206 protein-coding genes (2 of these 206 running past the window's edge) are annotated in these 230,686 nt (G+C 56.0%); 73 read left to right on the forward strand and 133 right to left on the reverse strand.

Going from position 1 to position 230,686, the window contains the following annotated elements:
• From ASQ50_RS04035 to ASQ50_RS04050, 4 genes are all read right to left on the reverse strand, one after another.
• A protein-coding gene (locus ASQ50_RS04035; protein ID WP_058090270.1) for a hypothetical protein crosses the window boundary here: on the reverse strand, positions 1-533 show its 5' end (the start). It extends 880 nt beyond the left edge of the window; only the first 533 of its 1,413 coding nucleotides appear in the window; it begins with the start codon at positions 531-533; the stop codon falls past the left edge of the window.
• A gap of 203 nt (positions 534-736) precedes the next feature.
• Positions 737-1,480: a DUF6351 family protein gene (locus ASQ50_RS21155; protein ID WP_227513320.1), complete on the reverse strand. Its 744-nt coding sequence runs from the start codon at positions 1,478-1,480 to the stop codon at positions 737-739.
• A complete protein-coding gene (locus tag ASQ50_RS21160) occupies positions 1,404-2,285 on the reverse strand; it encodes a DUF6351 family protein (RefSeq protein ID WP_058090272.1) in 882 nt (293 codons plus the stop codon). Before ASQ50_RS21160 ends, ASQ50_RS21155 begins: the two co-directional genes overlap by 77 nt.
• A 48-nt stretch (positions 2,286-2,333) precedes the next feature.
• Positions 2,334-2,774: a VOC family protein gene (locus ASQ50_RS04050; protein ID WP_058090273.1), complete on the reverse strand. Its 441-nt coding sequence runs from the start codon at positions 2,772-2,774 to the stop codon at positions 2,334-2,336.
• A gap of 59 nt (positions 2,775-2,833) precedes the next feature.
• Here ASQ50_RS04050 and ASQ50_RS04055 point away from each other — a divergent pair, with 59 nt between their 5' ends.
• Positions 2,834-3,742: a DUF1853 family protein gene (locus ASQ50_RS04055; protein WP_058090274.1), complete on the forward strand. Its 909-nt coding sequence runs from the start codon at positions 2,834-2,836 to the stop codon at positions 3,740-3,742.
• Here the strand turns inward: ASQ50_RS04055 and ASQ50_RS04060 are convergent.
• The 13 genes from ASQ50_RS04060 to ASQ50_RS04125 all read right to left on the reverse strand — a co-directional run bounded on the left by ASQ50_RS04060 (position 3,731) and on the right by ASQ50_RS04125 (position 19,183).
• A complete protein-coding gene (locus ASQ50_RS04060) occupies positions 3,731-4,114 on the reverse strand; it encodes a TA system antitoxin ParD family protein (protein ID WP_058090275.1) in 384 nt (127 codons plus the stop codon). The genes ASQ50_RS04055 and ASQ50_RS04060 overlap by 12 nt on opposite strands.
• A 106-nt stretch (positions 4,115-4,220) precedes the next feature.
• Complete coding sequence (locus tag ASQ50_RS04065) at positions 4,221-4,478, reverse strand: hypothetical protein (protein WP_058090276.1); 258 nt, start codon at positions 4,476-4,478, stop codon at positions 4,221-4,223.
• A 20-nt stretch (positions 4,479-4,498) separates the two neighbouring features.
• A complete protein-coding gene (locus ASQ50_RS04070) occupies positions 4,499-5,575 on the reverse strand; it encodes a hypothetical protein (protein ID WP_068351356.1) in 1,077 nt (358 codons plus the stop codon).
• A gap of 9 nt (positions 5,576-5,584) precedes the next feature.
• Complete coding sequence (locus ASQ50_RS04075) at positions 5,585-6,628, reverse strand: hypothetical protein (RefSeq protein ID WP_197492719.1); 1,044 nt, start codon at positions 6,626-6,628, stop codon at positions 5,585-5,587.
• A 59-nt stretch (positions 6,629-6,687) separates the two neighbouring features.
• Positions 6,688-6,909 carry a hypothetical protein gene (locus ASQ50_RS04080; RefSeq protein WP_068351362.1) on the reverse strand — a complete coding sequence of 74 codons (222 nt, stop codon included), beginning with the start codon at positions 6,907-6,909 and terminating at the stop codon, positions 6,688-6,690.
• A gap of 169 nt (positions 6,910-7,078) precedes the next feature.
• Positions 7,079-7,999: a hypothetical protein gene (locus ASQ50_RS04085; RefSeq protein WP_058090280.1), complete on the reverse strand. Its 921-nt coding sequence runs from the start codon at positions 7,997-7,999 to the stop codon at positions 7,079-7,081.
• A 207-nt stretch (positions 8,000-8,206) separates the two neighbouring features.
• Positions 8,207-8,731 carry a hypothetical protein gene (locus tag ASQ50_RS04090; RefSeq protein WP_058090281.1) on the reverse strand — a complete coding sequence of 175 codons (525 nt, stop codon included), beginning with the start codon at positions 8,729-8,731 and terminating at the stop codon, positions 8,207-8,209.
• A 20-nt stretch (positions 8,732-8,751) separates the two neighbouring features.
• Complete coding sequence (locus tag ASQ50_RS04095) at positions 8,752-9,828, reverse strand: hypothetical protein (RefSeq protein WP_058090282.1); 1,077 nt, start codon at positions 9,826-9,828, stop codon at positions 8,752-8,754.
• The gene (locus tag ASQ50_RS04100; protein WP_156509972.1) at positions 9,825-13,145 is read right to left on the reverse strand and encodes a toxin VasX; all 3,321 of its coding nucleotides are present in this window, start codon (positions 13,143-13,145) and stop codon (positions 9,825-9,827) included. Before ASQ50_RS04100 ends, ASQ50_RS04095 begins: the two co-directional genes overlap by 4 nt.
• Positions 13,142-15,262, reverse strand: a complete 2,121-nt coding sequence (locus ASQ50_RS04110; protein WP_082888433.1) for a type VI secretion system Vgr family protein — start codon at positions 15,260-15,262, stop codon at positions 13,142-13,144. Before ASQ50_RS04110 ends, ASQ50_RS04100 begins: the two co-directional genes overlap by 4 nt.
• 132 nt (positions 15,263-15,394) lie before the next feature.
• Entirely contained in the window at positions 15,395-17,146 is a 1,752-nt protein-coding gene (locus tag ASQ50_RS04115) for a sugar phosphorylase (protein ID WP_058092384.1), read from the reverse strand.
• Complete coding sequence (locus ASQ50_RS04120) at positions 17,143-18,366, reverse strand: hypothetical protein (protein ID WP_058092385.1); 1,224 nt, start codon at positions 18,364-18,366, stop codon at positions 17,143-17,145. The genes ASQ50_RS04115 and ASQ50_RS04120 overlap by 4 nt, the downstream gene beginning before the upstream one ends.
• Positions 18,367-18,379: 13 nt before the next feature.
• The gene (locus tag ASQ50_RS04125; RefSeq protein ID WP_058092386.1) at positions 18,380-19,183 is read right to left on the reverse strand and encodes an HAD-IIB family hydrolase; all 804 of its coding nucleotides are present in this window, start codon (positions 19,181-19,183) and stop codon (positions 18,380-18,382) included.
• 108 nt (positions 19,184-19,291) lie between these two features.
• On the opposite strand from ASQ50_RS04125, the gene ASQ50_RS04130 reads away from it, so the two are divergent.
• On the forward strand, positions 19,292-20,746 hold the full coding sequence (locus ASQ50_RS04130) for a protein adenylyltransferase SelO (protein WP_058092387.1): 1,455 nt from the start codon (positions 19,292-19,294) through the stop codon (positions 20,744-20,746).
• Between the two features lie 60 nt (positions 20,747-20,806).
• On the opposite strand, the gene ASQ50_RS04135 is transcribed toward ASQ50_RS04130, so the two are convergent.
• Positions 20,807-22,135 (reverse strand): AmpG family muropeptide MFS transporter, encoded by a 1,329-nt coding sequence (locus tag ASQ50_RS04135; protein WP_197492720.1) that lies wholly within the window; start codon positions 22,133-22,135, stop codon positions 20,807-20,809.
• A 111-nt stretch (positions 22,136-22,246) separates the two neighbouring features.
• Positions 22,247-22,729 (reverse strand): YajQ family cyclic di-GMP-binding protein, encoded by a 483-nt coding sequence (locus ASQ50_RS04140; protein WP_058092389.1) that lies wholly within the window; start codon positions 22,727-22,729, stop codon positions 22,247-22,249.
• A 137-nt stretch (positions 22,730-22,866) separates the two neighbouring features.
• Between ASQ50_RS04140 and ASQ50_RS04145 the strand changes: the two genes are divergently transcribed.
• Positions 22,867-23,838 (forward strand): response regulator, encoded by a 972-nt coding sequence (locus ASQ50_RS04145; protein ID WP_058092390.1) that lies wholly within the window; start codon positions 22,867-22,869, stop codon positions 23,836-23,838.
• A gap of 394 nt (positions 23,839-24,232) precedes the next feature.
• On the opposite strand, the gene ASQ50_RS04150 is transcribed toward ASQ50_RS04145, so the two are convergent.
• The 6 genes from ASQ50_RS04150 to ASQ50_RS04175 all read right to left on the reverse strand — a co-directional run bounded on the left by ASQ50_RS04150 (position 24,233) and on the right by ASQ50_RS04175 (position 31,721).
• A complete protein-coding gene (locus tag ASQ50_RS04150; RefSeq protein ID WP_058092391.1) occupies positions 24,233-25,273 on the reverse strand; it encodes an AraC family transcriptional regulator in 1,041 nt (346 codons plus the stop codon).
• Between the two features lie 380 nt (positions 25,274-25,653).
• Positions 25,654-26,865 carry an argininosuccinate synthase gene (locus ASQ50_RS04155; RefSeq protein WP_058092392.1) on the reverse strand — a complete coding sequence of 404 codons (1,212 nt, stop codon included), beginning with the start codon at positions 26,863-26,865 and terminating at the stop codon, positions 25,654-25,656.
• 133 nt (positions 26,866-26,998) lie between these two features.
• Positions 26,999-27,403 carry a flagellar export chaperone FliS gene (gene fliS / locus ASQ50_RS04160; RefSeq protein WP_058092393.1) on the reverse strand — a complete coding sequence of 135 codons (405 nt, stop codon included), beginning with the start codon at positions 27,401-27,403 and terminating at the stop codon, positions 26,999-27,001.
• A 66-nt stretch (positions 27,404-27,469) separates the two neighbouring features.
• The gene (gene fliD, locus ASQ50_RS04165; protein ID WP_058092394.1) at positions 27,470-29,437 is read right to left on the reverse strand and encodes a flagellar filament capping protein FliD; all 1,968 of its coding nucleotides are present in this window, start codon (positions 29,435-29,437) and stop codon (positions 27,470-27,472) included.
• Between the two features lie 305 nt (positions 29,438-29,742).
• The gene (locus ASQ50_RS04170) at positions 29,743-30,177 is read right to left on the reverse strand and encodes a flagellar protein FlaG (RefSeq protein WP_058092395.1); all 435 of its coding nucleotides are present in this window, start codon (positions 30,175-30,177) and stop codon (positions 29,743-29,745) included.
• 71 nt (positions 30,178-30,248) lie between these two features.
• A complete protein-coding gene (locus ASQ50_RS04175) occupies positions 30,249-31,721 on the reverse strand; it encodes a flagellin (RefSeq protein ID WP_068351365.1) in 1,473 nt (490 codons plus the stop codon).
• A gap of 370 nt (positions 31,722-32,091) precedes the next feature.
• Between ASQ50_RS04175 and ASQ50_RS21720 the strand changes: the two genes are divergently transcribed.
• The 10 genes from ASQ50_RS21720 (at position 32,092) to ASQ50_RS04220 (ending at position 39,936) form a co-directional block, all read left to right on the forward strand.
• The gene (locus ASQ50_RS21720) at positions 32,092-33,570 is read left to right on the forward strand and encodes a flagellin (RefSeq protein ID WP_068351367.1); all 1,479 of its coding nucleotides are present in this window, start codon (positions 32,092-32,094) and stop codon (positions 33,568-33,570) included.
• Positions 33,571-33,686: 116 nt separating this feature from the next.
• Complete coding sequence (locus ASQ50_RS04185; RefSeq protein WP_058092792.1) at positions 33,687-35,747, forward strand: 6-hydroxymethylpterin diphosphokinase MptE-like protein; 2,061 nt, start codon at positions 33,687-33,689, stop codon at positions 35,745-35,747.
• 193 nt (positions 35,748-35,940) lie between these two features.
• A complete protein-coding gene (gene tnpA, locus ASQ50_RS04190; protein WP_058092800.1) occupies positions 35,941-36,258 on the forward strand; it encodes an IS66 family insertion sequence element accessory protein TnpA in 318 nt (105 codons plus the stop codon).
• Positions 36,258-36,626, forward strand: a complete 369-nt coding sequence (gene tnpB, locus ASQ50_RS04195) for an IS66 family insertion sequence element accessory protein TnpB (protein WP_058092799.1) — start codon at positions 36,258-36,260, stop codon at positions 36,624-36,626. The genes tnpA and tnpB overlap by 1 nt, the downstream gene beginning before the upstream one ends.
• A gap of 45 nt (positions 36,627-36,671) precedes the next feature.
• Positions 36,672-38,294 (forward strand): IS66 family transposase, encoded by a 1,623-nt coding sequence (tnpC, locus tag ASQ50_RS04200; protein ID WP_058092798.1) that lies wholly within the window; start codon positions 36,672-36,674, stop codon positions 38,292-38,294.
• A 69-nt stretch (positions 38,295-38,363) separates the two neighbouring features.
• On the forward strand, positions 38,364-38,489 hold the full coding sequence (locus ASQ50_RS21615; RefSeq protein ID WP_264753587.1) for a hypothetical protein: 126 nt from the start codon (positions 38,364-38,366) through the stop codon (positions 38,487-38,489).
• Between the two features lie 100 nt (positions 38,490-38,589).
• Positions 38,590-38,829, forward strand: coding sequence for a type II toxin-antitoxin system Phd/YefM family antitoxin (locus ASQ50_RS04205; protein WP_058092784.1), 240 nt, complete (start codon positions 38,590-38,592; stop codon positions 38,827-38,829).
• A gap of 1 nt (position 38,830) precedes the next feature.
• Positions 38,831-39,217, forward strand: a complete 387-nt coding sequence (locus ASQ50_RS04210) for a type II toxin-antitoxin system VapC family toxin (protein WP_058092785.1) — start codon at positions 38,831-38,833, stop codon at positions 39,215-39,217.
• Between the two features lie 141 nt (positions 39,218-39,358).
• Entirely contained in the window at positions 39,359-39,592 is a 234-nt protein-coding gene (locus ASQ50_RS04215) for a DUF2281 domain-containing protein (protein WP_058092786.1), read from the forward strand.
• The gene (locus ASQ50_RS04220) at positions 39,589-39,936 is read left to right on the forward strand and encodes a type II toxin-antitoxin system PemK/MazF family toxin (protein ID WP_058092787.1); all 348 of its coding nucleotides are present in this window, start codon (positions 39,589-39,591) and stop codon (positions 39,934-39,936) included. Before ASQ50_RS04215 ends, ASQ50_RS04220 begins: the two co-directional genes overlap by 4 nt.
• A gap of 14 nt (positions 39,937-39,950) precedes the next feature.
• On the opposite strand, the gene ASQ50_RS04225 is transcribed toward ASQ50_RS04220, so the two are convergent.
• On the reverse strand, positions 39,951-41,363 hold the full coding sequence (locus ASQ50_RS04225) for a plasmid pRiA4b ORF-3 family protein (protein ID WP_058092788.1): 1,413 nt from the start codon (positions 41,361-41,363) through the stop codon (positions 39,951-39,953).
• Between the two features lie 184 nt (positions 41,364-41,547).
• Between ASQ50_RS04225 and ASQ50_RS04230 the strand changes: the two genes are divergently transcribed.
• A complete protein-coding gene (locus ASQ50_RS04230; RefSeq protein WP_068351371.1) occupies positions 41,548-43,551 on the forward strand; it encodes a tetratricopeptide repeat protein in 2,004 nt (667 codons plus the stop codon).
• Between the two features lie 62 nt (positions 43,552-43,613).
• Here the strand turns inward: ASQ50_RS04230 and ASQ50_RS04235 are convergent, their stop codons facing one another.
• From ASQ50_RS04235 to ASQ50_RS04250, 4 genes are all read right to left on the reverse strand, one after another.
• Positions 43,614-43,943: a type II toxin-antitoxin system PemK/MazF family toxin gene (locus ASQ50_RS04235; protein ID WP_058089993.1), complete on the reverse strand. Its 330-nt coding sequence runs from the start codon at positions 43,941-43,943 to the stop codon at positions 43,614-43,616.
• Entirely contained in the window at positions 43,916-44,131 is a 216-nt protein-coding gene (locus tag ASQ50_RS04240) for a hypothetical protein (protein ID WP_058089983.1), read from the reverse strand. The genes ASQ50_RS04235 and ASQ50_RS04240 overlap by 28 nt, the downstream gene beginning before the upstream one ends.
• A 131-nt stretch (positions 44,132-44,262) precedes the next feature.
• On the reverse strand, positions 44,263-45,711 hold the full coding sequence (gene sbcB / locus ASQ50_RS04245; protein ID WP_058089982.1) for an exodeoxyribonuclease I: 1,449 nt from the start codon (positions 45,709-45,711) through the stop codon (positions 44,263-44,265).
• Positions 45,712-45,757: 46 nt separating this feature from the next.
• Positions 45,758-46,651 carry a DUF6160 family protein gene (locus ASQ50_RS04250; protein WP_058089981.1) on the reverse strand — a complete coding sequence of 298 codons (894 nt, stop codon included), beginning with the start codon at positions 46,649-46,651 and terminating at the stop codon, positions 45,758-45,760.
• A 370-nt stretch (positions 46,652-47,021) separates the two neighbouring features.
• Between ASQ50_RS04250 and ASQ50_RS04255 the strand changes: the two genes are divergently transcribed.
• Positions 47,022-48,050 carry a response regulator gene (locus ASQ50_RS04255; RefSeq protein ID WP_058089980.1) on the forward strand — a complete coding sequence of 343 codons (1,029 nt, stop codon included), beginning with the start codon at positions 47,022-47,024 and terminating at the stop codon, positions 48,048-48,050.
• A 2-nt stretch (positions 48,051-48,052) separates the two neighbouring features.
• Positions 48,053-49,009, forward strand: a complete 957-nt coding sequence (locus ASQ50_RS04260) for a GGDEF domain-containing protein (RefSeq protein WP_058089979.1) — start codon at positions 48,053-48,055, stop codon at positions 49,007-49,009.
• A 61-nt stretch (positions 49,010-49,070) separates the two neighbouring features.
• Here the strand turns inward: ASQ50_RS04260 and ASQ50_RS04265 are convergent, their stop codons facing one another.
• From ASQ50_RS04265 to ASQ50_RS04440, 36 genes are all read right to left on the reverse strand, one after another.
• Positions 49,071-50,186: a Fic family protein gene (locus ASQ50_RS04265; RefSeq protein ID WP_058089978.1), complete on the reverse strand. Its 1,116-nt coding sequence runs from the start codon at positions 50,184-50,186 to the stop codon at positions 49,071-49,073.
• A 115-nt stretch (positions 50,187-50,301) separates the two neighbouring features.
• Entirely contained in the window at positions 50,302-51,525 is a 1,224-nt protein-coding gene (locus ASQ50_RS04270) for a type II toxin-antitoxin system HipA family toxin (protein WP_058089977.1), read from the reverse strand.
• Complete coding sequence (locus ASQ50_RS04275) at positions 51,522-51,779, reverse strand: helix-turn-helix domain-containing protein (RefSeq protein ID WP_058089976.1); 258 nt, start codon at positions 51,777-51,779, stop codon at positions 51,522-51,524. The genes ASQ50_RS04270 and ASQ50_RS04275 overlap by 4 nt, the downstream gene beginning before the upstream one ends.
• Positions 51,780-51,897: 118 nt before the next feature.
• Complete coding sequence (locus ASQ50_RS04280; protein ID WP_058089975.1) at positions 51,898-52,266, reverse strand: histone-like nucleoid-structuring protein, MvaT/MvaU family; 369 nt, start codon at positions 52,264-52,266, stop codon at positions 51,898-51,900.
• A 210-nt stretch (positions 52,267-52,476) separates the two neighbouring features.
• Entirely contained in the window at positions 52,477-53,739 is a 1,263-nt protein-coding gene (tviB, locus tag ASQ50_RS04285) for a Vi polysaccharide biosynthesis UDP-N-acetylglucosamine C-6 dehydrogenase TviB (RefSeq protein WP_058089974.1), read from the reverse strand.
• A 97-nt stretch (positions 53,740-53,836) separates the two neighbouring features.
• On the reverse strand, positions 53,837-54,586 hold the full coding sequence (locus tag ASQ50_RS04290) for a type II toxin-antitoxin system HipA family toxin (RefSeq protein ID WP_058089973.1): 750 nt from the start codon (positions 54,584-54,586) through the stop codon (positions 53,837-53,839).
• Positions 54,583-54,855, reverse strand: a complete 273-nt coding sequence (locus tag ASQ50_RS04295; RefSeq protein WP_227510301.1) for an XRE family transcriptional regulator — start codon at positions 54,853-54,855, stop codon at positions 54,583-54,585. Before ASQ50_RS04295 ends, ASQ50_RS04290 begins: the two co-directional genes overlap by 4 nt.
• Positions 54,856-54,984: 129 nt before the next feature.
• A complete protein-coding gene (locus ASQ50_RS21340) occupies positions 54,985-56,640 on the reverse strand; it encodes an MBL fold metallo-hydrolase RNA specificity domain-containing protein (protein ID WP_227513259.1) in 1,656 nt (551 codons plus the stop codon).
• Between the two features lie 24 nt (positions 56,641-56,664).
• Positions 56,665-58,599, reverse strand: a complete 1,935-nt coding sequence (locus ASQ50_RS04310; protein WP_058089970.1) for a polysaccharide biosynthesis protein — start codon at positions 58,597-58,599, stop codon at positions 56,665-56,667.
• Entirely contained in the window at positions 58,596-59,153 is a 558-nt protein-coding gene (locus tag ASQ50_RS04315; RefSeq protein WP_058089969.1) for a sugar transferase, read from the reverse strand. The genes ASQ50_RS04310 and ASQ50_RS04315 overlap by 4 nt, the downstream gene beginning before the upstream one ends.
• A gap of 71 nt (positions 59,154-59,224) precedes the next feature.
• Positions 59,225-60,163, reverse strand: a complete 939-nt coding sequence (locus ASQ50_RS04320) for a UDP-glucose 4-epimerase family protein (RefSeq protein ID WP_058089968.1) — start codon at positions 60,161-60,163, stop codon at positions 59,225-59,227.
• Positions 60,156-61,340, reverse strand: coding sequence for a glycosyltransferase (locus tag ASQ50_RS04325; protein ID WP_058089967.1), 1,185 nt, complete (start codon positions 61,338-61,340; stop codon positions 60,156-60,158). Before ASQ50_RS04325 ends, ASQ50_RS04320 begins: the two co-directional genes overlap by 8 nt.
• Before the next feature lie 9 nt (positions 61,341-61,349).
• Positions 61,350-62,480, reverse strand: a complete 1,131-nt coding sequence (wecB, locus tag ASQ50_RS04330; protein WP_058089966.1) for a non-hydrolyzing UDP-N-acetylglucosamine 2-epimerase — start codon at positions 62,478-62,480, stop codon at positions 61,350-61,352.
• Between the two features lie 17 nt (positions 62,481-62,497).
• Positions 62,498-63,616 carry a UDP-2-acetamido-2,6-beta-L-arabino-hexul-4-ose reductase gene (gene wbjC / locus ASQ50_RS04335; protein WP_058089965.1) on the reverse strand — a complete coding sequence of 373 codons (1,119 nt, stop codon included), beginning with the start codon at positions 63,614-63,616 and terminating at the stop codon, positions 62,498-62,500.
• 3 nt (positions 63,617-63,619) lie between these two features.
• Positions 63,620-64,654, reverse strand: a complete 1,035-nt coding sequence (locus ASQ50_RS04340) for a polysaccharide biosynthesis protein (RefSeq protein WP_058089964.1) — start codon at positions 64,652-64,654, stop codon at positions 63,620-63,622.
• Positions 64,655-64,715: 61 nt separating this feature from the next.
• Positions 64,716-66,146, reverse strand: a complete 1,431-nt coding sequence (locus ASQ50_RS04345; protein WP_156509973.1) for a hypothetical protein — start codon at positions 66,144-66,146, stop codon at positions 64,716-64,718.
• Positions 66,147-66,182: 36 nt separating this feature from the next.
• On the reverse strand, positions 66,183-66,830 hold the full coding sequence (locus ASQ50_RS04350) for an HAD family hydrolase (RefSeq protein ID WP_058089962.1): 648 nt from the start codon (positions 66,828-66,830) through the stop codon (positions 66,183-66,185).
• The gene (locus ASQ50_RS04355) at positions 66,827-67,567 is read right to left on the reverse strand and encodes a 3-deoxy-manno-octulosonate cytidylyltransferase (protein WP_076657138.1); all 741 of its coding nucleotides are present in this window, start codon (positions 67,565-67,567) and stop codon (positions 66,827-66,829) included. The genes ASQ50_RS04350 and ASQ50_RS04355 overlap by 4 nt, the downstream gene beginning before the upstream one ends.
• A gap of 7 nt (positions 67,568-67,574) precedes the next feature.
• Positions 67,575-69,173, reverse strand: coding sequence for an aldolase catalytic domain-containing protein (locus ASQ50_RS04360; RefSeq protein ID WP_058089960.1), 1,599 nt, complete (start codon positions 69,171-69,173; stop codon positions 67,575-67,577).
• A gap of 54 nt (positions 69,174-69,227) precedes the next feature.
• Positions 69,228-70,487: an O-antigen polymerase gene (locus ASQ50_RS21775; RefSeq protein ID WP_076657140.1), complete on the reverse strand. Its 1,260-nt coding sequence runs from the start codon at positions 70,485-70,487 to the stop codon at positions 69,228-69,230.
• Positions 70,488-70,575: 88 nt separating this feature from the next.
• Positions 70,576-71,982, reverse strand: a complete 1,407-nt coding sequence (locus tag ASQ50_RS04365; protein WP_076657142.1) for a surface carbohydrate biosynthesis protein — start codon at positions 71,980-71,982, stop codon at positions 70,576-70,578.
• A 76-nt stretch (positions 71,983-72,058) separates the two neighbouring features.
• On the reverse strand, positions 72,059-73,297 hold the full coding sequence (locus ASQ50_RS04370; protein WP_058089958.1) for a lipopolysaccharide biosynthesis protein: 1,239 nt from the start codon (positions 73,295-73,297) through the stop codon (positions 72,059-72,061).
• On the reverse strand, positions 73,294-74,004 hold the full coding sequence (locus tag ASQ50_RS04375; RefSeq protein WP_058089957.1) for a cytidylyltransferase domain-containing protein: 711 nt from the start codon (positions 74,002-74,004) through the stop codon (positions 73,294-73,296). The genes ASQ50_RS04370 and ASQ50_RS04375 overlap by 4 nt, the downstream gene beginning before the upstream one ends.
• Positions 73,997-75,052, reverse strand: a complete 1,056-nt coding sequence (locus ASQ50_RS04380) for a nucleotidyltransferase family protein (RefSeq protein WP_058089956.1) — start codon at positions 75,050-75,052, stop codon at positions 73,997-73,999. The genes ASQ50_RS04375 and ASQ50_RS04380 overlap by 8 nt, the downstream gene beginning before the upstream one ends.
• A gap of 15 nt (positions 75,053-75,067) precedes the next feature.
• Positions 75,068-76,243: a UDP-N-acetylglucosamine 2-epimerase gene (neuC, locus tag ASQ50_RS04385; RefSeq protein WP_058089955.1), complete on the reverse strand. Its 1,176-nt coding sequence runs from the start codon at positions 76,241-76,243 to the stop codon at positions 75,068-75,070.
• A complete protein-coding gene (gene neuB, locus ASQ50_RS04390) occupies positions 76,240-77,244 on the reverse strand; it encodes an N-acetylneuraminate synthase (RefSeq protein WP_058089954.1) in 1,005 nt (334 codons plus the stop codon). Before neuB ends, neuC begins: the two co-directional genes overlap by 4 nt.
• Positions 77,241-77,885: a hypothetical protein gene (locus tag ASQ50_RS04395; protein WP_319823012.1), complete on the reverse strand. Its 645-nt coding sequence runs from the start codon at positions 77,883-77,885 to the stop codon at positions 77,241-77,243. Before ASQ50_RS04395 ends, neuB begins: the two co-directional genes overlap by 4 nt.
• Complete coding sequence (locus tag ASQ50_RS04400) at positions 77,885-79,024, reverse strand: LegC family aminotransferase (protein WP_058089953.1); 1,140 nt, start codon at positions 79,022-79,024, stop codon at positions 77,885-77,887. Before ASQ50_RS04400 ends, ASQ50_RS04395 begins: the two co-directional genes overlap by 1 nt.
• 7 nt (positions 79,025-79,031) lie before the next feature.
• On the reverse strand, positions 79,032-80,222 hold the full coding sequence (locus ASQ50_RS04405) for a UDP-N-acetylglucosamine 4,6-dehydratase (protein ID WP_058089952.1): 1,191 nt from the start codon (positions 80,220-80,222) through the stop codon (positions 79,032-79,034).
• Positions 80,223-80,296: 74 nt separating this feature from the next.
• Entirely contained in the window at positions 80,297-81,052 is a 756-nt protein-coding gene (locus ASQ50_RS04410) for a Wzz/FepE/Etk N-terminal domain-containing protein (protein ID WP_058089951.1), read from the reverse strand.
• 151 nt (positions 81,053-81,203) lie between these two features.
• Positions 81,204-82,142 carry a Wzz/FepE/Etk N-terminal domain-containing protein gene (locus ASQ50_RS04415; RefSeq protein WP_058089950.1) on the reverse strand — a complete coding sequence of 313 codons (939 nt, stop codon included), beginning with the start codon at positions 82,140-82,142 and terminating at the stop codon, positions 81,204-81,206.
• 168 nt (positions 82,143-82,310) lie between these two features.
• Positions 82,311-84,866, reverse strand: a complete 2,556-nt coding sequence (locus ASQ50_RS04420) for an SLBB domain-containing protein (RefSeq protein ID WP_058089949.1) — start codon at positions 84,864-84,866, stop codon at positions 82,311-82,313.
• A 160-nt stretch (positions 84,867-85,026) separates the two neighbouring features.
• Complete coding sequence (locus ASQ50_RS04425) at positions 85,027-85,392, reverse strand: GxxExxY protein (protein ID WP_058089948.1); 366 nt, start codon at positions 85,390-85,392, stop codon at positions 85,027-85,029.
• Between the two features lie 170 nt (positions 85,393-85,562).
• Positions 85,563-87,044, reverse strand: a complete 1,482-nt coding sequence (locus ASQ50_RS04430; RefSeq protein ID WP_058089947.1) for a capsule assembly Wzi family protein — start codon at positions 87,042-87,044, stop codon at positions 85,563-85,565.
• Between the two features lie 412 nt (positions 87,045-87,456).
• On the reverse strand, positions 87,457-87,957 hold the full coding sequence (locus tag ASQ50_RS04435) for a hypothetical protein (RefSeq protein WP_197492722.1): 501 nt from the start codon (positions 87,955-87,957) through the stop codon (positions 87,457-87,459).
• A complete protein-coding gene (locus ASQ50_RS04440; protein WP_058089946.1) occupies positions 87,950-89,170 on the reverse strand; it encodes an AAA family ATPase in 1,221 nt (406 codons plus the stop codon). Before ASQ50_RS04440 ends, ASQ50_RS04435 begins: the two co-directional genes overlap by 8 nt.
• A 477-nt stretch (positions 89,171-89,647) precedes the next feature.
• Here ASQ50_RS04440 and ASQ50_RS04445 point away from each other — a divergent pair, with 477 nt between their 5' ends.
• The 3 genes from ASQ50_RS04445 (at position 89,648) to ASQ50_RS04455 (ending at position 92,768) form a co-directional block, all read left to right on the forward strand.
• Positions 89,648-90,535: an EAL domain-containing protein gene (locus ASQ50_RS04445; RefSeq protein ID WP_058089945.1), complete on the forward strand. Its 888-nt coding sequence runs from the start codon at positions 89,648-89,650 to the stop codon at positions 90,533-90,535.
• A gap of 90 nt (positions 90,536-90,625) precedes the next feature.
• On the forward strand, positions 90,626-91,711 hold the full coding sequence (locus ASQ50_RS04450; protein WP_227513260.1) for a hypothetical protein: 1,086 nt from the start codon (positions 90,626-90,628) through the stop codon (positions 91,709-91,711).
• Between the two features lie 49 nt (positions 91,712-91,760).
• Entirely contained in the window at positions 91,761-92,768 is a 1,008-nt protein-coding gene (locus tag ASQ50_RS04455) for a putative solute-binding protein (RefSeq protein ID WP_058089944.1), read from the forward strand.
• 67 nt (positions 92,769-92,835) lie between these two features.
• Here the strand turns inward: ASQ50_RS04455 and ASQ50_RS04460 are convergent, their stop codons facing one another.
• The 16 genes from ASQ50_RS04460 to ASQ50_RS04535 form a co-directional block, all read right to left on the reverse strand.
• A complete protein-coding gene (locus ASQ50_RS04460) occupies positions 92,836-93,120 on the reverse strand; it encodes a hypothetical protein (protein WP_058089943.1) in 285 nt (94 codons plus the stop codon).
• Between the two features lie 91 nt (positions 93,121-93,211).
• Entirely contained in the window at positions 93,212-93,610 is a 399-nt protein-coding gene (locus tag ASQ50_RS04465; protein WP_058089942.1) for a hypothetical protein, read from the reverse strand.
• 14 nt (positions 93,611-93,624) lie between these two features.
• Entirely contained in the window at positions 93,625-93,993 is a 369-nt protein-coding gene (locus ASQ50_RS04470) for an STAS domain-containing protein (RefSeq protein WP_058089941.1), read from the reverse strand.
• A complete protein-coding gene (locus ASQ50_RS04475) occupies positions 93,984-94,409 on the reverse strand; it encodes an ATP-binding protein (RefSeq protein WP_076657144.1) in 426 nt (141 codons plus the stop codon). The genes ASQ50_RS04470 and ASQ50_RS04475 overlap by 10 nt, the downstream gene beginning before the upstream one ends.
• Complete coding sequence (locus ASQ50_RS04480; protein WP_058089939.1) at positions 94,351-96,762, reverse strand: SpoIIE family protein phosphatase; 2,412 nt, start codon at positions 96,760-96,762, stop codon at positions 94,351-94,353. Before ASQ50_RS04480 ends, ASQ50_RS04475 begins: the two co-directional genes overlap by 59 nt.
• Before the next feature lie 26 nt (positions 96,763-96,788).
• Positions 96,789-98,648 carry a pilus assembly protein TadG-related protein gene (locus ASQ50_RS04485; protein WP_058089938.1) on the reverse strand — a complete coding sequence of 620 codons (1,860 nt, stop codon included), beginning with the start codon at positions 98,646-98,648 and terminating at the stop codon, positions 96,789-96,791.
• On the reverse strand, positions 98,641-99,513 hold the full coding sequence (locus tag ASQ50_RS04490) for a tetratricopeptide repeat protein (protein WP_082888435.1): 873 nt from the start codon (positions 99,511-99,513) through the stop codon (positions 98,641-98,643). The genes ASQ50_RS04485 and ASQ50_RS04490 overlap by 8 nt, the downstream gene beginning before the upstream one ends.
• A 71-nt stretch (positions 99,514-99,584) precedes the next feature.
• Positions 99,585-100,457: a type II secretion system F family protein gene (locus ASQ50_RS04495; RefSeq protein ID WP_058089936.1), complete on the reverse strand. Its 873-nt coding sequence runs from the start codon at positions 100,455-100,457 to the stop codon at positions 99,585-99,587.
• Positions 100,450-101,364 carry a type II secretion system F family protein gene (locus ASQ50_RS04500; RefSeq protein WP_058089935.1) on the reverse strand — a complete coding sequence of 305 codons (915 nt, stop codon included), beginning with the start codon at positions 101,362-101,364 and terminating at the stop codon, positions 100,450-100,452. Before ASQ50_RS04500 ends, ASQ50_RS04495 begins: the two co-directional genes overlap by 8 nt.
• Complete coding sequence (locus tag ASQ50_RS04505; RefSeq protein ID WP_058089934.1) at positions 101,361-102,560, reverse strand: CpaF family protein; 1,200 nt, start codon at positions 102,558-102,560, stop codon at positions 101,361-101,363. The genes ASQ50_RS04500 and ASQ50_RS04505 overlap by 4 nt, the downstream gene beginning before the upstream one ends.
• Before the next feature lie 11 nt (positions 102,561-102,571).
• Positions 102,572-103,747, reverse strand: a complete 1,176-nt coding sequence (locus ASQ50_RS04510) for a hypothetical protein (RefSeq protein WP_058089933.1) — start codon at positions 103,745-103,747, stop codon at positions 102,572-102,574.
• A 13-nt stretch (positions 103,748-103,760) separates the two neighbouring features.
• Positions 103,761-104,957: a type II and III secretion system protein family protein gene (locus ASQ50_RS04515; RefSeq protein WP_156509974.1), complete on the reverse strand. Its 1,197-nt coding sequence runs from the start codon at positions 104,955-104,957 to the stop codon at positions 103,761-103,763.
• The gene (cpaB, locus tag ASQ50_RS04520; protein WP_058089932.1) at positions 104,947-105,843 is read right to left on the reverse strand and encodes a Flp pilus assembly protein CpaB; all 897 of its coding nucleotides are present in this window, start codon (positions 105,841-105,843) and stop codon (positions 104,947-104,949) included. Before cpaB ends, ASQ50_RS04515 begins: the two co-directional genes overlap by 11 nt.
• 58 nt (positions 105,844-105,901) lie before the next feature.
• Positions 105,902-106,342 (reverse strand): TadE/TadG family type IV pilus assembly protein, encoded by a 441-nt coding sequence (locus ASQ50_RS04525; RefSeq protein WP_058089931.1) that lies wholly within the window; start codon positions 106,340-106,342, stop codon positions 105,902-105,904.
• A 47-nt stretch (positions 106,343-106,389) separates the two neighbouring features.
• The gene (locus ASQ50_RS04530) at positions 106,390-106,611 is read right to left on the reverse strand and encodes a hypothetical protein (protein WP_058089930.1); all 222 of its coding nucleotides are present in this window, start codon (positions 106,609-106,611) and stop codon (positions 106,390-106,392) included.
• A 204-nt stretch (positions 106,612-106,815) separates the two neighbouring features.
• A complete protein-coding gene (locus ASQ50_RS04535; RefSeq protein WP_058089929.1) occupies positions 106,816-108,183 on the reverse strand; it encodes a hypothetical protein in 1,368 nt (455 codons plus the stop codon).
• Positions 108,184-108,404: 221 nt separating this feature from the next.
• Here ASQ50_RS04535 and ASQ50_RS04540 point away from each other — a divergent pair, with 221 nt between their 5' ends.
• The 4 genes from ASQ50_RS04540 (at position 108,405) to ASQ50_RS04555 (ending at position 113,903) form a co-directional block, all read left to right on the forward strand.
• Positions 108,405-109,001, forward strand: coding sequence for a hypothetical protein (locus tag ASQ50_RS04540; protein WP_058089928.1), 597 nt, complete (start codon positions 108,405-108,407; stop codon positions 108,999-109,001).
• A gap of 174 nt (positions 109,002-109,175) precedes the next feature.
• On the forward strand, positions 109,176-110,267 hold the full coding sequence (locus ASQ50_RS04545; RefSeq protein ID WP_058089927.1) for an OmpA family protein: 1,092 nt from the start codon (positions 109,176-109,178) through the stop codon (positions 110,265-110,267).
• A 15-nt stretch (positions 110,268-110,282) separates the two neighbouring features.
• The gene (locus tag ASQ50_RS04550; protein WP_058089926.1) at positions 110,283-112,133 is read left to right on the forward strand and encodes an Ig-like domain-containing protein; all 1,851 of its coding nucleotides are present in this window, start codon (positions 110,283-110,285) and stop codon (positions 112,131-112,133) included.
• Positions 112,134-112,346: 213 nt separating this feature from the next.
• Entirely contained in the window at positions 112,347-113,903 is a 1,557-nt protein-coding gene (locus ASQ50_RS04555) for a methyl-accepting chemotaxis protein (RefSeq protein WP_058089925.1), read from the forward strand.
• Positions 113,904-113,965: 62 nt separating this feature from the next.
• Here ASQ50_RS04555 and ASQ50_RS04560 read toward each other — a convergent pair whose 3' ends face one another.
• From ASQ50_RS04560 to cysQ, 8 genes are all read right to left on the reverse strand, one after another.
• Positions 113,966-116,938, reverse strand: a complete 2,973-nt coding sequence (locus ASQ50_RS04560) for a parallel beta-helix domain-containing protein (RefSeq protein WP_058089924.1) — start codon at positions 116,936-116,938, stop codon at positions 113,966-113,968.
• 84 nt (positions 116,939-117,022) lie between these two features.
• A complete protein-coding gene (locus tag ASQ50_RS04565) occupies positions 117,023-119,503 on the reverse strand; it encodes a membrane dipeptidase (RefSeq protein WP_227513261.1) in 2,481 nt (826 codons plus the stop codon).
• 209 nt (positions 119,504-119,712) lie between these two features.
• Complete coding sequence (locus ASQ50_RS04570) at positions 119,713-121,077, reverse strand: DUF1329 domain-containing protein (RefSeq protein ID WP_058089923.1); 1,365 nt, start codon at positions 121,075-121,077, stop codon at positions 119,713-119,715.
• Positions 121,078-121,103: 26 nt separating this feature from the next.
• On the reverse strand, positions 121,104-123,011 hold the full coding sequence (locus ASQ50_RS04575) for a DUF1302 domain-containing protein (RefSeq protein ID WP_058089922.1): 1,908 nt from the start codon (positions 123,009-123,011) through the stop codon (positions 121,104-121,106).
• Between the two features lie 99 nt (positions 123,012-123,110).
• Positions 123,111-126,236, reverse strand: a complete 3,126-nt coding sequence (locus ASQ50_RS04580) for a hypothetical protein (protein ID WP_058089921.1) — start codon at positions 126,234-126,236, stop codon at positions 123,111-123,113.
• A 233-nt stretch (positions 126,237-126,469) separates the two neighbouring features.
• A complete protein-coding gene (locus tag ASQ50_RS04585) occupies positions 126,470-127,741 on the reverse strand; it encodes a GGDEF domain-containing protein (RefSeq protein ID WP_058089920.1) in 1,272 nt (423 codons plus the stop codon).
• A gap of 183 nt (positions 127,742-127,924) precedes the next feature.
• The gene (gene rfaH / locus ASQ50_RS04590; RefSeq protein ID WP_058089919.1) at positions 127,925-128,404 is read right to left on the reverse strand and encodes a transcription/translation regulatory transformer protein RfaH; all 480 of its coding nucleotides are present in this window, start codon (positions 128,402-128,404) and stop codon (positions 127,925-127,927) included.
• A 72-nt stretch (positions 128,405-128,476) separates the two neighbouring features.
• On the reverse strand, positions 128,477-129,244 hold the full coding sequence (gene cysQ / locus ASQ50_RS04595) for a 3'(2'),5'-bisphosphate nucleotidase CysQ (protein ID WP_058089918.1): 768 nt from the start codon (positions 129,242-129,244) through the stop codon (positions 128,477-128,479).
• A gap of 165 nt (positions 129,245-129,409) precedes the next feature.
• Here cysQ and ASQ50_RS04600 point away from each other — a divergent pair, with 165 nt between their 5' ends.
• The gene (locus tag ASQ50_RS04600; protein ID WP_068351376.1) at positions 129,410-130,060 is read left to right on the forward strand and encodes a transposase; all 651 of its coding nucleotides are present in this window, start codon (positions 129,410-129,412) and stop codon (positions 130,058-130,060) included.
• Positions 130,061-130,120: 60 nt separating this feature from the next.
• Here ASQ50_RS04600 and ASQ50_RS04605 read toward each other — a convergent pair whose 3' ends face one another.
• The 3 genes from ASQ50_RS04605 to rlmE all read right to left on the reverse strand — a co-directional run bounded on the left by ASQ50_RS04605 (position 130,121) and on the right by rlmE (position 133,075).
• Positions 130,121-131,482, reverse strand: a complete 1,362-nt coding sequence (locus ASQ50_RS04605; protein WP_058089916.1) for an MBL fold metallo-hydrolase RNA specificity domain-containing protein — start codon at positions 131,480-131,482, stop codon at positions 130,121-130,123.
• Positions 131,483-131,711: 229 nt separating this feature from the next.
• Positions 131,712-132,350: a c-type cytochrome gene (locus ASQ50_RS04610; RefSeq protein ID WP_058089915.1), complete on the reverse strand. Its 639-nt coding sequence runs from the start codon at positions 132,348-132,350 to the stop codon at positions 131,712-131,714.
• A gap of 98 nt (positions 132,351-132,448) precedes the next feature.
• Positions 132,449-133,075 (reverse strand): 23S rRNA (uridine(2552)-2'-O)-methyltransferase RlmE, encoded by a 627-nt coding sequence (rlmE, locus tag ASQ50_RS04615; RefSeq protein WP_058089914.1) that lies wholly within the window; start codon positions 133,073-133,075, stop codon positions 132,449-132,451.
• A 170-nt stretch (positions 133,076-133,245) separates the two neighbouring features.
• On the opposite strand from rlmE, the gene ASQ50_RS04620 reads away from it, so the two are divergent.
• From ASQ50_RS04620 to ASQ50_RS04630, 3 genes are read left to right on the forward strand one after another with little or no spacing between them, the layout of a single operon-like run.
• Positions 133,246-134,883 carry an NAD(P)/FAD-dependent oxidoreductase gene (locus tag ASQ50_RS04620; protein WP_058089987.1) on the forward strand — a complete coding sequence of 546 codons (1,638 nt, stop codon included), beginning with the start codon at positions 133,246-133,248 and terminating at the stop codon, positions 134,881-134,883.
• The gene (locus ASQ50_RS04625) at positions 134,880-135,650 is read left to right on the forward strand and encodes a TrmH family RNA methyltransferase (protein ID WP_058089913.1); all 771 of its coding nucleotides are present in this window, start codon (positions 134,880-134,882) and stop codon (positions 135,648-135,650) included. The genes ASQ50_RS04620 and ASQ50_RS04625 overlap by 4 nt, the downstream gene beginning before the upstream one ends.
• The gene (locus ASQ50_RS04630; RefSeq protein ID WP_058089912.1) at positions 135,647-135,997 is read left to right on the forward strand and encodes a hypothetical protein; all 351 of its coding nucleotides are present in this window, start codon (positions 135,647-135,649) and stop codon (positions 135,995-135,997) included. The genes ASQ50_RS04625 and ASQ50_RS04630 overlap by 4 nt, the downstream gene beginning before the upstream one ends.
• A 166-nt stretch (positions 135,998-136,163) precedes the next feature.
• Here ASQ50_RS04630 and ASQ50_RS04635 read toward each other — a convergent pair whose 3' ends face one another.
• Genes ASQ50_RS04635 through ASQ50_RS20380 form a run of 3 tightly spaced genes read right to left on the reverse strand, consistent with a single transcriptional unit; the run spans position 136,164 to position 139,133 of the window.
• Positions 136,164-136,778 carry a DUF2931 family protein gene (locus ASQ50_RS04635; protein ID WP_058089911.1) on the reverse strand — a complete coding sequence of 205 codons (615 nt, stop codon included), beginning with the start codon at positions 136,776-136,778 and terminating at the stop codon, positions 136,164-136,166.
• Positions 136,779-136,810: 32 nt separating this feature from the next.
• Entirely contained in the window at positions 136,811-137,401 is a 591-nt protein-coding gene (locus ASQ50_RS04640; RefSeq protein ID WP_058089910.1) for a DUF2931 family protein, read from the reverse strand.
• Positions 137,391-139,133, reverse strand: coding sequence for a type VI secretion system PAAR protein (locus tag ASQ50_RS20380; RefSeq protein WP_156509975.1), 1,743 nt, complete (start codon positions 139,131-139,133; stop codon positions 137,391-137,393). Before ASQ50_RS20380 ends, ASQ50_RS04640 begins: the two co-directional genes overlap by 11 nt.
• A gap of 395 nt (positions 139,134-139,528) precedes the next feature.
• Between ASQ50_RS20380 and ASQ50_RS04650 the strand changes: the two genes are divergently transcribed.
• From ASQ50_RS04650 to ASQ50_RS04660, 3 genes are all read left to right on the forward strand, one after another.
• A complete protein-coding gene (locus tag ASQ50_RS04650; RefSeq protein WP_058089909.1) occupies positions 139,529-140,359 on the forward strand; it encodes a hypothetical protein in 831 nt (276 codons plus the stop codon).
• Positions 140,360-140,444: 85 nt separating this feature from the next.
• A complete protein-coding gene (locus ASQ50_RS04655; protein ID WP_227513262.1) occupies positions 140,445-140,825 on the forward strand; it encodes a glutaredoxin family protein in 381 nt (126 codons plus the stop codon).
• Positions 140,826-140,841: 16 nt separating this feature from the next.
• A complete protein-coding gene (locus tag ASQ50_RS04660; RefSeq protein WP_058089907.1) occupies positions 140,842-141,123 on the forward strand; it encodes a pyrimidine/purine nucleoside phosphorylase in 282 nt (93 codons plus the stop codon).
• 64 nt (positions 141,124-141,187) lie between these two features.
• On the opposite strand, the gene ASQ50_RS04665 is transcribed toward ASQ50_RS04660, so the two are convergent.
• On the reverse strand, positions 141,188-141,580 hold the full coding sequence (locus tag ASQ50_RS04665; RefSeq protein ID WP_058089906.1) for a DUF1622 domain-containing protein: 393 nt from the start codon (positions 141,578-141,580) through the stop codon (positions 141,188-141,190).
• Positions 141,581-141,842: 262 nt separating this feature from the next.
• Here ASQ50_RS04665 and ASQ50_RS04675 point away from each other — a divergent pair.
• Positions 141,843-143,023, forward strand: a protein-coding gene (locus tag ASQ50_RS04675) for an IS3 family transposase (RefSeq protein ID WP_156509976.1) whose coding sequence is annotated in 2 segments (ribosomal slippage) — positions 141,843-142,139 and positions 142,142-143,023 — 1,179 coding nt in all. Because the reading frame shifts where the segments join, the coding sequence is not laid out codon by codon here.
• 423 nt (positions 143,024-143,446) lie between these two features.
• On the opposite strand, the gene ASQ50_RS21725 is transcribed toward ASQ50_RS04675, so the two are convergent.
• The 3 genes from ASQ50_RS21725 to ASQ50_RS04690 form a co-directional block, all read right to left on the reverse strand.
• Entirely contained in the window at positions 143,447-143,890 is a 444-nt protein-coding gene (locus ASQ50_RS21725; protein ID WP_058089985.1) for a pilin, read from the reverse strand.
• Positions 143,891-144,503: 613 nt separating this feature from the next.
• On the reverse strand, positions 144,504-146,249 hold the full coding sequence (locus ASQ50_RS04685) for a PglL family O-oligosaccharyltransferase (protein ID WP_058089904.1): 1,746 nt from the start codon (positions 146,247-146,249) through the stop codon (positions 144,504-144,506).
• Positions 146,250-146,313: 64 nt separating this feature from the next.
• Positions 146,314-146,763 carry a pilin gene (locus ASQ50_RS04690; RefSeq protein ID WP_058089903.1) on the reverse strand — a complete coding sequence of 150 codons (450 nt, stop codon included), beginning with the start codon at positions 146,761-146,763 and terminating at the stop codon, positions 146,314-146,316.
• 390 nt (positions 146,764-147,153) lie between these two features.
• Between ASQ50_RS04690 and pilB the strand changes: the two genes are divergently transcribed.
• The 12 genes from pilB (at position 147,154) to ASQ50_RS04750 (ending at position 161,213) form a co-directional block, all read left to right on the forward strand.
• On the forward strand, positions 147,154-148,866 hold the full coding sequence (pilB, locus tag ASQ50_RS04695; RefSeq protein ID WP_058089902.1) for a type IV-A pilus assembly ATPase PilB: 1,713 nt from the start codon (positions 147,154-147,156) through the stop codon (positions 148,864-148,866).
• A gap of 2 nt (positions 148,867-148,868) precedes the next feature.
• Positions 148,869-150,089 (forward strand): type II secretion system F family protein, encoded by a 1,221-nt coding sequence (locus tag ASQ50_RS04700; RefSeq protein ID WP_058089901.1) that lies wholly within the window; start codon positions 148,869-148,871, stop codon positions 150,087-150,089.
• Positions 150,090-150,162: 73 nt separating this feature from the next.
• On the forward strand, positions 150,163-151,038 hold the full coding sequence (locus ASQ50_RS04705; protein WP_058089900.1) for a prepilin peptidase: 876 nt from the start codon (positions 150,163-150,165) through the stop codon (positions 151,036-151,038).
• Between the two features lie 97 nt (positions 151,039-151,135).
• Positions 151,136-151,741: a dephospho-CoA kinase gene (gene coaE / locus ASQ50_RS04710; RefSeq protein ID WP_058089899.1), complete on the forward strand. Its 606-nt coding sequence runs from the start codon at positions 151,136-151,138 to the stop codon at positions 151,739-151,741.
• Positions 151,742-151,823: 82 nt separating this feature from the next.
• Positions 151,824-152,822, forward strand: a complete 999-nt coding sequence (locus tag ASQ50_RS04715; protein WP_227510106.1) for a hypothetical protein — start codon at positions 151,824-151,826, stop codon at positions 152,820-152,822.
• Position 152,823: 1 nt separating this feature from the next.
• A complete protein-coding gene (gene tsaA, locus ASQ50_RS04720; RefSeq protein WP_058089897.1) occupies positions 152,824-153,573 on the forward strand; it encodes a tRNA (N6-threonylcarbamoyladenosine(37)-N6)-methyltransferase TrmO in 750 nt (249 codons plus the stop codon).
• Positions 153,574-153,616: 43 nt separating this feature from the next.
• Positions 153,617-155,971 carry a hybrid sensor histidine kinase/response regulator gene (locus ASQ50_RS04725; protein ID WP_058089896.1) on the forward strand — a complete coding sequence of 785 codons (2,355 nt, stop codon included), beginning with the start codon at positions 153,617-153,619 and terminating at the stop codon, positions 155,969-155,971.
• A 34-nt stretch (positions 155,972-156,005) separates the two neighbouring features.
• A complete protein-coding gene (yacG, locus tag ASQ50_RS04730) occupies positions 156,006-156,194 on the forward strand; it encodes a DNA gyrase inhibitor YacG (protein ID WP_058089895.1) in 189 nt (62 codons plus the stop codon).
• 166 nt (positions 156,195-156,360) lie between these two features.
• Positions 156,361-156,927 (forward strand): YfaZ family outer membrane protein, encoded by a 567-nt coding sequence (locus tag ASQ50_RS04735; RefSeq protein WP_058089894.1) that lies wholly within the window; start codon positions 156,361-156,363, stop codon positions 156,925-156,927.
• A 128-nt stretch (positions 156,928-157,055) separates the two neighbouring features.
• The gene (locus ASQ50_RS04740; RefSeq protein ID WP_058089893.1) at positions 157,056-159,275 is read left to right on the forward strand and encodes a hypothetical protein; all 2,220 of its coding nucleotides are present in this window, start codon (positions 157,056-157,058) and stop codon (positions 159,273-159,275) included.
• An 85-nt stretch (positions 159,276-159,360) separates the two neighbouring features.
• A complete protein-coding gene (locus tag ASQ50_RS04745) occupies positions 159,361-160,284 on the forward strand; it encodes a glucosaminidase domain-containing protein (RefSeq protein WP_058089892.1) in 924 nt (307 codons plus the stop codon).
• Between the two features lie 32 nt (positions 160,285-160,316).
• Complete coding sequence (locus ASQ50_RS04750) at positions 160,317-161,213, forward strand: acyltransferase (RefSeq protein WP_058089891.1); 897 nt, start codon at positions 160,317-160,319, stop codon at positions 161,211-161,213.
• Here the strand turns inward: ASQ50_RS04750 and ASQ50_RS04755 are convergent, their stop codons facing one another.
• The 6 genes from ASQ50_RS04755 to zapE all read right to left on the reverse strand — a co-directional run bounded on the left by ASQ50_RS04755 (position 161,214) and on the right by zapE (position 172,282).
• Positions 161,214-163,901 carry a helix-turn-helix transcriptional regulator gene (locus ASQ50_RS04755; RefSeq protein ID WP_058089890.1) on the reverse strand — a complete coding sequence of 896 codons (2,688 nt, stop codon included), beginning with the start codon at positions 163,899-163,901 and terminating at the stop codon, positions 161,214-161,216.
• A 284-nt stretch (positions 163,902-164,185) separates the two neighbouring features.
• The gene (ltrA, locus tag ASQ50_RS04760; RefSeq protein WP_068351385.1) at positions 164,186-165,463 is read right to left on the reverse strand and encodes a group II intron reverse transcriptase/maturase; all 1,278 of its coding nucleotides are present in this window, start codon (positions 165,461-165,463) and stop codon (positions 164,186-164,188) included.
• 782 nt (positions 165,464-166,245) lie between these two features.
• Positions 166,246-167,607 (reverse strand): DUF1329 domain-containing protein, encoded by a 1,362-nt coding sequence (locus tag ASQ50_RS04765; protein WP_058092001.1) that lies wholly within the window; start codon positions 167,605-167,607, stop codon positions 166,246-166,248.
• Between the two features lie 33 nt (positions 167,608-167,640).
• Entirely contained in the window at positions 167,641-169,548 is a 1,908-nt protein-coding gene (locus tag ASQ50_RS04770) for a DUF1302 domain-containing protein (protein WP_058092002.1), read from the reverse strand.
• A 220-nt stretch (positions 169,549-169,768) separates the two neighbouring features.
• Entirely contained in the window at positions 169,769-170,953 is a 1,185-nt protein-coding gene (locus tag ASQ50_RS04775) for a thiolase family protein (RefSeq protein WP_058092003.1), read from the reverse strand.
• Positions 170,954-171,184: 231 nt separating this feature from the next.
• Positions 171,185-172,282 (reverse strand): cell division protein ZapE, encoded by a 1,098-nt coding sequence (zapE, locus tag ASQ50_RS04780; RefSeq protein ID WP_227513322.1) that lies wholly within the window; start codon positions 172,280-172,282, stop codon positions 171,185-171,187.
• Positions 172,283-172,558: 276 nt separating this feature from the next.
• Here zapE and ASQ50_RS04785 point away from each other — a divergent pair, with 276 nt between their 5' ends.
• Positions 172,559-172,996: a YhcB family protein gene (locus ASQ50_RS04785; protein WP_058092005.1), complete on the forward strand. Its 438-nt coding sequence runs from the start codon at positions 172,559-172,561 to the stop codon at positions 172,994-172,996.
• Between the two features lie 278 nt (positions 172,997-173,274).
• Here the strand turns inward: ASQ50_RS04785 and ASQ50_RS04790 are convergent, their stop codons facing one another.
• The 11 genes from ASQ50_RS04790 to ASQ50_RS04840 all read right to left on the reverse strand — a co-directional run bounded on the left by ASQ50_RS04790 (position 173,275) and on the right by ASQ50_RS04840 (position 182,173).
• Entirely contained in the window at positions 173,275-174,018 is a 744-nt protein-coding gene (locus ASQ50_RS04790) for a Nif3-like dinuclear metal center hexameric protein (protein ID WP_058092006.1), read from the reverse strand.
• A gap of 224 nt (positions 174,019-174,242) precedes the next feature.
• Positions 174,243-175,304 carry a histidinol-phosphate transaminase gene (gene hisC, locus ASQ50_RS04795; protein ID WP_058092007.1) on the reverse strand — a complete coding sequence of 354 codons (1,062 nt, stop codon included), beginning with the start codon at positions 175,302-175,304 and terminating at the stop codon, positions 174,243-174,245.
• Positions 175,297-176,601, reverse strand: a complete 1,305-nt coding sequence (hisD, locus tag ASQ50_RS04800; protein ID WP_058092008.1) for a histidinol dehydrogenase — start codon at positions 176,599-176,601, stop codon at positions 175,297-175,299. The genes hisC and hisD overlap by 8 nt, the downstream gene beginning before the upstream one ends.
• Positions 176,602-176,843: 242 nt before the next feature.
• A complete protein-coding gene (gene hisG / locus ASQ50_RS04805) occupies positions 176,844-177,494 on the reverse strand; it encodes an ATP phosphoribosyltransferase (RefSeq protein WP_058092009.1) in 651 nt (216 codons plus the stop codon).
• A gap of 26 nt (positions 177,495-177,520) precedes the next feature.
• On the reverse strand, positions 177,521-178,783 hold the full coding sequence (gene murA / locus ASQ50_RS04810) for a UDP-N-acetylglucosamine 1-carboxyvinyltransferase (protein WP_058092010.1): 1,263 nt from the start codon (positions 178,781-178,783) through the stop codon (positions 177,521-177,523).
• Positions 178,784-178,802: 19 nt separating this feature from the next.
• The gene (locus ASQ50_RS04815; RefSeq protein WP_058092011.1) at positions 178,803-179,051 is read right to left on the reverse strand and encodes a BolA family protein; all 249 of its coding nucleotides are present in this window, start codon (positions 179,049-179,051) and stop codon (positions 178,803-178,805) included.
• Positions 179,052-179,111: 60 nt separating this feature from the next.
• On the reverse strand, positions 179,112-179,429 hold the full coding sequence (locus tag ASQ50_RS04820; protein WP_058092012.1) for a lipid asymmetry maintenance protein MlaB: 318 nt from the start codon (positions 179,427-179,429) through the stop codon (positions 179,112-179,114).
• Entirely contained in the window at positions 179,426-180,079 is a 654-nt protein-coding gene (locus tag ASQ50_RS04825) for a phospholipid-binding protein MlaC (protein ID WP_058092013.1), read from the reverse strand. Before ASQ50_RS04825 ends, ASQ50_RS04820 begins: the two co-directional genes overlap by 4 nt.
• Before the next feature lie 31 nt (positions 180,080-180,110).
• Complete coding sequence (gene mlaD, locus ASQ50_RS04830; protein WP_058092014.1) at positions 180,111-180,560, reverse strand: outer membrane lipid asymmetry maintenance protein MlaD; 450 nt, start codon at positions 180,558-180,560, stop codon at positions 180,111-180,113.
• A gap of 21 nt (positions 180,561-180,581) precedes the next feature.
• Positions 180,582-181,364: a lipid asymmetry maintenance ABC transporter permease subunit MlaE gene (mlaE, locus tag ASQ50_RS04835; RefSeq protein ID WP_058092015.1), complete on the reverse strand. Its 783-nt coding sequence runs from the start codon at positions 181,362-181,364 to the stop codon at positions 180,582-180,584.
• Entirely contained in the window at positions 181,361-182,173 is an 813-nt protein-coding gene (locus ASQ50_RS04840) for an ABC transporter ATP-binding protein (protein WP_058092016.1), read from the reverse strand. The genes mlaE and ASQ50_RS04840 overlap by 4 nt, the downstream gene beginning before the upstream one ends.
• Positions 182,174-182,390: 217 nt before the next feature.
• Between ASQ50_RS04840 and ASQ50_RS04845 the strand changes: the two genes are divergently transcribed.
• The 12 genes from ASQ50_RS04845 (at position 182,391) to yjgA (ending at position 191,665) form a co-directional block, all read left to right on the forward strand.
• A complete protein-coding gene (locus ASQ50_RS04845; protein ID WP_058092017.1) occupies positions 182,391-183,380 on the forward strand; it encodes a KpsF/GutQ family sugar-phosphate isomerase in 990 nt (329 codons plus the stop codon).
• A complete protein-coding gene (kdsC, locus tag ASQ50_RS04850) occupies positions 183,380-183,949 on the forward strand; it encodes a 3-deoxy-manno-octulosonate-8-phosphatase KdsC (protein ID WP_058092018.1) in 570 nt (189 codons plus the stop codon). The genes ASQ50_RS04845 and kdsC overlap by 1 nt, the downstream gene beginning before the upstream one ends.
• On the forward strand, positions 183,946-184,545 hold the full coding sequence (gene lptC / locus ASQ50_RS04855; protein WP_082888436.1) for an LPS export ABC transporter periplasmic protein LptC: 600 nt from the start codon (positions 183,946-183,948) through the stop codon (positions 184,543-184,545). The genes kdsC and lptC overlap by 4 nt, the downstream gene beginning before the upstream one ends.
• Complete coding sequence (gene lptA, locus ASQ50_RS04860; protein WP_058092019.1) at positions 184,529-185,065, forward strand: lipopolysaccharide transport periplasmic protein LptA; 537 nt, start codon at positions 184,529-184,531, stop codon at positions 185,063-185,065. The genes lptC and lptA overlap by 17 nt, the downstream gene beginning before the upstream one ends.
• A 7-nt stretch (positions 185,066-185,072) precedes the next feature.
• Positions 185,073-185,798 (forward strand): LPS export ABC transporter ATP-binding protein, encoded by a 726-nt coding sequence (lptB, locus tag ASQ50_RS04865; RefSeq protein WP_058092020.1) that lies wholly within the window; start codon positions 185,073-185,075, stop codon positions 185,796-185,798.
• Between the two features lie 189 nt (positions 185,799-185,987).
• Positions 185,988-187,517, forward strand: coding sequence for an RNA polymerase factor sigma-54 (locus ASQ50_RS04870; protein WP_058092223.1), 1,530 nt, complete (start codon positions 185,988-185,990; stop codon positions 187,515-187,517).
• 75 nt (positions 187,518-187,592) lie between these two features.
• Positions 187,593-187,895: a ribosome hibernation promoting factor gene (gene hpf, locus ASQ50_RS04875; protein WP_058092021.1), complete on the forward strand. Its 303-nt coding sequence runs from the start codon at positions 187,593-187,595 to the stop codon at positions 187,893-187,895.
• A 98-nt stretch (positions 187,896-187,993) separates the two neighbouring features.
• Positions 187,994-188,461, forward strand: coding sequence for a PTS IIA-like nitrogen regulatory protein PtsN (ptsN, locus tag ASQ50_RS04880; RefSeq protein WP_058092022.1), 468 nt, complete (start codon positions 187,994-187,996; stop codon positions 188,459-188,461).
• A 40-nt stretch (positions 188,462-188,501) separates the two neighbouring features.
• Complete coding sequence (gene rapZ, locus ASQ50_RS04885; protein WP_058092023.1) at positions 188,502-189,386, forward strand: RNase adapter RapZ; 885 nt, start codon at positions 188,502-188,504, stop codon at positions 189,384-189,386.
• A gap of 6 nt (positions 189,387-189,392) precedes the next feature.
• Complete coding sequence (locus ASQ50_RS04890; RefSeq protein ID WP_058092024.1) at positions 189,393-189,662, forward strand: HPr family phosphocarrier protein; 270 nt, start codon at positions 189,393-189,395, stop codon at positions 189,660-189,662.
• 94 nt (positions 189,663-189,756) lie between these two features.
• Positions 189,757-191,118: a magnesium transporter gene (mgtE, locus tag ASQ50_RS04895; protein ID WP_058092025.1), complete on the forward strand. Its 1,362-nt coding sequence runs from the start codon at positions 189,757-189,759 to the stop codon at positions 191,116-191,118.
• 10 nt (positions 191,119-191,128) lie between these two features.
• A complete protein-coding gene (gene yjgA / locus ASQ50_RS04900; RefSeq protein ID WP_058092026.1) occupies positions 191,129-191,665 on the forward strand; it encodes a ribosome biogenesis factor YjgA in 537 nt (178 codons plus the stop codon).
• 26 nt (positions 191,666-191,691) lie between these two features.
• Here yjgA and ASQ50_RS04905 read toward each other — a convergent pair whose 3' ends face one another.
• The 7 genes from ASQ50_RS04905 to ASQ50_RS04935 are packed head-to-tail and all read right to left on the reverse strand — an operon-like array spanning position 191,692 to position 200,800.
• A complete protein-coding gene (locus ASQ50_RS04905; protein WP_058092027.1) occupies positions 191,692-192,516 on the reverse strand; it encodes a carbon-nitrogen hydrolase family protein in 825 nt (274 codons plus the stop codon).
• Positions 192,517-192,528: 12 nt separating this feature from the next.
• The gene (locus tag ASQ50_RS04910; protein WP_058092028.1) at positions 192,529-196,260 is read right to left on the reverse strand and encodes a YhdP family protein; all 3,732 of its coding nucleotides are present in this window, start codon (positions 196,258-196,260) and stop codon (positions 192,529-192,531) included.
• A 39-nt stretch (positions 196,261-196,299) separates the two neighbouring features.
• The gene (gene rng, locus ASQ50_RS04915; protein ID WP_058092029.1) at positions 196,300-197,781 is read right to left on the reverse strand and encodes a ribonuclease G; all 1,482 of its coding nucleotides are present in this window, start codon (positions 197,779-197,781) and stop codon (positions 196,300-196,302) included.
• The gene (locus ASQ50_RS04920; RefSeq protein WP_058092030.1) at positions 197,778-198,380 is read right to left on the reverse strand and encodes a Maf family protein; all 603 of its coding nucleotides are present in this window, start codon (positions 198,378-198,380) and stop codon (positions 197,778-197,780) included. Before ASQ50_RS04920 ends, rng begins: the two co-directional genes overlap by 4 nt.
• Positions 198,381-198,384: 4 nt before the next feature.
• The gene (gene mreD, locus ASQ50_RS04925; RefSeq protein ID WP_058092031.1) at positions 198,385-198,861 is read right to left on the reverse strand and encodes a rod shape-determining protein MreD; all 477 of its coding nucleotides are present in this window, start codon (positions 198,859-198,861) and stop codon (positions 198,385-198,387) included.
• Positions 198,861-199,727, reverse strand: coding sequence for a rod shape-determining protein MreC (gene mreC / locus ASQ50_RS04930; protein WP_076657153.1), 867 nt, complete (start codon positions 199,725-199,727; stop codon positions 198,861-198,863). Before mreC ends, mreD begins: the two co-directional genes overlap by 1 nt.
• A gap of 29 nt (positions 199,728-199,756) precedes the next feature.
• Positions 199,757-200,800 carry a rod shape-determining protein gene (locus ASQ50_RS04935; RefSeq protein ID WP_058092032.1) on the reverse strand — a complete coding sequence of 348 codons (1,044 nt, stop codon included), beginning with the start codon at positions 200,798-200,800 and terminating at the stop codon, positions 199,757-199,759.
• A 398-nt stretch (positions 200,801-201,198) separates the two neighbouring features.
• On the opposite strand from ASQ50_RS04935, the gene gatC reads away from it, so the two are divergent.
• The 3 genes from gatC (at position 201,199) to gatB (ending at position 204,487) form a co-directional block, all read left to right on the forward strand.
• Positions 201,199-201,486, forward strand: a complete 288-nt coding sequence (gene gatC / locus ASQ50_RS04940; protein ID WP_058092033.1) for an Asp-tRNA(Asn)/Glu-tRNA(Gln) amidotransferase subunit GatC — start codon at positions 201,199-201,201, stop codon at positions 201,484-201,486.
• Between the two features lie 69 nt (positions 201,487-201,555).
• Complete coding sequence (gene gatA, locus ASQ50_RS04945; RefSeq protein ID WP_058092034.1) at positions 201,556-203,013, forward strand: Asp-tRNA(Asn)/Glu-tRNA(Gln) amidotransferase subunit GatA; 1,458 nt, start codon at positions 201,556-201,558, stop codon at positions 203,011-203,013.
• A 22-nt stretch (positions 203,014-203,035) separates the two neighbouring features.
• On the forward strand, positions 203,036-204,487 hold the full coding sequence (gene gatB / locus ASQ50_RS04950; protein WP_058092035.1) for an Asp-tRNA(Asn)/Glu-tRNA(Gln) amidotransferase subunit GatB: 1,452 nt from the start codon (positions 203,036-203,038) through the stop codon (positions 204,485-204,487).
• Between the two features lie 428 nt (positions 204,488-204,915).
• On the opposite strand, the gene rimO is transcribed toward gatB, so the two are convergent.
• Positions 204,916-206,256: a 30S ribosomal protein S12 methylthiotransferase RimO gene (rimO, locus tag ASQ50_RS04955; protein ID WP_058092036.1), complete on the reverse strand. Its 1,341-nt coding sequence runs from the start codon at positions 206,254-206,256 to the stop codon at positions 204,916-204,918.
• 306 nt (positions 206,257-206,562) lie between these two features.
• Between rimO and ASQ50_RS04960 the strand changes: the two genes are divergently transcribed.
• The 4 genes from ASQ50_RS04960 (at position 206,563) to ASQ50_RS04975 (ending at position 210,918) form a co-directional block, all read left to right on the forward strand.
• Positions 206,563-206,985 carry a PilZ domain-containing protein gene (locus tag ASQ50_RS04960; RefSeq protein WP_058092225.1) on the forward strand — a complete coding sequence of 141 codons (423 nt, stop codon included), beginning with the start codon at positions 206,563-206,565 and terminating at the stop codon, positions 206,983-206,985.
• Positions 206,986-207,150: 165 nt separating this feature from the next.
• Complete coding sequence (gene cysD / locus ASQ50_RS04965) at positions 207,151-208,065, forward strand: sulfate adenylyltransferase subunit CysD (protein WP_319823014.1); 915 nt, start codon at positions 207,151-207,153, stop codon at positions 208,063-208,065.
• A gap of 1 nt (position 208,066) precedes the next feature.
• Entirely contained in the window at positions 208,067-209,725 is a 1,659-nt protein-coding gene (gene cysN, locus ASQ50_RS04970) for a sulfate adenylyltransferase subunit CysN (protein ID WP_058092038.1), read from the forward strand.
• Positions 209,726-209,901: 176 nt separating this feature from the next.
• The gene (locus tag ASQ50_RS04975) at positions 209,902-210,918 is read left to right on the forward strand and encodes a nucleoid-associated protein (RefSeq protein WP_058092039.1); all 1,017 of its coding nucleotides are present in this window, start codon (positions 209,902-209,904) and stop codon (positions 210,916-210,918) included.
• 153 nt (positions 210,919-211,071) lie between these two features.
• Here ASQ50_RS04975 and trmH read toward each other — a convergent pair whose 3' ends face one another.
• Positions 211,072-211,812: a tRNA (guanosine(18)-2'-O)-methyltransferase TrmH gene (gene trmH / locus ASQ50_RS04980; protein ID WP_058092040.1), complete on the reverse strand. Its 741-nt coding sequence runs from the start codon at positions 211,810-211,812 to the stop codon at positions 211,072-211,074.
• A 345-nt stretch (positions 211,813-212,157) separates the two neighbouring features.
• Between trmH and miaB the strand changes: the two genes are divergently transcribed.
• The 5 genes from miaB (at position 212,158) to lnt (ending at position 217,882) form a co-directional block, all read left to right on the forward strand.
• On the forward strand, positions 212,158-213,504 hold the full coding sequence (gene miaB / locus ASQ50_RS04985; RefSeq protein WP_058092041.1) for a tRNA (N6-isopentenyl adenosine(37)-C2)-methylthiotransferase MiaB: 1,347 nt from the start codon (positions 212,158-212,160) through the stop codon (positions 213,502-213,504).
• A gap of 533 nt (positions 213,505-214,037) precedes the next feature.
• The gene (locus ASQ50_RS04990) at positions 214,038-215,024 is read left to right on the forward strand and encodes a PhoH family protein (protein ID WP_058092042.1); all 987 of its coding nucleotides are present in this window, start codon (positions 214,038-214,040) and stop codon (positions 215,022-215,024) included.
• A complete protein-coding gene (ybeY, locus tag ASQ50_RS04995; RefSeq protein WP_058092043.1) occupies positions 215,021-215,494 on the forward strand; it encodes an rRNA maturation RNase YbeY in 474 nt (157 codons plus the stop codon). Before ASQ50_RS04990 ends, ybeY begins: the two co-directional genes overlap by 4 nt.
• A complete protein-coding gene (locus tag ASQ50_RS05000; protein ID WP_058092044.1) occupies positions 215,491-216,336 on the forward strand; it encodes an HlyC/CorC family transporter in 846 nt (281 codons plus the stop codon). The genes ybeY and ASQ50_RS05000 overlap by 4 nt, the downstream gene beginning before the upstream one ends.
• Positions 216,337-216,403: 67 nt before the next feature.
• Positions 216,404-217,882: an apolipoprotein N-acyltransferase gene (lnt, locus tag ASQ50_RS05005; protein ID WP_156510050.1), complete on the forward strand. Its 1,479-nt coding sequence runs from the start codon at positions 216,404-216,406 to the stop codon at positions 217,880-217,882.
• Here lnt and ASQ50_RS05010 read toward each other — a convergent pair.
• On the reverse strand, positions 217,872-218,417 hold the full coding sequence (locus ASQ50_RS05010) for a zinc ribbon-containing protein (RefSeq protein WP_058092045.1): 546 nt from the start codon (positions 218,415-218,417) through the stop codon (positions 217,872-217,874). The two genes, lnt and ASQ50_RS05010, sit on opposite strands and share 11 nt — an antisense overlap.
• A gap of 401 nt (positions 218,418-218,818) precedes the next feature.
• Here ASQ50_RS05010 and leuS point away from each other — a divergent pair, with 401 nt between their 5' ends.
• The 5 genes from leuS (at position 218,819) to ASQ50_RS05035 (ending at position 224,194) form a co-directional block, all read left to right on the forward strand.
• On the forward strand, positions 218,819-221,404 hold the full coding sequence (gene leuS / locus ASQ50_RS05015) for a leucine--tRNA ligase (protein ID WP_058092227.1): 2,586 nt from the start codon (positions 218,819-218,821) through the stop codon (positions 221,402-221,404).
• Position 221,405: 1 nt separating this feature from the next.
• Positions 221,406-221,984, forward strand: a complete 579-nt coding sequence (gene lptE / locus ASQ50_RS05020; RefSeq protein ID WP_058092046.1) for an LPS assembly lipoprotein LptE — start codon at positions 221,406-221,408, stop codon at positions 221,982-221,984.
• A complete protein-coding gene (gene holA, locus ASQ50_RS05025; RefSeq protein WP_058092047.1) occupies positions 221,981-222,994 on the forward strand; it encodes a DNA polymerase III subunit delta in 1,014 nt (337 codons plus the stop codon). The genes lptE and holA overlap by 4 nt, the downstream gene beginning before the upstream one ends.
• 110 nt (positions 222,995-223,104) lie before the next feature.
• Positions 223,105-223,368: a hypothetical protein gene (locus tag ASQ50_RS05030; RefSeq protein WP_058092048.1), complete on the forward strand. Its 264-nt coding sequence runs from the start codon at positions 223,105-223,107 to the stop codon at positions 223,366-223,368.
• A gap of 190 nt (positions 223,369-223,558) precedes the next feature.
• Positions 223,559-224,194, forward strand: a complete 636-nt coding sequence (locus ASQ50_RS05035) for an endonuclease (protein WP_058092049.1) — start codon at positions 223,559-223,561, stop codon at positions 224,192-224,194.
• A 266-nt stretch (positions 224,195-224,460) separates the two neighbouring features.
• Here the strand turns inward: ASQ50_RS05035 and ASQ50_RS05040 are convergent, their stop codons facing one another.
• The 6 genes from ASQ50_RS05040 to bioC form a co-directional block, all read right to left on the reverse strand.
• Entirely contained in the window at positions 224,461-226,251 is a 1,791-nt protein-coding gene (locus ASQ50_RS05040; RefSeq protein WP_058092050.1) for an acyl-CoA dehydrogenase C-terminal domain-containing protein, read from the reverse strand.
• A gap of 220 nt (positions 226,252-226,471) precedes the next feature.
• Entirely contained in the window at positions 226,472-228,271 is a 1,800-nt protein-coding gene (locus tag ASQ50_RS05045) for an acyl-CoA dehydrogenase C-terminal domain-containing protein (protein WP_058092051.1), read from the reverse strand.
• A 259-nt stretch (positions 228,272-228,530) separates the two neighbouring features.
• Entirely contained in the window at positions 228,531-229,250 is a 720-nt protein-coding gene (locus ASQ50_RS05050; RefSeq protein WP_058092052.1) for a putative metalloprotease CJM1_0395 family protein, read from the reverse strand.
• 16 nt (positions 229,251-229,266) lie between these two features.
• Positions 229,267-229,512 (reverse strand): flagellar basal body rod C-terminal domain-containing protein, encoded by a 246-nt coding sequence (locus ASQ50_RS05055; RefSeq protein ID WP_058092053.1) that lies wholly within the window; start codon positions 229,510-229,512, stop codon positions 229,267-229,269.
• Positions 229,513-229,561: 49 nt separating this feature from the next.
• Positions 229,562-230,266, reverse strand: a complete 705-nt coding sequence (gene bioD / locus ASQ50_RS05060) for a dethiobiotin synthase (RefSeq protein WP_058092054.1) — start codon at positions 230,264-230,266, stop codon at positions 229,562-229,564.
• A gap of 241 nt (positions 230,267-230,507) precedes the next feature.
• Positions 230,508-230,686 carry the final stretch of a malonyl-ACP O-methyltransferase BioC gene (bioC, locus tag ASQ50_RS05065; protein WP_058092055.1) on the reverse strand. Its footprint extends 649 nt past the window's final position, so the window shows 179 of its 828 coding nt (coding positions 650-828); its start codon lies off the right edge, out of view — the gene reads right to left on this strand; the stop codon is at positions 230,508-230,510.

A 230,686-nucleotide genomic window follows, 5' to 3' on the forward strand; every position in this document is an offset into this window, starting at 1 on the left:
AACCCATTCCGGTTTGCAGATAAAGCCACCACAACGTCCTCAGCCAGCTGCAACCAGGCTGGATCAGTCACCGTAACGGGGCTGAAAGGTTGGTCAGGGGAAACCGGAGGCGTGCAGGCCTCACCCTCCGCACTCGGCCAGTGGCTGACCAGTTCCAGCACCGCCACATAGGCTTTGTCTTGCAGGCGCTCGGCAAGGTAAACCAGCCCGTGCAACAGCACAGGCCAGTCCAGCCAGGGCTGATCGGTCGCTTCACGGGTGCTGGAAATCCAGTAGATAAGCTGGGAAGACAGGTCCCCATCGCCACGAACTTCGGCAACAATGGGTTGTTCACCCTGAATGGTGCGAATCAGTTCGTCCAGGTCCACACCCTGCCGTTTCAGAAACGAAACGGCCTCAGGAACGGCATCGAGCAATGCCAACAGATAGTCTTCAACCGTAATCACCGAACCACCGCGGCTGGCAACATTGTCGCGGGCCTGCAAGAGCGCAGTCTGACACTGGGGCGCAAGGCACCCTTGCCAATCATCCATCGGCATTCTCCTTCCTTGGGTTTGGGGCAGCATCATCCTGATGCGTGTTTGATCAGCGAGGGATTTTAGGGGGAAGAGCGACCAACAGCAACGGTTAGCCGCCGTTTTTGCTGAGTCGGCCGCACTCTGTTCAGGTTGGGGTTGGGGTCGATGCCTTGCAAGCCAATCACAGGGCCAGGCGCAGCCCGACCCTGTGGCCCTGATCACTCAGGGTGATTGGGTGACAGGGTGACCGCAAGCGCCGGTGAAGCCCACCCCGGAACAGGCTGATCGTTGCTGCTCAGCGGCGCGCCGCCATGTACCACCGTCTCGGCATCACCATAATGCATCCAGGTCACGGTTGGTACCTGGCCAACCGGTGGTTTGCTGTAATCGCATACCCCGTTCGGGAAGATCTCAGCAACCTTCTGGGCAAAGTTCTCAGAGGTGAAAATACCTTGGAGTAGATTGGCCGGATAATCCGCAGGGTCAACCGGCTTGAGCTGGCACTTGTTATTCAGGGTTCGAATGTCATCGCCGGCCACTGTTCTCGGGGTACCAAACCGGGTTTGCACCAGCAGTGCCTGGGTTTCAACAATCGGGTCTGTGATCGGCGCCAACAAATCGGTCACCCGCGAGGGCAAGCCAAGGGCGCCAAGATCCAGGCCGCACACCTGCCCGTTGGCCACGTCCAGGATTTCACCCACCTCTGCCGTGTTGATGGCACCGGTGCGATAGGCATTGGTGATGGCCTGGAAATCACCCCGAGTGCGTTCGGCCTGGTACTTTATATCCACATTGAAACCGCCAATCCCCCGGTTCAGATCCAGGAACTGTTGGCCATTGATAAAGCCCTGCTGCAGGGCCCTCAGGCCGTATTGAACGCCTTCGTTATCCAGCGGAATGCCGGCAATCTTCCTGGTCCGGGTAGGCCGCCGGGAAGAAGGCCAGGTCTGAAACCACTGGATTGACGGGCAGGTGCCCGTAGATAAAGGGCCACTGGGTTGGCAGCAAGCCGTTGGTAAGCAGATCCGCCATGAAGGAGAAGAACCCTTCCGGACCCTCCGGCATCTGCAGCCCAAGGTAGTTGCTGATCAGGTTGTAATCCGCGAACTGCATAGCGGTGGTCCAGACATCCGGATAGGAACACTGAACAATCAACCCCTGATAGATACCGGGATAGGCATTGGCAATGTGTTGCTGGGCAATCGCCCCACCAGAGCAGCCAGTGCCAATGGTGTAACGGACCGGGCCGTAGTTCTCGATGATGTGCTCTTTGGCCATCATCAAAGATTCGGCAGCGGTCACCAGATTCACGTTGTGGCCAAGGTTGGCCTGAGCGGTGGACAGGGTTATAAAGCCCCGGGCCAGCGCCACGGAAATACTGTCACCCAACAACAGCTCGTTGCCGTTGGTCGCGCCGGAGATATCGCCATTGGGCGGACTGCCCATACCGTAACTCACCCCCACGTTACCGCCGTGATGAATCAGTACTTTCCCGTTCCACTGCTCCTGGGGATTCAGGGCGGTCCAGTCGTTTCCGGGCTGGAACAATGACATTACCTGGTAGCGGTCGCGGTTCATGACACCGGTTTCCACACGAACGATGAACGGCATTTCAACGCCCTCGTCGGTGGTCACGGTGGCGATGTCATCATCGGCGCGATTGGACAGAACCCGTACCTCGCCCTCACCTATTGGCAGACCTTTGTTGCCATCAGACTGACCGGGCGGCGTAGTGCCCGGAACCGTCGGCCCCGGGGCCTGCGTCAAAAATGTGAATCAAGTCCCATTTTAGCCTGACCAGTGGACTCCATGGCTTCACCAGGTACCGGTGTTTTCCATACTGGCCCAAGGCTCCTGAGCCGGCAGTGCATCGCCCTTCTGCAGCAGTTCAATCGAGATATTATCCGGCGTGCGGATAAAGGCCATATGGCCATCCCGAGGCGGGCGATTGATAGTAACGCCGTTGGCCTGCAGCTTTTCGCACAGCGCATAAATGTTGTCCACCCGGAACGCCAGGTGCCCGAAATTCCGGCCGCCGGTGTACTCCTCCGGGTCCCAGTTATGGGTGAGCTCAATCATTGGCGCCTTGTCCTCACGGGCACGGGCTTCGTCTTCCGGGGCCGCCAGGAACACCAGGGTGAAACGGCCCTTCTCACTCTCTTTGCGGGAAATCTCCACCATGCCCAAAAGGTCGCAGAAAAAGTGAAGGGTGTCGTCCAGATTGCTGACCCGAATCATCGTGTGCAGGTATTGCATATAGGGCTCCTGTGGTTTCGTGGCTCTCAAACACGCCCAGTTTACGTTATTCTCAGGCCATGACGACAAACGCAGAAACCGAAACCCTGCTCAACCTGCAGATACCAGCCATCCGGCATCTCGCCTGGCTGTGCACGGCACCGCAACTCCTGGCCGCCCCCGTGAGCTTTGAGCCACTGCAGTGGCTGCCCGATGACTACCTCGACAAACTCAAACACTGGGACAAGCACCCAGACACCATGCCAGCAAGACTCGCGGCCACCACCGAGCGCCGCCTTGGCCATTACTTTGAGCGTTTATACGAAGTGCTCCTGGTCGATCTGCTGGGTTGGGAACTGCTGCTGAAGAATCAGCAGATCAAGGCCGGCAACCGAACCATCGGTGAGCTGGATTTTCTGGTGCGGAATCCACACACCCGGTGCGTGGAACACCATGAAATTGCCATCAAATACTATCTGGGCGTCAACGAAGGCCCCGAAATGACCAAGTGGTACGGGCCAAACGCCAAAGACCGCCTGGACCTGAAAGTAGACAGAATGCTCAGCCACCAGAGCCCTATGGCCCAGCGGGCGGAGGCACAGGCGCTGTTCGCAGATCTGGGGATTTCAGAGCCGATTATTCCGCGAGTGTTTCTGCCGGGGTATCTGTTCTATCCGGATGACAGGGTGGCACTTCCGGACTATGTGCCGGCGGGCCATAGGCAGGGGCAATGGTGCTACGCCCGGGATTTGGTGAACTCGGATCTGACGGACTGGGTGCCCCTGAAAAAGCCACATTGGATTGGGCCTTGGAGACAGGATGAACGGCCCGATAGTGAGGCGACGCGGGAGGCGGTGGCGTTTGTGGACGCCCAGGGCGTGCCGGTGTTGTTTGCGCGGCTGGAGTGGCAGCCTGGGCTTGGGTGTTGGGTTGAGAGGGAGCGGTGGTTTGTGGTGCCGGGGGAGTGGCCTGTGGCCTCATTTGTTTGATGAGAAAGATCGCACTAATTCACGAGCACCGTCAGGGTGAATGGCCTCAAGGAACCCGGGATTTTCTATCGAGCACTGGTACACTGTTCGACTGTGAGCGATAGTCTTAGCAAGTTCTCCCGAATCACGGGCAGCATCCACCTCAGCCCATAATTCATCACCAGATACCAGCTCCGGATCTACCGGCTCCACCTTTACCCGGCAATTGCCCTGTGAAATGGATATCAGATCCTCAGCCGAGACTTCACCAGCCACAATCCTGCCTATCTCAGCCCAGTATTCTATCTGCTTGGGTGTAGAGCGCCGCTGAACCTGCGCCTCTGCTGATGCTTCACGGATCAGTTTGTCATCGATTCGAATGGCGGTTGCCATGATGCCCTCCTGAAATGGTTGCCGCGAACCATGTGTACAGATTACTACAGGTGTTGCGTTTTGCGACAGGCCGGAGATTGCATTGACGTGGAGACTACAACTTCAGCTATTCGAAGATGTAGTCTCCACGTTCGTCTTTCCTCACATCCAAAAACCCCATGTGAGGAAACAGGCGAACCTTGATCGAGTACGAAAGAACGCCCCCAGCAACGGCAAGCAATACACCCACGATCGAGACAACCGGCTCGAACGTTGCAATCTTATTAGCCAGACGCATTTGATTGCCCGACTGCTTTTTGAGTTGTTCGAAGATTTCGTGCCGACTTAAGCCCTGCTTCGTGAGTTCTTCTATTTGGCGATCCATAATTTACTATCCTTGTAAAATCAAATTGGCCAAGCATCGGCCGGTCGTAGTTTTCGGTATTCTTCCATCGATATTTTGCCCAGTTGCGGAGTGAGCTTGCAGCGCCGACTTCCCCAGGCAAACTGATTCTGCCGCTGATGGACTTCTGTCCAGCCTTCACTATCTTTCCAGGATTTCAGATCAAGATCCCTCCAGTATCGGGGATTACGACCTATCCTCTTATCATGCTCAGCGGTCACTGGGTCCTGATGGCGGAAGGGTTCCAAGCGGGGTGTATCAGGCAGTGGCTGAGTCACATCCATATAGCACTGCAACATGTCCCAGGTAGCGAGGACTTCGTTTTTGTTCGCTTCAATAGTACTGAAAGCTGTGTTGTTGAAGGTTTTCCGGGTATAACGATGGACCAGAATCAACCGGAAGAAGACCCCGCTCTGCTGGATCACCCGATCGACATAAGCGTCGAATTCGACGAAGGGGGCCTGGAAATAACGTCCGCGCCCCAGAGATATGCGGACTTGACCGGTGACTCGGTTGAACTCGCTGCAACCGTCTTCCAAGGACTCATCGAACTTTTTACCAAGCGTTTCTTCGAACGGCCTGATAACAAACGCAAGACCAGTACTCATAATCCAATTGATGCTTGGAGGAATAATCCAGAATGATAAGATCAACCAACCAGGCACAAGAGTTAATAAAAGCAAAATATGAAGGAAAGCCGGGAGTCCATACGATTCCGTTAGCTGGACGATTGCCCAGACCAATGAAGCCAGGCCACCAATCACTATTGTCAACGCCCAAGCGATTGGAAACAGCAGAATCAGAAGTTTCATCCCTATTTTCCCGTTCAGGAAACGAATCCGTTGATGATCCCACCACCAGCCCGGATCTTTAAACTCAGGGTCGACCTTTTTATGCGCCTGCAGAGATTCAACGTCTTGAATCGTTCGGTGGAAGGGAATCACTCCGGCATAAGTGCCTATTGGCTGCAACTCCTCGCCGATCCGCGTGCGTTCTTTGGGCGATTTCGGCAAGGGCCCAATGTCCATCGCCCTAAAGGCTGTGTCTGCAATACCAGACATCTGTTTCTGTTCAGTCATCCATGCCACTCAAATCGGCCAAGCCTCGGCCGGTCGTAGTTTGCGGTACTCTTCCATCGATATCTTGCCCAGTTGCGGCGTAAGCTTGCAACGGCGCTTATCCCACGGATACTCCACCTGGCGCCTCAACCACTCAGCGCCTTCACCCTGTCTCCAGGCTTCCAGATCCAAGTCTCGCCAGAACCGGGGATTACGCCCGATGCGCTCGTCATGCTCCGCAGTGACCGGATCCAGATGCCGGAACGGCTCCAGCCTTGGTACATCGGGCAATGGCTGCGAAGGATCCATGTAGCGTTGGAGCATGTCCCACAGCGCCATCACCTCTTCTTTCGATGGCTCGACCCGGCCCAGGGACGTCTGGCTGAATTGTTTGGCGGTATAGCGATGCACGAACATCAGACGATAAAAGACACCGCCGGCTTCAATGACTCGCTCCACGTAGGCATCGAACTCCTCAAAAGGGGCTTTCAGTTTCTTGCCGCCCGACATTGCAAAGCTCACTTCACCGGTTTCACGATTGAAGCAGCTTTCTCCGGCTTCGAGGCCTCGGTCCAGGAGCTTGCTGAGGAGTTTGTCAAAGGGTCTGAGTAGCAGGGCGAAAGCGCCCATGACCCAGGGCATGGTTTTTATGAGGATATATAAAGAAAGAGGTATCCAAATTATCGCCGAACCTAAAACCACTACCATCCGAATTAAATCCATTGCATCCTCCGTCATTATAATCGAAAGGTATACAACAGAAATTCCACCGCCGACTAAAACCACTCCTCCCCATGTATACGGTATTAGGAGAAGTAATATCGAAAGGCCGATAAACGCTTTTCCATTGAGGAAACGAATCCTACGCTCGTCCCACCACCAATCACCAGCGTAAAACGCTTCCGGATCTCTCCGTTCCTGATGTTGAACGGCGCCCACATCCTCACAAACCCGGTAGTAGGGCTCGATACCAGCGTAATCACCAACCGGTTGCAAATCTTGGCCAAGGCGCCGTCTTTTGTTTCTAGGCTCAGGGAGCAACGGGAATTCATCCTTTCTCTCAACTGCTTTCAAGATCGCCCTCGCCCCCTATGACACCACCATCCCATGAACAGATCCAAGCCAGCGAAGCCTCAGTCAACTCGCTCCAAATTGAGTTTGCTATTACTGAGGTTGGACACCAGTACTGTGGAAATCAGGATGAACGGTATCGCAACAAAATAAGTCGGAAAGCCGGCATCACCAAAGATATTGATCAAGGCCACAATCGCAACGACGGCCGCCCCTATCGTCAACGCAAATACCGAGAGTTTTGCGTTGCGCTCTGAATTTGCTTCAGGGGTGATCTTCAGCATGGCGTCGCACTCGCTGCAGGGTAGCGGCTCCGATCTTCCAAGCTGCTCCAAATCCCTTTCTGATAGCTGAATGGTGTTGTTACAGGCGTTACAGACTGCGTTTATAGCCGTGTCCTCCTTGATCCTATTCAATCCTAAATCATAGGTTCGATGCCTGTGGCACTCGCTCCTATTCACTGTACCGGCCAGCAACGCTCACCAACCGATCAAGGGAATCGTCCATAAAGAAGGTAAAAGGCCGGCCATGACTGAGCGCCATTTCCCTGCACTTCAGTCGCAGGCTGCTATGGCGCACCCTGTCCACCCGGCCACTGCTGTGCTCGACTTTTCCAAGGGGCCCAAGTTTCAGGTCGATCTGACCCAGCCGGCCCTGGAACATATCGGATCTGGCACTGGAGTCTACCGGCATAGACACTGCAATCTCGCCCGACTCAATCAGTGCCTGCAGCCCCTGATGACTGAATGTCAGGTCAGCATCCACCTCACCCTTGTAATCGTCCAGGCTCACCACTAGCTGGTGACTTTTGCCCGCTTCATCAGAGCGGAAATCGAAGTACTTAATGGGGATAGTCGGGCTGATCTCGGCGGCCACCGCACAGTGGGCCTCAGTGACTGGTCGGCTTCGCGTCAATGCGTCCGAGAAGGCGTGGCCCAGACCGTACGCATGGCTAAGCTCCACGCGACCAAGTTTCACGTTTACTGTGTAGGTGCGGGATTCATGATCATCCGGCAAGGCCAGATCAAAGGTAAGGGTCAGTGGCAGCCGAGCCTCGGCTATAGCCTTCAGGTCATGGGTAAAACCGGCCATGCCCGGCTGGTCGATCACTTTCTCGGCGGCGCTGAGAATGACGGAATGATCGTCTTCGGGATCAACCCTCATGCTGACTTTTTTGGGATCGATATCATGATCCATCAGAAGCCTGATCAACGGGTACCGGTAATCCAGAAGCACCTTGTCCGATTCCCGCCATTCCTGGCCACGATCTTCCCGGACCGACTGATCAAATGTCAGCCGCGAGAATTCCACCGGCTGGCTGCAACCTACCAGACCGGCCGCCAGCAATGAAGTGACGGCGACGAACTTCCTCATTAGTTTTCCCTTCCATGGATCATCGTTTTTGAAAGGCCGGATTATAGACACAGCCTTAGGCAAAAAAGACGTTGATGGCTATCTGATGGACTACTACAACCGGCAGCGACCTGACTCATTCAACGGTGGCATTTCGCCCGTTGCGGCTGAGAAAAAACTTAAAATACTGTCCGGGATTAGTTGACCACTACAAACTCATCGAGGCCGTTATTCGAAGATGTACTTCCCCTTTTCATCCTTCCTTATATCCATAAAGCCCATGTGAGGAAAAAGTCGAACCTTGATCGTGTACGACAGAGCGCCGCCGGCAACGGCCAACAGAACACCCACGATCGAGACAACAGGGAAATAGTTGAAGAAATAGACATAGCCGGCAGCGACAGTAATGCAGAGCAGAATGAACGAGGCATATCCGGTGAAAGACTTTCTGAACAGACCGACAAAATAGAAAATCGTCAAAATGAACGTTGCGACGATGCCTTGCCAGCCGAACTCCTCGTCCATCGGGACTACGTTGGAGTAGATTACCCAGATCCCAAAACACGCCTGGAGCAAGCAGAGTGCCATGAGGACTCGGTTCAGCAGGACGGTTTGTCTTGAGGATGAGCCAGGCTCGAACGTTGCAATCTTGTTAGCCAGGCGCATTTGATTGCTCGACTGCTTTTTCAGCTGTTCGAAGATTTCGCGACGGCTTAATCCCTGTTTCATGAGATCTTCTATTTGGCGATCCATAATTTACTATCCTTGTAATATCAAATTGGCCAAGCCTCGGCCGGTCGTAGTTTGCGGTATTCTTCCATCGTTATCTTGCCCAGTTGCGGAGTGAGCTTGCAGGTTCTCTCGCCCCAGGGATAACTCTCCTGGCGCCGGTGGACCTCGTTCCAGCCTTCACCGTTTTTCCAGGCCTCCAGATCGATATCACGCCAGTATCTGGGATTGCGCCCCGTTCTCTTATCGTGCTCTGCGGTTACCGGATCCAGGTGCCGGAAGGGCTCCAGGCGAGGGGTGTCGGGCAAGGGTTGCGTCACGTCCATGTAAGTCTGCAGCATGTCCCAGGTGGCCATCACCTCTGATTTGCTGGACTCGATGGAGCTGAACGCCATCTTATGAAAGGACTTCTGGGTGTAACGATGCACCAGAATCAGACGGTAGAAGACACCGCTTTGCTGGATAACACGGTCAACATAGGCATCAAACTCCACGAACGGCGCCTGGAAAAAGCGCCCTCCCCCCATGGCTAAGCGAACTTGGCCAGTGATTCGGTTAAATTCGCTGCAGCCGTCTTCAAGGGTCTTGTCCAGCCTTTTGTTGATGGCTTTCTCGAAGGGTTTAAGAATAAAGCCCATGCCGGTACTCATTAGCCAGTTTGTAGTGATGGGTGTCGCCCAGACTGCGAAAGCAAACCATGCCAATACAAAGAGAATGATAAACACTCCGACCACGAGGGCCGGAAGTTCAGCAACAAACTGCATTTCCCCCGAGGCCCAGATCATTAATGCTGGCCCCCCAATCCATAATGTAATCACCCAAGTCATTGGTACAACCAGGATCAGAAATTTAAAACCCAATTTGTCGTTCAGGAACCTGATTTTTTGGTGATCCCACCACCAATCCTTGGATGTAAATTCGGGGTCGGACCTTTCATGATCCTGAAGGGCTTCAACGTCTTGAATCGTCCCAAGGTAGGGAATCGTGCCTGCATAGTTACCAACAGGCTGGAGTTCCTCTCCAACCCTTGCTCGCTCTTTGGGTGATTTTGGCAAGGGCCCAATCTCAGTTGCCCGAAATGCAGTGTCTGTAACATCGGGTCCATACTGCTTTTCGTTCATACGCCGACCTCAGTGAAGAACCAGTATGGTGATTCCGGCTGTGCAAAGGGGTTAAAGAAGTTTCTTTCCTTTGGTGGAGGATTGTCGTGTTTAGACAAATCAAAAGGTTCATAGTCTCCAAATACGGGAGTGGGAAACACCAACGGTCCCAGCTCTGAGCCAAGGGTAGCCTGCAATCCTACTCGAATTTGTGTAGTCAAAGATTCCCGGTAATGAGGGGCCTCATCCACATTCTCGTCAATCTCCCGCTTAACCAAAAAGCGAACTCCGGATTCCTGAGGTAGAGACTGCCTGGCGGTGACCTTGGTGAGTGGTGTCGCTTTGTACATCTGTGTGCTAGTGCTTTCCCCCATTACACCTTTAGAGGGAACGTTGGTGGTCGTAGTTTGATATGCCACTTCTTGGACCACCAATCTAAACGGGCTTGCTGGAAGATCTCCCTCGCACTCATTATGCAATTTAATGCGACTTACCAACGGTAGTTGAACAGTGATCACGTAGTCATCCGGCGCGGGAGGAAAATCGGGGTGTACTAACGCGGGGTCGGGTTCTACGTCGACATAGCGCTGAGCGGTGACTTGCGCGGGAGAGAGCATTGTGAGCAGTTGACTGTAGTATGCCTTGTCATTCATTCCCGGCAGAGAACTGTCGGATAAAGTTCCCCAAGGACCGCGTTTGATCAGTTGTTCGAAAGTATCGTCGGTAACAGATGCCGCATAGATCCCACCGCCAACGGCCATCGCCAAGCCAAAAATTGCCCATCCCCAACCTGGGATCGCCAAGAGTGTATGCATAAGGGGAGAAGCGAGCACAATTAAACTACCAGTCATTGCCACTGCGTGCCCAATCGCCGCGTCAAAATCCTTGTTCGCCAGGCTGATGCGCATCTCCCAATAGCTCAACCCAGCGCCAACAGCTCCAGCGAGGAACGTTGCTAATCCTGCAACCTTAACCAAAGTCGCTGACCCTACAGCTTTTAACCGTTCGCCGATCAGGACCCAGTTTTTCATATCAAACAAAGGACGCGTCGACACTTTATAAATTCTAGTATTGTTACCTTGAGACCCAGACTCTACTCTACCCAACACCTCGCTCAACTTAAGAGATGCAGCGATCAAATCGGCTGTCGCCCCAGCCAATTTGCCTCTGTTTAGATTAATCAAGCCATCATCTTGCCGAGACGTCTTCATCAAGTTGTTCAACTCGATAAAGATATTAAACGCCGCCAGCGCCACCAAACCCCGAGACACCGCAGGCCCGTCAACCACTTCATTTGCACGCTTCGCAAGATCAACCTTCAACAAGCTCAACTTGCGGGCCTCCGGATGATCATCCGGAGCGACGAATACCGAGCTGGTGCCAGCGACCCTTTGGATCGCGTCTTCGATCTCGTCGGACATACGCGCGGGGCTTGTGGAGGCTACCATCCGGCCAGAATCATCCATCAAGTCGGCGTACAGATAATCCTTGGCTCTTGTGAGAACACCCTCGGTTCGATCAAAGTCGGTCAGGCCGCGTTTCATTCCATTGCTGTTAACACCGATTATCGAGCCGGAAACTATCGCGCCCTCCCGCGTCATTACATCGATGCGCCTCAGGCTAGGGTCCCCGAGTGCGAAGTTTGAGCGGGCTCCCTGCATGATTCTTGGGAGCTCAACCTCCTGAATGTGCCCGCCTTCCATCAGACGTTTGCCAACGGCAAGCAGTGCCGAGCTCCACTCGTTGAGTGAGCCCGCGATCATACCGCTCACTTTACCTGCGTTAGCGACGCCTTTGATCCCGGACTCAGTCTCACTGTTCTGCTCGTTTAACTGTTTCTCAAGGTAAACCAGAGACTGCATATTCAGCCGGTTCAAGCGCTCTTCGTCGATGTCTGCAGTGTCCTGAACCAGCTTTTCAAGACTTTGCATCAAAGGCTCGGCACCGTCTTCTGCGGTTTCAGGTGCCCACTTACTCAAAAATGCGCCCTCAAGAACCCAACGGCGAAGCTCTTGCAGAACCCAGTCCTTACCGACAACGCCCTGAGCCTGGAGCACGCCCGGAATCTGCTGAAGCAGGTTGAGATTATCGGCAACCAGCAAGTATCCCTCGCAAATTGCAACATCCTGACAGGTTCGGTAATCCTCAAGCACTGCATCATAATCGCCGCTGCTAAGCAGTCGGCGGAGCATATCGAGGTGATGGTCAATCACGGCGATGGCATGCTGCTTTTCTTCGGTTTGAAGGGTCTGATCCAGTTTGGAGCGGTCAACGGCCGACGCATATTGGGCGAAGGGGTTTTGGCCATTCGGTCGAGGGTCGAAAATCGCCTGGCGGATGAGCATTGCAGAGTGCGCCATCGGATTGTCCCGAATGGAGGCATCCACGGCATCCAGATAATGCAGGGCAAGATGAAGCTGCGACATGGAATGCCGGACCTTGAACAAAGGGTCTGGCAGTGCCAGGCAGGCAATGCCCGGTTGCTGCCTCAACGCAGCTAAGTGGTCTTCGCCTGGTTCACAGCTCAGATCGAACGGTGCTTCAAGCAGTCGACCGAGTTTGACGCAAAGTTCAGCGTCCGCCGGACCGTCAAAACCCAAGACGAAATCACTGGGCTTTTCCAGCATCAGCTCAATACCAAGATCCCTCTCCCGAAGTTCCGATACATCTTCAACTCGCGAAGCCACAAAGCCGCTTTCGAAGCTCAGGCCCTCGACACTGGATGTAGCCCAGACAGGGCCAACGCCCGTTGTTCTGACATTACGAGCTGGTTCATTTTCCTCAAGGTGCTCGATATAAGACCAATCCCATTGCACCTCACTGTAGGCCATGCGGAAGTCATGCATCACAGCCTGACCCTGCAGGAATACTGGGACCAACACGTCATCAAGCCATTCGCCGCTGGCGGGGCGGGCAATCCTCAGGTCGGAATCAGGATCCTCCAGGTCTGGTCGGATCGCCTCTACGTCGATATCACTGAATCGGGAATCATCGCCAATCTCCAGCTCTCGCCAGAGCCTGTCTTTGCGAAAGACATACAGGTACCCCGGTCGAAGGAGCGCAACCCCCTTACCCTGATAAACCGTGACACCGCCGCTTTTGACTGGCAGATTGCTTTCAATCTCAGCAAGAGGCTTTACCCGAAGCAGGGTGTTTTCCTGATAATCCTCTCGCTCGATATTGGAGCGCGCCTGTTTCAACAATGGCACCTTGATTTTGCCGCCATCGCGCTTGGGCACAGTCAGTACAAGATCTGCGGGATCGGTATCGTCATAATCTGCTGTTCGTAAAATCGAGCGATCCCGGGATTCATCTGAAAAATCCACAGTATCCGTCATACAGTGTCCTCCCCATCGGTCCCTTTAATCGCTTCCACAGAACCACGCTCAAGATGCCCGCCAATCACATCAATGATCAGTTTTCGATCAGAGCCCGGTAACTGATCAAACTCCTCTTGGTCAGGAGCGGCAGATTTGCGCTGGCCGACCATGGCCAGTTCGGGGGGCCGTGGCGTTGCCGCCCCATCTTTGCCAACAAGATTTGGTAGTTCCGGATTAGCAGAACTTTGCCCAGCCCCACTCCCGGGGCTACCCCCGGAATTAATCTTGATCCCCGGCCCGCTCAGCGTCACCCCACTGGGGTCCAGTTTGATAAAACTCCCACCGCCGGAAATGGTGAGTTCAGCTCCGGCATCCAGCACCACTTTGGCCCCGGCCTTGTGATGCACTTCGGTGCCAGCTCCCGAGGCCATGGTGCGGGCGGTTTTCTGATGGTAGGTGCCGCCCACGGTCTGGCTGCAGTCAGCGCCAACGGAGACTCGGCTTTCACCATCGGTGGTGCAGTGGTCGGCCGCTTTCACATGGCTGAACTGGTGGTTGTCCACCGTCAGGTGGCTGTCGTTCCTGATGACTTCCGTGCGGTTGTTTTCGGTCAGCAGGTCCAGGTCTTTCTGGGCGTGAACGTAGATCTGTTCCTGGTCGGCTTCGTCTTCAAAGCGCAGTTCGTTGCTGCCTTCACCCTTGTGGGTCTTGGTTTTTAATGTGGTCCGGGTTTTGTGTTCCGGCAGCGCATAGGGCGGTGTGTTGGTGGCGTGGTAGGTTCGGCCGGTGATAATGGGCTGGTCGGGGTCGCCATCCAGGAAGGACACAATCACTTCGTTGCCGATTCTGGGTAGGGCCATAAAACCATACTGGCCACCGGCCCAGCCCTGGGCTACGCGTAGCCAGGCGCTGCTGTGTTCGTCGTTTTTCGAATAGCGATCCCAGGGGAAACGGACTTTCACCCGGCCGTACTGGTCACAGTGAATCTCTTCACCCTCGGGGCCGGTGACGATGGCCATCTGGGGGCCGTCCATCATGGGTTTGTGTTCACACACTGGCCGCCAGGTTTTGTCGGCCGGGATGGCGGTGAAGTCGTTGTGGTAGCTGGTGGGTTCGCTGCCGCCCTCTTCTTCCAGGGCCTGGGGCTGTTTGCCGGTGTGGGTGATGGCGGTCAGCAGCCATTCCCGGTTCAGGCTCTGGCTGTCGTGTTCCTCCAAGTCCACTTTGGCGCCGGGGGTAAAGTCCGGGCGGTTGCTTTCGCCCTTGGCCAGGGAGGCGTCGTTTCTCAGGGCGTCCAGTTTGGCCTGGGTGAAGGGCTGACCACTGGCGTCGGCTTTATAGCGGCCGGGGTAATCGTAGTGTTGGTAATCTTCTCTGTGGTTCACACCGCCGGCGCTTTGTTCGTGCATCAGGGCGTAAGCGGGGTTTTTGAAGGTGTAGTCCTTCATGGCCACGGAGGCGGCTTTGATGCGTTCTTCGTAGGCGAAGCTGAACACGCAGGCTTGTTTGCTGCTGCCGCCGGCCTGGGTGTTGCAGGGGACCGGGTCCAGTTTCGGGGCGTCGCCGTGGTGGTCGGCGATGATTAACGCCGGTTGTTCTTCGCCGTCCACGCTGCCGTGCTGGTAGCGGTAATGCCAGCCTTCTTCGGCGGCCAGGCGGTTGACGAACTGCAGGTCGCTTTCCCGGTGCTGGACACAGTATTCCCGTTCTTCAGGTGGACGTTTGAAGTCAAAGATCGTATCAATGATGCCCCGCTCTTCGAGCAGGGTGCGCACGATGGCGTCGGTGGTCTGGGTCTGGAAGATGCGGCTGTTGTGCATCAGGCCCAGGCGCCAGGCCGGGGGCTGGATGACCACTTGATAGGCGGTGCGGCGGTGGCCGGTGTTGCCTCGGACGAATTCGTTGACCACGCCGGTGAAGCGCCGTACCGGTTGGCCGTCTTGCCAGACTACCAAGTCCACCGGCTGTTCCAGAACGTCAGCAGCGGCCACATCGGGGTCGGTGCTCGCCAGTTCTAACCGGCCATGAAACAAGGCAGACAGCTGTTCGGCCAGCTTAAAGCCAACTACCGAAAAGTGATCTGAGGGGAATTCGCCTACACGGGCGGTGAACTGCAATCCGCTTGCCTGGGGCATGACTTCGGTCCCTGAAGAATAGTGGTTTATAACTGACTCATCCTGAGCCCGACCGATTATAACCACCCCTCTCCAGATTACAAACCAACCACTCCGCATTTTTGGGGTCAGACCCCAAGACATTTCACCCCATCAAATGTTCTGGGGTCTGACCCCAACTTGGTTAGAGAGCCAGACACTTTGGTAGGGTTTGAGGGTGAGCACCCCGCTCTGGTCGTCGATGGCCATACCGGAAAGCAGATCGGTCCACTGGTCGGTGCCAATGAGGTTGATGTCGGTGAGGGCCACTTGCTGCACTTCGTCGCTTATGTTGTGGATGCAGAAGATGGATTGTTCCCGGCGCATGCTCTGGCGCCAGAAGCCGAACAGCTGCAGGCCCAGGTGCAGGGTGAACTGGGTGGCGTTGGGGTGGAAGGCGGGTTGGGCGCGGCGGATGGCGATCAGGCGCTTGAGTTCGGTGAAAGCTTTGCTGTGGTGGCTGAGTGGGTCCGCCAGGGCGGCTTCCACGGCATCCAGCTGCCACTGGCCGCGATTAATAGAGCGGAAGCGGCCGGTGTGTTCTACCCGGGCATGGTCGTTTTCGGTGGCCAGCAGGCTGTGAATATAGAACGCAGGAATACCTTCCAGCGCCAGCATAATGGTGTGGGCGCAAAGGAATCGCTGTAACTGCCAGTGGTCTGCGCCACCCTCGGCGGTGCCTTTGAGGGCATCCCACAAGGCAATGTTCATTTCGTAGGGCTGGTCCCGGCCGTCGGCAGTGCGCCGGTAGGATACCTTGCCGCCGAAAGATTCCATGGTATTGATCAGCCGCTGCTTCTCGTCCTCGTCCAACAGGCCGTCGGTGGGCCGTAGGCCAACGCCATCATGGGAAGCAATGAAGTTCAGGTAGGTGGTGCCCATCTGCGCCGGCGGCATGCTCATCAGCCAGGTTTTCAGGTGTCGGCAATTGCCGGTGACCAGGGTATTGATCAGCAGTGGCGGTAACGAGAAGTTGTAGATTGCATGGGCTTCGTTGGCGTTGCCGAAATAAGTCAGGTTCTCCCGGTTGGGCACGTTGGTTTCGGTGATCACCACCGCATCCGGCGTGTGGTGCTCAATCAGCAGGCGCAGAATCTTAATCAGTTCGTGGGTCTGCTGCAGGTGAATGCAGGGCGTGCCCGGTTCTTTCCACAAGAACGCCACCGCATCCAGCCGGAAGATCCTGACCCCACGTTCCAGGTAATAGTGGATAATCCGGGCAAATTCGATCAGCACTTCCGGGTTGGCGAAATTCAGGTCCACCTGGTCTTCGCTGAAGGTACACCACACATGGCGTTCGCCGTCGTCGGTCTGCACCGGGGTCAGCAGTGGTGACGTCCGGGGCCGCACCACCATGCTTAAATCGTCTTTCGGGTTGCCCTCAAAGAAGTAATCCTTGCCCGGCCCCACGCGCTTGCGAAAATTCTCGAACCAGCGGCTGCGGGCCGACATATGGTTGATCACCAGGTCTGCCATCAGCTTATAGTCCCCGGCGATGGCTTCGATGTCGTTCCAGCCACCGTGGGACTCGTTCACCGCCAGGTAATCCATCACCGAAAAACCGTCGTCCGAGCTGTACGGAAAAAATGGCAGGATATGCACGGCGCTGATGACATCCCGCAGGCTGTCATCCAGAAACCGTTTCAGAGTCACCAATGGCTTCTCATCTGGCTGCTGAACGGTATCGGCATAGGTGATCAGCACGACGTCCGATGGGTCCCAATGGTTCTGGTGCGCCGGCGGCGCCTCGGCATCGGGCACCAGTGCCATGGCATCCATTAATTGCTCTGCCACAAAGGCACAGTCCACCGCCGGGTAGACCACTTCCAGCATGGCCACCAGTTTGCTGCCCAGAGTCTGGTTCATGGCCGGAACTCCTGGTTATCCAGTTCCACCGCTTCCAGCAACTGCTCCCGGATATCCGGAATGGCGCTGGTTACCCGGTTCCAGCTCGGGATGAACGGCGTGTCCATGGGGTTGTCGAGGAAATAGGCGCCGGCGCGCATCACGTTCTGGGCGAACAGCTCCACCGCTTTCTCTTCCTTGTGGCGATCGAAACTCAAACCATTGATGATGGCATCGTTCTGATAGGTTTCCACAAAATCCAGGGCAATACGGAAGTAGCTGGCCTTGATGGTGCGGAACTTTTCGTTAGAGAAAATCTCACCGTTGGTGGCCAACTTACGGAACAGCGCCTTGGAGATATCCACGCTCATCTTGGACAAGCCACGGCTGGCGTCTTCCGGTGACAGGTCCTGATGCTTGTGGTCATAGACATCCGCCACATCCACCTGGCACAGGCGATTGGTGGCGTAGTTGCGTTTCATTTCAGACAAGACACCAATTTCCAGGCCCCAGTCACTGGGAATGCGCAGGTCGTTGATGACATCGGTGCGGAAGGAGAACTCACCCGCCAGCGGGTAGCGGTAGCTGTCCAGATAATCCAGAAAATCGTTCGGCCCACACACTTTTTTAAGTGCGCGAATCAGCGGCGTGACCAGCAGGCGGCTGACCCGGCCATTCATGCTGCCGTCCGCCACCCGGGCATAATAGCCTTTGCAGAACATGTAGTTGAAACCAGGGTTGGCCACAGGGTAGATCAGGCGCGCGAGCAAATCCCGGGAATAGGTCAGGATGTCGCAATCGTGCAGCGCCACGGATTTACTCACGCCCGAGGCCAGTACATAGCCAAAGCAATACCACACGTTGCGGCCCTTCCCCATCTCCGTCGGTGCCAGGCCCTGTTCCCGCAGCTTCATATCAAGGGCACGCAGCCGGGGGCCGTCGTTCCAGAGCACCTTGAACGGCTGCGGCAGCTCGGAAAAATACTCCAGAGCACGGCGGTACTGGGGTTCATCAGCGCGGTCCAAACCGATCACAATCTCGTCCAGGTAGGGAACCTTGGTCAGCTCCTGGACGATGTTTTTAAGCGCGGCCCCCTCCAGCTCCGAGTACAGAGACGGTAACACCAGAGACATAGGCCGGGCTTTACGAAAGCTCATCAGGTCCGCTTCAACATCTTCCACGGGGCGGCGCACAAGGTTGTGCAGGGTGGTGATAATGCCATTCTGGTAAAAGTCGCCCATGGCGGCTCCTCCTTTACTGGTAGCCGTACTCAAAGAGCAAATTGAGCACGCATTCATTCCAACCCTCCGGGCCGGGCTTGAGGGAGCGCATGGCGTGCCGGGACGACGGCAACTGAACCTGGTCACTGTTCACCCCGCGAATCACCACCGGTACGTCGGCGGCCTCCAGCATGCTCTGGTCGTTGGGGCTATCGCCCAGAGCGATGCTCACAATGGGTGCTTCGCCATAGTGCTCCTGATAACGCTTCAGCAAGAACCGGGCCCCCTCCGCCTTATCAAAGGTGCCCATGGCATGCCAGAAGCGCCCGCCCTGCACCAACTTCAGGCCCGCCAGCTCAAGCGCCGCGCGGAATTGCGCCAGCTCTTCCTCCGTGCCATCCCACACCAGAGGCACCGTTGCCAAACGCTGTTTCGCCCGGGCCGCCTCCGTTACTGTCAACCGGGTGAGCGCCGCCACCTGCTCCGCAGACAGGTCATCAAAGCTCCGAAACCGTGCACCGCTTTTCCTTTGCACCAAAAGAGTGCGAACAACCTCCTGATAAGACCGGCCAACATGAACCACTTCTTCCTCCGCATTGCCCAGGCAGCCAGCAGGAATCACCACCGCCGCGCCGTTCTCCGCAATAAACGGCCCCCGCAGCCCCATCATGCTTTGCAACTCACTGATCTCCGCCGCCGTTTTGCTGGAATTGAAAATCAACGGAATGCCATTGGCCCCCAACCGCGCCATCGCCGGCTTCGCCGCCCGCCAGCTATAGCTGTCGTGATCCAGCAAGGTGCCGTCCAGATCCGTAAAAACAATCAACCGTGGTTGCATTTCCCCACCCCGCTCTGCAATGTAACTGGGGTCAGACCCCAAGACATTTGATGCGGTGAAATGTTCTGGGGTCTGACCCCAAATTAGATTCAAGAAGCAGGCCAGACTATGAACACGAATGCTTTCAAGGTGGAACACCGTTATCTGGAATTGCCGGACAGCTTTTATACGCCGGTGAAGCCGACGCCTTTGTCGCAGCCGGCGATGGTGTGCTTTAACCACAAATTGGCAGAACAGATGGGGTTTCATGTTCAGGATGAGGCCGAGTGGGCCGGTGTGGGTGCCGGGGCGGAATTGCTAGAGGGTATGGACCCAGTGGCGATGAAGTACACCGGGCACCAGTTTGGCGTGTACAACCCGGAACTGGGCGATGGCCGGGGCTTGTTACTGTGGGAAACCGTGGCGCCAGACGGCACCCGCTGGGACTGGCACCTGAAAGGGGCAGGCACCACGCCCTACTCCCGCTTTGGCGATGGCCGGGCAGTGCTGCGCTCCACTATTCGCGAATACCTGTGCTCGGAAGCCATGCACGGTCTTGGCATTCCGACCACCCGCGCCCTGTTTATGATCAGCGCGAAAGACCCGGTGCGCCGGGAATCCATCGAAACCGCCGCCGCGCTGATGCGAGTGGCGCAAAGTCATATCCGTTTCGGCCACTTCGAATTCGCCGCCCACCATGAAGGCCCCGAGGCACTGAAAACCCTGCTGGAACACGTGATCACCCTGCACTTCCCGCACCTGATCAGCTTACCGGAAGAACAGCGCTATCAACGCTGGTTTGAAGAGGTGGTCGAGCGCACCGCCCGGCTGATCGCAGACTGGCAGGCGGTTGGCTTCTGCCACGGCGTGATGAACAGCGACAACATGTCCATCATCGGCGACACCTTTGACTACGGCCCCTACGCCTTCCTGGACGATTTCGACGCCGGCTTCATCTGCAACCACACCGACGAGGGCGGCCGTTACGCCTACAACCGGCAGCCCCAGACAGGCTTTGTGAATTGCCAGTACCTGGCTAACGCCCTGCTGCCAATCATGGATGAGGACCACGTGCGCCGCGGCCTGCGCCGGTACGAAACCACCTACAACGAACATTTCAAAAACAACATGAGGGCGAAACTGGGGCTGGAGGAAACCGACGACTCAGACATGAGCCTGATCATGGACACCTTCAGCATGCTGCATGAACACCGGGTGGACTACACACGCTTTTTCCGGGGCATCTCCAACCTGCACCGCCACGGCAACGCCCCGGTGCGGGATCTGTTTGCAGACAGAAGCGTGGCCGACGAATGGCTCGAACGTTACGAGGCCCGCCTGCAAACCGAAACCCGCGCCCACGACGAACGGGAATACGCCATGCGCCAGGTGAACCCCAAATACATCCTGCGCAACTACCTGGCCCAGCAAGTCATCATGGAAGCCCAGAACGGCGACTACGCGCCCCTGAAAGAGCTGTTAAAGGTGCTCGAGAACCCCTTCGCCGACCAACCCGAATTCGAACACTACGCCGCCCTGCCCCCAGACTGGGGCAAACACCTCAACATCAGCTGCTCCTCCTGAAGTTGGGGTCAGACCCCAGAACATTTGACGGGGTGAAATGTCTTGGGGTCTGACCCCAAATTATTTTATGAGGGCATCCTCGGTGTCTTTTACGGGAGCCAGGGCGTCGAGCCTTGCGCCGTGGCGCATCATGTAGATAACCAGCAACACAGCTGGTATGCCCATGATGGCAGAAATTGTAAAGAACTCGGCGTAGCCGAAACTGGCCACGACAATACCGGAGAAACCGCCAAGGAACTTGCCGGGCAAGGTCATCAGAGAGCTGAAAAGCGCGTACTGGGTCGCCGTGAAGGACGCGCTTGTCATGCTGGATAACCAGGCGATCAGGGCGACATTAGCCATGCCACCACTGAGGTTATCGGCACTCACCACCACCGCCAGGGTCATCATGTTAGGCGGGTAATTGGCCAACCATACAAACAGCAGGTTGGTGGCGGCCGTCAGAATAGCGCCCGCCAGCAGGATATTGCGCACGCCATAACGAACCACCAGCACGCCGCCAACCAACGACCCCATGATGGTCATGAAGAAACCGAAGATCTTGGTGACATCGGCCACCTGGGTTTTGCTGAAGCCCATGAAATCCAGGTAAAACGGGTTGGCCATAACCCCCATAGCAATGTCGGAAATTCGGTACACCGCCACCAGTAGAAGAATGGCAATCGCCATTTCTTTGTAACGACGGAAAAAGTCCAGAAACGGCCCGGCAATAGCGGCATAAAACCAGCCCGCCGCCCGGGCAATGGCGGGGGGAAGGTGACCGCGCTTGCCGGCCTCTTCCTCGATCTTGTGTGCGATGTCCTGGGCAGCCGCATAGTGATTGACCCTTGGCTCCCGCACGATCAGTACCGTGGCGGCACCCACACCCACCAACGCGGCCATCACCTGATAAGATACCTCCCATGACCAGTACTCTGCGAGATACAGCGCCCCGGCCCCTGCCACCAGAAGCGCCAATCGATAGCCAAAGATATACGTTGCCGCCAGCGCTGCCTGCAATCGCTCCTCGGCGATCTCAATGCGGTAGGCGTCAATCGCGACATCCTGAGTGGCAGAGGAAAACGCCACCAGCAAGCCAAACAGAGCCAGAGTTTGTGGCGCCGCCACCGGGTCTACATTGGCCATCAGGTACAACCCGGTGGCAATACCGGCCTGGGCCAGCAAAATCCAGCTTCGGCGTTTGCCAAGCAGCCTATCCAGTACCGGCAGCTTCAGGCGGTCCACGATCGGAGCCCAGAACACCTTGATGGAATAGGTAATCCCAAGCCAGCTGAAAAACCCGATGGTGGCGGTTTGCACCCCCACATCCGCCAGCCGGGCATTAAGTGTTGAGAACACCAACAAAAACGGCAAGCCGGCGGAAAAGCCCAGGAACAGCATCGCCAGCACTTGCCAACGGGTGTAGACGTAGAGCGTGTCTAGAATCAGGGTAAGCAGGTTGCGGATGATAAGCTAAACTCCTTGGTGCAACAGTCGGGGCCTACCCCCGGGCCTGAGTGATCAATCGCGAAAGTTGTTAAACTGCAGCGGAATATCCAGCTCCGCCTCGCGCAGCATGGCAATGGCTTCTTGCAGGTCGTCCCGCTTCTTGCCGGTTACCCGCACCTTGTCGCCTTGAATGCTGGCCTGAACCTTCATTTTCTGGTCTTTGATCATTTTCACGATCTTCTTGGCCATATCGGTTTCGATACCCTGCTTCAGGGAAAAATGCTGTTTCACCAGCTTGCCGGCCTTGCTCTCACCGTCTTCCGCCAGGGCGCGGGCGTCAATGTTGCGTTTGGCGAAGGCCATGCGCAGAAGATCAATCAGTTGCTCCAGCTGGAATTCCTGCTCGGCGCTGACGGTAATGCGCTTGTCTTCCAGCTCGATATCCGCCTGCACGTTTTTGAAGTCCCAGCGGTTACCCAGATCACGCTTGGCCTGATCCACCGCGTTGGTGACTTCGTGCATTTCAATTTCTGAAACAATGTCAAAAGAAGGCATGGTCGTTATTCTCCAAAGGGCACACGGGGGTATACTGTGGCGACATTAAAAATACCGGATGTTCCGAAACCGCCAAAGCATACCAAGAGCCGCGGCGAACCGCATCTGACAATGGACTGGTAAGAAGTAGACAAACGATGCCAAACCTGGACCTACCCATACTCGTAGTAGACGACGCAAAATTCAGCAGTATGGTGGTCGGCCGCACCCTGCGAAATGCCGGTTACCGCGATATACGCATTGCCAACAACGCGCCAGACGCCCTGAAGCTGATGGAACAGCGCCAGGTCAGCGTGTTGATTGCCGATTGGCTGATGCCTGAAATGGACGGGCTACAACTGACTGACCACGTGCGCCAGCAGGATGAGCAGGACAACCACTACACCTACGTGATCCTGCTTACTGCGCGCGAAAGCGTGGAAGCACTGTCGGAAGCTTTCGACCGGGGCGTGGATGATTTTATCTACAAGTCAGACATGACCAAGCAGCTGATCCCCCGAATCTTTGCCGCCGACCGAATGGCCGACCGCCAGAACACCTTGCTGCGGGCCAACGCACTGCTGGTCGAAAACAACCGGGAGCTGGAATCGACCAACATCATCGACCTGGAAACCGGCCTGTGCAACAGCAAGTATGCCCGCCAGCGCCTGCAGAAAACCCTGCGCCATGCGGAATCCCGAGGCGGTTCCACCTCCTACGTGATGTGCGGCATTCGTAACTGGCAAGACCTGAAACGCAAGCACCCACCCAGCGTGATGAGCGAATTGGCCACCGGCATCGCCCGCCGCCTGAGCACCCTGATTCGCCCCATCGACGCCCTGTGCCGTGTTGGCGACAACCAGTTTGCCATCGTCTCCTACTTCCCGAACAGCGACCATTGCTCCACCACCGCGTTCCGGCGAATTTTTGATGGTATCAACCACAAGGCCCTGAAAACCACCGCAGGCTTTATCTCGGTGGAAGCCGGCATGGTGCTGTGCCGCGCCGACGCCCAGGACGGCACACCCTCGGTGCAGGATATGGAACGGGCCGCGGTACAAGGCCTGGTAGACGCCTACGAAACCCGCCGCTTTACCGAAACCAAACCCGAGATACGGGAAGGTGTGTAGCCCTCACAAACGGTAACAACGGGACACAGATCACAAACAGACAGGAAGGGCACGAGGGCTTATTCTGAAACCGTGGAATCAAGCAGTATCCGCCCATGGCGGAGGAGCCGAGTAGTAACTCCGCCGTATTATGGGGCCTGACTCCACAGGATTAACGAATTTTTCAGGCACTTTCGTTCTTTCCAAATTTCTTAAGCCAGCTCTCGTAAGCTGGCTTTTTTATTGGTTTTCCGGGTCTGTCCCCGAACGGGGACTGACCCACCTTTGCCCGTCCTTGCCACTTAACTCGAACCCATGGGGCCAAGATGGGTCAGTCCCCATGCGGGGACAGACCCTTAGGGACAGCCCTTGGGAGTCCCTAATCCAACCACGAGTGGGATTGTGTAAAAGTGGGTCAGACCCCTTTGGGGTCAGACCCTGTAAGACCCCTTCGATAATCCCCAGGCGTCTTCCCAGCAGCCGCCTTAAACTTCCGGTGAAAAGACGTGGTCTCGCTATACCCCAACCTCAGCGCGATGTCGGGAATGCTCATATCGGTATTCCGCAAATAGTCCTCCGCCATCTGCTGGCGCACGTCATCCAGTAGCTTCTGGTAGGAAACGCCTTCCTGGCTCAGTTTGCGCTGCAGGGTGCGGCTGGTCATGCCCAGGTCTTCGGCGATCATGTCTTGCCGGGTCACGCCGCTGGCCAGTTGTTTCTGGATGCCTTGCTTCACTCTGGAGGTCAGGTCGGTATCGGTATCCAGCAGGGCCAGCTGGGACAGCGCATGGGCTTCAAGGGTCTTGCGCAGCAACGGGTCTGGTTGGCGGAGGCGGGTGGCCAGTAGATCCTGAGGCATGGTCACCACATTCTCCGGCGCTTCGAACTCAACGGGGCAGCCCCAGCGCTCCTGATAAGCGCTCTCATAGTCAGGGCCTGGCGAGGAGCGTTTCAGGGCAACCCGGATTGGAGAAGCGTTATCGTTATCTGCCAGCCAGCGAGCATAGTTAATCCAGGAGGAAAAAACGTTATCCACCACCTGGGGCCACACCACCGGGTCGGTAAAGTTGCAGGTCCACACCAACGACACTTCATTCCCCTTCATCCGAAGGCCGGTCGTGCCCATGTCCCCTACCAGTTTTTCATAGGGCGCAATGCGGGTAACCGCCTCCCCCAGCGTGGCACAGCTCATGGTGATATAGCCAAGCACACTGTAGGAACCGGGCTGAACGAAATCACCGGTTTCCAGGCCAAGGATGGGATTGCCGGATGCTTCGGCCAACAGGTGAATAAACGTCTGCAACTGCTCGCCCTTCAGGCGGCCGTCATCGGTATCAAGGATATTCGGTTCAAGGCCGGCTTTGCTGAACAGCTCTGAGGTGCTGATGCCCTTGGCATCGGCATAGCGAACGTATTGACGCAGGGCGGCTACAGAGGCGGTTCCAAGAGGGGTCATGACGACTGCTTTGGTTGTTGATTTTATGCAGCGAGTATAACCGAAAATGGGTAGGGCTGGGGTGTTATGGGGTTTGTCCTCAGGGTCTGTCCCCGCATGGGGACTGACCCATTTTGGAACCAATGGGTTCGAGTTTCGGGGCAAGGACGGGCAAAGGTGGGTCAGTCCCCCAAGGGTCTGCCCCCGCATGGGGACTGACCCATTTTGGAACCAATGGGTTCGAGTTTCGGGGCAAGGACGGGCAAAGGTGGGTCAGTCCCCCAAGGGTCTGTCCCCGCATGGGGACTGACCCATTTTGGAACCAATGGGTTCGAGTTTCGGGGCAAGGACGGGCAAAAGTGGGTCAGTCCCCGTTCGGGGACAGACCCTTGGGACAGAGCTTACAGCTTCCGGCCTTTCCCAGCCGCAATGCGCAACCGCAGCGCGTTCAGCTTGATGAAGCCTTCGGCGTCTTTCTGATCATACGCACCCTGGTCTTCCTCAAAGGTGGCAATCTTTTCGTCGAACAGGGAGTCGTCAGACTTCCGGCCGACTACGTCCACGTTGCCCTTGTACAGCTTCAGGCGAACGGTGCCGTTCACGTAGGTTTGGGTCTGGTCGATCAGGGCCTGCAGGGCTTCGCGCTCCGGGGACCACCAGTAGCCGTTGTAGATCACCTCAGCGTAGCGGGGCATCAGGCTGTCTTTCAGATGCGCCACCTCGCGGTCCAGGGTGATGGACTCAATGGCGCGGTGGGCGCGCAGCATGATGGTGCCGCCCGGGGTTTCATAGCAGCCACGGGACTTCATGCCCACGTAGCGGTTCTCTACGATGTCCAGGCGACCAATACCGTTGGCACCGGCTACCTTGTTCAGGGTTTCCAGCACCTCATGGGGCTTCATGTCCTGGCCATCGACGGCAACAATGTCGCCCTTCTTGTAGGTCAGCTCCACGTACGTGGGCTTGTCTGGCGCAGCTTCCGGAGACACGCTCCAACGCCACATATCTTCCTCGGGTTCCGCCCAGGGGTCTTCCAGGTTGATGCCTTCGTAGGAGATGTGCAGCAGGTTGGCGTCCATGGAGTACGGGCTCTTGCCCTTCTTCATTTCCACCGGGATGTTGCGCTCTTCACAGTACTTGAGCAGCTTCTCGCGGGAGTTCAGGTCCCACTCACGCCAGGGAGCGATCACCTTCACGCCCGGCTTCAGCGCGTAGGCACCCAGCTCGAAACGCACCTGGTCGTTACCTTTACCGGTAGCACCGTGGGAAATCGCATCGGCGCCGGTTTCATTGGCAATATCGATCAAACGCTTGGCAATCAGCGGGCGGGCGATGGAGGTACCCAGCAGGTACTCGCCTTCGTAGATGGTATTGGCGCGGAACATCGGGAACACGTAATCGCGCACAAACTCCTCGCGCAGGTCCTCGATGTAGATTTCCTTAACCCCCAGCGCTTCGGCTTTCGCACGCGCCGGCTCCACTTCCTCGCCCTGGCCAATATCGGCGGTAAAAGTTACCACCTCACAGTTATAGGTATCCTGCAACCACCGAACAATAACGGAAGTATCAAGACCACCGGAATAGGCCAGCACCACCTTTTTAATATCAGACATGCCCTTGCTCCAGACTGAACAGAATGGATGTGTTGAAAAGAAGGGCAACATTGTACGGGATGGCGGGGGGAATGGCTATAAAGCCCCTACCCTGCCAAAGGATAGGGGCGCCATGGGAGGTAATTGTGCGAAGTTAGCCAGCGGCTTGGGATTGCTGGCCGACAACTTCTTCGCGAATACCATCCCAGCCGTCCTTCACAGAACGCAACAGGTTCAGCACTTCATCCAGCTTGGCAATGTCATTCTTGGCGCTGGCTTCCAGTAGAGTGCGCTCCATGTAGTCGTAAAGCCCTTCCAGCCGCGCTGCCAAATCACCACCTTTCTCAAAATCCAGGAACGCGCGCAGACCGCCGATGATTTCAATAGCCTTATTGAGCAACTGGCCCTTGGCCGCATAATCCTTGGCCTGGATCTTAGACTTGGCCATATTGATGCGCTCAATCGCCCCGTTATACAGCAGCTGAATCAGCTTGTGCGGGTCTGCATCGGTGATGCTGGTTTGGGTATTAACGCGCTGATACGCCTGTAAACCGTTCATATATAACCTCGTTTCACCGTTGTCCGGTATGCCATGGTTGGCTGGCCAACCATCAGTATAGCTGACTTAATCGTTTTGCCTGTTCGGCGCCAGGGCCGCCAGCTGCTGGCTCACGTAATCTCGTGTGCTGTTCAGCTGGGAGATCAGGGAGTCGGCAGCGCTGAATTGCTTCACCAGGCGTTCCTGATAGCTTTCAATCCGCAAGTCCAACTTGATCCGGTCTTCCTGGATGCGCTCCAGGTCCCGGTTCAGGGCGTCAGTACGGGAGCTCAACGCACCGTCTGCCCCCAGAATGCTGGTAATAGCATCTACCGCCCGCTCGCTCACGCCCTCGATGAACTTCACCGACCCGCGATTACCAACGTCACCGCCGGTAATGCGCACCTGCAGGCCGGCGGCATCGCCACCGGCACTGTTTGCCAGGAACAGCACCTGGCCGTCGCCCTGGGCAGTCTGGCCGTTAATGGTGCCCTGGACATCCTGGCCGGCGGTGCCGGTGGCGGTGTTCAGCCCCGTGACGTTGTTCAGCCCGGTCAGGCTTACGTTAGACTCGCTACCAAAGCGGTTAGACGTGAACGTCAGCCCTTCGGTGGCATCATAAGCGACTTGAACCGAGCGACCCGCCGCGCTCAGCGCCGCGTTTTCTCGTAAGGCTGTTTGAATGGCTGCGGCGAAATCTGCACCGGAATAGTTGCCGGCCGCAATGGATACGGTTGCGGTGGTTTCACCATCCACCCGGAAGGTGAAACTGTTATCCGCTTGAACCTGAATCGCATCTGCAGTGTTTGGGACAGAGTAATTAAGGCTGCCCCGCGTCGCCATCTGGGTAACATTAATGCTGTAATCACCCGGGCGAGTATTAGAGCCACTACGAACAAACTCCACCTGGGAATCACTGGTTCTGCCCTGCTCGGCAAACAGAGCGGTGACATCATCCGGGTTTTCCCGAAGCTGCTGCTGAAACTTCTGACTATCAAACTGCAGCTCACCGGTGCGGAAATCCGTGCCAATGCCCACATCCGCCAGGCTGCGAACGCTGGCGTTTTCCAGCCCGGGAATGATATCTGTCAACACTCGCTTCAACTGGCTCTGGATATTCCGAACCGTGGAATCCCCGGTCAGAATACTGCCCTGCCCCGTCTCGCTATCAAATGAAGACAGCTCACGGATGGTGCCCTGCAGCTCGTTGAACTTGTCTACGAACGCCTGAACACGCTCGGCAACCGCCGCCGTGTCCTGCTCCACTTTGATCGTGGACTTACCCTCACCGGTAATGTTGAAGGTCAGCCCATCCACCACATTTTCAATGGTGTTGGTGGCACGGCGAATTTCCACGCCGTTGATTTCCATCACCGCATCACTCGCCGCAATGGTCTGGCGCATGCCATCCATGTTGACGGGATCTGCCGTATCGAAAGCGAACCGGTTTAATCCCGGGGCAGCACCATCTTCCGTAACGGAAATATTCACGGCATTGGCTTCACCGGTCTCATCCGCAGACAACACCAGTTGGAAACCGTTGCCGGTATCAATCACACCGGCAGACACGCCCGCATTGGCCTCGTTAATGGCATTCGCCAGGCCCTGCAGGGTGTCGTTGGAGGAATCGATGGTGATGTTGGTGGTCTTGTCACCCACCTGAAGCGCCATGGTGCCACGGCCAACGCTGGTGGCATCCCGGTCGGCGAACACATCCCGGCTGGCCAGGGCCTGAGACTGCGCCAGACTTTTCACGTCCAGGCTGTAAGAGCCGCGGCTGGCCTTGCTGGCATCCACCGACACATCAATGTTGCTACCCGAGGAAGTGGCCGAAAACGACTTCATCGCATCCGCAGAACCGAGCTGACGCATAGGCAGGCGCAGCTCCGTAACAGCGCTGCGCAACTTGCCATAGGCAGAAATAAGCGCCTCTGTACGCTCTGTTCTTTGATCCAGCCGAACTTCCGTGGGCCTGCGCTCTGCAGCCACCAACTGGTCGACAAGATCCGACGTCAAAACGCCGGAGCCGATACCTAACGATGAAATACTGGCCATAACCGTGCCTCCTCAGGGGGGCGGAATCTCTGTACTGATCAGTTTATCGGCAGCAGGCGGCAAAACTTTGCCTCTTTTGCCCTAAATATAGAACCGATTTGTAACTGTGTGTATCTAAACTTTTTTAGCCACGGACGACACGGACATTCACGGACAAGAAACGAAACCGAACTGCTTGACCGTCCGTGTTAGTCCGTGTCGTCCGTGGCTAAACCAATCCTTTCAAACGCGAACACCGCCGGCTCCTCTCAGAGGCGGCGGTGCTGAAATACCGTCGTTTTCATCCGCGCAAAAGCGGCAAGCTTTTACACCTTGATGTTAAACAACGTCAGCGGTTCGTCCTGCTGCAATTTTTCTGCCAACCTCATTGCCACTTCATCCGGGATCTGGCGGATGACTTCCTGGGTTTGCTGATCAACCACCTTTACGATGGTCTGGCCCATTTCATTATCCACTTCAAACTGAAGATCCCGCTGCACGGTTTGAACAAAGTCGTTCAACTGGCTAACCGCCTCATTCAGCTCCTTGCGCTGCTCTTCATTACGGGCCTGCAGCTTTTCAGCCTGCGAAGCCTGTTGAGCAACCTGGGGAGCCTGCACCTGGCGGGTACCGGCAGCCGAAGCTGCAAGGTCAGGGGCGTTCCGGCCCTCGGCCTGAGATGACGACAGTGCCTTGGCCGGAGCCTGGGCGCCGGAGCGCACCAGTTTCAGGTCCGGGCTGTTCAGGTTAACGTCATTCATAGCTTTACCTCGCTATCCTTCAACGGCGGAAAGCCGGAACCCGAAGGTTCCGGCTGCAACCGCTATGCCCCTTACTGCAGGAGGGACAGAACCTGCTGAGGACGGGCGTTCGCCTGAGCCAGCACGGAGATACCGGCCTGCTGCAGTACCTGGGATTTAGCCAGGTTGGCGGTTTCTGCCGCGAAGTCAGCGTCCAGGATACGGCTGTTGGAGGCGCTGAGGTTCTCGACCGAGGTGCTCAGGTTTGCGATGGTGGATTCGAAGCGGTTTTGGACTGCACCGAGCTCACTTCGGAAACTGTTCACTGTCTGTAACGCTGAGTCGATCCTTTTAATAGCATCGTTGGCATTAGCAACGTCGGTAACACTCAAGCTGGAGAGGTTACCAGTGGCCGCTGCAAGCTGGCCATCATCGAAACCTGCAACCGTCGGATCGTCACCGCCGATCGTGATATCTTCAAGCGCCTCAATTGTCACTTGTCCGCGGAGCACAGCGCCTGCGGCAGTACCGATTGTCAATGCGAGCCCGGACGTGCTTCCAGTCGCCGTAGCCGCAGCGGTTCCGACAGCCGTTGTCTCAGCAGTGATGGTAATGTTTTTGCCGTCCGCATTAGTCAGGATAACACCAGTAGAGTTGCTACTCGCAGTCAACCCCTCAATACCCTGCGCATTGATCGCGGCAGCGAGGCCTGCACTATCTAGCGAATTGGTGGAGCCGGCCGCAATGGTCTCAGTCACGGTGACAGCAGAGGCTGTGCCCACGCTGATCGACAATGAGTATACAGTGTCGTTACCAGAAGTGGCCGCAGCTCCATCAATCGCGGCAAACGTCACATCCTGTACGTTGGTTGCCGAAACAGAGGTCAGGCCCTGAACATTGGCATCTTTTATTGCCTGAGCCTTATCTTCCGCCGAGTCCGATGATGAGGCACCAATTGTAACAAAGTCTCCATCCCCCACCTTAATCTGCAAATCCCCAGCGGCGAGCGCAGCATCACTCACGTCAGCAGTACCAGTCATCGTGGCGAGAGACCCAATCTGCTGGAGACGAGTGCCCTGAGTAAAGTCAACACCAATCACTTCTCCGGCGTTAGCGCCGACTTGGAAGTCCTGCTGACCAAAGGAACCGTCAAGCACCTTCAAACCATTGAACGCGGTCTGCGTTGAAATACGCTCGACTTCAGCCAGTCGCTGCTGCACCTCGTCGTTAAGTGCAGCTCGATCAGAAGAGCTGTTGGTAGCGTTAGCCGACTGAACTGCGAGCTCGCGAATCCGCTGGAGGTTGTTAGTGATCTCATTAAGAGCACCTTCAGCAGTCTGCGCCAAAGAGATGCCGTCATTGGCATTGCGGGTGGCAACGTTCAAGCCAGAAATCTGGGACTGAAACCGCGTCGAAATCGCCAGACCCGCAGCGTCATCCTTCGCGGAGTTAATACGAAGACCTGAGGACAGACGCTGCAATGCTTGGTCGTTCATCCCCTGAGACTTACTGAGTTGGTTCTGTGCGTTTAGTGACGCTACGTTGGTGTTGATACCGAGAGCCATAATGCTTCTCCTTCGACTGATGTCGTCATTTCATGGATGAGGCCTAGCGCTCGACTTACATGTTAAGAGCGCCACCCTGTTATCCTGATTAACGGCACTGAGCCAAATTGCTTTAGAAAAAAACTGAAGATTTTGTAAAGGAATGTAAAACCGGCAATCTCTTTCCCTTCGCCTCCCACAACACCCATCAGGTTTCAGACTCATAGCACCAGATAAAGTATTTAAAAACAAAACGATAAATCTATTTTAAAAAAACTGGCACACCCTTCGCTTAGTGACAACCAAGACGGTAACTCAACGAATTTCTGCCGAAGCGCACGATCCAAAATAGAGTCCTAGCTACCGGCAACTCTGAGCAAGGAGAATTGATATGCCTCAGGTGATTAATACCAACATTGCTTCATTGAACGCCCAAAGAAACCTGAATGCCTCACAAGGCGATGCAAACGTGGCACTGCAGCGACTATCCTCCGGCCTCCGAATAAATTCGGCCAAAGACGATGCGGCCGGCCTCGCCATATCCACACGGTTTCAGTCCCAAATTTCCGGTCTAAATGTCGCCCAAAGAAATGCTAGTGACGGTATATCCCTTGCACAAACTACCGAAGGAGCATTAAACGAAGTCATTAACAACCTGCAGCGCGTTAGAGATCTGGCAGTTCAATCTGCCAACGCGACCAACAGTGCGTCCGACAGAATCGCGCTTGATCAAGAGGTTCAGCAGCGAATCGAAGAAATACAGCGAATAGCTGAACAAACAAACTTTAACGGCCTGAAGGTTCTGGATGGGTCCTTCGGGGAGAAAACATTCCAGGTCGGCGCGAATTCGGGTGATACCATCAGCGTCGATTTGTCCCGTGGGTCTAGAGCCGATCAAATTGGCTCACTCGCATCTTCGGGCCCGCGCCAGATATCAGATGTTCCGTTAGCTGATGGTGATTTAACGATTTCTGTAGGACAAAGCGAAGCCTATCCGATACCTGGAACCGGAACAGACGCTTCTGCCGAAGCCACAGTAAATGCCATTGAACAGGCGAACATACCAGGATTACCTACTGTTTCGGCAACCAACGTACAGGATGTGACGTTTGCCGCGATTGATGGAGCTGCGGCCACTTCTGGTAACGACACTGTATACTCATTGTCGATCAGCGTGGGCACAGCCTCTGCTGTCACCGTGACTGAGACCATTGCGGCCGGCTCCACCAATTCGCTAGATAGTGCAGGCCTCGCTGCCGCGATCAATGCGCAGGGTATTGAGGGGTTGACTGCGAGTAGCAACTCTACTGGTGTTATCCTGACTAATGCGGACGGCAAAAACATTACCATCACTGCTGAGACAACGGCTGTCGGAACCGCTGCGGCTACGGCGACTGGAAGCACGTCCGGGCTCGCATTGACAATCGGTACTGCCGCAGGCGCTGTGCTCCGCGGACAAGTGACAATTGAGGCGCTTGAAGATATTACCATCGGCGGTAATGCGCCAGAGAATGCCGGTTTTCTCGCGGGTGGCGAAACCATTACTGCCTCGGGGAACCTTGAAGGTGTTGATATTCGAACCATGGCCGGCGCCAACGATGCAATAAAACGCGTTGATTCAGCGCTTACCACAATCAATGCTATCCGAAGTGAGCTAGGCGCCGTCCAAAACCGCTTCGAGTCCACGATCGCGAATCTAAGCACCACATCAGAAAATCTGAGCGCAGCAAACAGTCGAATTCGTGACGCAGACTTCGCTGCAGAGACTGCCGAGCTTGCTCGAACTCAGGTCCTTCAGCAGGCAGGCTTGTCGGTTCTAGCGCAAGCAAACGCGAGACCTCAGCAGGTACTCCAGCTCCTCCAAGGATAAGTTTCAGACAAAGCATAGCTCCGTAACGAGCCCTTCGGTACGGAGCTATTCCTTACGCCTGACTTATAACCATATGCTAAGATGACTCAAAACTCAGCAGCATCCCGGAGTTCGCAGTGATTAAAAACAAAGCCCTGGAATTTGTTCGTCGTCGCGAAAACAACCTCCTTTTCTTCAAGAAATTTTACCCTGACATCTACCGTTACTACGCAAACTATACGCTGACCGAAGCTGAAGTCGTTATTAGCAACGTAGAAGACGAACTCGACCTTAATCTGGGAGAAGTATCTCTATATCAAGGACAAGGCAAACAACGAGCGCACCAAGGTGTCGAGCTCTTCAAGTCAACATTCGCGCACAATAAATTACTCCCATCGCTTCCCCCGCCTTGGCCCGGTGATTACCACCATCCTCGCTTCGCTCACCGCGCAATCGACCAGATCATCAGGAAATCACCATTAAACAAAGAAGACTTCAAAGGATACCCAATCCCAAACTTCTACCCATTGGTTGTTTTCCAAGGCGTGGGACTTGGCCTTCAAATTGAGGAGCTCGTCACAACAACGGATGTTGAAAACGCAATAGTGATTGAGCCTAATTTAGAAATTTTTGGTGCCAGCCTTCTAACGGTGGACTGGGCAAAAGTGTGCTCAACATTCCAGCGCGCGGGCCGATCCATACGCTTTTTAATTGGTGTCGAAAAAACGGAAGATGCGATCTGGCCAGCTCTGGTAAAACATTTGATGCACTTTACACCAATGTTCCCGGTAATGAACCTGTTCCTTAACGAGCGCGGGGACAAAACAATGGATGCAGTTGCAAAACGCATCAACCGTGAAGCGATCACAACTCTCACAACCTGGGGCCATTACGATGACGAGGTGCGCCAATTAAATAATGCACTTCATGCTTTTCATATGGGCGTTAAGGTCATACCCGAAATAAATTCCATTCCGTCAAGTATACCAACAATTATTGTTGGGAGCGGTCCATCGCTTGATGACCGTATAGATGGATTAAAATCCAATCGCGAAAACATAATCATTGTCAGTGCTGGGACGGGGCTGAGGGCCCTCATCGAGAACGATATTTATCCTGATTTTCATGTTGAGCTGGAGTCAGATTATCTGAACTACCGCGTGATCAGTTCTTATGATCAAAAGAAGCTCAAGTCCATCCGAATTATTGCCGCATCTCAGATCTGCCCATTAATTTGGGACCTGTTTGGAGAGCAGCGCCTGTACTTCAAGAAAGAAAACCCTATCGGAACGCTGTTCGGCTCGCCAGAAACAAGTATTGCTGGCGGCGCTCCAACCTGCACTAATGCTGCGATTGCATTGTGTACCCAGCTTGGGCTTCGCAACATCTTCCTTTTCGGAACAGATTTCGGATTTCGTGATCATGGAAGGCACCACTCCAGGCGATCCGTGTACATGGAGAGCGAGGACGAAACCATCGGTACAGAGCTTCAAAAGGGAGCGAACAAAGTCTTCCAACAAACGAATACCTTCAAGGTAAAAGGCGTAAACGATAGCGTAGTTTTTACGACTCCCATCTATTTCACCGCGAAAAGAGCCGTCGAAGGTCTTATTGAGGCAACGCTAGCAGTATCATCGGCCTATAAGTTTTTTAACTGCGCAGACGGCGCAGCGATTGAAGGCTCAACCTGGATAACCGAAGCTCAATTCAACGATGCGATATTAGATCTGGGTGATAAAAACGAGAGAGCTCGCGTTCTGAAAAAACTGTTCTGCAACGAATCACAAGCCATCTCACTCGAGAACTTAGAAAACACCCTCGACGTAACTTGTGAAAAGCTGAGTCAACTCGCAAAAAAAATTGAGGGAATGATAAAGAGCCAACGCGTCAGAGGGAAGAAAGACATTACGAGACTGTCCTCTGGAATCAGTCGCTACTTAGAAGGGGAATTAATTCAAAGCGATCCAGGGTTCTATTACATGATACGAGGCGCCGTCAGGCACCATCTCTATGCTGGGTTCGCACACGCCCTTGCCATGAACGACGAAGGCGATGTTGCGGCTTATCTCGATCGCTGGAAGAAGAGCTTTACAGATTCAATGGCCGCTCTACCCGAACACTTCAAATCTGTCACCAGTAAACGCTACTCACTGAATGATGATCCATGGGTTCGGCAATCCATTAACGACCCAGAATAGCGACCAAGGGTTGCTAAATCCAAGGGGATTTCCATAACTGGATCCCCTACCCCAAAACTGGCACACCTTTCGCAACACCTCCCTCAAAGCACGGCAAACCGTCAAAAAACGTAAGCGCCCATAAATTAGCACCTACATTCGGTTATCAAGATTGCCCACACTGATTTCCTCGTCAACATCAGGAGGAATCAGCATGACACACGCCGAACGCAAGCGTCTCTGGCAGCAACATATCGAAGACTGGCAGGCGTCCGGTTTGTCCGGCATGGCCTACTGCCAGCAGCAGTCACTGACCTATTGTCGCTTTGTTTACTGGCGCAAAAAGCTGGCTGAGCCGGAGACCGTGATTGCGGAGCGCCCGGCTGGGCTCTCTGGCTTTGCCAAGGTGGCGGCGTTGCCTGGCCCGAAATCGTCGGAAGGCTTAACCGTGTCGTTGCCCGGTGGTGTCTCGATCACCGGGCTGCACGCCGGTAATGTGGAGTTACTCGGTGCCGTGCTGAGGCAACTGTAATGCGCCATCGGTACCTTCGCCCCTCCTGGGATCTGCCAGAGATTTACTTGTATCGTCAGCCGATTGATTTCCGCAAGCAGGCCAACGGATTGGCACTGATTGTCGAGCAGGAGTTAGGCCATAATCCGTTCTCCGGCGCGCTTTTCGCCTTCACCAACCGGCAGCGCAACAAGATCAAGTGCCTGATGTGGGAAGACAACGGCTTCGTGCTCTACTACAAGTCTTTGGCTGAAGAAAAATTCAAATGGCCGGGCCCAGAGGATGAGCTGATGTCGCTGAACGGCGAGCAGATCAATTGGTTGCTGGACGGCTACGACATCACCCTGCTTAAGGGCCATAAAACTCTGTATTATGAGAGTGTTGGATAGCACTTTTTAAGTGTGTCAGGGCGTTGTTTTTGCTATAATTTCAGCATGAAAACAACGCCTGATAACACCTCCAAAACACCCGATTTCAGCGGTCTCTCCACCGCTGAAATGCTGGCTGTTATCAGCGATATGCAAGAACAACTGGCCGCAAAAGAAGCCGAGCTTCAGCAGCGCGACCAAGCGGCCAAAGCACGTGAAAGCTACATCGCCATTCTCGAAGAGTTGCTGCGCTACAAAAAGATCCAGCAATTCGCAGCCAGCAGCGAAAAGCAGCCCAGCCAGATCACTCTATTCGACGAAGCCGAACTGGAAGTCGGGATTGACGAGCTACGCGATGAGTTGCCTGAGGATGTTGAAGAGGCCGAGGCACCGCCGCGTTCCCGCAAACGCCGTCAACGTGGCTTCTCCGACACGCTCTTGCGTGAGCGTATTGAGCTGACCCTTAGTGACGAAGAGAAAGCCGGAGCCAGCAAGACCTTCTTCACCAAGGTGAAAGAAGAGCTGGAGTACATTCCCGCACAGTTGAAGGTGCTGGAATACTGGCAGGAAAAAGCCGTCTTCGAGCAGGGTGGCCAGGAGCATATTGTGGCTGCACCGCGCTCAGCCCACCCACTGGGCAAATGCATTGCGACCCCGTCACTGCTGGCTTACCTGATTACCTCCAAATACGCCGACGGCCTGCCCTTGTACCGCCAGGAGCAAATGCTCAAGCGCCTGGGACACGAAGTCAGCCGAACCAGCATGGCGCACTGGATCATCCGCCTGAACGACGTGTTCAAACCGCTGATGACCCTGATGCGGGAAACCCAGAATGGCAGTGATTACCTGCAAGCTGATGAAACCCGGATTCAGGTGCTCAAAGAAGACGGCAAGAAAGCCCAATCGGATAAATGGATGTGGGTGACCCGGGGCGGCCCGCCCGGAAAGCCCTCGGTTCTGTTCGAGTACGATCCCTCTCGCGGTGGCCAGGTACCGGTGCGCCTGCTGGATGACTTCCAGGGCATCCTGCAAGCCGATGGCTACTCCGGCTATGGACAGGTATGCCGCGAGAACAAGCTGACCCGCATCGGTTGTTGGGATCATGCCCGGCGCAAGTTCGTGGACGCGTCCCGGGCAGCGCCAGCCATGGGCAAAAAAGGCCCGCCCTCAAAAGCCGACGTGGCCCTGAGCCACATCCGGAAACTGTACGCCGTCGAGAAAGCCGCGAACGAACTGAGTGACGCCGAGCGCTATCGGGTGCGTCAGGAAAAAAGCCTGCCGCTGCTGAACACCTTCAAGGCTTGGCTGGAGAAAAACGCCAGCAAGGTGCTGAAAGGCTCGCTCACCCGCAAGGCGATGGACTATACCCTGAGTCAGTGGGGTACCCTGACGGGGTATTGTGAACGCGGCGATTTACAGATCAGCAACGTGCTGGCCGAAAACGCCATCCGGCCCTTCGCCGTCGGTCGTAAGGCCTGGCTGTTCGCCGATACCACCCAAGGCGCGAATGCCAGTGCCACCTGTTACTCGCTGATCGAAACGGCCAAGGCGAACAACCTGGAGCCCTCCGCTTACATCCACCATGTGCTGAAGCACATTGCCGAAGCGGATACCCTCGAAAAACTGGAAACATTGTTGCCCTGGAATGCTGAGTTGCCAGCTTCAAAAAAAGTGGCTCAGTACGATTAGGGCAAGTGGGTCGGTTTATTGGCGCTTACCCTTTGCCGCATCGAATCATGGCTGGTAACGAGGTGTTCCATGCACGTACAACATCACAACGCTCATCTTCCCCGCTCGGTTCAGGCCCAGGCGGCGCGGTTGGTTTTGCAGGCGAACCTGGCGTATGGGGAGTCCAACAGTAACGGGCTTTCCTATGAAGTCTGACCCCAAATTTCGCTTGCCTCATCCTAGCTACCATTAGCCAATAACGCCCCCACACGCTAAACTAAGTCAATTGAACTAAGCAGCACCGAAGGTGGTCTAGATGGAATCCGTCAACATGCACGAGGCAAAAACCCGCCTGTCTCAACTCGTCGCCCGCGCAGCCAAAGGCGAAGCTTTCATCATCGCAAAGGCGGGCAAGCCTGTTGCCAGGGTAACCGCCTACGATTCTCCTGAAGAGAGCCAACAGAGACGATTGGGTTTCTTGGCGGGCGAATTCAAAGTGCCGGACGATTTTGATCAGATGGGGCAAGACGAGATAACCGAGTTGTTCGGAGGGTGACATGAACCTTCTTCTGGATACTCACCTACTGCTCTGGGCCGCAGCGGAGCCAGATAAGTTATCCCCCGAAGCGGCAGCCATGATCAGTAACGAAAATAACAGGCTGTACTTCAGCGCCGCCAGTATCTGGGAAGTGGTCATCAAAAACGGCCTGGGGCGGCCAGACTTTCATGTTGACCCACATCTGCTCCGGCGCGGCCTGGTTGATAATGGCTATACCGAATTGGCAATTTCGTCACTGCACACCTTGGCCATTAGCCACCTGCCGGAAATCCACAAAGACCCATTCGACAGAATTCTCGTTGCCCAGGCCGAGACAGAGGGCTTCCTGTTGCTGACGGCCGATAATCTGGTCGCACGCTATCCTGGCCCTGTCCGCCAGGTCTAATTTGGGGTCAGACCCCAAGACATTTCACCCCGTCAAATGTCCGGAGGGCTGACCCCAATCTCCACGCCTTACCTAATCACCCCAACCAAGTTATGATAACTTTAACCTTCCACCTTCCTGAAAACGCATGAGGTAATCGCTATGCATCTTGACGAGCTTATCAGCATGGTCAGACGTTTGCCGCCGGCGAGACAACAGGAAGTCATCGATTTTGCGGCCTTTCTCGAACAGCGATACGCCGCCAAGAACAATCAGCAACAAACCGACTGGCCTGAGGAAGACTTCAAGGCCATGAGTGCTGAGCAAGCCATGCGAGGCATCGAGGATGAGCCAGAGCTCTATTCAGATAAAGATATTCAGGAGCATTGGCAGTGAAGCAGGCTGGTGATATCGCTTTGATGCCATTCCCATTCACTAACCTGGCCAACGCCAAAAAACGGCCTGTCCTGCTGTTACGAAAGCTGGATAACAGTCACGACGACTGGTTAGTTTGCATGATCTCCTCCCAGTTACATCAGTTCAATCCAGATCTCGACTGGAAACTCGACAGTACCCACCCAGAGTTCGTTGAGTCTGGCCTGAAGACCTCCAGTGTCTTCCGATTGTCAAGAGTAGCAGTACTCGATGGATCACTATTGCTGGGCAAACTTGGCGCTCTACCCGACACCAGACTGCAAAACCTCAAGCGCCGCTTGGCAGCCTGGATCACAGAATCCTGAATGACAATTTGGGGTCAGTCCCCAACTCCAGCCTTAGCAAACACCCCCTCAAACAAAGCCGTTCTCCGAAGCCGTTGCCCAGCCTCCTCGCGGAACAGCACTCGCTCCGGGTTCAGCTCAATCAACCCCAACAGCCGGAACAGGCGGATTACCCTGGAATCGAGCGCCCAGCGGGTTTGTTGTTCTTCGCTGGCATACGGCCGTGAGTGCGCCGAAAGAGGCAATTGCGGGAAGGCTGCCAGCATATCGTTTATGCAGCCATCAACCGGCAACCAGACGCCGCCTTTCTCTGCCAGTAACCACAGGAAGAAAGGACCGACGGTTTGTATATCGTCCAGCCCGTCGTAGTGGTCCATCCAGGCCCAGTTAAATTCGGAGAACGTGGCGGCCAGCATGTCCTGGTACAGGGTTAACCAGCCTTTTGTGTGGATGCGTTTGGCGGCAGACTTCTTCAGCAGCAGCCGGCCCTTTTCCTTTCGGGTGTAGCCGGCCAACTCCAGGAGCACACGGGTGAGCTGCACGCCAAGAATGTCTTCCTCGGAACGCACAGAACCGTATCCGGCAAACGGCACCACAACCTCCTCGCCGGCGGCCTCTATCATGGCCTTCACCTGCTTGAGCGGCAGGTTACCTTTGCCGGTCAGGCGAATGCCCTTCTCGCCCAGCTCGTTAACCAGTGCCTTTGCCATTTGCAGGATAGGTGCGGTATCCAGTTCCTGGTCAACCGTTTTTGCATTGGTCAGCGGCTTGAACACAGACGGGCAATGCAGCGGGCTTAGCAGCAGTTCATGCATCTGGCTGGGGCTCAGGCCATGGAAATCAGCAGGCGGCAGCGCATCAACGTCGCTCTCCGCAAACAGGGCATCCCGCTCTGGAAGCAGCTGATTGATCTCCTCCAGCTTCACAAACTCGGGATCAAACTCCCCGCCCCACCACTCCTTCACACCCTCGTGTTCCGGGTGCGCGGGGTCATGCATCGCATCCACAAACTCATAGTAGCCATGCACCCCACCCACATCCTCCGGCGGGCACTGGCGTGCGGCTTTTATACAACGGGGCAAGTGCCCTTCATCGCCTGCAGGCAGAATCTTCTCCAGCTTTACCTGGTGTTCCCAACTGTCGCCAAAATCATACTCATATTTGATGGCCTGGCCTTCCCGCGTCAGAACACTGCCCACCCGCAAGCGGGTTTCATCCCGAAACCCCATCATGTCATCTTCATCCTCCGCCGGGTCGCCAATCAGCCTGCCATCCGCCGCCTGAAACAAATGCAGATGCGACGCCCGCCACCCCATGGCAATCTGAATTATCCGGTGTAAATCCTGAAACGTCGCCTGCGGCGAAATCAGCAAGCGCCGCCAGATAGGCGGCCTGATGCCAGAAAGCGTGACCCTTACCTGATAAACACCCATACCCTGCGCACTCATAACCGCTCCTATTTTTGGGGTCAGACCCCAAGACATTTCGAGTCTGCAAATGTATTGGGGTCTGACCCCAAATTCAAACACCAAACTGGCACACCTTTCGCAACACCTCCCTCAAAGCACGGCAAACCGTCAAAAAACTGCAGACCTTTGCCGCATCGAATCATGGCTGGTAACGAGGTGTTCCATGCACGTACAACATCACAACGCTCATCTTCCCCGCTCGGTTCAGGCCCAGGCGGCGCGGTTGGTTTTGCAGGCGAACCTGGCGTATGGGGAGTCCAACAGTAACGGGCTTTCCTATGTGCAGCGGCTGAAGGCGCGGTTTGAATGCCGGGAGTATCTGGACCAGGCGCTGGCGCTGGAGCCGGAAAACGCGGCGGCCCTTGGACTGCTGGGCCGGGTGGAGATGGATGATGGCCAGCTGGAGAAAGCCCATGCGCTGTTCAATGCCAGCCTGAACAGCCAGCCTGGGCAAGCGCAGCAGTACTGCAACCTGGGTTATTGGGCGCTAAAGAGCGAACGGCCGGCTCTGGCGGAGGAATACTTCCTGCGGGCACTGGAATGCGACCGGCAATCCGCCGCCGCTTTCTGCGGTGTCGCCCACGCCAAGCGCTTGCAAGGGCAATTCGATGTGGCCTACCTGCATTACCGCAAGTTGCTGCAAACCGGCTCCCAGTGGGATTCAGTGTATTCCGGCATGCTTACCTGCGCACAGCACCTGCAGATTCACAAGGCAGACACCGACCTGGCGCAGGATGCCATCGCCCTGCTCCGCAAAGACGGGCTGCCGCACCAGGAAATCGGCCGGTTTGTCGGCGCCATCATCCAGCAGCAGTACGATCTGGATAACCCGAATGCCGGAGTCTTCCTGGATGCTGCCGCTGAAGACGAACTGCTGATTCTGGCCCTTCAGAAAACCCTGATGCCCAACGCCGCCGCGGAAGAACTGGTGGTGATGCTGCGCCGGGCGATCATGGCGGAAGTGGCGCAAACCGCCAGCCTGCGGGATGAGCTGCAGCCCCTGTGCCTGGCCATGGCCGAATACGCAGACCGCACCGGTTACGCCCTGGCCGCCGAAGACGATGAAGAGCGCCTGGCGGCCACGATCAACGACAGCATTGTGGCCCAATTCGCCGTGCGCGAACCGCAAGAGGCCCTGATTGGCTCGCTGATGATCAGCGCTATGTATGGTGCCCTGTTCCATCAAAGCTTTGCCATGCATTTGGGGCAATGGAGCCTGGTGGACTGGCCCCTGGCCATGCAGCCGATGATGGCCGCCAGCTACTACAGCCGCGCTGAGGAAGAAGCCATCAAACAGAATTTTGACGAGAAGGCGGAAGAACTCTGCCTGGCCAAAACCGACGTGCCGCAAGCCTGGCCGGCATGGAGCCAACTAGCCTACCGCACCGAAACCAGCCTGAAAGCCGTGATGGCCCAGGAACTTGGGCTAAATACTGATAACCTGCCCGCTACCCTGCGCATTCTGGTGTGCGGCGCCCAGTCCGGCCAGCGCGCCATGGAACTGGCGCAGTACCTGGACGATGTAGAAGTGATCGCGGTGGACGAATCCCTGGCCAACATCGCCAAGGCCACCCGCATGGCCCAAAGCCTGAACATGGACAACATCGTGTTCTGGCCCTGGTCCATCGCCCAGCGCTTCGTGGCAGATGGCCATCAGGTCCATTGGGTGGAAGTAGGCCGCCTGCCTTCACCGGCCATGACCGAACTCTCCCTGGCAGCGCTCATCAACAGCGCTTCCATTGCCGGTGCCGTGGTGCACATGCACACCAGCATCGCCGAGCAAACCGCCGGCGACAAACAGATCCGCCGACTCATTGCGGAACACCAACTGCAACCCACCCGCACCAGCCTGCGCCAGCTACGCCGTATGGTACTGGCGAACAAACAAGACGCAGTGTGGGCCAACCTGCTGAAAGACGACGACTTCTACAGCCTCGGCGGCTGCCGCGACCGCTGGTTCCGCCCACAAAACGCCGCCCAGCTCAAAGAACTGCTGGCGCTCGTGAGCAACGAAGTGGAATGGAAACTGGTCAAAGCTCGCGACGAAGACGGCCACAGCCTGGCCACAGCCCCGGTACAACGCCAAATACAGGCGGAAGCTCTGGGCAGCGAAGTGCAAAGCCTCATGGGCCAGAACCTCAGCGTCTACTTCCAACGCCGCAGATAAACGTTGGGGTCAGACCCCCGGACATTTGGCCGCATCAAATGTCTTGGGGTCTGACCCCAATTTCAACGCTGCAGGATTGCAATCACTCGATCAACCAGTCGGCCCGTAGCCTCATTACTCAGGCAGGCAACTTCTTTGAGCAGAATAGATTCGTTGGCGGTGAACAACTTACCGGGCCGGGCAAAGCTCTGGCGATGGAGGGTACCTCTGGAAAACGAACTGTCGGCTATTTCGAAGGCCTCATTGTCATAAGGCTTGCTTGTCACCTGGCACAAAATGTAATCACCTTTTCCGGCGCCCGCCAAAACCACGGCTGGTCGCAACTTCTGGCTGCTGAGATCCGAGAAGGGAAACCGAATCAGAACTACACTTCCTTTTTTAAATGCTCCCACGCTTTTTCTTCATCATCCTTGAGCCAATCCTCCGCCAGCGCTGATTCTGCAGCAGCCAGCACCTCATCCTGAGGATCCACCTCATCCAGCAAGGTAATCAAAACCCGGCGGGCACCCTTGATAGAGACCTTCTCCAACCACTCAATATGGCCCTTCTCATTTATAACCGCTTCAACTGTATGCAACACCTTAAGCCTCCTTATTGGACGGCGTTTGCTCAATTATAACCCAATTCAGCAACAATCCCGGATTCCTCGAATTTGGGGTCAGACCCCCGGACATTTGGCCGCATCAAATGTCTTGGGGTCTGACCCCAATTTTACATGTAGGGGATGAGGGATTCGCCGTAGAGGTGGAGGTCTTCCAGGATCTGCTGCTTCTGGGGGGTGAGTTCCGGGTCGGCGGCGAGTTTTTGCAGGATGCGGCCGTACTCTTCGAGGGAGCGCCAGCCTTTCTTGGGATGCATCAGGCGTTGGCTGCGAAATTCTTCCCAGCGTTCCATGTCTTCGCCGCTCAGGGTGCCCGGGTAATTGCGGGCGCGGTAGCGGAATAGCATGTCTGGCAGGCGTGCGTCTTCGAAGCTCACGTCTTGCTCGCCCAGGGTATCTGCCGGCTGGGTTAACAGCCAGTTCAGTTTCTCCCGATCGGTTTTGCTGATGAAGCCACCGGCGTAGAGTTGTTCGTCCGGGTCGGTCAGGTCGCTGCCGGCGAAATCCTGCTCGAAGGCTTGAGCGATGCGGCCTGGCAGGTCTGGCGCTTGCCGCAGTTTGGCCAGGTTGGCGCGCAGCACGTCGCCATCCAGCTCCAGTTCCGCCAGCCGTTCCGGCGACAGGGTTGACAGCATGTTGGCCGGGGCCAGCACCGGGCACTTGTTCAATTGCACACCTTTCAAGGGGAAGCGGCTAACGCCCTCACCCAGCTCTGCCTGTGACGTAAATACCCGCTCACGAATCTGCTCCACGGTGGCGTTGATCAGTTCAGTGGGGTCTTCCCGCAGGTCGTACACAATCACCTGGTTCTTGTTGCTCAGACTTTCCGCCACCGGCGCCACCAGGGCGCAGCACCCACGGGTGGCCGGGTACTTGGCAGAAATATGGAACACCGGTTTCATGGCGGCGGTGTCCAGCATTTGCCGGGCGGAGTGCTTGTCTTTGTTGTTCAGCACAAACTCAAACAGCTTGGGCTGCTTCTCTTTGATCAGCTTGGCCACGGCGATGGTGGCCAGCACGTCAGACATAGCATCGTGGGCTGCCTCGTGGGCAATGCCGTTAGCCACCGTCAATTCTTCCAGCTTGAAGCTGGGGCTGCCGTCTTCTTTCTTCGGCCAATTGATGCCTTCCGGGCGCAGGGCGTAGGTCAGGCGCACCATGTCGATGATGTCCCAACGGGAGTTGCCGTTCTGCCATTCCCGGGCGTAAGGATCACGCAGGTTTCGGTACAGGGTGTGGCGGGTGACTTCGTCATCAAAACGCAGGCTGTTGTAGCCCACGGCGCAGGTGCCGGGCTGGCTGAAGGCTTCGTTGATCTGGGCGATGAATTCCGCTTCCGGAAAGCCGTCTTCCAGCGCTTTCTGCGGAGTAATACCAGTAATCAAACAGGCTTCCGGGGAAGGCAGGTAATCGTCTGTCGGCTTGCAGAAGATCACCAACGGATCTTCGATCACGTTCAGATCGGCATCGGTGCGAACGCCGGCGAACTGAGAGGGGCGGTCATGAACCGGGTCCACACCGAAGGTTTCGTAATCGTGCCAGTAGAAAGAACGGATCAAGGGAGCACTCCTGCCAAACGGATCAATGGCAGGAGTCTACCAAAATTCAAAACAACTTCGTCCCCATATCCACCTGATGGGTCCGCAACCGGTCTACACCCTCACCCGTTAACTGGCTCAAGTCCACTGTCATATTCGTCGGCAGGTTGATAAACACCCCCTTACCCACGCTGATGGTATTGGCGCCATCCAGGCTTTGCCAGTCAACATTCTCATCACGCTGGAACCCGATGAAAAAGCCATCGGTGAAGGCTACCTCGCCCTCTGCCGCACCTTCGTCACCCACAATGATGGAACGCAGGTTGGTGAGCGGCGCGCAGTTCACGCCAGAAACACAAGACAAGGGCTCATCGCCATTGGGCACAATACCAATGTGGGATGCGCGGTAATTCGTGGCTGTTTCACCGTCACCGGCAAACAATGCAGTATCGTAAATGGTGCCAGACTCTTCTTCCCGTACCTTCAGGCCGGGCATGGCGCCACTAAAGCTGGTGGTATGAGAAGACACCGAACCCCGCGCCTGCTGGAATCCCAAACGGAAGCCCGCCAGGCCCTGAGCATCTTCAGCCAGTTCGATATAAGGCCGCTGGGCCTCAAAGGGAATAACCTCACCTTCATTATAGGTTCGGCCATTGAATACTTCGCCGTCGGCACGGGCGATATGCCCTAGCGCCAGGTGGCTTGCTGAAAAATCGGTGCCGCCATCAATCTGGCCCACCTGAATATCATCCACATTGACTCGCGTTTCCACGTCCATACCCAGGGTCATCCGAGTGAAGTCATGGTTTTCGCCGGCAATGTTTTCTATTTGCATAAAGGCCTGCCCGGTCACCTCGCCCATTGCATCATCTGAAATGGGCTTAAGATCGGCCTGGGCAACGGGCGAAATACCCAGGCAGAACGTGGCAAGGGCAGCGTATCCATACGCTTGCGTCTTCATATTAGTGTCTCTGATTGTTTTTGTGAGTCAGTTTCCGACGCCGACTCATGCCGCCCGCTTATTTTGTTATTTCGGTGCTGGCATACGGTCATGTTATTCTATGTAACGTTTTGTGTCTTTTTGACCGTCACCAGACTATAACGGAGGCCCGCGCGTACATAGAGTGACCAAAATCACATTCACCCATTACGTAGATGTCATTTCCTCGTTAAGCATGATCGCCATCACAGGATTACACTTATCCTCACCTGCCCAAAGCACGGAAGAAACAATAACCAGCGCACCGGACATCAATGATGTAGCCTATAGATACACATCATCCGGCACTGCTATACTGAATCCCTCTACCCATGGCACTGATCAACCACCGATGTCTACCCAGATCCTGATTTGCGATGACTCCGCCCTCGCCCGCAAGCAAATGGCCCGGGCACTGCCTGCTGGCCTGGCGGATGACATCCGGTTCGCCACCAACGGCGAAGAGGCCCTGCAAATTCTTCGCGGCCACAAAGCCGAGCTTCTGTTTCTGGATCTCAACATGCCAGAGATGGACGGCTATCAGGTACTTGAGCATATCCGCAAGGAAGACCTCCCGGTCCTCACCATTGTGGTCTCCGGCGACATTCAGCCGGAGGCCCGGGAACGCGTTCGTAAACTGGGTGTCATCGACTTCATCAAAAAGCCCACAGACACCGGCCTTGTTACCAGGTTGCTCGAAGAGTACGGCTTCTACCGCCCCGGCAAATTGGAAACCGCAGCGCTGAAGGATTCCTCACTGCGCAGCACCGTCAGCAAAGCCCGGGAAATCTCCGTCAGCCTGAACGACTACCTGCAGGAGATTGCCAACGTGGCCATGGGCCGCTCGTCTGACCTCCTGGCCCGGCTACTCAGGGTGTTCGTAAAGCAGCCGATCCCGAAAGTGGCGTTTATCGCCAATTCCGAACTGCATATGGCCATCTCCGCTGCCCAGCAAGGCGAAGCTTACTCCGCCGTGTGCCAGGGATTTACCGGCGCCGGTCTTGCGGGCGAGGCACTGCTGTTGTTCGAAGACGCCAGCTTTCAGGAAATGGCGGAACTGCTGCATTACGATGTGGTCGAGGGCGAATCCGTTAACGTGGAAGTGTTGATGGACATGTCCAGCATCCTCTTCGGCGCCTTCCTGAACGGCATTGGCGATCAGCTGGATCTGAAACTTGGCCTGGGCCATCCCAGCGTTCTGGGCCAACATCGCCCCATCAACGAACTGCTGGAACACCACAGCAATCGGGAAGAACAACTTCTTTGTATTGAAATCAGCTACGCCATCGAAAACCGCGACATCCATTGCGATATGCTGATTCTGTTCACCGAAGACTCGGTGCCCTTCCTCGAAAAACGCCTCGAATACCTGGTGGATTGACCATGGCCTTTCAGAACCCCGAAGCAGGCGCCTTTCACTGGCTGGTAGACATGCTCGAATCGGTCGAGGTAGGCCTCGTGGTGCTGGACCTCGATTTCCGCGTGCAGGCCTGGAATGGCTTTATGGAGCATCACAGCGGCATTACCGGCAGCCAGATCCAGAACAAAGTCCTGTTCGACGTGTTTCCGGACATCCCGCAAGCATGGCTTACCCGCAAAGTCGATGCCGTCGCCATGCTCAACACCCGGGCGTTCACCTCCTGGGAGCAGCGCCCCTACCTGTTCAAATTCCGGAACACCCGGCCCATCACCGGCACCGAAGAGTACATGTTCCAGAACCTCACCATCAGCCCGCTAACCGGCACCAACGGTGAGGTCGACAAGATCTGCCTGCTGATTTACGACGTGACCGAATTCGCCAGTAGCAAGCGGGCCCTGGAGCGGGCCAACGAACAGCTTGCCAAACTGAGCATGACAGACCGCCTGACCGGCCTGCTCAACCGTGGCACCTGGGAAAACCTGGTAGACGCGGAATACGAACGCTATCGCCGCTACGGCCAGGCCACCAGCCTGGTGATGTTCGACATCGACCACTTCAAACCGGTCAACGATAACTACGGCCACCTGGCCGGCGACGAGGTCATCCGCCACACCGCCCAGACCACCCGCAATAACATCCGCCAATCCGACAGCGCCGGCCGCTACGGTGGCGAAGAGTTCGGCATCATCCTGCCGGAAACCGACGCAGAGAATGCCCGCATCATCTGCGAACGCATTCGCGAAAGCATCGAAAAAAGCACCGTGGAAACCAGCGCCGGCAACATCACCTACACCATCAGCATGGGCATCGCCCAACTCACCGACGAGCCGGAGAACTATATGCAGTGGATGCAGAAGGCGGATGAGGCGCTGTATGCGGCCAAGGAGAGTGGGCGAAATAAGGTGGTGGTTGGGGAGTGATTTTTGGGGTCAGACCCCCGGACATTTGAGGCGGTCAAATGTCTTGGGGTCTGACCCCAAATTATAGAGTCAGTTGATAGCGGGCGTAGCGCCCTTTGCTTTGGATGGGAGCTAGTACATCCTGGGCGACCAGGTTCTGAAGGTCGCGGGTAGCGGTGGCTTTGGAGCAGCGTGTCAGGTTCTGGTATTTCTTTGCGTTGATTCCACCCTCAAAACCGGGAGCATCGTGCCCGTGCATTTTACGAATCAGCTTCAACTGTCTGTCGCTCAGATTACGGTTGTTCAGCGAATCCCAGAAGCGTGCCTTTTTAACCACATACTGGATAACCTGGATGCTGCCGTCCAAAGCCTCAACAACCCGCTCACCAAACCAGTTCACCCACGGCGTTACATCCAGAGTCTCTTTTGAGGCTGCATTCAATTGCTGGTAATAGGCTTTCCGATGTTTACTTAGCACCGTCGCCAGGCTCATCATCAACGGCTGCTCTAACATCTGTGAAACTGCCACATCGGCAACCGCCCGGCCTACCCTGCCATTACCGTCTTCATAAGGATGGATAGTTTCAAACCAGAGATGAGCAATCGCAGCACGGGCCACACCAGGCAACTCCAGCGAATCGTTATTGAACCAATCCAGAAACACCTTCATTTCCGTCGGCACCCTCGACGACGGCGGCGCCTCGAAATGCACTGTGGGATTGTGAATAGCACCCGAGACTATCTGCATAGCATCAGAGTGCATGCGCCACTGCCCAGGTGCTGTTCGCACCCCCGAAAACGGGCTTGAACCGGCCTCAGGGAGAACCAACTTGTTCCAATGGTGCAATCGCTGCTCCGTTAGAGCTTCACCATAAAGGTCCATCACCTCGAGAATGACAGCCGAGATACCCGCTGCGACCGGGTCATGCACCGCAACCTTCTCATCCGGTTTCAAGAAATGATTCTTGATGGAACTGCGCACATCTTCGCGATTGAGCGCCTCACCCTCAATGGCACTGGTCTCAATGGCAGCACTCACAAGAAGATCCAGCCTTGCCTCGCTTCCGAGATCCTCCGGAACAACCGACATCGCCCCCAGAATTCTCTGGGAGGCCGCCAGCGCTTTCTGCGTCCAAAATTCCGCTTCTGCATGATCAAAGCGAAAGTGCGGCCAGTCTTTCAGTTCCCAGGTATACATTGCGTGAGCCATTGAAATAAGTTTATCGGCTCATATTATGAGATTTTCTGAGCCGAAGGAAGCGCTCTATCGGCTCAACAGCGCTTGGGGTCAGACCCCAGAACATTTCGGGTGGTCAAATGTCTTGGGGTCTGACCCCAAAAGTGATTTCGTGGCTGCTTGCGCGGAAGGTTTGGGACATGGTGGTGCCTACCTGAGTGAAGGCGGGTGTCTTGGTTGTGTACGAGTCTATCTGATCAGCAATCTCAGTGAGTTTTTGCGCCAATAACTCAAGATCTGTGCTTACCTCAGCCGTTGTCAGGCCACAGGATTGGCGGGCGAAGTTTTTCAAGTAACTCAAAGGCCACCATACCTTCCGGCCAGACAGGGTCAGCGCAGGTACATCACGCTTCAGGTAGGGCGTGGTAGAAACAATGTCGTAGGTGGGTGCCAACCAGCGTTCACCAAACGGCTCGCAATACAACAAGCCAAAGTTCTTCAGATGGGCATCTCCATTGCGTACGGCCCATGAGAGCAGTACAGACCTGAATAACCAGCGCAAGCCTTCACGGCGGTGTTGCGGGGAGAGAAATAGCGATAATGTTTTAGCCAGCTTCTCATAACTACCAGAATACTTATCCTCAGGCAGCAATCCTTGCAGAACACAGGCATCTTCAAAACCCAACCAAGAGCCATCCGGCCGACGGTCAAAACGAGACATGATGAACAACCGGCCATTATCAGAAAGATAGAAATCCGGTACCGGCAACCCGAACTCCCGAGCCACAGTCATGCAAAAGTACTCATTGGCTGCCAATTGCGGATAGTCATCGCCCCAGGTCTTTACAATGTAGCCTTCGGTGCGAAGCGTCGATTTTTCAGAAATAGAGGCCGGCACCAAAACCTTCGGTTGCACGCCGGAAACGCCTGAACGAAGGGCGTACTTTTCAACGAGTTCCTCAAACAACGAGTCGTCCTTGGCAGCCAGCAACCTGCCCAACGATTCGCCTTGGTGCTCATCACCCATCCCTGCAAAATCATCAGCCGTCACGACCACTCGACCAACCTGATGCCGACCCAGTGTTGCCAGCACCGTCAGATCCCCGGAGCCATAAAGCTTGGCAACATGCTTTCTGATGATGTCGCCCAAATAGCCCTCAGGCAGATTCTGGGCAAAGATCGGATGCACGCCATCGAAAGCATAAGACGCCTCACTCACCGGCATGGTCACCGACACTGCAGACTGCTCGGGCACACGTTCGCGATACACAAACACCGATGGTTCCGGCCGCTCTGGTGAAGACAAGTCACCCACAACACTGCCAGATACCTCTACCCTTGCCCGGCGAACAGAAGTCATTCCAGCCCCCGTTCATTATCTCTCTGAAGGTCTTTTAACGTCGGCAATCCCCCCATAGCACGCACCGAAAACTCCAACCCCAGAACAGCAAGTAACCGTTCCAGTTTGGCATAGCCCATTTCCGGAAGGTGCTGATTCTCCAGTTTCGATAGGGTTGTCCGGTCAACGCCCGCCAGGTCAGACAAAGCCTGCATGGACAAGCCTGCGCGTTTGCGCTCTTTTCTGATAAACGGACCAAGTTCGAGAAGGGTCATGTGGATATACTCTACATTCCGACGAATATCTTCTAGATTGTAGCGTATATTCACAACTTGGCGAAAAGAATAGGCGGCGTAAACGAAATCGGGCCGCTGATTCCGCGGCCCGATTCAATCAATCCTGCTGCCAGCTTTGAACAGCTTCCTTACCGTGCTTTTCACGCCACTCGTTCAGAGTTTTGTGGTTACCGCCACGGGTTTTAACCACTTCACCGGTGTGCGGGTTCTTGTAGGTTTTCATCGGGCGCTTGGCGCGGGTACCGGTTGAAGCATCCGCTTTGGCGCCTGCAATCGAGGGGTCAATCGCCGCCAGAATCTGCAGAACATCCTTGGGAGATTTGTCATATTCCTTCATCAAAGCACGAACCTTGTTTTCAAATTCCAGTTCGCCTTTCAGTGCCTGGTCCTTCTCGAGCTGTTCCAGCTCAGCGGCCAGCTTTTCCATCAGCTGTTTCTTCTGGTAGTAATCGTTAATCTTTGCCATGGAAATAAAACCTTATTCGATGGGTTTTAATAAAATATTGAATATGACGAGAAGTCGCGACCAATCATAATAAACAATTCACAAATTGGCAAAATAAAACGCTTACAGCCCATTAATAAAAAAGCCCGACAACAATGCCGGGCTTTTCAATTTGGGGTCAGACCCCGATACATTTCATGCCATCAAATGTCTTGGGGTCTGACCCCAATTTTATAGGCGCAGGTCTGCATGCCCCAACGGCAATATACCTTTCAAATCAAACAGCACACCGTTGCCATTGGTATAACCACGTAATTCATCCGCATTCAAAGCCGCGTATTCCCTGTGCGGAACGGCCAGCAAGACAGCGTCATAGTTTCCTTTCGCCGGCTCTGGTACCAATGAAATACCATATTCATGCTCTGCTTCGGCATTATCTGCCCAGCAATCGGTAACATCCACCTGGCAGCCATAATCCTGAAGTTCGCGCACCACATCAATCACACGGGTATTGCGCAGATCCGGGCAATTTTCTTTAAAGGTAAAGCCCATAATCAACACCCGGGAACCCGCAATGGTGTGGCCTTTTTTAATCATTGCCTTCACCAGGACCGAAGCAGCATAAGGCCCCATATTGTCATTTACCCGACGGCCGGCCAGAATAATCTCCGGGTTATAGCCGATGGCCTGGGCTTTATGGGTCAGATAATACGGGTCCACCCCAATACAATGCCCTCCCACCAGGCCGGGTTTAAACGGCAGGAAGTTCCATTTAGTTCCGGCGGCGGCCAATACTTCATTGGTGTCAATCTTCAAACGAGCAAAGATCATCGACAACTCATTCATCAAGGCAATGTTCAAATCCCGCTGGGTGTTTTCAATCACCTTGGCGGCTTCCGCGACCTTAATGGAACTGGCCTTGTGGGTGCCGGCGGTGATGATATCCGCGTATAAGGCATCCACTTCCTCAGCAATCTCCGGCGTGGAGCCAGACGTCACCTTCATAATGGTCGTCACCCGGTGCTCTTTATCGCCCGGGTTGATCCGCTCGGGGCTGTAACCGGCGAAGAAATCCTGGTTGAACACCAGGCCAGACAGCTTCTCCAACACCGGCACACACACCTCTTCGGTGGCACCCGGGAACACCGTGGATTCGTAAATAACAATGTCACCCTTCTTCAACACCTTGCCCACACTCTCACTGGCCTTCACCAGCGGCGTCAGGTCCGGGCTTTTGTATTCATCAATGGGCGTAGGTACCGTCACAATATAGATCTGGCAATCGGCAATGCCCTCCAGCGAATCCGTAAACGACAAATGCTTTGCCGCCGCCAACTCATCCGCAGACACCTCACGGGTAAAATCCACCCCATCCTTCAGCTCGGCAATGCGCTTGCTGTTGATATCAAAACCAACCACCTCGCGCTTTTCACCAAAGGCCGCTGCCAAAGGCAAGCCCACATAGCCCAGGCCAATAACACCAATCCTTTTCATGAATCCTCCAATTTTGGGGTCAGACCCCAAGACATTTTGATCGGTCAAATGTTCTGGGGTCTGACCCCATTATTTGATGTTCTGCTGATAGGCTTGATCAAGCTGCTGATGGATAAGCCCTGGCGCCCGATGCCTCGGGAGCCGGCAGCAACTGCCAGCGGGGAGGCTGCAATCCCGCGCGTTCTGCCAATGATAGATAAACCGCCTCACACAACCCTTCTTCATGGCCTAGTGGCAGATTGGCAGAGGTAAACTTAACCAGCCAGGCTTCATCACCAGCGATGGGCCGGGTGCGACACACGCCGTACTCCCCTTCAGCAAAATACAGTTGCGCCTTGGGCCGCGCACCTGCGGAGCTTCCGGCGGCAACCAGTTCGGCCAACACATCCGTCGTTTGCCCGTCGAATACGGCCTGCGCCTGAAGCCCAAGCTCTGCTGTTTCAATCAGCTTGTCATCCGCTACCGGCGCAAATTCCGCCACCGGCGTATAACTCAGTGCACCGGTGCCCGTAGCGCCCACAAAAGCCAGCCTGTCCATCGGCGTTACCTGAGCTGGCAGAATACCCTGCTGACGAAACACCCGGTCCATCAACAGTAACCCCCAGCCATCAGGCAGAGAATCCGCGAACACCCCCGGCAGCCCGCCATGGGGATCGCGGGGAGCCAGCTGCACCGTCGCATCCCACTTCAATGCAAAGGGCGACAACGGGCTGAACCTGGCCAGGTAATCTGCATCGTACTGAAAGAATACGCCTTGCCGGTTCTGCGCCAGGCCACCAACCAGGGCCCGCTGCCCATCGCTGAACGTGCGCCAAACCGCTAACTGGCGAACCGGGGCAAAGCTCACTGGGCAAGCACCTCATCCAGTGAACGCGGCATAGGCTTTTGCTCCGCGCTCGTCAAATCCTGAAACCGATGAAGATCATCCACGCACTGCCACAACAGTAAAAACTGCCGTAATGAAATCTGCCCCGTGGTTTCAAATTTCTTGATGGTCGGTGCCGGCACAGTACTGCGCTCCGCAAGCACCGCCCGCGACCACTTCAAGGCCTTCCGCCGCTCCTGCACGTACGCCGCCAAGGCAACCTGTACATCCCGCCCTGAAATCAGATTCACAGAGATACCTCCATATCCAAAAGCCAGTTAATTATATCAAATTGGATACAGTGGTATCTATTTTAAATTGGGGTCAGACCCCAAGACATTTTGATCGGTCAAATGTTCTGGGGTCTGACCCCACATCTGTTAGTTCGGTATCAACACTGCAGCCTCAGGCACGCTATCACGCAACTTCCCCTGTAAAGCCCGCTTCGCCGCCTCATCCCCATGCACAATCCGAATCTCGCTGGGCGGTTGTGGAATGCCCTCCACAAAGCGCAGCAAATCCTCCTGCCCGGCGTGGGCGGAATAGCCGCCTACAGTGTGCACCTGGGCGCGGATGTCGTAGCGTTCGCCATCCAGCTCTACCCAACCGCCGCGGGGGCCATAAGTCAGGATATTGCGGCCCGGGGTGCCCGCAGCCTGATAGCCCACAAACAACACATCGTTGCGGGCATCGCCCAGCATCGCTTTCAGATAATTTACCACCCTGCCGCCGGCGCACATACCGGAACCTGCAATCACCACACAGGGGCGGTGAGATTTGGCCAGATATTCGACGGCGTTGAGGTGGTCTTCGTGGGAATTGATAACGGTAAGCTGTTCGAAAGAAAGCGGGTGTCGGCCGGCGGCCACCAGGGCACGGGCTTCTTCGTCCCAGAAGGGTTTGAGGTCTCGGTAGATTTTGGTGAACTCGGCGGCCAGGGGGGAATCGACGACGATTTCCAGATTGCTCCAGGTCAGAGACTCGCTACGGGGTCTGCTACCAGGCCCGCTACGGGGTCTGTCCCCCTGGGGACTGACCCCAAACGCACCAAGTTTCGAGTTTGCCGCTGGCAGAAGGGTGGGGTCTGACCCCAAGGGGTCAGACCCCTTTGTAGCCTGCGGAATTTCTTTATCTCCAAACTCCGCAATCAGCCCCTCAATCTCATACAACAACTCCTGAGTACGCCCAATACTGAACGCCGGTATCAACACCGTACCGCCGTCTTCCAACGCATGCTCCAGAACCGCCTTCAGCCGATAACGCCGCGTTTCCCGGTCTTCGTGGTTCTTATCGCCGTAAGTACTCTCAATCACCAGGCGATCAGCACGCTCCGGGGGCGCGGGCTCCGGCAGCAACGGGGAATGGGGCGCGCCGAGATCACCGCTGAACACAATACGCTCAGCCGCCGTGCCAGACACTACATCACACTCCACATAAGCCGAACCCAGAATATGCCCTGCCCTCTGCAGGCGCACCTTCAAACTCCCCACTTCCTCCTCAAACACCGAATGCCAGCGGCCATACGGCAGCGGCACCACCCTCGCCCTGATCAGCTCCAAAACACGGTTAATCAAACCCCGATCCCGAGTGAAGCCAATCTTCAGGGCATCTTCCAGGATTTCCGGGAGCATGATGGCGGAAGGTTCGGAGCAGATGATGGGGCCGTCAAAGCCGGCGGCGAGCAGGTAGGGAATGCGGCCCACGTGGTCGATGTGCACGTGGGTGACCACCAGGGCGCGAATGTGGTCGATGGGGAAATCGATGGTGAGATCGGCGGCGGAGGAGCCTCGGGATTCTTCCTGGCCCTGGAACAGGCCGCAGTCTATTAGGATGCCAGCTGTGGAGATCGCCTCAGGCAGAAGGGTGGGGTCTGACCCCAAAGGGTCAGACCCCTTTGTAGCCGGCGGTGTTTGGTGCAGCCCCGAGAGGTCAGCCCCCTTTGTAGACTGAGAGCCTTTTGTAGCCTGCGACATTCGGAGTTCGTGGCACGAGCCCGTTACGCCATTCACGGCGCCGTGGTGAAGAATTTTGATCATGCAACAATCCTTGTTGTGACAACATCAGTTCAGGTGCAACACCTTGCCCTCATTGGCGGCTGGCGGAGTGTTCTGCACACCATTACACCAAACCAGATCCGCCGTATCTCCGTTCGGGGTATAACCGGTCTTGGCTTCCTTGAGAATCTGTATAACACGCTTACAGTCGAAGGCATGGCTGGCTTGAGTCAATGCGGAAAGCAGCTCTTCAACCTGCCCCCAAGGCAACGAAACCTCGCGGGCCATCATAATTCTTGGATGAGACGTACCCTGAGGGTCGTCACCTATTAGCAACTCTTCGTACAGTTTCTCTCCAGGCCGGAGGCCTGTGTAGACAATTTCGATATCCCCGTCCGGGCGCTCCTCGGTTTTCTCTGTCAGCCCCATCAGGTGAATCATCTTACGGGCAAGGTCGGCGATTTTCACGGGCTCGCCCATGTCTAACACAAACACTTCACCACCCTGCCCCATACTGCCGGCCTGCAACACTAACTGGCTGGCTTCGGGAATGGTCATGAAATAGCGGATGATATCCGGGTGGGTCACCGTCAATGGCCCACCGTCACGGATCTGGCCACGGAACAATGGCACCACGGAGCCAGATGAACCCAACACATTTCCAAACCGCACCATGGAAAATACCGTTTCACTTTGGCGCTGAGCCAGGCCCTGTAACACCAACTCTGCCAATCGCTTACTGGCTCCCATGACATTGGTGGGGCGCACGGCCTTATCCGTAGAGATCAGAACAAAGCGCTCCACGCCCGAAGCAATGGCCGCTTCCGCCACGTGGAAGGTACCGAACACGTTGTTCTGAATGCCTTCGATGACATTGTGCTCCACCAAAGGCACATGCTTATAAGCTGCAGCGTGATAAACCGATTGCACCCCAAACGCCCGCATCACGGTTTCACACCGGCGGCGATGCAACACACTGCCCAGCAACGGCTGAATCTCTACCCCCAGGTTCTCCACCTGGTTGGTCACCGTTAACTCGCGCTCGATGTTGTACAGCGAAAACTCACTCTGTTCGAACAGCACCAATCGCTTGGGCTTATGCCGTAGAATCTGCCTGCACAACTCTGAACCAATAGAACCACCGGCGCCCGTTACCATCACAGACTTGCCATACAAGCTCTCAGACACCACCGCTGCATCCGGGCGCACGGCATCCCGCCCCAGCAAATCTTCCAGCTCCAGGTCACGGATATCGTTAATACGCGCCTGGCCGGCCACCAACTCGGTCATGGACGGCACCGTTTGCACCGGTACCTCTAACGCCTCCAGCGTGTGCAGTAAGCGCTTGCGGTCTACACCGGAGTCCGAATCCAGTGCCAATAAAATACGGCGAACGCCATATTTGGCGATATTCTTCGCCACCAAATTAATGCTCACAACGGGCAGGCCATCAATCATCGTTTTATGGTGGCTCTTGTCAAACGTCACAAACAGTACCGGGCGGTACTCCGTGCCCTGTCGAAGTGCAGACGCCAAGGCAATACCTGTTTCCCCGGCCCCAACAATCGCTACCGCTTCCTTATTACGCTGCCCGGGATGATTAACCAGCATACGCACACCCATCCGGGTACCGCTCACAAACAAAAACGCCAAAGAACCATAGATAATAGGCACAGACCTGGGCACTGGCACCTGCAGCATATAGCCCAGAATAATCAGCGCCACCGCCGAGGAAACCACTCCATAAACAATGGTTAGAAACGCCTTATCACCCAAAAACCGGATAACCGCCCGGTAAAGCCCCAACCGAATAAAAACGGCAATGGTAAACACTACCGTTATAGCGGCAACGATCAAATGCCCCCTGCTGGGAATCCACAACTCCTGCTCCAGCCGCAGAGCGAACGCAGCCCAGATGGCAAAAAACAGAACCACCATATCCGAGGCAACGGAAATGATGCGCTTTTGAACCCTGGGAAGATTGAGAAACCTGTTGATCATTGTGAATCCTTCACCCGGTCCCCCGCCCCTTTGCCAGTGACGGTTTGCAAGATATACCGAAAATAACTGACAAGGTTGAGCCCTGCCAGCATACGCGCGTCTGTTTCCGCCAGTAATTGCGGAGTCGACATATCAATCTCATTCACCTGGGCCAGCCCGGTGATGCCCGGCCGGGCCTGCAGAACCCCTCGTTGCTCACGCTCCGCAATCAATTCTTCCTGGTTGAACAGGCACGGCCTTGGCCCAACCAAACTCATCTCTCCCTTCAACACGTTCCACAACTGGGGCAGTTCATCCAGCTTGGTGCGGCGTAAAAACTTTCCGAAAGGCGTGATGGCCTCTGAGCTGGCCAAATGGCTGGCTACCGAAGCCGTGTCTTTTTTCATGGTGCGGAATTTCACCAACACAAACGGCTTTTTGTGCCGACCTACCCGTTCCTGCCTGAAAATAGGCGAGCCGGTGTCAAACAGCCCAATTATTGTCAGCAGCAGCAACACCGGCAATCCCAGAAACAACCCAATCAAAGAAAAAACCAGATCAAAAAACCGAATCACAACGACCGCCCATCATCAGGATTAGAAACCAAGTATCGAACATTTCACGCTTTTACGCTGCGGGGGAACAATTAATCCACCCGAACCGCTCTCGCCAAGCCTTCCTCAACTGAAACAGGCGGCTGCCAGCCAAGTATTTCCCGGGCTTTGGAGATATCCACCTGTAAAGAGCCAAGCAGGCGTTGTGCCACTGCCCTTTTTCCAAGCATCGAGGCACCCAGCATCAGGAAGCCGGCCGGTACAGGGAGTAACCAGGCAGATTTTCCCATAGCATTGGCGACGCCCCGCAATAACTCCGTGGTCGACAAGTCCTGCCCATCACCGGCCAGAAAAACCTGATTTGCTGCGGCCGGATTGTCGACACAGGTAACAATAAGATCCACCAGATTATCCAAGGCTACAAGTGAACGTTTATTACCAACTGCACCAAGCGGGAGAGGCAGCCCTTTTTCCATCAGGCGGATCATGCTGGCAAAGTTGCCTTTCACGCCCGGCCCGTATACCAGCGGTGGGCGAATGATCACCAGCTCCATGCCGGTTTCCGCAGACAGCGCCTGAAGCTGCTGCTCGGCCTCGTACTTCGAAATTCCGTAAGGATCCTCCGGAGCAGGCGCAACATCTTCCGTAAACGGATTTCCCGGCAACGTTTGCTCGCCATTTACCTTGATGGAACTGACAAATACAAAACGCTTAACGCCCGATTCCGCCGCATGTCTGGCGAGGTTCAACGTTCCGTCCACATTGACCTTTCGGTACTCGGCCAACGGGTCTTGGGTATCGTCATTCATGATATGAGCGCGGGCAGCACAGTGAACCACAACATCAACCGAGCCAAGCTTATTCCCCAATGCTCCGAGCTCGCTGAAAGAGGAAACCTTAACTGTCTCCACGGGCAAATCCACTTCGCTACGGCCGACAGCGAACACTTCTCGATGCTCACTCAGCAACCGTTTAATAAGTGCAGAGCCAACAAAGCCGCTTCCACCGGTAACCAGCAAACGCTTATTCACACATCGCCCCTTTCACAAAACATTCTTCCAGCCGCTCAAGAAACCGATCAAAACTCAGCGACTGGCGAAGGCTGTCACGATCCCCAGCGAACGCCTCTGCAGTAATCTCACCGCGCTCAATCGCCCTGAAAGTCTCAACAACAGAGCCAACCGAAGGTGGAACAACCACCCCTAAACCATTACCGGACACCCATTGCGAGACACTGGTTTGCTCTCCACAAATCGCCATTACCGCAGCGCCAGAAAACACATAGGACGATGATTTGCTGGGAAACGCATAACGAGTGACCTCATCTTCAATCGGCAAAAGCGCCCATTCATAGTCACAATTCAGCTGGGCCGCTTCCGTTGCCGAAACCTGTCCCAGGTAATCAACCTGTGAGAAGCGACCTGCAAGCGCCTTGATCTCCGGCCCAAAAACACCGCCGCCTGCAAAAGCAAATTTCAGTTTGCCGCCGTTTTCAAGGTATTGGGTGATTGCATCGACAAGTAACGGAATACGCTGAAGCCTTCCGGCATTCCCGCAGAAAGACATTCCTTGTACCCGGTCGGTACGGGAAATCACCTCATCAAACGAGACTGCTGGATTGCTGATAACGTAAACCGGCACCTCTGTGCGAGAGCGCTTTCGAATCTCTTCCGCCATTTCATCGGTAATGGTGATCAGTGCCTGCGCATGGCGCATCGTAACACCATCCATCCAGCGCAGCAGTCGATATACCAACGGCTGTACCTTCATCACCACCTTGGCTGCTTCCGGATGAATATCCTGCAAATGGTAAACGTACCGTGCGCCAAACAGCCGGGCATAGAGCATCACAACGAAAGGCACCAGAACGGGGGGATCTGTTGATACATAGACGTTTTTCGGGCGGGTGCGTAGCAGGGCATAGATAACCCAGCACATGAAATAAACCGAATCCAAAGCACGCACCAGAATACCGCTAGAGGAGTTAGACCAGGCCTTGCCCGGCAGAAACTCAACGCCTTCTCCCCGTTTACTCTCGGCAAGATGCATTCTGATACCCACATGATCCTGCAGGATAACCGACACGGAATAAGAGCCAGCCAGTTTTTCAGAAAACCGCAAAAGCGCTTCACCAATGACCGGATATATGGGCCAAAAACTGCGATTAATAATGGCGATATCACGCCGACCGGAATGAGTTGTTGTCATGCAGGGCGCTCAGTACTGCTTCCAAACCGTCTGCATCACATAATCCCGATAGCTGTGGATTATCCGAACCACCTTTTCAGCCACATTTGGCATGCTGTAGTCCTCCACCAACCGCATAGAGCGCTGGTCACCCCTGCCCTGATTGTCGAGAATCGCCAGGCCCTGCAACACGCGTTCCGTGCTCAGCCCCACCATCATGGCAGCGGCTTCTTCCATGCCTTCCGGGCGTTCGTGGGCTTCACGAATGTTCAGGGCCGGGAAGTTGAGGATGGACGCCTCTTCGCTGATGGTACCGCTGTCTGACAACACGGCCTTGGCACTCAGCTGTAACTTGTTGTAATCCTTGAAGCCCAGCGGTTTCAGGAGGCGAATATTCTGGTGGAACTGCACCCCCATGGCATCTACGCGCTTCTGGGTGCGCGGATGGGTGGAGACAATCACCGGGTAGCCGTACTGCTCTGCCACCGCATTCAGCGTATCTACCAGGGCCAGGAAGTTTTTGTCCGAATCCACGTTCTCTTCCCGGTGGGCACTCACCACAAAGAACTTGCCCTCCTCAAGCCCAAGACGGCCCAGAACATCAGACGCCTCAATGCCCTCACGGAAGTGGTTCAACACTTCAAACATCGGGCTGCCAGTTTTCACCACACGATCAGGCGGCAAGCCTTCCCGCAGCAGGTAATCCCGCGCAATGGTACTGTAGGTTAGATTGATATCGGCGGTGTGGTCGACAATGCGCCGATTGATCTCTTCCGGTACCCGCATGTCAAAGCAGCGGTTACCGGCTTCCATGTGGAAGGTGGGAATCTTACGGCGTTTGGCGGGAATTACTGCCATGCAGCTATTGGTATCCCCCAGCACCAGCAGGGCTTCAGGCTGAACCTCCGCCAGCACCTTGTCCACCGCGATAATCACGTTACCGATGGTCTCTGCGCCACTGGCACCGGCAGCACTCAGAAAATGATCCGGCTTGCGGATACCCAGATCCTGAAAGAAGATCTCATTCAGTTCGAAATCGTAGTTCTGGCCGGTGTGAACCAGAATGTGTTCGCAATACTCATCCAGTTTGGCCATCACCCTGGAGAGACGAATAATCTCTGGCCGGGTGCCAACCACGGTCATTACTTTGAGTTTTTTCATGGTAGTTCCAGATTCGTTCAGGCTTCGGTACCCACCGGGCACGCGAAAGTGTCCGGGTTTTGCCGGTCAAAAATTTCATTGGCCCAGAGCATACACACAAGCTCGTCTTCACCCACGTTAGTAATGTCGTGGGTCCAGCCCGGTACGGTTTCGACAATTTCGGGCCGGGTTCCGGAGGTATGTAACTCGTAGAACTCCCCGGTGATCATGTGGCGGAAACGGAAGCAGGCCTCACCTTTGATCACCAAAAACTTCTCTGTTTTTGAATGGTGATAGTGGCCGCCACGGGTGACACCGGGGTGAGCCGTAAAGAAGGAGAACTGGCCGGCGTCCGGGGTTTTCAACATTTCCACAAACACCCCGCGTTCATCGCCGTGCTGGGGTACCGTGTAAGTGAAGCTCTCTGGCGGCAGGTAACTTACGTAGGTGGAATACAATGCTCGCACCAGCCCGGTACCCACAGGCTCGGTAATCAGGTTATCCCGGGTAGCTTTGAAGCGGCTTAACTGGCTTGCCAACTCGCCTACAGTGATCTGGTAAACCGGCTCAACATCCACAAACGGACCGGACTGGGCCTCTCCCTCCAACACCCTGAGAAAGCTGGCAATAACATCGTCCACATACACCAGATTGATCACGGCATCCGGGTCATTAATCTGTACCGGCAAATCCCGAGCGATATTGTGGCAAAAAGTAGCCACCGCTGAGTTGTAATTGGGCCGCGCCCATTTTCCGAACACATTGGGCAGGCGATAAATATAGACCGGGTTACCATTGGCTTTATGTAGCGCCAGCAACGAATCTTCCGCCTCACGCTTGCTGGAGCCGTATTCGTTATCCCGCTCGGCCTGAATGGATGAGGTGTAAATGATCGGAACATTCCGACCGGTAGCCTTCACAGCGTTACACAAAGCCTGGGTCAAACCGGCGTTGCCGGTAGTAAACTCCACTGGGTCTTGCGGCCGGTTGATACCGGCCAGGTGTACAATCCAATCCACGCCGCCCAGAAGGCCTGCCAAGTCTTGCTCCGTGTGTTCCCGGGTGAAGGGAATCACCTCAAACCCACCTTTTTCCGCAAGGTGCAGTTGCAGGTTTTTGCCAATAAAACCGTTAGCGCCGGTTACCAGTACTTTCATCAGTCAGTCCTCCGGGCTCTGGTACTCACCCCGTTCCAGGGCTCGAATGAATTCAAGCTTTCGCAACAACGCTTGCATACCGGCAACGTCCAGCCGCTCGGTATTGTGGGAGTTGTAATCCTCCGTGTGGGAGATTTTCTCTTCCCCCTGCTCCACAAACTTACCGTAATTCAGATCACGCAAATCCGGCGGCACCCGGTAATACCCACCCAGATCCTCCGCACAGGCCATCTCCTCACGGCTCAGCAGCGCCTCAAACAGTTTCTCTCCGTGTCGAGTACCGATAACATTGATCGGATGGTCCGGCTGGCCGACTAGATCAGTCAATGCTCGGGCCAGCGTTTCGATAGTGGCTGCGGGCGCTTTCTGCACAAACAGGTCGCCATTGCTGCCGTGTTCAAAGGCGTACAGCACAAGATCCACCGCATCGGCCAGAGTCATCATGAAGCGGGTCATGTTCGGGTCGGTAATGGTGAGGGATTGTCCGGCGCGAATCTGGTCTACAAAGAGTGGAATAACCGAGCCACGAGAAGCCATCACGTTGCCGTAACGGGTGCCACAGATAACGGTTTTGTCTGGATTCACATTGCGGGACTTGGCCACCATTACCTTTTCCATCATCGCCTTGGAAATACCCATAGCGTTGATTGGGTATACCGCTTTGTCCGTACTAAGGCACACTACCCGCTTAACTTCATTCTGGATGGCCGCCTCCAGCACGTTTTCGGTGCCGATCACATTGGTTTTCACCGCCTCCATGGGATGAAACTCGCAGGAAGGCACCTGCTTGAGCGCTGCAGCGTGGAATATGAAATCCACCCCACGGGTAGCATTCAGAATGCTGTTGTAGTCCCGTACATCGCCAATATAAAACTTCAGCTTGGGGTTGGCGTAGCGCTTACGCATGTCGTCCTGTTTCTTCTCATCCCGGCTGAAGATGCGAATCTCTTCAATATCGGTATCAAGAAAGCGGCTGAGAACAGCATTTCCAAAAGAGCCGGTGCCACCGGTTATCAGCAAAATTTTATTACGAAACACTCTAATACCCCAAGGTCATGTATTTCCGAACTCCTAAACCTCGATCTGAAAACACTGACAATCAGAGAAGTTCCTGAAGTTCATCAAATGTAAAAGCTTTAAAAATATTCTCGGAACATAAGGATGGGAAAATCCTCATTACGTAAACCCGGTCTTTATCGCTAACCAATGAAGCGACCGCTTTTACCCCTCTTCTGGAGGCCTCTAGCAGTATTGTCGATTTTCTGGCAATACACACTGAGGAGCGCATAGCTTCGTCAAGATCTTCTATTTGTTCAACATTCGGAAAACGATGTTTATAATCACTTGCTGCTTCAAGAGGATGCAATTTAACAAAAACCGTAACACCTCTTTCAGTAAGCTCCTTTATAGTCTGATAGTTTACTTCAGGATCTCGAGGCTCCGTAAAAAAACAAACCCGTTCAATCGGTTCCGAAAACTTACTCTCACTATCAACACCGTACATTGCATCGACCACGGAACCTACATAAAGAAACTTATCTTCGTCGTACAACCTGTTTAGAAAACTGGCGGCCTCCGGCGTAAAACAATAGAAAGTGGTACCCGCTAACCCACCAGGGAATCGAAACCCATATTCAAGCCCATGGGGCAAACAGACAAGCTCCTTTTTCTCTCGAGAACATACCCTGGTCTGAAGCAAAGCGAAGCGATCGTCTTTATCTCCTGTGTAAAAGACCGCGCGTGGAGACAACCGAACAACCTCATCCAGGCATGATTCGTAAACTGCTTTGTGTGCAATGCGTTTTACATAGCCCGGGAACAACGCAAGGGTACAAGAGTTCCCTAGCATAACTCTGCCGTCCTTTAGGAAATTTTGGATATCCCTTAATGCATGAAAAGCAGAGATTACGGATATTTTTAGAATATTCCCCCAACCCACAACCGAGTATATAGAAACCCCGGGAACACTGAGCCCACCGAAGTTATCGACAAGCGTCACTGCTGATACGGCTCTTTCTATACTTAGCCTACACTTCTGATAGGCGGCCTTAGATCTGATCAGAAAGACCGCTTGCCTATCAGCATCAAATGCTAACGTGCTATCAGGTTCTTTTCGTCTGACAAGATAGAATGGCAGAAGAAAAGCTAGGAAAATTATCGCAAAAAAGAAAAAAACAAATAGAAAAAATGATGAAACCGTCGTTAGAAGCCGGATTATTAGTGAAACCTGATGACCGATGTCAGCCTTGGCTTTAATAAAAAGGTTCTTATCGAGGAGCCGAGCAAAAAAACTAAACCGCGAGCGGTCGCTGGATTTCAGGAGCTCATAAAACTCTAGTAACCTGACATAATGGTAAAGAAAAATCTCATTAGAATAATCAGATTGACCTACAAAGTCATGGTCATTTAAGCGATCAATGAAGTCCTCCGTGTAGCAGGTATCGGTCGAAATACTTTCCATTTCTCCAGTAGCCTGGACACGCTTCAAACCCGAACGAGTAAGATACAAGCAACTCTTTTTATCTGCCAAAACAACACCAAATGACAAGTAAAGTTAGTACGGGCCTCATATCAAATCTCGCAAACTGGCTACAAAATCAACACTATGTTCGTCACAGTACGACTTCCATCCGGCAAACTCAGTCCACTGGTTGACAAAAATAAAATCCAACCCTGCGTTAACAGAAGCCTCGTGATCATATCGGCTATCTCCGATAAATAAGGCCGGCTTCACAATACGCCCTGCTCGTAACTCACGGGCCAGAATCTCATCTTTAGTATCGGGACTGCCATAGATACCGCCATCAAACAGATGATCCAAGCCTTTTTCAGAAAATACTTCCCGTAACTCAGCCTGGTCACCGCCAGAAACGATGAACCATGATGTTGAGGGGGTTTGTTCGCGCAACTCGAATAATCCGGAGTCTGCTTCGCATTCGATTAGGCCCTCGCGAACCTTGCGAGCGTATACATCAAGCAACTCCTCGAGGCCCGGCCCGATAGCATCCGGAGGCACAAGCTGATTCAGGAAATACTCAAACTTCCGGTAACGAGAGACACCACCATTCGCTACGTGATGATCAACCAACGCCTGTGCCGGGCCTTCGCCATAGGGCAGAGCCGCTTCATAAAAAGCCTTGGTTTTTACCTTATTCGAGTTCAGCACCACCCCGTCGCAGTCAAAAACCAGACTGCCATAACCTTCAGTATTCACAAACCATGCTTCCGTTTAAGGGCCACTTCTACGCCTGCGACATCCTCAGGAACATCCACAGCCAGGCTACCCGGCTGGGTTTCAATCATGAGGACGCGCTTGCCCAATTCCAGAAATCGCAGGATTTCAATATCTTCACAATGCTCGAGCTCACTTTTCCGCCCAAACTTACGAAAGGCATTAAGCTCATCGCCGGTAAATGCATAGATACAAACCTGTTTCTTATACTTTGCAGGTGCGTTATCAGGGTCTTTATAGCCTGGCAAAGCGACACGCGACATATAGACCAACTCGCCAGCCTCGTTGGTGATAACCTTGGGAATGTTGACGTTGCCAGGGTTTTCCTGGTCTGAGACCCAACTGTAACCGTTCACCACAGCATCTATATTCGCCGCCTTGGCCTCGCCTACACGGATAATATCGGACGGATTCACCAGTGGCTCATCCCCCTGCACATTGATGAAGATATCCGCTTCAATCTGTTCTGCCGCTTCAGCAAGCCTGTCGGTGCCTGTCAAAGCCCGCCCGCTGGTCATCACCGCTTGAAACCCAGCCGCGCCAACAACCTCCGCAATACGATTATCCTCAGTCGCTATATACACGTTCTCCGAGCCAACTGCCTTGGCAGAAAGCTCCGCCACCCACAGGATCATCGGTTTTCCGAGCAATGGTACAAGCGGCTTTCCCAGGTAGCGACTGGAAGCAAACCGGGCAGGGATAACAACGACTGTTCTCATGGCTTCCTCACAGGGCGTAAATTGATTGGGCAGGGAGTGTATACCGAGTGGGTGTCACCGCAACCAACGGCACAGCTTCTGGACAAGCCTGGTATTGCGACAACAGGCTTTGCATTTCCTGGCTTCTTGGATCATCCGCGCCATAACCATCAAAGCCCGACATAAGAACCCGCTCCGCCTTGCCGCTGGTAACAACAGCCAGCGCATAGGCTACGACCAAAGAATTCGGAACAGAACAACAGTATTGACCGAATTCGAAACTGTCAGGCAGAACCTTGAGGCCGAAATCCAGAGTCTGCTTGCTGGCAAGTGACTCTCTAACATCTTCCGGCAACATTGAGACCGGTGTTATCAAAGGTTGAGGCAGCCGAGTATGAGCCTCGCAATCAGCAAGCAGGCGCACCGGATGGCAGGCTACACGCACATCAATAAGCTCAGCGGCTATTCCGGACTGAGTATTGAGGGCGACAACAAGGGGATTCTTTCGGCGAATGTAAGACTCAATGGCTTCACGATGATGCAAAACACCGGGGCCTGAACCGAGAAGAAAAACTTCGCGCCCTTTGATCATGGAGGATGGGTCCCAACTACCTGTGGGCTCACCCTGGTAAAAGTGTCTGGCCGCATCAAGAGTATTAAGGCTAAACCTCTTCCCTCCCTCAACCCTGAGGTGCTCGATGACCGCAAGGATATCTTCCTCGTCGTACCTTGAGTCGTTCAGCATTTCCTGAATGTAAGTAGGGTGGATGGAGTACTTTCCTGCTAGGTAATAATAACTGTTGGTTCCCCAACCGTAACGCTCCTGCATGGGTTTGAAGTGCTCCCTGATGAGGCGCATCAGAGGAACCATATTGATCGACGAACCACGCCGCTCCGCAATTTCAATCACCAGCTCTTCAGTTCTTGCATTGCCCGGCCCACGGCCCATTCCGGTGACTGTCGAATCGACCCAGGTACACCCTTCATCAAGAGCCGTTAGCGAGTTCCGGAGTGCCAAGCCCATATTGTCGTGTGTATGAATACCCAAAGGACCAGACCACCCCTGTCGTATCCATTGAATTACTTGCCGAACCTGATTTGGGTTCATCCCCCCCATAGAGTCCGCAAAGTACAATACATCTACAGGATATCTTGAAGCTTCTCTTGCGAGATCAACGACGTCTGACTCGCCCTTATCCGCAACCTGCATAAGGTTAAACCCTACCTGATAACCATGATTTTTTAACCAGTTAGCGGCAGGGAGGACATCCTTGAACTCATGCGAGTGGCAGGCAATACGAACGAGACTAAAGCGAGCTTTGTCTGCGGAAAGTGGAAACAGGGCTCGAAGATCTGCCTCCTGAGTGTCCTGAGAAACCAGCTCACTGCCATTAACCATCACGCCAATGGTCAATTCCAAAGGAATATTAAGGCTTGCAAGAAACTCATCCGATGTGTACGCCGCAGCACCCTTAAAGCCATCCACCTTCAATGACCGGAAGCCAAGCTCGACAATATCTACACCGCCCGCACTCATGGCGTCAAGGTAGTCTTGCACTAGGTTAAGGTTGAAATCCCATGCGTTATAATATCCACCATCTCTAAATGTACAATCTAGTAAAAACATTTTAAGAGCACCTCAAAAAAATACTATGCGAGCATAAAACTAGAGAAAACGCAGCTAATTCGAACTCACACTGTGAGAACGAAAACGAAACCTAAGAAACCAAAATGCCAAAAAGCTATAAAGAACACCCAAACTAAACTGCACATTCGACAAATAGTTATTAGTGAAAAACAATGCAGGAACAGTAATCAAAGAACCAAAACAAATAAACCTGTGAAAATCAACCTGCCCGAACTTGGGTGAAAAACATCTAACCAGGAAATAAAAAACAAAGCAAAAAATCAAAACCCCAACATAACTAAAGTCATACAACAGGGTTGCCACTAGCCCATTGAAGCTTGAAGCGCTACCATGTAAAGTCTGATATCTCAAATCCACATAAGAATTAACATCAAAGCCTAACCGAACAAACGCTTCGTCGAACAAGGATCGAGAAGACTTACCATACCATAGTTTATCCAAAGTAAAGTTTCGCATCACTTCTGTACTGTTACCTACCCACTGGGAGAAATAATCAAATATAGAGTGGAGCGATCTGTTTCTAACAAAACCATCATCCGCTGCTGAATAGTAAGAAGATTCAGAAAACCTTAAATTAGTTATGAAGTAAAAGGCAAAAAAAATAGACCCAAAAACGAAAAATGCAAAAACATTGATTTTATTTCTTATTCGAGAACCGATTGCAGAATACGCATACAAGTAAAAAAACAAATACATCAAAACAAACTGAACTATTGCGGCCCTTGACAAGCCATGAAGACCTGCAAGCGGAACATTTAAAGAAAGAATCAAAAACAAAACGCTTAGAGTTAATCTATTTCTTATTAGAAAGTAGAAGTGAAATGCGAGCGACAAAACTCCCAGTGGCGACGCAAAATTTGCAAACCTAACTAAATAAGGATTTACCCACTGCCTAATAAGTGCCGCGGCCTCTCCCTCATTTTTATATTCGGTTATATCGGCTCCACTGAGCACAATATACGAGAACGACTTGTAAACAATTAATAAATTAATGAGAAATGAAAAAGATGAAAAAATTAAAACAAAATAAAGCAAAAACTTAAAAGAACCAGAGCTCAAAGGATCAAAAACCCGAACAACAGAGTAGCCTCGAAAAGACGAACAGATTACAAACAAAACAAAAACAGTAAACAAAACATTAAAAAGATCAAGAAACCCTTGGATCTCCAGAAAATTCCCAACAAGTAAACCGGAAAATATCGAAAAAGATATAAACAGTAAAAGATAGAAGGCAACAGGTCTATCCCTTACGAACCGAAGTGAATAGAGAAAAAATGATAAAAAATATAGCATCAGACAAACGTGCCTAGTTGTCGAACAAAAATATCAAATATTCTGGAATTTAAAAATGACTTCAGATTTCGACACTCAGAATCAACCATCACTTTTTAGGATTGACAAAAATAACACCTGAACGCACAGAAATATCAGCCTTACTACCACCAACCGAACCCCATTGATCATATATAAAACTCTTATTAAATCCTGAACCCTTATCTTCACTACCCACTTTTAAAAAACAAGACCTTATAGAATAAAAAAACTTTCTAGAAAAATAGAACAAAAAATCACGGTCTAAACCCGAGCTTATTAAGCTTAAAACTGTTTTACTCTTGAGAAAGTGCTCATTGAGATCCTCACATATTTTATCAATCGCATTAAACTCGCTTCTTGAGTTTTTCACATAAGGAAACAATAACTCAGCATCTTTACGTAAAGAAGCTCTCGGTTGAGCAAGCAAGCGTTTAAAAGCAATTTCCAGCTCAGCAAAATCTCTGACCTTCTCGCCAACTTCAGATGCACCTGCAATGGCATGATCACCGGTATCTCGCGGTGAGAAGTTTATTGAGGGGACACCAATAACCGCGGCTTCCACACCGCTTGTGCTTTCCGAATGGATAAACAAATTTGCTTGTTCGAGAGCCCGAGAAAGGTCTCCCGACTTATCTACTATAACATTGTCCAGAAATCGATAAATTGATCTATAAAGTGACGCATCTTCGCCCGGGTGAGGCCTGAAAAGAAACTGAGTATCGGGGTTACTACTTGCAAGACGGTATACTGCGTCAATAAATTGAGCCCTTTCTATAGAAACCGCACACCACCGCTTGACCTGTTCTCCAAATAATTCGCCTTCAGAAACTCCCGAAGCGCCCTCCGCCTGAAGTCTGATATTCAGAAAATTCTCTGATATCAGCGATATATCGTCTTTAGCGGGGGAAATACCTGCAAAACGACTACAAACCAGAACATACTTACTGCCTGGTTCGCAACCATTGTTATTCTCCATTCTGGACTTCCTTTGAGCTTCTAGAAATCTCAGGTAATCCAACCGTGGAGCACCTGTAACGCTCAAATCGCAATCTTCATAAGTTCTATCGAAAACCGTTCTTTGCCTATCCCCCCAGAAGTAAACTTTTTTAAGGAATGGCCGAGAGAAGTACTCTTCAGGATAGATTCTTTTTACCGCTGACTCATACTCGTTTTTGTAATAAAATGCCCCCTCATCGTGAAGAAAGTACATCGATGAAGCAGTTTTCTGAATTTTTTTTATCAGATCCAAATCAAACCGCCCCCTTCCAGTATTTCCTCCAAACCGTCCAAATATCAGAGCACCCCGCATCAATGATAGAACGAGATAAATATCGTGAGGCTTACCCAGCACAGTAGAAATACCTTCGTCAGCAAGTTTTTTTGCCATCAACAACCGCCAACCTAAATCCCTACGAGGCGAATCGACCGAACTTAACACCACTTTTTTGGACCGAAAAAATTTTATAGGAATCATGCTATTGGCAAAGCCTATTGAATAATAATTTTTTTACATCACAGAAAGAACGAGGCAGGAATAAAGATTCATATACTTAAAAATTCAAGCCAACATCCAACCTCGATTTTTTCCATTTACTGTATTTAATTGATCCTGAAACGGCACAACCGACAATCATAGCCGAAGTCACGGCCCAATAAGGATTGTAACGTGCTAATACAAAAACCGTAACAGAAGCGACAGCCAAACCTACCACGTTTGCAACTATAATAATCCTGTCTTGTAATGTCGCATAGAGAGCGTACTGATATATATATCCAGCCAGAAAAACACTTACCGAAAATAGCATTCCATAAAAAAGAATAATATTATCATAATAGATTCTCTCGGTGATCATTGAAAACACGATAGGCACTGAGAGAGAGATAGAAACTATCATAACAAACATCCATAAAAAAGCTTGCTTCTCCATGTTTTTATAGACACTCTTAAACTCAGAAAAATCACCTCGCTTATAGGCTTTCATCATCCTCGGGTAATAGAATACGAACACCCCAGACTCCATAAAGGATAGCATTGCAGCCGCAATGCTCATGTAAACACTGTACGCACCAAGTAAAGCCAAACCATTCAAGGCCTCGAAAGCATAACGATCGAATGTAAATATGGCCCTTGCTGAGATCGAAGATACCAATAAAGGGATTGCAATCAAGATACCTCGTCTTATCCACTTCCAGTCCGGACTTAAAACGGAATTCTTCCAATCAAGTTTGAGTAAAGGAGCAACCCCAAATACTATCCCCAAGGCTGCGCCGAAGACCCAAAAAATCAGCAAAGTTTCTATATTTCTCGCGGCTGGGAACATCCACATCGCCAAAATGTAGAATACTGCCCAGAGCGCCTGCTTGATAAAAATTACTATAGTAGCCAACATCGGATTTTCGGACGCTACCAACAGGCGCATTAACTCCGAAGATAGATGTTCCAGAACTATAAGAACCAAAAACCCCGCCAAAAGCTCCAATGGTAAATGCCCGAACAGGAAAAGCAGGCTTAAAATGGGCAGAACCAAAAGATACATGATTCCAAAGAAAAGAACCTGGCTTGAAATAAGCCGAGGCCAATCACTTTTCGGCTTACCGACAAGGTCTCTCGTGCTATATGCATAAAACTCGAAGCCTACAAAGTAGATTGAGTAAGAGACTGTAACTGCAATAAGACCGTAAAGCCCTACTTCTTCAGGCGGCAGGTAGACTGCCAGGCAGATTATCAAAAAGAACTTTATCGCTAACGTGAGTCCTCGCAGGCTTACATTAATTAACCGGAGCCTCATGCCTTTATTGCCATGGTTTTAATTAAATGCTCACATATCCTGAAATCTACTGCCTCATCGATATCTATTGACCGTGCCTTCGGCATTACCCAAGCCCTGACACTATCCGTGAATAGACGCCCTGTTTCTCGCAGGGTCTTTTCAGCGGTGACGTAAACTGCACCATTCAAACGATATTCTTTTCGGTAATCCTGCGAACGTTTACCGGTCAAATCCACGCCTTTCAAATGACCACTATCGCTGATCGTGCCAATCCAGGCTGTTGGGTGGTCCACCTCGCACACACTTACTACTGTGTCACCACTCCCACTGTGCTCATAGGTCTCTACCGCAGCTCGAATGTCTTCAGCCGACCTGAGTGGGGATGTGGGCTGGAGTAGAATCAGTGTTTTTGCGGAATACCCGGCTTGCTGGTCAGCATCAAGCGCCTCTTTTAGCACATCGGCGGTCGTGGCGTGGTCGGTTGCCAGCTCGGCGGGACGTTTATGGGCGATCAGGCCCCTGTCAGCATAGCGCCTGGCAATGGACAATATTTCCTCATCATCGCTGGTCACCATTATGCGAGCGGTCAACCCAGTTTCTAGCGCCGCCTCAATCGTCCAACAAATCAGCGGCTTTCCCGCGAGCGGCAGAACATTCTTGCGCGGTAATCGCTTGCTACCGCCCCGCGCGGGAATAACGATGAGTCTCTCGCTGGGCTCAGTCATTCAGCAAACCCTTCACCTCAGCTTGGGCCTTGTGGAAATCATCCATCCGCCCTATGTCCAGCCAATACTCATGAATCGGAAACATATTCACGGCGTTACCGCCGTCAATCTGCTGTTCCAACAACGTTGGCATGTCTATCCGGGTACCAGGTTCCACACTTTTCACCAGTGCAGGGTCCAGCAAATAAATGCCTGCGTTGACAAAGAACCGATGCACCGGCTTTTCGACCATGGATTTAATCTGGGTGCCTTCGCTGGTGATTACGCCGTAAGGCACTTGATGCTCATACTCCCGCACACACATGGTGGCTACGCCATTGTGGGTTTGATGGAACTCCAGAAAGCTGTGGAGGTTCAGGGAGGTCAGCAGGTCGCCGTTCATCATGAACAACGGTTGATCAATCTCGTCGTGAGGCAGCAAGCCCAGAGCGCCGCCGGTGCCGAGAGGTTCTTCCTCGTGCACATACTGAATACTAATGCCCCATTTCTCGCCGTTACCGAAGTAATCGCGGATCACTTCCGGCATATAGTGGGTCGAGATGTAGAAACGATGAAAACCGGCCTCCACAAAGTTCAGCAGAATCTGTTCAAGGATTGGCTTGTCACCCACTTTGAGCATGGGCTTGGGGCAATTGTTGGTAAGTGGCCGCAGGCGGGTACCGAAACCACCCGCCATCAGGAAGACCGGGTTATCGTGGCGGTGTTTGTTCAGAATGTCGTGCAGGTTAGCCAGCCCTACAACGCGCTTTTCAGCATCAACCAAGGGGAGCTGCAGTAATTCGTGCTGCTCCATCACCGCCAGAATGCGGCTTTCCGTCCAGGACTGATCCGCTGTCTTGGGCTGGGCGTTCATCACCTGGTTAACCGGCGTTTCCAGCGGTAAGTGTTTCAGGAGCGCTCTGCGCACGTCACCGTCGGTCAGGGTACCCAGCAACGTGTCGCTGGCATCGACCACCAGGGCGATCCGAAGTGCGGCCTTGTCCAGAACTTCAATGGCCTGTTCCAAGGTAGCGTCGCTGTTTACGAGGGCTTTACGCCAGGGCTTCATGGATTGCTCCGCAGGTCAGGAAAAGTCATTAGCTGACAGATTGTAAAACTGCTTCTTGCGAATATTTTCCAGTGGGTATTCCGCAAGTACTTTGACGATCGCTTCGCTGGCACCGCCGTTTCCGTAGGGATTGGAAACAGCAGCAAGGCTGGCCTGGAATTCGGCCGAGTAGAGAGTTTTCAGCGCTGCCTGAATAGCCTCGCGGTTCGGCTCGCAATCGATCACGCTGGTCGCTTTCAGCCGGCCTTTCTGGCGATCGCCAATATTCACGGTGCCAATTTTGAAGGATGGCGCCTCTGCTAAGCCACTGGAGGAGTTACCGACCACGCCATCTATCTGCGCCAGGCAGGAGAAGTAACGGAGCTGGCCAAGCGACGTATACACCTTCGCATTGGGGTGCCCTTGGGCGAACTCCCGAACCATGGCACTAAGCTCCCGGCCTCCGGTGTCGGCGTTCGGCATGGTAAAGATCAGTGTGGTATCGTCGAGGCCATCCAAGGCGGCCAGCAGTTCACCCATCTGGGCGGCCGAGCTGGCCCCGCCTTCCAGGGTCACCGGATGGAATGTCACCAGCAGGCTTTTTTCACCAAGACTCAGTTCTAACGAACGCTCCAGCTCATCCCGGCTAAGCAGCTTGATGCGTATGATGGCATCAATCCCCATGCCGCCAAAGTTGAACACCCTGTCCGGGTGCTCTCCAAGCTGAATCACGCGTTGGCGATATTCCTCTGCTCCTACAAAGTGCAGGTGAGACATTTTGGTGATGGAATGGCGAATGGCTTCATCAAACGCCCCTTCTGTTGTCTCTCCCCCGTGCAAATGTGCAACAGGCAAGCCCGAAATCATCGCAGCAGACGTCGCGGCGAAGATCTCGAAACGGTCCCCCAGCACCACTACGATATCCGGCGCCAGGCGCTCGTAGGCATCAGCAAAACCAATCACACCCAAGCCCATGGATTTGGTCACCGCCGTGTTGGTGTCCGAACTCAGAAGCATTTCCACTCGAGCATCGATCGCAAAGCCCGCTTCTTCGATTTCACGGTAGGTCGAACCAAACTCAGGGGACAAATGCATGCCTGTCGCAATCACCTGGAGCTCCAGCTGCGGGTGGCTTTGGATCTCGCCCATCAGCCAGCGCAACAACCCGAACTCGGCTCTGGTACCAGTAACCACACAAATCTTACGAGTCATAGTTCGATCAACTCGTCTTCACTGAAATCACGGGGCGCCGTGCGGCCGATCACGTCATCCCACTGCATGGGCGAAATGCCCGTGCCCGGGCGCTTGGCTATCAGGTTATCTTCAGTGAACGCCTCCCCTGCCTTGATGGGACGAGCGGCCACCAGCGACTTGCGGGCAATAGGCTTGTTCTTGAGTTCGCTGGGGCTGGGTCGTTTGATGCCATCCCCCAGCGCCTTTTCAATATTACGGATGCCCTGCACCATGGCTTTCAACTCATCCGGTTCCAGGCTGGCCCGGTGGTCTGGCCCCGGCAGGCTGCGATCCAAAGTGAAGTGTTTTTCGATCACGGTCGCACCCAGAGCAACCGCAGCGATCGGCACTTCAATGCCCGGCGTATGGTCTGAGTAACCCACGGATACACCGAACGCCTTGCCGATATTGATCATAGCGCGAAGATTCACATCTTCCATGGGTGTAGGGTATTCAGTGGTGCAATGCAGAACGGTGATTTTATCTCTGGGGGTTCCCACCTGTTCCACCACATTAATCGCGGCTTCGATCTCCCCCAGATTTGCCATGCCGGTTGATAGCAGCACGTGCTTTCCGTGGCGGGTCAGGTAGCGCAGATATGGGAGGTTGGTTAATTCGCCGGAAGGTACTTTAACGACATCAGCACCCCCCAACTCTTCAAGCAAATCGATGCTGTCTTTATCAAAGGCGGTGGAGAAAAAACCGATTCCCTGCTTTTCGCATTCAGCGATCAGCTCCAGATGGTTCTCCCGAGTTAGCTCGAGCTTGCGAACCATTTCCTGCTGAGACTCCTGAGGGTCTGTGGTGCCTTTCTGATACTCGGCCTTGGGCGCGTTTCGGGAGATAATATTTGCAGCTATGAACGTCTGAAACTTTACCAAGTCTGCCCCGGCCGCGGCGGCGGCCGCAATCAGTTCTTTGGCCAGCGCCATATCACCGTTATGGTTAACGCCGGCTTCAGCAATAATGAGCGTATTCATTTAATCCTCTTTGCAGGGACACCTGCATAAACGGCGTGAGCTTCGCAATCGTTAATGACCACTGCTCCGGAGCCCACCGTGGTATTTTCGCCGACCACCCGTTTTTCGGTATTGCTGCCCTGATTGATCACAGCACCCGCGCCTACCCAGCAGCCTTGCTTTAAATGGACATTGCCAGAAAGATTAGCGCCCGGGGCCACGTGGACATAACTCTCCACCCTGCAATCATGGGCAATCGTGGTGTTCTGGTTGAAGATGCAGAAATCCCCAACAATGATACCGCTGGTGAAACGAGCGCCGGCTGCAACAATCGTGCCTTTGCAATGTTCAAGCACTTCCCGCTGACTACACCCAAAGGTCGCGCTTGGATGAATCAGGTTGGTGAACGTAAGCGAATCTTTAAAGCGTTCAGCAACTGCTCTGCGGATGTTGTTTTCACCAATTCCGATCACAAACGGCATGCCTGCGTATTGATCAACATCCTGTTCCAGAATTACCTTTGCCGAAGAACACCAGGCCCGCAATTCGGCCTCATCACGGGCAACATAAATAGGTTCAAGACCCATTGCCCATGCAATATCACCGGCCTCTCTCGCCATGCCTGATGTCCCGAAAATGCCTATCCGGTTCATTACCATCATTAGCTCACAACACTGCTAGGCAAATTCACCACCCGGGCTTCCAGCCACTCCGCATTGGGCAGATGGCCACGACAACAGCCTTTGTACATAGTCAGATGGTTCATCAACGCCCAGATGGGCCGCGTCATCACGCCTTGCTGATTGGTGGTTTCAAGCAGCTCATCTCTGTGGAGTTTGTCCTCACAGATAACGGCGTTTAACCAATAGTTCGAGCGGCAGTCTGAAGGCTCCGTCACGAACTCCAGGCCGGTGCCTGCGAAGAACCCTTCATAGGCGGCAGCTAATGCCCGCTTTGCCTCGATGAAGGTTTCCAACTGCTCCAGCTGAGCACAGCCCAGTGCAGCGTTCAGGTTGGGTAACCGGTAGTTGTAGCCCAGTTCGTCGTGAATGTACTCAAACGGATGTGGCTTCTTGGCGGTGGTGGTCAGGTGCTTGGCGCGAGTGGCCAACGCTTCACCGGCCAGGATCATGCCCCCGCCACCGGTGGTCATGATTTTATTGCCATTGAAGCTGAGTGTACCCAGCGCGCCGAAGGTGCCGGTGTGTTTGCCCTTGTAATAGCTCCCCAGCGATTCGGCGGCGTCTTCTACCAGCGCGATATTCCAGCGGCGAGTGACAGACATCAGCCCGTCCAGGTCCGCAGGATGTCCGAAAGTATGCATGGGCACGCAAGCCCGAATCACTTTGTGATCTGCGCGGGTGCGGCACACGCCTTCTGAGTCCAGTATGGCATGCTCGTCCAGCCAGGCTTCCATCGCTGTTGCAGACAACCCTAAGGTGTCCCGGTCTACATCGATAAACACCGGTTCGGCGTTGCAGTAGGCGATGGCATTGCAGGTAGCCACAAAGGTAAGTGGTTGGGTTATGACCAGATCACCCGCCTCTACGCCCGCAAGCTTCAACGCAATGTGCAGGGCGGCCGTTCCGTTGACTGTGGCAACCGCCTTGGGCGAACCGGTGTAGCTGGCCATATCCTGCTCAAACCGGTCCACATAAGCGCCTACGCTGGATACAAAGGTAGACTCGATGGTGTCGGCCACATATTCCTTTTCACGGCCAGGAAATACCGGCGCATGGAGCGGAATAAATTCATTGGTTCCGAAATAGTCTCTGACAAACCGAATCAGTTGGTCGCTCAAAGCTGCCTCACATTTTGCTGTCGAGATATTTGCCGGTTTCTTTATGGCCGAAATCTGGAATCATGCCATGGAACAGGTCCACGAGGTCCTGCTTGCTCCAGGCCATCTCCCGCTTCATTTCCGCAATCCGCCCTTCAAACTCGGCCAGCATTTGCTCGTCGAAGTCGGCTTCATTTTTGATGATGCCCAGGTTCTCAAAGCGCTCCATATCCAGCGTTTCGTTATCAGTGAAGAATTCTTCAAAATCTTTTTCGCCAGTGGTGTCACTAGAGGTGAACAGGCATGGCCACTTGCCTTGTTCCGGGAGTGTTTTCGCCAGCTCCCGAGCTTCGTCTTCATCACTGCACAGCACCGGCTCTAAGCCCTTCTCCGCCAGGTATTTCACAGCAATGTCAGCAAACGAGATCAGGTGAAGTTCTTCACTGAGTTTCGGGAAGAAGATGTCCCGATTGTCACCAAAAATACAGGACATCAGGCACAGCTCGCCAGACTCTTTTGGGGTGACGAAGTAACGGCGAACATCATTCGGGGCCACAATCGGCTGGCGTTTTTCCAGGCGCTGGTTAAAACCATGCAGCAGGGAACCATCAGAGAAAGCCACGTTGGCAAAGCGTGCGGTGGAAATGTCCATCTGCAGGCTTCTTCGCATCAGGAACATTTCCATGATGCGCTTGGAGGCGCCCATCATATTGACCGGGTTTGCCGCCTTATCGGTGGACACACAGAAGTATTTCCTGGCGCCAGCGTCAATCGCCTGTTGTAGCGTTTTGTCGGTGTTGAAGACATTCACATCCACCATACGCATGAGTGTGTACGGGTCTTTTTCACTGCGCACATGTTTGAGGGCAGAGAGGTTCAGAATGTAATCGTAGCCGCCATCTGCTTTAAAGAAGGCATCGTATTCAATCGAACCAATGTCCAGTGCAAAAGTGCGGAAATCTCCGGGGATGTATCCGAAGCTACTGCGGATATCACGCACCAATTCCACCAGGTTGTTTTCGCTGATGTCCACTACGTGTAGCTTGGCTGGATTACGCTTGAATATTTCTTTGGTTACTGCCTGACCGATTGATCCCGCCCCGCCAAGGACCAGAAAACGCGAGGATCGGATGATTTCACCTAGTTGAGCCTCTTGGGCCTCAACGTCTTTTATGAAGAGTTCCCTATCCCTTCCGATCAGACTTAGAACTGACGCCATGCTTGTATCCAGATACTGATTCTATGAATTTATGATTGAGAAACCTGGGACCACTACAATATGTTCAACAATATCTATTCTGACTCTTCGTTCATTGCTGACCTAACCGCACTTATAAATTCAGCAATGAAGGCCACGAAAACGCCACCCATTAGCCCCAAAAGCGCAGCAAGTACTACAATCAGTTTTCTCGCCGGCCCGGTTTTCTCAGTGCCCTGCCTTGCAAGAACCAATGTTTCGGCTGCCTTCAAAGCCTCCAGGTCACTTTCAAGCCTGGTTTTTCTGTCAAACGCCTCAGCCAGCACCTGGCCGGAATCCTGGCCACTTTTAAGCACATCGATTGATTGATCGATTGACCGCATACGGCTTTCCAGGCTTCTCTTCTCACGCTCGAGAAGTGCGTTGTGCCGCTGCTGAACCTGCTCAATAAGATATTGGTGAACCGTTTTCACGCCCTCAGCGTATTTGTACGGTGATTCAGAGATTAACCTGATCAACCCAGTGTTTTCAGGGTTCGCAAAGCTTGTAGAGAATGGCAGTTTCTCGCCGTTCTCTGATTGGTAAAGGACTTCCTGTTCTGGCAGCCAGCGGCTCTCCAAGGTCGCAATGGTGGTTGCCGGTGGTTCCAGGAATTTTTCTGACCCTTTCTCCGCGATCTGAATCAGGCTGGTGTATTGATACGTGTCTTCTGTCACAAAGGCGTAAGCAATGCCTGCCAAGATGCATGCGAGGAAGACCGCATAGAAGATTCGACGGCGTTTAACGAAAGTGGCAGCAAGGTCAATCAGGCTGATCTCATCGTCGTACCGTTGGTTTTGCGTGGCGCTCATCAGGTGGTTCCGAGTTCTTTGTCATGTTTGTCAGGCACGCTACCGCCCCACAGGCCGTGTCTTGTGCTTCAGGCTTTGACGGCCTTGTGAGATTTAGCGTGCACACCGAAAAATAGGCGCGAAGTCTACGCCAACCCGCCCTACTTTTCAGTTACGCCTTGTTAGGCTTCCGGCTGTTCTGGACAAACGCTCCTCCAAAAACACCTAGTACACCCAGCATTCCACCTAACATAACAGCAAGTATGACGATCAGCGCCCGTTTCGGTTCGCTTTTTTCCTGGGGAATGACGGCGGGGTCCACTGTTTTAAACACGTATTCGCGCTGGGCATTAGCCAGCATCACGGTTCGGGTCTCGTTTTCGATCAGTTGATAGAACACCTGCTGCATGCCGGAAATGTTGGTTTCACGGAGCTTACCCTCCAGATAGGCAATGCTGGCCTCTGCCTCACGTACATCCTGCTGGCGCATATGTTCATTGATGTCTTTGATCAATAACTCCAGCCACTGTTTCGCCGCGACGGGGGACTCACTGGCGATGGTAACCGTCACCAAACCGGTGTCTTTGTTATCTCTCACGCTCAGCAGCTCCCGGAAGCGCTTTACCATATCCCAGTTTGTTGGTTTAAGGGATTTACCGGCTTTGTCTTGTTGCCACTCGCCGGTTTGTTGGTTGTAGATTGATGGGTCTATCACCCATTCCCGCGCGCTCATGCTCCAGCTTTTCGATGCCATTAACGGCACACTCAGGTTATGGCGATGGATGAAGTCAGTAAGGAAGGCCCGGGATTGCAGGGTCTCTTTTGCGATAACGGTTTTGTTGGAGCTTCCGCCGCCTATGTTAATGCCGGCGAGGCTGGCCAGGCCGCCGAGTTGGCCCGGTAGGCCGCTGGCTTTGCTGTCGTCTTGGGCAGGAGCCAGGAGAACGCTGGCTTGGTAGATGTTGGGTTTGTATAGAGCGTAGGCCACACCGATTGCGGCGGAGATGATGGTACAGGCGATGATTAGCCATTTGCCTCGCCATAGGGTGGCGAAGAGTTCTCTTAGGTCTATTTCGTCGTCTGGGTAATGTGTTGTGGTTTGTTCGGCCACGGATAATGTTCCTTGGTTTAGCTTGGGTGCCTGGTGGGTCAGACCTCGTGGGGTCAGACCCTGGCCGCGTGTTTGTTCGGCCGCGTTGCTTGTGCCTTTGTCTGATGGGGTGCCTGGTGGGTCAGACCCCGTTCGGGGTCAGACCCTTGGCCGTCGATCTTGGCGGCTTTACAGGTTGCCTACTGCGGCGGCGCCCAGGGCCATTTGGTAGACGATCTGGCTTACGTTGGTCCAGAGTTCGAGTTGGTTCAGGCGGTCTACGTCGATCGGCATGATGATGGTGTCGCCGGGTTCGAGTTGTTGGCTTCTTCCGCCGAACCAGCGGCTGCGTTGGGGGAGCGTTACGGAGCCGTCGGCTTTTACTACGTAGACTCGGCTTTCGTCTGCCTGGCGGGTTGGGCCCCCGGAGCGTTCTAAATAGTCATCCACGGTCAGGCCTGTCTGGTGCAGGTGGCTGGTGGGGAATTGTACTTCGCCGAATACGGAGACGGACTGCGGGATGGTGGGTATGGTTAGCTGGTCACCATCTTGCAGGCGAATGGCCTGGTAGTTTTCGTTTTCCAGGACTGCAGCCAGGTCTATGACCATTCGGCCGATTGGGCGGCTGTTTTGTACTTCTTCCAGAAGGTCTTGTACTTGCTGTACCCGCTCCGCATTCTGGCCGCCGAAGCTGTCGCCTTGCAGCTGTACGCCAAGCAAGTCACCTTGCAGGCGTTCTTCGGCTTCGCGCAGGCGCTGGGCTTCCAGTTGGCGGAGTTTTTCACGGGTGAATACGGCGCCGCGGGGGAAGGCGTTGCTAGTTACGCCCCCTGCCCTTTGCAGCACGTCTTTCAGGGTTTCGCCATCGCGGAAGGTGTATTCGCCGGGGTAGCGCACTTCACCAGCCAGGGTGATGGTGCGGGTTTTGGCGAAGTCTGGGATGGATTTGATCAGGATGGTGTCGCGGCTTTGCAGGCTGAGGTCTGCGTTGCCAGCCATGGCGTCTGCCAGGTTCACGTTGAGAATATTGGTCTGGCCGATGCCATCGTCATCGGTGGTGTAACGGGCCACTTCGGCTTGATATAGAGAGGCGGAGTCTTTCAGGCCGCCGGCCACAAATACGGCATCCGCCAGGCTGCGGGTGGCGGGCATGGGGTATTCGCCGGGGTAGCGCACGGGGCCGCTGATGCGGACGGTTTGTTCGGGGCTGCCGGGCCGGGCCTGGGCTTTCAGGCGCTGGATAACCGGTGCGAACAGGCGTTCCCGGGTGAAGGTCTCCGGGCCCTGTTCTGACACGCCTTTCTCAGCGGTAGCTAAAGCCCCGTTCTCGCGCTCATTTTCTGGTTTCTGCTGCAGATCTACTTTGCCTGCATCTGAAAACAGGAACAGGCGGTCTCGCTCTTCCAGTACCAGGTCGTGCTCGCCGCCTGGGCTTCGCACCGCTTCTCTGAGACGGAGGTTTAGCACGGAAATGGTGTCGTCTTTGGGGTTGGTACGAACCACAGCGGCGTATTGCTTGTCTGCAACCGGGAGCAGATCGGCATCCAGGTTGCGGATTATGGAACTCACGCGCATACCCGGCATCCAGGCGAATTTACCAGCACGGGTGGCTGCGCCTTTCACTTCCACATATTGGCCGGTGATGTCTGAGATAGACGGTATGCGAACACGGTCGCCGGCCTGCACGCGGGCGTTCTGGCCCTGCTGGGCGGTGTAGTCTGCCTCTGCGATGATGCGCAGGAAGTCCTGATTGGTGCGTTCGATGTTAATGCGCTGGGGATAGGCCTGCGGGGTGAGGCCGCCAGCCATGCGCACCAGGTCGGCCAGGGTGTTGTCGCCTTTGAGTTCGTACAGGGCCGGGCGGTATACCTCGCCTTCTATGCCGGCGCGTTTGCCTACGGGCGGGATGAAGATGACATCGCCCGGTTGCAGGCGGTTGTCTGCGCTGCTGTCGCCTTTCAGGAGCAGGTCGTACAGGTCCAGGGTGCCTACGAGTTTGCCGTTGCGTTTGTGTTGCACGTTACGCAGGGAGCCGTTCTGCTTTACCCCGCCGGAGACATACAGGGCGTTGGTAATGGTAGACAGGGAGCTGACGGTGTAGGAGCCGGGGTTGCGGGCTTCACCCAGAACGAACACCCGCATGCTGCGCAGTTCGCCCAGGGTAATGGAGGCTTCTACGCCGATGTACTGTTCGGATACCCGCTTGCGGATTTGTTGGCGGGCTTCGTCGAAGCTCAGGCCTGCCACGGTGACCGGGCCGGAATCCGGGAAGCTGATGGTGCCATCGCGGCTGATGGGCAGTTCCAGGTTCTGGTTCTGGTTGCCCCACATTTGTATGCGCAGCACGTCGCCCGGGCCCAGGGTGTAATCGGAGGGTACGGGGATTTCCGTTACCGGCGCAAAGGTGGTGGGGCTGCCAGCGAAGAGCTCGTAGCCGTAGGGCTTGAGGCCACCGTTTTTGGTGGTTTGTTTGTCTTCCTGTTCGCTTTGCTCGCGAGCCCGATCACGTTCTTCATCAGTGATGGTGGTGACTGGCTCAACTACGTTGACCTGTTCCGGGCGCTGGGTGGTGCGTTGGCTGCCGGTGATGTTGTTGAGGTCTATGCCGTATTGGCTGGCCAGGGCTTCCTGCTGGGCCCTTGGGAGTTGCTTGAACTGGTCAAGCTGGGCCTGGCTGATGGATTGGGCTTGGGTGGCCAGGGGGAATAGCAACGCTAGAGGGAGAAACAGGGTTTTCAGGTTCACGGGGCTTGTGTTCCGGTTCTGGTATTGAATTTTGGGGGACTAATGAGTTTTTTTGCCACGGACGGCTCGGACGAGCACGGACAAAAGACAAAAGACAAAAAGATTAGAACTGTTTTTATGTCCGTGTGAGTCCGTGTCGTCCGTGGCTAATCCCTTGGCTCTAAAGAACGAGCCGCTTGATAGTAGCTCTCGGAGCTGTGAAATTTATCAGCATGCCAAGCGGGATGCGCGAGGCTTTCATGTAGTTCAGAAGCTGCGCTTCAGCACCCAGGTTCAAGCGGGATTGGGCTTTAAGCTCCAGAATTACTTTACTTTCTACAACGAGATCAAGGCGGTGCTCGCCTACTGACTCACCTTTGTACAGAACGGAGACTGGCTTTTCCGTTTCAACCGCCAACCCTGCAGATCGCAATTCATGGAGCATCGCGTTGTGATAAACGCTCTCCAGGAACCCATGACCAAGGTGTTTATTAACTTCAAATACACACCCCTGAATTCGATAAGTCAGCTCTTCCTCAAGTAACATTTTTTCGTCCGTGTTCGTCCGTGCCGTCCGTGGCTATGCCTTGCTTCTTAACCGATGGTTCGGAGGTTACTATTTTTTTGCCACGGACGACGCGGACGAACACGGACGAAATACAACGCTTTTTGAATCTTTTGTCCGTGCTTGTCCGCGTCGTCCGTGGCTAAAAGTCTCTAAAACCGATAAGTCCAGCTGGCTGAGGCGGCGAATTGGTCTTTTTTGCCGCTGATGTATTCGACTTTTTTGTCGGTGGCCTGGAGGTTCAGGTCTAGCCAGCCGTTGAGTACCTGGGTGCCGTAGCCTAGCTGTATTATTGCTATGTCCTGGCTGTTTGCCGGGGCGGTGTAGAACACTTTGTCGTTAGGGGCGACAACCCTGGTGCTGCCGTCTTTATTGAGTTCGGCGTAGCTGGCTTTGGCGGTGATGTTGCTGCCGCTGGGCAGGAAGTGGTAGGCGCCCAGGGTGACGGCTACGGCGTCGCCTTCGAAGCTGGTGGCCATGTTACGGCCGTAGTGGCGGTAGCCGGTGCGGTAGCGGCTGTGTTCGAAAGCGACGTTTGGCACGGCGCTGCCCATGAAGTCGTCGGCCAGGGTGTTTACGTATTCCAGGAACCATTGTTGATCGGCATTGAATAGCTGGCTGGTCCAGTCTGCACCCATTAACCAGGATTTCTTTCCGGGGAAGGCGCCGGCTTCGTCTTCGCCCATCATCTCCATGTAAAGGCCCATGCTTTGCTGGCCGATGCTGAAGCCGTAGCGGATATCGATGCTGCCCAACTGATCGCCGGGGTCATCTTCTTCCAACTGGCCATTGTCGCGGCCGATCAGTGCGTTCCAGATGGTGGAAGCGCCCTCTGGCCGCCCTTCCCCACCGAAGATAATGGCGCGGGACAAGCCGATGTCCAGGCCGTTTACGGGGCGGAAGCTGAAGCGCATGCCGATGAGTTTGGCCTCAGGTACCGCGCGGTCTTTTTCAAACTGGCCGGTTAGCAGGGTGGCGTTCCATGGGCCGAGCCAGCTTAGCCAGGGTGTTTCGAAGGCGGCGGGGTCGTTCCTGGTAACCCAAACTGAGGGTACTGGCCGGGCGTTGTTTGAGAGAATCAGGCTGGATTGCCAACCCGGCCCCCACCAGCGGTCGATGGCACCGGCGCCGAACACCCAGTTGCTTGCGGTGGCGGCCAGGTAGCTGCCGTCCAGGCGGAATTCTTCGTCGTCGTCCGGATCATGAGCGTAGGCGGGTTTGAGGCCTGCGGCCCAGGCGTTGCCTTGCCACTGCAGATTGAAGGAGGTACCGGCTTTGGCCAGGGCGTTGTTCTGAAATCCGGTGAAAGCCGGGATGTCTGACTGGGCGTTTACGTTGAATTCTGCCCGGAACCCCGGCTGGGCTTGTTGTTCCTGCTCAAACCTCAAATAGGCGCTGGCCATGCCGACGGATGACAGGTCGGCGCTGGTGCTGGTTTGGGTGCCGTTTTCCAGTGCTGCCCAGCTGATGGGCCAGGTGGTTACGGAGCGGTCCAGGTGGCCACGGTCTGCGAGTTTCTGAACGGCAAAACGGGCCCGGGGGTCGCCAGGTTCCAGCCAGGGGGCCGCCGCAATGGAAAAGCTGCTCAGGCACGCTACCGCCCCACCGACCAGGGCCCAGTGTTTTGAGGTCATAGGATTTTGTTTTCTTGAGACAAGGATATAACGAAATAAGCGGGAGGAGAGTTCCTAACGCGATCCTTGTCAGGTTGTTTATGGTGCGTTTCAGAAGTGTGACGATTCTAAGGGATTCTGGATTACACGCAAGTGACAAACAGGCTGACTGAGTATTTTGCGGACAGATTTGGGGGTTAAAGTTTGTGAAATATTCCGGAATGCAAGTAACTTGGTCACATTTTGGACAAGTGTTTGCCCTAGGGGTCTGTCCCCGAATGGGGACTGACCCTTTTTGGAGCCATGGGGTCTGTCCCCGAACGGGGACTGACCCTTTTTGGAGCCATGGGCTCTAGTTTGGGGGGCAAGGACGGGCAAATGGGGGTCAGTCCCCGTTCGGGGACAGACCCTTGGCAGACCCTTGGCAGACACCTTAGAACCAGTCGCGCAGGTCAGGAATTTTGTTGCTGGGTTCTGATTGCAATACTGCGCTTACTCTGATGCCGTGGGCGTTTTCTAGTTTTTCTATTTCCGGCTTTGGTAGCATGCCATTGGTTACGATAAATGCTTTCTCGAGGAGACGGCCTGGCGCGGATTTTTCCAAAGCTGCCTTCAACAACTGATATTCTGGTCGACGTTTTCGGGTATATGCGAGTTGCTCAAAAGCATGGCGGATGTCGCCGGCACCTTTGAGCTCCACCAGCGCAGCGACTTTCTTTCCGCTGCCACTGAACAGGTACAGTGCATCACATTTCATGTTGTTGTCGGTGAGCACACACCCATCAAGCACGATGGCTTTGGCCTCTTCGCCGCGCCTGGGGGTTAGCGTCACTTTCTTGCCCTTTTCTTCAAGACTGAGCTCTGATTTGCAAACCGCAAACTGGTTGCCCATGCGCATGCATTCGCAATGCTGGTAGGGGCTGGTATCAATCATCCTTTTGATTCCACTCCAAGTCTCGCATTCTGTCATACAACCTATTTATCTGGTTGAAATGTGGCAACAGAGTGTTATCCACCAACCCTGTTTCGTCATCAATCAGCGGGTATTTTTCACTATTTTCCATGCGGTAGGCCCGCACATCGCTCAATGAGAGCGGAAGCAGGCCGTCAATGTCTTTATCGCCGGTGGAGTCTGGCCCAAGTTTATGCCGCTTTAGATGGTTGTTCAGGGTTTCCACTACGAACGGGCTGTGAGTGGTCATGATGAACTGAGTATTGGGGAAAGTTCTCAACAAGTCGGCCAAGACCCTTTGCTGCCAGGACGGATGAAGGTGAAGATCTACTTCATCGATCATCACGATGGCTTCCGCGGTTAGCGGGTTATCCAGATGCGGATTGGCCAGCCCCATTCGCATACTGAGATCAATCACCAGTCCCAGCAGGGTTTTGTAACCATCGCTGAGCTGCATCAGATCCAGCGTTTCACCGTTGATGGTCACTGCCAGCCTAAGCGGGTTTACTTGGATGTGAGGGTGACTAATGTCCGGAAAAACAGAGCCTATTGCGGTTCTGACCGCATCGAGTTCTTTCAGGGTTACATCAAAACTGCGCTTCTCCCGCTGCAGCCGGTTCTCTTCGTTTTCTTTGTTGTAGAACCAGATGAAAGCTGACTTGAAGCTGCTTTGAGCTTCAAGCGCCTGTTTTAGTGCCTCTAAACGGGTATGCGACTTGGGGAAACCCTTGCGCCTGAGAGGTACCTGCAAGACGGCGCGGCTAACACCGTAATAGGCCATCATAGGGAGCTGATATTGCTCACCTGCGTTCATCTTATCTATGACCGCCTCATCGAGATACGCTTCGAGACTCTTTAGCCCTAAGGGGGAAGGCGTCGCCTTTGCGGTCGCTTTGCTTTTATCTCGACGTTTTATTCGGTCCCAGGTTAACCCTTCGGCGGTTGTTAGTGCCACACGTACGTATGGGGCTGCCACGTTGTTGAATTGGCGTATGTCGCCATTTTCCTTGAACGTGATTCCGGAAACTGAGGGCAAGTGCGTTAAGACCGCCCCCAAGCCGATGGCGATGCCGTCCAGCACCGAGGTTTTACCGCTTCCGTTGTTGCCCAATAATACAGTGAGGCGACTGCCTATCTCGAGATCGAGATGATCACAGGCACGGAAGTTTTCCAAGGTCAGGTGCTTGAGTTTCATACTGTTAGCAATGTCGGTTGTTGATTGGCAATCTTGAACTAAATGGGGTGTATTTCCAAGCGGTGTGGGAGCCAAGGGGTTTGTTCCAGGAGGGGGACTGACCCTTAAACCAAAAAAAAGCCCGCGGCAGTGGCGGGCAAACAGAACAAGCGACTTCAGTCTCGGTCAGGTCGGCAACACGCTTTACGGAGTACAGCTTTGCAGCGTTCCGAGACTGAGCGAACCAAAGCGTTCGGAGGAGGACTACGATTGGGGCCGGAAACCCCGCTTTAGTTCGCATTTGTTATGCTATACGATGCTTTTGCGTTTTTCATCCTTTTCTGTGGATTTTTATGGAATAACGTCAGCGGTTTCTATTTCAGTCGAGCGATTGGCCAAGCCGCCCACTGTCGTGTGCCATTTACGCCATAACCCTGGCCTGTTCTGCACCTGTATAGTCAGAATACGCAACCTCATTCGATAACAAGAAGGTGTGTCATGCCGGAATGCGCGGTTTCTGAGCTCGGTAAGATTGATTCTGCAACACGGATTCGGGATGTCATCCGGTCTGTGGGGTTTGACCTGGTATTTCAGCCCAAGGTGGCGTTCAGCCATGGCAAGCTGGGCGGTATTGAGGTGCTGGTGCGGTGGCCAGAGGTGGTGTCTGGCCGGCAGGCGCCGGATCAGTTTGTGCCCCTGGCGGAGCAGCATGGGCTGGCCCCGATGCTGGACCTTCACGTTCTGGAGCGAACGCTTCGAACCTGGCGTTCCTGGTCTGCCCTTACCCGCCTTTGCTGGAGCCCTTTCCCTATTTCGGTGAATGTCTCTGCCATGAGCGTTCAGGATGAAGACTTCCTGCGCTCGGTTACCTGGCTGCTGGCCGAATCACCCCGGCCCAAGCTGATGTTCGAGCTGACCGAAACCGCGCCTTTCCATAACCCGTTGGCAGCGGCACAAACCCTGGAAGCGCTCTCAGGCCACGGTATTCAGGTATCGCTGGATGATTTCTGCACCGGCTTCAACAACCACGAACGCCTGGACACGTTGCCGGTGGCGGAACTGAAGATCGACCGGGAAGATACCGCCAAACTCGACACGGTTGCCGGCATTCGCCATGTGGGCCAGATGATTGAGCAGGCCAAGGCCGCAGGGCTGACGGTAACGGCGGAAGGTATCGAATGCCGGGACCAATGGAAGACGCTGCGCACCCTGGGTTGCGATTACGGCCAGGGCTACTGGCTGTGCCCGCCCCTGAGTGCTTCAGATGCGGTGGAGTTCGTGCAGGGCTACACCCCCAGCCGGTTGCTGACGGCCACCAACGAGGAACACAGCGCCTTCGAGGCCGTTGATCTTGCCCCGGGACTTGTCCATAATTTGCCAAAATGAATTAAGCATGAATTAGTCCATTCGATTAGTTTAATGTAAGAAAACCGATAACAGACCAACACATCCAACAATTACAACAAGAGGCAGCCCATGACAAAGGCCTTGATCCATCGCTTACGTGAACGTAGCGCCCAGGCGCTGGGTGCATTCTCCGCTGGCAAAACGGTTCTGCTTGCCGGCGCCGCCCTTACCCTGGCCGGCTGCTCGGCCAACCCGGTATACACCACCACGGGCATTGTGCTCTCCAATTACGCGGAGGGCGAAGCCACTCCCTATGTGCTGGAAATGAAAGACCCGGAGATGGCCTGTGCACTGGGGTTGTCACTGGACCCGCTGGTGTATTCCTTCTCCCGCGTGACTTCCCCACCCGACACCACCGGCTCTTTGCTGATGCTGCTGGCGGCGAACTGTTCTGAATACAACGCCATGGAGGCGGAGATCACGTACCTTCGCGCTAACCACGAGGGCAATGTGAACGAAGCGCGGGATGCCCGGGAGCGGGTCAAGCGGCTGAACGCGGAAATTGCCCACCGCCGCCTGCTGGCGTTTGAACGTGCCATGGCGGCCTATAAGTTTGACCCGGGTGCCGAGCCCCTGGAGTGCCCGTTCCTGTTTGATGATCAGGATGAACTGACCTTCCTGATGGGCCTGGTCACCGGGCTGCAAGCCATCGTGAACGATGCCAACTCCGGCGCCATGGCGGGCATTCCGCGCAACATTGCCCCACAAGCCGAGCGGGCCGTGCGCTGTGTCGAGAATGACAAGTGGGGCGGCGTGCCCAATGCGGTGCGGGCCCTCGTTTGGCTGTTGCTGCCGGATACCCGCCCACCGATGTCCCCAGACCCATGGCAGGTACTGGAACACAGTCGGGAGCTGGGCTTTGATCGCGGCTTCCGGGTAGCCAGTGCATTGGAAGTGGTGGCAGCGGAAACCTTTGGCCGGCCGGATGTGCTGGAAGAAGCCATCCGGGCAGCCGCCGATGCGGAATCGGATATGGAGGTGTCTTCAGCCTACCAGTTGCTGGACAGCGTCGCGCACCGGGTGTTGCTGCATTCTTCGGATAAGCACTGGGCTGCCAACTATGGCTACCGAACACCGTCCAACTCATTTGGTAGCCTATCGCCGGTATCGTCCAACCGGTCAACCCAAACAATGGATCTGGACGACCTCCTATAAGGTCGCCCCTGACTGAAAACAAAGACAATGTCTGACGGGAGTAATAACCATGCGTAAGTTTATCGGAGCCCTGGCACTCACTTGTGCCGCCCCGCTGGCCTCGGCCAACACCATGTCTGTTTGCGTGTTCGATGTCATCGGTGCCAACGGCGATGTGTTCAACGTGATGAAGGATTATGCCCTGGAGATGCGTTCTCTGGGGGTTAACCTGCAACTGAAGCCCTATACCGATGAAGGCGTGGCGGTGGGCGATTTCAACGCCGGCCAGTGTGATGCGGTGGCCGCCACAGACCTGCGAACCCGGCCGTTCAACAAGTTTACCGGCTCGATCAGTGCCGTGGGTGCCCTGCCCACCTACGACAACCTGGAAACCCTGCTGGCTACCCTGGCTCAGCCCCGGGCAGCAGATTTGATGAAGAGCGACGGCTACGAGGTGCTGGGTATTTTCCCGGTGGGTGCCGGTTACCTGTTTGTGAATGACCGCTCCATCAACACCGCTGGCGCCCTGGCGGGCAAGCGGATGGCCACCCTGGACTACCAGAAAGACGCCATCCACATGGTGAACTACGTGAAGGCCACCGTGGTGCCATCCGACATCACCAATTTTGCCGGTAAGTTCAACAACGGCTCCGTAGACACCGCCTACGCGCCGGCCTTCGCCTATGAAGCACTGGAACTGTACAAAGGTATTGAGCCAGATGGCGGCGTGGTGGACTATCCGCTGGCGCAGTTGACGGTACAACTGATTGCCCGTGAGGGCGTGGTAGATGGCGACACCGCCCAGAAGGCCCGGGAAGCGGCCTGGGACATGTACCCGCAGGTGATGAACCTGATCAAAAGCCAGGAAGCGGCCATTCCGGATGAAAAATGGATCAAGATCCCCGATCAGGACATTGTGGGTTATCAGGAAATGTTCCGGGAGAACCGCCTGGAGATGCGGGATGGCGTAAACCGTGCCCCATCTGTCTACGACCCGCGCATGCTTAAACTGATGGCGAACATTCGCTGCTCAAGCAATCCGGGTGCGGCTGAGTGTACGGCGGATAATCGGGAATAAACTTTTGGGGTCAGACCCCAGGACATTTGATGAGGTGAAATGTCCGGGGGTCTGACCCCAATTTGGTTTACGAGGTGGTTTTGGCGCGTTGGCTGGTGGTGGCGGTTTTGGTTTCGCCCTGATCGCGTTTGATCAATTGCTCTGCGCTGATATCTGACAAGGCCAGGGAGCCGTGGCATACCGCGGCTACCTGGCGGCTGAATTCCTGGGTCATGTAACGTTCAGACGTTTGCGCCTCGGCTTCACCAGAGCGTGCCCTGAGTTCACGACCACTGAGTAGCTGTACGGTCATTCCGCTCTCTGCCATGGCTCGGACGGCGTTTAGATAGGCGTTCTGGTATTCCTGGCGCATGATGTTCTCCACTGTCTCAAACTGACCATTTGAGTTGCGTTGATTCTTTCAATAAATACATACGTCCTTTCTGTATTATCAGCTTAGTATATTAGCCTACTTTGGCTAATTCGCTGACCATTGTCACATAATCCTCATAATACTTTACAGGAGTAATCCACTCCCGCCGTATCAGACCTTGGTCTGAGGCCACGTCGTCCCGCAGGCAGGAGATGAGGATGTAGCCGTAGGTTTTGTAGAAGGCTTTGATTTCATGGCCCTGATGCACATCCGAAGACGACTGCCAGTCGGCATAGACCACGTACTCTTCGCCATCCAGCTCGAACGAAACCATCTGCGGCGAGGCCTTGCCAAAGGATTCGTTCAGGAATACGGCATTATTGGGCGCACCGCCGGAAGCCGGCAGGCCATAGAGGAACCAGATCACGTTGGCGACGTCACCACTCTGGTCTCTCTGGATTGCGACTGTTCCGTCCAGAACAATAGCCATAGCGTCTCCTTGTATTACAACTCTTCGCGCCGTTGAATAGCTTCCAGGTACTCGTCCATCTCAGCCTGATCACCAAACACGGTGAGGTCGGGCATGATTTTGACGATTTCGAACACTTTTTTCACCCCTTTGCTCATCTGGCTGACACTTACCTGCCCCTTTCGGGCTTTCATCAGTTTCAGGGTTTTGAAGATGACCCGCAAACCGGCGGAGCTGATAAAGCTGACACCGGCCATGTTGAAGGCCACCAGCCGGGTGGTTGGGGTAATGGCTTCCGCCAGGCGTTCGTCCAGCTGCGGTGCGGTGTCGCTGTCCAGTGAGCCTTGAAGCTCAAAGCTCAACGCCTCATCCGAGGTGTACTGCTCGATAATGGTCAAAGGCATGGGTTGTCTTCCCTGGGCAATGTGGTGTCGAGTGCTACCGTGAGCTTGTTGGTGCCATTCTCGTAGCGATAGTTCATCTCGTCGCTCAGTTGCGACATGATGGCCAACCCCAAACCACCGATGGGGCGGGCCTCCACAGGCTGTTCGCCAGGAGGGCTCGATTGCGTTGGGTCGAACCCCGGGCCAGCGTATTCAAATTCCAGTTGTACCTTGCCATCATCACACACTACCTCAAGAAACCACTGACAGCTGTCAATTTTTGTAGCGACATGCTCTTTGATGTTGGCATGAAATTCATCAATGATGGTGTAGCAGTCACTCACCCTGTCGTTATCCAGGCAGTGTTCGCCGTAGCGATCACGAACTTTTTGCAGGATGCTTGCTATCGTCTCTGTGGACTGGATGGATAGTGCCATGGTGTTGTATTGTCAGTAAGGTTATGTCATCGGATTGTGGTGCACCACTGGCAAAGGATAGCAGCTGTTCGCGCATGTAGCCGAGCAGCCCCTCGGGCTGGTTAAACGCCCGGTAGCCCAGGTTCAGTAACCGCTCTTCACCAAACTCCTGCCCTTCCCTGTCAAACGCTTCGGTTACGCCATCACTGTACAGGGTAATACTCTGGTCTGGCCGGATGCTGGCATTCTCTACGTCGTAGTCCACATCCTCATACACGCCGAAAGGCGCGGCAGGGTTCCCTTGCCACAGTTTCGGGCTGGTTTTGCCATCCACAAACATGGGCTCGTTGTGGCCGGCATTGAGCCATTGGATTTCACCTGAGCCAAGCTCCAGCACGCCCATGATCATGGTCACGAACATGCAGGCTTCGTTGGAGCGACACAGTTCGTTGTTCAGGGCCCGGGCGATGGCGGCCAGATCACCATCCAGCGAGCGGGCCAGGTAGTTGAGCAGGCTGACGGTTCTGGCCATGAACAACGCCGCCGGGGCGCCTTTGTCTGAGACATCACCCACGGCAATCAGCAGCTTGCCGCTGGGCAGGCGGATTAACTCGTACAAGTCTCCGCCCACCGCCCGGGCCGGTTGCAGCCAGGCTTCGATGGTCCAGTTGCGGTAGGTTTCCCGGAAATGCCCGGCCCCGGGCACCATGGACATCTGGATGGAGCGGGCCACCGACAGCTCCACTTCCAGCTTCTTGCGCTCCCGCTGTTCGTTTTCCATGTCGCTGGCCAGGGAATGCACCAGGCGACGGTTCAACAATACGGTGCGCACCATGGAGCCAATCACTTGCAGGTGATCGATGGTAGCCTGGGCGATGTACATGTAGCGGGACTGAACCGTAAGGAAGCCGATAAAGCTGTCCTCACCCTGTTCATCATTCAGCGCTGTGAGCAGTATGGGCTTGGGTTCCACGCCTAACCGGATGCGATCGTAAATGGCATCCTGCGGGGTGATGTATTCTGCCGCGGTGTCTGCCAGCATGTTGGCAACCACACCTCCAGCAATGGGCTGAATGTTGGCGCTGATGTTATCAGCGTGGCTGGTGTCTGGGGTGTTGTGATGGATGGTGGCCAGGCAGGCAAAGGTTTCGTCATCTCCGGAACGTTCCCATAATGCCAGGGCACCGAGTTCGTAGTGGCTGACAATGCGGTGCATCAGGTAACGGAGCTTTGGTTCAAACTCGTCGCCACTGGGCAGGTTGACCAGATCAACCCCCAGCTGCCGGATAAAGCGTTCGCTGGCGGCGGCCGCTTCCATCGCTTTTTGCCACTGTTTTCGTTCAATGGCCAGGCCGGTGAGCGAGACAATGGAGGCCAGGTCTTCCAGTTGCTGTTCATCCGGATTGCGGGGGTGATGGCTGAATACGGTGACAACGCCCAGCAATTCGTCCCGCTGGCTGACAATGGGCTCAGACCAGGACGCCAGCAGGCCGAGATCTGCCACCACACGGGTGTAACCCTGCCAACGGTGGTCGTCCACAACCGACTCACACAGGGTTCGGTGGCGGGTGTAGGCGGCGGTACCGATGGAGGTGCCGCCGTAACGGGCGGGTATCACGGGTAACTGCTCCCGGAAGTCTTTGGCCAACCCCCCCTTGCCGAGCGGTGTGAGAGAGTCCCGTTGCTGGTCGTACCGGGTGATCAGGCAGCGGGTGTCTTGCAGGCGAATCTCGGCCAGTTTGCACAGGCTGTCGGCCAGGTTTTCCATGGGCGCACTGCTGTTGATGCCGGTGAGAATGCTATTGCGGAGTTTGTCCGCTGCCTGGTTCATTTTGTAGGCGTGAATGTTGTTGGCGCTGAGGGTGCGTGCCGGGCGGCCTTCGAAGACGGTATTGCTGATGTAGCAGTCCATCCAGATATTCTGACGGGCAGCGGTACTGAACAGCCACTCCCGGCGCAGAAACCCGGAGGCCTTGAGCTGGCTGATCCAGCTTTCAAAATCGAGCAGCGAGTAGGGGCTGGGCTGCCAGGCATCCGGGCGCATAAGCACGGTGTCTGAAAGCTCCTCGACGGAATCACAGCCAAACAGATCAAGGGCCTGGCGGTTGGCAAACAACAGGGTAAGTGTGATGCGATCAAACACCAGGATGGCGGCTGAGCCCTGGTCCAGCATGGCCCGGGTGTCAGACATCGACGACCGCAGGCGGCGCTGGGCATCATCGTTCGCCCGGGCCAGTGTCTGCTCCCGCTGCCTGCTTTGCTTACGGGTGCGTTGGTGCCATAAGGCGACGGCACCAAGTGCAACGGCCAGTACAACAACCAGCAGCAGCTCTGGTTGCAGTAATCGTTCCGGCAACGCTGTCCCGTCAAACATCTTTACAGCTCTTTGATTGCACAGGTTTATTCGTCAAAGACTACATTCTCTACCAGTTGCGAGCCAGTTTGTTCCGCGCCCAGTACCCGCAGTTGCATGCCGCCGAGGTCTGCGCCCAGGGCGGAGAGCAGTGGAGAGACCAGGCTGGTGACAACGCCTTCAGAAACGGTCGAGAGCACGTTGGTGAACGGGGTCAGAAGAGCGCCGCTCAGCTCATCAAGAATGTCCTGTTCGCCACTGGACGCAGAACCGGTGCAGTTGAGCAATGAGAGGTTATTCACCGCAACATCTACGTTATTGATACCGCCAGTGGACGATAAGCCCGCGGTTTCACACACACCTCCCGGGCAATACAGGTTATAGCTTTCCAGGCTTTCATAAGACGCGCTGGAACCGATATCCACATCTGCTTCTGCGCTCAGGCAGACATCCATATCCACGACCGTGACCAGGCCAAGAAACTTGGCTTCCACATCCAGTATGGGGGCGTAGATGGGCTCTGGCACAAATTGCTGGGTTACCGGGTCTATCGCCCCGGATTCGGCGTTCGCAACCCCACCCTGCATTCGGAAGTCAAAGCTGGTGGCGTTGCTGTTACCCTTGGCGCACTCCGCACCCTCGAACACCGCTTCGCCACCGCCAACGCGCACGGCGAGCGGGATCTGGATAGCGTCGTCGCCGCCGCCCAGAAGTTTTACGTCCAGCGAACCCAGTGACATCAGATTGAGCCAGTAGGTCACGGTGTTGACCAGCGATGAGCTCAGATCCACTGCAATTCGTGCATCCAGGGCAATATCGGCTGCCGCTACACGGGTCATCCATTGTCCGTTACTGTCTTGCCGGGCCGGCCCGATGACAATTTTCGGCGGTTCATCCACCCATAAACCCAGCGATACGTCCAGACCAGCCAGCAGGCTTTCGGAACCAACAAGGCTGTTCAGCAACGCTGAATCGGAGGTATCCAGGTCCAGTGACAGCAAACCATTTCCCGCCTGATTTGAAGCGCGAACGCTGTTCATAACCAGGCTGATCACGAAATCGTAGACCGGAACAGTAGTCTGCCGCGGAGGTGGGGGCTCCGCCAATACTTCAAAGATTGCAGACGCGTCCAGGCCGCCAAGGCCAACAGCAGACGTGAGATCATCAATCACCCGGCCAGCCGGAGTAACCGTTCCACCGGCAAGCGTTACCACGGCATCCAGCACATCCAGAAGCGGCTCGTCGACCAGATCGGTCAGTTCGTCGATACCAAGAGCTGCCAGCAGGTCCCCGAGGCCGATCAAGGTATTCTCAAGGCTGTTGAGGGCGGTGGCATCCAAGCTGTAACCGGGCATACCCAGCACGCTGCCAATCAATGCCCCCAGCAGACCATCCTCCACCGTGGCGGTTGAGCCGGCGGCACTCAGGGTGGCGTAGACCTCTTTGCGGGCAACGGCATCGGCGGAAATGGTGATGGGCGGGAACAGTTTCTGTGGCAGCAGGAAAGAAACGGGCTCGGTGCGGGTATAACGCACCAGGGTGGCGTTGGTCTGGGCCATTTCCGTACCCGGGTTGCGGCTGGCGAACCGCATGGGGCTGGTGGCGGTTTCACCGGGGCGCAGCACGCCGGGGAGGATTTCCAGATCGCTCGCCTCGCCGTCAAAGCCTGCTGCTTCGGCCGCTAGCAGGGCGCGTTGCTGCATGGAAGCCCAGGTGGCATCTGTGCCGCCACAGGCCTGGGCTTCATCAGCCGCGGCGGTGGCAGCGGAGTTCACAATAGACTGCATTTGGGACCGCATCATCAGCAGTCGTGAGCCGTCGATCAGCAGGGTCACGAAGATGAACACCAATGCCAGTAGCAACGGTGTTGCAAAAATCAGAACGCCCTGCTGCCGGCTCTTATTCATCGCGGGTAGACTCACCTATGCGTTGCGGTATCGGTTGCTGGAAAGACTCTTTCAGTCGCTCCAGGGTCTGTATAACCACCGGCTCGCTCAGCTCACCGCCCCTGGCAGGCTGTTCAGATTGGGTTTCCAGAATCCGGGAAACCGTTGAGTCCGATTGTTGCTCAAAAGAGAGGCCGGCCAATTGGCTGGCCTGACGTTTGCCTGCGGCAATGTGTTCTTCGGTCAGGCCGATCTGCTGCTGCAACTGCTTGATCGCCGCATCGCCACCGTTCAGGTAATAGGCGGCAATCAGGTTCTGCCGGGTGGATGCCCTGCCCCGCGACAGTTCGTAGGCGGTGCGTAATTCAAACGCCGCGCGGTCATAGCGGCCGGCGCGCATCAGGGCGTAGCCGAGGTCGTTGCGGATGTCAGCATTGGCCGGTGCCTGGGCTTTGGCCTTGGTCAGCAGCTCGATGGCTTCGAGGGTGTTGTCCTTTTTCACCTGCACCACGCCCAGCCCATGCAAAGCCTGGTAGGAATTGCATTCGTCCACGATGGCCCGGAACACTTCCTCGGAATACTCCAGTTGGTCTACCTGCCCCAGTAGCTGAGCCCAGCGTAGCCAATGGGCCTGGGTGTCGAACGACAGCCCCTCCAGCCGGGCCAGTGCAGCGTAGTACTGGCGGTCTTCCATGGCGGCGTCGATGGCGTCCAGCTCTACCCGGTGCTCGGGCTGCGCCACCTCGGAGCAGTTGATCAGGTAAACCCCGTTATCCAGCGAACCGCTCGTTTTGGCTGTCCCGGTGCTGCCTGTGCCCGTGGCGGCCATGGAGGAACAACCCGCCAGCGCCAGGCCCAAGCTTATAACGCCTAGCTTCGCTGCCATTCCTTGCCATTTGCCTGATGTGTTTGCTACCCGCATGGTCAGAGTTCACCTTTTGTTGTCACGGTTATGCGCTATCGCTGGAATGCATCAAGTATCGACAATACCGCCGGCCCGCCGATTAACATGAACAGAGACGGCAGCATGAAGATCATCATGATGATGGTCATTCGGGCGCCAATCTTGTTGGTTTCTTCTTTCAGTTTGCTGCGTTCTTCGTGCTGGGCTTCTTCCACTATCTGGTCCAGCCCGCCGGCTACCTTGGAGCCCAGGGTGCCGGACTGTTTCATCAGGGCCACGTAATGCCGCAACACGGTGAGATTTCGGTTTCGGCCCAGCTCGTCCAGGGCGGCGGTGCGGTCTGCCCCGCTTTCCATAACGCGGTTGAACCGGTCAATGCGGTGAATCAGTCGGGGCATGAGATCCCGAGCCTGATGGGAGATCAGCTTCAGGGAGCGCTCTGGGCTCAGGCCGGCCTCCAGCAGCATTCGGGTCATGTGGCAGAGTTCGATGGCTTCGCGGTTCTGCAGTTTTTCGGCGTCTTCACCGGCACTGCGGGCAAAGCGCCTGGGTAGGTAGAAGGCTGCCAGCAGTACCAGGGCGGCCATGACGAACTCCAGCCACCAGAAGGCGGCAGCGGCAACACCGAATGGCACCAACCAGCACCAGAACAGATAATGTTGACGGGCCTGGAGGGGCGTTTTGCCGGTGGCGTCCAGGGCCGGTTCCAGTTCCCGGAAATCCGACGCGAAGAGCTTCCTGTCTACCAGCCACATCAGAAATTCGCTGTAGGGGGATTCCGCCTGCCCGGTGTCCATGGCAATTCGCTCACGGCGCAAACGGGCGCTCACCCGGGCTTTGAGAGCCCAGCGCGGTGCCCCGTAAACACCGGCAATCACCGCTAATACCGCCAGCATGGCGGCCAGAATCAGGGCAAGATCAGCCACGGCCTACCCCCCTGATCAGGTTCCAGATCATCACTATGCCCAACAGTTGCAGGCCGCCAGACACCATTAACAGGGTATGCCCCACCTCCGAGTGCAGCAGTTTCTCGGAGAACTGTTCGTTCAGCACCACCATGTAAACCGCCAGGCCCGGGGGCATGATGGCAAAGACAATGGCGGTGAACCGGGTTTCCGCTGTGGCAGCCATGAACTCCCGGCGCAGCTCCTGCTGGGAACGAATGGCCTTGGCGACTTCAAACAGCACGGGCTTGACCGAAGAACCAAAACGGGAGGAGGTTCTCAGAGCAATGGCGATCTGGGTAAATGCAGGAACCTGGTAGAAACGGGCGAAGGCATCCAGCACCAGGGTGTAATCCCTACCCTGGCTGACGGCGTTTTTAAGCCGGAACACCATGGGATCAAACACCGGGGAGGCATCGCTGAAGGCGTTGACGATGCTTTGTTCCACGGAGCGACCAACGGAAATGGAGCGCAGCATGCCATCGAGAATGCCGGGCAGTTCCTCGAAAATCTGCCGTCGCTGGCGCTCGAATTTTACCCGCCAGGTGGTCACCAGGGCAGTGATCACAAAAAACAGGGATACCAGCACTTCGACAAGCCCCTGCAAGATAAATACGGCTAACAGTGTTGCCAGTAGAATGATCGCCTGCAGCAGGATTCTGGCACCGGATACCCGAAAACCCGCTCGTAGCAGCACGCTTTGCAGTGGCCCGAGGTCAATCACCGATGGCTTTTGCTCCACTCTTACTTCCGGAGCCAGGCGCCGGGCCGTGCGTTTTTTGATGTCATCGGCGGCCAGCAGGCGGCTCAGGGTGAGCTGCAGCATGATCACCAGCACCGCAGCTACGCCGGCCATCAGGCACAGCAGCCAGATCAGCTGGGTATTCACGGGGCAACCCCGGTATCTTCCGGCGCCAGCCAGTCCAGTTCGCTGGAGCGGTACAGGGTTTCCATGCGGTAGGGGTCGTCGTTGGTGGGGCGCAGAGCCACCACTTCACTCACCAGCCGGCGGCCATTGGGCAGACGGGTGAGCTGAACCACCACATCCAGGGAGGAACCAATCAACCGGGCGATGGCCCGTTCGCCGGCGTCGTAGCCGTTCACCGCCAGCAGAGTTTCAATACGAATCAGCGCATCTTTCGCTGAGTTGGAGTGGATGGTGCTCATAGAGCCTTCGTGGCCGGTGTTCATGGCCTGCAACAGCTCGATGATTTCACCGGAGCGTACCTCGCCCACAATTACCCGGTCTGGCCGCATCCGCAGGGCATTGACAATCAAATCCCGGGCGGTGACCCGGCCGGTGCCTTCGGTGTTGGCTGGGCGAGTTTCCAGGCGCACGATGTGCAGGTGGTTCAGCTGCAGCTCGGCGGAATCTTCGATGGTGACGATGCGCTCGTCTTGGGGAATAAACTCACTGAGCAGGTTCAGGATGGTGGTTTTACCGGTGCCGGTACCGCCGCTGACCAGCAGGTTGCGCCGGGATTCCACAATACCCGCCAGCAGGTCCAGGCACTCCCGGGTCATGGAACCCATGTTAACCAGCTGGTTGGCGGTCAGGTGTTTGCTGGAGAATTTACGGATGGACATAGACGGCCCATCCAGCGCGATGGGCGGGATGATGGCATTCACCCGGGAGCCGTCCGGCAGGCGGGCATCCACCATGGGGCTGCTTTCGTCCAGCCGGCGCCCGAGGGGGGCCAGGATGCGGCGAATGATGCGCAACACGTGGTCGTCGTCGATAAACCGCACCTGCACTTTCTGGAGCACGCCGGCGATTTCCACGAATACGCTGCGGGCGCCGTTGATCAGGATGTCGTTCACCTGGTCATCCGCCAGCAAGGGCTCCAGCGGGCCAAAGCCGACGACTTCATCCACCATTTCCCGCACCAGCATGGTGTGGTCGGCCATGGCCAGGGGGATGCGGTTAACGGAGACATACTGGTCCACCGTGGACTGGATGAACCGGTGCAACTGCTGGGCGTCTACCCGTTCAACTTCGATGCCCCCTTCGTCCAGGCGCTCCACCACATGGGTATGCACGTTCTTTTTCAGGTTCTGGTAATCGTCGTCAATACGGGTTGCCATAATCCGCCCCCTTAAACCGCTGCGCGTTTAAAGGTGAATTTGCGGCGGGTTTCCCCTGTTGCACAGCAGGTGCGTATGAAGCCCCCCATGTTCCTGTGGTAAGTGCTCTTGTGCAGCATGTTGGCCATTGGCAGCCCGGCATTCATGGCGTCCAGGCGGAAGCGCCATTCCATCGGCAGCACTAGGTCGCATTTCTGATCGAGTGTTTTCTCAATGTCGGAAAGCGATAGGCTGGCTCTTCTGTGGTATCCGTCGACTGCAATACACCGGGAACATTCCGGGGCAACCCACTCCTTGATCTCCTGCAGCAATGTTTCTGTCGCCTGTACCTGATCAACCACCTGATGGGTAACCACGATGATGCGGTTAACGTTGGCGCCGATGGCCCGGAGCCACTCCCCTGTATGGGCCGGGTCAACACGGATTACCATATGATCGAACAAGGTAGCCAGCTGGCTGATGGTGATGTACAGGTCTGCGGCAGCGTCGCCTTTGAGCAGGTCGCTGCTGATATTGCCAGACAAAAGCCGCAGGCCTTCGCGGTATTCCTCCAGGGCGGTTTCTACCAGCGAACGGTCGATGCTGTCGCCACGGCTTATCAGTTCGTCCAGGGTCAGGCGGCTGAGGTTGTCAAAGTAGAAGGTGCGGTTGGCCTCGGAATTGGAGTCTATGGCCAGGATGCTTTTGCCAGTCTGGTATTCGTTCAGTTCCGCCACGAAGTTCTGGCTGAAGAAGCGTGTATCTACAATGCCGGACGCTGAGACCACCAGAGTGATATCGCCCCGGCCGGCACTGGGCGTAGCCGTTGGCGCCTGGGCGGCGGAATCGGCTATGCGCCGAACGCGATCGCGGGCGGTATCGGCATCCACTCCTGTGACCAGGCAATCCCGGGCCCCGGCACGCATGATGCTGAGCAGCAGGTCCTGGGACAGCCGGTGGGCAACCCCAATCAGCTGAGAGTTCGGGCAGGCTTTCTGGATGGCGGCAAACACCTTCAGGGCGCGGTTGGCATCGTTCTCATCGATGGCCACCAGCACCACGGGCGCGCCGGTTGCCTGAACCAGACGACTGACCCGAGACAGATCCGTAGAACTGAGGCATTCCAGGTTCCACTCGGATTCCAGCACTCGCTCAAGCCAGACGCGGGCACCTACATCATCGGCTACGCAGATTATGGATTCGCTCATGGGTACCCTTCCCTTACCAGCTCAGGCCGCTTTCGATCGGCTCGCCTGCACTGCGACTGTTGATCACCATGTCCAGCCAGCCGGTGCTGCTGTACTCATACTCTTTACCGAAGTTGCGAACATCCGCCGGCAGCTTTCGCTGCGGGCTGACCAGCCTGGGGGTGACCACCATGATCAGCTCCTTGTCCTCGGAGGCGATGCGGTCTGACCGGAAGAACGCGCCAAGAATCGGAATGTTGCCCAAGCCCGGCAGGCGGTCGCTGGTATTGGTGGTGGAGCGGCTGACCAGGCCACTGATGATGAAGCTCTCGCCTGAGGCCATGGACACCATGGTTTCGGTGCGGCGAATGCGCAAACCGGGCACGGCAACACCGCCGGTGGCAACGCCGGATGAGAAATCCAGCTCACTGACTTCCGGTGCCACTTTCAGGATGATCTGGTCTTCACTGACCACGGTGGGTGTGAGCGCCAGGCTGACACCGAACTCCTTGAATTCGATCTGGATATCGCCATCCCGGGAGGACACGGGGATGGGAAACTCGCCGCCGGAGAGGAAAGTGGCGGTCTGGCCACTGAGGCTGACCAGCGAGGGCTCCGCCAGGGTGTAGGCAAAACCGCCGGATTCCAGGGCGTTGATGATGCTGAGGGAGCTTGAACCAAAGCTGAACAGGTTGAAGCCTTCGGCGCCCACGCCCGGAACACCGGCTGCTGAAGCGCCGGGGAAGCCCCGGGTGGCACCGCTGCCCGGTGGGGCAATGGTGACGCTGTTGTTGCCACCGTTGAACAGTCGCGAATAATAAACGCCCAGTGTATTGAGCTCGGAGCGGTTCACTTCCACCACGCGAATGTCGGTTTGCACCTGCATGGGCAACGGGTTTTTGGCCCCCAGAAGGTCAGACACCTGAAAATTGGTCTGGCGCGGGCTGGTTTCGCCTTTCAGCCAGGCGCGGACAATGGCGGAACCCTGGGCTTCTGCTGTCACCAGCACTTCCTGTTTGCCGGTGGCGGTGACCGACACCACATCCGGATTGGACACTGAGAGCTTTTCCAGCGGTTTCATAAAGGTCAGCACGTGTTGCTCGCCCGGGGCCACGGATACCCGGTCGGCCTCTGCCGCTGCCGAGGTCGCAGGAAATGAGCACAGCCCTACCAGGGTGATGGCCAGGGCCCGGCACAGGTCTTTCAGGTGTGAAGAGGCATTAGCGTACATAGACACTCCTTGCGCCGGAACCTTCATAGATCTTGACCTCCTGGCCGGGGTTTCTGGCCGGGGCTTGCCGGGTTTGCTGTGCGGGCACAGGCTTGGGCCTGGCACTGGGGCGGATGTCTGTTAGCAGGCTGATTTGCTGTTCTTCCGCCGCTTTGCCGGCGATGTCATCTGGTGCTTCTTCGCCAGTGGCTTTCAGCTCTGGCCTGGCGGCAACAAAACTCAGTCGCGATTCCGAAGCGGCGAGGACCAGCCGGGCTACATCTGCCTGCGGTACCGACAGCACCATGGTCTGGTTTCGGCGTTGGGCGTCATCACTGGCGTCAGTGCCGGGCTCCAGGGCACCGCGCACTGCCAGCACCTCGACATTGCGCATCAGGCGGGTGGTGCCGGTATCGGTTCCGCCAGAACCCTTGAAGGTCGCGTAGATATCCACTTGGTCGCCCGGCTGGATCAACCCGCCGATGCTGGACAGAGAGTTCAGTTCAAAGGCCATGGCGCGAGCGCCGTCGGCCAGGGACGATTGCAGCGGCGTGCCCGAATCAATACTGGATTGCGACAGCACCATGCCCGCTTTAAGTGGTCTGTTGAGGGCCGTTCCAAACGGGGCTTGATCGGGGGAGAGAGCGCTTTCCAGGGCCGCCGGCAGTTCAAACTCCTGGAACTGTTCCTGCGCGAGCACGGTGCCGGCTTCCAGGTCCTCAATGGCGACCAGATAGCGGAAAACCGGTGCCGCCTCTTTCTCCTCTACCGCCTGGGCCGGCGCCTGTTCCGCTGACGGGGTGGCTACGGGTATTTCAGGAGATTGCATCAGCCCGTAGAGGGCAAGGCCAATGGCGGCCAGTGCCAGTACCAGGGAGGGCGCTGCGTATACGAACTTTGACCTCATTCAGCCTGTCCTTATTGTTCGCAATGAGAGTTGCCGCGCAGGGGCAAGGTTTTTCACTTCAAAACGCGATGGCTGAGCGGGCGGTGAGCTGGCTCGGCATGGGCGGGAACGCACCAATGCCGGCAAACCGCACCTGGGGCATAAAGGAAGAATCGCCCGCATCTGCCACCAACACACATTCCAGCAGCTGCACACCACCGTGATTAACGACACCACATTCGCGGGTAGCAAGGTGGTCTGCGGCGGCCGCCGGCAACCGGCCACTGAGCGCTGTAAGCACCTCGCTGCTATAGGCTACGGCGTTGTCTGCAAAGGTGCTGTGCTCCCGCCGGTCGAGCGAGAATACGGCCGATGCGGCGCGATCGACGGCTACCTGCATCTGGTACTTGTTATAGAAGAGCACCCCGTATCCCGCCGCCCCATAGATGATTGCAAGAATCATCGGGAAGACCAGCAGAAACTCCAGAGCAATAACGCCTTTTTCTTTTTTTATGATCATAAGGCACCCGTGCAAATCAATACCTGTAAAACAAAAACAAGCCTTGATCAGTTGGTGTCTACTTGATCCTGAGCGTTACCAAGCAGTGAATTGAAGGTATCCACGATCTTGCTGCCAATGCCACCTTCGTCACCGGCGGTGGCAATGACCACGCCCAAAATAATCACGATGACCGCCCCAAGCATCAGGTATTCGAGGGATGAGGCGCCCTTCTGTTGGGAGCCTGCGAATGATTTGGAGAGTGCGTTTCTAATATTGTATTTATTCATGGTAAGACCTCTTTATATAACAGAATAATCATTATTCTTCGCACGAATGAATCCAGTTCTTGTTTTATGCGTACAGAATAACTGGGCGCATCCGATCCTTCATTCCATGAACACACTTTCATAATAACTGCATTATTCGCACTTGACACCTTTATAACTGAAAAGGTTTGTAAAGTTATTTGCCCGAAATGCCAAGTTTCGAGGCTATTTGTGCCAACGACCATCCCGCCAGAACTGCCCGAGGTCCAAACCACGGGCGATAACTTCCTCTTCTACACACTCACGCAGGGCCCGGTAGATTGGTTCCGCTTTCTGTTTCTGCTGCCAGAAAACCGTGGCAAGGCGGCGGGCGAAGAATGGGCAAGCGGCCTCTGGCTCCGCAAATTCATAGCTCATAACCCGGGATGCCCCGAATAAGGGCGCCAGCTGGCTCAGCTTGAAGCCCGGATCTTCCTGCTGGATGGCATCGAAGATGTCTCGGCCAGAGGCCGGTACCGGCATGAACAGGTCGATATCGTCCGGGTAGCGGAACAGGTAACGCAGGAGAATGGCCGTGGGAGCATCGATACGCTGATTCGCCCGTTGGCGAAACCGATAGAAGGCTTTTACCTGAATACCAAATACCCAGTATGCCTCGGCACTGGTGAGGCCAAAGCTTTCCCGGAACAGTGAGAAAGGGCTGTCACTGCGGCCCAGAATCGGGCGCTGAGCGCGGCTGTAGGAGGCCAGTTTCGTATCAGACACCTCTTCGGTATTGGTCCATTTACCTTTCTCGATGGCCTGCCCCGGACTGGTATCCCGTGAGGCTGCCTCGTCTTTCAGAATGCCAAGGTAATGATCATTGAACCAAGCCTGAAAGCGCTGATTCACGTCGTTTTCGAAGTTCAGCAGCAGTTCGTCATTCATCCAGTCCGTTAGTGAATCCCGCTCGCGGAGCAGGGCCCAGCCGCTCAGATTCCTGGCGGTGGCAAGGACATCCGGGGGCACTTCAGGGGTTTTGCTGGCCAAGGATGCGAGCGCGTCTGCGAATGCACCGGCATACTTTGCCACCACCAGTCGCTGCAGGCGAATAATGGGCAAACCGGCCCCCTGCGAGCCGTCAGCGCTCTCTGACAGCAGCTTGTAGGAAGAAATATACGAACGGCCAAACAAGGGCGCAAAGCCTGCTTTGTTGGGTGTTCGGCCATCCGCCCCTGGCATGAACGGCTGCAACAGGGAAAACACTTCCGGGTGGGAGGGACGCAACGGAATGGGCACCCACTCCGGGTGTTTCAGCAGCAATCGCACCAAAATGGCCTGGCTTGGCCGTAATCCGGGAAGCTCGGCCACCGTTTCGTCGTCATCGGCAAGGCCCAGGGTTTCATCGGGCGTTACGTCGCGCCCGACCGTTTCGATAGAGCTTTTCGCTCGTTTAAGCTGGCTCAACCTGTTCAACGGCACGTTCATCAGCATGGCCAGATCAAGGTCACGGACTTCGCCGCCCCCAAGGTAGCTCTCCAGCACCGCTTTGAGGCTCATCAGGGATTGGCCGTTGATCGGTTTTGACGGGTGAGTGAGTTCGCTTCTTGCCATGCTTTGTATTTATCCTTTCATACACATTGATAATATCCACACTGAATCACAAACGGCATGCTTTCATTTTTGTATAATAATTTTCAATGTTACCATACGAAGCTGAACAGTCTGGGGTCGCGACAGCGTATTGAGCGATGGTTCCCGATAGCGGGCATCTCCCGCCCTCGCCGCCGGCAACCAGACTGCTATCAACCTGATTTCCGGAGTGTAAAGCCACCGTGTCTGCCATTGGTACCAAAACGTTCTTCTTCTACGAGGGCGAACAGCAACCTGCAGAATACACGATCTGCCAACCCGACTATTTTCAGGGGTCGGATTTTCAGCTCCCCCGTAAAGGCATTACCCTCCTCTATGGCAACAAGGGCCCTGGCAGCCTGATCGGCGCTGCCGTTCGCGAAAGCGCATCGACAGGCCTCGGCGTCTGCTTTGCCGACATTAAGGTGGATATCGGCGATTGGGACAGCAATAAACAGAAGCTGTCCACCTTCAACTCTTGCCGCTTCCTCAACTTACCCCTGCGGGCCAACCGGGAAGTGCTGGACGACGTTAACCGGTTGTGGAACCAGTGGCTGGACGCAGAATGCGCTCCGCGGGAGGATTTCCCTCGCAAGCCCTCCAACCGGATGGACCTACTCGATAAACTGGTGGAGCTGGACCCGTACCGGGAGTTAACAGCCATTGCCTATGACGCCGTTACCCGTTTCGGTACCGCCAAGTTCGTCACCATTTATAACCTGGACGCCATTCTGGACGACCAGATTACCGTAATCCCACCGCAGACAACGCTTCGCTTCGCCCTGCCCGAAAACGCCTGACCCCTTCCCTGCTGCAACGATGCTTTAGAGGCCATTAAGCCGCCCCCTACCCCTGCGCGAGGCAAATCGCACGCGCCAGAATGTCAATTAACGTGAAATTGTGTAATCTTTTGTTTGCGTATCGCATAATACAACTTATACTGATTTTGGATTGAGATCACAAGGAGATAATCCATGCAACGACGCATTCTGGCTCTGGCAGCACTGTTTGGCGCAGCCCTTGCTCCCGGCTTGGCCGCAGCTTCTGAGAACTTTCCGATCAGTTACACCACTGTGGGCGTGGAGGGCAGCTATGTTGACTCCGGCAACTCCCGCAATAAATCCGCAGTAGACGATAACCTGGCCAATTACTGGGAGGGCGGCCTTAACGTTACCCACCAGTTCAATCCCAATTTCAGCCTGTTCGGCCAGGCCAGCTATGCCGAGCCGGAAACCCGCGTAAACAAAGTAGATTTGGAGCTATGGCGTTTTTCACTGGGCGGCCGGATGCATCCCGGGAAGTTCCGCCTGGGTGGCTGGCGACCTTTTGCCGGCGGCGGGTACAGCAACACCAACCTGGATATTGACGGTGGTGGCAGCAAGAACGAAGACAGCCTCTATCTGGAGGGTGGCCTTCAGCGCATGCTGGCGCCCCGCTTCATGTTCGAGGCTGGCGTGCGTGCCCGCACCGAGCTGGAAGACGGCTACGTGGACGGCCAGTACTTTGCCGGCATTCACTACCTGTTCAACCGTAAGTTCCCTGCAGCACCCAGCGCTGAGATTGCGCCCCGGCGCGAGCCAGTGATTGCTCCGCCCAAAGACTCTGACGGCGACGGCGTAATCGACGAACTGGACAAGTGCCCCAACACCCCGCAAGGCGCCCTGGTGGATGCCGACGGCTGCCCGAAAGAGCTGACCCGTGAAATTCGGGAGACCCTCTATGTTGAGTTCGAGCTGGACAAAACCGAAGTGCGCGAAGCCTTCTACCCAGACATCGAAAAGCTGGCCAAGGTGATGAAGCAATACCCCACCTCCACAATCCTGCTGGAAGGCCACACCGACAGCACCGGTTCCGCCAGCTACAACCAGCGGCTGTCCAAGAGCCGTGCCGATGCTGTGATGAAGGTGCTGATCAACGAATTCGGCATTATGCGCAACCGGATTACCACATCGGGTATGGGCGAATCCCAACCGGTTGCTTCGAACGACACACCGGAAGGTCGTGCACAGAACCGCCGAGTGGAGGCCGTTGTCTCCGGCGAGCACACCGAAATCATGAAGAAGTAAGCAGAGGACGCGATCATGACGATTACAAAACGCACTTTGACAGCACTGGGTATTGCCTCATCTCTGGCCCTGGCGGGCTGCGGTGGCAGTGGTGAAGGCCCGGGTGACCCGAGAGTCTCCGTACCGCAGGACCCGACGCGGGACCAGACTGAGCAGGCGCAGTTCTGCGCATCCTCCAGCACCACCTTTGCCGTGACGGAATTCGTACCGGCAGATGGCGCCAGCGATGTGGCGCTGAACAGCAACGTGCGAATCACCTTTAACGCCAATGTTGACCCAGCCAGCGTGGCGGCCCACGTTCGCTTGCTGAATGGCGTCAATCAGGTGGCGCTGGAAGAGGGCAGCCCCCGGGTGATGGGCAAGTCTGTAGTGCTTAACCCACAGGGCAACCTGAGCGCTAATACTGAACACACCATTGAGGCGTTGTCTGGCCTGCAAGCCGATTGTCCGGATAACGACACCGCCAAAACCCTGGGCACCAGGAATGCCGCCAGCTTTACCACTGGCGACGTCACTCAAGAAGACACCACCGGCCCGACCATGGCGGCTTCCAGCCCACAGAATGGCGAAACCATGGCTTCGCCTGATACTCGCATTTTCATGGAGTTCAGTGAGCCGGTTGACCCGACTACTGTCGATTCAGACTCCTTCACCGTTCAGGAGCTGGACGACAATGGCAATGTCGTGGGTGTGGTTTCCGGCGCCATAGGTGTGGTTGGTAACTCCGTTGAGTTCACACCTGATCAGTCGCTCAAGGGCCAGACTTACTACAGGGTTGTTGCCAACGAGGGTGTGACTGACCTTGCAGGGAACAGTCTGGAGCCGTCGGACCCAGTGGTCTTCCGCACCGGCGGACTGGTACTGGCGCTGAATGGAGGCGTAATCAACCAGATTCCTTTGCTGGGTGAGGCCCTTAATGAACTCGGCGGTACCTTACTGGACCCACTGGCGTTCGGCGATTCGGAGGATGGCCTTAACAGTCTGGATAACGCACTGATCCTGAAACTGCCCCTGATTGATGGCCTTGCCGATATCTTGAATGGGAGCACGCAAATTGGTGGCATGTCGACCACAAACGTGGATGGCGTAGAGTTCCTGAACTTCCTGACTGGCGTGGTAGCGGTTTGTGATCCGAAATCCGTCAACAACGCAGAGCCAGGCGTAAACTGCACCCTGGCATTGGATCTTGGCCTGGGCCAAAGCCAGATCACCGCCCTGGCGGATGCCTTCACTGGCGGCAACCCGGAGCAGGTTCCTGACTTGCTGCTGGGGCTGGTCGAGGGCTTGTCCTCCGGCGACCTGAGCGCCGTTCCGCCCGAGCTTGCTGACCTGTTCGAGGAAAACGACCGCGGCTTGCTGCAGCTTCGCCTGGTGGATGACAATGGCTTGCCACTGCCCTCTCCCCTCGAAGATGGCCTGCTCACCGTGCTGGATGCCGTTGCACAGATTCCGGTACTGGGTGAGCTGACCAACCAGCAGGACGCCAAGGCGCTGGCCGATGTTGGTCTGCTGCAGGGCTCCCTGGTGCGCGTTGACCTCGGCGGCCTGGCCTCTATCTCCGTTCTGGACGGTTTCGAAACCTTCGTTGGCCCCAACGGTGTTCTGAATCTGGGCGGCGCCCTGTTCGACACCCTGCTGGCGCTGGCCCCGGAAGATGGCGGAAGCGGCGGCATGCCCAACCCCGAAGACCTGCCTCTGATTGGCGAACTGATTAGCCTGTTGGATGCTGGTGGCTTCCCGGATGGCGGAGAATTCGGACTGGCGGATGAGTTCATCGAACGACTGCAGAATCTGCTAGACCCAGCCAATCTGGCCGAGCTGCCCGAAAGCCTCGCAGGCCTGTTCGGCAACCTCTTCAACTTCTAATCCCACCTTTGGGGTCAGACCCCCGGACATTTGGAACCGTCAAATGTCCGGGGGTCTGACCCCGTTGTTTATTTTTTGATCACACTAATTGATCTCCGTCTATTACGGTCGCTGCACAATTTCCTACAATTAAACCGTGCGGAAGACTTAAGCAGTGCCGTTATCGTTACTGGGGAATTATCTAATAACTTGAGTACGCTTCACGGAGTGCTTATGAGAAAAAACCTGCCCGTCACCAACAATGAACGTACTTTCTCGCCCAGCCAAAAGTTGATTTCTTCTACCGACCTGAAAGGCAAGATCCGGCATTGCAACAAGGCATTTGTCGACGTCAGTGGCTTCAACCGTGAAGAGTTGATTGGCCAGCCCCACAATATTGTTCGCCACCCGGATATGCCGCCCGAGGCCTATGCAGAAATGTGGGGGTGTCTGAAAGGCGGCAAACCCTGGATGGGGCTGGTGAAGAACCGGTGCAAGAACGGTGATTTTTACTGGGTGAGCGCCTATGTGACACCGGTGACGGAGAATGGCGAGATCATCGGGTATGAGTCCGTCCGCTCCTGTCCTGCCCGGGAAGACGTGGCGCGGGCCGAAAAACTGTATGCCGGCATTCGGGCGGGTAAGCATCGAAGCAGGCTTCTTTCACTCGTACCGTCTATCCCTCATGTTCTTGTCGTGCTGGCCGTTGCGGCAGCTGCACTGCTGTATGGCATCGGACAGGTTGACGGGGCAGCGGGACTGCTGGCGTTGGCATTTGTGGGCCGGCACGTATCAGCCTCCGGGTCGCGCTCGAAGCTTATTCACTCTGTGATGGATCAGATGGGCCGCACCTTTACCAGTGATCTCGCAGCCCGGAGTTATACCGATGACGGGCTGAGTCTGGGCAGGCTAAAAGTCGCCGTGATGGCACAGAAGGCGCACCTGGACGCAGTGCTAACCCGGCTTGAGGATTCATCTTCGGCGATGAGGTCGCACACCACGAGGGATCTCGAGATTGCCTACGACACTCAGCAGACCATGCAGAAACAGCAGCAGGAAACCGAACAAGTGGCGGCCGCCATCCATGAAATGTCGGTGACCATCGGTGAGGTTTCACAGAACGTGCAGCTGACGGCCGATAAGGCGGACAACGCGCGCCAGGCCTCTGATCAGGGGGTTGCCACGATCAACTCTACCCGGGCCGCCATTGAGGACTTGAAACAGACCGTACACCACATCGGCCAATCGGTGAACGATCTGGCCCAGCAAACACACCGGATTGCCTCTGCCGCGAAAATGATTGAGGACATCGCCGAGCAAACCAACCTGCTTGCCCTGAATGCCGCCATTGAAGCCGCACGGGCCGGCGAGCATGGCCGGGGCTTTGCGGTGGTGGCAGACGAAGTTCGCAACCTGGCTCGAAGAACCCGGGAATCGACCAAGGAGATTCATGGTGTGGTGTCCGAACTCATTGGCAAATCCGAGCAATCGGTGCAGGTCGCTGAAACCGGCGTAACCGCCGCTGATAACGGTTTGGAAAAGATGCTCGAAGCCCAGGCGAGCCTGTCAGACATTGCCGAGTATGTGGTCACGATCGCTGAAATGGCTCTGCAGATGGCCACCGCCGTTGAAGAGCAGGCTCAGGTGTCTGATCAGATCAACGAACAGGTGGAACGCATCTCCAATATGGCGGAACAGAACCTGGTCAAGGGCGAGGAATCCACCCAAAGCGTGCGCGAGATGGGCGACATCGCCAAAGATCTGCACGAGCTGGTCGTCCGCTTCAAATAAAAGTTGGGGTCAGACCCCAGGACATTTGAGGGTGCGAAATGTCCGGGGGTCTGACCCCAATTTCAGGGGGTGATGGACTGGAAGATGCCGGAGCCGCCGCAGGCTTCGGCGTTGTCGTAGCCGGAATCGACGACCTGGCCAATCCAGTAGTTCAACAGTTCGACGGCCTCGGTGTGGCTGACGCTCTTGGCGATGGGCGGCATTTTGCGTTGGGGGTCGCTGGCGTCTTCCACTCGGCAGGAGACAATGGAGCGCCCTGGATCACCTGGCACGACGACATGTTGCCGGCCGCAGGAGCCGCCGCCGGTGGCGGTGGGTTTCTTGCAGATGCCATAGCCGGCGTCGATCTTGCGGTAGTGGTCCAGGTAATAGCCGGTATTGGAGGCCGCGCCTTTGTCGTTGTGGCAATGCTGGCAGTTCACTTCCAGGTAGGCCCGCAGGCGCGCTTCCACATCTTCATCTGAACCACTGGCCGCGCCGCTGTCGCCCGGTATGTTCCAATGGGGCAGGCGTTCGATGTTGGTAGCCACGCCACGGCCATCAATCTGTAGCGCCGGTGCGTTCGCCAGCAAGCCCTGGTCCTTCCAGTACTGCAACTGGTTCACCCGGGGGAAGCCGCCCTGCCCTGCGGTGCCCATGAATTCCGATTCCGGCCGGTAAGCCCGGTTCAGGTTACGGGGTTTGGGGCCGATGGGCGCTGCGCCCGCTTCCAGGTCGTCGTTGGAATGGCAAGTGATGCACTGATTCTGGTTGGGAATGGCGTAGCTGTCGGTGGAGCCAGCCAGCAGTTTGCCGGTGTGCTGGTCTTGATAGTGCCAGCTCACGCTGCGGGTTTCGCCACCGGGGACCAGCTTCGCTACTTTCTGGCCATTGACGTCGGTGCTCCAGCTGTAGGTGGGTCCACTCCAGACGGCTTTGCCACTCTGGGAGGTGCGCTTGATCAGCAGGCGAGTTTCCACCAATTCCTCGGCACCCTTGCTTTCGTCCGTAAAGGCGAACGTTTTGGCGATCACAGTGCCAGTTGGGAAGTGAATGGTGCCGTTGAGGTTACCGCCGTTCTGGCCATCCACATACAACGCTTTGGTGCCGGGTGGGATGAATGCAACCCGGTACTTGGTGGCGTAGTCTGAGAACAGCTTGGAGTTCAGTACAAAGGGTACGCCGCCTTCGTGGGGCATGCTGCGGGGATCCTGCGCGCCTGCAAACAGGTTGTACTGGTCCAGTGTGGGGCAATCCACGGCCAGGGCATCGCGGTTGATCTGGCCGCTGGCCACCGGCGCTTCACACAGCTGATTGATGAATTCTTCAGAAGGTGCCGGATCGATGCCTCCGCTGCGCTCAAACGGCGGAATGGTCACCCGGGGCAGGCTGGCCAGGGTGCGGCCAAAGCGGGCCTGGCAGTCGTGTTCGCTCATATCCGAATCGGCAAAGAATTCAGTCGGGCCGGTGAGGATGTCGCTCAGGCTCTGCCAGGAAAGCAGGGATGGGTTCGGATCCATTGCCGCAAACAACAGCTCAAGGCCACGGGTGCCATGGAAGTTCATGTAGGCCAGGCTGTCGCTGGACATCTCGTTGCTATGAATACAGGCGCCCCATTCCGGCAGTTTTCGGTTGCCCTGATTATCAAACTTATAGGCGTTGTACAGACACTCGGGGTTCGGGTGCTCGTTGGTATGAATGGGCTTGCCGTTGGCTTTTTTCGGCACTGGCTGGCCATTGGCATCCACCGGGTAGGGGCAATCTGCGTTCAGGTCATCCAGCAGGCCATCCCAGACAATGTGGGCGCCTTTACCCGGCCGATTGAGGTTCTTGATGCCAATCAGTGTCGGCAGCACGGTTTCCACCTCGCCATCCACCAGCACCTTTTCCAGGTTGGGCGGTGGCAGGTCGTAGCCGGAGTTCTTCATCACGTTGTTGTGGATATGCAGGCCTTCGGTGTAAGGGTCCAGCTTTTTGTCGGACGTTTTGCCCTTGCCGTCGATCAGCTCGTAGCTGGTGTAGATGATGGCTGCGGTGCTGTTGTCTTCGAAGACGTTGTTGTATATCTCGATGTTGTCGTAACCCAGAGTGATGAACCCGGTACCCCGGGGCACGGCAGACACAATGCCGCTGGGGGCAAAGTTGTAGGTGTTGTTGTTACGGGAGATATTATTGAGCATCACCGAGGTGTCGCCGTACTGGGTGATATTTTCCAGATCGTAGATCAGGAAGCCGCCGGTGTTGCATTCCGCCAGGTTGCTGTCGTATTCCCCGCCCTGCACGTTTTCAATCTCGAAACCCATGACGTTATAGGCGGCGCGGCTGTTGCGGATGATGGCGTTATTGGTCTGGCCAACATAGATACCGGCATCCGAGGCGCCGATGGATTCGGAGTTATCCACCAGAATGTTTTCCGACTCCACGGGGTAGATACCGTAACGGCCGCTGGAGGCACTGGGTACGTAATCCGGCGTCGGGTCGCCCTCGTTGAATGGCGGGCTGGTACATTCCACGTGCAGCCGGCTGGCGACGTTATCCCTGGTGATGGGTTCACCGCCACCGGACCAGATAGCGCGGACGTTCAACAGAGTGCCCCATTTGACGCCCTTCAGCTTGAAGGCATCGCCCGGGGAATCCAGGATGGTGAGATCCTTGACGGTAATGCCCCGTACGTTCAACGCTTCCAGACCAGTGACGTTATCGCTGTTGCGGAAGTTCAGCACGGTGTCATCCTTGCCGCAGCCGCGAATCTCCACGTCTTCCGTGGCCTGAATCAGCAGGCCGTGGTACAGGTCAAAATAGCCACAACCAAACTCCAGGCTATCGCCGGGTCGCAGCTGGATCATCGCCGCGACCATCTCTTCAGTGGCCTGTTCGCCGGGCTCCACCCTGAATACCCGGCCTTCGCTAAACCTCGGCGGCTGCTCCCCCTCCTGACCCGGCCGGTTGGCATCGGCCCGGTCAGTGCCCGATGACCCACCAAAACAACCGGACAACAGCAGCACTGCACTGATCCCCAGCACCGCAAAACCTGACGTTCTCAGTCTCTGTATCATGACAATCATCCTTCTTCTTATATTTTTGGGGTCAGACCCCGAGACATTTGGTGGTGCGAAATGTCCGGGGGTCTGACCCCAATTTCATAGCGGGGCGTTTTCGATGCGTTCCCACATGCGCAAGTAGGCTTCGGCCGAGGTGAAGAGTTGGTTGACGGCGTCGTCGATCAGCTCTTGCGGGCGGTCGGAGTGGAGCATCATGTCGGCGATCTGGTCCGGGTAGAGGCCGTAGTGGGCCACGCCGCGGCCGTCGTAGAGGCCGAATTCACGGTCGCCGGTTTTCTGTTTGTGGAAGATCACGCGGCCATCCACGGAGGTGAACGGGTACAGCCTGGCCTCGTCTTCAGCGCTGCCGGGGTTATTGGCGAGCTGGGCGATGCCGTTAACGTCGGAGGCGAAGCCGGCGCCGCCGAAGGGCCCGACCTTCTGGTCATCCGGGCGGGGGCGGTTGCCATCCCGTACCAGCTTGTCTACCCAGTTTTCGCGCACGCCACCGAAGGAGGCGGTGATGCCACCCTGGGCGGCGATGCGGTCGCGCAGGGCTTCGGTGCCGCCCCAGCCGCCGTGGCTGTTGATGACGGGGTATCCCAGTTTCTGAGTGATGTCGAGGATACGGGCAGCGGCTTTTCGGCTGATATGGTCCGTTTCGATCATCATCTTGCGGCGCACCAGTTCCTGGATCAGGAAGTCGCCCAGATCGGTCAGCCCGCGGCGGTTGCACAGGTGCCCGGTGCCCTGGCGTGGGTCCAGGGCTTTGAGCTCTTCCGGTGTTTCCGGGAAACGGTCGCCCAGGTAGTCGATTTGGAACAGGAGCTGATCCAGGATGCCAAAGGCCTGCATGTCGGCATTCTGATCGGTTTCGTCACCGACGTATTCGGTACCTTCCGGGCACTCTTCAAACTCTATGGGGTGGCCGGTTTCCAGCAAGTTGCCTCCATAGAGTACGGCGCCAATACCAATCCCGGAGGAAAGGTCTGGCAGATGGCCACCGAAGGCGTTGTCGAATTTGTGCACGGGGAACATGTTGCGAACCCCCAGTTGGTGGAGCTGGTCCAGCCGCTCGACGATGTCTTGCGCGGAGCATTCGGGCACGCCCATAAACTCGCCGCAACGCATGACTTTCGACATTTCGATGCCCAGCACCACGGCCATCTTGCCCTCGCCAATTACTTCCCTGGCCTGGGCCGGGCTGGTGACGATCTGGAACCAACCTTCACCGGGGCCACCGTGCTGCGCGTCTATGTAGTTCTGCATTTCATACATGCGCTGGATTTGCAGCAAGATGGCTTCCATGGGGTCGCAGTCGTTCTGTTTCTGGGGGTTAATCCCGCAGAGCACTTCGTTGTGCACCAGGTGATTCACCAGGATTTTCATGCCGGAATAATGGGCACGCTCCAGCCAGCGGTAGTAACTCTGGTGGTGTTGCAGGGAGTTGTAACGGGGCCAGTCGTTGAAGGTGGGCCATCCCTGGGTGTCGTGTGGGCCGCTGCCACTGGTGACCAACTCCACAAAGCCGGTGGTGCCCCAGGGGCCATGGGCCACTTCGCAGTTCTCGAGGGCATGGGTAACGCCAAACTTGTGGAACGGCGCGCCGTAGTTCACCCGGCCGCCGATGAATTCATAGGCCGATATGTGGGAGTGAGTGTCCACGTACCCGAAGATATCGTCGTTATCGATGCCTTTGATGTTTTTGAAGCGATCGACCTCTTTCAGATACACCGCCGGGCCACGATCGTCCGCCACTTCCAGGCTGAGGTCTGCTTCCGGGTAATCAGCACAACCCTGGGCTGGCTCAAACGTGAAGGCATTGCTGGTATCACGCAACGACGGTGAAGCCAGGGTTAAACCATCTTCCGAGGCGCCCAGCATCAGGCCCGTGATGGCGGAGGTGAGCGTATACTCACTGTCTTGCAGCTTGTTGACTTTCCACACCGCCAGATCGTTCGGGCTATCGACCGTTGCCAGTGCCGGGCGTACGTCTGTATTGGCCAACTGGTCGCCGGCGAATTCCAGGCTTTCACCCAGTTCCCGCTGCAATCCGCCCAAGGGTGCGATCGGATCCAGCAGCAGGTTGGTGGTATCTCCCAGCCCCGCTACCAGGTAGCTCAGCTCACCGATAAACATACCGGTGGTATCCAGAAATTCGCCACCGGGATCACTGATGCCCAGCAGTTCAAACTGCCCCGCCTGGCCGGTTTCGCGCTGGTAATCAGACATCAATAGATAGGCACCGAGTTCCGTCGGCCGCAGATAGAAACGGGCAGCCTGGCTGGCGTTATTGGTTACGCCGTAGGTCTCGCCGGAGCTTTCCGAGATAAACCGGCCATCTGCCTGCAGGCTGTAACAGCCGTTGGCGAAGGCAAAGCGGGTATTTTCGTAGGCGTAAGGTTTGCTTGTCTTGCCCGGAGGCGACGGCGGGACGGGGTTACCGGGGCTTGGACGTTGTTCGCTGTTTTGCGCGATGTCTGAAGAAGACTCCTCACCGCCACCACAGGCGGACAACAGAAGTATGGAACTTGCACAAACCGCCGAAACCAGCAGGCGCTGGCGCGCTGAAATGGCCACGTTACGTCTCCTTTATAGGCTTGAAGCCCTTTTTGTTTTAGTATCGCACTGCATAATTTATGCTTAATTATTGACCAAAAACAACAAGGAGTCACGTATTGGAAAGAGGCATTCCGGGCCAATCTTTCAGGCTCAGGACAGGCTGGCAAACAGAAGGGAAAGAGCCCGCCCCGGCTGGGGCGGGCGGAGGTTATCGCAAGGCGAGGCTTTTAACGAACTCCCGCCCGGCGCAGGGCAGCGGGGGTGTAGTCATTGGAGCGAGCGGTAACGCCATAGGTGTAAGGATCGCTCTCTTCGTTGGTCAAACCCATCACCAGGTAGCGACCAGACATCAGATCGTAGAGGGTTTCGGCAGCGTAGGCCGGTACGTTGATGTCGTAACCCTGGACGTGGTGGGACTCGGCAACGCGCCACAGGTCGCCACGGCCGTCATAGTGATCGACCACGGCAATCTGCCAGGAATCTTCGTCTACATAGAAGTCCCGCTTGGCATAGATGTGACGCTCTCCCTCTTTCAGGGTGGCGCGCACATGCCATACACGGTGCAGTTCGTAGCGGGTGACCGACGGGTTGATGTGACCCGGCTGGATGATGTCGTTGTAACTCAGATCACGGGACGCCAGGCGGTAGGAGTTGTACGGGATGTACATTTCCTTCTTGCCCACCAGCTCCCAGTTATAGCGATCCGGCGCACCGTTGAACAGGTCCAGGTTATCGGAAGTACGCTGGCCGTCAGCTGCGGTGCCCGGGCCGTCATAGGCCACCTGCGGTGCTCGGCGAACCCGGCGCTGGCCCGAGTTGTAGAGCCAGGCGCGGCGCCCTTCTTTTACCTGATCCAGGGTTTCATGTACCAGCAGTACGTTACCCGCCAGGCGAGTTGGTGCCGTGATCACCTGTTTGAAGTAGAACAGCACGTTGTCGTCCATGCCCGGTTTGTAGTCGGCCAGTTCGACCCGATCAGTCAGGTGCTCAGTGAATTTCACCGGGCTGAAATCGCCGTTGGCCTGGGGCGTTACCTGAGCCACGTTACGAATGATGGAACCACCACGGTAACGGGTGATGTGGTTAAAGATCACTTCCTGCCCCTTCTGGGGGATCGGGAACGGCACACCTCGCTCATAGTTCTGCAGGCCGTTGCCATCCGGTGTCAGGGATACCGTGGTGGCGTTTTCCTTCGCCAGGTCCATCAGTTCCGCTGGATAGGTGGACGTGCGGCGGGTTTCATACACCGGAATTGAGAAAGTACTGTAGGTTTTGATCATCGCCACCTGGCCGGGGGACAGGTTATCTGCGTATTGGTCCACGTTGCTCTGATCGATCACGAACTTCACTTCGTCATTCGGGAACGGGTCTGGGTAAATACCCTCCTGAGGCTGATTGACGCCAGGGTCGGTCAAACCACCATCCCAGGCCGGGATGGCGCCGCCATTACCGGCCTTTTCAGCGCCAATTGGCGTCAGCTCGTTACCCAGCTTGGCCGCTTCGGATTCAGATACCGCAGCCATCGCTGAGGATGCTCCGAACAGGGACAGCGCAATGGCGCCGGCAATGAGGTGTCTCTTTTGGGTTTTCATGGTTGATACTCCTGTTATTTTAGCCATCAGAATGAGTAGGAGATGCTGGCCGCGATGAAGTCGCGGTCCGAGATTTCGTTGTATTTGCCACCAAAGAAGTTGGTGTAGCTGATCGAGCCGGAGTAGCGGTTCTGGTAGTTGGCATCCACACCGATACTCACCGACTTGTTGCCTTCCTTGAAGTTACCGCCTGGGTCTGGCGCGTAGCCCTTTACGTCGTGCGACAGAACCAGCTTCGGCAGCAGGTTGATGCCGGCAAAGGCGTTGGAGTAATCCAGGGCAAACAAGGCCCGGTACCCCCACGAGAAGGACGTGGTGAAGCCGTCACCACCGCAGTTGGTGGGGTTAATGTTCAGGCGGGTGGTTTCATCGCCCGGGCCCTGGCTACAGAAATCACCGGTGAAGGATTCGCCGTCGAGAGGGACAGGGCCTACACCAAAAATACCGGAGCGGCCGTAGCGGGCTTCGCTCTTATCGGGCAGGTCGTGCACGTAGGTGGCACCAATCTCTGCAACAGTGATGAAACGCCCTGCTCCAAGCACCCGGTCCACGAAGTGGATGAACGTAGCCTGAGCCTGTGACACATCGTAACGGTCAAATCCATCGACCGGCTTACCCGCGTAGTTAAAGCCCGGATCGCTGGCCTGAACACGTTGCTCCAGTTTGCTAATCACCTGACCATCCGGACCTCTCTGCTGAACTCCGCCGTAGATCAGCTCGAAGGTATTCCACTGAATCGGCATGTTCGGCCGGAAGCTGTATTCAGCCCCCAACGAGGTACCGGTCGGCAGTGTGGTGTTGATGCTTACGCCAAACAGGTCGATGCCTTTTGGGTAGTCGATGTAGTAGCTCGGGAACCGGGAGAACGGCAAATCTGGATCGTTGATCTGGCCAGCCTCCGGTGACTCTGGGTTATTCACAATACCGCTGATGTAAGGCAAACGGCTGTGATAACGAATGTAGTAGAAGCCGAGTTCGGAATCCAGGGCCGGCACGAACCAGCGCACGGCAACACCAAACTGGTCTCTATCACCTGGCTCAACATCGCCCTCCCTTGGGGATACAAACCCCTCTTCCAAGGCCTGTGCGTCTGGCACCTGACCGGCCAGAAGAACCGGTCCGCAACCGTCTGCGGCAACGTCTGCAGAGGAGAAGAAGGTACCGCAATCGTCGATTTTAAAAGGTTCCCACTCCAGTTGCAGATAGGCTTCAATGTTGATGTCGGGTGTGATGCCAACCGAGGTGTAGATCATGTTCACCGGCAGCAGGACGTCCTTCAGCTCGGCACCCGGGCTGCGGAACGCCGGAACATCAATAGGGTTGGTGGCATTGATACCGCCGAGAATGAATGTACTTTCACCCCAACTAACAACCTGCCGCCCTACCCTAGCCGAGACCGGCACGTTACCTGCGTACCAGTCCGTAAAGATGTATGCGTCCAGCAGATCGACGCCGGCGGCATTATCTTTGGCTTCGGGGTTGAGCTCTCGGCGCTGACCCACTGGGTCAACCGCGCGCTTATTATCCTTCAGTTCGTAGTCGTAATAGTAGGAGCCACGCACCAGCGCACCGACACGCGTCAGGTAATCGCTGTTTGGACGGTAATCCAGAAACAGCTCGGAACGACCGCGGAGGATCTGCGAGTACGGGTCGCCCTTTTTAAAGTTCAGGTTGCCGTCATCGAAGTTGTTGGACGACGCACCGGTATTGCTGAAGGCAAACTCCGGGCCGAGGTTACCCTGGGAAATCAGGTCAGGGTCCTGGTCTTCCAGACGAATACCAATGCCGGCAGTCAGGGTAGTGCTGAATGTTGCATCTATGCCGTACAGATTAAAGTCGAAGGCCGATGCTGGCGAGGCCAGCATGGCGGCAATGGCGGCCGCCAGGCCCGAGTTTCTCTTCTTGAACCGACTGCATTGTTTTCTTGTTGTCATGATACTGCTCCCGTGTCTGGGCTGCCCCGGCGCCGATCCGCCGGGGCTTTGAATCGTTGTTGATACTGATCGTCTGATCTGTCGTTGCTGTTCAGGGTCTTAGCCGCCGAAGAGACCGCCCAAGCCGCCGTCCAGAAGGCCGCCCCCTTCCTCGCCAACATCTTCGGATTCATCAGGCTCCGCGCCGCCATCGGTCTGGCCGTCGCACTCCGGGTCACCCGGCGCGTTGCCGACATCCTGGACAACGCAATCATTGGTCACGTTGACGGTAAAGCTCGCCTCTGCGGTGGTTTTGGAACGGAACAGAGCCACCAGCTGCGCTGCCATTTCATCGAACACCGCGCTGGAACTGAATGGATCAGCGCCTTTCTGGCCGGCCGAGATCGGGTTGCCGTGGGAGCCTTCGAGGTAGCGAGTGATGATTGGCCGTGTGCCATCGTCACTCGCGCTGTCAATGCTCACCGCACCCATGAACCGGGCCATGGGGTCAGTACCAGCCAAAGGCGCTGGCAAGCTGTTAATCTGGAAACCGGCATCAGTGACCAGTTCCAGCGGCCCAAGATCGTAAAGCTCGGCATCTGCAGCATTCGGAATGGTGCCATCGGATGGACGGTCTGCATCGCCATCAATGCCCACGATTGAGGTGACCAAGGTGGCGCTGTTACCTGAGGATTCAAACAACGGGGCGAAAGCCGTGGGGTCGGTTGAATCCAGCAACGCCTGGAAGACGTTGAAGTAGATATTCAACTCGGTGCGCCCCTGGGCAAGGAGGCCGTCAGAGGCAGCATCCAGGCCCGGCAGCAGCACCGGCGCGATGGTATTACGGGAGTTTTCCGCTATCCGGGTGAACTGTCCGCCGGTGTTGAAGAACACTGACGCCAGGATCGGATTCAGGTCTGGATTGTCTCTGGCCGCAAGGTTGTTGATGACCGGGTACGGCACGCCACCCATGCCGCTGAGGGAATGGCTGATGAAGTACACACGATCTGTGTTGATATTCACACCATTCGAGCAGTCACCCGCAGTGGCACAGGCATCAATGGCACTTTCAATGGCGGGTAACAAGGCATTGATATGCAGCAGGTCAAGAGCGCCCTGGCGCATGTTGTCACGGGTATTGGCGTAGTTGGTGAAATTCAGGAACAGGCTGCCGGACTCCGGATCTGTTACCTGATCTGCCGGCACTGCCTGCATAGCCTCGTTCGCGGTGAACCCGAAGTGACGTTCGGTGGCATCCGGCGAGGCATTTGGCTGCATGCCAATTTCGACCATACCCGGGGTTTGTTCCGGGTTGTCTTCATCCCGGGCACTGGTGGCAGCCTCACCAAACACACCGTTCAGCGGCATGTCGATGCCAACGGTCACGAAGCAATCCCCACTGTTGCTCGGCGCACCACCGCTGTCCGCCAGGCACAGCAAACCCGCTGCGGTTGCCATCGGAAGGATGGCTGAGCGATCCTGAGTGGCCGCGTGCTGGTAGATGATGACCGGATAACCGGCTGCGGGCCCCGCCCCGAAGGCAGGATCAGGCGTTCCTACAATGATCGGAATTTTGGTATCGGCCTGCTTCTGCGCAAACGGGAAGCGGTAGCTGACTCGGTTGGATTTAGCCTGGGGGAGCTCAGGGTTGTCAGTAAAATCTGCCGGCAGCCAGGAACCAGTCTGCAACGGTGAACCGTCAGCGCCGTCAGGGAGCTGCTGGTAGTACGGCAAGGTGATTTCACCTTCGTAAACCTGCAGGTTCACGTTGATTTCGGTAAGGAACAGGTCTGCAGCCGTTTGCTCAAGGGCCGGATTGACCTCACCACCGTCTTTTTGGCTGAAGAAACGAACCGGGGAGGGTTCTTCCGCTCCGGGGGCCCTGGGGATGGGAGTGATAGCGGCAATCTGTTCTGCCAATTCCGCAGCTCTTTGGGAGAAGTCCACCACTTCTTCAACGGCTTGGGTTGCGGCCGCCTGCAGAGTAAAGGCCAGTTGCCGGTCAGCAGCTTCATCGGCGACCAGATCGGTGTATCGGAGTTGGATGCCATTTTCATTGGCAATGGTCAGGATCTCCGCCAGCTCCTCGTCGTACAAACGGAAACTGGTATCCGTCAGCAAGCTGAACATACGTTGATTGATCTGCTGATGCTGTTCATCCGCGCCCGCAAGCTCCTGACCGGAGAAATTAAAGCCGCCCGCGAAGACCTGGCTGAGAACGGATTTCTTGCGCTCGGTCATCAAGTTCTGCCTCAACCACGCTGCCGGTGCTGCATTGGCCAGAAGCACATCTTCAACAGCGGTTGTGGTGAAGCTGATCGCAAAGGTCACATCACTGAAGGTGGAAGCTTCTGCGCCGCCACCTCCGAGCTCACGCTTGAAATTAAAGAAATCGCTACCCCATGCCCTGGCGGGCAACATGGAATCCCGGAATGGCTGAAGGGCCGGGTTGCTAAGAACAAATTCCGGATTGGATGCGGTCTCGAAGCGACTTTCTCTCACCAGCGGGTCGCCGTCCTTGTCCACAATCTTGTTGCCCAGAACCACCGCATACTTGGTTTTCGGCTTCAGTGGCTTGATGGGCAGCAGGCGAATGGCGTTATTCTGGGATCCGCCAGCAGCGCCGGCCGGGCCGTTCGCATCCACGGTAATGATTTCAACGCGGAAGCGCTCTTCCAGCAGGCTTTGGTAGATCTCATCTGCCGCCTCTGTGTTGCCCTCCGCTTCCAGACGTTTGGCCAGGCGATAGCGATCGGCGGCAACAATGCCGCCCACTTCGCGGGACTGCTGGAACACACTGTCGCCAGACGGGAATTCGATTTCCAGGACGTAGATGTTCTGATTCGGGTTAGGCACCACTTCGCCATCGATCTCGACGAAGTTTCGGGCGTCCAATATCTGGTTAGGGTCCAGGCTGTCGCTGATCTTGATATCGAACGGTGCGAGGATGGAGTTGCCGTCCACAAAACCCAAACCGGTGGTAACCGGGTTGGCAGGATCGCTGCCGTTGAGCATGGTTCCGTCCAGCTCGGGGTTCAGGAAGAACAGCGGATCGCTGGGTAGCGGGAACGCCGTCTCCAGTGGCCTGAAAATGGGCCGGGTACCGTCAGCAATGCTGTTCGGGTTGCTGATGTTATACGTCGGGTTAGCGTTTGTGTTGGTTTTGCCTCCGCTTTCCAGACACCCGGTGAGTGCAGTGCTGGCGGCGAGGGCGGTGATGAGTGCTCTGTGTTTAAATCTAGCCATTGTGACCATCTCTCCTGCTTATTTTTGTCTTTATGGCAAGACAGACTCCTTTCTACCAAGCCTTTACAGAAAAAGTCTATCGCATAATATAACTCATTCCAACCTTTTTGATGCAAATATGAGCCGTTCATAGCGACACATCTACCCTATAATACAATTTATGCTTTATTTTCAGACGATTAAGAAGAAAGAGTGAACAGATATTCAATTCTTAGCGGATGCAGATTGCCTGGTCAGGCGACTTTGGACTGTGCCAACACCCGATTTCGGCCTGCTTGCTTGGCTTTGTACAAAGCCTCATCGGCGCGCTTAACCAGGCTTTGAGCAGTATCACGGGGGGTGAATTCGGCAACACCCAAACTGATGGTGACAGAACGGCACACCTCAAAATGGGCGGTTTCCACTGCTTTTCGAACGTTTTCGGCAACCACCATGGCGTTGTCCAGGGTGGTTTCTGACAGGATCACAAGAAATTCTTCTCCGCCCCAACGGCCTAATACATCGGTGGCCCGTATCGCCCCGGCTGATAGCCGGGCCACTTCCTGCAGCACCACATCACCCACGTCGTGGCCGTAGGTATCGTTGAAAGACTTGAAATGATCGATATCGAATAGCACGACGGACAGAGGGTTGCGGTAGCGCTGGGAACGCTCAATTTCCTTTACCAGAGACTCTTCGGCAAAGCCCCGATTGGTCAGGCCGGTCAGCTTATCGGTTCTGGCCTGGCTGAGAATACCGTTCAGATAACTGTGGCGCTCCAGAATGATGGAGGTGACAAACAGGTAGTTTGCAATTCTGTTGCTATCCGGCAGAGGAAAGCCGTCATTGAAGCTCAGGATATCAAAGGTGCCCAGCACACTACCGTCTATCTTTTTGATGGGAAAGGAATGCCAGGTCTGCACGGCTTCCGGTAATCGGGCAGCCGGGGGCTGATCCCGATGCTTTTGTGCAGTGGACTCCCGCCTGACAACCACTTGTTCGCCCAGCAAAGCGGATGTGGCGTGGGGGGCACTTCCATGCACCAGCCTCGCTTCGCTGAACTGCCGGGCAACCGCCTCTTTGATGCCTTGGTGCCAGGCCAGCTTGAGTGTTTTGGTGTTCTGGTCCAGCACGGAGATGCCAAAGGCCATCCAGAGGGTCGACTCCGGGCTCGGGTGAAGCAGTTCGAAGGCTTTTTCGAGCCCCTTTGACAGATCCCCCTCGTTGAGGATCGATTTGATGATGCGGTTTTCCTGCTCGGCAGGGGTCACTGCAAGTGAGGAATCCGGGTCGCAAGCGATCGAGGCCGAGCTGCGAAGATCATCCAGTGACGACGCCACTTCACTATGCTCATTGCTCAATTGCGCTACACGGGCATTCAACCGCTTCAACTGCTGGGTGGAAGTGGTTCTCAGCGATCTGATATCGGCCTTGAGCCTCACCACACTGGCAAGTAGTGCTGCGGCGAGCACCAGCACAGACAGACCGATCAACATTGCAAACGGCTGATCCAGATATTCGGCCAAGCGTGATCACCATCCTTAGATTACGTCTTACCCCGAGTGCCTTTCATAACGCATCGCGGTTGCCGACAACACATCGACTAATCAACATGCTGCCTTTAGCCCACTGCCGGATTCAGTATGGTTTGTGTAATGATAGAAAGAGAAATGTGAATTCGCGTAATAGCTCACACTTTACCTTCGTTGCTAGCGACGGATAACGGAAACCGGCACCTTTACCTGCTGCTGCTTCTGCATAAAGGTGATCAGAACGATGGCTCGCTCCTCACCATCGTAGGCCTGAAAGATAGCGCTGATACCCTTAAACGGCCCTTCGTCCAACTCGACCGGCTGGCCCGGCTTGATACCGCCCTGCTCCGCGACTTTATCCAGGCTGATTTTGATGTGCTCAATCACCTCATCGGCAATGGCGGCCGGCTTGTTGGCAAATCCCACGATACGAGCAACCCCTCGGGTGGAGCGAAGCTTCGACCACATGGGATCGGTCTGCTCCAGGTTCACAAACAGGTAACCGGGAAACAGCGGCTCCAGCTTCCTGGTCCGCTTGCCGGCCCGAATCTTCTCCACCTCAATCTTCGGGTAGAAGCAGGAAACCTCTTGATTCTGCAAATGCTGCAGTGCCCGATCTCCTTGCGCCGGTTTGTGTTGCAAAGCATACCAAGTCATGAAACATCCATTTTTGGGGTCAGACCCCAGAACATTTGATCAGGTGAAATGTCTTGGGGTCTGACCCCAACTTCAAAAATACCAGCTACCCGCCGCAATGAAATGCGGATTCAGCACATCTTCCTTACCGTATTTCAGGGGTTCGCCCTGGGGCGTTTGCACGTTGCCGCCAGCGGCCAGGAGGATGGCGTGGGCGGCGGCGGTGTCCCATTCGCTGGTGGGCCCCATGCGGGGATAGATATCGGCATGGCCCTCCGCTATACGGCAGAACTTCAGGGAGCTGCCCGCCTGCACGGTTTCGTGGGGGCCGAGGGTATCAATGAAGGCGCGGGTTTCATCGTTCAGGTGGTTTTTGCTCGCCACCACTCGCAATGTTTCCCGGGGTTCCACCACGCGAATGCGGTGTATGCGGCCAGTGCGATCACGCATGCTGGCACCCTCGCCTTTAATGCCCCAGAAGGCTTCTTTCAATGCTGGCGCCGTGACCACGCCCATCACCGGCTCGCCGTCTTCGATCATGGCGATGTTGACGGTGAACTCCCCGGTGCGCTGGGTGAAATCCTTGGTGCCGTCGATGGGGTCAATTAACCAGAAACGACGCCAGTGTTTGCGCTCTTCCCAGGGAATCTCTGCGCCTTCTTCCGACAAGATCGGGATATCCCGCGTGAGGTTACGAAGCCCCTTCATAATGATGTCGTGGCTGGCCGTGTCAGCAGCGGTGATGGGTGACTGATCTTCCTTGTAATTCACCTTGAAATCGGACTGGTAGATATGCAGCGCCTTCTCGCTGGCTTCATCTGCAATTCTGATCACTTCCGGAAGAATAGAGCTGTAATACATGTTTGCGTCCTGCTGGCCGTATCTGCCTCAATAATAGCAAATTTTGGGGTCAGACCCCCGGACATTTGATGGGGTAAAATGTCTTGGGGTCTGACCCCAACTTGAATTTTTGGGCGGGTTGCGGCAGATTGTTGTGGTTATAAATCAATTCACAAGGACTGTGAGATGCCCCGCCGACCACGGATTTGCCCGGCCGGGATGCCCCAGCATGTTATTCAGCGGGGGAATAACCGGCAGGAATGTTTTCAGGATCTGGCCGATCACGCCACTTATGCAACCTACCTTTCCCGCTACCAGCGTGAGTTCCAGGTGGATATTCACGCCTGGGTGCTGATGAGCAACCATACCCATCTGTTAGTGACGCCCAACGCTGAGGGCGCGCTTTCAAGCCTGATGAAGGCGGTTGGTCAACGCTACGCCCAATATTACAACCACAAGTATGACCGCACCGGTACCTTGTGGGAGGGGCGGTTCAAATCCTGCCTGGTGGATACCGATCAGTACTTTCTGCAATGCCAGCGGTATATCGAGCTGAACCCGGTTAAGGCGGGCATGGTGGAGTATGCCGGCGACTATCAATGGTCCAGCTATAACTGCCATGCCTATGGGATGCGTTCGGGTATGCATACGCCACACGACTGCTACCTGAACTTTCAGCCCGATGCCGAAAGGCGTTTCGTCAGCTACCGCGCCTTTATCGCTAGCCCCGCGCCAGAGGGAATGGATGAGCAGATTCACTATGCAGCCATCTCTGGCAAGCCGTTAGGGTCTGAGGAATTTCGGGAACGTATCAAGGCGAAATTCGGAGAGTTCTAATTTGGGGTCAGACCCCAGGACATTTGATGGAGTGAAATGTCCGGGGGTCTGACCCCAATTTTATATTTCGACTTCTTCGAAGAGTTCGGGCACCTCGGCGGGCCAGCCGAATTTCTCGGTGATGCGTTTGCGCATGGTGTCGCTGGCGACGGGTTCGCCGTGGGTGACGTAGACTTTTTCTGGTTTCAGGGTGCCCTGCTCCAGCCAGGCCAGGATTTCGTTGTAGTCGCCGTGGGCGCTCATGGAATCGAGGTTGTGGATTTCCGCTTTCACTGGCCAGTATTCGCCGTGGATTTTGACGGATTCGGCACCGCTCACCAGCGCATCGCCACGGGTACCCGGCGCCTGGAAGCCGGCGAACACCACGCTGTTGCGGGGATTAGGCAACAGGGTTTTCAGGTGGTGCAGCACGCGGCCGCCGGAGGCCATGCCACTGGCAGACACGATCACGCAGGGGTAGCGCACGGCGTCCAGCTCGATGGATTCCTCAACCGTGCGGACAAATTCGGTTTTTTCATCCATCAGCTCGCACTGGGCGCGGTTTAGTTTGTGTTCTTTGTGATGCTGGCAAAATATTTCTGTGGCTTTGATGGCCATCGGGCTGTTCAGGTACACCGGCAGTTTCGGGATTTTGCCCTGCCCCATGAGTTTGTGAATCACGTACAGGAGCATCTGGGCGCGGCCCACCGCAAACGCGGGCATTAACACGATGCCTCCCCGGCCGGAGGTTTTGGTGATGATCTCGGCCAGGTCGCCTTCGGGGTCTGACTCTCCATGAGTCCGGTCGCCGTAAGTGGATTCGCACACCAGAACGTCCGCATGCTGCAACGGCTCGGGTGGTCGCATAATGAGATCGTTCTGGCGCCCTACATCACCGCTGAACACCACCGTGCGGGCGGCGCCTTTGTGGTGAACATGCACGCAGGATGAACCCAGGATGTGCCCCGCCGGAGTGAAGCTCACCTCAAAGCCTTTCACGGGCTCGAACTTCTCGTGGTAGTGCAGAGACTCAAAGTGTTTCAGGGCTTCCCGGGCGTCTTTTTCGGTGAACAGCGGCTCGGGTTTTTCGTGTTTGGAGAATTTCTTCCGGAACGCGTACTTGGCGTCTTCTTCCTGCAGGAAGCCGGCATCTGGCAGCAGCACTTTGCACAACTCGTGGGTGGCTTTGGTGCAGTAGATCCTGCCCTTGAAGCCGTTTTTTACAAGTGCTGGCAGGTAGCCGGAGTGATCAATGTGGGCGTGAGTGAGCACTACAGCATCGATGGTTGAGGGGTCCACCGGAAACGTCGCCCAGTTTCGCCGCCGCAAGGTTTTTACCCCCTGATACATGCCGCAATCCACCAGCAAGCGGTGGTTTTCATCCGAGAGTAAATAGCGTGAACCAGTGACGGTGCCTGTGCCGCCGAGGAAGCGAAGTTTCATAGGCCTGTAAATCCTTGTCCGGTGGATAATAATTTCAGCTTAGCGCAAAAATACTACCGGGTCTGTCCCTGGGGTCTGTCCCCGAACGGGGACTGACCCACTTTTGCCCGTCTGTTGCACTAAGCCAGAGCCAATGGGTTCCAAAATGGGTCAGTCCCCGTTCGGGGACTGCCCCCTGGGAGACGGGCCGCGGTAAAAGTGGGTCAGTCCCGGTTCGGGGACAGACCCTTTAAAGGCCTTGCAGATAGGCGGCAAGGGCCTGGATATCTGTTTCAGATAACACAGCGGAAATACCAATCATTGGGGACGTATGCTTTGTTGGGTCCATGCCCTGGAAGCGTTTCAGCGCCAGAGTGACGTATTCCGCAGGCTGGCTGGCCAGGCGAGGCATGTCGCGGAAGCCTTCGGCGGTTTTGCCGTGGCAGGCGGCGCAGCGCTGATCGTAGAACTGCCCTCCCTTTTCGGCAAGCCTGGGATCGGCGCCTTGGCGGGGCTGGGCTTTCTGTTCGCTGTAAAACACGGCGATATTGATGCGCTCTTCGACGGTGAGCGTTTTCGCCAGCTGAGACATTACGTAATCCTCACGGGCACCGCTGCCGAATTTCTCGAACTGCTCAAACAGATACAAAGGGTGCTGGCCTGCCAGGTTGGGAATGTAGTCGCGTTTACTGTTGCCGTCGCGGCCATGGCAATAGCCACAGAAGCGGATGCGTTCTTCGCCGGCATCGTAGCTGGCTTGCCGGCGCTCATCGTCGGCGACAATGTCTTCCAGTTGGGCCAAGGCGCTGTAGACGGAGGAGGCGCCGGCCAAGGGTGTGAGTGCCAGTAAAGCGATAAAAAGCAGGAATTGAATTGAGCGGTTTTGCATTCGTATTGCCCAGATGAATTTTGATGGGCAAAGGATAACGACGGGGCTGCGGTGTGATCTTGCGAAAGATCAATTAAATGGGAGTTTGGGGACAGACCCTAAACAGCCCCCTTAAACCCCTTACCCACCAAATAAACCTCCCGCGAGCGGGCTCTTGAGGAGTCGGGTTTTCTGACGACGACCTTGGTGAAGACATCGCGCATGGCTTTAACGTAGTCGTCGTAACCCTCACCATGGAAGACTTTGGCGACGAAGCTGCCTTTGGGCTTGAGGATCTGGCAGGCCATGTCCAGAGCCAGTTCCACCAGGTACATGGAGGCAGCCTGGTCGGCGGCGTTGACGCCGCTGATGTTGGGGGCCATGTCTGAGATGACCACATCGGCCCTGGCGCCATCCAGAATCGCCATAATCTGGTCAAAAACTTCCTGCTCGGTGAAGTCACCCTGGATGAATTCAACGCCGGCGATGGGGTCCATATGCAGGATGTCGGAGGCCACGACCCGGCCTTTGTGGCCAACCAGTTTGGCCGCCACCTGGGACCAGCCGCCGGGCGCGGAGCCCAGGTCCACCACCAGATTGGTAGGCTGGATTAGCCGGTCTTTTTCGTTGATTTCCAGCAGTTTGTAACTGGCACGGGAACGGTAACCGTCCTGTTGCGCTTGTTTCACAAAGGGGTCGTTAACGTGCTCTTCGAGCCAGCGGTTACTGCTTTTGGAACGGGCCATGGTTTGCTATCTGCGTTAATGCGGAAAAAGGGCATTGTACGCTGCCACCGGCGTTGCCGCAAAAGCACCGGCGCCTGACAAGTACCCATCTCCAAAGTACAATGGCGGCCATTCTGACTTTCATTCCAACCCTAATCCGCCGGGCAGTCGCCGGGCGGCCTGGACACACCATGATTCGCGTTACCGAACTGGCTTTACCCCTTGACCACCCCGAGGCTGCCCTGAAAGCGGCGCTGCTGCATCGCCTGAAACTGAAGAACGATGAGCTGCTGGAGTTCACCGTCTTCAAACGCAGCTACGACGCCCGCAAGAAGAACACCGAAATCAAGTTTGTTTACATCATTGATCTCGAAGTAAAAGACGAGGCTGCCGTGCTGGCCCGTTTCGCCGACGACACCCACGTTCGCCCGGCGCCGGATACCGCCTATTACCCGGTAGCCCAGGCGCCTGCTGGTTTGGAACAGCGGCCGGTTGTGGTCGGGCTTGGCCCCTGCGGTTTGTTTGCGGCTTTGTTGCTGGCGCAGATGGGTTTCAAGCCGATTGTGTTGGAGCGGGGCAAAGATGTACGCCGGCGCACCAAAGACACCTGGGCACTTTGGCGTAAAAAGCAGCTGTCGCCGGAATCCAATGTGCAGTTTGGTGAGGGCGGTGCCGGGCTGTTCTCTGATGGCAAACTGTACAGCCAGATCAAAGATCCCAAGTTTTACGGCCGCAAAGTGATGGCGGAGTTCGTGAAAGCCGGCGCGCCGGAAGAAATCCTGTACGTGAGCAAGCCCCATATCGGCACCTTCCGGCTGACCGGCGTGGTGTCCAAAATGCGTGAAGAGATCATTCGCCTGGGTGGCGAGATTCGCTTCGAACAGAAAGTCACCGACCTGCTGGTGGACAATGGCCAGGTAAAAGGAGTGGAACTGGCCAGTGGCGAGCAGCTGATGAGCCGGCACGTGGTGATGGCCCTCGGCCACAGCGCCCGTGAGACGTTCCGCATGCTGCACCAACGCGGCGTATTTCTGGAAGCCAAGCCGTTCGCCATCGGGTTTCGGATTGAGCATCCGCAAGGCCTCATCGACCAGGCCCGGCTGGGCAAATACGCCGGCCACCCGGCACTGGGCGCAGCGGATTACAAGCTGGTGTACCACGCCAGCAACGGTCGTGCGGTGTACAGCTTCTGCATGTGTCCCGGCGGCACCGTGGTAGCGGCCACTTCGGAACCGGGGCGAGTGGTTACCAACGGCATGAGCCAGTATTCCCGGAACGAACGTAACGCCAACTCCGGTATTGTGGTGAACATTGACCCAAACAAAGACTTCCCGGGTGGCCCGCTGGCCGGCGTTGAACTGCAGGAGCAACTGGAAGCCAACGCCTACAAACTGGGCGGCAGCGATTACTGCGCACCTGGGCAACTGGTGGGGGATTTCATCGCGGGTAAGCCGTCTGAAAAACTCGGCGAGGTGGTTCCGTCCTACAAACCCGGTATTCGATTAGGCGACTTGGCGCCTTCCCTGCCCGCCTATGCCATTGACGCCATTCGTGAAGCCCTGCCCGCCTTCGGCCGGCAGATTCGCGGTTTCGACCGGGCCGATGCGGTGTTGACCGGCATTGAAACCCGCACCTCCTCCCCCGTGCGCATCACCCGCGACCGAGACACCCTGCAAAGCCTGAACACCCGCGGCTTGTACCCGGCCGGAGAAGGCGCAGGTTACGCTGGCGGTATCTTGTCTGCCGGGGTGGATGGCATCAAAGTGGCCGAAGCGGTGGCCAAAGCCATGATGGCTGAGCTGGACACCGCCGGGAGCAATCCATCGTGAAGCTGGACGACATCAAGAAACTGCACCAGAAGAAATACCGCCAGGCCTTCGGACATTTTCTGGTGGAGGGTGAGCATCTGGTGTTGGAGCTGGAGAAGGCTTGTGGACAGGCACCATCTACCTGGGGGCAAGCGCAGCTCTATGTCACCAGCGCCTACGAACACTGGCGCAGCCCCTGGCCGAAACACCTGATCAGCGACCGGCAGATGGCCCTACTGGCCGACACCAAAACGCCTCAAGGTATCCTGGCGGTGGTACCAATGCCGCCGGCGTCAACGGAAAGCACCGCCCCCGGCGAAAAAGCCGTTTACCTGCACGAAGTCCAGGACCCCGGCAACCTGGGCACCATCTTGCGCACCCTGGCCTGGTTCGGGGGCATGCGCTGCCTGCTCAGCCCTGGCAGCGTAGATCCGTTCAACCCGAAAGTGGTCCGCGCCAGCATGGGCGCGATTTTTCACGTGCCGATCGAAACCGAGGTGTCATTGGATTCCCTCGCCCGGCGCTATCCCCGCATCGCCTGCCTGGACATTGGCGGCGAAGCCATCGCCACGCCGGCTTTCGCAGACCACGACTGTTACCTGTTCGGCAACGAAGCCCGAGGTGTGCCGCAGGAAGCTTTGAATGAACTGGCCGCCCAGCGTTTCACCATTCCCGGAGCGGCGAAGATCGAATCCCTGAATCTGGCGTCTGCGGTAAACATGGCGGTTTATGAGCTGAACCGGGGCACCATCGCCAACGTTGCATCCCCCTTCAAGGCAAACCAATGATTCGTAAATACGTGATCGGAACCCTTTCCCTCGGAGTATTCCTCGCCTTCATCCTGGCCATGGTGCTGATGGTGCAACTGCACCGCTACGGCATCGCCGTGGACGTCGCCCGCCTCGAAAACCTGCAAACCTGGGCCGGCGACGACGAACAGCGACAGGCGCAGATGCAGAGATACTTCGAACATTGCATCGACAACCACCGAGACCCGGAAGACAAACGCAGCCCGGAGCATATTCGCTCTTTGTACCAATGCGCAGAAGACCATGGCTCCGCCGAGATCGCCCAGGTAGTCCGGCAAGCGCCCAACACCGTAAAGGCCCCGGCACCCCTGCGCTGGTTCTGGTAATCCAGGTTGGGGTCAGACCCCAGAACATTTGATGGGGTGAAATGTCTTGGGGTCTGACCCCATGCTATTCTGACGGGTACGCGAGATAGAGCGTCAGAATGAGCGCGCCGGCACACGTTAACTGACTGGTTCGCTCGGCCATGAAGTATCTTAATTTTCAACATTGCTACTTGGCCGATGAATCAGCCATACCAGGCGGTAATGGAATCGAACCTTCTCTGACATGCTGATAGGTTATGTCCTCGTACCACGCAGGATTACCCTCAACAACTTCGGCGACAACGTTTTCTGCCAGAGGTATGTGAAAGTCGTGGCTGCGGTCGTAATTGCAGGTGTTACAGAACGCCTCCCACCAGGCAAGCGCTTCTCCCTTACCCGAAAACCCAACAATCAGAGTATGACTATAGTCCTCAAGCGGGTAGTCCCGATACCACTGGCGTAAATTGCCATCGAGGTCATCGGGTAGCGAGAAAGTGACTTCATAGAACGTTTGGGTTCGGAAAGAAAACCAGCGGGCCTGCACGGTTCTAGGGGCAGGTTTAGGACTTATCCCCACGACGCCCCCTCCCGGGGGGATATGGTCATAACCACCACGCAGTGACCCGCCACGAGCGCTCCATATTTCATCGAAGGAAATATCTTCTACCCAAACTGGCCATCCCTGCGGCCCACCCGCAACAGAAACGGCAAAGTCGTACTCGCGGGGCTCGGAGGAACAGGCCGAAGCAAAGATCGGTAGCAGGATGATGAAGATTGCTCCAACAGCCGGGCCCTTACACATGCACCTCTCCTGTCTCCTTGTCCATGGAATGGCTACCACGGCGACGGCATACTTCCCTCATCAATCAACTCCTGAGTTTGCAATCGATAGCCGCTCGGATCCCCTTCAACCACTTCGGCCTGGACGTCTTCGATCAGCGGGGTGTTGAAATCGTGACTGCGATCATAGTTGCAGGCATTACAGAAAGCCTCCCACCAAGCCAGCGCCTCGCCCTTACCGGAAAATCCGATAATCAAGGTATGGATATACTCGTCACGTGGGTAGTCCCGAAACCACTTACGCAACTGGTCATCAAGATCCTCCGGCAGCGATAGGGTAACTTCATAGAATGTCTGGGTGCGGTAGGAGAACCAACGGGCATGCACGGTGCTGGGGGCAGGCTTGGGGCCCAATATGGCCACACCACCCATTGGAGGGAGTTGATCGAAACCATGTTCAATTCCCCCAGCCGGTACCCTCCAAGATTGATCAACTATTACTTCGTCAACCCACACAGGCCACCCTTCGGGGCCTCCCGCCACAGACACGGCAAAGTCATATTCCCGAGGTTCCGAGGAGCAAGCTGTTACCAAGACCAGCAATAGAAATGAAAAGGCTACCCTTGCCGTAATGTTATTGCGCATGAGCAACTCCTTTGCTGAGCGGGGTTATGGCCTTAGTTGGCCGGTTGAAAAACACTGTTCGATTACCAGAGGGGTCCGGCTCCAGACCAAGCCGGTAGATGCTGTCAGAGGTGTGGATATATCCACCCAGGTAATCTCTTGACGCATCAAGTAATCCCCCACTTGTATGCCAACTGCTCAGAGCGGCCTGCAAGTCTTGAGGGATTTGGAAGTCCTTGTTGTTGGTATTCATCTGCCTGAGTGGCACGTCGCTCTGCAACGCGAATTCGTACATCCGATGCAGGTTATAGATAGCCAACTCCTTACGGGTATGCCTACGCTCCTGCACGTGGATATCTCCATTTGGCTGCGGCACCGCCACCACAGCCCGGCCTGGGCGCGCGTACTTCGCCTCAAGTTGCGGAATGGCTGTGCGTTGAGTATGGCCGCCGTCCGCAAGACCCGAGTGGATGCCCAGAACGATCTTCTCAATATTCTCGAAGCCCTTGTCTGGATTTTCATAACCGCCGCCCACATCGGAATGGGCACCCGGTACGGCTATTTCCTTAAAGTGGGATGGCCCATTGCCATCTGCATCGAGAATACTACTGAGTGGGAAATTCTTGCGGATCTCATGATGGGCCGTAAGGTGCACCACCCGTTCGGCACTGCTGGGCGAAAGATTCAGGTTAAAGTCGATGTTGGCGTTGTCTCCGGGCAGGTAAAAACTACCCACAGTGTCAAACAGGCCGACGAAATTTACCCGGGCCTTCACACCAGGAGGGAAAGCCGATACCGATTTGACCCCCAGCATCGGCGCAAACAAAGAGGCGCCCTTAAACTGGGGCAGCAGGACCGTTTCAGGTTGTTCATTGATCAGATTGACAAAATGCCGGGCCAGGGCCGCGCCACGGCTGAAGCCGAATACATCGAAGACTACTTCGTCGTAATCCCCGGAAAATATATCTCTTCGCATTCGTTCAAGTGCATAGCCTATTCTGTCATGCCCCCCTTCCGGCCCGATGCCCAATCCCAAACCCATCAGGTCGTCCTGGGACTCAAATCCATCCGGAGTGTGCTTGCCATCAATGGTACCCGGCCCACGAACATAGACCCTCCGGATATTAGTCGTCTCCCTGTAAAGGTCATACAACTTCGCCACATTCGTCACATCGCGGTTCGCCAGGATCTGGTCATGGCCTCGATGGTTGCCAGTGCCATCAAAAAACAGCCCCAGGCGAAGGGTTTTGCCAGACTCATCAATATCCTTGCTGGCCTGAGAAGGGGTTGCGGCTGAGCCAGCCCCTCCACCATCGTGGCTGGACGTGCTATTGCGCAGCTGCGCGCCGGAAGAGGCCTGTGTGCCGTTTGAGCGTGTTTCTGCTGTACTGGATTCTGAGCTCAAAGGCGCAGAGTGAGAATTTGCCCCCGAAACACCAGAGAATGGCAATGGCGCATGGGTATCGCCTACCACCACGCTACTGCTGCCAATGGTGACTCCACCACAGGAAATCGCACCACCGTTTGTAGCAACGGGTAACCCGTTAATGAAAACCGTGCTTGAACCGGAAGCAATAGTACGCGGATGAGGGGAATGCTTGGGTTTGGAGTGCGGGGCAAGTTGGTCACCTACCCGAGCGACGGGCTTGCCGTCGATGAATACATCCGGGGAACTATTGATTACCGGGGTGGGCGGGAAACCCTCGTGGTCGGTACCTAGATCCCCCAACAGCACAACTTTCTTGCCGCTCATGGCTTTGCTCCTTGCTTCTTCCTTGATACCCGAATAATCCCGGGGTTCCTTGACGGGCAATCCTGCCCTTATACAAACTCTATTCTGACCGCATGCGCTCCTTATGCAGCGACGCAGAGTGTATCAGCATGACTCGGCCTGGCGGAAGTATCACCCGGCTTGATCCTGACCGGCAACGGAATATTAAGCCCCCATCATTCTCCCATGATTCGCGCGGCCCGTTCATCCATGCAGCTTCGGACAAACGTTTTCACGACGTCCTGGTCCCCAGATTTATAAAAATCTACCATGAAGAACTTCGGGATTTCCCGTGAAGTTGGGGTCAGACCCCGGAACATTTCAGGTCACCAAATGTCTTGGGGTCTGACCCCAAATTTAAACGGGAGCTGTTCGTTATGGTACGCCTCTTTCTTCTTGCCCTCTCCATGGCCGCAAGCGCTGGTCTCTCGACACCGGCCGCAGCTGATGAAACACGTGACTGGACGCTAACGGTCGAAACCGGGCCCGTCTGGCTTTCCCGCAACGATGTGCAGATACCGAACGACAGCTCAGGAGATCGCTTTGACCTCCTGAAACTGACCGGACAGGGAGCCGACCCGTATTTCCGGGTGCATTTGGCCTACCAGCTATCTGACAAGCATTCCGTCAGTCTTCTTTATGCCCCATTACGCACTTATGGCCATGGCACGCTGCCCAGCGATGTGCGCTTTGCTGGGGAAACGTTTGAAGCAGGAGGCAGCGTAAAAGGCGTTTATAAATTCAACACCTACCGGCTCGGCTGGCGCTATCACTGGCCAGAGCATGGCGACTGGAAACTAAGCGCCGGGGCCACGCTGCTGGTCCGCGATGCCAATGTTCGACTCAGCCAGGGCACCACAAGCGCCGATGACCCAGACCTTGGCGTAGTCCCACTGCTGTCTTTTCAGGCCCGACGGGCTTTTGCTCAACGCTGGGCTCTAGAGTTTGACGTGGAGGGCCTTGGCGCGCCCCAGGGCCGGGCGATTGATGCCGCCGTGGCCGTAACCTATCAACTGTCGCCGCAGCTGGAAGGCCGGCTCGGCTACCGAACTCTGGAAGGCGGAGCAGATAACGACACCGTCTACACCTTTGCCTGGGCCCACTATGGCTTGCTTGGATTGGGTACCGCTTCTAGGCGCGCGGCTGGCCACCACGATTTGGGGTCAGACCCCAGAACATTTGATGGGGTGAAATGTCTTGGGGTCTGACCCCAAATTATCAGCCGTGGTATCCTTGCCGCCCTGTTTCCAGTACATCCGTTCATCTGCAACTAGTTTAGGTTTTCTTATGCGAATGATTATTCGAGCTTTTTTCCGCCTGCTGCGGCTGGTTCTCACGCCATTTATGTTGCTTTCAGAGAAACTCAGTACACCGAAGGCCATCAGCCGTTCGCCTGAGCAGCAAGCAGAGATTGATAAGGCCACTGAAAACCTGGCGCTCTACCAGTTCCGGGCCTGCCCGTTTTGCATCAAAGTTCGTAAAGAGATGGCTCGGCTGGGGCTGAATATCGAGCTGCGTAATGCACAACACGACCCGGCGCATCGTGAGGATCTGTTGAATGGCGGCGGCACCGTAAAAGTGCCCTGCCTGCTAATCACTGATGACCAGGGTGAGAAGCAATGGATGTATGAATCTGGTGATATCAACGCCTGGCTCAATCGGCAGTTTGGATAAATAAGGGGTAATGACCATGTTAAACGTAAACGAATACTTCGGCGGCAAGGTAAAATCCATTGCCTTCCAAGGTGAGTCTCTGCCTGCAACCGTAGGTGTGATCAGTTCCGGTGAGTACGAGTTCGGGACCAGTAAAAAAGAAGTGATGACCGTTGTGAGCGGCGCATTAACCGTTCAGCTTCCGGGTAGCGATAGCTGGACCCGCTACGGGGCCGGCGATGCCTTTGAAGTAGCGGCCAACACCAGCTTCAAGGTGAAGGCTGACGTAGATACCGCCTATTTCTGCACCTACGAATAACAACATGGGGGTCAGACCCCAGAACATTTGGCAGGGTGAAATGTCTTGGGGTCTGACCCCGAATTCACTCACCCTCGCCGTTGTGATCGGATAAACGGCCAGATTGTGCCGACTGGTGAGTTCGTTCCATTTCACGCTCCAGAAAGTAGCTCAGCACCACCCTGATCAGCACAACAGCACCGAGCATGGCAATATGCTCCCAAGCGGGCGCTATAACGCTTTTGATGATGTCTGCGCCGATAAAAATATCCAGCGCCAACAGAAGATGAGCACCCAGGCGCTCACGAATACGAGCAGTTTTTCTCACCAGCTTCGCGTGAGCGCCTCTGTGGCCAGTCAGCAGTGTGAGGAAACGAATGACAGCCTCCGCAACACCCCAGACAACAACAGCCACACCCAGCAGGCTTATCAGGTAGAACAACATCGTCACGATACGGACAGTCAGGTCTTCGAGCATGAAGTCTCCAGGTGTGAGGGCATGAGAAGCTGCCTGCAGAACAGCATCTCATTCAGATTGTAGCTGGTGAAAAACTTTGTCGCCGTTCAAGTTGGAACGACGACTATTTGGTTCGCCTACTAACGGCCTGATTTCAGTGATATGTTTAATGATTATTGAGCCGGACATCAAAAAGAGCACACAAACAACACCATGAAACGCGACCTGGACTTCCCCCAATTCAGTGGACACGCATCGATAACTCCGCAGGAGGAGCAAACCGATGCCGGAAATGATCACGGGGAAGAAAACCCAGCAGTACACCACTGAGTTCAAGGTCAAAGCGGTGGAGTGGAGTCACCAGGCCCACCGCAGCGTCAAAAGCGTTGCCGAAGCGCTGGATATTCACCCCTTCATGCTGTCACGCTGGCGAAAGGAATACCGTGAAGGAAAGTTCGCCATGAAACGGGTCAAGAAAGCGCCAGCCGACGCCAAAAAGAAAATACAGGAACAGGATGAGATTGCCCGCCTGAAACGCCGAGTGTCGGAGCTTCAGGAGGAAAACGACATCCTAAAAAAGTTTCAACGTTTTCAGGCCGAGGAACGACGGAAGCGTTCCGGTTCGTCTGGAAACACCGACGGGAACACAACGTAAAAGCGCTGTGTCGGCACTTGAAGGTGTCGCGGTCTGGTTACTATGCCTGGGCAAACCGGAAGCCTGGCCTGAGAGCCACTGAGAACGCCGAACTGCTGTTGAAGATCCGCCGTGTATACGACAGCAGCAAAGGGCGCTATGGCAGCCCCAGGGTCTATCAGGCCCTGCGCCGGGAAGGCGAACAGGTTGGCGAGAATCGTGTGGCGCGCCTGATGCAGAAATGGGGCATGAAAGCGCGAGTGATGCGAGTGTATCGCCGAATGAGCAAGCGCCGTGACGAACTCAAAGCTCTTCCTAATCACCGCCTGAGCGTCGAGAAGCCCGTGGCGGTGAATCAGCAATGGAGCAGTGACGTTACCTACATCAAGCTAGGTCGAAAATACGTGTTCCTGGCGGTGGTTCTGGATCTGTTCTCGCGCAGGATTATCAGCTGGCGATCGGATGAAAGCCTGAATGCGGCACTGGCCAAAGGCGCCCTGAGAGAGGCATTTGCAGCGAGGCGACCGGAAGCAGGTCTGTTGTTCCACACCGATCGAGGCACGGAATACCGGGCTCAGAAAACACAGGCGTTTCTGAACCAGAACAGCGTGCGCCACAGCATGAATCGACCGGGACAATGCACAGACAACGCTGAGGTTGAATCCTTCTTCAAAACCTTGAAGGGAGAATTGCTGCATGCGACCAGCTTTGTGACGATGCGGCAGTTACGGAAACATATAAAAGACTATATTGAGGGCTTTTATAACAGTCACCGGCTACACAGTGGCCTTGGCTACCGGACTCCGATAGAGTTCGAGGGAATTAACTGATGGGGCGTGTCCATTTTATTGGGGGAAGTCCAACCGCGCCAGAGCCTACATACGCAACCGCCTTGTATTCCTTTGCATCATTCTTCTGATTGCTGTGTTCACCGCCCGCTTCCTGTTCCCCCAGGGTGAACCTGTCGTTCAGCGAGTGCAGGGGACTATTATTGAAATCAATCAGGGTGAAGGCGAGAGCCTGAGGACCGGAACCTCGACATCTCTTAGAACCGCGAGAGTCCAGCTTGCTGATGGTTCAGAGACACGGGTAATGATCAGCGGGCCCGGTCTTCAGCCGGGGCAGAGCATCCAACTGATTGAGCAGCGATTTCCCGATGGAACTCTGCGCTACAGTTACCCCAGGGCGGAGCTATAGTAGCCAGTGCAGGGGGAGGCAGTTACCCATGATCATAATGGGGCCTGCCCACAACTTCAGAGCACGGTGCAATTTGCTGGTGTGTAGCTGGCCCGCCATTGGGCGGCGGCTGATTTATCGATGACACAACGCCATTCCCCTGCCACAGCGCGCTCATATCGCAGTATGACGCCTGCCAAGTTGGGGTGAGCATTGCCCCCCATGGTCACTTGCAGGTGACCAGATCCGTCAGAGTTCAAGGTGCCGATCTCGGTGGCAACATTACCTGTGGTGAGGTTTGAGGGGCTATAACCAAGAGATTGGTTATTGAGACCAGAAGTACCTGTGGTGTTGGCCTCAAATCCAGAGCGATAGGCGCCAAGTTCGCTAACCGCCCGCCCGATTTGACTTTTTACGAGGTATCCCTGATACGCCGGGATGGCTACCGCTGCCAAAATGCCGATTATTGCAACAACGATCATTAACTCAATCAGAGTGAAACCTTTGGTATGGTTTTCCATTACTTCGCCTCGCTGAATAATCCCTAGAGCATCATCAGCAAGATGGGGGCCATGTTTGTCGAGATAAACCAATTGCATATTCCCGCCCGCCTTGAACACCCAGCCGGAACGAAAGTGAATACTTATTCTGTTCTTGAAGCCTTACATTACAGGCAGCACCATTCATTTAAGGTGCCCCACAATACTAACCAAAGAACACTTCTTCCGACGTTCGCTAAGCCAAACAGTCTTCTGGACTGGTTACTCGACTGCTCAACGATCCGGTTGATGTGTGTTTTAAACAACTTGGCAAAACTCACCCCTTTGAGATAATACCGGCCCTGCAAGCCATTGCGCCCTCTCCGACTCATAACCTTGATCATTTATCCACTGAACCTCGCCACTACTCACCTCGAATAGTGCTGCTGTGGCAGCCGAGCAATTCAGCAATCTGACTCTGTATTTTTCCGGCCACACGCAGGGCCAACACCAGGTGTCTTCGTGCTCGGGTTGATTGCCAGTGCTTCATCGCCGGTTCGCTTTAAGGAATAAAGCCTGTGAGGGTGCCACCGACGCGCGCCCTCACTAGGTTAAGTCAAACTGCTGCAATTAATATCTGGATTCACGCTAATAGTTACTTCCGATCTAACCAAAACTCCATGCCTTCAAGTATACAAGCCTCAAAATATGACATATCCAATGGAACATGTTCATTAATAGACTTCAAATCTCGCGACAGAATGTTAACACCATCGGGATAAAGTCTAACTGCTGTACGAATTCGATCGCAAGCTACATCCCCCCCATGCACCACCGCAGTCAATGCAGCCCGCCTGTGCAGGAACAGCTGTGAGGGCCAGGTCTCGACGAAGTGATCAACTTCCATTAGTTGGCGTTCATAACCACCCGAAGGCGGATCCAATCGCAAAATTCGCACACTCATCGCGCCTTTGCCCAGAATACTGCTTCGAGAGATATCTTGGAGTCGATATTGATCGGAGTCATCAATATCAAGAGTCTGAAATATACGAACAACATGCACATAGTCGCGAACCGCATAAACGGAAACCAGAAGCGCCACAATCAATACTATTGAAGTTATACCAATCAACACGGGCCTTTGGGACCAAGAGATTTTGTACTTAGAATCAAACAAACTGAGAAAAGCCACAAAAATTAGCAGGAAGGGAGAGAACCAGAATGAAAACTCTACTTGATTCTGCAACAACATAACAGCGACTATTGCAGCCGAAAATACGAATACCGGCGTTCTTGGCCTAGTCCAATACAAGAATAGAAGGTAGAAACAAAACGACAGAAAAACCAATAGTCCCAGAAGGCCATATTCTACCAGCAACATCAACAAGAGGTTATGCGGGTGTGTCCACATCAATTGGTTATTCACCGGATAGCCAGACACCTCCATTGTCATACTAAACAGAGGATAGCTACCCGGACCATTACCCAGCCAGAGACTGTCAAGCTCTGATACTCCTCCAATGACTTTTTTCCACTCACCAACCCGCTGAACGTCGCCAAACCTGAGGCGCGCATCAGATATTTCTGAAAAGCTTTCTCTATCAATCAATCCCGCTTGAACCGACCTTTTCGTCAGGAATTCATCCGCAACAGAAACAACTGAGTATGCAAGTACAAGCGATAATAACGTTAATAAAACACCTTTCGACCATAGGGTCTGCCAGCGGAATGAAACTGAAAAATAATTACGAATAAACTCAATCAACGATATAAGGCAGAGGATCGCGATCCCCAAATAAAAGAATCGACTGCCTGTTAAAACGGCGCCAATGCAGAGCCAGAAGGGATAAAGCAACCACAGTTTGGAACGGACTTTTCCAGTTGCAAAAAGATAGATAAATGAAATCAACCCCATCAGCACGACAAGAGCAGTAAGGTTTGGCTGCCCCAACGCACCGATCATCCTAGGGCCGCCGTCTGCAATCCATGGAAGAGCAGGTGTCAGCAACCCATAATAGCGAAGTATACCCAATAAAACAGAAAGGCCAGCTACTACAGTGGTGAACCATGCCAAGGCTCCAGCTACACTCGAGTCCGAATAGCGCTCTGTTAGAGTGGAAATCGCTACGGAAACTAAAAGTGCCGTCAAGAGAGATACCAGATACACGAACGCATGGTAATGATCCAAACCATCCAACAAAACAAATCCGGCAAATATCACGAACAAAAAAGATGCCGAGCGAGAGACAGCTAAATCCGCCCCCCTTTTGTACATCACGGTAAAGAAAAGAAAGAGCCCCCCTATTACACCTAGAAAGTTTTTTACAAAGTCCACATCTGGGTAAAAATTCAGCGGCACAAGAAATGACAGGGCGCTAATGAATACAGTAAGGCGGATCATCAATGGTAATCCCTCATAAAAAAAGGGCGCTCAAAAGAGCGCCCTTTCACTACTAACTAAATAATCAGTTACAGCCAGCAGGAATGTATGAGGCCTTCCATGCTGTCGCACCGCCCTGAGCAACAGTACAAGTCCATCCCCCATTAGCAGCACGTGTCAGGGTGATCGTCGCACCTGTAATACCAGCACCAGCGTTCTGACCAAGCGTTGCAACCAAGCTGCCAGTACCGCCGGCGAAGTTGGCATTAGACGCCGAAGTCTCAGTGGTCAAGTTTGAACCAGTGAAGCCCAAGTCGGCATAGGTATTGGTTGTGATGCCACGAGTTAGACGTTCTTCCACGGCTGTCCGGAGGGAAGATAGCTCACTATATGCACGATTCACCTGAGTACGCGCGGTGTAATCCTGATACTGCGGAATAGCAATGGCAGCCAAGATACCGATGATCGCCACAACGATCATCAGTTCGATCAGGGTGAAACCCTTCTGACCATGGTTCATCTTGATTTCTTGCATGTTATCGACCTCTAGAGTTGTCGTTTCTTTTTCAAAGCTCCGACGGTCGGGAACCTTCCCAACCAGTCTCGCTGAGCCTGTGATAAGCTAAGCAGACAGTGTGCCAATTGCAAGATAATGTTAAAAACAAAAGTACATTCAGGGTGTTGCAGCCATTCGTGACGCACATCACACACGACAGATCTACCGTGACATCGCCCCAACACGTCCAGGAGTGACGTTTTTTGTCACCACCTACTTACGCAAGCCGACAAGCACACTTAAACGACATGTCTTTGAGAAAGATCAAACCTGAGACTCACCCCGCTTTCCAAACCACGGCCATGCATCTAAACTCTGTGTTCATAAACTCGAGTTTCAGCCACTTACAAGACTTTCCTCAGAGCATTTATGGCGAGCAACAACCGAAACGTGACATTGACAGGCTTAGCCCGTCGATTTGTGGATGACGGGCTTCTGGACGAAGATACCGCCAAAGATGCCTTTCTTCAGGCCTCTCAGAACCGCATCCCACTGATAACCTACCTCACCCAGAACCACCTGGCGGACAGTTCCAAACTCGCGTTTTCTGCTGCCATGGAATTTGGTGTTTCGGTGCTGGACCTTGATTCCTTCCTGCCTGAAATGATGCCGGAGAAGGTGGTTGACGAGAAATTGGTACGAAAGCATAACGCCCTGCCTCTGTATAAACGAGGCAACCGGCTGTTCATCGCAGTATCAGACCCCACAAATATTCAGGCGCTGGATGAGATCAAGTTCAACACCGGGCTTAGCACCGATGCGATTCTGGTGGACGATGCCAAGCTACGCACAGCCATCGACAAGTATCTCGAATCCCAGGACACCACCATGGGTGACCTGGACGATGCCGACCTTGAGGGCGTTGAGACCGAGGGTGGTGACCAAGACGACGACGGTACGGTCAGTGCTACCGAAGTAGATGACGCACCTATTGTTAAGTATGTGAATAAGATGCTGCTTGATGCCATCCGTGGCGGTGCTTCCGATATTCACTTCGAGCCGTATGAAAAGATTTACCGAGTGCGCTACAGAACCGACGGCATTCTGAAGGAAATCTCCCGCCCGTCCATCAAGCTCGCTCCAAAGATCTCTGCTCGGGTAAAGATCATGGCGCAGTTGGATATTTCGGAGCGCCGCATTCCTCAGGATGGCCGGATCAAGATGAAGCTATCCAAGACCAAGGCCATCGACTTCCGAGTGAACACTTTGCCTACCCTTTGGGGCGAAAAAATTGTTCTTCGGATTCTGGACCCTAGCCAGGCCAAGCTGGGCATTGATGTGCTGGGTTACGAGGAAGACCAGAAGCAGCTGTACCTGGACGCACTGGAGCAGCCTCAGGGCATGATCCTGGTAACTGGCCCTACCGGTTCAGGTAAAACAGTCTCCCTATACACTGGCCTAAACATTCTCAACACTCCGGGCATCAACATTTCCACGGCCGAAGATCCCGCCGAGATCAACCTGGAGGGTATCAACCAGGTTAACGTAAACACCAAAGTGGGCCTCGGCTTCGCTGAAGCCCTTCGGGCCTTCCTGCGGCAAGACCCGGATGTGATCATGGTGGGTGAGATCCGGGATCTCGAAACCGCGAACATTGCGATCAAAGCTGCGCAAACCGGGCATTTGGTTCTGTCTACCCTGCACACCAACAGCGCGGCCGAAACCCTCACGCGAATGATGAACATGGGGGTGCCTGCATTCAACATTGCCACGTCCGTGAGCCTGATTATTGCCCAGCGCCTTGGCCGGCGCCTGTGCAGCTGCAAGCAGCCGGCAGACATCCCGAAAGACGTCCTTTTGAAGGAAGGGTTCACACAAGAACAAATTGATACAGGCTTCACGTTGTACCGCCCCAAGGGCTGTGATAAATGCTCTAATGGATACAAAGGCCGCGTCGGTATTTACGAGGTGGTGAAGATTACTGAAGAACTGGCGAGCATGATTATGGAAGAAGCCAGCTCTATAAAAATTGCAAAACAAGCGCAGGCAGAAGGTTTCCGCAACCTGAGGCAATCCGCCCTTTTGAAAGTGATGCAAGGGGTGACCAGCCTTGAGGAAGCCAACCGCGTGACGAAGGATTAAGCATGGCAGAAAAAGCGCAGAAGCTGGAATCGTACGTTTGGGAAGGCAAAGACCGGAAGGGCAACAAGACCAAGGGCGAGCTAACTGGCTCTAACCTGGCCTTGGTGAAAGCTCAACTGCGAAAGCAGGGGATTATCCCGGAGAAGGTCAAGAAGAAGCCCAAGCCGTTATTTGGTGGCAGCAAGAAGATCACACCGTTTGATATTGCGATGCTTACCCGCCAGCTGGCCACGATGATGAAGGCCGGCGTTCCCTTGGTGCAGAGTTTCGACATTGTGGCTGACGGCCTTGAGAACAAAGGCTTGCAGGAACTGGTAATGAGTATCCGGAACGATATTTCCTCCGGCACCGGGTTTGCTTCTGCCCTGCGCAAGCACCCAAAACATTTTGACGACCTGTACTGCAACCTGGTGGATTCGGGTGAAAAGGCCGGTGCGCTTGAGCAGATGCTGGACAGGATAGCCACCTATCTCGAGAAGACGGAGTTGCTCAAGAAAAAAGTCAAAAAGGCCATGACTTATCCGATTGCGGTTATTGTGGTTGCTATTGTGGTAACTGCCATATTGCTGGTTAAGGTGGTTCCCCAGTTCGAGAGTTTGTTCCAGGGCTTCGGGGCCGACCTGCCGGTGTTTACGCAGATGGTGGTTAATATGTCGGAGTGGCTGCAGAAATGGTGGTTTGTTGTGCTTATTGGAATCGTGGGCACGATTTTCTTATTCAAGGAATCCAAACGCAGGTCTCAGAAGTTCTCGGATATTGTCGACAAATATGTCCTCAAGCTGCCAGTTGTTGGCGAAATCCTGGACAAATCCGCTGTCGCCAAGTTCGGCCGAGTGCTCTCTACCACCTTCGCCGCCGGTGTTCCATTGGTGGACGCACTGGACTCCGTTGCCGGAGCGACCGGTAACGCGGTATACCGGGATGCCATCATGAGAATCAAAAACGATGTCTCAAGCGGCACGCAACTGCAAGCCACGATGCGCCAGCAAGATATCTTCCCGGTAATGGCTGTGCAATTAACTGCCATCGGCGAAGAATCCGGTAACCTTGACGAAATGCTGAGAAAGGTCGCTGAGCACTATGAAGCCGTAGTAGACGATATGGTAGACAACCTCACCGCCCTGATGGAGCCCATGATTATGGCGGTTCTGGGTGTACTGGTAGGCGGCTTGATCATCGCCATGTACCTGCCAATCTTCCAAATGGGCCAGGTTGTTGGCTAAGCACCCGCCCTTTCCTGCTCCCCACCTCTTCCGGGGAGCAGGCTCTCAATCAATCTTATCAATGAGTTTTTGAATGCCCTCTCTAGACCAACTCCTCTCCACCCCCTGGCTCCTATACCTCACCGTCACCCTGTTCTCCCTCTGCATCGGCAGCTTCCTGAACGTAGTCATCCTGCGCCTGCCCAAAATGATGCAGCAGGAATGGCGTTGCCAGTGTGAAGAGTTTCTGGAGGTACCGGAAAAGCAAAGAAAGCAGGAAGCACCACTTTCCCTTTCAAAGCCTGCGTCTACCTGCCCCTCCTGTGGCCATAAGATTCGGGCCTGGGAAAATATCCCGGTGATCAGCTGGCTGGTGCTGCGGGGCAAATGTTCGTCTTGTAAAGCGCCTATTTCGCCGCGCTACCCAATCATCGAAGCCATTACCGCCATCTTCTCGGTAGTAACCATCGCTTTGCTGGGGCCAACTGAAGCGGCGCTTTGGGCCCTGCTGCTGGTATGGGCCCTGGTGGCGCTGACGATGATCGATTTCGACACACAACTGCTGCCAGACAGCATCACCCTGCCCCTGATGTGGCTCGGCCTGGTGTTGAACTATTTTGGCGTGTTGACGGACTTTAACAGTGCCTTCTGGGGTGCCGTTGCCGGGTACCTGTCGCTTTGGTCGGTGTATTGGTTGTTCAAGCTGGTGACTGGCAAAGAAGGTATGGGGCATGGGGATTTCAAGCTGTTGGCGGCTCTGGGTGCCTGGTTGGGGTGGCAGCTGCTGCCGGCGGTGATTTTGCTGTCGTCGCTGGTGGGGGCGGTGGTTGGTATTGCGCTGATGGTGTTCAAAAAGCATGGGCGCGAGGTGCCAATTCCGTTTGGGCCTTATCTGGCGGCGGCTGGGTTGCTGTGTTTGTGGTTTGGGGTGGAGATTCAGGCGATTTGGTTTGGGTTTTTGGGGGTTTGAGGGTATCGCTGCTTTGGTGATTGTCGCGGGCAGAAGGGTGGGGTCTGACCCCGTTCGGGGTCAGACCCCTTTGTAGACTGGTTGTTGGGGTATTTATTTGAAGATTGTTGGGTTAACTGGCGGGATTGGTTCCGGGAAGTCTACGGTGGTGCGTATCTTTGGGGATTTGGGTGTGCACTGGGTGGATGCGGATGATGTGGCGCGGGAGGTGGTTGAGCCTGGAACGGCTGGGTTGGCCGCGATTGCTGAGCATTTTGGCCGCGAGATTCTGCAGGCAGACGGCGCACTGGACAGGGCGGCGCTTCGGCAGCGGGTGTTTGAGAACCCGGAAGAGCGACACTGGCTTGAACGCCTGTTACATCCGGTCATTCGCGAGGAGTTAGTCAGGCAACTGCAATCACCGGACGCCCCCTATAGCCAGCCTTATGTTCTGCTGGTTTCGCCATTATTACTGGAAACCGATCAGCATGAATTGGTGGACCGCATTGTCGTAGTAGATGTACCGGAAGACATTCAGATTGAACGCACCATGGCGCGGGATGATAATAGCCAGGCGCAGGTTGAGCGCATTATGGCTGCGCAGATGGCCAGGGATGAGCGGCGTTCACGGGCAGACGCTGTGATTGATAATAACCGCCCTTTACAGGATGTGGAGCGCCAGGTTTGTGAATTGCATAATCGGTTCCTGTTTGAGTTTCGTTAAGGAGCCCCGGCCGAGACATCTGGCCGCCCCGCTTTTGTTTCATACGTTGCTGGTTTCATCGCTTGCTCATTCAGCAGAGCCAGTGTTTACAGTACGAGATTCCGCCATTCTGGATGTACTGGCACCGGAATCACTCCCATATTCGTTCTACACGTTTGAACCCGATGAATACTGGGCAGAACCAGAGGATTCCTGGTGGATGAGTCTCAGCAACTGGGTGATCCGCCAGGAACGCATTCATGGCACTACGGTCCAGAACTTTGGCGCCTGGGCTGATCGCACTTTGTCCCGATCCTCTCACTCGCTTCCAAACAACGAGAGTTATCTGAGAATCGGGTTTGCGGCAGAATCCGAGTACAGTGATCCGGCGCAATTCAAACCGGAGCTGAGGTTCCGGCTGGATGTTCCCACCACCCAGCAAAAGCTGCGCCTGGTCATTGAGAGCGAAAGCGATGAACTGATCTCGCTGGGTGAACGGGAACGGGATAGGCAACTCACGGAGCCCAACCGTACCGATACGGAAACTACCGGTGCACTGCGTTTCCTTGCACAGGTGGGCGACGCCATCAACCTGTCCACCGATGTGGGCGGCCGCCTGAGGTTGCCACCGGAAATGTTCTGGCGAACCACCGCCAGCAAGGGCTGGCAACTGGATGATGCCTGGGCGCTGAATGTACAGCAGCGGGTATACTACTACCATACCCGGGGATGGGGGGCGCGGTCATGGTTCGGCGCAGACCGGTCACTTGGCAACGGCTGGCATTTCTACACGTCATCGGAGCTCGAGTGGTTGCACCAGGACCGCAAGTTTGAAGCAGCACAAATCTTCAGCACGCGTAAACGGCTCAGCCATCGTTCCGTCCTCACCCCCAGGCTGGGGGCCCTTGGTGAAAGTCAGCCATCGTGGCGAACCACGTCCTACTTTGCCGATCTCACATGGCGTTATCGCTTGTACGAAGATTGGCTGTTTGCGGAACTGATTCCAGCCCTGGAGTTTCCCAGAGAAGAGGGTTTCAAAGATCAGGCCTCGGTGGTGTTCCGTATCGAAATGTACTTTTCAGGCATGATTGACCGACACTGATATGACCAGACCACGCCACAAATCCCGACCGGCAGACCAGGCTCTCACACTCACTCCCATTGCCATTACCCACTCCTGCTTCAAAGACAAGTTCGGGGTGCCACGCCAACCGGGGCTTACGCGCCATGCCCATGCCGAGCTGCTGATCCAGAGCCCGTTTGACCGGGAAGACGCCTTTCGGGGCCTGGAAACCGCCAGTCATCTGTGGCTTACATTTCAGTTCCACGAGGCCATTCGCGCCGAGTGGCGGCCGGTGGTTCGCCCCCCACGGCTAGGCGGTAACAAAAAGATTGGCGTCTTCGCCAGTCGCTCGCCTTTCAGGCCGAACAGCCTTGGTTTGTCCGTGGTCAGGAACGAGGGGTTGATTCGCAAAAACGGGCAGCTGGTTCTGCGCATCAGCGACCACGACCTGATCGAAGGCACGCCAATATTAGATATCAAACCCTATTTGCCGTTTGCCGATTCGGTGCCAGAGGCTTCCCTCGGCTGGGCAGAGTCTGCGCCCACCGAGCGCGCCGACGTGGCATTCAGCCCTGAGGCCTCCGCGCAACTGGCAACCCTGCCAGTAGAGGAATATCCGGATGTGAGGGCGCTGATCGAAGACGTCGTGAGTTATGACCCCAGGCCGTCCTTTCGCCGCGGGCGAGATGAAGAGCGCATTTACGGCGCCAACCTTTATGACCTCAATGTACGTTTCCGGTTTGTGAACGATGATTCAAAGATACGTGTGGAAGTGATATCCGTCTGTTAAACTGCTGCTGGTGATTTTGTAGTCGACACAGGGAACTTGTGCCTTGCTTTCCAACCGGTTTTTAAAGCGTTTAGGTGTTCGTCCGCTGGCTCTCCGCTTGCTGGGGTGGGTGCTGCTCTATAGCCTGATTCTGTCTCTGGTGGCGACCGGCGTGCAGATGATTGGCGAGTTTGATCGCCAGAAAACGGAACTTCAGTCGAGCCAGGAGCGGGCCGTTGAGCTGATATCCGGCAGCATGGGCACCAACCTTTGGGTAATGAACTTCAGCGAGGTGGCTAACAGCCTCGACGATATGCGGGCCATGCCCTCGGTGCAGTATGCCCGCGTAATCACCACCACGGGTGAGGAATTCAGCACTGGCCAATATCCGGAAGGCCGGGTGATTTCCCAGACATTTCCCCTTGAGTTCAATCGATCCACGTTTGACCAGCCCCGCCGGGTCGGGGAACTCACGGTTGTTTCCTCCGTTGAGCAAATCTACGAGAACGTTCTGGACCAGGCCCTGATGAACCTGTTGTTCCAGTCGCTGGTGGTGATGCTGGGCACTCTCGGCCTGTTGTTGATCGTTCGGGTAACCTTGTCCCGGCACCTGGAAACCATGGCTGATTACGCCGCCAAGCTAAACCTCGATGCCCTGGTTGACCCACTTCAGTTACGCCGAAAGCCGCCCCGCCGGCCGGATGAGCTGTCAGAGCTTGAGCAGGCCCTCAACAAGATGCGCCTGCAGATCCTGGAAGACACCCGCTCACTGCGCCAGACCACGATCAAAACCCAGGGCGAGCGCGATGAAGCCATTCGGGCCAACCATGCCAAAAACCAGTTTCTGGCCAATGTCAGCCACGAGTTGCGCATTCCGCTGCAGTCGGTGTTGGGGTACGCCAACCTTCTGACCGACACCCCACTGGATCAGGAACAGCGGGAGTATGTCAGCACACTGCTTAACGCGTCTGAAAGCCTGTCGGCCATTATCAATGACCTGCTGGATATCTCCAGTATGGAAGCCGGTAAGCTGGAACTGGAAGCCATTCCGTTCGATCTCAGGGAAACCCTCAACGATCTGATCCACATGCTGGGTTCCCGGGCCAGGGAAAAAGGCCTGGCTCTTGAAATGCGGGTTGATGAGAACCTGCCCTGGGCGATGATCGGCGACCCGGTGCGGCTACGGCAGATATTGCTCAATCTGCTCTCCAATGCCATCAAGTTTACCGATTCCGGCCATGTGCTGATCAGTATAGAAGTACTTGGGCGGAAAGAGGGTAATGTTCGCTTACGCCTTGCGGTTGAGGATACCGGCGTCGGCATTAACCCCGAAGACATCCCGCTGGTGTATGAACCCTATGTGCAGCTGGGCCAACGGTTCCAGCGGCAACTGCCCGGTGCGGGATTGGGGCTGACGATCTGCCGCCAGCTTGTTGATCTGATGGGTGGTTCCATGGATCTGGAAAGCCGCCCCGGGCAGGGCTCCACGTTCTGGGTGGAGCTGACCCTGCAGGCGGCCGGCGATGCCTCAACCCGTATTCGGCCTGACTCCCATATGGTCCGGGGGCGAAAGATCCTGGTGGTGGATTCTTACGAACTGTCACGCAAGATCACACTGGAAATGCTGTCCCGCTATGAGGTTCAGATCGAGGCAGTGAAAGCCGCCGGTGAGGCCCTGACGTCGCTACGCCAGGCCTTCGATGCCGGCGACCCATATCACGCCATCATTCTTGATGGTTTTGTGCCCGATATGGACAGCGATTTGTTATGCCGGCAGATTCGCAGTAACCCGCAATGGGCCGACATGCGGCTACTGATTCTCTCATCCAATCCTCAGCGTGGTGATGCCGAACATTTTCGTCAGGCCGGGGCGGACGCTTTCCTGAGCAAATCGCTGCGGGAATCTTATCTGATCCCCATCCTTAACCAACTGTTCCTGGACGTGGAAAAACAGGAACGCCGATTCCTGACCCGCTTTTCGCTTCAGGCAATAACCGATGTCACAGTCAAACAGCGGCAGATTCCCTGCGGCCGTATGCGCGTGCTTCTGGTTGAAGACAACCCGGTGAATCGCACCCTCACCCGTCGGCTACTGGAAAAGCTCGGCTGTGAGGTGATGACCGCCAACGACGGCCAGGCCGCGTCTGCCTTGTGGCAGTGGCATCAGTTTGACCTGGTATTTATGGATTGCGTTATGCCTCGCATGGATGGTTTTGAAGCCACCAGACGGTTGCGCCGCTGGGAAGAAGACCATCATCGGGCCAGCGTACCGGTGGTTGCGCTAACCGCCAGCGCAATGGAAGAGGACGAAGAACGCTGTCGGGCGGCCGGTATGGATGCGTTTGTTGCCAAGCCTGTCAACCTTGAAATGCTACGGGCAGTACTGGAACAATACTGCCAGGCCGCTGCTGAATCCTGAGCACCGGCATGTTACCTACAGCCCGGATTCTGATATGAATGTTGAATGCCCCACTTGCAAAAAGTCTGTCGAATGGACGGAAACCAACCCATTTCGGCCTTTCTGTTCCGAACGATGCAAACTGATTGATCTTGGCGCCTGGGCCAATGAAGAGTACCGGGTACCCGCCGAGAACGTTTCTCCGGATGACCTCGACCAGATCGACGAAGCCACCCGGCACTGAATCAGCAAGGCCACATCAGCCCGACTGACTACCCTTTCCAACGGCTTACGGGCATTTAAGTTGTGATGCGGTTGGCAGGTCGTTACCATCCTCTCAGTCATAACTATCGCTGATGCCGGCAGTTCCGGCCGGTGCGAACTCAAACGACAGCAATAAAGGTGTAAACATGAAAGTAACCCGCATCTCCGCTCTGGCGCTTTCTCTGGCAGCCGCCCCTGTGTTCGCCGCTGATCTGGATCTGAGCCTGACCAATAACTCGGCAAAGGGCCAGGTCAACTTTTTCGGCGCGCAAAACGATATTCAGCTGGGCGCAGGCTACACCTACCGTGACAGTCGCCGCCATATCGGTAACCTCGACTTTCACGCGCAAGGCCGTACCTCCATTGGTAACCTGCCAACCACAGCCGGCGTGGGCCTCAAAGGGGTCTTTTACGATGAGCGCCGCCGCAATGTGGATGGTGGCGCTGTTGGTCTGGGTGGTTTTGCCACCGTGAATGTGCCAGACGTACCCGGCCTGTCATTTAGCGGCAGCCTCCACTACGCCCCGACCATTCTGTCGTTTGGAGATTCCGACGACATGACCAGCCTGGAACTGCGCGGAAGCTACCGCGTGATTCGCAACGCAGAGGTGTTTGCCGGTTACCGCTACCTGAACACCGAGCTGGACTTTGCCGGCTCCCCAGACATCAATCTGGATGAAGGTGTGCTGGCCGGCATCAAGATTTTCTTCTAACCGCGCCATACCGATACTGAATCCGTTACCCGGCGAACAGGCGGGTAACGGATTCGTGCTACTCCTCACGCTCTCCCCCGCTTTTTGTTGCTAGGCTTCCCGGATACATACTCAACGGATTGTCTGGCATGAGACTGAACCTCCCCACCCTTCTGGCCACCACCCTGATACTCAGCGCCTGCAGTGGCGACAGCGCGATCGATGGTGCCAGGGAGATCCCGAATCGGTTCGGCAATGCCGTCAATGCCCTGGACGATTTCAGCCCTGGCAGCACCGGCGACTCCAACAACGCCCGCGGGCTCAGACCAAACGAAGTCCGGGTCACCATGGAAGTACCCGCCAGCGTTGCCCCGCAGGGTGAACCCACACGCAGGAATCTGCGGATTGTGGTGCCCGACCGTGTCGAGGTTTACCGTACGGACTATACCCTCAGGAAAGACCTTGGCACGGTGCGTTTTTCAACTGCCACGGACGACGATGGTTACCTGATCATTGCGTTTGAGGACGGTGTCCCGCTCGGGCCCGATGTTGTTATCGAAGCCTCCTATCGCGGCACCACGCTCAAAGCCCTCGCCGCCGACGCGGACCGGGATGTGAAGGTCAACCCGTTTTCCCATTACCTGGTTGTCGAGGGGCTGGGGAATTACGATGCCATCGATTTTCAAACGGTCATGAATTGTGTCAACAGCAGCCTTTGCCTGAACAAGTATGTTTGGGGCACGGTCGCGGACCAGGTGCATGACTTCGAGATCGACATCGCCACCAATGCCAGTATTGCCAGCGCCCTCGACCGGCTGGATAATCGGGCCGACTTCAAAGCCTATGTCGCGGCCATGGCCGATTATGCCCTGCTTGGCCAGGATAACTCAGACACCGTCCGCGCCAGTTCCGCCGATTACAATTCGGTCTTCCTGGGGCTGGAGCTTGGCCAGACCTTCCGGGAATCCAATGCGTTCGGTGCCGGCCAATGGGGTGTTCGTACCGCCCAGGAAGAGGCGCTCACAGACACTGGAAGTGCCTACCTTTACCCAGCGCTGACGCTTACGTCCTTTGAAGCGTTCAACATCAATGTCACTTCACTGGCCACCGACATTCCTTACGATCGGCAAACGCTGATTCATGGCACTGATAGTGGTGGCACCCAGGCTTTCTTCAACCGGAGTTCAGACCTTTGGGCCCGCAACAGTCATTCAAGTGCCCCCGGGGCAGCCACACTCACCCCACCCCGAAACGATGCCCAGAGCGGTGATGCAATGGACCCTGCCCGATTGCTGGCAGGCCGGGCCCTGTACCAGAGTGTGACCGGCCGCGACAGCAGCCGAATCACGGGGTGGACCCGAAACCCCTATTACTTGGACGCATTCACCTCCGCGCCGGCAGAGCCGGATAGCAGCCCGGACCGAGTGCTGACCAGCTATTTCTCGGCCGGCAAAGCCATTGAGCTGTTGGAAGAAGGCGGCAAACTCAAACGCCAGGACACTTTGGAAGACCACTACCTTTCTGTGTTTGAGCTCCACCTGGAGCGCAGCAGCGATTTCAGCCTGTCCATGCTGGCAGAGCAACGCTATAACCTGGTGTATATCGCGCCCAGATTCGGCAATGAAGATGACCCACTGGTTTTTGAAACAGGGCACGGCACCTGGGACACCCAAACCCCTGACGGAAACCGGCTGGCATCTGAGGTGACACTCGATCAGTTTCGGGTTGTCCGGGCCAGTCATGGCCAGGTACGAACAGAGGCGAGCTCTGGAACCGGTGATTGGAATCTGGCTAACCGATTGTCTCGCCTGAGCCAGTCAGACCAGTATATGGGCAGGTTGACCCTCTATGAAGACCAGCCCGGCGAAGCGTTTGGAACACCGGATATGGGCCTGGGCGCCGCCACACCGGACGGCTCGCTGATGGCCTTCAATCTGGATGACAGTTACCTTGGCGACGGCCTGGTGATTGCAGGGCAGGCCCCCACTACTTCACTGGTGCCGGCCCGCTACAGGCTTCAGGGGGTTATCGTTGCCATGACCGATAACACCGGTCAGATGCTCCAGATCCACAACGGTTTGCTGGAATTGGACGACGAAGGCGGTGCCACCATGAACGCTGCCGGCATTGAGATTCACCACGACATCCCATCGAGTGGCGTCTCTGAGCCGAGGCAAGCGAGCCTGGCCACCTCACTCGGCGTCACTGCCTCGGAAGACGGCGTGATCACCCTGAGCGGTGGCGAACTCACACTCGCGGGATTCTACACAGGAACAGGTGACCAGATATTTCTGACCTTGCGGGATAACACCGGCCCCGAGTTTCAGACCGGGTTACTGATAGCCACGGTGATCCCGGAATCGGACTAACAGAACCAGTACTCAGGACGCCTTCGTATAACCTGTTATAATTTCTGCCATATCGCCTGACATACCCATAAAGACGAGAGGTTTTATGACTGCAGTTACCCGGGCGCTGATGCTGTTTGTTCCTTTGGTTCTGTTTGCTACTGCTGGCGCCCTGTATGCTCCACCCGGCAGTTCTGGTGGAGACGACGATGACGAAGTGACTCTGGCATCGCTTCCCCGCCTCCCAGCCTGGGCACAGGACGACCTGCCCGACTTTTCGGTCTATCGTGATGCCACCGAACGTAAAGTCGCGTTCTTCTCGTTCCTTTACCCGCGGATTGTTCTTGCCAACTCCCGCATTCTGCTTGAACGCGAATACCTTGAGTCGCTTGCCAACAAAGCCGAGCTCTCAGATCGCGAAGAAAAATGGTTGACCGATCACGCGCAGCGCCTGAGGGTTGATGCCGAAACCGGCAGTGAAGAGCAATTTGCGCTGTTACGAAAGCGACTGGATGTTATTCCGCCATCACTGATTCTTGCCCAGGCGGCCAATGAATCTGCCTGGGGCACCTCTCGCTTTGCCACTGAGGGAAATAACCTGTTCGGTCAGTGGTGTTTCAGCAAAGGCTGTGGCCTTGTACCCCTGAGCCGTGTTGAGGGGGCCAGTCATGAGGTGGCGAAATTTTCCTCTCCCTACCAGTCCGTTCGCTCGTATATCCAGAACCTGAACCGACACCCCACCTACCAACTGGTCCGAGACCTCCGGTTGCAGAACCGCCAAGCGGAAGAGCCGCTTTCCGGACTGGAAATGGCGGAAGGCCTACTTGGCTATTCCGAACGGGGTGAGGAATATATAAAAGAGATTCGCTCCATGATTCGCTACAACAATCTTGAGTTCTATGATCAGGAATTCAGGAATTTGTTGGGAGAGCGCACCCCCGCCAAGTTCAAACAACTGGCCTCAGCGAAGGCAGATACTGCACTGCTTCCTGGCGCGGAAGGCGCCTCGGCCAGCCCGTTTGAAGGCTGACATTAAAATCTGAACCTACAGAGATAGTGCCCATGCTCAATTTCCTGCCCGCCCCGGTGAAAGGGGTTCTGGTGGTTCTGCTTATCCTGCTAAATACCATTGTTTTCCTTCCGTTCCTGCTGCTGTTTGCCATCATCAAACTGGTGATTCCGGTCACGCCCGTGCGCAAGGTCTGCACGGTGATCGTCAATGGCATCGCCTGGTACTGGATAGGCTTCAATAACACATTGGTAAAACTGTTCCACAAAGTTGAATGGGACATTCGGGGCGCTCAGGAACTCAGCCGAAAACACTGGTACTTCGTGACCTGTAACCACCAGAGCTGGACAGACATTCCGGCGATTCAGTACGTATTGAACAGCAAGATTCCCCTGCTGAAATTCTTCCTCAAGAAGCAATTGATCTGGGTACCCCTGCTGGGCGTTGCCTGGTGGGCGCTGGATTTTCCGTTCATGCATCGCCATACCAAAGAGCAGATCGCCAAACGTCCGGAACTGAAAGGCAAAGACATTGCAGCCACGCGCGCAGCCTGTGAGAAATTTCGCTATACGCCGGTGACCATTTTCAACTTTATGGAAGGCACCCGCTTTACACCAGAAAAACATGCCCGCCAGAATTCACCCTATAAAAACCTGCTGAAACCCCGCGCAGGTGGAACGGCGTTTGTATTTGGCGCCATGGGCGAGATGATTCACACCATGCTGGATGTGACCATCGTGTACCCCAACGGCAAGCCGGGCATCTGGGACTACCTGTGCGGCAGGGTAGACAAGATCATTATCGACATTCGCACCCGGGAGGTGCCAGAGCGCTTTCTGGGTATGGATTATGAGGGTAACCGGGAGCTGCGCGTGGACTTCCAGCGCTGGGTAAGCGAGATATGGGCAGAGAAAGATGCCCGGATTGAGGAGCTGAAGGCCGGGGTCTGACTAAAGCAGCCCCAACTCCCGGGCCCTCACAATGGCCTGGGTTCTGGACTTCACTTCCAGCTTGGCGTTGATTCTGCGGGCATGGGTTTTCACGGTATGCAGGGAGATGTGCAGCTTGTCTGCGATCTCCTGGTTTGACAGGCCCCTTGCAATCAGTTCCAGAACACCCTGCTCCCGGTCACTGATTGGCTCCGCGAGCGCATCGGCAACCACCACCGCGCCCTCGATACCAAACAGTTCGCCCAACGCACTGGTAAAGGGGCATTTCTCCAACCCCCTGAAGGTCTTTTCCATGAGGGGGCGTAGCTCCTGCATCAGTTCTGCGAAAGGACTGATGAAGTGCTCTCTTGCAGCCTCCCGAACGACGCTTTCCAGCTGTCGTCTACCAGCAGGCACCCCTTTCTCTTCCGTCAGGAGCACCGCATCCAGCAGGCCCGCATGCAGCAGAAGTCCCCAGGGCAGAGCGTCTTCGTACCGGTGATATACGGCAGAGAGATGCTCCCGGGCCCGAATCAGGTCTCCGTTCACCAGATCAATCCGCACCTGCAGGCAGTCCAGCAAGCCTGGGATCATCGGGAACAGTTCGGGAACACAGCCGTCCTTGCGAAAAGGCGCCAGCTTTGCCATTGCCTGGGAGGCGCTCTCCGGTTGTCCACAGGCCAACCAGCAGCTCGCTTTCAGCGCTTCAAGTACCGGCAGATAAACAGACTCGTCAACCTGCCAGGAATGCATGGTTCGTTCCGCACGGCCAATCCATACAAAGGCATCGTCCATACGGCCCTGAGCCCGACACATCAGAACCCTCAACGCCATAGCCAACAGCAGCCCCAGATCCCGGGTTTGCTCCGCATGCCGGGCGCAGCTAACCAACAGACGATCGGCCTCTTTCAGGCGGCCTTTATGCCAGAGCACCAGAACCAGATTCAGCTGTAACCGTGTTTCCCCAATCCGGGCAGGCCGGCTGAGCTCCTGCATGGCGGTATCCAGCCCGGTGCGCAAAAGCTGTTCTGCGTGCCCCAGAGCACCCTTGCCCAGCTCAATTCTGGCGTGAGCGTAGACCGCCAGAGCTTCAGAACCAGAGTCGCCAGCTTCCCGAGCCAACTTTGCCGCAATTCGATTGGCATCCCGCGCTGCCTGAAAATACCCACCAGCGCACAAGGCACTGGACCTGACAATTTGAGTCACCAGCTGCGCCTGGGTTGACAAGCCTCCCGTCGCCAGCGCCTTGTCAGCCATCTCAAGCGCAGGTGCCACAAAGCCCTCTCCCCGGAGGATAAACGCTTTAAGGGCATATATTCGGGCTGCCTGTTCTTTCAGGTCTGACACACTGAAGGATTCAAGCAACTCTCGAGCCTGGCGGAATTGGCCGCCAATCGCGTGAACCCAGCCATAGACAATTCGCAGCCGGGCACTCCGCTCCAGCAACTGAGCAGGCAGGCTTCGTCGCAGCGTCAGCAACGATGCTGTGTCTTGCCCCAACAGCAGTGCCTCGGTGCCCTCGGACGCGATGCGTATAACCTCATCATTGTCACCCGCCTGCAACGCGTACTTGAGCGCCTCCGGAAACTGCTCCCGCTGCCCAAACCAACGGCTTGCCATCAGCATGCGGGTGGCGTAACCGCCCATCGCGGGTGCCTGCAACCAGGCCTGAAGTAACGGGTTCAGACGATACCAGCGGCCCCTCCCCGGCACCTGCTTTAATGGCAGTCCGCGTTCTGCCGCCGACGATGGCGGCATATCCGGCTCTGCGGTGGTGCCCTCCAGCGTCAGGAACAGCTCATCTGAACAGCTTTCGAGCTCCGCCATCACTCGCAAACTGCGAACCTGTGACTGCGCCAGCGGCGCAAGCACGGTGCTCTTGATAAACCGTTCCACGGACTCGGTTTCGTGAACCGGCTTTCTTTCATCGCCACGAGCGAGCTCACGAAGGTACAGGGCCAGTGGGGTTGGCCAGCCTTCCGTCAGGTTGTACAGGTGGTCGATGGCCACGCTGGTAATCAGGCGTTCATCACGTGCTTGCTGAAAAAACTCGAACGTTTCAGACCGGGAGAACTCGAGGCGATCCACAGATAAGTGCTGGTAGACACCCTGCAGATCCAGCGTGTGGCTTTCAAACGGCAGGGGTAAACGTGATGCCATCACCACCGCCAGGTTGCCCGGAATGTCTGTGGCTAGCTGATGGAGTAATCCCACCACCGCCGGGTTCGTCAGGTGGTGTAGATTATCCAGAACCAGTACATCCCGATTGGATTCCTCCTTTCGGGTTTTGGTGACCAGAAGAAAAGACAGATGATCCTGGAAAGTACCGCCACTTGGCGCGGCGACGTCAGAAAGACCAAGGGCCGTGGCCAACAGCGAGAGAAAACGGGAAGGGGCGTTGTCACCGCCGTTAAGTGTAACCCAGCGAACACTGGCATCCTGCGTAGCATTCAGCGCGCTCACCAGGGAGTGGGTTTTCCCATAACCACTGGGCGCCTCCAGAAACAGCAAACGCCCTGGCGACATAGCCGCCAGGATCTGCTGATCCAGCTCGGGCCGGATTAGCCTGGTGTCGGGAATGGCCGGAATCTGAAGCCTGTGCTCCAGAAGATCCCGCACCAGCTCCCCGTGCGCCAGGCCATTGTTGGCGGACTGAAATTCATCGTTGGCTGCAAAGCCATCATTATAGGATTTCACGCACTGCCCCATTGAAAACCGGCTTACTGCTATCGACAGGCCGGCGTAAAAAGAATCTTCTTTTCACGGATTATGGCTTGGCGTCCTGCATCGGGTACGCCTTTAGTATGAGTTACTGGCAAGAAGGTTAAACCAAAGGGGGGGAAGCTGCAAAAAATTGACGTGTAAAAAGTTTGTCAGTGGCAGATTTCTAACACCAAAAGTTCGGTTACAGCCACAAACGAGTAGGGTGAGGCGTCACCGCCTCATCCCTCTCACAGAACCGTACATACGGACCACGTATACGGCTCATGCCATTAACTTGCCCTGAACTCGGGGACAGGGATGCCGGTTCGTACTTTGGTCAGATCCATCAACCTCAGCTCATTGTGCAGATAGGCGTTGGGTAAGGCCAGGCTTGCCAGCGGTGAAGCCGCATTACGCCAGCTTTGCATCTTGATGAACTTAAACGGCGGGCGATAGCCCAGCTGTTTCAGCCTCCGATGCAACCGGCCCGGCTTCTTCCACTGCTTGAGCTGGATGCAGCGCAGGCGCCGCCTTAACCAACTCATCACCTGCTTCAGCACCCTCGCGCAGTTCGCCACCCGGAAGTAGTTGGCAAAGCCCCGTAGCACCGGATTCAGCTCGCGGATAATCGCCGCAAGCCCGATGCCCCGGTTACGCTTTGTCAGCGCTTTCAGCTTCTGCTTGAGTTTCACCACCTTCTTGTCCTGGATGCGGGTGTAGTTCGTGTAGATCACCACGCCCAGGAACTTTACCCCCTCATCGCTGTGGGCGATGTGGGTCTTGGTGACGTTCACCGTCAGCTTCAGCTCTTCTTCCAGATAGCGTTGGGCCACCCGTAACGCATTCTCCGCGCCCGCTCGTGAGCCGCACAGGATCAGGATGTCGTCCGCGTAGCGGACGATCCGGTGCCCCCGCGCTTTCATGAACTGGTCGAAGGCGTCCAGGTAGGCGTTTGCGATCAGCGGACTGATCACGCCACCCTGAGGGCTTCCCAGTTCCGTCTCTTCGAGGTGGTATCCCACCATCACGCCACTTTCCAGGAACTGGCGCAGCAGTGACAGGACACTGCCGTCCGTGATCCGTTGGCGGAACTGGCGGATGATCAGGTCATGGTTGAGCGTGTCGAAGCATTTCGACAGGTCCATGTCCACAACCCAGTCACGCCGGTATCGGCGGATAAACAACTCCGCCTTGCCGATGGCGTGGTGACCACTGCGTCCCGGACGATACCCGTAACTCGACGGGTGGAAATCCGGCTCGAAGATCGGTTCGATAATACGGCGCAGCGCCTGTTGCACAACCCGGTCCCGAACCGTCGGAATGCCCAGCAGACGCTCACCGCCGTCATCCTTGGCGATGGCTACGCGTCTGACTGGCTGCGCCCGATAGCGCTTTTCCTTCAGCTCGAGCAACAGGCACGACAGCTCCACCTCCAGATTCGCCTCAAACCCACTCAGGCTCTGCCCATCGATTCCGGCCGCGCCCTTGTTGCGTTTGATGTGTCTGAAGGCTTCATACAGGCGCTGTTTTGACAGCAATTGCCCGTACAGACTGTAGTATTTCCTCATGCCTGCTCATCTCCGCGATGACGGCTTCGAGGGTTGGCTTGGCTGCCGGTGTGTTTCAAGCGATCCGCCCGGGTGCTAGCGCTCAGGCAATCTGCCGCCACGGTATCGCTCTACTCCCTTGTTCGGAGAACACCAGAGCCACTGCGTTCCCGCAGTACCCCAGTGCACGTCCCTGCCCCGTCGGGCAGCTTGTGAACACAGCGTCCACCTCTCACTCGTCGTCCGTCATTCTCGTTAATGACTTCCGCCCTTCGCATCCGATCAGAGCTTTTGACCCTGACCGGTCCGCTGAACCTCCGTCAGCGGTCATTCCGGTTTTATCCTCCACGCTGTTACCAGGCTTCTCAGGCCGGAACTTCCTCACTACTACGGCTTCATCTGCCACCTCGCACCAACTGCGGCCTCGGCTTTCACCTTGCGCCACAGCCTCCGACAACGCCGGATTCGGTGTCAGGCTTCCCCGGTTACTGCACCGGCTCCCTGTTAACGATGCCACCCTCAAACACAGCCCAGGTCTGACTGAGTATCGGGCGTCGCGTTATTTCGCACGCTGGCCCACCTGACCTGCCGAAGCAGGTTCACTTGCGTTGTGTACCGTTAACTTCCTATGGCTTCCTTCAGACCCCACCGTTGGCCAGTGACGCCCTTGCCAGTCGGATTGTCTTCCCCTCAGTCGGGGTGACGCCATCTTCTTTCAGATGGCCGGGTTTGCCGGCTTCGCCGGGCAAACAAAAAACGGCGGACCAAGGGTCCGCCGTTTCAGCTACTACTACGCCCGTCTGTTACCGGGTGCCTGCCCGGCGAAGCGCCGCCGGCGTGTAGTCCCGTGACTGACGCTCAACGCCGAACGTGTACGGGTTGTTTTCTTCGTTGGTCAGGCCCAAAGCGAGGTAGCGACCAGACAGAAGATCATACAGAACCTCGATGGCGTACCAAGGCACGTCCTGATCATAGAACTGCATGCCATGTGCCTCGGCGACACGCCACAGCTCTCCACGACCGTCGTAATGATCAATGACTGACGCCTGCCAGGAGTCTTCGTTCAGGTAGAAATCACGCTGTGCGTATACATGACGCTCACCGTCTTTCAGAGTAGCGCGAACGTGCCATACCCGATGCAACTCATAGCGGGCCAGGTCCTGATTAATATGGCCGGCCTTGATGATGTCGTTATAGGTCAGACTGCGATCAACAAGCTTGTAAGAGTTGTAGGGGATGTACATCTCTTTTTTGCCAACCAGCTCCCAGTTATAGCGATCCGGTGCGCCGTTGAACATGTCGAAGTTATCAGAAGTACGCATGCCATCAGCGGCAGTACCCGGACCATCGTAAGCCACCTGCGGGGCGCGACGAACGCGACGCTGGCCAGCGTTGTAAATCCAGGCGCGGCGTGGTTCTTTCACCTGATCAAGCGTCTCGTGAACCAGGAGTACGTTACCCGCAAGACGGGCCGGAGCAGTAATGGCCTGCTTGAAGTAAAACAGCACGTTATCATCCTGACCCGGTTGGTAGTCTGTCAGATAACGGTTCCAGGTCAGCTCATCCTGGAATTTGACCACTGAGAAAGCACCGTTGGTGGTTGGCGTGACCTGGCCCACGTTACGCTGAACCGAACCACCACGATATCGAGTGATGTGATTCCAGATCGCTTCCAGACCGTTCTGGGGAATCGGGAAAGGCGTTGCGTTGGCGTAGTTACCAATGCCATTTCCACCCTGAATCAGCTCGGAACGGGTAGCGTTCTTGACAGTCTCATCCATGATGTCCTGAGGATAGACAGCAGTCCGGTGAGTCGGATAAACCGGCATTTTGTAGCTGGGATACTGTCTGATCATGGCAACCTGTCCCGGGGACAGTTTATCTGCGTACTGATCCACGTTGCTCTGATCAATCACAAACTTTGGCTGCTCGTTAGGAAATGGGTTTACGTAAATGCCATCCCCTTTGTAGCCCGCCGGCGGTGTGGTCAAGCCACCTGTCCACGCGGGGATGTCACCGCCGTTACCTGCGCGCTCTGCACCCATCGGTGTCAGCGTATCGCCCAGCTTGGCTGCTTCCTCAGCAGAAACCGCGCCCCAGGCCTGGCCCGCAAAGAGACTTGCAGCCAGAACGCCGGTGGCCAGTAGTTTCTTGTTCAGTTTCATTTAAATTACCTCGTTAAACGAATTCGGTCCGGTTCAGAATGAGTAGGAGACGCTAGCACTCACGAAATCACGGTCGGTCAACTCGTTATACGGCTTGCCACCGAAAAAGTTTGTGTAACCAATGTTGCCGGTGATTTTGTTCTGGTAAACCGCCTCCAGGGACAGGCCGATTGCCTTGTTACCCTCGTTGAAGGCGCCGCCTGGCTGAGGCGCATAACCTTTCACGTCGTGGCTCCACGCCAATTGCGGCGACAGGTTGATACCCGCAAATACGTTGGGGTAATCCCACACCAGGCGCGAACGGTAGCCCCAGGAGAACGAAGTAGTGAAGCCTTCGTTGTTGCAGTAATTGGTGTTGATATTAGCTCCACCAGCACAGACATCCGCACCGCCGAGCGATTCCAACGGAATCTGCCCAACACCGAAGGTGCCCGAGCGGCCATAACGTGCTTCGGAATAGTCTGGCAGATCATGGACGTAGGTGGCACCAAATTCCGTGATCAAAGACAAACGACTAGCGCCCATCACTTGGTCGAAGAACTTGATCAGCGTGAACTGAGCCTGCGAAACCTTAAAGCGGTCATAACCATCCACAACCTTGCCGGCAAGATTGCCGCCACCGGACTCTGCCAGGCGCTGACGCTCCAGCAAGCTCAACGGGGTCTGGTTGCCATCTGCGGCAGTACGCGATTGCACGCCACCGAGAAGCAATTCAAACGCGTTCCACTGAATTGGAACGTTCTCGCGGAAGCTGTACTCCGCACCAAGCGACCAGCCTCCGGGGGTGGTCGTGTTGACGCTAATGCCGTACAGATTAATGTTCTCCGGATACTCTATAAAGTAGCTCGGGAACGTTGAGTTCGGTAAATTCGGGTCGTTCTGCTGCGTGCCACTCGGGGATGCCGGGTTATTAACCACACCACTCACATATGGAAGCCGGCTGTTGTACTTGATGTAGTAAAACCCGAATTCAGAGTCGTTCAGCGAGGGAACGTACCACCGGAATGCCACACCGAACTGGTCTTTGGAATCTGCCTCTTTATCGGCCAGACGCGGTGCAACAAAGCCCTGGGCCAATGCCTGCGAGTCCGGCAACTGGCCAGCCAATAACACCGGGCCGCAACCGTCAGCGGCGAAGTCATTGGTGGAGAAGAAGGTACCACAATCGTCTGGGCGAACAGGCTCCCAATCCGCTTGCACGAACGCCTCAACAGAAACCGTATCTGTCAGGCCAACAGAAACATAAAACATTTCTACTGGCAGAAGCGCGTCTTTCAATTCTGACCCTGGGGCACGGAAGGCAGGTACATCAATGGGGTTGATGGTATTGATACCACCCTGGATAAAGGTACTCTCACCCCAGCTGACTACTTGCTTGCCGTAACGGGCACTGACCGGCATGTTGGCAACATACCAGTCGGTAAAAACGTACGCATCGAGTATTTCACCACCGGAAGCATTGGCCTTGGCGCGGTCATTCAGCTCTCGCTGCTGCCCTACATCGTCAGTCGCCCGGCCTTCATCTTTCAGTTCGAAGTCATACCAGTAACGACCACGTACCAGACCACCCACGCGAGTCAGAACGTTGCTGTCCACGGAGTAATCAAGGAACAACTCACTGTTACCTTTAACAATCTTCGAGTAGGTATCGCCTTTATCAAAGTTCAGGTTACCGTCGTCATAGTTGTTGGTGGACGCACCAATATTGGCAAGCGGCTGACCCGGAGCGTACTCGGGGCCAAGGTTGCCCTGACCAATCAGGCGCCTGTCCCGATCTTGAGTTCTCCAACCCACACCAGCTGACAACGTGGTATTGAACTGCGCTTCAACATCTCCCACATAAAAGGATATAGCAGAGGCCGGGGCGGATACGCCGGCGGCTATGGCGACGGCAAGCGGTAACTTGGTCCAACGCTGCCACGGTTGAGTTTTTCTTGTCATTGGAAGGCTACTCCGTTGTTGTTCTGAGTCGCTGCTCGGTTGTTCTGATTTTGGTGTCTTGGCGGCTGTGCATACAGTGCCGTGATGCTTGCACTATAGCTAAGGCCTTTGGGGGCTTTGATCAGTCAAAAGTATGATTTTGCTGTCACTCTCCGTTTAGCCGTGTTCTCGCACTCCCTCACTATAGACAAGATTCGGGAGTGCAACCACTTTGACTGTATTACAGAACTTCGATGGCCATGGCGGTGGCTTCACCCCCGCCAATACACAGTGCGGCAACGCCCTTTTTCTTTCCGTAGTGCTTGAGGGCATGCATCAGAGTTACCAGCAGGCGGGAGCCGGTGGAGCCTACCGGATGACCCTGGGCGCAGGCGCCGCCGTGCACGTTTACCTTGGCCGGGTCCAGACCGAGCTCTTTGATCGGCATCATGGCAACCATGGCGAAGGCTTCATTGATTTCGAAAAGATCAACGTCGTCTTTGGTCCAGCCGGTTTTCTTGAACAGCGTTTCAATGGCGCCCACCGGGGCGCAGGTGAACTCACTCGGGTGCTGAGACTGGGTGCTATGGGCCACGATACGGGCCATCGGCTTCAGGCCGCGTTTTTCCGCTTCGGACTCACGCATCAGAACCAGAGCGGAAGATCCGTCAGAAATAGAGGAAGCGTTTGCTGCAGTCACGGTGCCATCTTTGGCAAATGCCGGGCGCAGGGTCGGGATTTTCTCAATATTGGCCGCGTGTGGCTGCTCATCATCTTCAACAACCACCTCGCCCTTGCGGGTTTTAACGGTAACCGGAATGATCTCGTCTTTAAGCAGGCCTTCCTCAATCGCTTTCTTGGCACGGGTCAGTGACTGGATGGCGTACTCATCCATATCTTCCCGGCTATAGCCCTTTTTGTCCGCCATTTCCTGGGCAAAAGAACCCATCAGCCGACCGGTTTCCGCATCTTCCAGACCGTCCAGGAACATATGATCCTCCGGAGCCTGACCAGGCCCCATACGGTAGCCCTGGCGGGCACCAAGCAGCACGTAAGGCGCGTTGGACATGCTTTCCATACCGCCAGCGACCATGATGTCGTTGGTGCCTGCCTTGATCAGGTCATGCGCCAGCATGGCCGCTTTCATGCCCGAGCCGCACAGCTTGTTGATGGTGGTGGCACCCGTGCTGTCCGGCAGGCCGGCCTTGCGCATGGCCTGGCGGGCCGGGCCCTGCTTGAGACCGGCAGGTAGCACGTTACCCATGATGACTTCCTGAATATCCGCGGGCTGCAGGCCAGCGCGCTTGACGGCTTCGGCAATGGAAATAGCGCCCAGTTCGGGGGCGGATACAGGGGCGAGACTGCCCATAAATCCGCCCATGGGAGTGCGTACGCCGCTTACGATGACTACGTTGTCTTGGCTCATTTGTGACCTCTCTTGGTAACGGGTCTGTCCCCGGAGGGGGACTGACCCACTTTTATGAAGCTGGGCTCTAAAATGGGTCAGTCCCCGTTCGGGGACAGACCCTTTGACAGACCTCTTTTGTGGAGCTGGATTCCAAAATGGGTCAGTCCCCGTTCGGGGACAGACCCTTTGACAGACCTCTTTTCTGGAGCTGGGTTCCAAAATGGGTCAGTCCCCGTTCGGGGACAGACCCTATGGCTTATGGGGCGCTTCCAGGTATTCCCGGGATTGCATTTCCAGCAGGCGGGATTCGGTGCGCTCGAATTCGAAGCTCAGGCGGCCGCCGGTGTAGAGCTCGGTGATCGGGGCGGCTGCCGAGATGATGACTTTGACGTTTCGGTCGTAGAACTCGTCAATCATATTGATAAATCGACGAGCCTGGTCGTCATTGTTTTTACCAAGCTGAGGCACGTTGCTGATGATGATGGCGTGGAACTGACGCGCCATTTCGATGTAGTCGTTCTGGCTGCGTGGGCCATCGCACACGGATTTGAAATCAAACCACACCACGTCGTCTGCGTGGGCCTCCGCCGGAATTTTGCGGCCGTTGATTTCCATGGTTTTGCTGTGCTTGCCTGCCTCGACCGCCAGGGCATCAAAGCTGGTGCGCAGGCTCACATCGGCCTGATCGTCCAACGGGCAATGGTAAAGCTCTGCCTGCTCAAGGGTTCTCAACCGGTAGTCCACGCCGCCGTCGACGTTCACCACATCGGTATGCTGCTTTACCAGCTCGATCGCCGGCAGGAAACGGGCCCGTTGCAAGCCATCCTTATAGAGGCCATCAGGCACGATGTTCGATGTGCACACGAGCGTAACACCGCGACCAAACAGGCCATCCATCAGCGTAGCGAGAATCATCGCATCGCCGATATCGGAGACGAAGAACTCATCAAAGCAGATGACACGGGTCTCATCCGCAAACTTTTTGGCCACCCTGTCCAGCGGATTTTTCTCGCCCTTGAGCTGCTTCAGTTCGTTGTGAACCCGCTGCATGAAGCGATGAAAATGCACCCGCATTTTGCGATCAAACGGCAACGCTTCATAGAAAGTGTCCATCAGATAGGTCTTGCCGCGGCCGACACCACCCCAGAAATACAGCCCCTTGACCGGGTCTTCCTTGCCCTTTTTCAATTTACGGCGCAGCTTTGCCAGACCTTTCTGGCGCCCACTTTCGGCATCGACCAGTTTGTCGTACAGTGACTGAAGGCGTAGGACGGCATCTTCCTGGGCCGGGTCTTTGTGAAAGTCCGGGCGTTCAAGATCCTTCTGGTAACGCTCCCAAGGGCTCAGGTTCGCGACGGTTTCAGAAGACATGGCTGCTGTCATCAGGGTTTCCCGGGATTGTAATGGTGTTGGATTTTCGGCGCGGTATTGTCGCTTATTTCGCACTTTTTCGCCACGCCGGGCGGGTGCTAGTATCCCGCCCGGCTCATTCCTTAGCCAGACGGGACACCAGGGCAATACGACGATTCGCTCAGTGCCTGGCCATGGGCTCAATCAGTCAGGGGAGTTATACTCTTTGAATGAGGATTAGCTCACTCGCATGCAACGAAAGGACGTTTTTATATGACAAACCTGATTCTGGCGGCCGTAGCCGCGTTGGTGGTTGGCATTGTCATCGGGATTCTGGTGGGCCGCTCGGGCCAGGGAGCAACACTTCGGCAGCGCCGGGCAGAGCAGCAGATTGAAGAATTGCGCAGTGAGTTTACTCGCTATCAGGCACAGGTGAATGAGCATTTCATGGAGTCTGCGCATTTGCTGCGCCGGTTTAATGATGCCTATCGCGATGTGAATCAGCATATGGCCCGTGGCGCGAACCGGCTTTGCAATGATGAGGACTGGCTGGAAGAGCTTGGACAGGACGGCTCTGGCCGGTTGGAGCACGGCAGTGATGAAAACTCAGAGCCACCACGGGATTATGCGCCGAAGGCTGATCCTGAGGACAAAGGCACGTTGGCCGAAGATTATGGCCTGAATGCGGATGGTACCAAGCGGTCTGCTTGAGCTCCTAGTTCCAGCGCCAGACGGGAGTTTTGGCTTGGAGCCTTACCTTAAATAGCCTTCTGGCTCTGTGCATGGTCAGTCAGGGGGTAGGGCTTCCAAAAACCGCTCCTTCGGCACATCCATGTGGCGCTTCTGCTCCGCCATCCATGGCTCCGCACATTTTTGGAAGCCCTACCCCCTGACTGACCAACCTGACTCCACCGAGACCTCCCACGACCCACGAAATCAGATAGCCTCGGAACATTTGTGAGGGTTTCCGACGAGAACCAACCAATACTCTATACCGGGTTATCACAATCGACGAACTGGTGCCTCACACCAAATTCTCTGGCCAACGCCTCTCCCAACGCCTGGACGCCATAGCGTTCAGTTGCATGGTGACCAGCCGCGTAGTAGTGGATTCCGCATTCCCTGGCTGTATGCGTCGTGGGCTCGGAAATTTCACCGCTGATATAAGCATCAACACCCGCATTCAAGGCTATGTTGATGAACCCCTGGGCAGCACCAGTGCACCAGGCTACGGTTTCGATTTTTTCGGGGCCATTACCAACATGAAGTGGCTGCCGGTGAAGGGCTCTGGCGATGTGGAGACCAAACGTTTCCGGAGTCATTGGCTCGGAAAGCTCACCCTGCCAAACCAGTCCGCCGATCGGCGCGGGGTTCTGGATATTCAGGACATTGGCGAGTTGGCGGTTATTGCCGTATTCAGGGTGGTCATCGAGCGGCAGGTGGTATGCCACCAGATTGATCTCGTTATCCAGCAACTGTTTGATGCGGTTCTTTTTCATGCCGCGGATGGTCTGGTCCTCGCCTTTCCAGAAGTAGCCGTGGTGGGCCAGAATCATATCGGCGTTATGTTTCACCGCTTCGTCGATCAACGCCTGCGATGCGGTTACCCCGGACACGACAACGCGTACGTTCTCGCTACCCTCTACTTGCAGACCGTTCGGGGCGTAGTCCTGAAAACCTTCCGGCTGAAGCCATTCGTTGATTTTGGCGAGGATCTCGTTTCGGTTTGCCATGTTTGTGCTTGCCTCCCCATCGTGCGGTGCTTCTGAGGTCGGATCGGCGCACTCAGTTCATGGGGAAGCAATGTGCAGGATGGCCTTTCCAAAAACCGCTACGAGCACATCCATGTGCGCTTCTCTCAGGCCATCCTTGGCCTTCGAAATTTTTGGAAAGGCCATCCTGCACCTTGCAGCCGAACTTTATGCGCGCCGATTCCTCGTTCGAGTGTTGCGCCAGCTTAAAGAAAAGCCAGGCCTTTGATCAAAGAACTGTTTTGGTCTCTGGTGCCAATGGTAATTCGCAGGAAGTCGCTAATCCGCGGCTTATTGAAGTGACGAACGATAATGCCCTGCTCTCTCAGCTTGGCGGCAATATCGGCACCTTCGTGGCTCGGGTGCCGGGCAAAGACAAAGTTTGCTTTTGAGGGCAGAACTTCAAAGCCAAGGCGCTCCAGTTCAGAGGTTACGCGTTCACGCTCGTCAATCACACCACCACAACATTTCTCAAACCACTCTAGGTCCTCAAATGCGGCGATCGCGCCAACCAGAGCAAGGCGATCGAGCGGATATGAGTTGAAGCTGTCTTTTACCCGATTCAACGCTTCGATCAATTCCTCATTACCCACGGCAAAGCCTACCCGAAGACCAGCAAGAGACCGGGCCTTGGACAGAGTCTGGCTGACTAACAGGTTCGGATAGCGGTTGACCAGTGAAATAGCCGTTTCACCACCGAAGTCTACATAGGCTTCATCCACCACCACTACGCTATCCGGGTTGGCTTGCAGGATGTCTTCCACATGCTCCAGCCCCAAATAACGGCCAGTCGGAGCATTTGGGTTCGGGAAGATGATGCCGCCGTTGGGGCGTTTGTAATCGTCCGGGTTGATTTCGAAGCTTTCCGTCAACGGGATGACGTCGCTTTCGATCTGATACAGACCGCAGTACACCGGGTAGAAGCTGTAGGTGATATCCGGAAACAGGATGGGCTTATCGTGTTTAAGCAGGCCCTGAAAGATGTGCGCCAGAACCTCATCGGAACCGTTACCCACGAACACCTGCTTGGCGGAAATACCGTGATCCGCGTGATAGGCAGCAATCGCTTCTTTCAACGCCTGCCCTTCCGGGTCCGGGTACAAGCGAAGGTCGTCATTCAGCTCAGACTGAATGGCTGCAATCACCTTCGGGGATGGACCGAAGGGATTTTCGTTGGTGTTCAGCTTTACCAGGTTGGCCATTTTCGGCTGTTCACCCGGCACATACGGCTGCAATTCGCTGACCAGCGCGCTCCAGAACTTACTCATTGATACGGTACTCCGCTGAACGGGCGTGAGCCGTCAGTCCTTCACCGCGCGCCAGCACAGAGGCTACGCGACCCATCCGGTCGGCACCCTCGGGGCTGAAGCCGATCAGGGAGGAGCGTTTCTGGAAATCGTAAACGCCTAGCGGCGAGCTGAACCTTGCCGTACCGCTGGTAGGCAGTACGTGGTTCGGGCCGGCGCAGTAGTCACCGAGAGCTTCGGCGGTGTAACGGCCCATAAAAATAGCACCGGCGTGGCGAATGTCGTCCAACATCGCCTGTGGGTCTTCCACCGACAGCTCCAGGTGCTCAGGAGCAATCCGGTTGGAAACTTCCGCCGCTTCTTTCAAATCGGCCACGTGAATCAGCGCACCACGGCCGATCATGGACGTGCGGATAATCTCCTCCCGTTCCATGGTCGGCAGCAGCTTGTTAATGCTGGCTTCCACCGCATCCAGAAAAGCCGCATCCGGACTGATCAGAATACTCTGGGCCTGCTCGTCGTGCTCAGCCTGGGAAAACAGATCCATGGCAATCCAGTCCGGATCGGTCTTGCCATCGCAGATCACCAGGATCTCCGACGGGCCGGCAATCATATCGATACCCACAACCCCGAACACTTCCCGCTTGGCCGTGGCCACAAAAATATTCCCCGGGCCCACAATCTTGTCCACTGCCGGCACAGTCTCGGTACCGTAGGCCAGCGCCGCCACAGCTTGCGCACCGCCAAGCGTGAACACCCGATCAACCCCGGCAATCGCGGCAGCCGCAAGCACCATGTCGTTCACCACACCATCCGGCGTCGGCACCACCATGATCAACTCACCGACACCCGCCACCTTCGCGGGAATGGCATTCATCAGAACCGAAGACGGATACGCCGCCTTACCACCGGGCACGTACAAACCCGCCCGATCCAGCGGCGTCACCTTCTGCCCAAGAAGCGTTCCGTCGTCGTCTTCGTACTGCCACGACTGCTGATTCTGCCGCTCATGATAATCCCGAACCCGCTCAGCCGCTTTCTCCAAAGCCACCCGCTGATCCTGAGGAATCCGCTCCAATGCTTCCTGAAGCCGGCTCTTGTCCATCTCCAGCTCCGCCATGGAGCCGACCTTCAACCGGTCAAACTGCTCGGTAAACTCCAGAACCGCCGCATCGCCACGGGTTTTCACCTCACGCAGAATATGCCGAACCGACTCATTCACCTGATGGTCAACACTGTCATCCCACGCCAACAGTTTGGCCAGCGCACCGTCAAAGTCGCTCTGGGTTGTCGTCAGTCTGGTGATTCTGTCGTTCATCTCGTTAATCCTGCGTTGGATTGAAAACTTACAACCGCTGGATTACCCGCCAGCGAATCGGGGAATGTTCAACAAAGCTCAGGGGCTTCCAAATTCAAAAGTACACGAAAGCCATCGGGTAGGCCTTTCCAAAAATTTCGAAGGCCAAGGATGGCCTGAGAGAAGCGCACATGGATGTGCTCGTAGCGGTTTTTGGAAAGGCCTACCCGAGGGCTGACATGCACCCAACAAAAAAGGAAGCCTTACTCCAAAGAACCACGGCGGCGATCCACAGCAACCGCCATCTTCTCGATGATGGGGTTAATCTGCCCATGCTTCATCTTCATAGAAGCCCGATTAACCACCAACCGCGAACTGATATGATCAATCAGCTCCCGAGGCTCCAACCCATTGGCCTTCAGCGTATTGCCCGTATCCACAATATCGACAATCTCATCCGCCAGATCCAGAATCGGCGCCAACTCCATCGCCCCGTAGAGCTTGATGATATCCGCCTGCCGCCCCTGTGCCGCATAATAGCGCCGCGCAAGGTTTACGAACTTGGTGGCCACCCGGATTCGCCCAGCCGGCGGCTGCTCACCCTTCTTGCCCGCCGTCATCAGCTTGCAGCGGGAAATGTTCAGATCCAGCGGCTCATACAGCCCTTCCCCGCCGTGCTCCATCAGCACATCCTTGCCCGTTACGCCAAGGTCGGCCCCGCCATACTGCACGTACGTGGGCACATCGGTGGCACGGATAATCAGAATCCGCACGTTCGGATCCGTGGTCGGGAACACCAGCTTGCGGGACTTCTTCACGTCATCGACCAGCTCAATACCGGCCTCCGCCAGCAGCGGCAAGGTCTCTTCGAGAATTCGTCCCTTTGACAAGGCGATGGTGATGGAATCTGTCATGGGTCTTTCCGGGTCCCGTTGGTTCATTATGCCGGCAAACGGCGAATACTTGCGCCCAGCAGCTGCAGTTTTTCCTCAATACATTCATAGCCGCGGTCTATGTGGTAAATGCGGTCAACAATGGTGTCGCCATCTGCCACCAGGCCGGCAATAACCAGACTGGCCGAAGCTCGCAGATCCGTGGCCATAACCGGCGCGCCTGTCAGATGCTCCACACCTTTAATGATGGCGGCATTACCTTCCAGAGTGATATCCGCGCCCATGCGAATCAGCTCCTGCAGGTGCATAAAGCGGTTTTCAAAGACCGTCTCTACAATAGTCCCCGTGCCCTCGGCAACGGCGTTCATCGCCGCAAACTGGGCTTGCATATCCGTCGGAAAGGCGGGGTATGGCGCCGTGCGCAGGTTAACCGCCTTCGGGCGCTTACCCTTCATATCCAGCTCAATCCAGTCCGGCCCGGTGGTGATATGGGCGCCAGCTTCTTCCAGCTTCAGTAATACCGCCTCAAGCAGGTCTTCGCGAGTATCTTTAACCTTCACCCGGCCGCCTGTGGCGGCCGCCGCCACCAGATAGGTTCCGGTTTCAATGCGATCCGGCAGCACGTTGTAGTGGCAACCGTGCAGTCGCTCTACGCCATTGATCTCGATCGTGGCGGTGCCGTGGCCCTTGATGTCAGCGCCCATGGCAATCAGGCACTCGGCCAGGTCAACCACTTCCGGTTCCCGGGCGGCGTTTTCGAGGATGGTTTTCCCCTCAGCCAGGGTTGCAGCCATCAACAGGTTTTCGGTGCCAGTAACCGTCACCGTATCCATAAAGATATGGGCACCTTTCAGGCGGCCATTGGTTTTTGCCTTGATGTAACCGTTCTCAACCTTGATATCTGCACCCATCAGCTCCAGGCCATGGATGTGCAGGTTGACCGGGCGGGTACCTATGGCACAACCGCCAGGCAGGGACACTTCTGCCTCACCAAAATGCGCCACCAGCGGACCAAGCACCAGAATGGAGGCACGCATGGTTTTCACCAGCTCATAGGGCGCGTGAAAATGTTTGATGGTGTTGGCGTGCACCTCAACGCTCATCTTCTCGTCAATCAGCAGCTCGACGCCCATCCGGCCAAGCAGCTCGATCATCGTTGTGATGTCGTTAAGGTGCGGCAGGTTGCCAACAGTCACTGGCTCATCCGCCAGCAAGGTGGCCGCCAGAATTGGCAGCGCTGCGTTTTTGGCACCGGAGATGCGAATCTCGCCATCCAGGGGCTTACGCCCCCTGATCAGAAGTTTATCCACAATATCTGTCCTGTTCGGTTCAGGCCTTGGCCTGCCGCTCGGCCCACTCGCTCGGGGTGTAGGCCTTCGGGTGAAGGGCGTGAATGGTGCCGTCCATAATATGCTGGAACAGTACCTTGTTAATCATCTGCTGCCGTTTGATGGTTGGCAGGCCTTCGAACACCTCACCCACCGCGACGACGAGGTAATGGTTGCCATCAACCTGCACCTGCACCTCGCAATCGGGCAGTGCTTGTTTTACTAGATCGGTAACCTGGGCGGCGTCCATAGGGATTCCTCGGCTGTATTGAAATCAGGGGCGGAATTGTAACCAATTCCCGGGCGCCGGTCAGCTGTGTGAGGCAAATCCGGGAATCTGATCTTTAAGATTGCTGAGTGCAGCCAGCGACAGCAGGCGGTCGCTGGCGCCTTCGAAGGTGAGAGACGTTTGCTGACTGAGCGCCAGTCGATGCCAGCATAGAAGCATCGAGAGCACCGCGCTGTGGGCGGTGGCCAGCCCCGCAAGGTCAACGGTAAGCGGACCCCGGGCGCCGTTAATTAACCGTTCACCCTGTTTACGCAACGGGATCACCGAATCGGCATCAACCGACCCGGTAACCCGCACAGTGTCACCATCCAGAATCGCCGCAGGCGCATCACTGGTCATGACCGGTCTATTTCCTCGTCCAGATTGAGCGACTCCACCGCATCGCTCCAACCATCGATGACCAGTTGAATCTGACCCCGATTAGCCTCCATCTCCTGGGCAAAGCGGTCTCTGAAAGCCAGGCCGATATTGATACCCTCAACGATGACGTTTTCCATCATCCAGCGGCCTTCGGCAGTGCGATACATGGAATAAGTGACCGGATAGCGATTACCTGAGGAAGTGATGACCTCCATCTGCACAGTCGCGCGATCATTGTTTTGGGCCATGATAGACGCCTCTTTCACCTGGATGGTGAAATCATCGGCCGACACCAGCGCCTGGGCATAACTGTCAAACAGGCTACGCTTGAATTTCTCGACGAAGTCGTCGCGCTGCTCTGGCGTCGACTGCCGGGCGTAGCGGCCCATGACCCGGGCCGCGATGCGACGGAAATCCACGAACTGGTCAAGGGTTTCATCCATGCTCGCGTAAAAAGCTTCCGGGTCGGATGCGTAGAGGCCCTTCTCCGCCTGAAGCTTTTTTACCAGCTTCTGGGTATTGTCATCCACATATTGCCGAAGCTCTTCTTCCGGCCCCGCCCAGACCTGGCCAAGCCCTACTGCAAACAGGGCAAATATCAGTATAAGGCGTTGTTTCAAAACAAGCATTGCAATCTCCTGTGCGTTTATTCCTATCGCCTCAACGGCCCGAGGCGAAATTGCTGATCATCCGTTCCAGATTCATGGCAGATTGGGTGGAATAGAAGGTATCGCCTTCTTTCAAGGACTCAAGATCCCCACCGACAGATATATCAATGTACTGCTCCCCCAGAATTCCGGATGTACGTATTACTGCTGCACTGTCCGCCGGGATATTGTCCACATCTTTGTGAATGGACATGGTCACCCTGGCCTGAAAAGTTTCCCGATCCAGAGTGATCGACTCAATGGTGCCTACCGTCACGCCCGCCATGGAAATCCGGCCTCGGGCCGCAAGCCCACCGATATCGTTAAAGTTTGCATGCAGCCTGTAAGTAGCGCCAGCGGCCTTGGGGGACAGGCCACTGACCTGCAAGGCCAGGAACAGCAAGGCAGCCAGCCCGGCAATAATAAACAGACCGACGATGATTTCTGTTGTTCGTTGTGCCATGAGAGGCTCCTGGAATACCTGTTAGAAATTTCCAAACATGACAGCGGTCAGCACGAAATCCAGACCCAATACCGCCAAAGATGAATACACCACGGTCTTGGTGGTGGCGGAACTGATACCCGCTGAGGTCGGTACACAATCATAGCCCTGGTACACCGCAATCCAGGCACAGACAAAACCGAACACCACACTCTTGATCAGCCCGTTGAGAACGTCATCCACAAAGTCCACTGAGGCCTGCATATTGCCCCAATAGGAACCTTCGTAGACGCCCAGCCACTCAACGCCCACCAACATACCGCCCCAAACGCCAACCACCGCGAATATCATGGCCAGAATGGGTAGTGAAATAAAACCTGCCCACAACCTTGGGGCGATCACCCGGCGCAACGGGTCGACCCCCATCATTTCCATACTGGAGAGCTGCTCGGTCGCTTTCATCAAACCGATCTCTGCGGTTAACGCAGAGCCAGCGCGGCCAGCAAACAACAGTGCCGCCACCACCGGCGCCAGCTCACGCACCAGGGTCAATGCAATCATCTGGCCGATGGCCGCCTCGGAACCAAAATCGCTGAGGATAGTGTACCCCTGAAGACCAAGCACCATGCCGATAAACAACCCCGACACCACTACAATGGCCAGCGACAGCACACCGACTGCGTATAACTGTTTTACCAGCAGCGGAAAACCGACGGAGGGCTTCGGCACGCCTCCGACAACGCCCGCCAGAAACTGGCAGGCCCGCCCCAGCGAGGCAATAACGTCAAGCCCTGTTCGACCCAGGGCTGCTATGCGATCCATCATGCACCACCCCCGCGAATACCGAAGTCAGATGCCGCATCGCTGTTCGGATAATGAAACGGCACCGGCCCGTCCGGCTCGCCTTTCAGAAACTGCTGAACCCGCTCCGAGGGGTGCGCCCTGAGTTCATCCGGGGTTCCCTCGCCAATCACCTTGCCATCCGCAATGATGCACGCGTAGTGGCAGATGCTCAGGGATTCCGGCACGTCATGGGAAACGAGCACGCTGGTCAGGCCCATGGAACTGTTGAGATCACGGATTAATTTGACCAGAACCCCCATGGCAATAGGGTCCTGCCCGGCGAAAGGCTCGTCGTACATGATCAGTTCCGGATCCAGTGCGATACTGCGGGCCAGCGCCACCCGCCGAGTCATTCCGCCAGACAGCTCCGAAGGCATCAATTCGCGTGCACCACGAAGGCCCACCGCTTCGAGCTTCATCAGCACAATGTCCCGTATCATGTCTTCCGGCAGGCGGGTATGAACCCGTAAAGGAAAGGCCACGTTCTCGTACACACTGAGGTCGGTGAACAGGGCACCGCTCTGAAACAACATGCCCATCTTTTCCCGCAGCGCATACAATTCCTTGCGCTTGAGCTTCGGCACCTCCCGACCTGCCACCAATACCTGGCCGGAGTCGGGACGCAACTGGCCGCCAATCAGTCGCAGCAGCGTGGTCTTGCCGGTGCCGCTGGGGCCCATGATCGCGGTAATCCTGCCCTTCGGAATATCCAGCGAGACACCATCAAATATGCGCCGGCCGGAGCGGGAAAACACCACGTCGTTAAGGCTTATGTATGCAGATGACGCCATAATCCATCCTGATCAAAGAGCGCCTACATTATGACAAGCGCCGCCTCAGCTCAATGAAAAGCCGGTTAAAGCTAGGTAAAATGTCTTGATGGCAATGATCAGTTTCCCTGAACGTTGGCTGCCATGCCTCTCAACAATGATATACTCACGGCTCAGTCGCCCGATGACCAGAGTTTGGCCGGGCAAACCAGACCGACCGAGCAGACTATCCGCCGAGATGACAGATTCACACGCTCCAGACACCCCCGACTACCGCTCCTCTGCAGTGCGAGCGATCCGCATAGAGCGGGAAGCTATCGAAGCCCTGGAAGGCCGTATCAACGGCGACTTCACCAGAGCCTGCGACGTTATCATGGCCTGCAAAGGCCGGGTAGTGGTAACCGGCATGGGTAAATCCGGCCATATCGGCAACAAGATTGCAGCCACATTAGCCAGTACCGGCACGCCCTCATTTTTTGTTCACCCGGGTGAAGCCAGCCACGGCGACATGGGCATGATCACTCCGCAAGATGTGGTGATTGCCATATCCAACAGTGGCAGCACCAGCGAAGTGGTGACCATTCTGCCCCTGATCAAACGTATGGGGGCACCGCTGATCAGCATGACCGGCAACTCGAACTCTGTTCTGGCTCAGGAGGCGGTCGCCAACCTGGACGTCAGCGTTGCCTTAGAGGCCTGCCCGCTCGGCCTGGCCCCGACGTCAAGCACCACCGCCACCCTGGTCATGGGCGATGCGTTGGCCGTGGCCCTGCTGGAGGCCCGCGGCTTCAGCGCCGAAGACTTTGCCTTCTCTCACCCGGGCGGCAGCCTGGGACGGCGCTTGCTGCTGCGGGTTTCCGATATCATGCATACCGGCGACCAGATTCCCAAAGTTCTTGAGGACACCACCCTTAGCGGCGCGCTTCTCGAAATCAGCCGCAAAGGGCTGGGCATGACCACCATCGTCAACGCCCAGGGTCACCTGACCGGCGTATTTACCGATGGCGACCTGCGCCGGACTCTGGACAAATCCGTCGACGTTCACACCACTCCGATCCGGGACGTCATGACCCGCCACGGCAAAACCATTCAGGCTGACCACCTGGCGGCCGAGGCGCTGAATATCATGGAAGAGATGAAAATCAATGCCCTGCCCGTCACCGACGACGATGGCAATCTGGTCGGCGCCATCAACATGCACGACCTGCTGCGTTCGGGGGTGATTTAATGAGTGACCTGGCTCCGCCCATGCACACCGTCTGGGACGACACGCTTAAGGCAAAAGCCGCCAGGATTCGTCTGATCGCCCTGGATGTGGACGGCATCATGAGCGATGGCCGGCTGTATTTCAGCGCGGCCGGCGACGAACTCAAAGCGTTCAACATACTGGATGGCCTGGGCCTGAAACAGTTGATGAAGGCCGGCATTACCGTGGCAGTCATAACCGGGCGCCGGTCACCACTGACAGAGAAACGGATGACCGACCTCGGCATCCCGCACCTGATGCAGGGCCGGGAAGACAAGAAGGTTGCTTTACAGGAACTGGTTGCAGGCATGGATATCGCTCCCGAGCAAATTGCCTACATGGGAGATGACTTGCCAGACCTGCCCGCCCTGAAATTCGCCGGCCTGGGCATCAGCGTGCCCAACGGCTACTGGCTGGTGCGCCAGCATGCCGACTATTGCACCCAGGCCCTGGGCGGTCACGGCGCCGTGCGTGAAACCTGTGACCTGATACTCTGGGCGCAGAACCGGCTGGAAACAACTTTGGCCCCCTATCTGGGCGAGCCGTCATGATTCCGGAGGTGCTGTCAAACATCGCCCGCAAACCCTTGGCGAGAACCCTGGCACTGGCGGTCACGGCTCTCGCCACTGTCTTCCTGATGTGGCAGGACGAGGAAGGTGAGAATGTGCGGGGCGATGCAGCGGAACTCAGGGGCCCGTCGGAACCCGACAGTTTTATTATCGAGGGCCGCTACACAACCTGGGACGAACAAGGCAACCTGAAGATGTCGATATCCAGCCCCCGAATCGAACAGTTTGACGACACCAACTACGCCACCATGAACGCCCCAAGGGCCAGGATTTTCAGTGAACAGGCTACCCCACCATGGATAATCGAAGCGGATGAAGGTAGCCTCCGGCAAGACGATGATCAGGTGATTCTGACAGGCAACGTTGTCGTGCTCCGGCAAACCGACGACTCGGAAGCCACCCTGAAGACCGAATCGCTGACCCTGGATAACCGACAAGGCACAGTACACACCGATCAACCGGTCACCATTACCGAACCGTTTGGCGTGACCCAGGCCAATGGCATGAAAGCCTGGGTAAACGAACGCATACTGGAACTCAATTCCCGGGTGGAAGGGCAATATGAAACCGTCAGGTAACCTCACACACCGATTGTTGTCGATAATGGCGGCACTGCTACTGGCCGGCCCGGCATCTGCGTTTGATCTGGACTCCGACACCCCCATCAAGGTTAGCGCCGATTCGGCCCGCCTCGACGATACCGAGGGGACCGCCATCTACACCGGCGACGTTGAACTGGTCCAGGGAGCCACCCAGCTGAACGCAGAACGGGTGGTGCTGTATCGAAGTCCCGAGGGCCTCAACCGGATTGAGGCGAGCGGCGAACCTGCCCGATATCGCCAGCCGGCACGGGAAGGCGAGGCCATGACAGACGCCCGGGCGAGAACCATCACCTGGTCGGCGGCGGAAAACCGGCTCACCTTCGAACGCCAGGCGGTGATTGAACAAGGCAACAATGTGTTCCGAGGTGACATCATTCAATACGACACCGTGCGCCGGGTGGTCACGGCAGAAGGCGGCACGCCTTCGGAAGAAAGCTCTGGCCGGGTGGAAATGGTGATTCAGCCTCGCAGCTCCAGCAACCCCATAAACGAATAGGTTACTGATGGCAGTTCTCAGGGCCAGCAACCTGGCAAAAAGCTACAAACAGAAAAAAGTGGTTCTGGATGTATCTCTGGAAATCCGGTCTGGAGAAATCGTTGGCCTGCTCGGCCCTAACGGCGCCGGCAAAACCACCTGTTTTTACATGATTGTCGGGCTTGTGCCCTCCGACCGCGGCCGAATCACCATTGACAGCCAGGACATCACCCCGCTGCCCATGCATGGCCGGGCGCGCAAAGGCATTGGCTACCTGCCCCAGGAAGCCTCGGTTTTCCGAAAACTGACCGTGCGCGACAACATCATGGCCATTCTGGAGACGCGAAAGGGCATGAAACGGCCGGAGCGGGAAGCCAAGCTCGAGGAACTTCTCGAGGAATTTCACATCACCCATATCCGGGACAGCCTGGGTATGGCTCTGTCCGGTGGCGAGCGACGGCGAGTTGAAATCGCCCGGGCGCTGGCCATGGAACCGGCGTTTATTCTGCTGGATGAACCCTTCGCCGGGGTAGATCCGATTTCAGTCAGTGACATCAAACACATCATTCGGCATTTGCGGGACAAGGGCATTGGAGTGCTGATCACCGATCACAACGTGCGGGAAACCCTAGATATCTGCGAGAACGCTTACATCGTCTCCGGCGGCCATATCATCGCCTCCGGCAACGCAGAAGCCATCCTGGCCAATCAGCAGGTCAAGGAAGTCTATCTGGGCGATGAGTTCCACCTGTGAGCGCAAGAAAAACCCTCGGCGACCGAGGTCTGATTGTTTTGATGATCTGTAGCAAGTAAACTCGGCAAAGAACTTGCTTATACTGACACCAGTGAGCGGCAAGTAACCAGCGTACAACAATTTTTTTGCCTGACAGCAGGCAAGGTCACTACCGGGACACCCTTGATTTATGGATCTTGAGCCATGGTTATGAAAGCCTCATTACAGCTTAAGATGGGCCAGAGTCTGACCATGACGCCCCAGCTGCAACAGGCCATTCGCCTGCTTCAGCTTTCCACCCTCGACCTCCAGCAGGAAATCCAGCAGGCACTGGAGTCAAACCCGATGCTGGAAACCTCCGAGGATGACGAGCAGTCTGACACCCCTGATACGGACTCCGATACCCGGGACGAGCACAAAGACCGGGATTCCGACCACGATGAACCGGCCACCGAGACCGCCTCTGACTGGGATGAAAATGAAAACGGCCCTGACTGGTCTTCAGAAACCGACATACCGGATAACATCCCCGACGACCTGCCCGTAGACACCGCCTGGGACGATATCTACCAGTCTGCACCGGCGCCAGCCAGCAAAGGCGAAGACGAGAACGAATCGGATTTCGAAACCCGCAATTCGCCGGCAGAAACCCTCCAGGACCACCTGGAATGGCAACTCAACCTGACCCCCATGAGCGAACGTGACCAGGCCATCGCCCACGCCCTGATGGACGCAGTGGACGAACGCGGTTACCTGACCTCACCGATTGAGGAAATCCATTCCGGCCTGCAGGATGAAACCGAAGAAGACCCCCTGGAACTGGACGAAGTGGAAGCGGTTCTGCACCGGCTACAACATTTCGACCCGCCGGGTGTGTTTGCCCGCGACCTGCAGGAATGCCTGCTGATTCAGCTCAACCAGTTGCCACCAGATACTCCCTGGCTTCGACAGGCCCGCTTGGTGGTTACCCAGTTCCTGCATCTGCTGGGCAACCGGGATTACGCGCAACTGCTGCGCCGCAGCAGACTCAAGGAAGATCAGCTGCGCGAGGTTCTGGCCCTGATTACCAGCCTCAACCCCCGCCCGGGCGACGTGGTGGACCGGGCAGAGCCGGATTACGTGATACCGGACGTCATCGTACGAAAACACGAAGGCCGGTGGCGAGTTGAGCTCAACCCGGAGATCGCCCCGAGGATTCGGGTCAATGCCAGCTACGCATCGCTGATCCGCCGCGCGGATAGCAGTGCTGATAACACCTACCTGCGGGATCAACTGCAGGAGGCCAAGTGGTTCATTAAAAGCCTGCAAAGCCGCAACGAAACCCTGCTGAAAGTCGCCACCCGGATTGTTGAGCACCAACAGGGTTTCCTGGACCAGGGGGAGGAAGCAATGAAACCGCTGATCCTCTCCGACATTGCGCAGGCCGTGGAAATGCACGAATCCACCATTTCACGGGTCACCACACAAAAGTATATGCACACACCCCGCGGTATCTTCGAGCTGAAGTACTTTTTCTCCAGCCACGTCAGTACCGCTGAGGGTGGAGAATGTTCCTCCACCGCAATACGTGCGATGATCAAGAAACTGATTTCAGAAGAAACTCCAAAAAAGCCGTTGAGCGACAGCAAGATTGCAGCCATGCTTGGAGATCAGGGCATCAATGTGGCCCGGCGCACCGTTGCCAAATACCGGGAGGCCATGCACATTCCTCCTTCAAACGAGCGCAAACGACTGGTTTAATGTTTTTGCCGGTGCACGAAGCACCGGACACGCAGCCCGGTGGCAACACCGGCATGATGACAACAGGAGACGCCTATGCAACTCAACATTTCAGGCCATCACGTAGAACTGACCCCTGCACTGAAGGATTACGTCAACACCAAGTTCGAGAAGCTGGAGCGTCACTTTGACCACATCAGCAACTGTCAGGTGACGCTGGAAGTTGAGAAGGTACGTCAGATGGCCGAAGCCACCCTGCATGTCATCGGTGGCGAGATCCACGCAAAGGCAGAAAGCGAGGACATGTACGCCGCGATTGATTCGCTGGTGGACAAACTGGATCGCCAGATCCTCAAGCACAAAGAAAAGAATGTAGACCGGATGCACGGCAACGGCTGAGCGCGCCCTTCGCGCCGCCTTACCGGGTGTTTCAATGATACGAGCTGCGGCGGGGAATACCGGCCGCAGCCTTTTTTTTACGGAATCACAGTCGATCCATGAGCGATACATCCCTGACCATCGACAACATTCTGGCTCCCGAACTGACGCTGTGCCGAGTGCCAGCCTCCAGTAAGAAGCGGGTACTGGAAACCATCGCAGAGCATATTCATCATCAGGATGAAATCCTCAGCGACACCGAGATCTTCAACAATCTGGTTTCTCGCGAGCGGCTTGGCAGCACCGGTATCGGCCAGGGTATCGCTATACCCCACTGCCGCCTGGAAGGGCTGGACCGTGTGATCGGGGTGCTGATGACGCTGGAAGAAAGCATCGACTTCGATGCCATCGACAATCAGCCGGTCGATCTGGTGTTTGCCTTGATCGTGCCCAAAGAAGCCACCAGTGAACATCTGGAGCTGCTTAGCCAGCTGGCCGAGAAATTCAACGACAACGGCTTCTGTGAACAGCTTCGCCAGTGTCAGGATTCAGCGTCCCTGTACCAGCGTATGACAGCGGCATCCTGACAAGCAGTAGCACCAACTTAAGCAGGCAGGAGCGTCCATCATGAAACTGATCATCGTCAGTGGCCGATCGGGGTCCGGTAAGAGTACCGCGTTGCACGTACTCGAAGATCTGGGCTTCTATTGCATAGACAACCTTCCCATCGGACTGCTGTTCCCGCTAACCCGGGAGGCGGCGCAGCAGGAAGCGCCTGGGCGACTCCGGAAAATGGCCGTCAGCATCGATGCCCGCAACCTGTCTGCCGAACTGGCCAATTTCGAACAGATCTATCGCCAGCTGCGCGATGCCGGAGTCGTTGTCGAGATCATATTTCTGGATGCCGATGAACAGTCCCTGCTGCAACGATTCCACGCCACACGCCGAAAGCACCCCCTGAGTGATGACAAAACCTCTCTTCGGGAGGCCATCGCCAACGAAAAGGCTCTTCTGGAACCCCTGTCAAAACTGGCAGACCTGTACATCAACACCACCGGCATGTCGATGTATGAACTTCGTGACATGGTCAAACAGCGGGTGGTGGGAAGAAAGGACCAGGAGCTTGCACTGCTGTTCCAGTCATTTGGTTTCAAGCATGGCGTACCGGTTGATTCCGATTACGTTTTCGATGTGCGCTGCCTGCCGAACCCATACTGGGACACCAGCCTGCGCAAATACGTCGGTACCGATCAACCCGTTATCGAGTTTCTCGAGCGGGAACCTCTCACCGGGCAAATGGTGGACGACCTGATCCGCTTCCTGGATACCTGGCTACCTTCGTTCGCCGACAGCAACCGAAGCTACATGACCATTTCCATCGGCTGCACCGGTGGCCAGCATCGTTCCGTCTATGTTTGTGAGCAACTGGGCCAGCATTTCCGTACCCGATACAGCAACGTGCAGGTTCGCCATACCGAGCTGCCCCACCTTCAAGCCCGCGGGGAGATCTGATCCGCCATGATCTGCCGCCCCGTCACCATCATCAATAAACTGGGTTTGCATGCCCGCGCCACCGCTAAGCTGGTGGCCACCGCCTCCGGCTTTGACAGCCAGGTGCGGATACGCGGCAAGGGCCGGGACGTGGATGCCAAGAATATCATGCAGGTGATGATGCTGGCCGCCAGCCAGGGCACCGACATTGAGCTGGTCGCTGATGGCCCCGATGAGCAGGAAGCCATCGATGCGCTCATCGAACTGATTGATGATTATTTCGGCGAAGGGGGTTGAACCAAGCCGGGTTCGTTATTCACCTACAATCCTTTCTCACCTGAAGCCGCTAACTCCGCTATAATGCGACAGTTTTCTGATTGCAGGTGGTTTCATGACCGATATTCTGGAAAAAAGTCAGGCCCGCCAGCGCCTTCGCTCCCTCAGTGAGGCCCTGGACAGTGGCGCGCTCAAACAGGTTGCCCGCATCCTTAACGGCGGCCTGAGCCCCAGCGATATCGCACACCTGCTGGAATCCTCCCCGCCCCGCCAACGCGCCCTGCTGTGGAACCTGGTCGATAAGCAACTGGAAGGGGAAGTCCTCCAGTATCTCGGTGACGACATCCGGGCCTACTTCCTGAGCCAGCTGAATGCCCAGGAGCTGGCCGATATCATTGAGGATTTTGAGTCCGACGACCTGGCCGACCTGCTCCAGCAGCTGCCAGACACGGTGATCCAGGAAGTCCTGGACACCATGGACGAGCAAGACCGGCAGCGGGTAGAGGAAGTGCTCGCTTACCCCGAGGACACTGCCGGCGGCCTGATGAATACGGACACCATCACGGTGCGCCCGGATATCAGTATTGACGTGGTACTGCGGTACCTGCGCCGCCACCGTAACCTGCCCCCCATGACGGACAGCCTGATTGTGGTCAGCCGGCGAGACGAGTTCATTGGCATGCTGCCCATCACCCGTATGCTGGTGTCCAACCCCGCGTCCACAGTTCGTGAGGTGATGGACACCGATATCGAGCCGATTCCGGTCACACTCTCAGACACGAAAGTTGCCACGCTGTTCGAGCGCTACGATCTGATTTCGGCCCCCGTCGTGGGGGATGACAACAAACTGCTGGGCCGTATCACCATCGATGACGTGGTCGACGTTATCCGGGAAGACGCTGATCATTCGCTGATGAGTATGGCCGGTCTTGACGAGGACGAAGATACCTTCGCCCCCGTCATGAAAACCACTCGCCGGCGGGCAGTCTGGCTCGGCATCAACCTGATTACCGCGTTCACTGCCTCAGCGGTTATCGGCCTGTTCGAAGAGACGATCGCCAAGGTTGTGGCGCTGGCGGTGTTAATGCCCATTGTCGCCAGCATGGGCGGGATTGCAGGCAGCCAGACCCTGACACTGGTAATTCGTGGTATGGCGGTGGGTCAGATCAGCGGAGCCAATGTTGGCTGGCTATTGAACCGCGAATTCCTCTCCGGCGTTCTCAATGGGCTGCTTTGGGCGGTGGTTGTGGCGGCCGCCGCCGTGCTGTGGTTCCAGGACTGGCTGATTGGCGCGATTATAGCCGCTGCCCTGATTATCAATCTTGTAGCCGCGGCACTGGTCGGCACGGTCTTGCCCCTGTTCCTGAAGTCCAGGAACATAGACCCCGCCCTCGCGGGAAGCGTCATCTTAACAACCGTGACCGACGTTGTCGGTTTCATGGCCTTCCTGGGGCTGGCCACGATCTTCTATGCGTAAGGAATCTACCATGAGCCAACCTGATATTAACCCGCACCACGAGGAGCTCGAGGAGGATTTCGGCCCGAGCAAATCCCAGATCAAGCGGGAAATGCATGCGCTCCAGGACCTGGGTAAACAGATGCTGGATCTTAATGACGAGCAATTGGCATCCCTTGACATCAGCGACAGTCTGAAAGCAGCGATCGTCGAATCAAGACGCATTAATCAGCGCGAAGCCCGCCGGCGACACCTGCAATACATTGGCAAGATCATCCGGCAGGAGGATGACCCGGAGGCACTGGCTCGGGCCATTGGGGCCTTCCATGCGGGCAGCGACGAACATACCCGCCGGCACCACTTGGCCGAGCGCTGGCGCGACCGGATGATCTCCGAGGGTGACCGGGTGGTGGGTGAGTTTATTGACTACTGCCCGGCGGCTGACGTTCAGCACCTACGCAACCTGGTTCGTAACGCCCGCAAGGATGTGGAGAAACAGAAAAATACCGGTCAGGCCCGAAAACTGTTCCGGGCCCTCCGGGAATGGATTGACGACGCAGAGCAGTAAAGCAACCCGCTGAGCGGAGTTCTAAGTTAAAGACGGCGGTGCTCCCAGACCGGCATTCTGGCCCGAACCTGGTTCAGTTTTTCCATATCCAGGTCTGCCACAACCAGGCCTGGGCCCTCATCCAGTTCCGTCACCACCCTGCCCCAGGGGTCACAGATCAAACTGTGGCCATAAGTCTTGCGTCGCTCACTGTTTTGCCCCCCCTGGCCGGGGGCAACCACCCAAACCTGGTTCTCGATGGCCCTGGCTTTAATCAGTGGGTGCCAATGGGCGTCTCCAGTTTGCCAGGTAAAGGCGCTGGGCAGGCACACCCACTCGGCACCCTGTTCCCGCAGCGCCCTGAACAGTTCAGGAAACCGCAAGTCGTAGCACACAGCCATCCCCAGCCGGCCGGCGGGAGTATCCACGGTAACCACCTGGTCACCTGGCTCGAAGGTATCCGACTCCCGGTATTGGCCATGGGAATCCTCTACCATGGCGTCAAACAGGTGAATTTTGTCGTAACGGGCAACTTCCTCGCCCTGATCGTTGTAGACAATGCAGCTTGCACGCACCCTGTCGGGAACATCAGAACCATCGGGTCGTGTTGCCAGTGGCATGGAACCACCTACAATCCATAGCCCCAACCTCTCGGCCTGTTCTGAAAGAAAGCGGCGGATCACCGATTCACCGCCACTTTCCTGCCGACCGCACTCGCGCATCTGAGCAGTGGCCAGAACCGCAAAATTCTCAGGTAATACTGCCACTTTCGCACCTTGGGCGGCAGCATCACGCAACAGGGCCTCAGCCTCGGCCAGGTTACCGGCCAGGTTGTGACTGCTCACCATCTGAATCGCTGCAACTTGGGTCATGCTCAGACTCCTCTACTCACCCGTATCGAAAACCCGGCGAAGATCCACTTTGGGCTCGCTCCAGCTACCGGTGACACTGTAGGTGGCGCTGGTCAGCTTGCTCAATGGGTCACCCAGAATTTTGTCCAGTACAAAGAGTGCGCCGCCAATGGGCGCACTTGCTCCCATCAGTATGGCAGCCAGAGGCAGGTTCTGGGTAACCGGAAGCACCAGCACCAACCGCATATCCAGGCTCTCATCGGCCATATTGGTTGACCCACTCATCTTGAAAGCCCCCGAAGGCCCCACCAGTTGCAGCTCTGGGTCCAGGGTAACCAGCCCGTTTACAATGACAGCCTTGCCTGAAATAGCATCAAACGCAATGCCGCGCTCATAAAGATCCGAGAAGTCCAGGCGCAGCCGGCGCCAGAGCGTGTCGGTGTTGAGCAGATTGAAGATTCGGAACAACTGGGCTGAGCCACTTTGCTCCATAATGACTCCGTCATCCAGGCGAACACTGACCTGGCCACTGAGCTGTTCCAAGGCAAACTCATCCGGACGGCCGGGCCAGTCCAGATCCAGGTCAACCTGAGTCTGCTCATTATTCATTGGAATTGGCGCACCGGTCAGTGCCTCAAGTTCCCGGAGGCGACCGCCTGAGAGCGTCCCGACAAATCGGCTGGTTTCGCGATCATCAACCACACTCCAACTCATCCTGCCAGTGAGCGCCAGTGTGTCCAGTTGCCCTTCAATTTCCTCGATGTTCAGGCGGAACGGCTGCGGCCGCATGGCGAACTGCCAGCGGCCGGCAGACTCATCGCCCAGCCTGAGGTCCGCGATGGTCACATCAATATCGGGCCAACTCCCCACGTCCAGAGCTCGGAATGCTTCCAGTTGCTCCTCCAGGGTCAATACCTGCCGGTCTCTCTGGTCTTCACCGACCGTATCTGAGCGCATCAGGCTGAGGCGTTGCAGATCCGCTTCAATCGTTCCCTGCGAGGGCACCATCACCCTACCCTGAACCCGATCAGATTCCGTGTTGAACACCCAGCGATCTCCCAGGTCCAGCGCATTGATCTGTATATTTCTGAGATTATGCCCCGCCAGGTTCAGCTCACTGAGCCCCAGGTCAAAACCTGACGATTTCCACAGCAGATCGAAGGCCAACCGATCCTGCCAGTCACCCGTCACACGAACACCTTCACTGTCCGTGGGGTCTATAAGCGCCTGCAACCGGGCCTGATCCGACTCCGTCTTGCCCAGAGGCTGCGGCCAGTCCAGTGCAAGGCCTTGAAGATCGGAAGTTACCGTTATCCGGGAGGCGCGCTCAGCCGCCGCGCTCAGCTGGGCCGAGTAATCCAGGCTACCAGACATCCCGAGTGCAGAGCCCTCCGGCAGCCCGAACTGATGCAAAAACGACGGCAAAGGAACCCGGCCGGTCTGGCGAATAGACGAGGCCGTGCCCTTGCCCGACGGGCCCTGCGCTGTTTGTTCGAACTCGACCGTCACCGGTTGCCCGAAGAACTCTGCCAGAAGTGGCTCACCGGAAAATCCCCGACGTGTATCGTAGCGGACCTCGCCCTCGATTCCTGTCCAGACCAGTCCTGCCGCCGGGTAAGAGACCGTGGCTCCTGACGTGGCCACCATGGCATTCACCGCCGTCTCCTCACCTTCTGCCAGCGGCAGGTCAATGTTCAGTGCCAACCGATAAAGCCCCTGAAAATCCAGCTCGTCGGCCGCCATTCCCGTCATATCCCCAAGCGGCGTCTCAGTCATCCAGAACGGCACGCTCTCACCTGGCACATCGGCTTGTGCATCAACCCTTACCCGAGTCGGCTCCTCTCCATCTCCCGGCACAACCCTTACGACACCTGAGCGCAGTTCCAGCCCGCCAGTCAGGCCCTGTTCCAGAGTAACCAGAGTGTCTGCATTCTGAACCTCAACCCGGCCGCGGGCGCTCTGCACTTCCGGCCAACGCTCGTCGTAACGGACAACGCCATTGTCGAACTCGTACCACATGGATGAGACAAACGATCCCCGGGGTGCCTCGGAATCGATACGGCCGTGACCGTAATACTCACCGGCGGTGATATCGGCTTCCATAATGGCGGTTGTTAACCACTGATAGAGCCCGGGGTTCACCACCTTGGCCGGGACAAAATCTGCGAGCATGGACGCATCACCGTTCTCAACGCCAACGCGCAAGCCCAGGTTGTCTTCGCCAAACCGATCCAGCCTTAAATCAAACGCACCGGTGAGTGTTGTACGGTCGGCGTAGGTAAATCGGAGATCGTCGGCAAACACACGGGTTATCGGGCCCGCCAGCTCCCAGGATACCGTGCCGGCCATCGAATCCAGTCTCCAGCCAGCACCATAGAGCTTTGGGAAGCCCAGGTAGGCGGGCCCGGTGGTATCCAGGGTTACGTGGCCGGAACGGGCGGTCATCAGGATATGGCCATCAAGCCCGCGGGCAGCCGGTGCCCCTTGCGCAGCCTCGACCGACACCTGCCGCAATCGCCCGGACAGCTGGAAGCCGGCCGGATCTTCCGGCAGCGTCAGGATCACGTCGTCAAGGTAGCCGGATGGCCGGTATTGCTCCAGCGCATGATTGGCCACGGCCGGAAGCAACGGAAGGTTCTGCACAAGCCGCCGGATCGGCGCCAGCGGCACGCCATCGGCAATCAGGATATTACCTCCGGAATCGGGCTCAAGGCGCAATCCAAAGGGTTGAACGTCATGGTCCAGCCACTGCCACTGTAGTTGCTGAAGCTGCAAGGGACCATCCCGGCGCCAGCCGAAACGCGCCTGGATATTCTCCAGCGGAGCCAACGACTCCATGTTGACCCCAAGCTGCAAATAGGGAGTTCGCACCATCCCCTGAACCTGCTCCAGCTCACCGCGTTCAAAGGTCAGCCAGGCGCGCCCGCCCAGGTCTGCCCCCTCTACACGAAGACCTCGCCAACTCAGGTCGTCTACAAGGCCATCAAACAGCCGACCGGAATCGACATCCAGGTACAGCTGGCCGGTAAACTCGCCCCGAAAAAAGTGCTGCCCCACAAGGGCAAAACTGGCGAGTTGGGTGGTGGTTCCCGGCTGCATGGCCCTGCCTGAGGCCTGAAACAAACCACGGCGGTAGACCAGGTCCAGCTGGGGAATATCGAAATGCCGGGTATTGCCTGAACCGTCGTCAATGCCAAGGCTGATCCGGGTCATGGTCAGCCGCGGATCGGATAGCCAACGCCCGGCCAGCCTGAGCCAGGTTTGCAGGTCCTGGCCACCGGGGCGGGTCAGGTCGGTCAGCTCATCCGGCGGCTCGAGCAGGTCCAGGCCGGACTGCCGGGCCAGGCTCAGGGTTAAGCCATCGGCCTCAAAGTCCTCGAACACCAAACGAAATCGCAGTACCGACGACAGAAAATCCAGACGCAGACGCAAGTACTCAAGCTCGGCAATGGCTTGGCCGGTTTCCGGGTGGTGAACGGTCAGATCAGTAGCGGTTACTGCCGGGTCTAGCCAGTGCCAGCGGGAGGAAAGACGACCAATCCGGACATCCAGCCCGGTGCGATCGGAGAGTTGCTCAGAAAGCTCGCCGGTGAAACGGTCGATATTACTGGTCAGCTGCCGCCCCAATCCAACGTACAGGGCAAACACCACCAGCACGGCGAAGATAAACCACCAGACTCCGTTTGCCAGGTGCTCAAGTAACTGCGCCAGCTTGCCGGCGCCCCGGCGTTGCTGCTGAGCTTGCTCCTGTTCACGGCCTTGCATCGTAATCGATACTCCTTCGACAGCCCTGTTCAGCGGGCGTCAGAGCAGGACCACATCGTACTGTTCCTGACTGTAGAAGGGTTCTACCTGGAAGCGTATGGTCTTACTGATAAAGGTCTCGAGGTCTGCGACATTGTCGGATTCCTCGTCGAGCAGACGATCAACCACTTTCTGTGATGCCATCACCAGATAGTTCTCCGCTTCATAGGCCCGGTTCACCCGGAGAATCTCGCGGAAAATCTCATAGCAAACGGTCTCTGCCGTTTTCAGGAAGCCCCGTCCATCGCAGATCGGGCAAGGCTCGCACAGCACCTGCCCAAGGCTTTCTGTGGTGCGTTTTCGGGTCATCTCCACCAGGCCAAGTTCCGAGACACCGGTGATCTTGGTTTTGGCATGATCCCGCTCGAGCATCTTCTCCAGCATCCTGTGTACCTGGCGCTGGTGCTCCGGGTCGTCCATATCGATAAAGTCTATGATGATGATGCCACCGAGGTTTCTGAGCCTCAGCTGCCGGCTGATGGCACGGGCGGCCTCCAGGTTGGTCTTGAAGATGGTCTCTTCCAGATTCCGGTGGCCGACAAACGCGCCGGTATTGATATCAATGGTGGTCATCGCTTCGGTCTGGTCGATGATGACGTAACCACCGGATTTCAGCTGCACCTTGCGGCTAAGTGCCTTCTGGATCTCGTCCTCGACCGAATACAGATCAAAAATCGGCCGCTCACCGGGATAGTATTCAACCTTGTCGGCGAATTCCGTGACGAACTCCTGCACAAACTCTATTACCCGCTGGTAGCTTTCCCGGCTGTCGATGCGCACTTTTTCTGTTTGCGGCCGGATTAGATCCCGAATGGTGCGAATGAACAATGGCAGGTCCTGGTAGACCACGGATGGTGCGGGCGCGCTACCAATCCGATCCTGTATGGATTGGCTAAGCCGATGCAGGTAGGCCATATCGGCGATCAGGTCTTCAGCCGCCGCCGCTTCCGCTGCCGTGCGGATGATATAGCCACCTTGGACGTCGTCGCTCTTTTCAGCCGCCTCTTCAATCAGGGTTTTCAGCCGGGTGCGCTCGTTGTCATCCTCAATCCGCTGGGAAATACCAATATGACTGACCCCCGGCATAAACACCAGGTATCGGGAAGGAATAGACAGTTGGGTCGTCAACCTGGCTCCCTTGGTGCCAATGGGGTCCTTGGTGACCTGAACTACCAGCGATTGCCCCTCACGCAACAGGGTGCGGATATCCGGCACGGTTTTCGGGCCATCCGAAGGCTCCTCCGGCCCGGACTGACTGCAGGCAACATCCGAGGCGTGTATGAACGCGGCCCGCTCCAGGCCAATATCCACAAACGCCGCTTCCATGCCCGGCAACACACGAACCACCTTGCCCTTATAGATGTTGCCGACAATACCCTTGCGACTGGTCCGCTCGATGTAGGCTTCCTGAAGCATGCCGTTTTCAACCAACGCTACCCGGGTTTCCACCGGCGTAACGTTGATGAGAATTTCTTCGCTCATGTTTGGCTCTCCTTACAACTCGGCCAGTTCTGCCAGACCGGAAAACCGGCCTCTGCCAACAACCCGGCGGTTTCCAGGAGGGGCAACCCCACCACCGCGCTATAGCTGCCCTGCAACGCTTTGACAAAGATACCACCCAAGCCCTGAATACCGTAGCTGCCGGCCTTATCCATAGGCTCGCCACTGTCAACATAGGCCCGGATTTCTGCCTCGGACAGGCTTCGAAAGGTTACGTTGGTGACCGACAGGTGCGATTGGCAGACCTCTCCCCGCGCCAGCGCCACCGCCGTCATCACCTGGTGTTGCTGGCCAGACAACCGGGCCAGTGTGGCTTTTGCCTCCGCCGCATCGACCGGTTTCCCCAGAATCTCACCTTGCAAGACCACAGAGGTATCCGAGCCCAGAACCAGTGTGCCGGGGTTCTCGCCGGCCACCCGCAGCGCCTTCTCACGAGCCAACCGCTCCACATACCGTTCTGCCGTCTCGCCCACAGCCACGGTTTCATCAATATCCGCGGGCTGCACCTGAAACGTCAGCCCAATTTGCTGTAACAGCTCAGCCCGGCGAGGAGAGGCAGATGCAAGAATCAGTGTCTGCATGGTGCTAGCCCAGCTTCCGGTTCAGGCGGTCCAGCAGGCCACTGACCAAGGGCCAGGCGACCGCACTGGTTAATGCCGGCCACAGGTAACTGAACCCTGCCGTATCGGCGCCCAGCAGTTGTTTGATGAAGTGCACCAACATCTGGTTGATGCCCAACAACAGGAAGACCATAAGGCATTGTTGCGGTAGCGGGTACATTCTCAGGCGCTGATGGATGGTCAGCACCAGGAAAGCAATGAGTGCCATACCCAGCGCGTTGGTGCCCAGGGGGGTGGCCTCAAGTACATCCAGTAATAGCCCGAGACACCAGGCCATCAGGATCCCAAACTGCGCCGGTGCACGGAAGGTCCAGTAAAAAACCACCAAACCCAGCCATTCCGGGCGGAATTCAAACCAGCCTACCGGGAACAGGGATATACTCAACACCAGCGCAAGCACAACGGTCACGAAAAACAGCGGGTAGCTAATGACCGACAGCATCAGTTGGCCTCCTCTTCCGTGGTCTGCGGTTCCGCAGACTCGCGGCGCTCCCGGGACTCAGGCTGAAACACCACCAGCACAAGCCGGCTCTGGTTCAGTCTGGCCATGGGCCTGGCCCGAATCGTCACGAAGGGTTCCCCCGGTTCCTTGGTGATCTGACTGACCTCAGCCACCGGATAGCCCCGGGGAAAACGGCCACCAAGGCCGGAGCTGACCAGGGTATCCCCTTCCCGTATATCGGCAGTATCCGGCACATGCACCAGTTCCAGCTGATCGACTTCACCATTACCCAACAACACCGAACGCAAGCCGTTTCTGACCACTTCGACGGGCACCGCATGGCTACTGTCCGACACCAGCAACACCCGAGAAGTGAACTGGCTGGTCTGCACTATCTGCCCCATCAAACCCTCGGCATCCAGCACAGCCTGCCCGGTGGTCACACCGTCACTATGGCCTTTATTAATGATGATCTCGTGGGAAAACGGATCGGGTGAAACACCCACCACTTCGCCCACAATCACCCGGTCATCCAATACCTCCGACGAGTTAAGCAGGCGGCGCAATTCATTATTCTCCGACGCCAACGCCGCATACTTCAGCGCACGGCGCTCGAGTATCAGCATCCGGGCCTTGAGTTCCTCGTTTTCGCTCTGGAGATCTTCACGGCTGACAAAGAGCCCGGAAAACCAGTCACTGAACCGATAGGGGGCATTGCCCAGCCAGTACACAGGAGCCAGGCCGGTGGCGAGGGTACTTCGAACGGGAGTGAGCTTGTCAAAACGGGCATCGGCAGCGATCAACGCTGCCGATACCAGAATCACAAGAAAGAGCCTGAAGCCGGGTACCGGCCCCTGGACAAAGATGGTCTTAATGGCTTAGCCCTCCCACGGGATTAACCCTCCTGGGAGAACATTCCGATGCCACCGCGATCAATGACTTCCAGCGCCTTGCCGCCACCACGGGCAACACAGGTCAGGGGGTCTTCGGCGATGATCACCGGCAGACCGGTTTCTTCACTGATAAGTTTGTCGAGGCCTCGCAGAAGTGCACCACCACCGGTGAGCACGATTCCGCGCTCAGCGATATCAGACGCCAGCTCAGGTGGAGACTGCTCAAGCGCGCTTTTGACGGTTTGCACGATCTGGGCAAGTGATTCCTGCAACGCGTCGAGAATCTCTTCGCTGTTCAGGGTGAACGCACGGGGCACACCTTCTGCCAGGTTGCGACCACGCACATCAATCTCGCGGATATCCAGGCCTTCATAGGCGCAACCGATTTCATGTTTGATCCGCTCGGCGGTGGAATCGCCGATCAGGCTGCCATAGTTGCGGCGCACATAGGTAACGATGGCTTCGTCGAACTTGTCGCCGCCAACCCGCACCGATTCAGCGTAAACGATGCCGTTCAGGGAAATAATGGCGATTTCCGTAGTCCCACCACCGATATCGACAATCATGGAGCCGCTGGCTTCTTCAACCGGCAGGCCTGCACCAATGGCCGCGGCCATGGGCTCTTCAATCAGGAACACTTCACGAGCACCCGCGCCCAGGGCAGACTCACGGATGGCCTTGCGCTCCACCTGTGTGGACTTGCTGGGCACACACACCAGTACGCGGGGGCTGGGAGTAATAAAACTGTTTTCGTGCACTTTATGAATGAAGTGCTGGAGCATTTTTTCGGTAACAACGAAATCCGCAATCACACCGTCTTTCATTGGGCGGATGGCGGTTATGTTGCCGGGGGTACGGCCGAGCATGCGCTTGGCTTCGGAACCCACAGCAGCCACCATTTTCTGGGAGCCGCTGGTGCGGATGGCAACAACGGAGGGTTCGTTGAGTACGATTCCGCGTTCACGCACGTAGATTAGGGTGTTGGCGGTGCCCAGGTCGATGGACAGGTCGCTTGAGAAGATGCCTCGGAGTCTTTTGATTAACATTCGTGTTGTTTCAACCTGAGAGTTGCGGTTGCGGATGTAGAAGAATCACGCAACTTTAGCAGTGAGGCCATTCTCAGGCAAGGCAACATCAGGGCTCTCAGCTTACCATTCTCACATTTTCGGTACTGTTTCGGGGCCAATCTTGGTTGTGATTCTGCTAATATGTCGGGCTTGTTTTCTCTGGGTGCAAGGATGCCTTGGGGAGGGGCTTTCCAAAAAACGCTCCTTTGGCACATCCCTGTGGCGCTTCGGCTCCGCCATCCATGGCTCCGCAGATTTTTGGAAAGCCCCTCCCCAAGGCATCCCCGGACAGCTGAAAAGCGCCAAAATCAGCCAGTTAGAGTCGTTCGGGCTCTTTAGGATTAAATTGTTTTCACACACGCTTTAATGGAGGCAACGTGAGCATTTCCCGCGAGGACATCGAGAAAGTTGCCGTGCTCGCCCGCATCAAGGTGGACGGCGAGCAGGTTTCGGCTCTGGAGAAGGATCTGGGCAATATCCTGGATCTGGTGGATCAGTTGAGTGCAGCGGATACCGATTCCGTGGAGCCGATGGCGCATCCACTGGATGCCGTACAGAAGCTGCGGCCGGATGTGGTTACCGAGACCAATCAGCGGGAGGCGTTTCAGGCAATTGCGCCGGCGACCGAGGATGGGTTGTACCTGGTACCCAAGGTCATTGAGTGAGTTTTCGGGCCACTGACATTTCCGTGTAACCGGCAGGTTGTCTGACGATCACATATTTCGGGATTGATGATGCATAACAAATCCGTAGCAGAACTTTCCAGGGAACTGGAGAGCGGCAAGATTTCCAGTGTGGAGCTGACTCAGCAGTTCCTCGACCGTCTGAAACAGGAAGACGGCAAGTACAACAGCTTTATTACCATCTCCGACGAGCATGCATTGGCCGAGGCGAAAGCGGCGGATGAGATGCGGGCGGCGGGTAAGGCCACGGTGTGGACCGGGGTGCCCTTTGCTCACAAGGATATTTTCTGTACTAACGGCATTCGCACTACCTGCGGCTCAAGGATGCTGGAGAACTTTGTGCCACCCTACGACGCCACAGTGACGGCGAACTTCAAGGCGGCCGGCGCAGTGTGTCTGGGCAAGACCAATATGGATGAGTTCGCCATGGGCTCGTCTAACGAGTCCAGTTTCTACGGCGCGGTAACCAACCCCTGGGGCCTGGCCAGCGGTGACAAGCGGGTGCCGGGTGGTTCTTCCGGCGGTTCTGCCGCTGCCGTGGCGGCGCGGCTGGTGCCGGCGGCGACGGGGACGGATACCGGCGGTTCTATTCGCCAGCCAGCGGCGCTGTGTGGCATTACTGGCCTAAAGCCGACTTACGGTCGGGTGTCCCGGTACGGGATGATTGCCTTTGCATCTTCCCTGGATCAGGGCGGGCCGATGGCGCGCACCGCCGAAGATGCGGCGCTGATGTTGAATGTGATGGCGGGGCACGATCCGAAGGATTCCACCGGCATCGACCGGGAAGTTCCGGATTACACCGCTACCCTGAACGAGCCGCTGAAAGGCCTGAAGATTGGCCTGCCGAAGGAATACTTCAGCGACCAGCTGTCTCCGGCCATGGAAGAGCAGGTTCGCAACGCGATTCGCGAGTATGAAAAGCTGGGCGCGACGGTAAAAGAAGTGTCACTGCCCAACGCGAGGCTGGCCATTGCTGCTTATTATGTGATCGCTCCGGCGGAGGCTTCTGCCAACCTGTCCCGGTTTGACGGTGTGCGTTATGGCTACCGCTGCGACGATCCGAAAGACCTGATGGATATGTACACCCGCACCCGGGCGGAAGGTTTCGGGAATGAGGTGAAGCGCCGGATTCTGGTGGGGACCTACGCCCTGTCCGCTGGTTACTTTGATGCCTATTACCTGAAGGCCCAGAAGGTTCGCCGTCTGATCCAGCAGGACTTCATCAATGCGTTTAAGGAAGTGGACGTGCTGATGAGCCCGGTGTCTCCGACACCTGCGTTCAGGCAGGGCGAGAAGAACACCGACCCGGTGTCCATGTACCTGGAAGACGTGTTCACCATCGCCATCAACCTGGCAGGCATTCCGGCCATGTCGGTTCCGGCGGGGTTTGTCGACGGCTTGCCGGTGGGGCTGCAGATCATCGGGGATTACTTCTCTGAGGCCCGTTTGCTGAATGCTGCCCATCAGTTCCAGCAGGTGACCGACTGGCACCAGCGTGAACCCCAATAAGCCCGGATTAGGAGACGAACACATGCAGTGGGATATCGTGATCGGGCTGGAAATTCACGTTCAGCTCGCCACCCAGACCAAGATTTTCTCCGGCTCCAGCACCGCCTACGGTGCCGAGCCCAACACCCAGGCCAACGCCGTTGACCTGGCCATGCCCGGTACCCTGCCGGTACCCAATGAACAGGCCTTCCGTTATGCGGTGATGTTCGGCCTGGCCACCAACGCCGAAATCGGCCGCCGCTCGGTCTTCGAGCGCAAAAACTACTTCTACCCGGATCTGCCAAAGGGCTACCAGACCACCCAGCTGGCCCAGCCGATTGTCGGCCCCGGCTATGTGGACATCGACCTGGCCGACGGCAGCACCAAACGGGTACGCATTCACCACGCGCACCTGGAAGAAGACGCCGGTAAATCCCTGCACGAGGATTACCACGGCATGTCCGGCATTGACCTGAACCGGGCCGGCACGCCGCTGATCGAGGTGGTGACAGAGCCTGACATGAACAGCGCCGACGAAGCCGTAGCCTTCGCCAAGAAGCTCCATAGCCTGGTGACTTCGCTGGGGATCTGTGATGGCGATATGTCCCAGGGCTCCATGCGCTTTGATGTGAACATCTCTCTGAAGCCGAAAGGCTCCGAGGAACTCGGTACCCGCACGGAAACCAAGAACCTGAACTCCTTCCGGTTCATGGAACAGGCCATTGCCCATGAAGTAGAGCGGCAGATGGATATCCTGGAGGATGGCGGCCGCATTGTGCAGGAAACCCGCCTGTACAACGGCGACCGGGACGAGTCCCGCTCGATGCGCACCAAGGAAGAAGCCAACGACTACCGTTACTTCCCCTGCCCGGACCTTCTGCCGGTGGAAATCGACGACGCCTTCATCGAAGACGCCCGCGCCCGCCTGCCGGAACTGCCGGACGCCCGCAAGGCGCGCTTCAAGGAGCAATACGGCCTGAACGACTACGACGCCGGCATTCTGTCTGCCGACGCCAAGCTGTCGGCGTTCTTCGAAGAAGCCGTGGAGCACGGCAAAGACGCCAAGCTGGCCGCCAACTGGATTCAGGGCGAATTCTCGGCCCGCCTGAATGCCGACGAGAAATCCGTAGCCGAAGCTCCGATTTCAGGCGCACAATTGGGCGCACTGGTCACCCGCATTGCGGATAACACGGTTTCCTCTGCCGGGGCGAAGAAGGTCTTTGAAGCCTTATGGTCAGGTGAGAACGACGACGTTGATGCGATCATTGACGCCAAGGGCCTGAAGCAGGTCTCCGATACCGGCGCCCTGGAAGCCATGGTCGACGAGGTGCTGGCCGGCATGCCGGATCAGGTGGCGCAGTACCAGGGCGAGGAAGACCCCAAGAAGCGCAAGAAGATGCTTGGCGGCTTCATGGGCCCTCTGATGAAGGCTTCCAAAGGCCAGGGCAACCCCAAACTGTTCAACGAGATTCTTGTTCGCAAGCTTGGTGGTTAACTTTTGGCTTTGGTGTGGCCGTTTTGTTTCGGCCCTAGCCTTCGGGATTGGGAGGAACTGCCTTGGCGGGTAGAACCTCCCAAAAAACGCCCGTGAATACGTCCCTGTAGGGCTTCGTCGCGCCATCCCTGGCGCTCCAGATTTTTGGGAGGTTCTACCCGCCAAGGCATCCCAACTGCGGAGGTGTCATCGTGAAGACACACAATCTGCCTGCGACCGCCCCCAAGACAGCAAAAGCACTTCTAGACTATACCCGCCAAGGCCGGGAGGGCGTGTTTGGTGGCCCTTCCCAAAAATCTCGGAGGCCATGGATGGCCGGAGCGAAGCGCACATGGATGTGCTCGTAGCGTTTTTTGGGAAGGGACACCAAACACGCCCTGCTCCCAAACTGGCAGGCTAGAGCCGAAGCCCAAAAACCGCGACAAAAGTCAGACCAAACGAGCCCAAAGGTCATGTTCGTCAGCGTGCTCCACAACGGCCTGCACAATCTGACCGGGAACCAAATCGGTTTCGTCGTTCAGGTAAACCATGCCATCAATCTCCGGCGCATCCGCCTTCGAGCGACCTATCGCACCTTCCTCATCAACCTCATCGATGAGCACATCAATCGTCTTGCCGATTTTGGCCTGCAATCGGGCAGCTGAAATCTCCGCCTGCTTTGCCATAAAGCGGGCCAGTCGCTCTTCCTTGACCTCTTCCGGTACGGCACCTTCCAGCTCATTGGCCCTGGCGCCCTCAACCGGGCTGTAAGTAAACGCACCCACGCGGTCCAATTGCGCCTCATCCAGCCAATCCAGCAAGTACTGGAAATCTTCCTCGGTTTCACCCGGGAAGCCGACAATAAAGGTTGAACGAATGGTCAGTTCCGGACAGATTTCACGCCAGGTCCTGATGCGCTCCAGTGTCTTGCTGTCATGAGCCGGGCGTTTCATGGCCTTGAGTACTTTCGGGCTGGCGTGCTGGAACGGGATGTCCAGGTACGGCAGGATCTTGCCTTCGGCCATCAGCGGGATGATGTCGTCTACATGGGGGTACGGATAGACGTAGTGCAAGCGAACCCATACGCCCATCTCGCCGAGGGCCTCACACAGGGACTGCATCTTCGTTTTCACCGGGCGACCCTGCCAGAAACCGGTGCGGTATTTGATATCGACACCGTAGGCGGAGGTGTCCTGGGAAATCACCAGCAGCTCTTTAACGCCTGCATCCACCAATCGTTTGGCCTCATCCATCACATCACCAATCGGGCGACTGACCAGTTTGCCGCGCATGTCCGGGATGATGCAGAAGGTACAGCTGTGGTTACAGCCTTCGGATATCTTCAGGTAGGCATAGTGCCTTGGCGTAAGCTTGATGCCCTGGGGAGGCACCAGATCCACGAATGGGTCGTGGTCTTTCTTCGGCGGTACATACTGGTGTACCGCTCCCACAACTTCTTCATAGGCCTGAGGACCAGACACCGCCAGCACACCGGGATGGGTCTCGCGAATCTTCTCCGCTTCCACACCCATACAACCGGTCACAATCACCTTGCCGTTTTCGCTGATGGCTTCTCCGATGGCATCCAGTGATTCCTGCTTGGCCGCATCGATAAAACCACAGGTGTTCACCACCACAATGTCGGCATCGTTGTAGGTGGGCACCACCTCATAACCATCCAGCCGCAATTGAGTCAGGATACGCTCTGAGTCTACCAGTGCTTTGGGGCACCCCAGGCTGATAAAGCCAACTTTTCCGCCCTGAGCAGTGTCTTGTATTTTCTCGGTCATAAAGTTCCGCAGGAATCCCGGAGCCTGGCTCCAAATGTGTGTAGGCGGCGATTTTAACTCACTGGGATATCATCTGCAGCTCTGCACTTCCCACATATGCCACCAAAAAACACGTAAAAACGCGAAATGACGCACCAAAATGTGACGCTGTGTTCAGAAAGTTTTAATAAAGCTGCAACAATATACGCACTTACCTTGCTGATCACTTTTTAAGCAGCTACAATTTCAAGCGCTTAAGCGTTCTTCTGGAAGGCAATTATGGGAAAGGCAACGTCGTTCGATACTACTCGCGCCAGAAAAATCAAAATGAAACCTGCACCCGCTAAACAGAATCTCAGAAATCAGCAGCGAGTCGATGTGTCGACCGAGATTACTGTTGAGAAAAGCGACGGCTGCTGCCTGACCTGCAAGGTCTCTAACCTGTCGCGAGCAGGTGTGATGATTTCCTGCGATCAGGACGTTGTTCAACAGCTCATCCCAGGTATGCGCGCGCCGGCCCCAGGGCACTGGATTGGCGTGAAAACCCGCTTTACCGTGCCTGTGCTGCCAACACAGCCAGTCACGGTTCTGGCAGACGGCAATATCGTGCACATGCGACGCATTTCAAGAAATGAATTTCAGATCGGCATCCAGTTCAGCGAATTTGAGGGCAACGGTTTCGATTACGTAGACCGCTATGTCGCCAAGCTGCTGGCCGATGCCCGAAAAGCAATGCACGCCCCCCACTGAAACCACCGACACCTGCTCGGTGCCCCCCGGAGTCCCTGGCACAGGGGATTCGGCGCCATATTATTAGAACTTAAAATTCTTACCAGAAACCTTCTTATACCCTGCCGCCACCTGATATAGTTGGTCAACCGATTTACAGCCATCACACAGCCCCTGCGGCAATGGATGACCATGACCACATACAACCTCACTCATCTCAAACAGCTGGAAGCCGAAAGCATCCACATAATCCGGGAAGTGGCGGCCGAGTTCGACAACCCGGTCATGCTCTATTCCATCGGCAAAGACTCTGCCGTGATGCTGCACCTTGCCCTGAAAGCCTTCTACCCTGGGAAGCTGCCTTTTCCGTTACTGCATGTTGACACCACATGGAAATTCCGGGAGATGATTTCGTTCCGGGACAACGTGGCGGAGAAGTTTGACCTCGACCTGATTGTTCACATCAACGAAGAAGGCGTGAAGCAAGGGGTTGGCCCCTTCTCCCACGGCAGCGCCAAGCACACTGATATCATGAAAACCCAGGCCCTGAAACAGGCGCTGAACAAGTACAAGTTCGACGCCGCATTCGGCGGTGCTCGCCGGGATGAAGAAAAATCCCGAGCCAAGGAGCGTGTATATTCCTTCCGCGACGAGCACCATCGGTGGGACCCCAAGAACCAGCGCCCGGAGCTCTGGAACATCTACAACGGCAAGGTTAACAAAGGCGAGAGCATTCGTGTGTTCCCGCTCTCCAACTGGACCGAGCTGGATATCTGGCAGTACATCTACCTTGAAAACATCGATATCGTACCGCTGTATTACGCGGCGGTGAGACCAGTGGTAGAACGCGATGGCACCCTGATTATGGTGGACGACGACCGCATGCCGCTGAAAGAAGGCGAGAAGCCTATGATGAAGTCCGTGCGCTTCCGTACGCTGGGCTGCTACCCGCTGACCGGCGCCATTGAATCCGAGGCCAACACCCTGCCCGACATCATCCAGGAAATGCTGCTGGCCACCAGCTCAGAGCGGCAAGGGCGGGTCATTGACCACGATTCAGCCGGCTCCATGGAACAGAAAAAGCGGGAAGGGTACTTCTGATATGTCACACCAGTCTGATTTGATCGCCGACGATATCCTGGCTTACCTGAAGCAGCACGAGAACAAGGAACTCCTGCGCCTGCTCACCTGCGGCAGCGTGGATGACGGCAAGAGCACGCTGATTGGCCGGCTGCTGCACGACACCAAGATGATCTACGAAGATCATATGGCAAGCCTGAAGACCGACAGCGCCAAGATGGGCACCACTGGTGAGAAGCTGGACCTGGCCCTGCTGGTGGACGGCCTGCAGGCCGAACGGGAACAGGGCATCACCATCGATGTCGCCTACCGTTATTTCAGCACCGACAAGCGCAAATTCATCATCGCCGACACCCCGGGCCATGAGCAGTACACCCGCAACATGGCCACCGGCGCCTCCACCGCGCAGCTGGCGATCCTGATGATTGACGCCCGCCACGGAGTGATGACCCAGACCCGCCGGCACTCGTTCATTGCCTCCCTGCTGGGCATTCGCCACATTGTGGTGGCCGTGAACAAGATGGACCTGGTGGACTTCAGCGAAGACCGCTTCAACGAAATCCGTGAAGAGTACCTGGCATTCGCCACCAAACTGGGCCTGAAGGATGTCCGTTTTGTGCCGATTTCCGCTCTGGACGGCGACAACGTGGTGAACAAGAGTGACAACACGCCCTGGTTTACCGGCCAGCCGCTGATGGAAATCCTGGAAACCGTGGAAGTTTCCCGGGACAAGAACCTGGAGCACTTCCGCTTCCCGGTGCAATACGTCACCCGCCCCAACCTGAACTTCCGGGGCTTCTGTGGCACCATCGCCTCCGGCGTTATTCGCCCGGGTGACACCGTAATGGCCCTGCCCTCACGCCGCACCAGTAAGGTCAAGGAAATCGTCACCTTCGACGGCAACCTGAACGAAGCCTACATCGACCAGGCAGTCACCCTGACCCTGGAAGATGAAATCGACATCAGTCGTGGCGATATGCTAGTAAAGGCAGAAGACGAGCCCGAGGTGCACAACCGGTTCAATGCCAACATTGTGTGGATGACCGACGCTCCTCTGGAAACCGGTCGTCTTTATGACATCAAGTTAGGTCCGACGTTTACCTCAGGCACGGTGAAGAACATTCATCACCAGACCGACGTGAACACCCTGGAACAGAACCCGAACCCAAGCCAGCTTCAGCTGAATGAAATCGGCCTGTGTGAGCTGACCCTGAACCAGCCCATCGCGTTTGACGCCTACCAGCGCAACCACGCCACTGGCAGCTTCATCGTCATCGACCGGCTGACCAACGTGACTGTCGGCGCCGGCATGATTGCAGGCCTGACCGATGGCCTGGATTCCCTGGACCCGGTTACACCGGAAGAGCGCGAGCGCCGCCTGGCGCAGAAACCGGCGATCATTGCCTGCACCGGCAAACAGGCCCCGCAACTGGCCCTGGCCGTGGAGCGGGCGCTGTTTGATCAGGGCAAGACGGCGGTAGTGGTGTCTGAAGAAAACACCGGTGATGCCGACGAACGCCGCCGCGTGGCTCAGCTACTGACCGCTCACGGCCTGGTGGCGGTGGCAGTGAACCTGGGGTCTGATATTGCCAATGCCAGTGTTTCAGCTGATTCGGAGGCGGATATTCCGGCTGCCGTTGCGGGGCTTCTGCAGGAGTTGGCTCGGAGTCAGCGGGTTTAAGCTACTGATCCCCCATCCTTGGCGGGCGGGCTTGCCGGGGTGGGGGAGAATTTTTCTTTGGAAAAACAAACCACCACCCCGCGACCCGCCCCCAAACTCGAAACAGGGAAATGACCGAAAAGCCAGACCATGGCACAATCCCGCTCCACCAAGATTAACCACAGGAGCTGAACACCATGGCCATCAAACACCTGCGCACCGCCTTCGCCAGCCAGTACCAGCCGGGCCAGCCCGCCCGCCTTGTTGCCGGCGAGGCTCAGCAGGAGCCCGGTGGCGATTACGAAGCCCTGCACAAGCAGATGAAGCGGCTGTTCAACAGCAAACCCGGCAAGAAATACGGCCGCTTCTCGGACGACATCGGCGAATGCCCCTTCAGCGCCTGGCTCAAAGACTACCTGGAAGACAAACAAACCTTCGCCGCTATGACCGACCGCCTGTTCGGCCAGTGGCAGGAGCTGCTCAACGGCAGCCAGGAGGAATTCGACGGCCACCTGATGGTGGTGCATGACGCCCTGGCAGATTCGGAAGTGGTGTACCTGTTTATTCTGGAAACCGACGGCGCCATGCGCTTTGACGGCAGCCAGAAACTGGACGCAACAGATGTACTGAGCCTGTCGCGCCTGAACCTGGCGGTTCGAATCGAGGTGGATGAATGGCGCAACGAGAACACCAGCGATAACTACATGACCGTGGTCCATGCCCGCGGCACCGGCGACCCCGGCGAGCTGTTTCTTCGCCTTAGCGCGTTCACCAACAGCGTGGATGTGGAAAAGGAAACCATGACCTTCCTGGACGCGGTAGAAGCCTTCGCCAAGTCCAGCGAACCGGAAAAGGCCGGCGAAGTACGGGCCAAAGCCTACGAATTCTGCAAAGACCAGCACGCCCTGGGCGAGCCGGTGGCCATCGAGGCTCTGTCCAACTACCTGGACGAGAGCCAGCCCGAACGCTTCAAGGAATTCGCCAGTAAGAACGCAGAAATGCCGGAAACCGGCGTGCTGCACCCGGACCATCGCAAGGTCAAGAAACTGGTGCGTATTGCCGGCTCCGGTGGAGGTATGAGTGTGTCATTCTCTTCAGATCTGGTGAACCAGGCGGTGTACTACGACCGTGACAAAGATGCCTTGACCATCACTCGACTGCCGAAGGCATTGCGGGAGCAGTTGCAGCGGTATCTGGAGGCTCGCGAGGACTGAGCTTTTATTCGCCTAGCCTGCTGGTTGGGGGGCGGGTCGCGGGGTGGAGATGTCTTTTTCTTTGGAAAAACAACTCGCTTCGCTCAGACATCTTTTTCCGGCAGAAAAAGACATCCCCACCCCGCACCGGCATAACATTGTGACTGACGTCCGTTAGGACTCGTTTGCTTCTGTGTTTTCCGGTTGCTCGTCCCATCTGGGGCGATTGGCCCTTATTCTTCTCACTTCCTGCATCCACCCTACCCCGTCGATCAGTTCGCCGGTTTCGTGGTCGATTGGTGGATACGGCAGGTTGCGGTCGTCGCAGTAGCGCTTAACCGTCGGCTGGCACCAGCAGAACAGCAGGCGGTTGTATTCGTCATCCGGCATACGCCGCTGGTCAAACATACCCGCCAGCTTCCGCTGCCGCTGGGCTTCGGAAAGAATAATCGAACAGGCTGAAGACACATTCAGTGATTCCACCATGCCCATCATCGGAATGACAATATGCTCATCCGTCTGCTCGGCGGTCACCGGGTTCACGCCATCCACTTCGTTACCCATGATAATCGTGCACGGCACAGTGTAATCCACCTCCCTAAAATCCACCGCCCGGTCAGACAGCTGTGCGGCATACAGCTTATGCCCCTGCGCCTTCAACTCCGTTACCGCGTTGTCCATGGTGGGATGGGTGTGGGTGGTTACCCAGTGAAAGCTACCCCCGGCGGTCTTGCGAAAGGCCCGAAAACCCTCCTTGGGCCAGACCACGTGCATATTGGCCAGGCCAAAGGCGTCACAGGAGCGGATAATTGCCGACAGGTTTCTGGGCTTATGCACCTGATCCGTCAGCACCCGCAGGTCGGGTTGGCGGGTGTTGAGGACTTGTTTGATTCGGGCGAGGCGTTCAGGGGTCATAAGTGTATTGGCTAGCGATGATTTTTCCGGCTCCCACAAACCAATCATCAAGCTTGTAGAATCCAGCACAAGTGTATGGGAAGGGTTTTGGGGTGAGCTATCCAAAACTGTGCGGAGCCAGGGATGGCGGAGCCCAAGCGTCACATGGATGTGCCGAAGGAGCGTGTTTTGGATAGCTCACCCCAAAAACCTTCATGCACGAAGGTTGCGATAATAGCACAGAGCCAAATGAGGAATACCGAGACAACGGTGGTTGATGTTTAAGCACCCCGTTATAATGTGCAGTCCATTTTTGCCAGCGCCCCACATCACCCCGGCGCCAACACACCAAACTACGTGAGACCCATGGCCAAGAAGCTGTTCATCAAAACCCACGGCTGCCAAATGAACGAGTACGACTCTGCCCGCATGGCAGACCTGCTCAAAACCGGCGAAGCGGTCGAAATGACCGACAACCCGGATGACGCCGACATACTGCTGCTGAACACCTGCTCCATCCGCGAAAAAGCCCAGGAGAAAGTGTTCCACCAGCTCGGCCGCTGGAAACGTCTCAAAAGCAAAAAGCCCGATATGATCATCGGCGTCGGCGGCTGCGTAGCCAGCCAGGAAGGCCAGGCCATCCTCGACCGGGCCCCTTACGTAGACATGGTCTTCGGCCCGCAAACCCTGCACCGCCTACCAGATATGATCACCGAAGTGCGCACCAAGGGTAACGGCGTAGGCGTGGTCGACGTCAGCTTCCCGGAAATCGAAAAATTCGACAACCTGCCCGAGCCCGGCGCAGACGGCCCCTCCGCGTTTGTCTCCATCATGGAAGGCTGCAGCAAGTACTGCACCTTCTGTGTGGTGCCCTACACCCGCGGCGAAGAAGTCAGCCGCCCGGTGGACGATGTCATCGCCGAAGTGGCCCACCTGGCCGCCCAGGGCGTTCGCGAAGTGAACCTGCTGGGCCAGAATGTCAACGCCTACCGTGGCGACACTCACGACGGCGACCAGATGGACCTGGCAGAACTGATCGAAGTGATCGCCACCATCGACGGCATCGACCGCATCCGTTACACCACCTCCCACCCGGTGGAATTCAGCGATGCCCTGATCGATGTCTACGAGCGGGTACCAGAACTGGTCAGCCACCTGCACCTGCCGGTGCAGAGCGGCTCCGACCGCATCCTGGCAGCGATGAAGCGTGGCCACACGGCACTGGAGTACAAATCCAAACTCCGCCGCCTGCGCAAAATCCGCCCGGACATCAGCTTCTCCTCGGATTTCATCATCGGCTTCCCGGGTGAAACCGATAAGGACTTCGAAGACACCATGAAGCTGATCAACGACATCGGCTTCGACATGTCCTTCAGCTTCATCTACAGCGCTCGCCCGGGCACGCCGGCGTCTGACCTGCCGGACGATACGCCGATGGAGGTGAAGAAACAGCGCCTGAGTATTCTGCAGGATCGACTGAATCAGAACGTCATGGATATCAGCCGGAAAATGGTGGGCTCTACCCAGCGGATTCTGGTGACCGGACTGTCCAAGAAAGACCCTGGCGAGTACGCTGGCCGCACCGAAAACAACCGCATCGTTAACTTCCGCCACGAGAATCCTGAGGTGGTTGGGCACTTTATCGACGTGGAAATCGTCGAGGCCTATCCGAATTCTCTTCGGGGTGTGCCCGTCGGTTCGGAATTGTATTGATGTTTGTTCCCCATGTTTTCTGGTTTAGGGGCTTGGTGACAGGGTGAGGGTGCCGCCCAAAAAACGCCCCGCAAGTACGTCCTTGTAGGGCTTCGTCGCGCCGTCCCTGGCGCTCCAGATTTTTGGGAGGCTCCCTCACCCTGTCACCGGCAAACTTCAAAATGGCATGCCTGATAAATGACTAACCATTCCAGATTTTGTGAGGACCACCCGACTACTCACATGCTGGCCTTGGCAGTTGCATGCGAACCATTGCTAGTGACTTCCTGGCGCCTAGGCCAAACTTCTTGGACTACACACTCTTGTTTTTCACACAACCGGCCTGCACATTAGTCAGACAGGCGAAGGGCTGGTGAGGCTTTCCAAAAATCTGGAGCGCCAGGGACGGCGCGACGAAGCCCTACACGGACGTACTTGCGGGCGTTTTTTGGAAAGCCTCACCAGCCCTTCAGCCAAACACCAGAACCAAGCAGCGAACTCCCCCGAATTCAGCTCCCAAACGAGCGGGGAAGATCCAACGAAACGGAGCAAGATTGAACACTCACGACACCAGACAATTTGACCTGCACCCGGTCAACCAGCGCCGCCTGGCCACCCTCTGCGGCCAGTTCGACGAACACCTGAAAATGATTGAAAAACGTCTGCAGGTAAAAGTCGGCCGCCGGGGCCACCACTTCCGGGTGGAAGGCCACACCGAAAACGTCGCCGCCGCCACCGAAGTCATCCGGCACCTGTACCGGGAAACCGAAGCCAGCGAAGATATTCCACCGGATACTGTGCACCTGTTCATCCGCGAAACCGGCCTAGAACGCCTGCCGGATGACGTGCCCTACGACGAGGGCCAGATAACAGTCATCAAAACCCCGAAGCTGACCGCCAAACCCCGCGGCCAGAACCAGCAAAAATACGTGCACAATATCCGCACTCACGACATCAACTTCGGCATTGGGCCGGCGGGAACCGGCAAAACCTGGCTGGCCGTGGCCTGTGCGGTAGAAGCACTGAAAGACGAACAGGTGAAACGCATCCTGCTGGTACGCCCCGCAGTGGAAGCCGGCGAGAAACTGGGCTTTCTGCCCGGCGACCTGGCCCAGAAGGTGGACCCTTACCTTCGGCCTCTTTACGACGCGCTCTATGAAATGCTCGGCTTCGACCAGGTTACCCGCCTGATTGAGAAAAGCGTGATCGAGATTGCGCCATTGGCGTTCATGCGTGGCCGCACCCTGAACAACTCGTTCATCATTCTGGACGAAAGCCAGAACACCACCCGGGAACAGATGAAAATGTTCCTCACCCGGATTGGTTTTGGCTCCACGGCGGTGATCACCGGCGACACCACCCAGGTGGACCTGCCGCGCGGGCAAAACTCAGGGCTGATTCACGCCGCCAGCGTGCTCAGCAAGGTCCCGGGTATTGGCTTTACCCGCTTTGAATCGAAAGATGTGGTTCGCCACCCACTGGTTCAGCGCATTGTGGAAGCCTATGACTCCTTCGGCGACGGGGGCTCAACCAGACCATGAGCACACTGACCGTGGATTTTCAGAGGGTTTATGAAGGACCTGGTGTGCCCGATGAAGGGCAGTTCCACGCCTGGGCCGAAAAGGCATGGCTGGGCGAGGATCCGTCTGAAGTGACGATCCGTATTGTTGGTGACGACGAAAGTCGGGACCTGAACCATCAGTACCGGGGCAAGGACAAACCCACCAATGTTTTGTCCTTCCCATTTGAAGCACCACCGGGTATAACGTTGCCATTGGCCGGAGATCTGGTGATTTGCGCGCCGGTTGTTGAGAGGGAAGCGCAGGAACAGCTTAAAGAACCTGTCGCCCACTGGGCCCATATGGTGGTGCACGGTATGTTGCACCTCCAGGGCTACGACCACATTGAAGAGCACGAAGCCGAGGCCATGGAAGCCCTCGAGGTCCGGCTGCTTGCGCAGCTCGGATTTGCTAACCCTTATGAAGCAGAGGAAACGGAACCAGACTCATGAGCGACGATCAGTCGAGTCGCAGCCAGGGCGGAAAGTCCTGGCTGGAGCGTATATCACAGGCCTTCTCCAGCGGGCCTGAGTCCGTCGAGGACGTGCTGGAGATCCTGCGGGATGCCGAATCTGAAAGCATCATTGATGCAGATTCCATGAGCATCATCGAGGGTGCCATGCAGGTGATTGACATGCGGGTGGATGAGATCATGATCCCCCGCTCACAGATGATTACCGTTAAGGCATCCCAGGATCCGAAGGAATTCTTGCCAGAAATCATGTCATCCGCCCACAGCCGGTTTCCGGTGATCGGTGAGAGCCAGGATGACGTCATTGGCGTGCTGCTGGCTAAAGATCTGTTGCCGCTGGCGCTCAATAACGAGCTGAACTGGACGAACATCCGGGAGATCCTTCGCCCACCCACGTTTGTTCCCGAAAGCAAGCGGTTGAACCAACTGCTCAAAGAGTTCAAGGAAAACCGCAACCATATGGCCATTGTGGTGGATGAGTACGGCGGCACTGCTGGCCTGATTACCATCGAGGACGTGCTGGAGCAGATTGTCGGTGAGATCGAAGACGAACACGACTTCGACGAGGAAACCCATATCAAGGCCCGGGGCGACGGCACCTACGCCGTGAAAGCCGTCACCCCCATTGAAGACTTCAACGAATTTTTCGAGACCATGATGGACGAGGAAGAATTCGACACCATCGGCGGACTGGTCCTCAAAGAGTTCGGTCACCTGCCCAGACGGGGCGAAACGGTTGAATTCGGCGGCTTGCAGTTTACTATTGCCAACGCCGATAACCGAGTCATCCGTTTGTTGCAGGTAACACGAAGTGAATCATGAGCCCGGCCTTCGCCACCCCCTGAACCTCCGATTTACCGACCATCCCTGGTTTGGCCCGGCAATTCTGATGATTGCCGGTGCACTCCAGACCCTCACCTTTTCGCCTTTCCATTTGTGGTGGCTTGGTCCCCTCTCGGTTTTTCTGATTGTGCTGGTAACACTCCATCAGCCTTCGGAAAAGCTGTTCCGCGCCGGATGGTTTATCGGCCTTGGCCTGTTCGGTTCCGGCGCAAGCTGGATTTACGTCAGCATCAGCGAGCACGGGAACACCTCGGTGCCGGTAGCCGTCCTGCTGATGGTCCTGTTTATCGCGGGACTGGCATTGTTCCACGGCCTTGCCTTCTGGTTCTGGGGCAAACTGGCCAAGGACAGCATGATCCGGCGCCTGATTCTATTTCCGGCCATCTGGATACTCGGGGACTGGTTACGGGGCTGGCTGCTTACGGGCTTTCCCTGGCTTTATCTCGGCACTGCACATACAGACGGACCACTTGGAGGCCTTGCCCCCCTTACCGGCGTACATGGCATCACCTTCTGGATCACGGTCACGGGGGCAGCCGCCTGCGCCATCTGGTGGCTTGTTCTGTCCGGGCGGCGCAAATCAGCAGCAGTCACCGCAGTATTCACCTTGCTGCCCTGGTTCCTGGCTCCGGCCATGAAACAAACCGACTGGACTGACCTGAGCGAGCAGCCAGTCACCTTTGCCGCCATGCAAGGCAACATTCCCCAACAGATCAAATGGGACCCGGATTTTCTGAGGGACCAGATCGTGGCGTACCTGGGCATGACCGAGGCCCACTGGCAACGCGACCTTATTCTATGGCCGGAAACCGCGATACCAATCCCGCAGGACCAGGCAGGCAAGGTGCTTGATCACATCCACGCAGAACTCGGCGATGAGAGTACGCTGATCACCGGCATTCCCTGGTACGGCTACAGCGATCGTATTGACGACTTCACTTTCCACAACAGCATCATGGCCATCGGTAATGGGGAAGGTATCTACCACAAACAGAAGCTGGTGCCGTTTGGTGAATACGTGCCGTTACAGGGCATCCTGCGAGGACTGATCGGCTTTTTCGACCTGCCCATGAGCAGCTTCACCCCCGGCCCCAAATATCAATCCCCGCTGGTGGCCAGTGGCATCAACATCACGCCTTACATCTGCTATGAAGTAGCCTACCCGGACTTTGTCGCCTTCAATGCCCGTAACTCCGGCTTGCTGTTAACCATCAGCAATGATGGCTGGTTCGGTGATTCCATTGGCCCGTTGCAGCACCTTCAACTGGCCCGCATGCGCGCCCTGGAAACCGGGCGCTACATGCTCAGGGGCACCAATAACGGCGTTACCGCGATCATCAACGAAAAGGGCGAGATCACCGAACGGATTCCGCAGTTCCAGCGGGCAGTACTGACCGGTGAAGTTTTCCCCGCCACTGGCAGCACACCCTTCATGCAGACCGGCTCGTGGCCGGTGCTGACCCTGGCGGTGATCCTGATCGTATTTGTGCGGGAGCGGGTGATCCCGAAAAACCCTAATCCTTAGGTGGCCAGCGGCTGGTTACCCGCTCGAAGTAGTGGGAGCCGCAGGCCTCGCAGGGGTGCAGGTGGCTGGTTTTGGTCAGGCACACCATGTGGTTGCAATTCGTACACTGGAACATACCGGCGGTGGCCACTTCACCCGAGATGTAGTGGCTGACGTCCTGGTTCTCCAGTTTCTGTTTGAGTTCCAGGGTGTCCACCAGAGTTTTATCGGCCACCGAAAGCAGTCGATCCGCCAGCGTGTATTCCAGTAACGAAATATCCAGCTGCAACCATTCTTTCAGGCCTTCACCGGTTTCCTCGACAAAGTTCAGCAGGTGCTCCAGGTCTCGCTCGAGGTAGGCGCCCAGCAGGTCGGCTTCCTCGCGGGTCATTTCCTCCAGTTCGTATTCAAACTCGACCGCTTTCTGAACCTCTTCCTCCAGGGTCTGAAGCGAGGTTTCCTGAAGCTCATGCAAACGGGTTTGTACCCGCTCAAGCATTCTGTCGTAAGCCTCAAGAGCTTTGCCTGAAAGGTGATTGCGTTCTGGTTCTGTCATATTCGTCCCGCCTGTTTTCCAGTTGTGGTGCAAGGGTCAGGATGTGGCAGCTCTTTCCGGGACACGCTGTAAATACGTCCCTGTACGCTTGACTGCAGCATCCATGCTGCAGACAGTCCCGGAAAGAGCTGCCACACCCTGCCCCCCGGACACTCATCCTGCTTTTAGCGAATCGCCGTCGAGCAAACACTTCCGCCCAAGAATACCCCTCGCAGGTTTGGGGTGCTGCCGGGGATGGCTTCCCGGCAGCACCCTCCACCAAACCCACGAATAACCTCCATACGGGAAGTCTGGCACAAGTCTGCGAATTTGGCAGACTACCTGTTAAGCCTTGGGTGCGTTAGAATGTTCGGCCCTTTCGAACCTCATTTTCACACAGGGTACTTTTGGTAATGGCAGGAATGGACGAACAATACAACCCACGTGATGTAGAGCAGACCGCCCGCGACTTCTGGGAAACCAACGAAACCTTCAAAGTGAAGGAAGAGCCCGGCAAGCCCAAGTACTACTGCCTGTCCATGTTCCCATACCCCAGCGGCAAACTGCACATGGGCCACGTTCGCAACTACACTATCGGCGACGTGATTTCCCGCTACCAGCGCATGCAAGGCAAGAACGTCATGCAGCCCATGGGCTGGGATGCCTTCGGCCTGCCTGCCGAAAACGCCGCCATTGCCAACAAATCCGCCCCGGCCAAGTGGACCCGGGCGAACATTGAGTATATGAAAAAACAGCTCAAGCAGCTGGGCTTTGGTTACGACTGGGGCCGCGAGCTGGCTACCTGCGATCCCGAATACTACCGCTGGGAGCAGTGGTTCTTTGCCCGCCTTTACGAAAAGGGCCTGGTGTACAAGAAGATGTCCACCGTGAACTGGGACCCGGTCGATCAGACCGTTCTGGCTAACGAGCAGGTGGTGGATGGCCGCGGCTGGCGCTCTGGCGCCCTGGTTGAGCAGAAAAAGATTCCCCAGTGGTTTATCCGCATCACCGATTATGCCGAAGAACTGCTGAACGACCTGGACCAGCTGGAAGACTGGCCCGAGCAGGTCAAGACCATGCAGCGGAACTGGATCGGAAAATCTGTCGGTACCGAGCTGACCTTCCCGCTGAAAGACCGGGAAGACGGCCTGACCGTTTACACCACCCGTCCGGATACCCTGATGGGCGTCAGTTACATGGCGGTGGCTGCAGAACACCCGCTGGCCAAGGCGGCGGCTGAACGGCACCGGGATGTGGCGGAGTTTGTCGAGCAGTGCCGAAACAGCAAGGTGGCGGAAGCGGAACTGGCCACCATGGAAAAGAAGGGCATCGACACCGGGTTCAAGGCCATTCACCCGCTGACTCAGGAAGAAGTACCTGTGTGGGTGGCCAACTTCGTGCTGATGGATTATGGCACGGGCGCACTGATGGCCGTTCCGGGCCATGATGACCGTGACCATGAGTTTGCCCTGAAGTACAAGCTGGCCATCAAGCAGGTGATAGCCCCCAATGACAGCCGCGACATCGACGTTCAGGAGAAAGCCTTTACCGAAAAAGGCGTGCTGGTGTCCTCCGGAAAATACAGTGGACTGACCAGCGAGGAAGCCTTCGACGAGATTGCGAAATACCTTGAAGATAATGGTATCGGCAAGCGCACGGTGAACTATCGCCTGCGGGACTGGGGTGTGTCACGTCAACGCTACTGGGGTGCTCCAATCCCAATGATGACACTTGACGACGGCACTGAAATGCCGGTGCCGGATGACCAGCTGCCGGTTCGCCTGCCGGAAGACGTCGAAATGGACGGCGTTCAGTCACCGATCAAGGCGGATCCGGAGTGGTGCAAAACCGAATACAACGGCCAGGCGGCTACTCTGGAGACCGACACTTTCGACACCTTCATGGAGTCGTCCTGGTATTACGCGCGCTTCTGCAGCCCGAATTACGACAAGGGCATGCTGGACCCGGCAGCGGCCAATTACTGGCTGCCGGTGGATCAATACATCGGTGGTATCGAGCACGCGATCCTGCATCTGTTGTACGCCCGTTTCTTCCACAAACTGCTGCGGGACGTTGGCCTGGTAAACAGCTCTGAGCCGTTCAACCGCCTGCTCTGTCAGGGGATGGTGCTGGCTGAGACTTACTATCGGGAAGATGAGTCCGGCAAAATTACCTGGATTGCCCCGGCCGATGTCACGGTCGAAAGGGACAACAAAGGACAAGTAGTGAAAGCGGTCTACAATGAGGACGGCCAGCCAGTTCAGATCGGCGGCGTCACCAAGATGTCCAAGTCCAAGAACAACGGCATCGACCCTCAGGCGATCATTGACCAGCATGGCGCCGACACCGTTCGTCTGTTCATGATGTTTGCTGCGCCACCAGAGCAGTCCCTGGAATGGTCTGACAGCGGCGTGGAAGGCGCACACCGCTTCCTCAAACGGCTGTGGCGTCTGGTCAATGAGCAGACCGCCGGTGGCCAGGTACCCGCCCTTGAGGCTGGCAGCCTGAACAGCGCCCAGAAGGATCTGCGCCGCAAGACCCACGAAACCATTGCCAAGGTCAGTGACGACATCAGTCGTCGCCTCACCTTCAACACCGCGATCGCCGCGGTGATGGAACTGCTGAACGAAGTCAGCCGACTGACAGACGACGAACCTCAGAGCCTCGCTGTTCGCCAGGAAGCGCTGGAAGTGGCGGTGCTGGTGCTGTCGCCCATCGTGCCACACATCAGCCATACGCTCTGGCAGGCCCTTGGCCATTCAGAACCCGTGGTTGATGCCGGCTGGCCGGTTGCCGATGAGAGCGCCATGGTCCGCAGTGAGATTGAAGTGGTGCTGCAGGTCAACGGCAAAGTGCGGGCAAAAGAGAGCGTGCCCGCAGACATCGGCAAGGCGGACCTGGAAAAACTGGCGCTGGAGAACGAAAACGTTATGCGCTTCACCGATGGCAAAACCGTGCGCAAAGTCATCGTTGTACCCGGAAAGCTGGTTAACGTGGTGGCTAACTGATATGCCCCTGGTGCCCTTCGTTCTGAAAGCCCTCAAGCTGCCGCTACTGGCAACGCTGGCAACCGCCATACTTGCCGGCTGCGGCTTTCAGTTACGGGGCACCTCACCGGTGCCGGCTTCACTGCAACCCCTGGCGGTTGACTGCCCCGACTCATTGCCTGGCCGCTTCTGCCAGTCGGTGCGAGATCAGCTCAGGCTAGGGGGCATTGATCTGCAAGATGCCTCATCCGCAGACTACGTGCTTCGGCTGAGAAGCTACCAGCAGGACCGCCGGGCGTCCGCCATCACCGCTCAGGCCGCCGCAGCAGAATACATACTGCGTCACCAGGTCACGATGGAGTTGCTGACCGCTGACCGGATCCCACTGATCGCCGCGACTGATCTGACCACGAGCGAGACCTATCGTTACGACGAAACCAATGTGCTGGCCAAGCAACGGGAAGAAGAGGAGCTGAGGCAACAGCTGGGAGACCGGCTTGCGCAACAGGTGCTCTTCAGGCTGGCACCGATGACCCGGGCCCGGATTGAGGCGGCCATCGCAGAGCACCAAGCAAGCCAGAAGCAAGCTGACGCGCCATGAAGACCCAGCCCGGCCAACTCCCGCAGTTACTCAAGAAAGGCCTGGCTCCGGTCTACCTGATTTCCGGAGACGAGCCCCTGCTGGTGCAGGAATGCTGTGATCTGATTCGAAAAACTGCCCGCGATGCCGGATATCAGGATCGCCTGACCTACCACGCCGACCATCACCTGGACTGGAATGCCGTTGCCGATGAATGCAATGCCATGTCGCTGTTTGCCGAGAAACGGCGCATCGAGATTCATTTACCAACGGGCAAGCTGGGTGATGGCCGAAAGGTACTTGAACAGGTTCTTCAGGCACCGCCTGAAGACATTATCCTGCTACTCATCAGCGCCAAGCTTGACGCCGCAGAAACCAAACGCAAGTGGTACAAGGCCCTCCAAGGCTGCGGTGTCCATGTACCGGTCTGGCCAGTTGAGCCCGACAAATTTGCCGGCTGGCTGCAGCAACGGGCCAGCGGACAAGGCCTGAGCCTTACCCGCGGGGCCCTTGGGATGCTCGCGGAGCGGCTTGAAGGCAATCTTCTGGCTGCCAGCCAGGAACTGGACCGGTTGGCGTTGCTGACGGCGGGTAAAACCATTGACGAAGAGACCATTGAGCAGGCGGTGCAGGACAGCGCCCGTTTCAACGGCTTCGAGTTGGTCACCGAGTTACTCGCCGGTAAAGCCGCCCATGCGGGAAAGATCATTGGAATTCTTCAGCAGGAAGGCGACAACCCGCTGGGTTTGTTGAGTGTGCTGGTGCGAGACCTGCACATCATCATCGAACTTAAAACCGCTTTGCCCCCGGGCGAAAGCCCGTCGGGATTCCTCAAGAAACGCGGGGTGTTCCAGCCCAGGCGTGCGTCTGCTATCCAGCAGGCAGCCCGGCGACTGACTATGCGCCAACTGCATCGCGCCATCAGTTTGTGCAACACCACAGACCGGTCCGCAAAGGGGTTTGATGACCTCACGCCGTGGCATCACCTTCGGGACCTGTCGGCAGTCCTTGCCGGCAGCCAACCGAACTGATCCAGGTCAATCCAATGCGAACCTGCGGAAAACCCTGACCCCCCTCTTGACAGTTTTTTACATTCCGGCGCATTGTAGACTCCTGAACTCATCAGGGAAGGAGAATCGCTATGAGCCTGCAAGACGAATTCAACAAACTGTCGGAAAAAATCAAGCAGTACCGTGACGAAGCCCGCGTGCAGCTGCACCTGGCCAAGGAAGATGTAAAAGATGAATGGGATGACCTGGAACAAGACTGGGATCGCTTCCGCCAGAAGTTGGACCAGGTCGTTCACGATGCGGAGAATGCGAGCCATGAGGCACGAGACACCGCTCGCAAGTGGGGTGAAGACCTCAAGACCCGCTATCAGGACATCCGCAACAAAATGAAATAGATTGTTAACGCGTTAACAATTTGCAACAGGAACGATCCGCACAGGGGCTTCTCTATTTGAGCCTCTGTGTCATACTTCACAGAAAAGAGTGAACACTCCGTCATACTTTTGTCAGGTTGTTCATTTTGCCATCAATCGCTCGTCGCGATGGCCACGGTATATGCCGTGCAATGTGAGGTATAACGGTCCTATGAAAAAAATAACGTTAGTTCCCATCACACTTATACTCGCCCTCTCAACCACTCTGGTGATCGGCCAGAATACCCGCTTCAGTGACCCGGAGACGGTCGTGAAAGATCAGTTCTGGGGCAATCTCTATGCGAACGGTGGAACGTCGTTTTTCTGTGACGCGCCGTTCACCAGCAAGGGGTTTGTGATGACGGATGGCTATGTCTATCCGCCGGCTGATATCCGCAGCGCGCTGAATTGCGGCACCACGAGCCAATGCAAGCAGAACAGTCAGTACCGTCAGATTACGTCGGATCTTCACAACATGGTGCCGGTTCGCTCGCGGGTAGAGATGAGGAGGCGGAATGCCCGCTATGAGAATCTGGGCGATGCAACGCGGGCAGATGATTGCGGCATTCGGGAGAGCGCACAATTCTTTGAGCCGCCGGAGCACGTGAAGGGGGATGTTGCCCGCACGATGGCCTATATGGTGGATACTTATGGACTTCCCTGGCTTGGGTCGACGTCGGTATTCCAGGAGTGGAATGAGCTGGATCCGCCGGATGATCGGGAGTTGGCGCGGCATCAGCGTATTGCCGAGATTCAGGGTAACGAGAATCCGTTTGTGGTTAATCCTGGGTTGATTAATCGGCTTTGAGGCCAACTTTGGTGCAGGCACCGGTCAGGGTATGGCTATCCAAAACACGCTGTGAATACATCCCTGTACGCTCTGCTCCGCCATCCATGGCTCCGCAAGGTTTTGGATAGCCATACCCTGACCGGCGCCCGAGCTCTTGTGATACGCTGCACAAGGTTTCGGAAGGGGCTACCCGAACCCCCCGCCCGAGCATTTCAGTTCGCTTCAAACAAAAAAGCAGGCCGCTTGGGCCTGCTTTTTTGCTATCTGAGGTAACGAAACCCGAATCAGATTTCGTTAGCCGCCAGAGCCATCATCGCATCGCTGCCACTGCGGATGCCTTCGGCCAGAGACACGGTCTTTGGCAGCAGGCGGTCGAAGTAGAAGCGGGCTGTTTTCAGCTTGCCGGTGTAGAAGCCGGAGGTATCGCCCTCGGCTTTCGGTGCGGCGGCTTTAACGGTTTTGGCCCACATGTACGCCAGGGCGGTGTAGCCAAACATGTCGAGGTAGTCGACAGCGGCGGCGCCGATGGCGTTGGGGTTGTCGCCGGCTTGTTTGATGACGTGTTCGGTAACGTCAGACAAGCGCTCCAGTGACGCAGCCAGCGGCTCCAGGTAAGGCTTCAGGGCTGCATCGCTGCTGTTTTCTTCGATAAAGTTCGCCACGTCCTGCACGAACAGTTCGTACAGTTTGCCTTGGCTGCCAACGACCTTACGGCCCATCAGGTCCATGGCCTGGATGCCATTGGTGCCTTCGTAGATCTGGGTGATGCGGCAGTCCCGTACCAGCTGCTCCTGGCCCCATTCGCGGATGAAGCCGTGGCCACCGAAGACCTGCTGGCCGATGATGGTGGTGTCCAGGCCGCGGTCGGTCAGGAAGGCTTTGGCGACGGGGGTCAGCAGGGCAACCATGCCTTCGGCGTGTTGGCGCTGCTCGTCGTTGTCGGAGTACTTGGAAATGTCCAGCCACTGGGCCACGTAGGTGGAGAATGCACGGCCACCCTCTACGTAGCTCTTCATGGTTAGCAGCATACGGCGCACGTCTGGGTGTACCAGGATCGGGTCAGCGGCTTTTTCGGGCTGCTGGGCACCGGTGGGAGCGCGGCTCTGGATGCGCTCGTTGGCGTATTCACGGGCGCTCTGCAGGGAGGCTTCGGCAGCGCCGATGCCCTGGATACCCACACCCAGGCGCTCGTAGTTCATCATGGTGAACATGGCGGCCAGGCCTTTGTTCTCTTCACCAACCAGCCAGCCTTTGGCGCCGTCGAAGTTCATCACACAGGTAGCGGAGGCCTTGATACCCATCTTTTTCTCGATGGAGCCACAGCTGAACTGGTTGCGCTCGCCCAGGGAACCATCGTCGTTCACCATGAACTTGGGTACCAGGAACAGGGAGATACCTTTCGGGCCCTTCGGCGCGTCCGGGAGCTTGGCCAGCACCAGATGGATGATGTTCTCAGCCATGTCGTGCTCGCCCCAGGTAATGAAGATCTTGGTGCCAGTCACGTTGAAGGAGCCATCGCCGTTCGGCTCGGCCTTGGTGCGGATAATGCCCAGGTCGGTACCGGCGTGGGGCTCGGTCAGGTCCATGGCGCCGGACCAGACACCGGAGTACATGTTGGGCAGGTATTTCTCTTTCAGCTCCTGGCTGCCGTGAGCGTCCAGGGCCAGGCAGGCACCGGCGGTCAGCATCGGAGCCAGGCCGAAGGCCATGTTGGCGCCCTGCATCATTTCTTCAAACTGGGCCACCAGTGTTTTTGGCATGCCCATACCGCCAAAATCGGGGTTGCCGCCAAGGCCGTTCCAGCCACCTTCCACGATGGTCTGGTAGGCTTCTTTGAAACCTTCCGGAGTGGAAACTTCGCCTTCGTTCCACTTACAGCCCTGCTCGTCCGCCTCGCGGTTCAGGGGCGCCAACACGCCACTGGTGATCTTGCCCGCTTCTTCAAGAATGGCGTCAGCGGTGTCGGGGTCTACGTTTTCTGCAATCTTTGGCAGTGACGCCCACAGGGAGGGTGCGTCAAACACTTCGTTCAGAACGAAACGCATGTCACGAAGGGGTGCCTGATAATCAGCCATGTAAAACTCTCCAGAAATTCAGTCAGTCACTTGGGGGACATGAAAAACGCCTTCTCGATGAAGGTCTGATAATCCCCCGCTCGGCTATGTGTCCGAAACAAGGTTGTTGTTCTATGGCGCGCTATTCTACCTCAAAACACGCCCGGGACTCATGAAAAAAGCCCGCCTCCGGACGGAGAACGGGCTTTTCCTGTGCCATCAACCAGATAGCAACCCCGCCTTAGATAGCGAAGGCTTCTTCCGGCATATCCAGCAGGCTGTCAGAGCCGGCCAGCATGGTTTCTGCGTGGGTCTTGGTGCGCGGCAGCAGACGCTTGAAGTAGAAGCGTGCAGACTGCACCTTGGCGTTGTAGAACATCTCTTCGGAGGTGCCATCAGCCATCTTGTCCAGTGCCACTTTGGCCATACGGGCCCACAGGTAGGCGAATACCGCGTAACCGGAGTACATCAGGTAGTCCACCGCAGCGGCACCGACTTCTTCACGGTTCTTCATGGCGGTCATACCAACCTTCATGGTCAGGTCGCCCCACTCTTTGTTGATCGCAGCCAGCGGCTCGATAAACTCTTTCAGCTGCTCGTTGTCGGCGTTCTCTTTGCAGAATACGTGAACCTGCTTGGTGAACACTTTCAGAGCTTCACCCTGGGTCATCAGGACCTTACGGCCCAGCAGATCCAGCGCCTGGATACCGGTGGTACCCTCGTAGATCATACCGATGCGGGAGTCACGTACGTTCTGCTCCATGCCCCACTCAGTGATGAAACCGTGGCCACCGAATACCTGCATACCCAGGTTGGCAGACTCGTAACCGATTTCAGTCAGGAACGCCTTGGCGATCGGAGTCAGGAAGCCCAGCAGCGCGTCGGCGTGCTTGCGCTCTTCTTCGGTCTTGCCACTGTGGACCACGTCCACTTGCTGACCCGCCAGGTAGATCAGGGCACGGGCGCCTTCAGCGACAACCTTCTGGGTCAGCAGCATGCGGCGCACGTCCGGGTGCACGATGATCGGATCAGCGATGCCGTCCGGGTTCTTCGGGCCGCTCAGGGAGCGCATGGCCAGACGGTCTTTGGCGTAGGCCAGGGAACCCTGGAAGCCCAGCTCAGCGGCCCCCAGACCCTGGATAGCGGTACCGATACGGGCGGTATTCATGAAGGTGAACATGCAGTTCAGACCCTTGTTCTCAGGCCCGATCAGCCAACCCTTGGCGCCGTCAAAGTTCATGACGCAGGTGGCGTTACCGTGGATACCCATCTTGTGCTCCAGGGAACCACAGGATACCGCGTTGCGCTCGCCGGCAGAGCCGTCTTCGTTTGGCAGCTGCTTGGGCACGATGAACAGGGAGATGCCCTTGGTGCCTTCCGGTGCGCCCGGCAGACGTGCCAGTACGATATGGACGATGTTCTCGGCCATGTCGTGCTCGCCGGCAGAGATGAAGATCTTGGTGCCAGTGATGCTGTAGGTACCGTCAGCGTTCGGCTCGGCCTTGGTACGCAGGGTGCCCAGGTCCGAACCACAGTGCGGCTCGGTCAGACACATGGTGCCGGTCCACTCGCCACTGATCAGTTTGGTCAGGTAGGTCTGCTTCTGCTCTTCGGTGCCGTGGGCTTCGATGGTATTGGTAGCGCCGTGGCTCAGGCCCGGGTACATACCCCAGGACCAGTTGGAGGTGCCAACCATTTCACTGATGACCAGGCCGATGGAGTGAGGCAGGCCCTGGCCACCGTAGTTGGGGTCGGCAGTCATGGACGGCCAGCCACCTTCAACGTACTGCTGGTAAGCCTCTTTGAAGCCAGTCGGCGTCTTTACGCCGTCTTCGCTCCAGGTACAGCCTTCCTGGTCACCCACCTGGTTCAGCGGAGACAATACCTGCTCACAGAACTTTGCACCTTCCTGGATGATGGCATCGACCATATCCGGAGTTGCATCTTCGGCACCTTCCAGATTGGCGTAGTGCTGCTCACTGTTCAGCAGCTCGTTCATTACGAATTTGATATCACGCAGGGGCGCTTTGTACTCAGGCATGGAATCCACCTCGGTTTTCGGACTCGGCTGAAACAGATAACAGCCTTGGGCCTTGGGTTTGCTCAGACACTGCGACGCATCGCATCACAGCCTTAATTAAACACTTGTTTGAAACATACGTTTTGCGACACAGAATTGTCAATAGCCTTGACTAAAATTTGTGTTGCATTGTGTGTTCGCCAAGGCGGAAAACACCGGCAAGATAATGATTGGGGAACCGCCGGAGCTGGCGGGCTGAGAGATGGAACAGGCGAGCAATTCAGGCAAATATGGACGTTGGTTCGCCGAACACACTGTCGGCACCCTGCATGGCGGAAACGCTGCGGTAGGTTTCATTGGCCTGGCGGGCATTGCCGGGCTGGCCTTGGGCTGGTTCGTCCCGAGCCGTTCCGACACCCGGCGCTGGCTCACGCTCGCCTTCGCCCGCCGCCAGTTCAGACTGCGCCTGCAACATGGTCTGCATGGCTTGGGCCGCGACAGCCCGATCCTGCGCTGAGGGTTGCGCCGGGGCCATAGCAGCCGCGCGTACCACGCGCATTTTTTCGATGGTCGCCTGCGGATCGCCGGCAACCGGAGACACATCGATGGGGACTTCACCGCCCACGGCGTACTGGGCGCCATCGGGGCCGCGCTGATAGGTGAACGACATGGCTCCGGCGTATTGACCGCCAACCGCCTGGTGCGCGGCCTCATGGGCCCGCACCTCCCGGTCCCTGGCCTTGAGTTCGCTTAACTCCTTGAGCTCAGCGTCTGTCAGGCCCTGTGGATTGGCCCGGGCACCCGATTCCGGATCGGTGGACCGATTGGCAGTTCGGCCCTCTGGCGATTGCTCCACGCCCCGCGAAGAATCATCAGCGTCGGTCGCAAAGCCTTCACCTGGCGTGACAGGGGACGACCCACTCGACGGAATACTGTTGGCCGCTGGGGCGGCACTGGCAACCGTCGGGTAGGCAGGAGGAATGGAAGAGAGAATATTCATGGCTCAACGGCCGGGATCAGGCACGGATATCCAGGAGCGTTCCCAGAGTTTCGTCGGCGGTCTTCACAACCTGCGCAGACGCCTGAACACTGCGCTCGTAGAGCGTCATTTCAATCAGTGGCTCAGCCAGATTACCCGAACCCTCAGCAGAACCCTGAGGGCCGTCAACACCGCCACGGGCAATCTTCCGGGCCGCATTTTCCATACCCGCCATGCCATCCTGGATACCTTGAATACCAAGAGAAAGGGTGTTGTTGATCATGTCTAGGCCACCTATGACAACAGATTGACTTATTTACTCACAAATCTGGTCAAATTTCAATCAACGGGCGAATATTCAGGAATCTTGCCAGGACTTCCGGCAACTGATCAGCCGGAGTGCCATCCAACCACGGCAAAACACCCAGGCATGGTGCTCCGAGGTGCGTTGTCAAATAGTTAAGGGTGTCCTGCTCACAGCTCATGACTTCCTCTTCGGGATGATTGGCTACCCAGCCTGCCACGAACAGACCATCGGCCCTGATGGCCTCCGCGGTGAGCATGGCGTGGTTGATACAACCAAGTTTCAGGGGCACGACCATTACCACATCCAGCCCCAGCTCCCGCGGCACCGCTGCGTAGGTTTCCCGATCGTTGAGGGGAACCCGCCAACCACCAGCACCCTCAATCAGCATCAGGTCGGCGGGTCGAATCTGCAGGCCACGGCAAAAGCCCACAAGGCGCTGGGCCGTGATGTTCTTGCCCGCCTGTTGCGCCGCAACGTGGGGGGCAATGGCCGGCTCCAGTGCGATGGGGTTGAGGGCATCGTAGGGAAGCTCTTCGGTAATGGCCGCCTGCAGCATCAGGGCGTCTTCATTACGCAGTCCATCCGGGGTCTGCTCGCACCCTGACGCTATGGGTTTCATCGCCAGCGTGCGTTTACCCAGCTGTCGGGCAGCCTCCAGAATGGCAGCAGCAGCGATGGTTTTGCCCACGCCGGTGTCGGTGCCTGTTACGAAATAGGTTTTCTTTGCCATTTTACGGGGTTCCTGCTGCATCTGTTTGGGGTGCCAGGTGAGGGTGTGATGCGTCTTTCCTAACCGACACTTTGGTGCTTGGCTGAGGGTGTGGGTACGGCTTTCCGGGACACGCTCAAGACTTCCATGTGCGCTTAGCTTTCGCCATCCATGGCGAAAGATAGTCCCGGAAAGCCGCACCCACACCCTCACCTCAAACTTTTGTGTTTGCCGTCTTAATCTTGTCCCGTTTCTTTCCTTTCTAACGAGAGGTTTTAGTCCAGTACAGCCAGCCTGCGTGATAGCTGGCGACGACCAGGCCGTCTTCCGTGCTCGGATAAGCAGCACACATCGCCTTGAATCGTCCCGGGGCGGTGATGGTTCTGCGGCGCTCTTCGCCTTTGAACACGGCGCCGAGGTGTTTGAGTTCCCGGTTCAGGG

Origin of the sequence: Marinobacter sp. LQ44 (genome assembly GCF_001447155.2) — a bacterium.
Taxonomy (GTDB): Bacteria; Pseudomonadota; Gammaproteobacteria; order Pseudomonadales; family Oleiphilaceae; genus Marinobacter.

Coding starts and splice junctions, on each gene's coding strand:
- ASQ50_RS04515 (WP_156509974.1), bottom strand. CDS start 104,957: ATGTACGCTAATGCCTCTTCACACCTGAAAGACCTGTGCCGGGCCCTG.
- ASQ50_RS04085 (WP_058090280.1), bottom strand. CDS start 7,999: ATGAGGAAGTTCGTCGCCGTCACTTCATTGCTGGCGGCCGGTCTGGTA.
- ASQ50_RS04155 (WP_058092392.1), bottom strand. CDS start 26,865: ATGTCTGATATTAAAAAGGTGGTGCTGGCCTATTCCGGTGGTCTTGAT.
- ASQ50_RS21720 (WP_068351367.1), top strand. CDS start 32,092: ATGCCTCAGGTGATTAATACCAACATTGCTTCATTGAACGCCCAAAGA.
- ASQ50_RS04145 (WP_058092390.1), top strand. CDS start 22,867: ATGCCAAACCTGGACCTACCCATACTCGTAGTAGACGACGCAAAATTC.
- ASQ50_RS04430 (WP_058089947.1), bottom strand. CDS start 87,044: ATGACCTCAAAACACTGGGCCCTGGTCGGTGGGGCGGTAGCGTGCCTG.
- tnpC (WP_058092798.1), top strand. CDS start 36,672: ATGAAAACAACGCCTGATAACACCTCCAAAACACCCGATTTCAGCGGT.
- ASQ50_RS04065 (WP_058090276.1), bottom strand. CDS start 4,478: ATGGATCGCCAAATAGAAGAACTCACGAAGCAGGGCTTAAGTCGGCAC.
- ASQ50_RS04170 (WP_058092395.1), bottom strand. CDS start 30,177: ATGAATGACGTTAACCTGAACAGCCCGGACCTGAAACTGGTGCGCTCC.
- ASQ50_RS04435 (WP_197492722.1), bottom strand. CDS start 87,957: ATGATTGATACCAGCCCCTACCAGCATTGCGAATGCATGCGCATGGGC.
- ASQ50_RS04050 (WP_058090273.1), bottom strand. CDS start 2,774: ATGCAATACCTGCACACGATGATTCGGGTCAGCAATCTGGACGACACC.
- ASQ50_RS04080 (WP_068351362.1), bottom strand. CDS start 6,909: ATGCTGAAGATCACCCCTGAAGCAAATTCAGAGCGCAACGCAAAACTC.
- ASQ50_RS04460 (WP_058089943.1), bottom strand. CDS start 93,120: ATGCGCCAGGAATACCAGAACGCCTATCTAAACGCCGTCCGAGCCATG.
- ASQ50_RS04380 (WP_058089956.1), bottom strand. CDS start 75,052: ATGAAGCCCTGGCGTAAAGCCCTCGTAAACAGCGACGCTACCTTGGAA.
- cysQ (WP_058089918.1), bottom strand. CDS start 129,244: ATGTATTACAGCTCTATTCTTCCGGAAGTGATCAGAATTGCAGATGAA.
- ybeY (WP_058092043.1), top strand. CDS start 215,021: ATGAGCACACTGACCGTGGATTTTCAGAGGGTTTATGAAGGACCTGGT.
- ASQ50_RS04445 (WP_058089945.1), top strand. CDS start 89,648: ATGCCGGAATGCGCGGTTTCTGAGCTCGGTAAGATTGATTCTGCAACA.
- ASQ50_RS04750 (WP_058089891.1), top strand. CDS start 160,317: ATGCTCAATTTCCTGCCCGCCCCGGTGAAAGGGGTTCTGGTGGTTCTG.
- ASQ50_RS04640 (WP_058089910.1), bottom strand. CDS start 137,401: ATGCGCAATAACATTACGGCAAGGGTAGCCTTTTCATTTCTATTGCTG.
- ASQ50_RS04735 (WP_058089894.1), top strand. CDS start 156,361: ATGAAAGTAACCCGCATCTCCGCTCTGGCGCTTTCTCTGGCAGCCGCC.
- wbjC (WP_058089965.1), bottom strand. CDS start 63,616: ATGAAAGTACTGGTAACCGGCGCTAACGGTTTTATTGGCAAAAACCTG.
- ASQ50_RS04685 (WP_058089904.1), bottom strand. CDS start 146,249: ATGATCCGCCTTACTGTATTCATTAGCGCCCTGTCATTTCTTGTGCCG.
- ASQ50_RS21775 (WP_076657140.1), bottom strand. CDS start 70,487: ATGCTATATTTTTTATCATTTTTTCTCTATTCACTTCGGTTCGTAAGG.
- ASQ50_RS04910 (WP_058092028.1), bottom strand. CDS start 196,260: ATGCAAGGCCGTGAACAGGAGCAAGCTCAGCAGCAACGCCGGGGCGCC.
- pilB (WP_058089902.1), top strand. CDS start 147,154: ATGGCGAGCAACAACCGAAACGTGACATTGACAGGCTTAGCCCGTCGA.
- ASQ50_RS04870 (WP_058092223.1), top strand. CDS start 185,988: ATGAAAGCCTCATTACAGCTTAAGATGGGCCAGAGTCTGACCATGACG.
- lnt (WP_156510050.1), top strand. CDS start 216,404: ATGATTGCCGGTGCACTCCAGACCCTCACCTTTTCGCCTTTCCATTTG.
- tnpA (WP_058092800.1), top strand. CDS start 35,941: ATGACACACGCCGAACGCAAGCGTCTCTGGCAGCAACATATCGAAGAC.
- ASQ50_RS04355 (WP_076657138.1), bottom strand. CDS start 67,567: ATGAGAACAGTCGTTGTTATCCCTGCCCGGTTTGCTTCCAGTCGCTAC.
- fliD (WP_058092394.1), bottom strand. CDS start 29,437: ATGGCCAGTATTTCATCGTTAGGTATCGGCTCCGGCGTTTTGACGTCG.
- ASQ50_RS04205 (WP_058092784.1), top strand. CDS start 38,590: ATGGAATCCGTCAACATGCACGAGGCAAAAACCCGCCTGTCTCAACTC.
- gatB (WP_058092035.1), top strand. CDS start 203,036: ATGCAGTGGGATATCGTGATCGGGCTGGAAATTCACGTTCAGCTCGCC.
- ASQ50_RS04090 (WP_058090281.1), bottom strand. CDS start 8,731: ATGGATCGCCAAATAGAAGATCTCATGAAACAGGGATTAAGCCGTCGC.
- neuB (WP_058089954.1), bottom strand. CDS start 77,244: ATGAATACGCTCATTATTGCTGAAGCCGGCGTTAACCATAACGGTGAT.
- ASQ50_RS04740 (WP_058089893.1), top strand. CDS start 157,056: ATGAGACTGAACCTCCCCACCCTTCTGGCCACCACCCTGATACTCAGC.
- ASQ50_RS04905 (WP_058092027.1), bottom strand. CDS start 192,516: ATGACCCAAGTTGCAGCGATTCAGATGGTGAGCAGTCACAACCTGGCC.
- tnpB (WP_058092799.1), top strand. CDS start 36,258: ATGCGCCATCGGTACCTTCGCCCCTCCTGGGATCTGCCAGAGATTTAC.
- yacG (WP_058089895.1), top strand. CDS start 156,006: ATGAATGTTGAATGCCCCACTTGCAAAAAGTCTGTCGAATGGACGGAA.
- ASQ50_RS04095 (WP_058090282.1), bottom strand. CDS start 9,828: ATGAACGAAAAGCAGTATGGACCCGATGTTACAGACACTGCATTTCGG.
- ASQ50_RS04070 (WP_068351356.1), bottom strand. CDS start 5,575: ATGACTGAACAGAAACAGATGTCTGGTATTGCAGACACAGCCTTTAGG.
- ASQ50_RS04815 (WP_058092011.1), bottom strand. CDS start 179,051: ATGGACGCCGCCCAGGTTACCGATCTAGTAAAACAAGCACTGCCCGAT.
- holA (WP_058092047.1), top strand. CDS start 221,981: ATGAAGACCCAGCCCGGCCAACTCCCGCAGTTACTCAAGAAAGGCCTG.
- lptE (WP_058092046.1), top strand. CDS start 221,406: ATGCCCCTGGTGCCCTTCGTTCTGAAAGCCCTCAAGCTGCCGCTACTG.
- ASQ50_RS04325 (WP_058089967.1), bottom strand. CDS start 61,340: ATGACAACAACTCATTCCGGTCGGCGTGATATCGCCATTATTAATCGC.
- ASQ50_RS04060 (WP_058090275.1), bottom strand. CDS start 4,114: ATGGCAACCGCCATTCGAATCGATGACAAACTGATCCGTGAAGCATCA.
- ASQ50_RS04055 (WP_058090274.1), top strand. CDS start 2,834: ATGACGACAAACGCAGAAACCGAAACCCTGCTCAACCTGCAGATACCA.
- mlaD (WP_058092014.1), bottom strand. CDS start 180,560: ATGGCACAACGAACAACAGAAATCATCGTCGGTCTGTTTATTATTGCC.
- ASQ50_RS04140 (WP_058092389.1), bottom strand. CDS start 22,729: ATGCCTTCTTTTGACATTGTTTCAGAAATTGAAATGCACGAAGTCACC.
- ASQ50_RS21725 (WP_058089985.1), bottom strand. CDS start 143,890: ATGGAAAACCATACCAAAGGTTTCACTCTGATTGAGTTAATGATCGTT.
- fliS (WP_058092393.1), bottom strand. CDS start 27,403: ATGAACGGTTTACAGGCGTATCAGCGCGTTAATACCCAAACCAGCATC.
- ASQ50_RS05030 (WP_058092048.1), top strand. CDS start 223,105: ATGAGCCTGCAAGACGAATTCAACAAACTGTCGGAAAAAATCAAGCAG.
- ASQ50_RS05010 (WP_058092045.1), bottom strand. CDS start 218,417: ATGACAGAACCAGAACGCAATCACCTTTCAGGCAAAGCTCTTGAGGCT.
- ASQ50_RS05000 (WP_058092044.1), top strand. CDS start 215,491: ATGAGCGACGATCAGTCGAGTCGCAGCCAGGGCGGAAAGTCCTGGCTG.
- ltrA (WP_068351385.1), bottom strand. CDS start 165,463: ATGAGGAAATACTACAGTCTGTACGGGCAATTGCTGTCAAAACAGCGC.
- ASQ50_RS04310 (WP_058089970.1), bottom strand. CDS start 58,599: ATGATCAACAGGTTTCTCAATCTTCCCAGGGTTCAAAAGCGCATCATT.
- neuC (WP_058089955.1), bottom strand. CDS start 76,243: ATGACTCGTAAGATTTGTGTGGTTACTGGTACCAGAGCCGAGTTCGGG.
- ASQ50_RS04210 (WP_058092785.1), top strand. CDS start 38,831: ATGAACCTTCTTCTGGATACTCACCTACTGCTCTGGGCCGCAGCGGAG.
- ASQ50_RS04230 (WP_068351371.1), top strand. CDS start 41,548: ATGCACGTACAACATCACAACGCTCATCTTCCCCGCTCGGTTCAGGCC.
- ASQ50_RS04935 (WP_058092032.1), bottom strand. CDS start 200,800: ATGTTAATCAAAAGACTCCGAGGCATCTTCTCAAGCGACCTGTCCATC.
- ASQ50_RS05045 (WP_058092051.1), bottom strand. CDS start 228,271: ATGCCTGAGTACAAAGCGCCCCTGCGTGATATCAAATTCGTAATGAAC.
- ASQ50_RS04150 (WP_058092391.1), bottom strand. CDS start 25,273: ATGACCCCTCTTGGAACCGCCTCTGTAGCCGCCCTGCGTCAATACGTT.
- ASQ50_RS05055 (WP_058092053.1), bottom strand. CDS start 229,512: ATGATCAACAACACCCTTTCTCTTGGTATTCAAGGTATCCAGGATGGC.
- ASQ50_RS04130 (WP_058092387.1), top strand. CDS start 19,292: ATGAACACGAATGCTTTCAAGGTGGAACACCGTTATCTGGAATTGCCG.
- ASQ50_RS04705 (WP_058089900.1), top strand. CDS start 150,163: ATGCCCTCTCTAGACCAACTCCTCTCCACCCCCTGGCTCCTATACCTC.
- rapZ (WP_058092023.1), top strand. CDS start 188,502: ATGAAACTGATCATCGTCAGTGGCCGATCGGGGTCCGGTAAGAGTACC.
- hpf (WP_058092021.1), top strand. CDS start 187,593: ATGCAACTCAACATTTCAGGCCATCACGTAGAACTGACCCCTGCACTG.
- ASQ50_RS04775 (WP_058092003.1), bottom strand. CDS start 170,953: ATGAGCCAAGACAACGTAGTCATCGTAAGCGGCGTACGCACTCCCATG.
- ptsN (WP_058092022.1), top strand. CDS start 187,994: ATGAGCGATACATCCCTGACCATCGACAACATTCTGGCTCCCGAACTG.
- kdsC (WP_058092018.1), top strand. CDS start 183,380: ATGAGTGACCTGGCTCCGCCCATGCACACCGTCTGGGACGACACGCTT.
- cysN (WP_058092038.1), top strand. CDS start 208,067: ATGTCACACCAGTCTGATTTGATCGCCGACGATATCCTGGCTTACCTG.
- ASQ50_RS04790 (WP_058092006.1), bottom strand. CDS start 174,018: ATGGCAAACCGAAACGAGATCCTCGCCAAAATCAACGAATGGCTTCAG.
- lptC (WP_082888436.1), top strand. CDS start 183,946: ATGATTCCGGAGGTGCTGTCAAACATCGCCCGCAAACCCTTGGCGAGA.
- ASQ50_RS04700 (WP_058089901.1), top strand. CDS start 148,869: ATGGCAGAAAAAGCGCAGAAGCTGGAATCGTACGTTTGGGAAGGCAAA.
- ASQ50_RS04110 (WP_082888433.1), bottom strand. CDS start 15,262: ATGCCCCAGGCAAGCGGATTGCAGTTCACCGCCCGTGTAGGCGAATTC.
- ASQ50_RS04360 (WP_058089960.1), bottom strand. CDS start 69,173: ATGTTTTTACTAGATTGTACATTTAGAGATGGTGGATATTATAACGCA.
- ASQ50_RS04975 (WP_058092039.1), top strand. CDS start 209,902: ATGGCCATCAAACACCTGCGCACCGCCTTCGCCAGCCAGTACCAGCCG.
- hisC (WP_058092007.1), bottom strand. CDS start 175,304: ATGAGTAAGTTCTGGAGCGCGCTGGTCAGCGAATTGCAGCCGTATGTG.
- ASQ50_RS04395 (WP_319823012.1), bottom strand. CDS start 77,885: ATGATGGTAATGAACCGGATAGGCATTTTCGGGACATCAGGCATGGCG.
- ASQ50_RS04120 (WP_058092385.1), bottom strand. CDS start 18,366: ATGGGCGACTTTTACCAGAATGGCATTATCACCACCCTGCACAACCTT.
- ASQ50_RS04465 (WP_058089942.1), bottom strand. CDS start 93,610: ATGGCTATTGTTCTGGACGGAACAGTCGCAATCCAGAGAGACCAGAGT.
- ASQ50_RS04505 (WP_058089934.1), bottom strand. CDS start 102,560: ATGGCAACCCGTATTGACGACGATTACCAGAACCTGAAAAAGAACGTG.
- tsaA (WP_058089897.1), top strand. CDS start 152,824: ATGACCAGACCACGCCACAAATCCCGACCGGCAGACCAGGCTCTCACA.
- ASQ50_RS04620 (WP_058089987.1), top strand. CDS start 133,246: ATGATTCGCGTTACCGAACTGGCTTTACCCCTTGACCACCCCGAGGCT.
- ASQ50_RS04530 (WP_058089930.1), bottom strand. CDS start 106,611: ATGAATAAATACAATATTAGAAACGCACTCTCCAAATCATTCGCAGGC.
- ASQ50_RS04635 (WP_058089911.1), bottom strand. CDS start 136,778: ATGTGTAAGGGCCCGGCTGTTGGAGCAATCTTCATCATCCTGCTACCG.
- ASQ50_RS04555 (WP_058089925.1), top strand. CDS start 112,347: ATGAGAAAAAACCTGCCCGTCACCAACAATGAACGTACTTTCTCGCCC.
- mlaE (WP_058092015.1), bottom strand. CDS start 181,364: ATGATGGATCGCATAGCAGCCCTGGGTCGAACAGGGCTTGACGTTATT.
- ASQ50_RS04660 (WP_058089907.1), top strand. CDS start 140,842: ATGTTAAACGTAAACGAATACTTCGGCGGCAAGGTAAAATCCATTGCC.
- ASQ50_RS04115 (WP_058092384.1), bottom strand. CDS start 17,146: ATGAACCAGACTCTGGGCAGCAAACTGGTGGCCATGCTGGAAGTGGTC.
- ASQ50_RS04450 (WP_227513260.1), top strand. CDS start 90,626: ATGACAAAGGCCTTGATCCATCGCTTACGTGAACGTAGCGCCCAGGCG.
- ASQ50_RS04890 (WP_058092024.1), top strand. CDS start 189,393: ATGATCTGCCGCCCCGTCACCATCATCAATAAACTGGGTTTGCATGCC.
- ASQ50_RS04485 (WP_058089938.1), bottom strand. CDS start 98,648: ATGAATAAGAGCCGGCAGCAGGGCGTTCTGATTTTTGCAACACCGTTG.
- ASQ50_RS04280 (WP_058089975.1), bottom strand. CDS start 52,266: ATGGCAAAGATTAACGATTACTACCAGAAGAAACAGCTGATGGAAAAG.
- ASQ50_RS04440 (WP_058089946.1), bottom strand. CDS start 89,170: ATGAAACTCAAGCACCTGACCTTGGAAAACTTCCGTGCCTGTGATCAT.
- ASQ50_RS05035 (WP_058092049.1), top strand. CDS start 223,559: ATGAAAAAAATAACGTTAGTTCCCATCACACTTATACTCGCCCTCTCA.
- leuS (WP_058092227.1), top strand. CDS start 218,819: ATGGACGAACAATACAACCCACGTGATGTAGAGCAGACCGCCCGCGAC.
- ASQ50_RS04370 (WP_058089958.1), bottom strand. CDS start 73,297: ATGAGGCTCCGGTTAATTAATGTAAGCCTGCGAGGACTCACGTTAGCG.
- ASQ50_RS04250 (WP_058089981.1), bottom strand. CDS start 46,651: ATGAAGACGCAAGCGTATGGATACGCTGCCCTTGCCACGTTCTGCCTG.
- gatA (WP_058092034.1), top strand. CDS start 201,556: ATGCATAACAAATCCGTAGCAGAACTTTCCAGGGAACTGGAGAGCGGC.
- ASQ50_RS04785 (WP_058092005.1), top strand. CDS start 172,559: ATGACAAACCTGATTCTGGCGGCCGTAGCCGCGTTGGTGGTTGGCATT.
- rfaH (WP_058089919.1), bottom strand. CDS start 128,404: ATGACTTGGTATGCTTTGCAACACAAACCGGCGCAAGGAGATCGGGCA.
- ASQ50_RS04510 (WP_058089933.1), bottom strand. CDS start 103,747: ATGAGCGAATCCATAATCTGCGTAGCCGATGATGTAGGTGCCCGCGTC.
- ASQ50_RS04410 (WP_058089951.1), bottom strand. CDS start 81,052: ATGAGCGCCACGCAAAACCAACGGTACGACGATGAGATCAGCCTGATT.
- ASQ50_RS04375 (WP_058089957.1), bottom strand. CDS start 74,004: ATGACTGAGCCCAGCGAGAGACTCATCGTTATTCCCGCGCGGGGCGGT.
- ASQ50_RS04425 (WP_058089948.1), bottom strand. CDS start 85,392: ATGTTACTTGAGGAAGAGCTGACTTATCGAATTCAGGGGTGTGTATTT.
- ASQ50_RS21340 (WP_227513259.1), bottom strand. CDS start 56,640: ATGATCAAAATTCTTCACCACGGCGCCGTGAATGGCGTAACGGGCTCG.
- ASQ50_RS04770 (WP_058092002.1), bottom strand. CDS start 169,548: ATGACAAGAAAAACTCAACCGTGGCAGCGTTGGACCAAGTTACCGCTT.
- ASQ50_RS04600 (WP_068351376.1), top strand. CDS start 129,410: ATGCCCCGCCGACCACGGATTTGCCCGGCCGGGATGCCCCAGCATGTT.
- cpaB (WP_058089932.1), bottom strand. CDS start 105,843: ATGAGGTCAAAGTTCGTATACGCAGCGCCCTCCCTGGTACTGGCACTG.
- ASQ50_RS04605 (WP_058089916.1), bottom strand. CDS start 131,482: ATGAAACTTCGCTTCCTCGGCGGCACAGGCACCGTCACTGGTTCACGC.
- ASQ50_RS04265 (WP_058089978.1), bottom strand. CDS start 50,186: ATGTATACCTGGGAACTGAAAGACTGGCCGCACTTTCGCTTTGATCAT.
- ASQ50_RS04825 (WP_058092013.1), bottom strand. CDS start 180,079: ATGCTTGTTTTGAAACAACGCCTTATACTGATATTTGCCCTGTTTGCA.
- ASQ50_RS04610 (WP_058089915.1), bottom strand. CDS start 132,350: ATGCAAAACCGCTCAATTCAATTCCTGCTTTTTATCGCTTTACTGGCA.
- ASQ50_RS04745 (WP_058089892.1), top strand. CDS start 159,361: ATGACTGCAGTTACCCGGGCGCTGATGCTGTTTGTTCCTTTGGTTCTG.
- ASQ50_RS04365 (WP_076657142.1), bottom strand. CDS start 71,982: ATGATTCCTATAAAATTTTTTCGGTCCAAAAAAGTGGTGTTAAGTTCG.
- ASQ50_RS04765 (WP_058092001.1), bottom strand. CDS start 167,607: ATGAAACTGAACAAGAAACTACTGGCCACCGGCGTTCTGGCTGCAAGT.
- ASQ50_RS21615 (WP_264753587.1), top strand. CDS start 38,364: ATGCACGTACAACATCACAACGCTCATCTTCCCCGCTCGGTTCAGGCC.
- ASQ50_RS04570 (WP_058089923.1), bottom strand. CDS start 121,077: ATGAAAACCCAAAAGAGACACCTCATTGCCGGCGCCATTGCGCTGTCC.
- wecB (WP_058089966.1), bottom strand. CDS start 62,480: ATGAAAAAACTCAAAGTAATGACCGTGGTTGGCACCCGGCCAGAGATT.
- mreD (WP_058092031.1), bottom strand. CDS start 198,861: ATGCTGTCGGTCATTAGCTACCCGCTGTTTTTCGTGACCGTTGTGCTT.
- rimO (WP_058092036.1), bottom strand. CDS start 206,256: ATGACCGAGAAAATACAAGACACTGCTCAGGGCGGAAAAGTTGGCTTT.
- ASQ50_RS05050 (WP_058092052.1), bottom strand. CDS start 229,250: ATGAATATTCTCTCTTCCATTCCTCCTGCCTACCCGACGGTTGCCAGT.
- cysD (WP_319823014.1), top strand. CDS start 207,151: ATGACCATGACCACATACAACCTCACTCATCTCAAACAGCTGGAAGCC.
- rlmE (WP_058089914.1), bottom strand. CDS start 133,075: ATGGCCCGTTCCAAAAGCAGTAACCGCTGGCTCGAAGAGCACGTTAAC.
- ASQ50_RS04665 (WP_058089906.1), bottom strand. CDS start 141,580: ATGCTCGAAGACCTGACTGTCCGTATCGTGACGATGTTGTTCTACCTG.
- ASQ50_RS04920 (WP_058092030.1), bottom strand. CDS start 198,380: ATGCAGACACTGATTCTTGCATCTGCCTCTCCTCGCCGGGCTGAGCTG.
- ASQ50_RS04475 (WP_076657144.1), bottom strand. CDS start 94,409: ATGGCACTATCCATCCAGTCCACAGAGACGATAGCAAGCATCCTGCAA.
- ASQ50_RS05040 (WP_058092050.1), bottom strand. CDS start 226,251: ATGGCTGATTATCAGGCACCCCTTCGTGACATGCGTTTCGTTCTGAAC.
- ASQ50_RS04820 (WP_058092012.1), bottom strand. CDS start 179,429: ATGACCAGTGATGCGCCTGCGGCGATTCTGGATGGTGACACTGTGCGG.
- trmH (WP_058092040.1), bottom strand. CDS start 211,812: ATGACCCCTGAACGCCTCGCCCGAATCAAACAAGTCCTCAACACCCGC.
- ASQ50_RS04755 (WP_058089890.1), bottom strand. CDS start 163,901: ATGGGGCAGTGCGTGAAATCCTATAATGATGGCTTTGCAGCCAACGAT.
- ASQ50_RS04490 (WP_082888435.1), bottom strand. CDS start 99,513: ATGGCAGCGAAGCTAGGCGTTATAAGCTTGGGCCTGGCGCTGGCGGGT.
- ASQ50_RS04260 (WP_058089979.1), top strand. CDS start 48,053: ATGGCCTTTCAGAACCCCGAAGCAGGCGCCTTTCACTGGCTGGTAGAC.
- ASQ50_RS04175 (WP_068351365.1), bottom strand. CDS start 31,721: ATGGCTCTCGGTATCAACACCAACGTAGCGTCACTAAACGCACAGAAC.
- ASQ50_RS04215 (WP_058092786.1), top strand. CDS start 39,359: ATGCATCTTGACGAGCTTATCAGCATGGTCAGACGTTTGCCGCCGGCG.
- ASQ50_RS04630 (WP_058089912.1), top strand. CDS start 135,647: ATGATTCGTAAATACGTGATCGGAACCCTTTCCCTCGGAGTATTCCTC.
- ASQ50_RS04525 (WP_058089931.1), bottom strand. CDS start 106,342: ATGATCATAAAAAAAGAAAAAGGCGTTATTGCTCTGGAGTTTCTGCTG.
- ASQ50_RS04840 (WP_058092016.1), bottom strand. CDS start 182,173: ATGGCGTCATCTGCATACATAAGCCTTAACGACGTGGTGTTTTCCCGC.
- miaB (WP_058092041.1), top strand. CDS start 212,158: ATGGCCAAGAAGCTGTTCATCAAAACCCACGGCTGCCAAATGAACGAG.
- lptB (WP_058092020.1), top strand. CDS start 185,073: ATGGCAGTTCTCAGGGCCAGCAACCTGGCAAAAAGCTACAAACAGAAA.
- ASQ50_RS04655 (WP_227513262.1), top strand. CDS start 140,445: ATGATTATTCGAGCTTTTTTCCGCCTGCTGCGGCTGGTTCTCACGCCA.
- ASQ50_RS04575 (WP_058089922.1), bottom strand. CDS start 123,011: ATGACAACAAGAAAACAATGCAGTCGGTTCAAGAAGAGAAACTCGGGC.
- ASQ50_RS04550 (WP_058089926.1), top strand. CDS start 110,283: ATGACGATTACAAAACGCACTTTGACAGCACTGGGTATTGCCTCATCT.
- ASQ50_RS04960 (WP_058092225.1), top strand. CDS start 206,563: ATGAAACCTGCACCCGCTAAACAGAATCTCAGAAATCAGCAGCGAGTC.
- ASQ50_RS04560 (WP_058089924.1), bottom strand. CDS start 116,938: ATGATACAGAGACTGAGAACGTCAGGTTTTGCGGTGCTGGGGATCAGT.
- bioD (WP_058092054.1), bottom strand. CDS start 230,266: ATGGCAAAGAAAACCTATTTCGTAACAGGCACCGACACCGGCGTGGGC.
- ASQ50_RS04480 (WP_058089939.1), bottom strand. CDS start 96,762: ATGTTTGACGGGACAGCGTTGCCGGAACGATTACTGCAACCAGAGCTG.
- ASQ50_RS04125 (WP_058092386.1), bottom strand. CDS start 19,183: ATGCAACCACGGTTGATTGTTTTTACGGATCTGGACGGCACCTTGCTG.
- ASQ50_RS04470 (WP_058089941.1), bottom strand. CDS start 93,993: ATGCCTTTGACCATTATCGAGCAGTACACCTCGGATGAGGCGTTGAGC.
- hisG (WP_058092009.1), bottom strand. CDS start 177,494: ATGACAGATTCCATCACCATCGCCTTGTCAAAGGGACGAATTCTCGAA.
- ASQ50_RS04535 (WP_058089929.1), bottom strand. CDS start 108,183: ATGGCAAGAAGCGAACTCACTCACCCGTCAAAACCGATCAACGGCCAA.
- lptA (WP_058092019.1), top strand. CDS start 184,529: ATGAAACCGTCAGGTAACCTCACACACCGATTGTTGTCGATAATGGCG.
- ASQ50_RS04255 (WP_058089980.1), top strand. CDS start 47,022: ATGTCTACCCAGATCCTGATTTGCGATGACTCCGCCCTCGCCCGCAAG.
- hisD (WP_058092008.1), bottom strand. CDS start 176,601: ATGAACGACAGAATCACCAGACTGACGACAACCCAGAGCGACTTTGAC.
- ASQ50_RS04270 (WP_058089977.1), bottom strand. CDS start 51,525: ATGACTTCTGTTCGCCGGGCAAGGGTAGAGGTATCTGGCAGTGTTGTG.
- rng (WP_058092029.1), bottom strand. CDS start 197,781: ATGAGCGAAGAAATTCTCATCAACGTTACGCCGGTGGAAACCCGGGTA.
- ASQ50_RS04275 (WP_058089976.1), bottom strand. CDS start 51,779: ATGACCCTTCTCGAACTTGGTCCGTTTATCAGAAAAGAGCGCAAACGC.
- ASQ50_RS04405 (WP_058089952.1), bottom strand. CDS start 80,222: ATGGCGTCAGTTCTAAGTCTGATCGGAAGGGATAGGGAACTCTTCATA.
- mgtE (WP_058092025.1), top strand. CDS start 189,757: ATGACCGATATTCTGGAAAAAAGTCAGGCCCGCCAGCGCCTTCGCTCC.
- ASQ50_RS04845 (WP_058092017.1), top strand. CDS start 182,391: ATGACAGATTCACACGCTCCAGACACCCCCGACTACCGCTCCTCTGCA.
- tviB (WP_058089974.1), bottom strand. CDS start 53,739: ATGAAAAGGATTGGTGTTATTGGCCTGGGCTATGTGGGCTTGCCTTTG.
- ASQ50_RS04545 (WP_058089927.1), top strand. CDS start 109,176: ATGCAACGACGCATTCTGGCTCTGGCAGCACTGTTTGGCGCAGCCCTT.
- ASQ50_RS04100 (WP_156509972.1), bottom strand. CDS start 13,145: ATGACGGATACTGTGGATTTTTCAGATGAATCCCGGGATCGCTCGATT.
- ASQ50_RS04455 (WP_058089944.1), top strand. CDS start 91,761: ATGCGTAAGTTTATCGGAGCCCTGGCACTCACTTGTGCCGCCCCGCTG.
- ASQ50_RS20380 (WP_156509975.1), bottom strand. CDS start 139,133: ATGAGCGGCAAGAAAGTTGTGCTGTTGGGGGATCTAGGTACCGACCAC.
- ASQ50_RS04580 (WP_058089921.1), bottom strand. CDS start 126,236: ATGGCTAGATTTAAACACAGAGCACTCATCACCGCCCTCGCCGCCAGC.
- yjgA (WP_058092026.1), top strand. CDS start 191,129: ATGAGCCAACCTGATATTAACCCGCACCACGAGGAGCTCGAGGAGGAT.
- ASQ50_RS04650 (WP_058089909.1), top strand. CDS start 139,529: ATGGTACGCCTCTTTCTTCTTGCCCTCTCCATGGCCGCAAGCGCTGGT.
- ASQ50_RS04690 (WP_058089903.1), bottom strand. CDS start 146,763: ATGCAAGAAATCAAGATGAACCATGGTCAGAAGGGTTTCACCCTGATC.
- ASQ50_RS04225 (WP_058092788.1), bottom strand. CDS start 41,363: ATGAGTGCGCAGGGTATGGGTGTTTATCAGGTAAGGGTCACGCTTTCT.